This window comes from Allobosea sp. P2_B12 (assembly GCF_056404835.1).
Genome location: NZ_JBFUDG010000004.1, coordinates 57,672 through 274,333, shown reverse-complemented (window position 1 = coordinate 274,333; position 216,662 = coordinate 57,672). Strand labels below are relative to the sequence as shown.

The 216,662-nt window shown below is 66.8% G+C and carries 234 protein-coding genes and 2 tRNA genes (2 of these 236 cut by a window edge); 106 read left to right on the top strand and 130 right to left on the bottom strand.

Features of this window, described 5'->3' with window-relative positions; translation table 11 throughout:
* From AC1DYU_RS13010 to AC1DYU_RS12980, 7 genes are all read left to right on the top strand, one after another.
* Window positions 1-785, top strand: partial view of an ABC transporter ATP-binding protein gene (locus AC1DYU_RS13010; protein WP_476791985.1) — the 3' portion only. 31 nt of this gene lie to the left of the window's left edge; the window shows 785 of its 816 coding nt (coding positions 32-816); its start codon lies beyond the left edge, outside the window; the stop codon is at window positions 783-785.
* A gap of 337 nt (window positions 786-1,122) precedes the next feature.
* Window positions 1,123-2,037: a branched-chain amino acid ABC transporter permease gene (locus tag AC1DYU_RS13005; protein WP_476792104.1), complete on the top strand. Its 915-nt coding sequence runs from the start codon at window positions 1,123-1,125 to the stop codon at window positions 2,035-2,037.
* A 10-nt stretch (window positions 2,038-2,047) separates the two neighbouring features.
* Complete coding sequence (locus tag AC1DYU_RS13000; RefSeq protein WP_476791984.1) at window positions 2,048-3,127, top strand: branched-chain amino acid ABC transporter permease; 1,080 nt, start codon at window positions 2,048-2,050, stop codon at window positions 3,125-3,127.
* Between the two features lie 110 nt (window positions 3,128-3,237).
* Complete coding sequence (locus AC1DYU_RS12995) at window positions 3,238-4,569, top strand: ABC transporter substrate-binding protein (protein ID WP_476791983.1); 1,332 nt, start codon at window positions 3,238-3,240, stop codon at window positions 4,567-4,569.
* A 153-nt stretch (window positions 4,570-4,722) separates the two neighbouring features.
* Complete coding sequence (locus tag AC1DYU_RS12990) at window positions 4,723-5,571, top strand: ABC transporter ATP-binding protein (RefSeq protein WP_476791982.1); 849 nt, start codon at window positions 4,723-4,725, stop codon at window positions 5,569-5,571.
* A gap of 31 nt (window positions 5,572-5,602) precedes the next feature.
* Window positions 5,603-6,283, top strand: a complete 681-nt coding sequence (locus AC1DYU_RS12985; protein ID WP_476791981.1) for a zinc metallopeptidase — start codon at window positions 5,603-5,605, stop codon at window positions 6,281-6,283.
* A 15-nt stretch (window positions 6,284-6,298) separates the two neighbouring features.
* Window positions 6,299-7,531 carry a phenylacetate--CoA ligase family protein gene (locus tag AC1DYU_RS12980; RefSeq protein ID WP_476791980.1) on the top strand — a complete coding sequence of 411 codons (1,233 nt, stop codon included), beginning with the start codon at window positions 6,299-6,301 and terminating at the stop codon, window positions 7,529-7,531.
* Between the two features lie 110 nt (window positions 7,532-7,641).
* Here AC1DYU_RS12980 and ung read toward each other — a convergent pair whose 3' ends face one another.
* Together ung and AC1DYU_RS12970 are read right to left on the bottom strand one after the other, a co-directional pair.
* Window positions 7,642-8,340, bottom strand: a complete 699-nt coding sequence (gene ung / locus AC1DYU_RS12975; protein ID WP_476791979.1) for a uracil-DNA glycosylase — start codon at window positions 8,338-8,340, stop codon at window positions 7,642-7,644.
* On the bottom strand, window positions 8,337-9,857 hold the full coding sequence (locus tag AC1DYU_RS12970) for a bifunctional metallophosphatase/5'-nucleotidase (RefSeq protein WP_158482457.1): 1,521 nt from the start codon (window positions 9,855-9,857) through the stop codon (window positions 8,337-8,339). Before AC1DYU_RS12970 ends, ung begins: the two co-directional genes overlap by 4 nt.
* A gap of 195 nt (window positions 9,858-10,052) precedes the next feature.
* On the opposite strand from AC1DYU_RS12970, the gene hemH reads away from it, so the two are divergent.
* Entirely contained in the window at window positions 10,053-11,117 is a 1,065-nt protein-coding gene (hemH, locus tag AC1DYU_RS12965) for a ferrochelatase (RefSeq protein WP_476791978.1), read from the top strand.
* Here hemH and AC1DYU_RS12960 read toward each other — a convergent pair.
* Entirely contained in the window at window positions 11,033-12,025 is a 993-nt protein-coding gene (locus AC1DYU_RS12960) for an alpha/beta fold hydrolase (RefSeq protein WP_158482459.1), read from the bottom strand. The two genes, hemH and AC1DYU_RS12960, sit on opposite strands and share 85 nt — an antisense overlap.
* A 45-nt stretch (window positions 12,026-12,070) precedes the next feature.
* On the opposite strand from AC1DYU_RS12960, the gene AC1DYU_RS12955 reads away from it, so the two are divergent.
* Window positions 12,071-12,574, top strand: coding sequence for a MarR family winged helix-turn-helix transcriptional regulator (locus tag AC1DYU_RS12955; protein ID WP_158482460.1), 504 nt, complete (start codon window positions 12,071-12,073; stop codon window positions 12,572-12,574).
* 53 nt (window positions 12,575-12,627) lie between these two features.
* Here the strand turns inward: AC1DYU_RS12955 and AC1DYU_RS12950 are convergent, their stop codons facing one another.
* From AC1DYU_RS12950 to AC1DYU_RS12935, 4 genes are all read right to left on the bottom strand, one after another.
* The gene (locus AC1DYU_RS12950; protein WP_476791977.1) at window positions 12,628-13,554 is read right to left on the bottom strand and encodes a TorF family putative porin; all 927 of its coding nucleotides are present in this window, start codon (window positions 13,552-13,554) and stop codon (window positions 12,628-12,630) included.
* Between the two features lie 225 nt (window positions 13,555-13,779).
* Window positions 13,780-15,258 carry a L,D-transpeptidase family protein gene (locus AC1DYU_RS12945; RefSeq protein WP_476791976.1) on the bottom strand — a complete coding sequence of 493 codons (1,479 nt, stop codon included), beginning with the start codon at window positions 15,256-15,258 and terminating at the stop codon, window positions 13,780-13,782.
* 197 nt (window positions 15,259-15,455) lie between these two features.
* On the bottom strand, window positions 15,456-16,409 hold the full coding sequence (locus AC1DYU_RS12940) for an acetyl-CoA carboxylase carboxyltransferase subunit alpha (protein WP_476791975.1): 954 nt from the start codon (window positions 16,407-16,409) through the stop codon (window positions 15,456-15,458).
* A 109-nt stretch (window positions 16,410-16,518) separates the two neighbouring features.
* Entirely contained in the window at window positions 16,519-17,286 is a 768-nt protein-coding gene (locus tag AC1DYU_RS12935; protein ID WP_158482464.1) for a methyltransferase domain-containing protein, read from the bottom strand.
* A 150-nt stretch (window positions 17,287-17,436) separates the two neighbouring features.
* Here AC1DYU_RS12935 and gloB point away from each other — a divergent pair, with 150 nt between their 5' ends.
* Genes gloB through AC1DYU_RS12920 form a run of 3 tightly spaced genes read left to right on the top strand, consistent with a single transcriptional unit; the run spans window position 17,437 to window position 19,466 of the window.
* On the top strand, window positions 17,437-18,201 hold the full coding sequence (gene gloB, locus AC1DYU_RS12930) for a hydroxyacylglutathione hydrolase (protein WP_476791974.1): 765 nt from the start codon (window positions 17,437-17,439) through the stop codon (window positions 18,199-18,201).
* A gap of 12 nt (window positions 18,202-18,213) precedes the next feature.
* Window positions 18,214-18,669: a cupin domain-containing protein gene (locus AC1DYU_RS12925; protein ID WP_158482466.1), complete on the top strand. Its 456-nt coding sequence runs from the start codon at window positions 18,214-18,216 to the stop codon at window positions 18,667-18,669.
* Window positions 18,669-19,466 carry a GNAT family N-acetyltransferase gene (locus tag AC1DYU_RS12920; RefSeq protein ID WP_158482467.1) on the top strand — a complete coding sequence of 266 codons (798 nt, stop codon included), beginning with the start codon at window positions 18,669-18,671 and terminating at the stop codon, window positions 19,464-19,466. Before AC1DYU_RS12925 ends, AC1DYU_RS12920 begins: the two co-directional genes overlap by 1 nt.
* Before the next feature lie 108 nt (window positions 19,467-19,574).
* Here AC1DYU_RS12920 and AC1DYU_RS12915 read toward each other — a convergent pair whose 3' ends face one another.
* Together AC1DYU_RS12915 and AC1DYU_RS12910 are read right to left on the bottom strand one after the other, a co-directional pair.
* Complete coding sequence (locus AC1DYU_RS12915) at window positions 19,575-20,810, bottom strand: amidohydrolase family protein (protein ID WP_158482468.1); 1,236 nt, start codon at window positions 20,808-20,810, stop codon at window positions 19,575-19,577.
* Between the two features lie 34 nt (window positions 20,811-20,844).
* Window positions 20,845-21,324, bottom strand: a complete 480-nt coding sequence (locus AC1DYU_RS12910; protein WP_158482469.1) for a DUF2938 domain-containing protein — start codon at window positions 21,322-21,324, stop codon at window positions 20,845-20,847.
* 240 nt (window positions 21,325-21,564) lie between these two features.
* Here AC1DYU_RS12910 and AC1DYU_RS12905 point away from each other — a divergent pair, with 240 nt between their 5' ends.
* The 3 genes from AC1DYU_RS12905 (at window position 21,565) to AC1DYU_RS12895 (ending at window position 26,109) form a co-directional block, all read left to right on the top strand.
* The gene (locus AC1DYU_RS12905; protein WP_476791973.1) at window positions 21,565-22,701 is read left to right on the top strand and encodes an ROK family protein; all 1,137 of its coding nucleotides are present in this window, start codon (window positions 21,565-21,567) and stop codon (window positions 22,699-22,701) included.
* A gap of 329 nt (window positions 22,702-23,030) precedes the next feature.
* A complete protein-coding gene (locus AC1DYU_RS12900; protein ID WP_476791972.1) occupies window positions 23,031-25,580 on the top strand; it encodes a DUF3772 domain-containing protein in 2,550 nt (849 codons plus the stop codon).
* Window positions 25,581-25,623: 43 nt separating this feature from the next.
* On the top strand, window positions 25,624-26,109 hold the full coding sequence (locus AC1DYU_RS12895; RefSeq protein WP_476791971.1) for a CAP domain-containing protein: 486 nt from the start codon (window positions 25,624-25,626) through the stop codon (window positions 26,107-26,109).
* A gap of 66 nt (window positions 26,110-26,175) precedes the next feature.
* Here AC1DYU_RS12895 and AC1DYU_RS12890 read toward each other — a convergent pair whose 3' ends face one another.
* Together AC1DYU_RS12890 and AC1DYU_RS12885 are read right to left on the bottom strand one after the other, a co-directional pair.
* A complete protein-coding gene (locus AC1DYU_RS12890; RefSeq protein ID WP_158482472.1) occupies window positions 26,176-27,000 on the bottom strand; it encodes an OmpA/MotB family protein in 825 nt (274 codons plus the stop codon).
* Between the two features lie 50 nt (window positions 27,001-27,050).
* Window positions 27,051-27,821: a MotA/TolQ/ExbB proton channel family protein gene (locus AC1DYU_RS12885; protein WP_158482473.1), complete on the bottom strand. Its 771-nt coding sequence runs from the start codon at window positions 27,819-27,821 to the stop codon at window positions 27,051-27,053.
* Between the two features lie 144 nt (window positions 27,822-27,965).
* Here AC1DYU_RS12885 and AC1DYU_RS12880 point away from each other — a divergent pair, with 144 nt between their 5' ends.
* From AC1DYU_RS12880 to AC1DYU_RS12865, 4 genes are all read left to right on the top strand, one after another.
* Window positions 27,966-29,780, top strand: a complete 1,815-nt coding sequence (locus AC1DYU_RS12880; protein WP_476791970.1) for a glucan ABC transporter ATP-binding protein/ permease — start codon at window positions 27,966-27,968, stop codon at window positions 29,778-29,780.
* 81 nt (window positions 29,781-29,861) lie between these two features.
* Window positions 29,862-30,845 carry a TRAP transporter substrate-binding protein gene (locus tag AC1DYU_RS12875; RefSeq protein ID WP_476791969.1) on the top strand — a complete coding sequence of 328 codons (984 nt, stop codon included), beginning with the start codon at window positions 29,862-29,864 and terminating at the stop codon, window positions 30,843-30,845.
* A gap of 134 nt (window positions 30,846-30,979) precedes the next feature.
* The gene (locus tag AC1DYU_RS12870) at window positions 30,980-32,104 is read left to right on the top strand and encodes a calcium:cation antiporter (RefSeq protein WP_476792103.1); all 1,125 of its coding nucleotides are present in this window, start codon (window positions 30,980-30,982) and stop codon (window positions 32,102-32,104) included.
* Window positions 32,105-32,195: 91 nt separating this feature from the next.
* Window positions 32,196-32,531: a DUF1330 domain-containing protein gene (locus AC1DYU_RS12865; protein WP_476791968.1), complete on the top strand. Its 336-nt coding sequence runs from the start codon at window positions 32,196-32,198 to the stop codon at window positions 32,529-32,531.
* Window positions 32,532-32,534: 3 nt separating this feature from the next.
* Here the strand turns inward: AC1DYU_RS12865 and aroB are convergent, their stop codons facing one another.
* The gene (aroB, locus tag AC1DYU_RS12860; protein WP_476791967.1) at window positions 32,535-33,680 is read right to left on the bottom strand and encodes a 3-dehydroquinate synthase; all 1,146 of its coding nucleotides are present in this window, start codon (window positions 33,678-33,680) and stop codon (window positions 32,535-32,537) included.
* Window positions 33,677-34,300, bottom strand: coding sequence for a shikimate kinase (locus AC1DYU_RS12855; protein WP_476791966.1), 624 nt, complete (start codon window positions 34,298-34,300; stop codon window positions 33,677-33,679). The genes aroB and AC1DYU_RS12855 overlap by 4 nt, the downstream gene beginning before the upstream one ends.
* Before the next feature lie 172 nt (window positions 34,301-34,472).
* On the opposite strand from AC1DYU_RS12855, the gene AC1DYU_RS12850 reads away from it, so the two are divergent.
* The 3 genes from AC1DYU_RS12850 to AC1DYU_RS12840 are packed head-to-tail and all read left to right on the top strand — an operon-like array spanning window position 34,473 to window position 36,147.
* The gene (locus AC1DYU_RS12850) at window positions 34,473-34,619 is read left to right on the top strand and encodes a histidine kinase (protein WP_158482480.1); all 147 of its coding nucleotides are present in this window, start codon (window positions 34,473-34,475) and stop codon (window positions 34,617-34,619) included.
* A complete protein-coding gene (locus AC1DYU_RS12845; protein ID WP_476791965.1) occupies window positions 34,616-35,545 on the top strand; it encodes a site-specific tyrosine recombinase XerD in 930 nt (309 codons plus the stop codon). The genes AC1DYU_RS12850 and AC1DYU_RS12845 overlap by 4 nt, the downstream gene beginning before the upstream one ends.
* A gap of 14 nt (window positions 35,546-35,559) precedes the next feature.
* Window positions 35,560-36,147, top strand: a complete 588-nt coding sequence (locus tag AC1DYU_RS12840; RefSeq protein WP_476791964.1) for a HutD/Ves family protein — start codon at window positions 35,560-35,562, stop codon at window positions 36,145-36,147.
* Here AC1DYU_RS12840 and AC1DYU_RS12835 read toward each other — a convergent pair.
* The 3 genes from AC1DYU_RS12835 to AC1DYU_RS12825 form a co-directional block, all read right to left on the bottom strand.
* A complete protein-coding gene (locus tag AC1DYU_RS12835) occupies window positions 36,144-36,851 on the bottom strand; it encodes a carbonic anhydrase (protein ID WP_476791963.1) in 708 nt (235 codons plus the stop codon). The two genes, AC1DYU_RS12840 and AC1DYU_RS12835, sit on opposite strands and share 4 nt — an antisense overlap.
* Window positions 36,852-36,920: 69 nt before the next feature.
* Window positions 36,921-37,238 (bottom strand): DUF167 family protein, encoded by a 318-nt coding sequence (locus AC1DYU_RS12830; protein ID WP_476791962.1) that lies wholly within the window; start codon window positions 37,236-37,238, stop codon window positions 36,921-36,923.
* Window positions 37,239-37,258: 20 nt separating this feature from the next.
* A complete protein-coding gene (locus AC1DYU_RS12825) occupies window positions 37,259-37,549 on the bottom strand; it encodes a YggT family protein (protein ID WP_476791961.1) in 291 nt (96 codons plus the stop codon).
* Window positions 37,550-37,664: 115 nt separating this feature from the next.
* Here AC1DYU_RS12825 and AC1DYU_RS12820 point away from each other — a divergent pair.
* Window positions 37,665-37,740 (top strand) — tRNA-Ala (locus AC1DYU_RS12820).
* 114 nt (window positions 37,741-37,854) lie between these two features.
* On the opposite strand, the gene AC1DYU_RS12815 is transcribed toward AC1DYU_RS12820, so the two are convergent.
* The 4 genes from AC1DYU_RS12815 to AC1DYU_RS12800 form a co-directional block, all read right to left on the bottom strand.
* Window positions 37,855-38,064 carry a hypothetical protein gene (locus tag AC1DYU_RS12815; RefSeq protein WP_158482485.1) on the bottom strand — a complete coding sequence of 70 codons (210 nt, stop codon included), beginning with the start codon at window positions 38,062-38,064 and terminating at the stop codon, window positions 37,855-37,857.
* Between the two features lie 84 nt (window positions 38,065-38,148).
* On the bottom strand, window positions 38,149-39,891 hold the full coding sequence (locus AC1DYU_RS12810) for a peptidoglycan L,D-endopeptidase MepK (RefSeq protein ID WP_476791960.1): 1,743 nt from the start codon (window positions 39,889-39,891) through the stop codon (window positions 38,149-38,151).
* A gap of 243 nt (window positions 39,892-40,134) precedes the next feature.
* The gene (locus tag AC1DYU_RS12805; RefSeq protein ID WP_476791959.1) at window positions 40,135-42,084 is read right to left on the bottom strand and encodes a L,D-transpeptidase family protein; all 1,950 of its coding nucleotides are present in this window, start codon (window positions 42,082-42,084) and stop codon (window positions 40,135-40,137) included.
* Between the two features lie 105 nt (window positions 42,085-42,189).
* Window positions 42,190-43,683 (bottom strand): sigma-54-dependent transcriptional regulator, encoded by a 1,494-nt coding sequence (locus tag AC1DYU_RS12800; RefSeq protein ID WP_476791958.1) that lies wholly within the window; start codon window positions 43,681-43,683, stop codon window positions 42,190-42,192.
* 211 nt (window positions 43,684-43,894) lie between these two features.
* On the opposite strand from AC1DYU_RS12800, the gene AC1DYU_RS12795 reads away from it, so the two are divergent.
* Complete coding sequence (locus tag AC1DYU_RS12795; RefSeq protein ID WP_476791957.1) at window positions 43,895-45,739, top strand: M3 family oligoendopeptidase; 1,845 nt, start codon at window positions 43,895-43,897, stop codon at window positions 45,737-45,739.
* Between the two features lie 167 nt (window positions 45,740-45,906).
* On the opposite strand, the gene AC1DYU_RS12790 is transcribed toward AC1DYU_RS12795, so the two are convergent.
* A complete protein-coding gene (locus AC1DYU_RS12790; protein WP_158483548.1) occupies window positions 45,907-47,436 on the bottom strand; it encodes an outer membrane beta-barrel protein in 1,530 nt (509 codons plus the stop codon).
* 179 nt (window positions 47,437-47,615) lie between these two features.
* On the opposite strand from AC1DYU_RS12790, the gene AC1DYU_RS12785 reads away from it, so the two are divergent.
* Window positions 47,616-48,587, top strand: coding sequence for a KpsF/GutQ family sugar-phosphate isomerase (locus AC1DYU_RS12785; RefSeq protein WP_476791956.1), 972 nt, complete (start codon window positions 47,616-47,618; stop codon window positions 48,585-48,587).
* Window positions 48,588-48,721: 134 nt separating this feature from the next.
* A complete protein-coding gene (locus AC1DYU_RS12780; protein WP_476791955.1) occupies window positions 48,722-49,177 on the top strand; it encodes a hypothetical protein in 456 nt (151 codons plus the stop codon).
* A 26-nt stretch (window positions 49,178-49,203) separates the two neighbouring features.
* Here AC1DYU_RS12780 and AC1DYU_RS12775 read toward each other — a convergent pair whose 3' ends face one another.
* From AC1DYU_RS12775 to AC1DYU_RS12755, 5 genes are all read right to left on the bottom strand, one after another.
* Window positions 49,204-49,584, bottom strand: a complete 381-nt coding sequence (locus AC1DYU_RS12775) for a nitrile hydratase accessory protein (RefSeq protein ID WP_476791954.1) — start codon at window positions 49,582-49,584, stop codon at window positions 49,204-49,206.
* Window positions 49,571-50,230 carry a nitrile hydratase subunit beta gene (nthB, locus tag AC1DYU_RS12770; RefSeq protein WP_476791953.1) on the bottom strand — a complete coding sequence of 220 codons (660 nt, stop codon included), beginning with the start codon at window positions 50,228-50,230 and terminating at the stop codon, window positions 49,571-49,573. The genes AC1DYU_RS12775 and nthB overlap by 14 nt, the downstream gene beginning before the upstream one ends.
* Window positions 50,227-50,856, bottom strand: a complete 630-nt coding sequence (gene nthA / locus AC1DYU_RS12765) for a nitrile hydratase subunit alpha (protein WP_476791952.1) — start codon at window positions 50,854-50,856, stop codon at window positions 50,227-50,229. The genes nthB and nthA overlap by 4 nt, the downstream gene beginning before the upstream one ends.
* Before the next feature lie 166 nt (window positions 50,857-51,022).
* Window positions 51,023-52,219 carry an amidase gene (locus AC1DYU_RS12760; RefSeq protein WP_476791951.1) on the bottom strand — a complete coding sequence of 399 codons (1,197 nt, stop codon included), beginning with the start codon at window positions 52,217-52,219 and terminating at the stop codon, window positions 51,023-51,025.
* A gap of 22 nt (window positions 52,220-52,241) precedes the next feature.
* On the bottom strand, window positions 52,242-53,831 hold the full coding sequence (locus AC1DYU_RS12755; protein WP_476791950.1) for a gamma-glutamyltransferase family protein: 1,590 nt from the start codon (window positions 53,829-53,831) through the stop codon (window positions 52,242-52,244).
* A gap of 180 nt (window positions 53,832-54,011) precedes the next feature.
* Here AC1DYU_RS12755 and AC1DYU_RS12750 point away from each other — a divergent pair, with 180 nt between their 5' ends.
* Window positions 54,012-54,251 (top strand): hypothetical protein, encoded by a 240-nt coding sequence (locus AC1DYU_RS12750; RefSeq protein ID WP_158483540.1) that lies wholly within the window; start codon window positions 54,012-54,014, stop codon window positions 54,249-54,251.
* A gap of 3 nt (window positions 54,252-54,254) precedes the next feature.
* Here AC1DYU_RS12750 and AC1DYU_RS12745 read toward each other — a convergent pair whose 3' ends face one another.
* The 3 genes from AC1DYU_RS12745 to AC1DYU_RS12735 form a co-directional block, all read right to left on the bottom strand.
* The gene (locus tag AC1DYU_RS12745) at window positions 54,255-54,620 is read right to left on the bottom strand and encodes a DUF1850 domain-containing protein (RefSeq protein WP_476791949.1); all 366 of its coding nucleotides are present in this window, start codon (window positions 54,618-54,620) and stop codon (window positions 54,255-54,257) included.
* Window positions 54,617-56,932, bottom strand: coding sequence for a TRAP transporter permease (locus tag AC1DYU_RS12740; RefSeq protein ID WP_476791948.1), 2,316 nt, complete (start codon window positions 56,930-56,932; stop codon window positions 54,617-54,619). The genes AC1DYU_RS12745 and AC1DYU_RS12740 overlap by 4 nt, the downstream gene beginning before the upstream one ends.
* Window positions 56,933-57,033: 101 nt before the next feature.
* Complete coding sequence (locus AC1DYU_RS12735) at window positions 57,034-58,002, bottom strand: TAXI family TRAP transporter solute-binding subunit (protein WP_158483537.1); 969 nt, start codon at window positions 58,000-58,002, stop codon at window positions 57,034-57,036.
* A 259-nt stretch (window positions 58,003-58,261) separates the two neighbouring features.
* On the opposite strand from AC1DYU_RS12735, the gene AC1DYU_RS12730 reads away from it, so the two are divergent.
* From AC1DYU_RS12730 to AC1DYU_RS12695, 8 genes are all read left to right on the top strand, one after another.
* On the top strand, window positions 58,262-59,896 hold the full coding sequence (locus AC1DYU_RS12730) for an OpgD/OpgG family glucan biosynthesis protein (RefSeq protein WP_476791947.1): 1,635 nt from the start codon (window positions 58,262-58,264) through the stop codon (window positions 59,894-59,896).
* 180 nt (window positions 59,897-60,076) lie between these two features.
* The gene (locus AC1DYU_RS12725; protein WP_476791946.1) at window positions 60,077-60,226 is read left to right on the top strand and encodes a hypothetical protein; all 150 of its coding nucleotides are present in this window, start codon (window positions 60,077-60,079) and stop codon (window positions 60,224-60,226) included.
* Window positions 60,223-60,969, top strand: a complete 747-nt coding sequence (gene aztA / locus AC1DYU_RS12720) for a zinc ABC transporter ATP-binding protein AztA (RefSeq protein WP_476791945.1) — start codon at window positions 60,223-60,225, stop codon at window positions 60,967-60,969. The genes AC1DYU_RS12725 and aztA overlap by 4 nt, the downstream gene beginning before the upstream one ends.
* Window positions 60,970-61,148: 179 nt before the next feature.
* On the top strand, window positions 61,149-62,024 hold the full coding sequence (locus AC1DYU_RS12715; RefSeq protein ID WP_476792102.1) for a metal ABC transporter permease: 876 nt from the start codon (window positions 61,149-61,151) through the stop codon (window positions 62,022-62,024).
* A 37-nt stretch (window positions 62,025-62,061) separates the two neighbouring features.
* A complete protein-coding gene (locus AC1DYU_RS12710) occupies window positions 62,062-62,994 on the top strand; it encodes a metal ABC transporter substrate-binding protein (RefSeq protein WP_476791944.1) in 933 nt (310 codons plus the stop codon).
* A gap of 195 nt (window positions 62,995-63,189) precedes the next feature.
* Entirely contained in the window at window positions 63,190-64,152 is a 963-nt protein-coding gene (locus tag AC1DYU_RS12705) for a CobW family GTP-binding protein (RefSeq protein WP_158483531.1), read from the top strand.
* A 158-nt stretch (window positions 64,153-64,310) separates the two neighbouring features.
* Window positions 64,311-65,321, top strand: coding sequence for a WD40 repeat domain-containing protein (locus tag AC1DYU_RS12700; protein WP_476791943.1), 1,011 nt, complete (start codon window positions 64,311-64,313; stop codon window positions 65,319-65,321).
* 10 nt (window positions 65,322-65,331) lie between these two features.
* Window positions 65,332-65,613: a hypothetical protein gene (locus AC1DYU_RS12695; RefSeq protein ID WP_476791942.1), complete on the top strand. Its 282-nt coding sequence runs from the start codon at window positions 65,332-65,334 to the stop codon at window positions 65,611-65,613.
* A gap of 213 nt (window positions 65,614-65,826) precedes the next feature.
* On the opposite strand, the gene AC1DYU_RS12690 is transcribed toward AC1DYU_RS12695, so the two are convergent.
* Entirely contained in the window at window positions 65,827-66,051 is a 225-nt protein-coding gene (locus AC1DYU_RS12690; protein WP_476791941.1) for a hypothetical protein, read from the bottom strand.
* Between the two features lie 191 nt (window positions 66,052-66,242).
* Between AC1DYU_RS12690 and AC1DYU_RS12685 the strand changes: the two genes are divergently transcribed.
* Window positions 66,243-67,454, top strand: coding sequence for a winged helix-turn-helix domain-containing protein (locus AC1DYU_RS12685; protein ID WP_476791940.1), 1,212 nt, complete (start codon window positions 66,243-66,245; stop codon window positions 67,452-67,454).
* A gap of 183 nt (window positions 67,455-67,637) precedes the next feature.
* Complete coding sequence (locus AC1DYU_RS12680) at window positions 67,638-68,285, top strand: DUF930 domain-containing protein (RefSeq protein WP_476791939.1); 648 nt, start codon at window positions 67,638-67,640, stop codon at window positions 68,283-68,285.
* 18 nt (window positions 68,286-68,303) lie between these two features.
* On the opposite strand, the gene mutT is transcribed toward AC1DYU_RS12680, so the two are convergent.
* The 5 genes from mutT to AC1DYU_RS12655 form a co-directional block, all read right to left on the bottom strand.
* Window positions 68,304-68,708 (bottom strand): 8-oxo-dGTP diphosphatase MutT, encoded by a 405-nt coding sequence (gene mutT, locus AC1DYU_RS12675; protein WP_476791938.1) that lies wholly within the window; start codon window positions 68,706-68,708, stop codon window positions 68,304-68,306.
* 11 nt (window positions 68,709-68,719) lie between these two features.
* Window positions 68,720-69,244, bottom strand: coding sequence for a peptidase associated/transthyretin-like domain-containing protein (locus AC1DYU_RS12670; protein WP_476791937.1), 525 nt, complete (start codon window positions 69,242-69,244; stop codon window positions 68,720-68,722).
* Window positions 69,241-70,170 carry a DMT family transporter gene (locus AC1DYU_RS12665; RefSeq protein ID WP_476791936.1) on the bottom strand — a complete coding sequence of 310 codons (930 nt, stop codon included), beginning with the start codon at window positions 70,168-70,170 and terminating at the stop codon, window positions 69,241-69,243. Before AC1DYU_RS12665 ends, AC1DYU_RS12670 begins: the two co-directional genes overlap by 4 nt.
* Complete coding sequence (gene argJ, locus AC1DYU_RS12660; RefSeq protein ID WP_476791935.1) at window positions 70,151-71,401, bottom strand: bifunctional glutamate N-acetyltransferase/amino-acid acetyltransferase ArgJ; 1,251 nt, start codon at window positions 71,399-71,401, stop codon at window positions 70,151-70,153. The genes AC1DYU_RS12665 and argJ overlap by 20 nt, the downstream gene beginning before the upstream one ends.
* 114 nt (window positions 71,402-71,515) lie before the next feature.
* Window positions 71,516-72,364, bottom strand: coding sequence for a peptidylprolyl isomerase (locus tag AC1DYU_RS12655; RefSeq protein WP_476791934.1), 849 nt, complete (start codon window positions 72,362-72,364; stop codon window positions 71,516-71,518).
* A gap of 394 nt (window positions 72,365-72,758) precedes the next feature.
* Here AC1DYU_RS12655 and secA point away from each other — a divergent pair, with 394 nt between their 5' ends.
* The 8 genes from secA (at window position 72,759) to AC1DYU_RS12615 (ending at window position 82,049) form a co-directional block, all read left to right on the top strand.
* Window positions 72,759-75,530 (top strand): preprotein translocase subunit SecA, encoded by a 2,772-nt coding sequence (gene secA / locus AC1DYU_RS12650; protein ID WP_476791933.1) that lies wholly within the window; start codon window positions 72,759-72,761, stop codon window positions 75,528-75,530.
* Between the two features lie 152 nt (window positions 75,531-75,682).
* On the top strand, window positions 75,683-76,282 hold the full coding sequence (locus AC1DYU_RS12645; RefSeq protein ID WP_476791932.1) for a hypothetical protein: 600 nt from the start codon (window positions 75,683-75,685) through the stop codon (window positions 76,280-76,282).
* 106 nt (window positions 76,283-76,388) lie between these two features.
* A complete protein-coding gene (locus AC1DYU_RS12640) occupies window positions 76,389-77,462 on the top strand; it encodes a MaoC family dehydratase (RefSeq protein WP_476791931.1) in 1,074 nt (357 codons plus the stop codon).
* A gap of 219 nt (window positions 77,463-77,681) precedes the next feature.
* Window positions 77,682-78,077 (top strand): succinate dehydrogenase, cytochrome b556 subunit, encoded by a 396-nt coding sequence (sdhC, locus tag AC1DYU_RS12635; protein ID WP_476791930.1) that lies wholly within the window; start codon window positions 77,682-77,684, stop codon window positions 78,075-78,077.
* A gap of 11 nt (window positions 78,078-78,088) precedes the next feature.
* Window positions 78,089-78,478 (top strand): succinate dehydrogenase, hydrophobic membrane anchor protein, encoded by a 390-nt coding sequence (gene sdhD / locus AC1DYU_RS12630; protein ID WP_476791929.1) that lies wholly within the window; start codon window positions 78,089-78,091, stop codon window positions 78,476-78,478.
* A 4-nt stretch (window positions 78,479-78,482) separates the two neighbouring features.
* Entirely contained in the window at window positions 78,483-80,315 is a 1,833-nt protein-coding gene (sdhA, locus tag AC1DYU_RS12625; RefSeq protein ID WP_476791928.1) for a succinate dehydrogenase flavoprotein subunit, read from the top strand.
* Window positions 80,316-81,236, top strand: a complete 921-nt coding sequence (locus AC1DYU_RS12620) for a hypothetical protein (protein WP_476791927.1) — start codon at window positions 80,316-80,318, stop codon at window positions 81,234-81,236. It begins immediately after the preceding gene.
* Between the two features lie 24 nt (window positions 81,237-81,260).
* Complete coding sequence (locus AC1DYU_RS12615; RefSeq protein ID WP_476791926.1) at window positions 81,261-82,049, top strand: succinate dehydrogenase iron-sulfur subunit; 789 nt, start codon at window positions 81,261-81,263, stop codon at window positions 82,047-82,049.
* Between the two features lie 169 nt (window positions 82,050-82,218).
* Here the strand turns inward: AC1DYU_RS12615 and AC1DYU_RS12610 are convergent, their stop codons facing one another.
* Window positions 82,219-83,457, bottom strand: coding sequence for an NAD(P)/FAD-dependent oxidoreductase (locus AC1DYU_RS12610; RefSeq protein WP_476791925.1), 1,239 nt, complete (start codon window positions 83,455-83,457; stop codon window positions 82,219-82,221).
* Complete coding sequence (locus tag AC1DYU_RS12605) at window positions 83,454-84,260, bottom strand: glutamine amidotransferase (RefSeq protein ID WP_476791924.1); 807 nt, start codon at window positions 84,258-84,260, stop codon at window positions 83,454-83,456. Before AC1DYU_RS12605 ends, AC1DYU_RS12610 begins: the two co-directional genes overlap by 4 nt.
* Window positions 84,261-84,527: 267 nt before the next feature.
* Here AC1DYU_RS12605 and AC1DYU_RS12600 point away from each other — a divergent pair, with 267 nt between their 5' ends.
* Genes AC1DYU_RS12600 through AC1DYU_RS12590 form a run of 3 tightly spaced genes read left to right on the top strand, consistent with a single transcriptional unit; the run spans window position 84,528 to window position 89,691 of the window.
* Complete coding sequence (locus AC1DYU_RS12600) at window positions 84,528-85,196, top strand: TetR/AcrR family transcriptional regulator (RefSeq protein WP_476791923.1); 669 nt, start codon at window positions 84,528-84,530, stop codon at window positions 85,194-85,196.
* Window positions 85,197-85,255: 59 nt separating this feature from the next.
* Window positions 85,256-86,449: an efflux RND transporter periplasmic adaptor subunit gene (locus AC1DYU_RS12595; RefSeq protein WP_476791922.1), complete on the top strand. Its 1,194-nt coding sequence runs from the start codon at window positions 85,256-85,258 to the stop codon at window positions 86,447-86,449.
* Between the two features lie 11 nt (window positions 86,450-86,460).
* On the top strand, window positions 86,461-89,691 hold the full coding sequence (locus tag AC1DYU_RS12590) for an efflux RND transporter permease subunit (RefSeq protein ID WP_476791921.1): 3,231 nt from the start codon (window positions 86,461-86,463) through the stop codon (window positions 89,689-89,691).
* 33 nt (window positions 89,692-89,724) lie between these two features.
* Here the strand turns inward: AC1DYU_RS12590 and AC1DYU_RS12585 are convergent, their stop codons facing one another.
* The 6 genes from AC1DYU_RS12585 to AC1DYU_RS12560 all read right to left on the bottom strand — a co-directional run bounded on the left by AC1DYU_RS12585 (window position 89,725) and on the right by AC1DYU_RS12560 (window position 95,425).
* Window positions 89,725-90,066 carry a hypothetical protein gene (locus tag AC1DYU_RS12585; protein WP_476791920.1) on the bottom strand — a complete coding sequence of 114 codons (342 nt, stop codon included), beginning with the start codon at window positions 90,064-90,066 and terminating at the stop codon, window positions 89,725-89,727.
* Between the two features lie 248 nt (window positions 90,067-90,314).
* Window positions 90,315-91,106, bottom strand: a complete 792-nt coding sequence (locus AC1DYU_RS12580) for a phytanoyl-CoA dioxygenase family protein (protein WP_476791919.1) — start codon at window positions 91,104-91,106, stop codon at window positions 90,315-90,317.
* Between the two features lie 192 nt (window positions 91,107-91,298).
* Window positions 91,299-91,982 carry a hypothetical protein gene (locus tag AC1DYU_RS12575; RefSeq protein WP_476791918.1) on the bottom strand — a complete coding sequence of 228 codons (684 nt, stop codon included), beginning with the start codon at window positions 91,980-91,982 and terminating at the stop codon, window positions 91,299-91,301.
* The gene (locus tag AC1DYU_RS12570) at window positions 91,979-93,172 is read right to left on the bottom strand and encodes a hypothetical protein (protein WP_476791917.1); all 1,194 of its coding nucleotides are present in this window, start codon (window positions 93,170-93,172) and stop codon (window positions 91,979-91,981) included. Before AC1DYU_RS12570 ends, AC1DYU_RS12575 begins: the two co-directional genes overlap by 4 nt.
* A 209-nt stretch (window positions 93,173-93,381) precedes the next feature.
* The gene (locus AC1DYU_RS12565; protein WP_476791916.1) at window positions 93,382-94,302 is read right to left on the bottom strand and encodes a hypothetical protein; all 921 of its coding nucleotides are present in this window, start codon (window positions 94,300-94,302) and stop codon (window positions 93,382-93,384) included.
* A gap of 616 nt (window positions 94,303-94,918) precedes the next feature.
* Complete coding sequence (locus AC1DYU_RS12560; RefSeq protein ID WP_476791915.1) at window positions 94,919-95,425, bottom strand: winged helix-turn-helix transcriptional regulator; 507 nt, start codon at window positions 95,423-95,425, stop codon at window positions 94,919-94,921.
* A gap of 104 nt (window positions 95,426-95,529) precedes the next feature.
* On the opposite strand from AC1DYU_RS12560, the gene AC1DYU_RS12555 reads away from it, so the two are divergent.
* Window positions 95,530-96,084 carry a dihydrofolate reductase family protein gene (locus AC1DYU_RS12555; protein ID WP_476791914.1) on the top strand — a complete coding sequence of 185 codons (555 nt, stop codon included), beginning with the start codon at window positions 95,530-95,532 and terminating at the stop codon, window positions 96,082-96,084.
* A gap of 20 nt (window positions 96,085-96,104) precedes the next feature.
* Here the strand turns inward: AC1DYU_RS12555 and AC1DYU_RS12550 are convergent, their stop codons facing one another.
* Window positions 96,105-97,013 carry a DMT family transporter gene (locus tag AC1DYU_RS12550; RefSeq protein ID WP_476791913.1) on the bottom strand — a complete coding sequence of 303 codons (909 nt, stop codon included), beginning with the start codon at window positions 97,011-97,013 and terminating at the stop codon, window positions 96,105-96,107.
* Between the two features lie 119 nt (window positions 97,014-97,132).
* Between AC1DYU_RS12550 and AC1DYU_RS12545 the strand changes: the two genes are divergently transcribed.
* Window positions 97,133-97,999 (top strand): LysR family transcriptional regulator, encoded by an 867-nt coding sequence (locus tag AC1DYU_RS12545; protein ID WP_476791912.1) that lies wholly within the window; start codon window positions 97,133-97,135, stop codon window positions 97,997-97,999.
* Between the two features lie 43 nt (window positions 98,000-98,042).
* Entirely contained in the window at window positions 98,043-99,086 is a 1,044-nt protein-coding gene (gene obgE, locus AC1DYU_RS12540) for a GTPase ObgE (protein ID WP_158483501.1), read from the top strand.
* Window positions 99,087-99,105: 19 nt separating this feature from the next.
* Here the strand turns inward: obgE and AC1DYU_RS12535 are convergent, their stop codons facing one another.
* On the bottom strand, window positions 99,106-99,315 hold the full coding sequence (locus AC1DYU_RS12535; protein ID WP_476791911.1) for a hypothetical protein: 210 nt from the start codon (window positions 99,313-99,315) through the stop codon (window positions 99,106-99,108).
* A 301-nt stretch (window positions 99,316-99,616) separates the two neighbouring features.
* Between AC1DYU_RS12535 and ykgO the strand changes: the two genes are divergently transcribed.
* The 3 genes from ykgO (at window position 99,617) to AC1DYU_RS12520 (ending at window position 101,699) form a co-directional block, all read left to right on the top strand.
* Window positions 99,617-99,742 carry a type B 50S ribosomal protein L36 gene (gene ykgO, locus AC1DYU_RS12530; RefSeq protein ID WP_038363015.1) on the top strand — a complete coding sequence of 42 codons (126 nt, stop codon included), beginning with the start codon at window positions 99,617-99,619 and terminating at the stop codon, window positions 99,740-99,742.
* Window positions 99,743-99,881: 139 nt separating this feature from the next.
* Window positions 99,882-100,532, top strand: a complete 651-nt coding sequence (locus tag AC1DYU_RS12525; protein ID WP_476791910.1) for a tetratricopeptide repeat protein — start codon at window positions 99,882-99,884, stop codon at window positions 100,530-100,532.
* A gap of 201 nt (window positions 100,533-100,733) precedes the next feature.
* Entirely contained in the window at window positions 100,734-101,699 is a 966-nt protein-coding gene (locus AC1DYU_RS12520; RefSeq protein WP_476791909.1) for an alpha/beta fold hydrolase, read from the top strand.
* A 15-nt stretch (window positions 101,700-101,714) separates the two neighbouring features.
* Here AC1DYU_RS12520 and pyk read toward each other — a convergent pair whose 3' ends face one another.
* The 3 genes from pyk to AC1DYU_RS12505 are packed head-to-tail and all read right to left on the bottom strand — an operon-like array spanning window position 101,715 to window position 104,932.
* A complete protein-coding gene (gene pyk / locus AC1DYU_RS12515; RefSeq protein WP_476791908.1) occupies window positions 101,715-103,154 on the bottom strand; it encodes a pyruvate kinase in 1,440 nt (479 codons plus the stop codon).
* Between the two features lie 12 nt (window positions 103,155-103,166).
* Window positions 103,167-103,622 carry a DUF1036 domain-containing protein gene (locus AC1DYU_RS12510; protein ID WP_158483496.1) on the bottom strand — a complete coding sequence of 152 codons (456 nt, stop codon included), beginning with the start codon at window positions 103,620-103,622 and terminating at the stop codon, window positions 103,167-103,169.
* 29 nt (window positions 103,623-103,651) lie between these two features.
* A complete protein-coding gene (locus tag AC1DYU_RS12505; RefSeq protein ID WP_476792101.1) occupies window positions 103,652-104,932 on the bottom strand; it encodes a glycerate kinase type-2 family protein in 1,281 nt (426 codons plus the stop codon).
* A gap of 161 nt (window positions 104,933-105,093) precedes the next feature.
* Here AC1DYU_RS12505 and AC1DYU_RS12500 point away from each other — a divergent pair, with 161 nt between their 5' ends.
* Entirely contained in the window at window positions 105,094-105,879 is a 786-nt protein-coding gene (locus tag AC1DYU_RS12500) for an N-formylglutamate amidohydrolase (RefSeq protein WP_476791907.1), read from the top strand.
* A gap of 99 nt (window positions 105,880-105,978) precedes the next feature.
* Window positions 105,979-106,221, top strand: a complete 243-nt coding sequence (locus tag AC1DYU_RS12495; RefSeq protein WP_476791906.1) for a DUF2312 domain-containing protein — start codon at window positions 105,979-105,981, stop codon at window positions 106,219-106,221.
* 218 nt (window positions 106,222-106,439) lie between these two features.
* On the opposite strand, the gene AC1DYU_RS12490 is transcribed toward AC1DYU_RS12495, so the two are convergent.
* Entirely contained in the window at window positions 106,440-107,045 is a 606-nt protein-coding gene (locus AC1DYU_RS12490; protein WP_158483494.1) for an NAD(P)H-dependent oxidoreductase, read from the bottom strand.
* A 113-nt stretch (window positions 107,046-107,158) separates the two neighbouring features.
* On the opposite strand from AC1DYU_RS12490, the gene AC1DYU_RS12485 reads away from it, so the two are divergent.
* From AC1DYU_RS12485 to AC1DYU_RS12475, 3 genes are all read left to right on the top strand, one after another.
* Window positions 107,159-108,139: a LysR family transcriptional regulator gene (locus tag AC1DYU_RS12485; RefSeq protein WP_476791905.1), complete on the top strand. Its 981-nt coding sequence runs from the start codon at window positions 107,159-107,161 to the stop codon at window positions 108,137-108,139.
* 77 nt (window positions 108,140-108,216) lie between these two features.
* The gene (locus AC1DYU_RS12480) at window positions 108,217-108,825 is read left to right on the top strand and encodes a glutathione S-transferase (RefSeq protein ID WP_476791904.1); all 609 of its coding nucleotides are present in this window, start codon (window positions 108,217-108,219) and stop codon (window positions 108,823-108,825) included.
* 174 nt (window positions 108,826-108,999) lie between these two features.
* A complete protein-coding gene (locus AC1DYU_RS12475) occupies window positions 109,000-109,614 on the top strand; it encodes a GNAT family N-acetyltransferase (RefSeq protein WP_158483491.1) in 615 nt (204 codons plus the stop codon).
* A gap of 187 nt (window positions 109,615-109,801) precedes the next feature.
* On the opposite strand, the gene AC1DYU_RS12470 is transcribed toward AC1DYU_RS12475, so the two are convergent.
* Complete coding sequence (locus tag AC1DYU_RS12470) at window positions 109,802-110,536, bottom strand: AprI/Inh family metalloprotease inhibitor (protein WP_476791903.1); 735 nt, start codon at window positions 110,534-110,536, stop codon at window positions 109,802-109,804.
* Window positions 110,537-110,747: 211 nt separating this feature from the next.
* Between AC1DYU_RS12470 and AC1DYU_RS12465 the strand changes: the two genes are divergently transcribed.
* Window positions 110,748-111,137, top strand: coding sequence for a RidA family protein (locus tag AC1DYU_RS12465; RefSeq protein WP_158483490.1), 390 nt, complete (start codon window positions 110,748-110,750; stop codon window positions 111,135-111,137).
* 175 nt (window positions 111,138-111,312) lie between these two features.
* On the opposite strand, the gene acs is transcribed toward AC1DYU_RS12465, so the two are convergent.
* Window positions 111,313-113,265 (bottom strand): acetate--CoA ligase, encoded by a 1,953-nt coding sequence (gene acs, locus AC1DYU_RS12460; RefSeq protein ID WP_476791902.1) that lies wholly within the window; start codon window positions 113,263-113,265, stop codon window positions 111,313-111,315.
* A 252-nt stretch (window positions 113,266-113,517) separates the two neighbouring features.
* On the opposite strand from acs, the gene AC1DYU_RS12455 reads away from it, so the two are divergent.
* Window positions 113,518-114,648 carry a DUF2235 domain-containing protein gene (locus tag AC1DYU_RS12455; RefSeq protein ID WP_476791901.1) on the top strand — a complete coding sequence of 377 codons (1,131 nt, stop codon included), beginning with the start codon at window positions 113,518-113,520 and terminating at the stop codon, window positions 114,646-114,648.
* A gap of 19 nt (window positions 114,649-114,667) precedes the next feature.
* Here the strand turns inward: AC1DYU_RS12455 and AC1DYU_RS12450 are convergent, their stop codons facing one another.
* From AC1DYU_RS12450 to tsaD, 4 genes are all read right to left on the bottom strand, one after another.
* On the bottom strand, window positions 114,668-115,075 hold the full coding sequence (locus AC1DYU_RS12450; RefSeq protein WP_476791900.1) for an EVE domain-containing protein: 408 nt from the start codon (window positions 115,073-115,075) through the stop codon (window positions 114,668-114,670).
* A gap of 73 nt (window positions 115,076-115,148) precedes the next feature.
* On the bottom strand, window positions 115,149-115,487 hold the full coding sequence (locus tag AC1DYU_RS12445; RefSeq protein ID WP_476791899.1) for a hypothetical protein: 339 nt from the start codon (window positions 115,485-115,487) through the stop codon (window positions 115,149-115,151).
* 13 nt (window positions 115,488-115,500) lie between these two features.
* Window positions 115,501-116,499 carry an NAD(P)H-dependent glycerol-3-phosphate dehydrogenase gene (locus AC1DYU_RS12440; protein WP_476791898.1) on the bottom strand — a complete coding sequence of 333 codons (999 nt, stop codon included), beginning with the start codon at window positions 116,497-116,499 and terminating at the stop codon, window positions 115,501-115,503.
* Window positions 116,496-117,569 carry a tRNA (adenosine(37)-N6)-threonylcarbamoyltransferase complex transferase subunit TsaD gene (gene tsaD, locus AC1DYU_RS12435; protein WP_158483484.1) on the bottom strand — a complete coding sequence of 358 codons (1,074 nt, stop codon included), beginning with the start codon at window positions 117,567-117,569 and terminating at the stop codon, window positions 116,496-116,498. Before tsaD ends, AC1DYU_RS12440 begins: the two co-directional genes overlap by 4 nt.
* 316 nt (window positions 117,570-117,885) lie before the next feature.
* Between tsaD and AC1DYU_RS12430 the strand changes: the two genes are divergently transcribed.
* From AC1DYU_RS12430 to rpoH, 4 genes are all read left to right on the top strand, one after another.
* Window positions 117,886-119,919 carry a uroporphyrinogen-III synthase gene (locus AC1DYU_RS12430; RefSeq protein ID WP_476791897.1) on the top strand — a complete coding sequence of 678 codons (2,034 nt, stop codon included), beginning with the start codon at window positions 117,886-117,888 and terminating at the stop codon, window positions 119,917-119,919.
* 16 nt (window positions 119,920-119,935) lie between these two features.
* Window positions 119,936-121,627, top strand: coding sequence for a heme biosynthesis HemY N-terminal domain-containing protein (locus AC1DYU_RS12425; protein WP_476791896.1), 1,692 nt, complete (start codon window positions 119,936-119,938; stop codon window positions 121,625-121,627).
* A gap of 62 nt (window positions 121,628-121,689) precedes the next feature.
* Window positions 121,690-122,733, top strand: a complete 1,044-nt coding sequence (locus AC1DYU_RS12420) for an RluA family pseudouridine synthase (protein WP_476791895.1) — start codon at window positions 121,690-121,692, stop codon at window positions 122,731-122,733.
* Window positions 122,734-122,948: 215 nt separating this feature from the next.
* Window positions 122,949-123,845 (top strand): RNA polymerase sigma factor RpoH, encoded by an 897-nt coding sequence (gene rpoH / locus AC1DYU_RS12415; RefSeq protein ID WP_054142207.1) that lies wholly within the window; start codon window positions 122,949-122,951, stop codon window positions 123,843-123,845.
* Window positions 123,846-123,903: 58 nt separating this feature from the next.
* Here rpoH and AC1DYU_RS12410 read toward each other — a convergent pair whose 3' ends face one another.
* Window positions 123,904-124,956, bottom strand: a complete 1,053-nt coding sequence (locus tag AC1DYU_RS12410) for a DUF2125 domain-containing protein (RefSeq protein WP_476791894.1) — start codon at window positions 124,954-124,956, stop codon at window positions 123,904-123,906.
* A 130-nt stretch (window positions 124,957-125,086) separates the two neighbouring features.
* Between AC1DYU_RS12410 and AC1DYU_RS12405 the strand changes: the two genes are divergently transcribed.
* Complete coding sequence (locus AC1DYU_RS12405; protein ID WP_158483478.1) at window positions 125,087-125,659, top strand: gamma-glutamylcyclotransferase; 573 nt, start codon at window positions 125,087-125,089, stop codon at window positions 125,657-125,659.
* Between the two features lie 4 nt (window positions 125,660-125,663).
* Here the strand turns inward: AC1DYU_RS12405 and AC1DYU_RS12400 are convergent, their stop codons facing one another.
* The 5 genes from AC1DYU_RS12400 to ftsE form a co-directional block, all read right to left on the bottom strand.
* Window positions 125,664-126,131 (bottom strand): hypothetical protein, encoded by a 468-nt coding sequence (locus AC1DYU_RS12400; protein ID WP_158483477.1) that lies wholly within the window; start codon window positions 126,129-126,131, stop codon window positions 125,664-125,666.
* A gap of 73 nt (window positions 126,132-126,204) precedes the next feature.
* A complete protein-coding gene (locus AC1DYU_RS12395; RefSeq protein WP_158483476.1) occupies window positions 126,205-126,990 on the bottom strand; it encodes a lysophospholipid acyltransferase family protein in 786 nt (261 codons plus the stop codon).
* Window positions 126,991-127,040: 50 nt separating this feature from the next.
* Window positions 127,041-127,850, bottom strand: a complete 810-nt coding sequence (locus tag AC1DYU_RS12390; RefSeq protein ID WP_158483475.1) for a YdcF family protein — start codon at window positions 127,848-127,850, stop codon at window positions 127,041-127,043.
* Window positions 127,851-127,947: 97 nt separating this feature from the next.
* Window positions 127,948-128,922 carry a cell division protein FtsX gene (locus AC1DYU_RS12385; RefSeq protein ID WP_476791893.1) on the bottom strand — a complete coding sequence of 325 codons (975 nt, stop codon included), beginning with the start codon at window positions 128,920-128,922 and terminating at the stop codon, window positions 127,948-127,950.
* A 4-nt stretch (window positions 128,923-128,926) separates the two neighbouring features.
* Window positions 128,927-129,586, bottom strand: coding sequence for a cell division ATP-binding protein FtsE (gene ftsE / locus AC1DYU_RS12380; protein ID WP_158483473.1), 660 nt, complete (start codon window positions 129,584-129,586; stop codon window positions 128,927-128,929).
* 290 nt (window positions 129,587-129,876) lie between these two features.
* Between ftsE and AC1DYU_RS12375 the strand changes: the two genes are divergently transcribed.
* From AC1DYU_RS12375 to AC1DYU_RS12365, 3 genes are all read left to right on the top strand, one after another.
* Window positions 129,877-130,644, top strand: coding sequence for a DUF3426 domain-containing protein (locus AC1DYU_RS12375; protein WP_476791892.1), 768 nt, complete (start codon window positions 129,877-129,879; stop codon window positions 130,642-130,644).
* Between the two features lie 165 nt (window positions 130,645-130,809).
* Window positions 130,810-131,370, top strand: a complete 561-nt coding sequence (gene hpt, locus AC1DYU_RS12370) for a hypoxanthine phosphoribosyltransferase (RefSeq protein ID WP_158483573.1) — start codon at window positions 130,810-130,812, stop codon at window positions 131,368-131,370.
* 4 nt (window positions 131,371-131,374) lie between these two features.
* On the top strand, window positions 131,375-131,749 hold the full coding sequence (locus AC1DYU_RS12365; RefSeq protein WP_476791891.1) for a response regulator: 375 nt from the start codon (window positions 131,375-131,377) through the stop codon (window positions 131,747-131,749).
* A gap of 16 nt (window positions 131,750-131,765) precedes the next feature.
* On the opposite strand, the gene AC1DYU_RS12360 is transcribed toward AC1DYU_RS12365, so the two are convergent.
* Together AC1DYU_RS12360 and AC1DYU_RS12355 are read right to left on the bottom strand one after the other, a co-directional pair.
* On the bottom strand, window positions 131,766-132,266 hold the full coding sequence (locus tag AC1DYU_RS12360) for a TspO/MBR family protein (protein WP_476791890.1): 501 nt from the start codon (window positions 132,264-132,266) through the stop codon (window positions 131,766-131,768).
* 146 nt (window positions 132,267-132,412) lie between these two features.
* The gene (locus AC1DYU_RS12355; RefSeq protein ID WP_476791889.1) at window positions 132,413-132,919 is read right to left on the bottom strand and encodes an Lrp/AsnC family transcriptional regulator; all 507 of its coding nucleotides are present in this window, start codon (window positions 132,917-132,919) and stop codon (window positions 132,413-132,415) included.
* 136 nt (window positions 132,920-133,055) lie between these two features.
* Between AC1DYU_RS12355 and AC1DYU_RS12350 the strand changes: the two genes are divergently transcribed.
* Window positions 133,056-134,210 carry a trans-sulfuration enzyme family protein gene (locus AC1DYU_RS12350; RefSeq protein WP_476791888.1) on the top strand — a complete coding sequence of 385 codons (1,155 nt, stop codon included), beginning with the start codon at window positions 133,056-133,058 and terminating at the stop codon, window positions 134,208-134,210.
* A gap of 195 nt (window positions 134,211-134,405) precedes the next feature.
* On the opposite strand, the gene AC1DYU_RS12345 is transcribed toward AC1DYU_RS12350, so the two are convergent.
* Both AC1DYU_RS12345 and AC1DYU_RS12340 read right to left on the bottom strand, forming a co-directional pair.
* Complete coding sequence (locus tag AC1DYU_RS12345) at window positions 134,406-134,993, bottom strand: glycoside hydrolase family 19 protein (RefSeq protein WP_476791887.1); 588 nt, start codon at window positions 134,991-134,993, stop codon at window positions 134,406-134,408.
* A 90-nt stretch (window positions 134,994-135,083) separates the two neighbouring features.
* Entirely contained in the window at window positions 135,084-135,605 is a 522-nt protein-coding gene (locus tag AC1DYU_RS12340; protein ID WP_476791886.1) for a cysteine dioxygenase, read from the bottom strand.
* A gap of 184 nt (window positions 135,606-135,789) precedes the next feature.
* Between AC1DYU_RS12340 and AC1DYU_RS12335 the strand changes: the two genes are divergently transcribed.
* Window positions 135,790-136,269 carry an Lrp/AsnC family transcriptional regulator gene (locus AC1DYU_RS12335; RefSeq protein WP_476791885.1) on the top strand — a complete coding sequence of 160 codons (480 nt, stop codon included), beginning with the start codon at window positions 135,790-135,792 and terminating at the stop codon, window positions 136,267-136,269.
* 63 nt (window positions 136,270-136,332) lie between these two features.
* Here the strand turns inward: AC1DYU_RS12335 and AC1DYU_RS12330 are convergent, their stop codons facing one another.
* Window positions 136,333-137,019 (bottom strand): OmpW/AlkL family protein, encoded by a 687-nt coding sequence (locus AC1DYU_RS12330; RefSeq protein ID WP_476791884.1) that lies wholly within the window; start codon window positions 137,017-137,019, stop codon window positions 136,333-136,335.
* A 158-nt stretch (window positions 137,020-137,177) separates the two neighbouring features.
* Window positions 137,178-138,800, bottom strand: coding sequence for a peptide chain release factor 3 (locus AC1DYU_RS12325; RefSeq protein ID WP_476792100.1), 1,623 nt, complete (start codon window positions 138,798-138,800; stop codon window positions 137,178-137,180).
* Between the two features lie 166 nt (window positions 138,801-138,966).
* On the opposite strand from AC1DYU_RS12325, the gene AC1DYU_RS12320 reads away from it, so the two are divergent.
* A complete protein-coding gene (locus tag AC1DYU_RS12320; RefSeq protein ID WP_476791883.1) occupies window positions 138,967-140,649 on the top strand; it encodes a methyl-accepting chemotaxis protein in 1,683 nt (560 codons plus the stop codon).
* A gap of 4 nt (window positions 140,650-140,653) precedes the next feature.
* Here AC1DYU_RS12320 and AC1DYU_RS12315 read toward each other — a convergent pair whose 3' ends face one another.
* From AC1DYU_RS12315 to AC1DYU_RS12305, 3 genes are all read right to left on the bottom strand, one after another.
* The gene (locus AC1DYU_RS12315) at window positions 140,654-141,445 is read right to left on the bottom strand and encodes an ABC transporter permease (RefSeq protein WP_476791882.1); all 792 of its coding nucleotides are present in this window, start codon (window positions 141,443-141,445) and stop codon (window positions 140,654-140,656) included.
* Window positions 141,442-142,473, bottom strand: coding sequence for an ABC transporter ATP-binding protein (locus AC1DYU_RS12310; protein WP_476791881.1), 1,032 nt, complete (start codon window positions 142,471-142,473; stop codon window positions 141,442-141,444). Before AC1DYU_RS12310 ends, AC1DYU_RS12315 begins: the two co-directional genes overlap by 4 nt.
* Window positions 142,474-142,791: 318 nt before the next feature.
* Window positions 142,792-143,409 (bottom strand): hypothetical protein, encoded by a 618-nt coding sequence (locus AC1DYU_RS12305; protein WP_476791880.1) that lies wholly within the window; start codon window positions 143,407-143,409, stop codon window positions 142,792-142,794.
* Window positions 143,410-143,507: 98 nt separating this feature from the next.
* Between AC1DYU_RS12305 and AC1DYU_RS12300 the strand changes: the two genes are divergently transcribed.
* Window positions 143,508-144,116: a glutathione S-transferase family protein gene (locus AC1DYU_RS12300; protein WP_476791879.1), complete on the top strand. Its 609-nt coding sequence runs from the start codon at window positions 143,508-143,510 to the stop codon at window positions 144,114-144,116.
* Between the two features lie 9 nt (window positions 144,117-144,125).
* Here the strand turns inward: AC1DYU_RS12300 and cynS are convergent, their stop codons facing one another.
* Window positions 144,126-144,614 carry a cyanase gene (gene cynS / locus AC1DYU_RS12295; RefSeq protein WP_476791878.1) on the bottom strand — a complete coding sequence of 163 codons (489 nt, stop codon included), beginning with the start codon at window positions 144,612-144,614 and terminating at the stop codon, window positions 144,126-144,128.
* Window positions 144,615-144,873: 259 nt separating this feature from the next.
* Between cynS and AC1DYU_RS12290 the strand changes: the two genes are divergently transcribed.
* The 3 genes from AC1DYU_RS12290 to AC1DYU_RS12280 all read left to right on the top strand — a co-directional run bounded on the left by AC1DYU_RS12290 (window position 144,874) and on the right by AC1DYU_RS12280 (window position 147,849).
* Window positions 144,874-145,242 carry a DMT family transporter gene (locus AC1DYU_RS12290; protein ID WP_476791877.1) on the top strand — a complete coding sequence of 123 codons (369 nt, stop codon included), beginning with the start codon at window positions 144,874-144,876 and terminating at the stop codon, window positions 145,240-145,242.
* 154 nt (window positions 145,243-145,396) lie between these two features.
* Entirely contained in the window at window positions 145,397-146,401 is a 1,005-nt protein-coding gene (locus AC1DYU_RS12285) for an NAD-dependent epimerase/dehydratase family protein (RefSeq protein ID WP_476791876.1), read from the top strand.
* A complete protein-coding gene (locus AC1DYU_RS12280) occupies window positions 146,398-147,849 on the top strand; it encodes an aspartate aminotransferase family protein (protein ID WP_476791875.1) in 1,452 nt (483 codons plus the stop codon). The genes AC1DYU_RS12285 and AC1DYU_RS12280 overlap by 4 nt, the downstream gene beginning before the upstream one ends.
* Before the next feature lie 178 nt (window positions 147,850-148,027).
* Here the strand turns inward: AC1DYU_RS12280 and AC1DYU_RS12275 are convergent, their stop codons facing one another.
* The 7 genes from AC1DYU_RS12275 to AC1DYU_RS12245 form a co-directional block, all read right to left on the bottom strand.
* On the bottom strand, window positions 148,028-148,321 hold the full coding sequence (locus AC1DYU_RS12275) for a hypothetical protein (RefSeq protein WP_476791874.1): 294 nt from the start codon (window positions 148,319-148,321) through the stop codon (window positions 148,028-148,030).
* A gap of 262 nt (window positions 148,322-148,583) precedes the next feature.
* Complete coding sequence (locus tag AC1DYU_RS12270; protein ID WP_476791873.1) at window positions 148,584-149,897, bottom strand: FAD-binding oxidoreductase; 1,314 nt, start codon at window positions 149,895-149,897, stop codon at window positions 148,584-148,586.
* Window positions 149,894-150,784 carry a UbiA family prenyltransferase gene (locus AC1DYU_RS12265; protein WP_476791872.1) on the bottom strand — a complete coding sequence of 297 codons (891 nt, stop codon included), beginning with the start codon at window positions 150,782-150,784 and terminating at the stop codon, window positions 149,894-149,896. Before AC1DYU_RS12265 ends, AC1DYU_RS12270 begins: the two co-directional genes overlap by 4 nt.
* 311 nt (window positions 150,785-151,095) lie before the next feature.
* On the bottom strand, window positions 151,096-151,995 hold the full coding sequence (locus tag AC1DYU_RS12260) for a tellurite resistance TerB family protein (RefSeq protein WP_476791871.1): 900 nt from the start codon (window positions 151,993-151,995) through the stop codon (window positions 151,096-151,098).
* Between the two features lie 120 nt (window positions 151,996-152,115).
* Window positions 152,116-152,949: an AprI/Inh family metalloprotease inhibitor gene (locus AC1DYU_RS12255; RefSeq protein WP_476791870.1), complete on the bottom strand. Its 834-nt coding sequence runs from the start codon at window positions 152,947-152,949 to the stop codon at window positions 152,116-152,118.
* A complete protein-coding gene (locus AC1DYU_RS12250) occupies window positions 152,934-153,905 on the bottom strand; it encodes a 2-hydroxyacid dehydrogenase (protein ID WP_476791869.1) in 972 nt (323 codons plus the stop codon). The genes AC1DYU_RS12255 and AC1DYU_RS12250 overlap by 16 nt, the downstream gene beginning before the upstream one ends.
* A gap of 184 nt (window positions 153,906-154,089) precedes the next feature.
* Window positions 154,090-154,851, bottom strand: a complete 762-nt coding sequence (locus tag AC1DYU_RS12245; RefSeq protein WP_158483453.1) for a FadR/GntR family transcriptional regulator — start codon at window positions 154,849-154,851, stop codon at window positions 154,090-154,092.
* Between the two features lie 268 nt (window positions 154,852-155,119).
* Between AC1DYU_RS12245 and AC1DYU_RS12240 the strand changes: the two genes are divergently transcribed.
* The 5 genes from AC1DYU_RS12240 to AC1DYU_RS12220 all read left to right on the top strand — a co-directional run bounded on the left by AC1DYU_RS12240 (window position 155,120) and on the right by AC1DYU_RS12220 (window position 160,744).
* A complete protein-coding gene (locus AC1DYU_RS12240) occupies window positions 155,120-156,175 on the top strand; it encodes a sn-glycerol-3-phosphate ABC transporter ATP-binding protein UgpC (protein WP_158483452.1) in 1,056 nt (351 codons plus the stop codon).
* 193 nt (window positions 156,176-156,368) lie between these two features.
* Window positions 156,369-157,670, top strand: coding sequence for an ABC transporter substrate-binding protein (locus AC1DYU_RS12235; RefSeq protein WP_158483451.1), 1,302 nt, complete (start codon window positions 156,369-156,371; stop codon window positions 157,668-157,670).
* A 122-nt stretch (window positions 157,671-157,792) separates the two neighbouring features.
* Window positions 157,793-158,755: a carbohydrate ABC transporter permease gene (locus AC1DYU_RS12230; RefSeq protein ID WP_476791868.1), complete on the top strand. Its 963-nt coding sequence runs from the start codon at window positions 157,793-157,795 to the stop codon at window positions 158,753-158,755.
* A 76-nt stretch (window positions 158,756-158,831) separates the two neighbouring features.
* Complete coding sequence (locus tag AC1DYU_RS12225) at window positions 158,832-159,677, top strand: carbohydrate ABC transporter permease (RefSeq protein WP_476792099.1); 846 nt, start codon at window positions 158,832-158,834, stop codon at window positions 159,675-159,677.
* Window positions 159,678-159,841: 164 nt separating this feature from the next.
* A complete protein-coding gene (locus AC1DYU_RS12220; RefSeq protein ID WP_476791867.1) occupies window positions 159,842-160,744 on the top strand; it encodes an NAD(P)-dependent oxidoreductase in 903 nt (300 codons plus the stop codon).
* Between the two features lie 16 nt (window positions 160,745-160,760).
* Here AC1DYU_RS12220 and AC1DYU_RS12215 read toward each other — a convergent pair whose 3' ends face one another.
* Window positions 160,761-161,837 carry a LacI family DNA-binding transcriptional regulator gene (locus AC1DYU_RS12215; RefSeq protein WP_476791866.1) on the bottom strand — a complete coding sequence of 359 codons (1,077 nt, stop codon included), beginning with the start codon at window positions 161,835-161,837 and terminating at the stop codon, window positions 160,761-160,763.
* 97 nt (window positions 161,838-161,934) lie between these two features.
* On the opposite strand from AC1DYU_RS12215, the gene AC1DYU_RS12210 reads away from it, so the two are divergent.
* Window positions 161,935-162,852: an NAD(P)-dependent oxidoreductase gene (locus AC1DYU_RS12210; protein WP_476791865.1), complete on the top strand. Its 918-nt coding sequence runs from the start codon at window positions 161,935-161,937 to the stop codon at window positions 162,850-162,852.
* A gap of 11 nt (window positions 162,853-162,863) precedes the next feature.
* On the opposite strand, the gene AC1DYU_RS12205 is transcribed toward AC1DYU_RS12210, so the two are convergent.
* Window positions 162,864-163,607 (bottom strand): aspartate/glutamate racemase family protein, encoded by a 744-nt coding sequence (locus AC1DYU_RS12205; RefSeq protein WP_476792098.1) that lies wholly within the window; start codon window positions 163,605-163,607, stop codon window positions 162,864-162,866.
* 197 nt (window positions 163,608-163,804) lie between these two features.
* Here AC1DYU_RS12205 and AC1DYU_RS12200 point away from each other — a divergent pair, with 197 nt between their 5' ends.
* Both AC1DYU_RS12200 and AC1DYU_RS12195 read left to right on the top strand, forming a co-directional pair.
* Window positions 163,805-164,914, top strand: coding sequence for an extracellular catalytic domain type 1 short-chain-length polyhydroxyalkanoate depolymerase (locus AC1DYU_RS12200; RefSeq protein ID WP_476791864.1), 1,110 nt, complete (start codon window positions 163,805-163,807; stop codon window positions 164,912-164,914).
* A gap of 187 nt (window positions 164,915-165,101) precedes the next feature.
* Entirely contained in the window at window positions 165,102-165,236 is a 135-nt protein-coding gene (locus tag AC1DYU_RS12195) for a hypothetical protein (RefSeq protein ID WP_476791863.1), read from the top strand.
* Here the strand turns inward: AC1DYU_RS12195 and AC1DYU_RS12190 are convergent.
* Window positions 165,220-165,951 (bottom strand): SOS response-associated peptidase, encoded by a 732-nt coding sequence (locus tag AC1DYU_RS12190; RefSeq protein WP_476791862.1) that lies wholly within the window; start codon window positions 165,949-165,951, stop codon window positions 165,220-165,222. The two genes, AC1DYU_RS12195 and AC1DYU_RS12190, sit on opposite strands and share 17 nt — an antisense overlap.
* The gene (locus AC1DYU_RS12185) at window positions 165,944-166,339 is read right to left on the bottom strand and encodes a hypothetical protein (protein WP_476791861.1); all 396 of its coding nucleotides are present in this window, start codon (window positions 166,337-166,339) and stop codon (window positions 165,944-165,946) included. The genes AC1DYU_RS12190 and AC1DYU_RS12185 overlap by 8 nt, the downstream gene beginning before the upstream one ends.
* Before the next feature lie 58 nt (window positions 166,340-166,397).
* Between AC1DYU_RS12185 and AC1DYU_RS12180 the strand changes: the two genes are divergently transcribed.
* Genes AC1DYU_RS12180 through AC1DYU_RS12165 form a run of 4 tightly spaced genes read left to right on the top strand, consistent with a single transcriptional unit; the run spans window position 166,398 to window position 167,504 of the window.
* A complete protein-coding gene (locus tag AC1DYU_RS12180) occupies window positions 166,398-166,652 on the top strand; it encodes a hypothetical protein (RefSeq protein ID WP_066611607.1) in 255 nt (84 codons plus the stop codon).
* The gene (locus tag AC1DYU_RS12175) at window positions 166,649-167,023 is read left to right on the top strand and encodes a hypothetical protein (RefSeq protein WP_476791860.1); all 375 of its coding nucleotides are present in this window, start codon (window positions 166,649-166,651) and stop codon (window positions 167,021-167,023) included. The genes AC1DYU_RS12180 and AC1DYU_RS12175 overlap by 4 nt, the downstream gene beginning before the upstream one ends.
* Before the next feature lie 20 nt (window positions 167,024-167,043).
* Window positions 167,044-167,214 carry a hypothetical protein gene (locus tag AC1DYU_RS12170; protein ID WP_476791859.1) on the top strand — a complete coding sequence of 57 codons (171 nt, stop codon included), beginning with the start codon at window positions 167,044-167,046 and terminating at the stop codon, window positions 167,212-167,214.
* A 26-nt stretch (window positions 167,215-167,240) separates the two neighbouring features.
* Entirely contained in the window at window positions 167,241-167,504 is a 264-nt protein-coding gene (locus AC1DYU_RS12165) for a DUF7696 family protein (protein WP_476791858.1), read from the top strand.
* Between the two features lie 80 nt (window positions 167,505-167,584).
* Here the strand turns inward: AC1DYU_RS12165 and AC1DYU_RS12160 are convergent, their stop codons facing one another.
* The 7 genes from AC1DYU_RS12160 to AC1DYU_RS12130 form a co-directional block, all read right to left on the bottom strand.
* On the bottom strand, window positions 167,585-168,436 hold the full coding sequence (locus AC1DYU_RS12160) for a DNA adenine methylase (RefSeq protein ID WP_476791857.1): 852 nt from the start codon (window positions 168,434-168,436) through the stop codon (window positions 167,585-167,587).
* 171 nt (window positions 168,437-168,607) lie between these two features.
* Window positions 168,608-169,183, bottom strand: a complete 576-nt coding sequence (locus tag AC1DYU_RS12155) for a hypothetical protein (protein ID WP_476791856.1) — start codon at window positions 169,181-169,183, stop codon at window positions 168,608-168,610.
* A gap of 27 nt (window positions 169,184-169,210) precedes the next feature.
* Window positions 169,211-169,681 (bottom strand): hypothetical protein, encoded by a 471-nt coding sequence (locus AC1DYU_RS12150; protein ID WP_476791855.1) that lies wholly within the window; start codon window positions 169,679-169,681, stop codon window positions 169,211-169,213.
* 3 nt (window positions 169,682-169,684) lie between these two features.
* A complete protein-coding gene (locus tag AC1DYU_RS12145) occupies window positions 169,685-169,987 on the bottom strand; it encodes a hypothetical protein (RefSeq protein ID WP_476791854.1) in 303 nt (100 codons plus the stop codon).
* Between the two features lie 51 nt (window positions 169,988-170,038).
* The gene (locus AC1DYU_RS12140) at window positions 170,039-170,770 is read right to left on the bottom strand and encodes a peptidoglycan-binding protein (protein ID WP_476791853.1); all 732 of its coding nucleotides are present in this window, start codon (window positions 170,768-170,770) and stop codon (window positions 170,039-170,041) included.
* Window positions 170,771-170,868: 98 nt separating this feature from the next.
* Entirely contained in the window at window positions 170,869-171,801 is a 933-nt protein-coding gene (locus AC1DYU_RS12135; RefSeq protein WP_476791852.1) for an SGNH/GDSL hydrolase family protein, read from the bottom strand.
* 283 nt (window positions 171,802-172,084) lie between these two features.
* Entirely contained in the window at window positions 172,085-172,534 is a 450-nt protein-coding gene (locus AC1DYU_RS12130; protein ID WP_476791851.1) for a hypothetical protein, read from the bottom strand.
* Window positions 172,535-172,733: 199 nt separating this feature from the next.
* Between AC1DYU_RS12130 and AC1DYU_RS12125 the strand changes: the two genes are divergently transcribed.
* Window positions 172,734-173,459: a hypothetical protein gene (locus AC1DYU_RS12125; RefSeq protein WP_476791850.1), complete on the top strand. Its 726-nt coding sequence runs from the start codon at window positions 172,734-172,736 to the stop codon at window positions 173,457-173,459.
* A gap of 28 nt (window positions 173,460-173,487) precedes the next feature.
* Here the strand turns inward: AC1DYU_RS12125 and AC1DYU_RS12120 are convergent, their stop codons facing one another.
* From AC1DYU_RS12120 to AC1DYU_RS12085, 8 genes are read right to left on the bottom strand one after another with little or no spacing between them, the layout of a single operon-like run.
* Entirely contained in the window at window positions 173,488-173,763 is a 276-nt protein-coding gene (locus AC1DYU_RS12120) for a hypothetical protein (protein ID WP_476791849.1), read from the bottom strand.
* A 4-nt stretch (window positions 173,764-173,767) separates the two neighbouring features.
* Window positions 173,768-174,454, bottom strand: a complete 687-nt coding sequence (locus tag AC1DYU_RS12115; protein WP_476791848.1) for a hypothetical protein — start codon at window positions 174,452-174,454, stop codon at window positions 173,768-173,770.
* A gap of 9 nt (window positions 174,455-174,463) precedes the next feature.
* Window positions 174,464-175,132, bottom strand: coding sequence for an SGNH/GDSL hydrolase family protein (locus AC1DYU_RS12110; protein WP_476791847.1), 669 nt, complete (start codon window positions 175,130-175,132; stop codon window positions 174,464-174,466).
* A 10-nt stretch (window positions 175,133-175,142) separates the two neighbouring features.
* The gene (locus tag AC1DYU_RS12105) at window positions 175,143-175,859 is read right to left on the bottom strand and encodes a hypothetical protein (protein ID WP_476791846.1); all 717 of its coding nucleotides are present in this window, start codon (window positions 175,857-175,859) and stop codon (window positions 175,143-175,145) included.
* A 7-nt stretch (window positions 175,860-175,866) separates the two neighbouring features.
* Window positions 175,867-178,080 carry a phage head spike fiber domain-containing protein gene (locus tag AC1DYU_RS12100; protein ID WP_476791845.1) on the bottom strand — a complete coding sequence of 738 codons (2,214 nt, stop codon included), beginning with the start codon at window positions 178,078-178,080 and terminating at the stop codon, window positions 175,867-175,869.
* Window positions 178,080-178,463, bottom strand: a complete 384-nt coding sequence (locus AC1DYU_RS12095) for a DUF6950 family protein (RefSeq protein WP_476791844.1) — start codon at window positions 178,461-178,463, stop codon at window positions 178,080-178,082. Before AC1DYU_RS12095 ends, AC1DYU_RS12100 begins: the two co-directional genes overlap by 1 nt.
* Entirely contained in the window at window positions 178,463-179,032 is a 570-nt protein-coding gene (locus tag AC1DYU_RS12090) for a hypothetical protein (RefSeq protein WP_476791843.1), read from the bottom strand. Before AC1DYU_RS12090 ends, AC1DYU_RS12095 begins: the two co-directional genes overlap by 1 nt.
* Window positions 179,032-181,194, bottom strand: a complete 2,163-nt coding sequence (locus AC1DYU_RS12085) for a tape measure protein (RefSeq protein WP_476791842.1) — start codon at window positions 181,192-181,194, stop codon at window positions 179,032-179,034. The genes AC1DYU_RS12090 and AC1DYU_RS12085 overlap by 1 nt, the downstream gene beginning before the upstream one ends.
* 19 nt (window positions 181,195-181,213) lie before the next feature.
* Between AC1DYU_RS12085 and AC1DYU_RS12080 the strand changes: the two genes are divergently transcribed.
* Entirely contained in the window at window positions 181,214-181,522 is a 309-nt protein-coding gene (locus tag AC1DYU_RS12080) for an FxLYD domain-containing protein (RefSeq protein WP_476791841.1), read from the top strand.
* Window positions 181,523-181,648: 126 nt separating this feature from the next.
* On the opposite strand, the gene AC1DYU_RS12075 is transcribed toward AC1DYU_RS12080, so the two are convergent.
* The 17 genes from AC1DYU_RS12075 to AC1DYU_RS11995 form a co-directional block, all read right to left on the bottom strand.
* Complete coding sequence (locus AC1DYU_RS12075; RefSeq protein WP_476791840.1) at window positions 181,649-182,104, bottom strand: gene transfer agent family protein; 456 nt, start codon at window positions 182,102-182,104, stop codon at window positions 181,649-181,651.
* Entirely contained in the window at window positions 182,089-182,526 is a 438-nt protein-coding gene (locus tag AC1DYU_RS12070; protein ID WP_476791839.1) for a phage tail tube protein, read from the bottom strand. Before AC1DYU_RS12070 ends, AC1DYU_RS12075 begins: the two co-directional genes overlap by 16 nt.
* A 60-nt stretch (window positions 182,527-182,586) precedes the next feature.
* Window positions 182,587-182,991, bottom strand: coding sequence for a DUF3168 domain-containing protein (locus AC1DYU_RS12065; protein ID WP_476791838.1), 405 nt, complete (start codon window positions 182,989-182,991; stop codon window positions 182,587-182,589).
* A complete protein-coding gene (locus AC1DYU_RS12060; RefSeq protein ID WP_476791837.1) occupies window positions 182,988-183,449 on the bottom strand; it encodes an HK97-gp10 family putative phage morphogenesis protein in 462 nt (153 codons plus the stop codon). Before AC1DYU_RS12060 ends, AC1DYU_RS12065 begins: the two co-directional genes overlap by 4 nt.
* 165 nt (window positions 183,450-183,614) lie before the next feature.
* Window positions 183,615-184,025 (bottom strand): hypothetical protein, encoded by a 411-nt coding sequence (locus AC1DYU_RS12055; RefSeq protein ID WP_476791836.1) that lies wholly within the window; start codon window positions 184,023-184,025, stop codon window positions 183,615-183,617.
* Window positions 184,026-184,043: 18 nt separating this feature from the next.
* Window positions 184,044-184,394: a phage head completion protein gene (locus AC1DYU_RS12050; RefSeq protein ID WP_476791835.1), complete on the bottom strand. Its 351-nt coding sequence runs from the start codon at window positions 184,392-184,394 to the stop codon at window positions 184,044-184,046.
* A gap of 2 nt (window positions 184,395-184,396) precedes the next feature.
* Window positions 184,397-184,963 carry a head-tail connector protein gene (locus AC1DYU_RS12045; RefSeq protein WP_476791834.1) on the bottom strand — a complete coding sequence of 189 codons (567 nt, stop codon included), beginning with the start codon at window positions 184,961-184,963 and terminating at the stop codon, window positions 184,397-184,399.
* Window positions 184,964-184,966: 3 nt separating this feature from the next.
* Window positions 184,967-185,524 carry a hypothetical protein gene (locus AC1DYU_RS12040; protein ID WP_476791833.1) on the bottom strand — a complete coding sequence of 186 codons (558 nt, stop codon included), beginning with the start codon at window positions 185,522-185,524 and terminating at the stop codon, window positions 184,967-184,969.
* 63 nt (window positions 185,525-185,587) lie between these two features.
* Window positions 185,588-186,013: a hypothetical protein gene (locus tag AC1DYU_RS12035; protein WP_476791832.1), complete on the bottom strand. Its 426-nt coding sequence runs from the start codon at window positions 186,011-186,013 to the stop codon at window positions 185,588-185,590.
* Between the two features lie 120 nt (window positions 186,014-186,133).
* Complete coding sequence (locus tag AC1DYU_RS12030; protein WP_476791831.1) at window positions 186,134-187,432, bottom strand: phage major capsid protein; 1,299 nt, start codon at window positions 187,430-187,432, stop codon at window positions 186,134-186,136.
* Between the two features lie 88 nt (window positions 187,433-187,520).
* On the bottom strand, window positions 187,521-188,438 hold the full coding sequence (locus AC1DYU_RS12025; RefSeq protein ID WP_476791830.1) for a S49 family peptidase: 918 nt from the start codon (window positions 188,436-188,438) through the stop codon (window positions 187,521-187,523).
* A complete protein-coding gene (locus AC1DYU_RS12020) occupies window positions 188,435-189,811 on the bottom strand; it encodes a phage portal protein (protein WP_476791829.1) in 1,377 nt (458 codons plus the stop codon). Before AC1DYU_RS12020 ends, AC1DYU_RS12025 begins: the two co-directional genes overlap by 4 nt.
* On the bottom strand, window positions 189,808-191,613 hold the full coding sequence (locus AC1DYU_RS12015) for a terminase large subunit (protein WP_476791828.1): 1,806 nt from the start codon (window positions 191,611-191,613) through the stop codon (window positions 189,808-189,810). Before AC1DYU_RS12015 ends, AC1DYU_RS12020 begins: the two co-directional genes overlap by 4 nt.
* Before the next feature lie 6 nt (window positions 191,614-191,619).
* On the bottom strand, window positions 191,620-192,192 hold the full coding sequence (locus AC1DYU_RS12010; RefSeq protein WP_476791827.1) for a P27 family phage terminase small subunit: 573 nt from the start codon (window positions 192,190-192,192) through the stop codon (window positions 191,620-191,622).
* Between the two features lie 150 nt (window positions 192,193-192,342).
* Window positions 192,343-192,711, bottom strand: coding sequence for an HNH endonuclease (locus tag AC1DYU_RS12005; protein WP_476791826.1), 369 nt, complete (start codon window positions 192,709-192,711; stop codon window positions 192,343-192,345).
* 120 nt (window positions 192,712-192,831) lie between these two features.
* Window positions 192,832-193,605, bottom strand: a complete 774-nt coding sequence (locus AC1DYU_RS12000; protein ID WP_476791825.1) for a hypothetical protein — start codon at window positions 193,603-193,605, stop codon at window positions 192,832-192,834.
* Between the two features lie 308 nt (window positions 193,606-193,913).
* Window positions 193,914-195,647: a DNA primase family protein gene (locus tag AC1DYU_RS11995; protein ID WP_476791824.1), complete on the bottom strand. Its 1,734-nt coding sequence runs from the start codon at window positions 195,645-195,647 to the stop codon at window positions 193,914-193,916.
* A gap of 73 nt (window positions 195,648-195,720) precedes the next feature.
* Between AC1DYU_RS11995 and AC1DYU_RS11990 the strand changes: the two genes are divergently transcribed.
* The gene (locus tag AC1DYU_RS11990) at window positions 195,721-196,560 is read left to right on the top strand and encodes a hypothetical protein (RefSeq protein WP_476791823.1); all 840 of its coding nucleotides are present in this window, start codon (window positions 195,721-195,723) and stop codon (window positions 196,558-196,560) included.
* Window positions 196,561-196,577: 17 nt separating this feature from the next.
* Here AC1DYU_RS11990 and AC1DYU_RS11985 read toward each other — a convergent pair whose 3' ends face one another.
* From AC1DYU_RS11985 to AC1DYU_RS11965, 5 genes are read right to left on the bottom strand one after another with little or no spacing between them, the layout of a single operon-like run.
* On the bottom strand, window positions 196,578-197,912 hold the full coding sequence (locus tag AC1DYU_RS11985; RefSeq protein ID WP_476791822.1) for a DUF7146 domain-containing protein: 1,335 nt from the start codon (window positions 197,910-197,912) through the stop codon (window positions 196,578-196,580).
* The gene (locus AC1DYU_RS11980) at window positions 197,909-198,538 is read right to left on the bottom strand and encodes a hypothetical protein (protein ID WP_476791821.1); all 630 of its coding nucleotides are present in this window, start codon (window positions 198,536-198,538) and stop codon (window positions 197,909-197,911) included. Before AC1DYU_RS11980 ends, AC1DYU_RS11985 begins: the two co-directional genes overlap by 4 nt.
* Entirely contained in the window at window positions 198,535-198,792 is a 258-nt protein-coding gene (locus AC1DYU_RS11975) for a hypothetical protein (protein WP_476791820.1), read from the bottom strand. The genes AC1DYU_RS11980 and AC1DYU_RS11975 overlap by 4 nt, the downstream gene beginning before the upstream one ends.
* Window positions 198,789-199,349: a GcrA family cell cycle regulator gene (locus tag AC1DYU_RS11970; protein ID WP_476791819.1), complete on the bottom strand. Its 561-nt coding sequence runs from the start codon at window positions 199,347-199,349 to the stop codon at window positions 198,789-198,791. Before AC1DYU_RS11970 ends, AC1DYU_RS11975 begins: the two co-directional genes overlap by 4 nt.
* The gene (locus tag AC1DYU_RS11965) at window positions 199,342-199,821 is read right to left on the bottom strand and encodes a hypothetical protein (protein WP_476791818.1); all 480 of its coding nucleotides are present in this window, start codon (window positions 199,819-199,821) and stop codon (window positions 199,342-199,344) included. Before AC1DYU_RS11965 ends, AC1DYU_RS11970 begins: the two co-directional genes overlap by 8 nt.
* A 186-nt stretch (window positions 199,822-200,007) precedes the next feature.
* Here AC1DYU_RS11965 and AC1DYU_RS11960 point away from each other — a divergent pair, with 186 nt between their 5' ends.
* Window positions 200,008-200,256 (top strand): hypothetical protein, encoded by a 249-nt coding sequence (locus AC1DYU_RS11960; RefSeq protein ID WP_476791817.1) that lies wholly within the window; start codon window positions 200,008-200,010, stop codon window positions 200,254-200,256.
* A gap of 2 nt (window positions 200,257-200,258) precedes the next feature.
* Here AC1DYU_RS11960 and AC1DYU_RS11955 read toward each other — a convergent pair whose 3' ends face one another.
* Window positions 200,259-200,513 (bottom strand): YdaS family helix-turn-helix protein, encoded by a 255-nt coding sequence (locus AC1DYU_RS11955; RefSeq protein ID WP_476791816.1) that lies wholly within the window; start codon window positions 200,511-200,513, stop codon window positions 200,259-200,261.
* An 85-nt stretch (window positions 200,514-200,598) separates the two neighbouring features.
* On the opposite strand from AC1DYU_RS11955, the gene AC1DYU_RS11950 reads away from it, so the two are divergent.
* The 12 genes from AC1DYU_RS11950 to AC1DYU_RS11895 all read left to right on the top strand — a co-directional run bounded on the left by AC1DYU_RS11950 (window position 200,599) and on the right by AC1DYU_RS11895 (window position 208,878).
* Window positions 200,599-201,195, top strand: a complete 597-nt coding sequence (locus tag AC1DYU_RS11950; RefSeq protein ID WP_476791815.1) for an XRE family transcriptional regulator — start codon at window positions 200,599-200,601, stop codon at window positions 201,193-201,195.
* A gap of 105 nt (window positions 201,196-201,300) precedes the next feature.
* A complete protein-coding gene (locus AC1DYU_RS11945) occupies window positions 201,301-201,663 on the top strand; it encodes a hypothetical protein (RefSeq protein WP_476791814.1) in 363 nt (120 codons plus the stop codon).
* Window positions 201,664-202,032: a hypothetical protein gene (locus AC1DYU_RS11940; RefSeq protein WP_476791813.1), complete on the top strand. Its 369-nt coding sequence runs from the start codon at window positions 201,664-201,666 to the stop codon at window positions 202,030-202,032.
* A complete protein-coding gene (locus tag AC1DYU_RS11935) occupies window positions 202,029-202,352 on the top strand; it encodes a hypothetical protein (RefSeq protein ID WP_476791812.1) in 324 nt (107 codons plus the stop codon). Before AC1DYU_RS11940 ends, AC1DYU_RS11935 begins: the two co-directional genes overlap by 4 nt.
* Window positions 202,349-203,089, top strand: a complete 741-nt coding sequence (locus AC1DYU_RS11930; protein ID WP_476791811.1) for a hypothetical protein — start codon at window positions 202,349-202,351, stop codon at window positions 203,087-203,089. The genes AC1DYU_RS11935 and AC1DYU_RS11930 overlap by 4 nt, the downstream gene beginning before the upstream one ends.
* On the top strand, window positions 203,086-203,304 hold the full coding sequence (locus AC1DYU_RS11925) for a hypothetical protein (protein WP_476791810.1): 219 nt from the start codon (window positions 203,086-203,088) through the stop codon (window positions 203,302-203,304). Before AC1DYU_RS11930 ends, AC1DYU_RS11925 begins: the two co-directional genes overlap by 4 nt.
* Window positions 203,305-203,310: 6 nt before the next feature.
* Window positions 203,311-205,449 carry a ParB/RepB/Spo0J family partition protein gene (locus AC1DYU_RS11920; RefSeq protein WP_476791809.1) on the top strand — a complete coding sequence of 713 codons (2,139 nt, stop codon included), beginning with the start codon at window positions 203,311-203,313 and terminating at the stop codon, window positions 205,447-205,449.
* Window positions 205,449-206,285: a DUF6551 family protein gene (locus tag AC1DYU_RS11915; RefSeq protein ID WP_476791808.1), complete on the top strand. Its 837-nt coding sequence runs from the start codon at window positions 205,449-205,451 to the stop codon at window positions 206,283-206,285. Before AC1DYU_RS11920 ends, AC1DYU_RS11915 begins: the two co-directional genes overlap by 1 nt.
* Window positions 206,282-206,494 carry a hypothetical protein gene (locus AC1DYU_RS11910; protein ID WP_476791807.1) on the top strand — a complete coding sequence of 71 codons (213 nt, stop codon included), beginning with the start codon at window positions 206,282-206,284 and terminating at the stop codon, window positions 206,492-206,494. Before AC1DYU_RS11915 ends, AC1DYU_RS11910 begins: the two co-directional genes overlap by 4 nt.
* Window positions 206,494-207,441, top strand: coding sequence for a DUF5131 family protein (locus AC1DYU_RS11905; protein ID WP_476791806.1), 948 nt, complete (start codon window positions 206,494-206,496; stop codon window positions 207,439-207,441). The genes AC1DYU_RS11910 and AC1DYU_RS11905 overlap by 1 nt, the downstream gene beginning before the upstream one ends.
* The gene (locus AC1DYU_RS11900) at window positions 207,438-207,707 is read left to right on the top strand and encodes a hypothetical protein (protein ID WP_476791805.1); all 270 of its coding nucleotides are present in this window, start codon (window positions 207,438-207,440) and stop codon (window positions 207,705-207,707) included. The genes AC1DYU_RS11905 and AC1DYU_RS11900 overlap by 4 nt, the downstream gene beginning before the upstream one ends.
* A 10-nt stretch (window positions 207,708-207,717) precedes the next feature.
* Window positions 207,718-208,878 carry a tyrosine-type recombinase/integrase gene (locus AC1DYU_RS11895; protein ID WP_476791804.1) on the top strand — a complete coding sequence of 387 codons (1,161 nt, stop codon included), beginning with the start codon at window positions 207,718-207,720 and terminating at the stop codon, window positions 208,876-208,878.
* 90 nt (window positions 208,879-208,968) lie between these two features.
* Here the strand turns inward: AC1DYU_RS11895 and AC1DYU_RS11890 are convergent.
* Window positions 208,969-209,053: transfer RNA gene (locus AC1DYU_RS11890), tRNA-Leu, on the bottom strand.
* Window positions 209,054-209,168: 115 nt separating this feature from the next.
* Here AC1DYU_RS11890 and AC1DYU_RS11885 point away from each other — a divergent pair.
* Window positions 209,169-209,786 (top strand): YqaA family protein, encoded by a 618-nt coding sequence (locus AC1DYU_RS11885; protein ID WP_476791803.1) that lies wholly within the window; start codon window positions 209,169-209,171, stop codon window positions 209,784-209,786.
* Window positions 209,787-209,796: 10 nt separating this feature from the next.
* On the top strand, window positions 209,797-210,318 hold the full coding sequence (locus tag AC1DYU_RS11880; RefSeq protein WP_158483443.1) for a disulfide bond formation protein B: 522 nt from the start codon (window positions 209,797-209,799) through the stop codon (window positions 210,316-210,318).
* Between the two features lie 11 nt (window positions 210,319-210,329).
* On the opposite strand, the gene AC1DYU_RS11875 is transcribed toward AC1DYU_RS11880, so the two are convergent.
* The 9 genes from AC1DYU_RS11875 to AC1DYU_RS11835 form a co-directional block, all read right to left on the bottom strand.
* Window positions 210,330-210,887 carry an HNH endonuclease gene (locus tag AC1DYU_RS11875; protein ID WP_476791802.1) on the bottom strand — a complete coding sequence of 186 codons (558 nt, stop codon included), beginning with the start codon at window positions 210,885-210,887 and terminating at the stop codon, window positions 210,330-210,332.
* Window positions 210,888-211,092: 205 nt separating this feature from the next.
* Window positions 211,093-211,989: a 3-hydroxybutyryl-CoA dehydrogenase gene (locus AC1DYU_RS11870; RefSeq protein ID WP_158483441.1), complete on the bottom strand. Its 897-nt coding sequence runs from the start codon at window positions 211,987-211,989 to the stop codon at window positions 211,093-211,095.
* A 95-nt stretch (window positions 211,990-212,084) separates the two neighbouring features.
* On the bottom strand, window positions 212,085-213,032 hold the full coding sequence (locus AC1DYU_RS11865) for an electron transfer flavoprotein subunit alpha/FixB family protein (RefSeq protein ID WP_158483440.1): 948 nt from the start codon (window positions 213,030-213,032) through the stop codon (window positions 212,085-212,087).
* Between the two features lie 4 nt (window positions 213,033-213,036).
* Window positions 213,037-213,786 carry an electron transfer flavoprotein subunit beta/FixA family protein gene (locus AC1DYU_RS11860; protein ID WP_158483439.1) on the bottom strand — a complete coding sequence of 250 codons (750 nt, stop codon included), beginning with the start codon at window positions 213,784-213,786 and terminating at the stop codon, window positions 213,037-213,039.
* Window positions 213,787-213,975: 189 nt separating this feature from the next.
* Window positions 213,976-214,671, bottom strand: coding sequence for a rhomboid family intramembrane serine protease (locus AC1DYU_RS11855; RefSeq protein ID WP_476791801.1), 696 nt, complete (start codon window positions 214,669-214,671; stop codon window positions 213,976-213,978).
* 7 nt (window positions 214,672-214,678) lie between these two features.
* Complete coding sequence (locus AC1DYU_RS11850) at window positions 214,679-215,260, bottom strand: cob(I)yrinic acid a,c-diamide adenosyltransferase (protein WP_476791800.1); 582 nt, start codon at window positions 215,258-215,260, stop codon at window positions 214,679-214,681.
* Window positions 215,261-215,423: 163 nt separating this feature from the next.
* Window positions 215,424-216,017 (bottom strand): acyloxyacyl hydrolase, encoded by a 594-nt coding sequence (locus tag AC1DYU_RS11845; protein WP_476791799.1) that lies wholly within the window; start codon window positions 216,015-216,017, stop codon window positions 215,424-215,426.
* A 207-nt stretch (window positions 216,018-216,224) separates the two neighbouring features.
* The gene (locus tag AC1DYU_RS11840; protein WP_158483435.1) at window positions 216,225-216,413 is read right to left on the bottom strand and encodes a twin transmembrane helix small protein; all 189 of its coding nucleotides are present in this window, start codon (window positions 216,411-216,413) and stop codon (window positions 216,225-216,227) included.
* Between the two features lie 84 nt (window positions 216,414-216,497).
* Window positions 216,498-216,662, bottom strand: the end of a protein-coding gene (locus tag AC1DYU_RS11835; protein ID WP_476791798.1) for an ABC transporter permease. It continues 705 nt past the right edge of the window; 165 of the gene's 870 nt are visible here — the last part of the coding sequence; its start codon lies beyond the right edge, outside the window — the gene reads right to left on this strand; it ends in the stop codon at window positions 216,498-216,500.

Sequence of the window (216,662 nt, the reverse complement as noted above, 5' to 3'; positions counted from 1 at the left end):
AACCGATCCGCGAGACGAGCGAAGTGCTTCTTTCCGTCCAGAACGTCTCGCTGCGCTTTGGCGGTGTGAAGGCGATCTCGGATGTCTCCTTCGATATCCGCAAGGGCGAGGTGCGCGCGATCATCGGCCCCAACGGCGCCGGCAAGACCTCAATGCTGAACTGCATCAACGGCTTCTACCAGCCGCAGGAGGGCCAGATCACCTTCAAGGGCCAGCGCCGCGACAGGATGAAGCCGCATCGCGCGGCCGCCGCCGGCATCGCGCGGACCTTCCAGAACGTCGCGCTGTTCAAGGGCATGTCGACGCTCGACAACATCATGACCGGGCGCACGCTGAAGATGAAGCGCGGCTTCTTCTGGCAGGCGCTGCGCCACGGCCCGGCGATGACGGAGGAGATCGAGCACCGCCGCGTGGTCGAGGACATCATCGACTTCCTGCAGATCGAGCACATCCGCAAGCTGCCTGTCGGCAAGCTGCCCTACGGCCTGCAGAAGCGCGTCGAGCTCGGCCGGGCGCTGGCGATGGAGCCGGAGCTGCTCCTGCTCGACGAGCCGATGGCCGGCATGAACCTCGAGGAGAAGGAGGACATGTGCCGCTTCATCCTCGACGTGAACCAGCAATTCGGCACCACGATCGCGTTGATCGAGCACGATATGGGCGTGGTCATGGACCTCTCCGACCGCGTCGTCGTGCTCGAATATGGCCGCAAGATCGCCGACGGCACGCCCAGCGAGGTGAAGGCCGACCAGAAGGTGATCGATGCCTATTTGGGAGTGGCGCATTGATGGACCGCACCCGTCTCACCCTCAGCCCTCATCCTGAGGAGCGCTCCGCAGGAGCGCGTCTCGAAGGATGCTCCAGAGGGCTCTTTCGGCGCGAGCTGGAACATCCTTCGAGACGCCGCTTCGCGGCTCCTCAGGATGAGGGCTCGTTTCAATTGCCGATGATTTGGAAGGCGCAACCATGAGCGACGTTGCCGCACGGCCCGCGCCGAACCTTCTCGCCAACCCCTGGATCAAGGCCGGGTTGATCCTGGCCGCCATCGTCGCCGCCGCGATCCTCGGCGCGCGGCTCGACACCTCCGGCACGCTCTACAAGATCTTCATCGATCCGTTCGAGCAGATGGCCGCGGCGCCCGACCTGCTGGTCCAGGCCGTCTGGGAGGGGCTGGTCTCGGGCGTGCTTTACGCGCTGATCGCGCTCGGCTTCGTGCTGATCTTCAAGGCCTCTGGCGTGTTCAACTTCGCGCAGGGGATCATGGTCGTGTTCTCGGCGCTGACGCTGGTCGGGCTGCATGAGAAGGGCGTGCCGGCCTGGCTCGCGGTGATCCTGACGCTCGGCGTGATGTTCGTGCTGGCGGTGGCGATCGAGCGGGTGGTGCTGCGCCCGCTGGTCAACCAGCCCGACATCATCCTGTTCATGGCGACCTTCGGCATCACCTATTTCCTGATCGGGCTCGGCGAATCCGTCTTTGGCGGCAACCCCAAGCAGATGATCGCCGACCAGCTCTGGCTGCCCAAGGGCGCGGTCGATCTGAAGATACTCGGCGGGCTGGTCTCGCTGCAGAAGATCGACATTGCGGCTGCGATCATCGCTTCGGTGATGATCGCGGTGCTGGCGCTGTTCTTCCAGTACACCCGCATCGGGCGGGCGCTGCGCGCGGTCGCCGACAGCCACAAGGCGGCGCTCTCGGTTGGCATCTCCTTGAACCAGATCTGGGTCATCGTCTGGTTCACCGCCGGCATCGTCGCGCTGATCACCGGCATCATGTGGGGCGCGCGTTCGGACGTCTCCTTCGCGCTCGAGATCGTGGCGCTGAAGGCGCTTCCCGTGCTGATCCTTGGCGGTTTCACCTCGATCCCCGGCGCGATCATCGGCGGGCTGATCATCGGCATCGGCGAGAAGATCGGCGAGTTCTACTGGGGCCCGCTGATCGGCGGCGGCATCGAGAGCTGGCTGGCCTATTTCATCGCGCTGGGCTTCCTGCTGTTCAGGCCGCAGGGCCTGTTCGGCGACAAGATCATCGAGCGGATTTGAGGGCCAAGCCATGTTCTACCGCGAGGCCGGCCAGTTCAAATCCACCTACCAGGCCGACATGGCCGTGTTTCCGATCCGGCAGGACCGGATCGGGCTCGCCGTGATCCTGTTGATCGCCTTCATCGGCATACCCTTGATCGGCAACGACTTCTTCATCACCTCGGTGATGATCCCGTTCCTGGTGTTCTCGCTGGCAGCGATCGGGCTCAACATCCTGACCGGCTATACCGGACTGATCTCGCTTGGCACCGCGGCCTTCATGGGGGTCGGCGCTTATGCGGCCTACAAGATGACGACAGCTTTTCCCGGCGTGAACATCATCTTCCTGATCCTGGTGTCCGGCCTGTTCTCGGCGGCAATCGGCGTGCTGTTCGGCCTGCCTTCGCTGCGGATCAAGGGCTTCTACCTGGCGGTCGCGACGCTCGCCGCGCAGTTCTTCCTGCAATGGGCTTTCGTGCGCGTGCCCTGGCTGTTCAACTACAACGCCTCGGGCGCGATCGAGGTGCCGCAGCGTCTGTTGTTCGGCATTCCCATCACCGGCGCCTCGGCCGCGCCTGAGACGCGGTATTATGTCTGCCTCGTCCTCGTCGTCATGCTGACCTGGTTCGCCTCGAACCTCGTCCATGGCAAGATAGGGCGCTCCTGGATGGCGGTGCGCGACATGGACATTGCCGCCGAATTGATGGGCATCAAATTGCTCAACGCCAAGCTGCTCGCCTTCGCGGTCTCGTCCTTCTATGCCGGCGTCGCCGGCGCGATGATGATCTTCCTCTGGTACGGCGGCGGCGAAGCGGCCGACGTGTTCAACATCCGACTCTCCTTCAACATCCTGTTCATGGTCATCATCGGGGGCCTGGGCTCGCTGATCGGCTCCTTCCTCGGGGCGGCCTTCATCGCCAGCCTGCCGACGATCATGAAGTTCGGCCTGCCGGCACTCGGCGTGCCGCTGTCTGGCGCCACGGCCGAGCATGTCACCTTCATGCTGGTCGGCGCGCTGATCATCGTCTTCCTGATCGTCGAGCCGCATGGGCTGGCGCGGCTCTGGCAGATCGGGAAGCAGAAATTGCGGACATGGCCGTTCCCATACTGAGGCGGGGACGGCCCGAGAAACGATCCGCGTCGGCCTTCAAGGACGCGGGCGAAAGCAGACCGGCGGGGCCTCGATGCCACCGCCGGGGGAAACGAACGGAGGATGAAGCCATGAAGACATCTCATCTTATGAAGGGCGCAGCCTTGGGCGCATTGCTGGCGGCCGGTGCGTACGCTGCGCCCGCCGTCGCGCAGGACTCGGTCTATTTCGCCAACAACGCCTACCGCACGGGCCCCTTCGCCGGCTCTGGCATCCCGATCGGCGACGGCATGCGCGACTACATCACCATGATCAACGAGCGCGACGGCGGCGTCGGCGGCGTCAAGATCGTCTATGAGGAATGCGAGACCGGCTACGACACCAAGAAGTCGATCGAGTGCTACGAACAGGCCAAATCGAAGAACACGATCGTCTATTCGCCCTGGTCGACAGGCGCGACGCTGGCCGCGATCCCGCGTGCCCATATCGACAAGATTCCGATCCTGTCGATGGCCTATGGCCTCTCGGCCTCGGCCGACGGCACCGCCTTCCCCTGGGTCTTCATTCCGCCCTTCACCTATTGGGACGGTGCATCGCTGATGGTGAAGCACATGGCGGCCGAACTCGGCGGCATGGACAAGCTCAAGGGCAAGAAGCTCGGCCTGATCCATCTCGACGCGCCCTTCGGCAAGGAGCCGATCCCGGTGCTCGAGAACCTCGCCAAGAAATACGGCTTCGAACTCAAGATCTATCCCGTTGCCGCCGCCGACATGCAGAACCAGGGCTCGCTCTGGCTGTCGATCCGACGTGACCGGCCCGACTACCTCTACAACCAGGGTTGGGGCGCGATGAACCCGACCGCGGTCAAGGAGGCGATCAAGAACAACTTCCCGATCAACAAGCTCATCGGTGTCTGGTGGGCTGGCGGCGATGACGATGCGCGCGCCGGCGGGCCGGAGGCGAAGGGCTACAAGTCGCTCAACCTGAATGCGGCCGGCACCAACTTCCCGGCGATCCAGGACATCCAGAAATATGTCGTGGAGAAGGGCAAGAGCCTCGCGCCGAAGGAGAAGGTCGGCGAGAACCTCTACAACCGCGGCGTCTACAACTCGATGCTCGTGGTCGAGGCGATGCGCAATGCCCAGAAGCTGACCGGCAAGAAGGTCATCACCGCCGAGGACATGCGCCGCGGCCTGGAGAGCCTCAACATCACCGAGGCGCGGCTCAAGGAGATCGGCATGGAAGGCTTCGCCACGCCGACCACGATCTCCTGCACCGACCATTCCGGCCACAGCAAGGCCTATGTCGCCGAGTGGGACGGCACGAAATGGACCAAGAAGGGCGACTGGCTCGAGCCGCTCAAGGACGAGGTCCGGCCGCTGATCGAGGCCAACGCCAAGGACTACACCGACAAGGCCGGCAACTGGCCGAAGCGGACGGAAGCCTGCGAGAAGTCGTCCTGAGCTGACGAGCCTGGCCCTTCTCCCCTCGGGGGAGAAGGTGTCTGCAAAGCAGACGGATGAGGGAAGTCTTGCAGTGCCTCATCCGTCCGTCCCTCATCCGATCCGGCTATGCCGGGCCACCTTCTCCCCGAGGGGAGAAGGAAGGAGCGCGAGATGTCCACCGCCACACTCGACCAGCCGACTGCCACCGCCCCCACCAGCGACAACATCCTGTCGCTGAACAATATCGAGGTGATCTACGATCACGTCATCCTCGTGCTGAAGGGGGTGTCGCTGCATGTGCCGCGCAAGGGCATCGTCGCGATCCTCGGCGCCAACGGAGCCGGCAAGACGACGACGCTGAAGGCGATCTCGAACCTGCTCAAGGCCGAGCGCGGCGAGGTCACCAAGGGCTCGATCGTGTTCGAGGGCGAGCGCGTCGACAAGATGTCGCCCAACGAACTGGTCCGGCGCGGCTGCATCCAGGTGATGGAGGGCCGGCACTGCTTCGGCCATCTCTCGATCGAGGAGAACCTGCTGACCGGGGCCTTCACCCGCCGCGACGGCAATGCCGCGATCAAGCGCGACCTCGAGAAGATCTACGAGCTGTTCCCGCGGCTGAAGCAGCGCCGCAACTCGCAGGCCGGCTACACCTCGGGCGGCGAGCAGCAGATGTGCGCGGTCGGGCGCGCGATGATGTCGAAGCCCAAGATGATCCTGCTCGACGAGCCCTCGATGGGGCTGGCGCCGCAGATCGTCGAGGAAATATTCGAGATCGTGCGCCGGTTGAATGCCGAGGACGGGGTGTCCTTCCTCGTCGCCGAACAGAACACCAACATGGCGCTGCGCTACGCCACCTATGGCTACATCATGGAGACCGGCCGCGTCGTCATGGATGGCGAGGCCAGCATGCTGCGCGAGAACGAGGACGTGAAGGAATTCTACCTCGGCGTCTCCGAGGGCGACAAGAAGTCGTTCCGCGAGGTGAAGAGCTACAAGCGCCGCAAGCGGTGGCTGTCGTGACCGGCGGGGCGGCAGGCGGTATAGCGCTGCGATGCTCTACGCTCTCATCGCCATCGTCGTCATCCTCCTGATCTTCGGGCCACAGGCCTGGGTGCGAAACCAGATGAGCCGACACGCAACCCCACGCCCGGACCTGCCGGGAACCGGCGGCGAACTCGCCAGGCATCTGCTCGACCGGTTCCAGCTCGGCACGGTCGCGGTCGAAAGCACCTCGGCCGGCGATCATTACGATCCGATCGCCCAGGTCGTGCGGCTGTCGCCGGAGAATCATGACGGGCGCTCGATCACGGCCGTCGCCGTGGCCGCCCATGAGGTCGGGCACGCGATCCAGCACGCCCAGGGCAGCACACTTTTCGCGCTGCGGACCATGCTGGCGCGCTTTCTCGGCGTCTTCGACAAGATCGCGATGGCGGTGCTGCTGACGGCCCCTATCGTCATGGCGATCACGCATGTGCCCGCGATCGGGCTGATGCAGGTCGGGATCGCCATCGCCATGCTCGGCGTCGGCCTGGTCGTGCATCTGGTGACGCTGCCGCTGGAGTTCGATGCCAGCTTCGGCAAGGCGCTGCCGATCCTTTCGGCTGAAGGCTATCTCGATCCGCGGGATCTGCCGGCGGCGCGTGGCGTGCTGCGCGCGGCCGCCTTCACCTATGTCGCGGGCGCATTGATCGGCCTGCTCAATTTCCTGCGCTTCCTGCGCATCATCCGCTGAACCGGGACATGATCGATGAGCGCCCATCACGATGATCTGGAGACCCGCCCGCCGGACAGGCGCGAGGCGGATCTGTTCGCCCGCCTGCCGGCGGTACTGGCCGCCGCGATGACGGCGCCGGCCTATGCCGCGCATCTCGGAGGCGTCGATCCTGCCGCAATCACCGATCGCAACGCGCTCTCTGAGCTGCCGGTCCTGCGCAAGGCGGATATGCCAGCTCTGCAGAAGGCAGCGCTGCCCTTCGGCGGTTTCGTTCCCGGCCAGCCCGGCGCCTTCGGGCGACTTTTCACCTCACCCGGCCCGATCTTCGAGCCCGAGGGCACGGGGCGTGACCCATGGGGCACGGCGCGCGGGCTGTTCGCGGCAGGGTTCCGGGCCGGCGACATCGTGCTCAACACCTTCGGCTATCATCTGACGCCGGGCGGCTTCATCATGGATTCCGGCGCCCGTGCGCTCGGCTGCGCCGTGATCCCGGCCGGACCGGGCAATACCGAGCAGCAGATGGAGGTGATCTCGGCTTACAGGCCCACCGCTTATACCGGCACGCCTGATTTCCTGAAGATGCTGATCGAGGCCGCCGAAAGCCGCGGCGTCGACATCTCCTGCATCAAGCGCGCGGTGGTCTCGGGCGCCGCCTTCCCGCCCTCGCTGCAGGCCTGGGTCAAGGAGCGTGGCGTCGATGCCTATCAGCTCTACGCCACCGCCGATCTCGGCATCATCGCCTATGAGACATCCGCCCGCGAGGGCATGGTTCTGAACGAGAACCTGATCGTCGAGATCGTGCGGCCGGGCACCGGCGATCCGGTGGCGGAGGGTGAGGTCGGCGAGATCGTCGTCACCAATCTCGACCCGCATCATCCCCAGATCAGGCTCGCGGTCGGCGATCTCACCGCCGTGATGCCGGGCGTCAGCGCCTGCGGCCGGACGAACAGCCGCATCAGAGGCTGGATGGGCCGCGCCGACCAGACCGCCAAGATCAAGGGCATGTTCGTGCGGCCCGAGCAGGTCGCGGAGATCGCCAAGCGCCATAGCGAGATCGCCAAGCTGCGCCTCGTCGTCGGCCGCGCCGACGAGGTCGACACGATGACGCTGAAGGCGGAGATCTATGCCGAACCCGCCGGGCTGATCGACGCCGTCTCCTCGACGCTGCAGCAGGTGACGAAGCTGCGCGGCGCGGTCGAAATCCTGCCGCTGGGCGCGCTGCCGAACGATGGCAAGGTGATCGCCGATGAGCGGCCGGTTGGATAGCGCGTCATGCTCGGGCTTGACCCGAGCATCTCGTCACCAGAGGTCTCCGGCGCCTCATTCGGCCTAAGATTCTCGGGTCTGCGCTTCGCTTCGCCCGAGAATGACGATCCTCACCAGTTGACCGGCGCTTCTCCCTTCGACTCCAGCCACGCATTCGCCCGCGAGAACGGCTTCGAGCCGAAGAACCCCCGCCGTGCCGAAAGCGGCGAGGGGTGGGCGCTTGCCAGCACCAGATGACGGCTTTCGTCGATCAGAGGCCGCCGCATCTGCGCCGGATTGCCCCAGAGGATGAAGACCACATGCGGCCGTTCGCGCGAGACGGCTGTGATGATCGCATCGGTCACGGCGCCCCAGCCGAGCAGCAGGTGCGAGCCGGCCTTGGACGCGCCTTCGCGCACGGTTAGCGCGGTGTTCAGAAGCAGCACGCCCTGCTTTGCCCATGTCGTCAGATCGCCGTCAGCCGGTGCAACGAGGCCGAGATCGTCGCCGCGCTCGCGATAGATGTTGACCAGCGAGCGCGGCAGCGGCGGCGGGCCGACATAGGAGAAGGCGAGCCCGTTGGCGTGGCCCGGCGTCGGGTAGGGGTCCTGGCCGAGGATGACGACGCGAACGCTGTCGAGCGGCGTCAGCGCCAGCGCGGCGAAGACGCGTTCGGGGGCGGGGGCCACGACATGGCCGGCCTCCCGCTCGGCATCGACGGCGGCGCAGGCGCGCTGGGCCTGCGCGCCAGGCTGGAAAACCGGCAGCGCGCCCCAGTCCCTGGCCTCAGCGCTCGCGAGAAAGGCCGCGAGCGCGGTGCGGCAGCTCACTTCAGGACAGCCCGGCCCTCGACCTTGGCGTCGATCGTGCCCAGCCGGCGCAGATAGACCATCACCTCATTGGCCATCAGCTTGCCGTCGGTCAGGCCGATCAGCGTCTTGCCGCGTCCGAGTGCGGTATAGCCGTCGCCGCCTTCCAGCATGAAGTTGTTCGACGCAACCGTATATTTGCCGGCGGGGTCGATCGGCTTGCCGTCGACCGTCACAGTGGTCACGCGCGAGCCCTGGGGCTGCTTCAAATCGGCCTCGAAGGCCAGGCCGGAGACGACAGGGAAGCGGCCGGCACCCTGGGGTGCGTCGCGCAGCCCGTTCTCGATCGCGTCCTTGACGTCCTTGCCGGTGATCTCGACCATGACGGTGGCGTTGCCGAAGGGCAGTTCGCTCAGCACGTCACGGCGGGTCAGCTTGTGGCCGATCGGATACTGCTTGTTGGCGCGGATGCCGCCGGCATTGGTGATCGCCAGCTGAGCGCCGGTCGCGGTCTTGATCGCATCGGCGATCAGGTTGCCGATCGCGGTCTCCTGCGTGCGGATGACGCCGGTGCGCGAATCAAGCGGTGCGGCGAGCACGGCGACATCGATGTCGAGCTCCTTCGAGAGCTCGGATTCGTAGCCCTTCACCAGGGCCGCGACTTCGGGGTCGGGCGTCGCGCCGCGCGAGTCGTTGACGCGGAAGGTCGGCGTCCAGGAGACCTGGCGGGCGGCGCCCTCGCCGCGCACGCTGACGGCGATGTCGATGGCGGTGACGTAATTGCCCTCTTCGTTCGATTCGACCATCACGACCTTGCCGTCATAGGCGATGGCGAGGTCGTGGTCGTGGCCGGTGAGCAGGATGTCGACGACGCGCGAGCGCACGATGGCGTTGTCCATGGCGCGGTCGGCATGAACGACGGCGACGAGGATGTCGGCGCCCTGGCTCTTCAGCGCGCGCGCCTCGCGCCGCAGCGCCTCCATGGTCGAGGAGAATTTCAGGTCGCCGGGGTTGGAGATCTGCGGGGTCGGGTCATAGGCGGTGCCGATGACGCCGACCTTGAAGCCGCCGAGCTCGAAGATCTGGCTGTCCTTATGGCCGGGCAAAGGCTGGCCGGCGGCGTCGCGCAGGTTGGCGGCGAAGGTCGGATAGCTCTGGGCTGCCGTCAGCTTGAGGTAGTTCTCCTTGCCGAAATCGAATTCGTGGTTCCCTGGCACGAAGACGTCGAGCCCCATCTTGTTCTGCATCGCGACGATATGGGCGCCCTGGTCGAAGCCCGACATCAGCGAGGGCGAATAGCAATCGCCGGCATGGCAGAACAGCACGGGCACGCCCTTGGCGCGCTCGGCCCTGGCGATGCCGGCGGCGCGCGCGAAGCCGCCGCGGCCCTTGTCGTCGCTCATCTTGTAGATGTCGTTGATCAGCAGCAGCGTGAAGGCAGGCGCCGGCGTCTGGGCGATCGCGGCCGGCGCTGTGGCGGCGAGCGCGGCCGGGGCGGCGATGACGCCCAGGGCGTTGCGGCGGGTCAGCTTGGTCATGAGGTGGAGCCTCTGATTGAGAACACCTCCAGACTAGCAAGGCTTGCGCCGTTCTGGCCAGCGCAACCATCGCCTCGGCCGCGTCGCAGGTCCTGTTGAAGGTTCGGCAGTGTCGCACCCCCGATTTCCGGACGTTTCACGACTGGACGAAAACCGGAACTCGTCTAAATCACGGGTCAGATGAAAGAGCGTGCCATGACCTCCGAGACGCCGCCAGCCGCTGCCGGATATGCCGTTCCGCTGCCGAGAGATCATCCTCCGATCCGGAGCGGGCGGATCGGGGTCCTGATGATGAACCTCGGCACGCCGGAAGGCACCAGCTACTGGCCGATGCGGGCCTATCTGCGCGAGTTTCTGTCCGACCGTCGCGTGATCGAGACGTCGCGCTGGCTGTGGTGGCCGCTGCTCAATCTGGTCATTCTGACGACCCGACCGGGCCGCAAGGGCAAGGACTACGCCTCGATCTGGAACAATGAGCGCGATGAGGGGCCGCTCAAGACGATCACGCGCTCCCAGACCGAACAGCTCGCCGCGCGGCTTGCGCCGGAGACAGGCGATCGCGTCGTCTTCGACTGGGCGATGCGCTACGGCTTCCCGGATGTGAAGAGCCGGCTGAAGGCCCTACTCGACCAGGGCTGCGACCGCATCCTGCTGGTGCCGCTCTATCCGCAATATGCCGCGCCGACCTCGGCCACGGCCTGCGACCAGGCCTTCCGCGCGCTGATGACGATGCGCTGGCAGCCGGCGGTGCGCGTCGTGCCGCCCTATCACGACGATCCCGCCTATATCAAAGCGCTGGCGACCTCGATGCGCGCCTCGCTCGCGAAGCTCGATTTCGAGCCGGAGGTGATCCTGTGCTCCTTCCACGGCATGCCGAAGGAGTATCTGCTCAAGGGCGACCCCTATCACTGCCACTGCGCCAAGACCTGGCGGCTGCTACGCGAGGAGCTGGGCTTCAGCCGCGAGCGCTTCCGGCTGACCTTCCAGTCGCGCTTCGGGCCCGATGAGTGGCTGCAGCCCTATACCGACGAGACGGTGAAGGCGCTGGCGGCGTCGGGCACCAAGTCGATGGCGATCGTCGCGCCGGGCTTCTCGGCCGATTGCCTGGAGACGCTTGAGGAACTCGATGTCGAGAACCGCGAATTCTTCATGCATGGCGGCGGCGAAAAATTCGCCTATCTGCCCTGCCTGAACGCCTCGGCGGAAGGCGTGGACGCGATCGAGGCGGTGGTGCGCCGCGAGCTGATGGGCTGGGTCTGATCCGCCCGCTGCGCCGCGCGCCCCGCCACGAAATCCGCGACGATCGCCGCGACCTGGCGCGATTGCAGGATGCGGCGATGCCCGAGCCCCTGCACGGCATGAAGCCGCACGAAGGAACCGGCGCCGGCCAGCATCTCGGCATTGGCGAAGCCGACCTCCTTGTCGTCGCGGCAATGCAGCAGCAGCGTCGGCCCGCCGAAGCGCGCGAGCTGATCGGCGCCTTCGAAGGCTGAGATCGGCGTTCCGGCGACGCTGTGGATGCGCGCCTCCAGCGCCGCCTGACCGCGCTGGCTTAAGCCGATCGCCCTGCCGAACTGGCGTGTCACCTGCGCCAGCGACGAAGGCGGGCAGATCATGGCGAGGCGCTGTGCCATCACGCGCGGCTGCGCGGGAACAGTGCCTGCGAGCGCCGCGAGCGCGATCGACCCGCCGAAGGAGTGGCTCACGATCGCATGCACGGGCGCGAAGGCACGCGCGACGGCCTCGAGGCTCGCCACGCCGAGCGGCACGTTGAGTTCGGAGCCGGTCGACTGGCCGTGCGCCGGCAGATCATAGGCGACGACCCGGAAACCCGCATTCAGCAGGGGAGCGACGAAGGCGCCCATCGTGGCCGCCTCGCCAGTCCAGCCATGCAGCAGGATGACGGTTTGCGCCGGGCTCCTCGCGATCTCGGGTCGAGGCTCGCAGACATAGGCCGAGACCGAGCCGCAAGGGAAAGGGACCGAAACCCGAGCCGCCCTGCCCAGCCGCCCGCCCATGGACTTGACCGCAGGGCCGGAATTGATTCCCTGATGAGCTCGGGGTGGCGTGCAGAAGGCCTTGAAAGCGAGCCGGCCGGTCAGGCGCGGCGCGATCAGGCTTGAGGCGCGGATAACGGGCCGGAGCAGGCGGAGGAACGAGGCGGCCATGGCGCGAGTCCTGATTTGTTCAGCCTTGAACGAGTATGTTCAATCATGAACAAAAAGCAAGAGCCTTCACCCCAGCCGAACAAACCCCGTCTGCCCTGGGACCTGCCGCGCTTCCGCAACTGGATCGCGGTGGCGCGCGTCCATCAGCTCTGGAAGAGGGTGTTTGGCGAGGCGCTCTTGCCGCTGGGCATCCAGCTCGCGCATTACGACGTGCTCGCCAACATCGCCCATTATCCCGGGCTGACCCAGCAGGCGCTGGCCGAGAAGCTGCTGGTCGGGCGGAGCACCATGAGCATGCTCCTGCCGGAGCTGGAGCGCCGCGGCCTGATCGAGCGGCGCGGCGACGACGCCGACCGCCGCGTCCGTCGCTTGTGGCTGACGGACGAAGGCGCTGCCCTGACCGACAGGGCCATGGCGATCCATGTCGCCAGGCTGGAGGAGATGATGACGGTGCTGAGCGACGCCGAATGCGATTCGATCGGCGAGATGATGCGCCGGATCGCGACATCGCTCGAAGGCCGAGCCGAGCCCGCCGCCCCGCAGGAATAGCAAAAGGGCCGCTCTTGCGAGCGGCCCCCTGCTGATCTGCCGTGCGTCGAGGCTTACTTCGCCGGGGCGAAGATGCCGATGCTGCTGGCGGTGATGTCGAAGGAGAGCGAGCCGACCACGGTCGGGTTGCACCAGTTCGAGGTGTAGTTGCCGGTCGCGTTGCCGCGGTTGATGCCGCGCGGATCCGAGGTCAGCAGGAAGCATTCGTTCTTGGAGAGGTTGGTGTCGTGATAACGGATATCCGCCGTCAGGTTCTTGTAGGTGTAGGACAGGCCGACGTTCCAGTAGTTGTAGTCGGGCAGGCGGATTGCCACCGGGAAGGCGATATTGGTGTTGGTCGTGCCCAGCCAGTAGCGACCGAATTCGCCGGAGACCGAGAGGCCTTCGAGGAAGGGAAGGTTGTACTTGGCGGTGGCCGAGGCGTAGGTGCCCTCCGCGCCGGTTCCGAGCCAGTTCCAAGCATGGAAGACGTTGGCGCCGACGGTGACCTTGTCGTCCCAGTTGTAGGAGACCTTGCCGACGACTTCCATGAAATCGGTGTTGCGCGGCGTCCAGGTCGCGCCCAGCGAGTCGATGAAGCGCTTCTCGTTGGGGTAGTAGTACTGGATCACGCCGAGATCGAAGGTGACGGGGCCGAATTTCGGCCGGATACCGGCAGTGAAGTCGATTTCGGCGGGCGGGCTGGTGGCGAGATCGACGTTGGAACCCCAGACACCGACATAGAACAGGTTGTCGTAGATCTGCAGCTCGACGCCGCCCTGGATCGCGGGCTTGCGGTCGGTCTGCGAGATGCCGCGGAAGTTGTAGTCCGTGACGCCCTTGATGCTGATCGCGGCATCGATCCAGGTGATGCTCGGCGGGATCGGGGCGAGCGGCGCGCCCTTGCGGCTCGGGAGATCGGCGGCCTGCGCGGCGCCGGCGAAAGCCGCGAGAGACAGGGTCAGGCCAGCCACCGAAGAACGGACGAAATCGAAAGCCATTATCTGCTCCGTGCCAAAATCGAGCTCTGCGCCGCAGCGCGTTTCCGCCACAATGAAGGCGGCCGATCGCCATTTTCAGCAAGGCAAGGTTTTTGGCAGGATGCTCAGGGTTTAAGCAAAAGGCCCCGCTTGAGGGGCCTTTTGCGCCTGCGAAATAGTCCAGGCCGACAAAGCGGTGGGCTGTTGTATTTCGATCACGCCGTATTCAGCGCGTAATATTTGGTCTCAGCGGATTGCGGGCTGGCCGGTGAAAGCGGTTTCCGGCTTGTCCAGATAGGTGGTCCGCAGGGTGTCAGCGCGGCGCGGCGGCAGCGGCGCCCGCATATTGGTCGGCACTGAGGGCACGGTCGAGGCGACAGGTGCAGCAGTCTCGGCCGGCGGCTGCGATCCGCCGATCAGCGGCATGAAGCTGAGCGCGCGACGATAGAAGGGCTGGCTCTCGTCGGATGCGGTGCCGAAGGAACCGGTCTGGCTTTCAGCAGCGACGGGAGCGGGCGACGCGGCGCCCGGCTGGACCCTGGCGAGCTGCGTCGCGGCCTGAGCGGCGGCAGGCTTGGCCCCCTCAGACTTGGACGCCTCGGGCTTGATCGAGCCGGTCTTGTTGGCTTCGGGCTTGGTCGTATCGGGCTTGGCTGGCTCGACCTTGGCGACCTGCGGCTGGGCGGCGGCCGAGACGGCGGCGAGCACGGCTTCGTTATCGGCCGATTGCGCCCGGACGGTCGCCTTCGCCTTGCCCTTGTCGTCTAGCACGACGACCTGCGGGCCGATGGTCAGCGCGTCGGGACGGCTGACGCCGACATCGCGCGAGGCCCAGGAGACCGAGCGGTTGAGCGAATCGGAACCGCTGGCGACAAGCGCGGTCTTGAACGAGCTATGCTGGTCGCCGTCGTCATAGAGAAGCTTGATGGCGGGCGTGCCCCTGGCGACCAGGGCTGCGACCTGCATGTCGTCCTGCTGGCGCTTCTGCTGCACGGCCTGGGCGACCGAGGTGTCGCCATTGCCGTTGAAGACATAGCGCCCGCCGTTGACGCCAACCTGCGGCTCGTCGCCGGTGACGTCGAAATAGTCGGTGCCTTCCTTCAGGTTTTTCCAGAAGGCGATGTTGGAATCGAGCCGGTGCTTGGCGAGGTTCTCCGGCGTCATCCGGAATGGCAGCGCCTGCATCTGGACGGCCTTCTGGCCGGCATTCTGGGCCTCGCGGACGAGCGCATAGATCTCGCCGATCTGGTCGTCGGTCATCGAGTAGCAGCCGGCCGAGGAGCAGGCGCCGTGCACCATCAGATGCGCGCCGGTGCGGCCATGCGAACGGTCATAGGCGTTGGGATAGCCCATATTGAACGAGACGTAATAGGACGAGTTCGGGTTCATCTGCGCCGGGCTGATGGCGTAGAAGCCCTCGGGGGCCATGCGGTCGCCTTCGCGAATCTTCGGGCCGAGCTGGCCGGACCAGCGGCACATGGGATAAGTCTTGAGCAGGGCGTACTGGCCGTTGGGCTTGCGCTTCCAGACCTCGAGCTCCGACTCCTTCTTGTAGGAGCGGATCAGCACGGGCTGGTCCTTGCTCATGCCCTTCTCGGCCATGAGGGTGTAGGTCGCCGACGGAATCGGGATGTGGTGGCGGGCGGAGCCGCGATAGCGGTCCTCCTCGCAGGCGCCCAGGGACAATGCAACAAAAGCCACGAGCGCGAGTTGCTTGAATGCCACGTCGTCAATCCCATCGAACGGCCGGCCAGGAGCGCGACCTGTGACTTCGCAAGACGGCCAAATTGTGCCCGCCGTCCCGTTTTAGAAGCGTTAGCCTTGAAGGTTCCTTACCACAGGGTCCGTGGTCTAGGCCACATGGTCAAGGCGGGGTTAATCGGCCCCTGGTCACCACGCTGTCGTAAGGAACCGGGCAGCCCTCAGAGATTGCGTCCGATCGCGAGGAATTTCGCCGCACGCTGATCGGCGATCTCGTCTGGCGAGAGCCCCGCCAGATCCGACAACGCCGAGGCCAGCGCATCGCTGGCGCGGCCCATGACGGCCTGCCGGTCGCGATGGGCGCCACCCGTCGGCTCGCTCACGATCCTGTCGATGACCCCGAACCTCAGCAGATCCTGCGCGGTGATCTTCATGCCGGTCGCAGCGTCCTGGGCGCGGCCGGTGTCGCGCCAGAGGATGGAGGCCGCACCTTCAGGCGAGATCACCGAATAGATCGCGTGCTCGAGCATCATCACCCGGCTCGCGGCTGCGATCGCGATGGCGCCGCCCGAGCCGCCCTCGCCGATCACCAGGGCGACACTGGGCGTGCGCAGACCGAGAAAGGCCTCGGTCGAGCGCGCGATCGCCTCGGCCTGACCACGCTCCTCGGCCTCGATGCCGGGATAGGCGCCGGCGGTATCGATGAAGCTCAGCACCGGAAGCCCAAAGCGGTCGGCGAGTTCGATCAGCCGGACCGCCTTGCGATAGCCCTCGGGCTTGGCCATGCCGAAATTATGCCGGATGCGCGTCTCGGTCGAATCGCCCTTCTCCTGGCCGATGACGCAGACGGGCTCGCCGCGGAAGCGGCCGAAGCCGCCGACGATGGCCTCGTCCTCACCGAAGGCGCGGTCGCCGGCCAGCGGGGTGAACTCCTCGATCAGCGCGGCGCAGTAATCCTTGAAATGCGGCCGCTGCGGATGGCGCGCAACCAGCGTCTTCTGCCACGGCGTCAGCGCGGCATAGAGATCCTTGAGCGCCTGGCTCGCCTTGGCATCGAGCCGCTCGATCTCCTCGGACAGCGCATAGCCTTCGCCCTTGGCCTCGAGGCCACGCAGTTCGTCGGCCTTCGCCTCCAGTTCGGCGACCGGTTTCTCGAAATCCAGATAGCTTCGCATCGTGATCCAGTTTCAGGTTCCGCGCCGGGACGATTCCGGCGCGTCAAAGCGTCATGCGGAACCGGGCTCGCGAAAAGCGGCGGACCTTGGCCGCGCTCTCGCGGGCTTGTCAACCCGGCGGCGTGCCGTCGCGGGCATTGCCATTGCGCGGTGTCGGGGTCGGCTGGGGCAGCAGGATCGGCCGGAAGGCGAAGCTGCGGCGCGTCGCGCGCAGCGGAATGCGACGGTAGACCTGCTTGGTCGCGTCGATCACATGGACGCCGGCGAAGGGCAGGGAGAGGCCGGCCCCGACCCGCTCCCAGGCCGCGGCCGAGCGCATCAGCACACGCCGGCGCAGCGGCGGGACATAAAGCGCTTCGGCCCAGTTCTCGGGTGAGAATTCCGCGCTCCGCATCAGAGCTTCAAGCTGCGAGCGGCTGAAGGGACGGCCCTGGCCGAAGGGCGTGCCGTCCATGCGGGCCCAGAGGCCGCGCCGGTTGGGCACCACCAGAATCATCCGCCCGCCGGGCGACAGCACCCGCCCCGCCTCCTCGATCAGATCCTCGGGGCTTTCCGTTTCCTCCAGCGCGTGGACGAGCACGACCCGGTCGATCGAGGCCGTCGGCAGCGGCAGCAGGGTCGGCTCGACCAGCGCCGAGGCGGACAGGCCGTCGGAGGGCCAGTTCACCACGCCCTGCGCCGCCGGCATGAAGGCGATCACCCGCTCAGCATTGACGCCGAGCACCGAGAGATAGGGCGTCGAGAAGCCCAGTCCGAGCACGCGCTGCCTGGCGCAATCGGGCCAGAAGCGCAGCATCGCCGTGCCGATGAAGCGCCGCGCCACATGGCCGAGCGGGCTGGCATAGAAGGCGCGCAGGTCGACGACGTCGAGGGACATGAGCGTGAGATGGAACGGCGGGGCGGCCAAAGCAAGGGCGCTGCTGCCGAAGTCAGCGCTGCGGCCGAACGACCGTTGGCGGTCGAGACTGGCTTCCGGCCGCTCCATTCGCTATTCGCCAATGGGTCAGCCTGTTTTCCGGAGCCTCCCATGCCGCTCGATCTCCACGTCTTCCGCACGCTCAGCGACAATGCCGGCGCGCTGCTCCACGACCCCGCGACAGGGGCCTGCGCGGCCGTCGACGTTCCCGATGCCGGGCAGGTCATGGCGGCGGCGAAGGCCAAGGGCTGGACGATCAGCGAGATCTTCGTCACCCACGCCCATGCCGACCATACGCAAGGCGTGGTCGAGCTGAAGCAGGCGACCGGCGCCAAGGTCTGCGGGCCGGCGGATGCCGCTGACTCGGCGCCGCTCGACCGCATCATCGGCGAGGGCGATGTGGTGTTCCTGGGTAACGACGGCTTCGAGATCTGGCATACGCCGGGCCATTCCGCCGGGCATCTCAGCTTCGTCTCGCGCAGCGCCAAGCTGGCGCTGGTCGGCGACGTCGTCTTCGTGATGGGCTGCGGGCGGGTCCAGCCCGGCCAGATGGCGGCGATGTGGACCTCGCTGTCGCGACTGATCGCCCTGCCCGGCGACATCCGCCTGCTCGGCGGTCATGACTATACGCTTTCGAACGCCCGCTTCGCTGCCGCGATGGAGCCGGCCAATGCGGCGCTGACGGCAAGGCTGGCCGAGGCCGAGGCGGCCAAGGCGAGCGGGCGCTTCTGGGCGCTGACCACCGTGGCGGAGGAAGCCGCGACCAATCCGTTCTTCCGGGCGGGCGAGGGCGCGCTGGGCGCGGCGGTCGGTCTCGTCGGGGCGCCGGCCGGCGATGTGTTTGCCGCGCTGCGCGAAGCCAAGAACCGGTTCTGAGAGGGCGGCTCGATGAAGCTGGATGGCCTGACCGCTGCCGAGGTGATCCGCCTGCTCGATCTGAAGCCGCATCCCGAGGGCGGGCATTACCGCGAGACCTTTCGCGATCCGCGTGAAGCGGATGGGCGCAGCGTCTCGACGGCGATCTATTATCTCCTCGACACCGGCGAAACCTCCGAATGGCACCGCGTCGATGCCGCCGAGATCTGGCACCATTACGCCGGTGCGCCGCTTGTGATCAGCGTCTCGTCCAACGGGCATGACGCCTCGGCGCATCATCTTGGCACCGACCTTGCCGCAGGCCAGCGGCCGCAATTCGTCGTGCCGGCTGGCTGGTGGCAGAGCGCGACCTCGCTCGGAGCCTGGACGCTGGTCGGCTGCACGGTCGCGCCGGGCTTCGTCTTCGAGGCATTCGAGATGGCGCCGCCCGGCTGGCGGCCGACGCCGCGCAAGCCCGGAGGAGCGTGATGGCTGAGTTTCAGAAGGGGCTCAGTCAGGACGGCGTCGATCAAAGCGATCTCGGCCTCGTGCTCGACTGCGAGCGGCGCATCGTCAATGCCTGGCCGTCGCCGGCGACGCTTTTGATCGGCGACTGGGTGGTGCGCTTCGCCAGCGGCTATTCGGGCCGGGCCAACTCGGCCTCGCCGCTGAAACCAGGCGCTGAGCTCGACGAGGCGACGCTGGCGTTGATCGAGGAGCTCTACCGGGCCGATGGGCTGCCGCCCTGCATCCGCCTGACGCCGCTGGTCGGCGAGGCGACGCGGGCAGCGGTTTTGGCGCGCGGCTACCGGGTCAAGGATGCCTCCTTCGGCCTGATCCGAGCGCTCGCCGATCTCGTGCCCGAAGCCGAGCCCGAGCTTGAGATCGAGGCACGCCCGAGCCAGGAGTGGATCGCCGGCGTCGCGGCGCGACAGACCGGCATCAAGCAGGATGTCGACAAGCTTGCTGCGATCGTCGACGCAGTGCGTCTGCCGGCGGCCTTTGCGACCTGGATGGTCGCGGGCGAGTCGGTCGCCTTCGGGATGGCTGTGGCCGAGCGCGGCATGGCCGAGATCGGCAGCGTCGTGGTCGACCCCGCCCATCGCGGCCATGGCTTCGGCCGGCGTCTGGTCGGCGGACTGATGGGCTGGGCCCGCGCGATGGACTGCGAACAGGCCTATCTCCAGGTCGACCAGACCAACGCGGTCGCGCTTGGGCTCTATGGCAGCCTCGGCTTCCGCCAGCTCTACGCCTATGAGACGCGGGTGCTCGATCTGGGCGCGTGAGCACCCGTCACTCTCGGGCTTGACCCGAGAATCTCCGGCCGGATGAGGCGCCGGAGACCTCTGGTCACGAGATGCTCGGGTCGAGCCCGAGCATGACGCCGTTTTTGCTCAACCCAGGCTCGCCCGCTTCATGAAGGCGCCGCCCTTCATGATCAGCGGCATGTGCTTGCCCTGGCGGGTCAGCAGCGACAGGTCCTTGAGCGGATCGCCGTCGACGACGATCAGGTCGGCGTGGGCGCCGGCCGCGATCGTGCCGATCTTGCCTTCGAGCTTGAGCAGCTTGGCCGCGACATGGGTGGCCGAGCCGATGACCTCATGAGCCGGCAGCGCCCGGCCGCGAATGACGAACTCTTCCGACTGGTATTTGTGCATCTCGCCGAGCAGGTCGGAGCCATAGGCCATGGCGAGACCGGCCTTCTTCATGATCGCGAGCGAATTCATGCCGGCCGAGCGCACGACATCGACCTTCGCGACCGAATCCGGCGGGAAGCCGAGCTTGGGGCCGTCCGAGACCAGTTTGTCATAGGTGACGAGCGTCGGCACCGCGACCGCGCCCTTGGAGGCTGCGAGCTTCGCGGTCTCGGCCTCGATCAGGTTGCAGTGTTCGAGCGAATGCACGCCGGCCTCGACGCAGCGGCGGATCGCCTCGTCGGTGTAGACATGGGCGGAGACATAGGTGCCGGCCATGCGGGCTTCCTCGACGATCGCCTCCAGCTCGCTGACGGAGAAGCCGAGGAAATGGATCGGGTCCGTCGGCGAGGCGCAGCCGCCATTGGCCATGATCTTGATGAAGTCGGCGCCGCCCTTGATCTCCTCGCGCGCGCCACGGCGGACCTGGTCGAGCCCGTCGCAGATGCGCCCGAGCGCGCCGAGCCGGTGGCGCGTCAGCGGCGTGGTCGCATCGTCATAGCGGCCGCGGAAATCGGCATGGCCGCCGGTCTGGCTCAGCGCCTTGCCGGAGATGACGAGGCGCGGCGTCGGGAAATGGCCTTCCTCGGTCGCCTGCTTCAGGCCGAAATCGGCGCCGCCGACATCGCGCACCGTGGTGAAACCGCGCATCAGCATATCCCGCATGATCACGAAGGAGCGTGCTGTGACGAGCGAATCCGGCAGCATCGCATTCTTGCCGAGATCGGCAACGCCGGCCACGACATGGACATGCGCGTCGATCAGGCCGGGCATCAGGGTCTTGCCCTTGAGGTCGACGATTTTGGCCTTGGCCGAGGTCACCGACTTGCCGACCTCGCGGATCGTGCCGCCCTCGACGAGAACGCTGACGGGAGCGCCGGCTTCGGGCGCGGTGCCGTCGACGATGCGGGCATTGGTGAAGAGCGTGCTGGCCATGATCTTGGTCTCTGCAGGAGTTCCGAAAGGGGATTTAGCGGGTGAGCAGCGCCGTGCCGTAGAGGCCGATGGCGAAGACGATATGGCCGATGATGTTCATCAGCCGGATGCGGTTGGCGTTGGGCCGCTTCGAGGCCGCGATGCCGGCGCCCATGCCGGGCGCCAGGATGAACCAGCCACAGCCGACCGTGGCGAGTCCGACGATCAGCGCCGGCAGGAAGGTCGGGTTATAGGCCCAGGTGACGCCCCAGATCGCCAGGACGATGCCGGCGAAGAGGATGCCGACGGCGTAGTGGAAGGCCCAGCCGATGGCGAGCTCGTTTGCGACCGGCTCGGCCTTGGCAATGTCCTCATGGACCATCTGCCCGCGCAGGAGATGAACGAGCCAGCGCCCGGGCATCGCCCAGTTCGTCGGCGGCCAGCCGATGGTGCGCTTCAAGACCTGCCCCCAGAGATCGAGCAGCACGGTCGCGCCGACGCCAATCAGCACCGCACGAACGATCAAATCCACCATGTCATCCCCCCGGAGCGCGGAAGCCCGGCCCCCGTCCTTAGCGCCGGTTCACGGCGTCGTTTGCAGTGAGGCCCATGGAGCGGTGATCCGCCCGGCGGGTCAACCGGTGAGGCTTTCGAAAATGCCGCGACCGGCGCAGGCGCGCCATGCGCCAGGCGCTGCCGCCGGGCGACGCGCCGGGTTGGAACATCGCCAGCATCGAGGGGTTGCCCCAGTCGAAGCAGGCTTGGGGAGAACGACATGGGCGCCGCGACGGCCGGGACGACACGCAGCCGCGAGACACCTCCGCACGGACCGCATGGCGCAGCGGAACTGCCCTCGGTCAGCGTGACCAGCTATAATCTCGAAATCCGGGACCAGGACGGCTTCATCGGTGACAAGGCGAGCCGGAGCGCCTTCGTCGAACATCTCGACGCACTTCGCCTGCATCTGCGCGAGCAGGGCGGGGACCCGCTGAAGGGTGAGACCATCGATATCAGCAAAAAGGAACTGGATGCACTGCTGAAGGACGGCGACCCGCATGAAGCGGCGCTGATGCTCAGCGCGATCGAGCGCTTCGCCCAGTCGCTCGCCTTCGTCGTCCGCCGCTTCGTTCGGCTCAAGAGCTGGGCGCCCGTCGAGCGCATCGTTGTCGGCGGAGGGTTTAGCGACAGCCGTATCGGCCAGCTCGCCATCGGGCGCGCCGGCATCATCCTGAGCACCGACGGCCACAAGATCGATCTCGTGCCGATCAGCCATCACCCCGACGAGGCCGGACTGGTGGGCAGCGCGCATCTCGCGCCGAAATGGATCTTCGAGGCCTATGACAGCCTGGTAGCCGTCGATATCGGGGGCTCGAACATCCGGGCCGGCATCGTCGATCTGCGCCAGGACAAGTCGCCCGATCTCAGCAAGGCGCGGGTCTCCTCGTCCGAACTCTGGCGGCACGCGGACGACGAGCCGAGCCGCGACGAGGCGATCAAGCGGCTCGGCGAGATGCTGAAGGCCCAACTGAAGCAGGCGGAGAAAGACGGCCTGCGCGTTGCGCCCTTCATCGGTGTCGGTTGTCCCGGCCTGATCGAGCCGGACGGCGCGATCGACCGCGGCGCGCAGAACCTGCCCGGGAACTGGGAAAGCAGCCGCTTCAATCTCGTCGATAGCATTCGCGAACTGGTTCCCGAGATCGGCGACCACGAGACGCAGGTGGTGATGCACAACGACGCGGTGATCCAGGGCCTGAGCGAAATGCCGGCGATGCAGGATGTCGAGAACTGGGCCGTGCTCACCATCGGCACCGGGCTGGGCAATGCGAGCTATCGCAACCGGGCCAAGCCGAAGAGCAAAAATGCCGACAAGAGCAAGGATGCCGATAAGGGCAAGGCAAGGTCCAAAGACTGAGGACGCGGCTCCCCGGCGTCGCCTTATGTTCTGCGGCGCCATGATGATGTCCGGTTTGAGAGGGATGAGGAGCCCGGCCGCCGTGTCCGCTCCGGCGGAGCTGCCGCCATCCCGAACTGTTCAGACAGGTCCCGCCCTTGCTCCTCGTCCCGCATATCCGGTGCTGTGCTTGTCTTGGGCGGAGCTGCGCTTGCCTTGCGGCCGAAGCTGTGGCGAGGGTCGAACCAGCATCGAATCACCAGTCTGAGCGAGGCCTCATCGGCATGGCTGCGCGCATGGGGCAAGCGCCCACACCCAGGCCCAGCCTTGCGCATGGGTTCGTCGTCGCGATGGCGCTGCTTTTCGCGATCCTCGCTGGCTTGGGGCAGGCCTTTGCCCAACCGGTAGCCGTCGATGCAACGGCGGCCCGCGCCCGGCTCGATTCAATCCGCCTCGAGCTGACCCAGATCGAAACGACGCTGGCGGCACCGACCGCCACGGAAACGGAACTGCAGCGGCAGCGTGTCCGCCTGCAACCCTCGCTCGACCAGTTGCGCCAACTCATCGAGGAGCAGGCGCCGCGCGTCGAACAGGCCAAGCTCCGCCTCGACCAGCTTGGTGCGAAACCCGATGCCGCCGCCCCGCCCGAAAGTGCGGAGGTGGCGCGCGAGCGCGAGAGCCGTCTCAAGGCCTTCACCGAGGCGGATGAGACGATGAAGATCGCCCGCGCCGCCTTCCTGCAGGCAGAGCAGCTCCAGACGGCAATCGGCGATCGCCGTCGCGAACTCTTCGCCAAGGTTCTCTTTGCCGCCGGCCCGACGGTTTTCAACCCGGACATGTGGAGCAGCGCGATCTCGACCGTGCCTGAGGATCTGCGCGCCTCGGGCTATATCTTCGGCGGCTGGCTGTCGGGCGTGGCCGATGCGATGTCCGGCGTGCGGGGCGGGCTGGTCGCGCTCGCCTTCATCGGCGCCGCCCTGCTTTATCTGGCCCGCGGCCGCTACCTGCCGCGTTTCAAGGCGCGTTTCGGCAACACGCAGGACACCGGCAGCCTGCACTGCCTCTACGTCGCGCTCGCGCATGTCGTTGCCGGCGCCGCGCCGCCAGCGCTGGCAAGCTGGCTGATCTATGCCGCGCTGAACACGGCCGGGCTGCTGCCGCCACGGATACAGCCGGTGGTGGCGGCCGTGGTTGCGGGGCTTGCCGTCGTCGCCTTCGTCCAGTCCTTGCTCGACGCGCTGTTCGCCCCCAGCCAGCCACAGCGGCGGCTGGTCAGCGTGATGGATTCGACCGCGCGCATCGTGGTCTGGATGGGGACCTCGCTGGCGCTGGTGCTCTCGGTCGGCAAGGTGCTGGAAGCGTGGCTGACGGCGATTGCGGCGGGTCTGGCCGTCTCGATCATCCTGCGCAGCATCCTCATCATCATCTTCGCGCTGACGCTGGTGGCAGGGCTCTACCGCCTGCGCGACAATGAGGAGGTCGAGGAGGAGGCTTGTCTGGGGCCCTATGTCGCGGTCGATGGCGCGAGCCTGGGGCCGATCCGCATCTTCGGCTGGATCGTCGGGCTGGTCATTTCGCTGGCGGTCCTCAGCGGCTATGTCGTCTTCGCCTCCTTCCTGATCGAGCAGGTGGTCTGGATCGGCATCGTGGCCTGCATCTTCGTGCTGGCCTATCAGCTCGTGGATCTCGGCATCCCCCAGGCGCTGACCGGAAAGGGCCGGCTCGCGCTGACGCTGAAGGCGGGGCTGGGCATCCGAACCGGGACGCTGGACAAGATCGCCGTCATCGCGGCCGGCGTGCTCAAGCTTGTTCTGATCGTCGTCACCTTCCTGCTGGTGCTGGCGCCCTGGGGGCTGGAATCGGCCGATTTCCTGACCTCGCTGCGGGCAGCCTTCTTCGGCTTCCAGGTCGGCGGGGTGACGATCTCGCTGTCCTCGATCATTATCGCCGGCTTGCTGTTTGCGGCCGGCCTCACCGCGACCCGCTCGATGCAGGGCTGGCTCGAGGGCAAGTTCCTGCCGACGACGCAGCTCGACACCGGCCTGCGCAACTCGATCACCACGGCTGCGGGCTATGTCGGCTACATCGCCGCGGTCGCGCTCGGGGTCTCGGCGCTGGGCCTGAGCCTGGAGCGGCTGACGCTGGTGGCGAGCGCGCTCTCGGTCGGTATCGGCTTTGGCCTGCAATCGGTGGTGTCGAACTTCGTCTCGGGGCTGATCCTGCTCTGGGAGCGGCCGATCCGCGTCGGCGACCAGGTCGTGGTCGGAGACGCCGAAGGCATCGTCAAGAAGATCAATGTGCGCTCGACCGAGATCGCGACCTTCGACCGCTCATCGGTGATCGTGCCGAACTCGAATCTCGTTTCCGGCGTCGTCCGCAACCGGGTCCGCAACGACCGCACCGGGCGCATCCTGATCGCGCTCTCGGTGCCGCGCACCCTCGACGCAGGAGCCGTCCGAGCCATGCTGAGCGAGGTCGCGAGTGCGCATGGCGACGTGATGCAGAAGCCGCCGCCGTCGATCATGTTCAAGAAGATCGGCACGGCGACGATGGATTTCGAGCTGATCTGCGTCGTCGCCGATGTCGACATCGTCGGGCGCGTGACCAGCGACCTGAATTTCGCGATCCACAAGCGCTTGACCGAGATGGAGCCGGCCGCCGGCACGCCGGAGCTGCTGGTGAAGGGGCTCGAAGGCGTCGAGCAGTCGCTCGGCGACATCGCCGCCGCCGTGGTTCGCGAGAGCAAGGCGATCAGGACCGCAAAGCCCGCTGCGACCGCCCGCGCCGGGCGCAAGGCACCGGCTTCACTTTCCGCCGAGGACGACGAGACCGAGACCGGCCATGCGCCTGTGCCCGCTCCCGCACCGCCGGAACCGGCCAAGGACGACAGCAAGGAATGATGCGATGTTCAGCCTTCGACGCGGCGCGGCGAAAGCCCGGCCGATGACCTGTCCCGTCCTCGTCGCCGGAGCGCTCGCGCTGCTCGGCGTCGCCGGCTGCACCGAGCCAGCGCGTACGAGCCAGCCCGCGTTTTACCGCGATCTCGGCTCGGCTTCGGCCCGGGTCGACGAGAACGAGGCGCGCGCCATGATTTCGGCCTATCGGCTGAATGCCGGCCTGAACGCGCTGGCGCTCGATCCCGATCTGGTCGCGGCCGCGCAGCAGGAGGCGAGCGCGATGGCAGCCGTCGACAAGCCGGCGCAGGCCGAGGCCGTGAAGGCGCGGCTGGCGCGCGGCGGGCAGCCGGGTGCGGAGGCCAATCTCTCGGCGGGCTATCGGCGGCTGGCGGAGGCGTTTTCGGGCTGGCGCGATTCGCCGCAGCACGACCGCGTCATGAAGGTGGCGGGTGCCCGGCGCATGGGCATTGCCACGGCCTATGCGCCGGGCTCGAAATACCAGGTCTACTGGGCCCTGATCCTGGCGCCCTGAACCCGGGCCTCCTGAACCCTGGTCTCTTGAATCCTGGCCCCGCGAACTCCGGCGCCGTGACGCGCGTCAGGGTTTGATGTTGGCTGGCAGCGGCGGCGCGTCGGCCTTCAGCACGATGCCGACGCGGCGGTTATAGGGCAGATAGGGATTGTCCTTGACCAGCGGTTCGGTGTCGCCCTTGCCGGAGACGGAGGCGAAGCGGTCGCTCGGCACGCCCGCATTGGCCATGATCTCCCGCACCGCATTGGCACGGCCGACGGATAGCTCCCAGGGGTCGCCTTCCGGCGGTGCGCCCGGCCGCGGCGTGGCGGTGTGGCCGCTGATCGTGATCTTGTTGGGCATGCGCCTGAGCGTCGGGGCCAGTGCCGCCAGCACCTTGCGCATGCGCTCGTTGGGCTGGCTCTTGCCCTCCGCGAACATGGCGCGGCCTTCCTGGTCGACGAGCTGGATGTCGATGCCGGTCTCTGAGACCTCGACCAGGATGTTGCGCGAGACCTCGGCGATCTCGGGCATGTCGCGCAGCGCCTGCCGCAGCGAGGCTGCGGCCAGGGCGAAGCCGCGGTCCTGCGCGGGATCCTGAAGGCCGTCCTCATGCGGCTGGTTCTTGGCCGGGCCGGGAGTGTCCGTGGCGTCAGGGAGCGGCCTGATGCGCGCGTTCTTGACATAGGTTCCCGTCGGGATGCCGTCGGTCTCGACGATGCCGGCGAGCCTGATGTCCTTCTGGTTGCCGAAGGCCTCTCGCATCGACCCCGCGACGATTTGGAGCTTGGCCTTGTCCTGGCTCGAATAGGCCGCGAGCATCACGAAGAAGCTCATCAGCAGCGCCATCAGGTCGGCGAAGGTGACGAACCAGCCGTGGCCGCCATGGCCGCCGCGCTTTTTCCTAGCCATTGGTCAGTTCCCGGCCATCGGTCAGATCCCGGACATCGCTCAGGCCCCGGTCAGGTGGCTTCCGCCATCTCGCCCCGATGGTGATCGGGCAGATAGGCGAGGAGCATTTCGCGGACCAGCGTCGGGCTTTTAGCGTCGCGCATCTGGAGCACGCCGTCGATGATCAGCGTGCGCGAGATCTCCTCCTCCTCGAGCTTGATGTGCAGCTTGTCGGCGATCGGCATGGCGATCAGGTTGGCGACGACCGCCCCATAAAGGGTCGCCAGCAGCGCGGTCGCCATGGCGCCGCCGAGCTTGGAGGGGTCGGACATGTTGGCGAACATCGTCACCATGCCCAGAATCGTGCCGATCATGCCCCAGGCGGGGGCGCAGTCGCCGACCGCGCGATAGACCTTCGAGCCTTCGTCGAGCCGCTGCAGGAAATTGTCGCGGTCGCGCTCCATCGTGTCGCGGATGAACTCCTTGTCGTAGCCGTCGGCGATGTAGCGCAGGCCCTGGGCGAGGAAGGTGTCGGAGACCTCCGCGGTCTCGAGCGCGACCGGGCCGCTCTTGCGCGCGATATCAGCGACGCGGGTGATTTCGTCGATGAGTTCGCGCGGGTGGACCGAGCGCATGGTGAAGGCGAAGCGGATGCCCATCGGAATGCCGTGCAGGATCACCGAGAAGGGAAAGCGGATCATGGTCGCGGCGGTGGCGCCGCCAAAGATCACGACGACGGCATGGATGTCGTAATAGGCTTTGAAATTGCCGCCATCGAGCAGGATCAGGCCGACGAGCACGCCGACGCCGGACAGCAATCCTACGGCGGTCGCAATATCCATGATGACGATCCTGGCCACGCGCATGCGACGTCGATCCCGCAGCCTGCGCGGAATTCGTCCCTTGAGACGTTATCCGTCCCGCCTTGAAGGAAGCGTTAAGGTTCAGGGCTTGTTCACGGCCCTGACTGCGCTAAAGCTTCGGGCATGTCATTGTTTGCGATCTACACCCGTGTGCTCGGCGAACTCGGTCCCGAGAAGCGGCTCGGCCTGATCCTGGCGCTGGCCAATGTCCTGCTGGCGGCCGCCTCCTTCGCGGAGCCGATGCTGTTCGGCGCGCTGATCGACAAATTGTCGAGCGCGCAAGGCGCCGGGCAGCGCCTGACCTGGGGCGAGATCAACCCGCTGATCCTCGCCTGGGTCGGCTTCGGCCTGTTCACCATCGGCGCCTCGGTCTTCGTCTCGCTGCATTCCGACAGGCTGGCGCATCGGCGCCGGCTCGCCGTCATGGCGAATTATTTCGAGCACGCGCTGACGCTGCCGCTGGCCTATCACACGCAGACGCATTCTGGCCGCGTGCTCAAGGTGATGCTCGACGGCACCAGCGGCATGTGGGCGCTGTGGCTCTCCTTCTTCCGCGAGCATTGCGCCAGCCTCGTCGCGCTCTTCATCCTGCTGCCGTTCACGCTCTGGAAGAACTGGCAGCTTGGCCTGCTGCTGATCTCGCTCGTCTTCCTGTTCGGGCTGCTGACGGCCTATGTGCTGCGCAAGACCGATAAGCTGCAGAGCAATGTCGAGGCCTATCACTCGAACCTCGCCGAGCGGGCCTCGGATGCGCTCGGCAATGTCCCGGTGATCCAGAGCTTCACCCGCATCGAGGCCGAGGTTCGCGGCCTGCGCTCGACCATCGCCAGCCTGCTGGAGGCGCAGCTTCCGGTTTTGTCCTGGTGGGCAATCGCGACGGTCGCGACTCGCGCCTCGGCGACGCTGACGGTGCTGGCGATCTTCGTCGTCGGCGCCTGGCTCCTGATGCAGGGCCTGACGACGGTCGGTGAGATCGTCACCTTCATGGGCTTCGCCACCATGCTGGTCGGGCGGCTGGAGCAGATCGTCGCCTTCGTGAACTTCATCTTCATGCAGGCGCCGAAGATGCGCGAATTCTTCGAGGTGCTCGACACGCTGCCCGCCGTGCGCGATCTGCCCAGCGCGCGCGATGCCGGGCGGCTTTCGGGCGCGGTCGCCTTCGAGGACGTCTCCTTTTCCTATGACGGCAAGCGCGCTGCCGTGCAGGACGTCTCGTTTTCGGTGGCGCCGGGCGAGACCATCGCCATCGTCGGCTCGACCGGCTCGGGCAAATCGACGACGCTTGGCCTGCTGCATCGCGCCTTCGATCCGCAGTCGGGCCGCATCACGGTGGACGGGCAGGACATCCGCGAGATTTCGCTGCTCTCCTTGCGCCGGAACATCGGCGTCGTCTTCCAGGAGCCGATGCTGTTCGCGCGCTCGATCCGCGAGAACCTCACCGTCGGCAAGCCGGATGCGACCGACGAGGAGATGATGGAGGCGCTCGACCGGGCGCAGGCGACCGAGGTGATGGCCCGCCAGACCGACGGGCTCGACACGCTTGTCGGCGAGCGCGGCCGGACGCTTTCGGGCGGCGAGCGCCAGCGCCTGTCGATCGCGCGCGCGCTCCTGAAGAACCCGCCGATCCTGATCCTCGACGAGGCGACCTCGGCCCTCGACGCCGCGACCGAGGTCAAGCTGCAGAAGGCGCTGGAGGAGGTGATGAAGGGCCGCACCACCTTCGTCATCGCCCACCGCCTCGCCACGATCCGCAATGCCGACCGTATCCTGGTGTTCGAGCAGGGTCAGGTCATCGAGATGGGCTCCTTCGAGGAACTCGTCGCCAAGGGCGGCCGCTTCGCCGCGCTGGCGCGGGCACAGTATCTCGTTACCGACAAGCCGGCGGCGCTGGCGGAGGAGGTCGCGAGCCCGCTGGCGGCGAAGATCGCGCTCGACTAAGGCGCCTGGGTTCGCCCCGATCTTGCATGGCCAGGAGCTTTCGGCGCGGCTTCGCCTGCGCGGCTTACGAAGGATATGACCATGCGTTCGTTTATTACCGGTTTCCTGCTTTCGGCGGTCTCGCTAACCCTGACGACGGCTGCCGGCGCCCAGACCGTCTGGGAGATGCCGACCGAATATCCCTCAAGCGCGATTCCCGGCGAAGGCGTCGCGACCTTCGCCGCCATCGTGAACGACAAGGCCGGCGGGCGGTTGACGATCAAGCCGAGTTTTGACGCGGCGCGCGGCGTCAAATCCGCGGCGATGATCGGCGCGGTGCAAAAGGGCGAGGTCGCGGCCGGCGATGCCTTCGCGGGTGCGCTCGGCGCGGTCGATCCGCTGTTCGGGCTGTCCTCGCTGCCGTTCCTGGCGACCTCGATCGCCGATGCGCGCAAGCTCACCGATCTGGCCCGCCCGGCCTATGACAAGAAGCTCGCCTCCTTCGGCCAGAAGATCCTCTACACCACGCCCTGGCCGGCGTCGGGCATCTGGTCGAAGGCGCCGCTGAGTTCGGCGACGGCGCTCGATGGCCTGGCCATCCGCACCTATGATGCGACCTCGACGGCGGTGCTGAACGCGGCCGGCGCCAAGGCCAGCAACCTCTCTTTCGCCGACGCCATGCCCAAGGTGAAGGACGGCAGCGTCACGGCCGTGCTCTCCTCCGGCGATGGCGGTGCGGGCCGCAACCTCTGGGATTTCCTGCCGAACTTCGTCGAAGTGAATTACGCGCTGCCGATCTCGATCGCGACGGTCAATCTCGCGGCCTATGAGGCGCTCCCAGTCGATCTGCGCAAGATCGTGGACGATGCGGCGGCCGCCACCGAGCAGCGGCAATGGACCGCGATCGTCACCCGGCTCGACGAGAACTACGCTCGCATGCGTGCCAACAAGGTGACGATCCTCACCGATGTGCCACCCGCCGTCGCCAAGGCGCTGGCGGATGCCGGCAAGGGCGTGGTCGATGACTGGCGCCAGAAGGTGGGCGCCGAGGGCGCCGCCGTGCTCGACGCCTATCGCAAGCCCTGAGCAGAATGGCGTGACCGGGCCGTCCGGCAAACGAAATTCATATTCGTGTGTTTATTGCTGATAGGCTGCCGCGTCGGCCCGTTTCCGCGCGCCCTTTTCACACCACTCCATTTCAGGATGAACGATTGAGCGCCATGATCCTCCGCCTCGCCTGTGCCTGGGCGACCGTTGCCGCATTCCTGCTGTTCGGTAGCAGCCTGCTCGGCCAGCTCGGCGCGCCGCTGATCTCGGCTGTGATCTTCCTGTGGCTGCTGGGCATCATCATCTGGGCGGCCTTTGGCGTGGTGCATGAGGCGGAGATCCTGGCCGGGCGGCTCGGCGAGCCCTTCGGCACGCTGATCCTGACGCTGTCGATCGTGATCATCGAGGTGGCGCTGATCTCGGCCGTGATGCTCGGCGCCAAGGGTGCGCCAACGCTCGGGCGCGACACGATGTTCGCGGTGCTGATGATCGTGCTCAACGGCGTCGTCGGCATCGGGCTCCTGGTCGGCGGCCGGCGCCATTTCGCGCAGAGCTACAATCTGAAGGGCGCCTCCTCCTATCTGGCGGTGATCATTCCGCTGACGGTGATCCCGCTGGTGCTGCCGAACTTCACCACCTCGACCAGCAACGGCACGCTGACGACGCTGCAATCGGTCTCGTTCTCGCTGTTCACCATCGCGCTCTACGGCGCCTTCCTCGTGCTGCAGACCGGGCGGCACCGCTCCTTCTTCCAGGAGCCGACGCGCGAGCAGGCGCCGCTGCCGCGCACCGCCCTGCCTGACGACGACGCCGTGGAAGACGACCACGGCCATCCCGATCCCGGCGGCGCGACCACGACCCATGTGGTGCTGCTGCTCGCCAATATCCTGCCGATCGTGATCCTGGCGAAGAGCCTGGCGGCGGTACTGGATTTCGGCATCATCAAGCTCGGCGCTCCCGTTGCGCTCGGCGGCATCCTGATCGCGATGGTGGTGTTCACGCCGGAATGCATCGCTGCGCTGCGGGCGATCAGCGCCAACCAGCTCCAGCGCGCGATCAATCTCTGCCTCGGCGCCGCCGCCTCGACGCTCGGCCTGACGGTGCCGGCCGTGCTGGCGATCGGCCTCTATACCGGGCAGGAGGTCGTGCTCGGCCTGTCGGGCACCAACATGGTCATCCTGGCGATGACGCTTCTGCTCTCGACCCTGACCTTCACCGGCACGCGCACGACGATGCTGGAGGGCGCCGTGCATCTGGCGGTGTTCTTCGTGTTTCTGGTGCTGGTGTTCAGCCCGTAGATCACCTGCGAGGTAATCGACCCGCCGCCATGGCGAGATCATGGTCTCCCCGAACGCCGGCGCCCGCCGGCGACATCGAGGGAGACCCAGCATGACCGCCTATGCCATCGCCCATCTTCAGGACGTCGAGCTCGGTGCCGAGATCGTCGCTTATCTCCGCGAGATCGACGCGACGCTCGCGCCTTTCGGCGGCCGTTTCCTGATCCATGGGGCTGCGCCGGAGATCGTCGAAGGCCCGTGGCCGGGCGATCTGGTCGTCATCGCCTTCCCCGACATGGTGGCCGCACGCGGCTGGTACGCTTCGCCGGGCTACCAGGCGATCCTGCCGGCGCGGACGCGGCATTCACGCAGCGTCGCGATGCTGGTCGAGGGGGTGGCCGAGGGTTACAGGGCGACCGAAATCCTGGCCAAGCTGGGCGCCGCCTGATGCTCAGGCGGCGGAGGCGAGTTCACCCTCGATGAACGCCTTAACCTCTTCGGCCGCGACGCCAGGCGCGATGAAGGCCTTGCCGATGCCGCGCGCGAGGATGAAGGTCAGCACGCCGCGCCGAACCTTCTTGTCCTGGCCCATCGCCGTAACGATCTCCTCCGCCGTTCCAGCCCCGCCCGGCACCTGCTGGAGCGTGCTGGGAAGGCCGACCGCGTCGAGATGGCGCGAGACGCGGATGGCGTCCTGCCCCGAACACAGCCCCATGCGCTGCGAGAAGCGGAAGGCCAGCGCCAGCCCGATCGCGACCGCCTCGCCATGGACGAGCCGGGTCGAGTCGTATTTCGTCAGCCGTTCCAGCGCATGCGCGAAGGTGTGGCCGAGATTGAGCAGGGCGCGGTCGCCTTCCTCGCGCTCGTCGCGGGCGACGATCGCGGCCTTGGCCTTGCAGGCGACGGCAACGGCATGGTCGCGCTCCGGGCCACCTTCGATGATCCGGCTCCAGTTGACCTCGCACCAGTCGAAGAAGGCGGGGTCGTCGATCAGCCCGTATTTCACCACCTCCGCATAGCCCGCCTTGAACTCGCGCTCGCTCAGCGTGTCGAGCAGCGCGGTGTCGGCGATCACCAGCGCCGGCTGGTGGAAAGCGCCGATCAGGTTCTTGCCATGGCTGGAATTGATCCCGGTCTTGCCGCCGACGGAGGAATCGACCTGCGCCAGCAGCGTCGTCGGCATCTGCACGAAGCGCACGCCCCGGCGCAGCACAGCAGCCGCAAAGCCGGTGAGATCGCCGACCACGCCGCCACCGAGCGCGATGACGAGGTCGTCGCGCTCGATCTTCGCGGCGAGCAGCGCGTCGCAGAGCGCGATGAACTGAGCATAGGATTTGGTCGCCTCGCCCGGCGGTACGGTGATGCGCGTCGAGACGATGCCCTCCTGCTGCAGGCAGGCCTCGAAGGCCGGGGCGTGCAGGGCGGCGACGCTCTCGTCGGTCACCAGCGCGACCTTGGCGCCGGGCGCCATCCCTGCGATCAGGGCAGCGGCCTCGCAGAGCTGGTGGCGGCCGATATGGATGTCGTAGGCGCGACCCTCCAGCGCGACCGGAACGACGATCCGGGCGCCGGCGGTCTGATCAGCGGGAATGTTCATGGCATCGGCTTTCGGTCGGGATTGCCGCGCAGATGCCGGTCGAGCGCCGCGATCGCGGCGGTGACCACGACCTCATGCGGCTCGTCGCGCGAGACCAGCGTCAGGTCGGAGAGGGCATAGACCGGCTCGCGCTCGATCAGCATCCGGCGCAGCGTCTCCTCGGGATCGGCGGTCTGGAGCAGCGGCCGGTTCGAGCGCTTGCGGACGCGCCGCATCAGCACCTCGGGCTCGGCCTTGAGCCAGATGGATATGCCGAGATCGGCGATGCGCGCGCGGGTCTCGGCATTCATGAAAGCGCCGCCGCCGGTCGCCAGCACCAAAGGTGCGCGCGTGATCAGGATGCGGCTGATGACGCGGCGTTCGCCATTGCGGAACTCGGTTTCGCCCCGCTGGGCGAAGATCTCGGGGATGGTCATGCCGGCCGCCGTCTCGATCTCGGTGTCGGCATCGACGAAGGGCAGGCCGAGCCGTGTCGCCAGCCTCTTGCCGACCGAGCTCTTGCCGGAGCCCATCATGCCGACGAGCACGATCGCGCGGCTACCGATCGCGGCGCGCAATTCGTCGCGATCCACGCGGGATTCCTCACTATCGGGCTGGTCTAGTGTTTCGACGATCGTCATTGCGGCGTTGTCCTCGCGGCCGGTTTAGCATGAGCGATTATGCTGCGTCATGCCCGCGCAGCGTAGATTTTGGCTGGCTTGTGGTCTTGCCGCCCTTGCCCGCGCGGGCCATCTCCCAAAAGATGGACGCTCCGACACCGCGTCACGTATCTCCCGAAGGGCTAGCCTCACCGTGCCGACGTTGTTCAGATTCGTCGCGATCCTCGCTTTGCTGGGCGGGCTCGTCTTCGGCGGCATGATCGCGCTCGTCACCTTCGTCCAGCCAGTGCCGCGCGAGATGGTCGAGACGGTGCCGCCGTCCAGGCTGCAGCCGAAATGAGCCGGATGTCCCGGGCAAGGCTGAACGGCTTCCTCGACATGCTCGCGGCCGAGCGCGGCGCCGCCCGCAACACGCTCGACGCCTATCAGCGCGACATCGACGACTATCTGGAATTCCTCGGGGATCGCGCGCTCGATGCGGTCGCGGCCGACGATATCCGCGGCTGGCTCGCCGACATCTCTGCGCGCGGGCTGAAGGCCTCCTCGGCGGCGCGCCGGCTCTCGGCTGTGCGCCAGTTCCACCGTTTTCTTTACACCGAGGGGTTTTCCTCGGGCGATCCGTCGGCTGCGATCGAGGGGCCACGCCAAGGCCGGCCGCTGCCGAAGGTGATCTCGGTTGCCGATGTCGATCGGCTGATCGAGACGGCGCGGCAGGCCTGCGAGCGCGAGGGCATGACGCAAGCGGCGCGTCTGCGGGCGCTGCGGATGCGTGGCCTGATCGAGCTGCTCTATGCCACGGGCCTGCGCGTTTCGGAGCTGATCGCGCTGCCGCTATCGGCCGCGACGACGCGCGAGCGCTTCCTGGTGGTGCGCGGCAAGGGCGACAAGGACCGGCTGGTGCCGCTGAACGAGCCGTCGCGCGAGGCCGCCCGCGCCTGGCTCGCAGCACTGCGCGATAGCGGCTCGGCCGACAGCCGCTGGCTGTTTCCGGCCGAGGGCGAGAGCGGCCATCTCACCCGCCAGGCCTTCGGCCGCGATCTCAAGGTGCTGGCGGGCGCCGCCGGGCTGAAGGCTGCGGACTTAAGCCCGCATGTGCTGCGCCACGCCTTCGCCAGCCATCTGCTCCAGAACGGCGCCGATCTGCGCGTCGTGCAGGAGCTGCTGGGGCATGCCGACATCGCCACGACCCAGATCTACACCCACGTCCTCGACGACCGCCTCAAGAGCATGGTGCGCGACCTGCATCCGCTGGCGGACGAGTCCTGAAGCGAGTTGATACCATGCAGCCGACCCTGACCCCGCTTTCGCCCGAGAGCTTCCGCAGCAAGCCTTGGAAGAATGGCGGCGGCGTCACGCTCGACATCGCCGATGCCAGCCGTCCGGGCGCCGATCCCGCGGGCTGGGAGGGCATGATCTGGCGGCTCGGCCGCACCGCCATCGTCCAGCCCGGCCCGTTCTCCGACCTCACCGGCTATGAGCGCCTGCAGGCGGTGATCGTCGGCTCCGGCCTCGTGCTGGACGGCGAGGATGGCGAGATCGACCTGCGCCAGCCCTTCCGGCCGGTACGCTATGATGGCGGCATTCCCCTGGTCAGCCGGCTGGAGAACGGCCCGGTCGAGGTGGTGAACCTGATCGCCGACCGCTCGCTCTGCGCGATCGATCTGGTGGTTCCGGTGGTGGGGGAGGGCATCGCGCTGAGCGCCCCGACGCATATCCTCTACGCGCCATGTGAGGCCGTTCAGGGTCGCTGCGGTGAGATGGCGTTCACGGTCGAGGCGGGCCATGCCCTGCGGATCGATGCGCAGGCGGAGGCGGCGCTTACGGTCGAAGCGGGCCAGGCCCTGCTGGCGAGCATCCGGCCGCGCTAGTCGCAGCGGATCGGCTGGGCCTTGCGCGGCAATTCGCCGATCGCGGGGACGAACTGTCCGGTCTCGGGGTCGAGCAGCATCAGCACGCCGGTGGCGACGGCGAAATAGGCGCCGTGCAGATGCAGCCGGCCCTTGCCCTCAAGGATTTGAACACAGGGGAATGTGCGCAGATTGGCCAGCGACTGCTGGATCGAGGACAAGGCGAGGCGCTCGACATAGCCGTCCAGCGTCTCATGACGGCCGCGCCCGCCGGTGCGCTCGGCGGCAGGCCCGATCAGCGTGATCCATTTGCCGATGAAGTCGCCCGAGGAGAGCGGCCCCTGGGCGTCGTCGGCGAAGGCGCGGATGCCGCCGCAGCGGCCATGGCCGAGCACGACGATATGCTCGACGCGCAGCGCCTGCACGGCGTATTCGAGCGCGGCCGAGGTGCCGTGGAGCTGGTCGTCGGGCGAGAAGGGCGGCACCAGATTGGCGACGTTGCGGACGACGAACATCTCGCCTGGCCGCGCATCGAAGATCACCTCCGGCGAGACGCGCGAATCGCAGCAGCCGATCAGCATGATCTTCGGCGTCTGGCCGCTTTCGGCGAGCTGCTCGTAGCGGTCCTTCTCGCGGTCGAAGCGATCGTCGAGAAAGGCGCGGTAGCCTTCCGTCAGCCGGTCGGGAAAGGAGGCTGCTGGCGAGGGGGCTGCTGGCGTGTCCATGCTGTCTTCGAACAGGAGACGCACGGTTTCGTCAAGCGCGTGCTGCATTGCGGCAGGCCCGACGCCGGATCAACAGGCCGCGAGTCGCGTCCGCAGGCGTGCTGCGAGTTCCAGCGGCTCGCCCGCCAGCGCGACCGTCTTGAGGCGGGCGGTCGCGCCGGCCGCGAGCATCACGGTCGAGCGCGGCAGGTTCAGTTCACGCGCCAGAAGCGCGATCAGGGCGGCGTTGGCCTGCCCGTCGCTGGGCGCCACGCGGACCCTGAGCTTCAGCACGGTGCGGCCATCGGCCAGGGTCTCGATGCCGTCGATCGCGTCGCGGCCGCCGCGGGGGGTGAGCCGCACCGTTAGCCGCAGGCCATCGCCGGCGACGGTCCAGGGCTCGGCCATGTCGGATACGGCCGGCGCCTTCAGAAGACGGCGGGGTAGAGATAGAGCACGATCACGCGCTCGATGAAGAAGATGATCAGCAGCAGGATGATCGGTGAGATGTCGATCCCGCCCATATTGGGCAGCATGTTGCGGATCGGGCGCAGGACCGGTTCGGTGATCCGGTAGAGCATGTCCCAGACCGTCGAGACAAATTGGTTGCGGGTGTTGAGGACGTTGAAGGCGATCAGCCAGCTCAGGACGGCCGAGATGATCAGCAGCCATGTGTAGATCTGCAAGGCAAGCAGCACCACGTCGAGAACGGCACGCATCGGCATTCCTCTTGATCGTCGTTGAACAGCCGCGCCTTGTCCCCATGCACCTCATGAACCCATGGCGCAGGCGATTGACAGACACGCGACGCAAGGCCTAGAAGGCCAGCGCCTCGGGGCTGTAGCTCAGATGGGAGAGCGCTGCAATCGCACTGCAGAGGTCAGGGGTTCGATTCCCCTCAGCTCCACCAAGGCCCTTCGGAAGACGCTGAATTGGCGGATCTGCGGGCCTTGGTGGGAACGTCCCCCGACGCGTCGCCATTCTTGATCAGCATGCCGGTTTCCGGCCAAGCGTCTTCGGCCCTTCAGCCGAGTTCGCATTCCGCGAGATAGGCGGCTTCCAGCATCTGGCGGCAGGCGGCGGCCTGCTCGCGCACGGCTTCGAGCGTGATGTGGTTGCCGATGTCGGCCAGGTCGCGCAGCGCGAAGTCCACGGCCGACATGAGATCGAGCGCGGGGCCAGCCGGAGCCTCTGGCCGCATCTGCGGCAGCCGAAACTGAAGAACCTGTCCCATGTCACTCTCACTGTTGGCGAATCGCCGGGCAGTGTGACGCGAACGGGGTCAGCAATCCGTTAATGGTGCGATGGTTGGGGCGGGTCAGTTCTGGACGAAGTTCGTCGGCAGGGCCCTGACGGCCGGGCCGCTGAACGAGCCGGTTCTGGCGTCGCTCGGCTCGGCATGGCTGAAGCCGAGCGCTGCGGCCGGGCTTGGTCCTGCGATCGGCGTTGTGACTGGGGCGGTCGTCCTGGCGCGGGCGGTCGCGACCGTCACGGTCCGGCCGGCGGGCGGCAGGCTGCGCGAGACGGCGGCAAACAGGGAATCGAGGTTGGAGCGATCGGCGTCATATTGCTGCTCGATCGGCGTCGGAGCCGGGCGAGTGGGCGCCACCGAGGCGGCCACGGTCACGCCGCCGCTCAGGGGACGGCTCGGCGGCAGCGGATGGGTCACGGTGACAAGCTTGCCTTCGGGAACGGCGGTCGGCGCCGCGGTCGTGACAGCGTCCGAGCCGCGCAGGCCGGCCGATGATGCGGTGCTGAACTGGGGCAGCATCAGGCTGGCGAAGGCGGCGGGACGCGCCGGCGGCAACGGGGCATTGGTCGGCTTGCCGGCGATGACGGGCTCAGCGACCGCCGCAATCTCGCCCGGTCGGCGCGGCGGCAGCGCCGCCAGGATCAGCCTCTGATCGGCGAGGCCCGGCTGCGGCGCGAAAGCCAGCGCGCCGCCGCTGGCGGGAAGGGCCGCGACCTGGACGGCGCCGTCGGCCTCGCCCGGCTGCTGCGGCAGGGTCAGGCCGCGCGGGCGGGCCAGCGGAAGCGGGGCATCGACCAGCGCCGGCCGGTTGTCCTGAGGCGGGGGTGCGGCCGCGGCGTTGACCGGTGCGACGGCCTGAGTCTCGGGGGGCTCGGCTGCGCGCGGTGCGAGCCGCTCGGCGCGTTCGCGGCCCAGCGAGCGCGAGGCCGGCTCGGGCGCGACGGCGGCCAGAGCGAAGCGGCCGCCGTCGGAGGCATTGCTGTCCGAATAGCTGTTGTTGGCATAGGCCATGACGGTCGGCTGCGGCTTGGGCGCGGCGCGCCTGCCGCGCGTCGGGCGGGCATCGGCCTCCTCGTCGTCGCCGCCGAAGAGCGCGGACCACAGGCTCTTGCGGCCCGAGGCCATGATCGCGCCTTCGTCGTTTTCGGCCGAGGCATAGCCCATCACCGAACCGCCGCCCGCGACGATCTCTGCCATGGCGACATCGTAGCCGCCGAGCGGCTTGCCGTCGGCGGGGAGATGGACGGTCTTCTCGTCCGGGAAGAGCCGCACGAGCTGGTCGCGCGTCATGCGTGGCCAGGAGCGCACCGAGCCGGCGTCGAGATGGACGAAGGGGTTGTGCGCGCCCGGATAGAAGCCGACGCCGCCGCGCTGCAGCCGCATGCCGGCCTCGCGGATGCGGGCGGTCGGGGTGTCCGGGAGATAGAAGTCCATCGCCTTGCCGAGCATGTGCTGGCTGTGCTTGGCGACGGCGCGCGAGCGGCGGCGCAGCATAGAATTGGTGCCCGGCGAACGATAGGCCGAGACGACATGGAAGGGCTGCTCGGAGCCGACGGCGCGCTGGACCTCCCAGGCGACGTCGAACAGGCGCGGATCCATCCGGATCGGCTCGTCGGTGCGCCAGTCGCGCAGGGCCCAGTTCAGCTTCTCCAAGCCTTCGGAGACATAGCGGCCGTCACGCCTGAAGGTGACGGTCGTCTCCTCCTTGGTGTGCATGTGCCGGATCGTGATCGTCCGGGTGTCGCCATTGGCGACGGCATCCTGGGTGCCGCGCACGCCGAGCAGCAGCGCGCCGGCGCCGAGCCCCAAGGCCAATGCCCGACGAAGAAGCGGTTTCGAGCGCGACACAAGCCGTCCCGAAAGCGTGGCGTTTGACCTGCCCAATCTGCCTGACCCGTCTCGATGCCCCGGCTGAGCGGCGCGATGAACGTGAACGAACAGTTGCGGAGAAGCGTTAACGACTGGTTAGCAGGCCCGCAATCGGCGTGCCATCGGTTTCTGCGCCAGGGCTCGCTATCTGTGGATCGTGGCGGAATGGTGCCTTCGACACAATCAGCTGCGCTGTTCGAGCGCCTGACGCACCATGCGGTGGAAGCCGTAGAGGTCCTCGAAGGTGGTCAGCTTTCCGTCCGCATCGACGACATGGGTGTTGTAGACGAGGTGGATCGCCAGCGGCTGCGGCAGGTTGATGCGTCGTTCGCCGGAGCCGATCAGGCGCTTCAGCCGCTCCTGCGTCCATTCCGGGCCGAGCACCTGGTCGGCCAGCAGGAAGGGATTGTCGACACGGACGCAGCCATGGCTGAAGGCACGGCGCTCATTGGCGAAGAGCCGGCGGTTGGGCGTGTCGTGCAGATAGACCGAATGGTCGTTGGGGAACATGAACTTGATCCAGCCGAGCGCGTTGCGCTCACCCGGCGGCTGGCGCACCGAAATGCCACTGCGGGTGCGCGTCACGACATAGCCGCGCTTGGCCGCGTATTCGGGATCGGCAGCCAGCCCCGGCAGGAATTCCTTCTTCAGGATCGAGGGCGGCACGAACCAGGACGGGTTGACGATGACGTGGTCCATCTTGTGCGAGAAGATGGGCGTCGCGGATTCAGGCTTGCCGACGATCGCGCGCGTCTCGTGGACGACATGGCCGTCGCGGACGACGCGGACACGGAATTCCGGGACATTGACGGTGATGTGGCTTTCGCCGAGATCGGCCGGCAGCCAGCGCCAGCGTTCCATCTGCGCGATGACGTCCTGCTCGCCGCGTGCCGTCGCCGGCGTGCCGAGCGCGGCCAGCGTCTGGGGGCTGAGGATGCCGTTGGCGGGCAGGCCGGCCTGCTTCTGGAACGTCGCCAGCGCAAGCGAGGTCGAGCGGTCGAACACCGGCTCCTCGGTCGGGCCGAGGCCGAGACGCGCACGCACCAGCGGCACACGCTCGTCGCGCATGCCGAGCTTCAGCGCAGGGCCGGCGGGAATGCGCACCAGCGGCGTGTCGTCGAGATGCTCGCGCAGTTCGGCGAGCTTGGCCCTGAGGCGGCGATAGCCTTCATGGGGCGGGTTGTAGGCGGCCAGCACCGCGCCCGCGTCGGTCGCTGCCGTCAGTTCCGACAGGACCTCGGTGGCTGAGGGCAGGAAGAGCGTCGGCGTCAGCAGCTTCGACAGGCGACGCGGATCGACGCGCGCGCCGCGCGCATCGCGGGCATAGAGCACGGCAAGCGCCGACAACCGGACATCGGCCTCGGCGAGGCTGCCCCTGTCGCTCGCCTCAAAAGCCGGGAGGGGATAGTCGGTCGGCCGCAACCCGTCCTCGCCAGCGCGACCGAGCTGGGCGGTCAGGCGCAGACCGGCCTCGCTCCAGCCCTTGCCGTCGATCCAGAGGGGTCGGTTGTCATTGGCCTGATAGGCGGCGAGGATCTCGGCGCGCTCGCGTTCCGCCAGCCGCGGCAGCGCCAGCGCCTCGGTGGCGCGCGCGGCGATGTCGGCGGCGAATCCCGAACCCGGCGGCAGGTCGACCACGACCTTCGGCAGATCGGGCGGCGCGATCAGCGGCTCGGCCGAACGCAACGGCTCGGGCGCGGCCTGGGTTTTGAAGGTGGGCGTCAGGACCGGATCGGATGGCGGCAGCTCGATCTCGGGAATGTCGAGCGTCACCGGCTCGTCCGCGACGCCAGGCGTCGTGGCGGAAGGAGACGGCCGTTCGGGCGCAATCAGGGTGCCATGCGGCTGGGCGGCCGGAGTGACCGCGCCCGTGACCATGCCCGGCTCGGCGGCCGCGATACCGGCAGATCTGGATGTCGTGTCCGGCCCGGCTTCAGGGCTGGCGGCGGGCGTTGCCTGCGCCTGAGCTAACGGCTTCTCGTCGTCGAGGATGACGAGAGCGGGCTGTTCCGGCAGCGGAATGCCGAGTGTCGGGTCGATCGAGCTGGTGCCTTCTGCGAAGGCCGCTGCGGTTCCGAGAGCAAGGGCAAGAGCCGAGACGCAAGCCAGATTCGCCCATTGGCGACGACGCATGGTCGCTATCCCCAGATTCTGCCGAGAGCCGCATTCCTGCGTGACTCGGCCTGTTTCGGCAAGATGCGGCGGCGCAACAGACGCCTGCATTCGGTTGGTCGCAGCTCAGGCCGCGTCGGTTTCATCCGCGGCTGATTCGGCCTCGATCAGCCCGTAATCCTTGAGCTTGCGGTAAAGCGTCGAGCGGCCGATGCCGAGCTTGCGCGAGATCTCGGACATGTGCCCGCGGTAATGCGCCAGCGCGAATTTGATGATCTCGCGCTCGAGGTCGTCGAGCTTGCGCATGTCGGAACCTTCGACGAGGTCGAGTGCGTTAGGGTCGCGCACCGGCATCTGGATGATGCGCGGGGTCTCGTTGCGCGCCTCCGAATAGGGCAGGGAGGCAGGCGCCGGCGGGATGCGGACGTCGTAGCCTTCCATCTGGGCGGCGATCTGCGGGAATTCGGCAACGGTGAGCTCATCGCCATCGGCCAGCACGACGGCGCGGAACATCGCGTTCTCAAGCTGGCGGACATTGCCGGGCCAGTCGTAGCCCGAGATCAGCGAGAGCGCCTCGGCGGTGATTCCGCGCAGCTTCTTGCCCTCCTCGGCGGCGAACCGCGCCAGGAAGCCGCGGGCAAGATCGGGAATGTCCTCGCGGCGCTGGCGCAGGGGCGGCAGCGTGATCGGGAAGACGTTCAGGCGGTAGTAGAGATCCTCGCGGAATTCACCCGCCTTGACCTGGTCGAGCAGGCTCTTGTTCGTCGCCGAGATGATGCGGATGTCGACGCGCACCGACTTCTTGCCGCCGACCGGATCGACCTCGCCCTCCTGGATGGCGCGCAGCAGCTTGACCTGTGCGTCGAGGGGGAGTTCGCCGACCTCGTCGAGGAAGAGGGTGCCGCCGCTGGCCTCGACGAATTTGCCGACATGGCGTTCGGTTGCGCCGGTGAAGGCGCCCTTCTCATGGCCGAACAGGATGGATTCGACGAGGTTGTGCGGGATCGCGCCGCAGTTCACCGTGACGAAGGCCTTGCCCTTGCGGTCGCTGGAGCCCTGGATCGCACGTGCCAGGACCTCCTTGCCGACGCCGGATTCGCCCTCGACCAGGATCGGGATGTTCGACTTGGCGGCGCGCTCGGCGAGGCGCACGACGCGGGCCATGTCGGCGCTCTTGGTGGCGAGGTCGCGGAAGCTGAGCGTGCCGGAGTTGCGGCGCTTGATGTGGCGCAGCTCATGTTCCAGCGCGCCGAGCTTGAGCGCGTTCTTGAGCGAGATCTGCAGGCGCTCGGCGCCGACCGGCTTGACGACGAAATCGACTGCGCCGGCGCGCATCGCCTGGACCACGGTCTCGATCGAGCCATTGGCCGTCTGCACGATCACCGGCGTCTCGATGCTGCGCTCGCGCAGCGCGGCGAGAACGCCCATGCCGTCGAGCTCGGGCATGACGAGATCGAGCACGATGGCATCGAAACGTTCGCCGCCGGGGCCGCAGATTAGCGCGAGCGCGGCGTTGCCGGTCTCGGCGGTGACGACATCATAGCCGAAGCGCTTGAGCATGGCGTCGAGCAGGCGGCGCTGGACGGGATCGTCGTCGACGACGAGAACGGTGGCGGTCATGTCACCTCGGTAACGAGCAATGGCGTGCTGAAATCACTGGGAACGCGGAATCGCTGTTCCGTTCTGGTGCATCCTCGGCCAGAACGGTTAAGCGGTGCTTAAGCGGGTTCGCCGCTCTGCGACGACGTCAGTCTCACGCCAGCGTTGATCGCGCTCCCTGCCCCGCGCATATGAGTACCAAGGCCGACCGAGCTTGCGAGGTGATCCAGAGATGACGATTGCGTTTGACGAGGCGATGCGCGCCAGCGCCGGAGAGACGGCCGCCGGCACGGCCAAGGCGCTCGGCAAGCTGCCGGAATGGGACCTCAGCCATCTCTATCCGTCGATGGATTCACCCGCCCTGAAGGCCGATCTCGACCGCGCCATGACCGAATCGCAGAGCTTCGCCTCGCTCTATCGCGGCAGGCTCGTGGCGCTGGCCGAGCGTGAGGATGCCAGCACGGTGCTGGCGGAAGCGGTCGCTGCGTTCGAACGCCTGAGCGATCTGCTCGGCCGAATCGGTGCCTATGCAGGCCTCGTCTATGCCGGCGACACCACCGATCCGCAGCGCGCCAAGTTCTATGGCGACACGCAGGACAAGCTGAATGCGGCGGTGACGGAACTGCTGTTCTTCGAGCTCGAATTCAACCGGATCGAGCCGGTATTGCGGGCACGGCTGTCTGAGCAGGCGCCGCTGTCGCACTGGAAGCCCTGGCTCGACGATCTCGTCAAGGACAAGCCGCATCAGCTCGAGGATCGGGTCGAGGCACTGTTCCACGAGAAGTCGATGACCGGGCAGGCCGCCTGGAACCGGCTCTTCGACGAGACCATCGCCTCGCTGCGCTTCACATTCGGCGACGAGGAATTAACCCTCGAACTGACGCTGAACAAGCTTCAGGATGCCGATGGAGCGGTCCGCAAGGCGGCGGCCGAGGCGCTCAGCGAGGTCTTCCGCGCGCATCTGCGCACCTTCGCGCTGATCACCAACACGCTCGCCAAGGACAAGGAGATCTCGGACCGCTGGCGCCATTTCGAGGATGTCGCGGATTCGCGCCACCTCGCCAACCGGGTCGAGCGTGAGGTGGTGGATGCGCTCGTGTCTGCCGTGCGCGCCGCCTATCCGCGGCTGTCGCATCGCTACTACAAGCTCAAGGCCAAATGGTTCGGCCGCGAGCAGCTCGATTTCTGGGATCGCAACGCGCCGCTGCCGCAGGTCGAGCAGCGCACGATTCCGTGGTCCGAGGCGCGCGACACGGTGCTCGACGCTTATGGCGCCTTCTCGCCGGCGATGGCGGGCATTGCGCGCCGCTTCTTCGACGAGAAATGGATCGATGCGCCGGCTCGCCCGGGCAAGGCGCCCGGCGCCTTTGCGCATCCTACCGTGCCCTCGGCGCACCCCTATGTCCTGGTCAACTATCAGGGCAAGCCGCGCGACGTGATGACGCTCGCCCATGAGCTCGGCCATGGCGTGCATCAGGTGCTGGCGGCGCCCAATGGCGCGCTGATGGCGCCGACGCCGCTGACCCTGGCGGAAACCGCGAGCGTCTTCGGGGAGATGCTGACCTTCCGCCGCCTGCTCGACGGCACGACCGATCCCAAGCAGCGCAAGGCGATGCTGGCGGCCAAGGTCGAGGACATGATCAACACGGTGGTGCGCCAGATCGCCTTCTATTCCTTCGAGCGGAAGGTCCATGAGGCGCGAAAGTCCGGCGAACTGACGGCCGAGACCGTGTGCGAACTGTGGATGAGCGTGCAGGCCGAGAGCCTGGGACCGGCGATCCGGCTCGGCTCAGGCTATGAGCCGTTCTGGTGCTACATCCCGCACTTCATCCATTCGCCGTTCTACGTCTACGCCTATGCCTTCGGTGATTGCCTGGTGAACTCGCTCTACGGGGTCTACCAGAACGCCGCCGAGGGCTTCCAGGAGCGCTACTTCGCCCTGCTCTCGGCCGGCGGCACCAAGCACCATGCCGAGCTTCTGGCGCCCTTCGGGCTGGACGCGCGCGATCCGGCCTTCTGGCAGATCGGCCTGACGATGATCGAGGGCATGATCATCGAGCTCGAAGGGATGGAGTGAGGCGCGCGGAACCCTCTCCCGTAGGGAGAGGGTAGCGTGAGGGGTCGGCTGTTCGATCAGCCGGATGAAACCCAACCGCTCGCTGGTTCAAGCCAACGATATCTGGCCGACACCTCACCCCTGCCCCTCTCCTTACAGGAGAGGGGTTCTGCGTTGCGGTTCGCGCCTCAGAACTGCACCCGCAGTCCCACCTGCGCGATGTTGGCGGTGTAATCCGAGCCCTGCGCGGTCGAGTTCAGGCGCTCCTGGGTGAAGCTCGCACGGACCGAGAAGGTGCGGGTCAGCTTGTATTCGACGCGGGCGCCGTAGCTGGTGACGTCCTCGCGCAGGCTCTGACCGTCATATTCGGTGCGACCGAAGCTGGCGAGGCCGGTGACGACCAGGTTGCGGCGCAGGGCGTGGGCGACCTCCAGCGAGACGCGTCTTGCTGTCGTGCCCGACGAGCCTGCGATGGTGGTGTCGCCGAGCTCGGAGGTGCCGCGCAGCGTCACCGTGGTCAGCGGCGTCGGCGACCACAGGATCGCGGCGTCGCCGATGAAGCCCTTCAGGTTGCGCAGGCGGCCGTCATCGTATTTGCGGTTCTGGTAGCCACCCGAAATCTCGCCGGTGAGCTGGCGGCTGATCTCGAAGGTCGAGCCGACACGTCCGGTGACGCCGTCGGAGGAGCGCCGGTAACCGCTCGAATCGACCGCCTCGTCGAATTCGCGCGTGTCGACCTCGCCCTGGACGAAGGGCTTGAAGCCGGGCGTGACTTCGTAAGCCGCGCGCAGGCGCAGGCCGTATTGTGTCTGGTTGCGGTCGCGCTGGCTGACGATGCCGCCATTGCTCAGCTGGCCATCCTCGTAGTCGCTGCGGTCGACCGAGCCGCGCAGCGTCATCTGCAGACGGTTGATGTCATGGGTGACGCCGGCGGAGGCGCCATATTGATAGACCAGCGGACGGCCCGTGACGGCGGCGGTGAGGTCGGGCGAACCTGGCCGCTGCGTATCAAGCTTGGCGCGCGTTTCGAGCAGGATGCGGGTGTCGCGCGAGGCGTCGAGCCGCAGGTCGAGGCTGCCCTCGCCATCGGGGCGCGAGGCGTCGCGATTGCGGAAGAACTCGCTATAGCCGCCGCGCAGCTTGCCCTTGAGCTCATGCACGTTCCAGTCCGACTGGATCTCGACCTCGCCGTCAGTCCGGCTGAAAGGCGAGCCCTTGCGTGCGGAACTCGCGGCGCGTTCCGGATTGCTGTCGTAGCCGATGCCGCTGGTGAGCGAAGGTTTCAGCACGACGCTGCCGAGCCGCAGGCCGAGCGGCGCGTAGGGATCCAGGTCCGGAATAGGCCGGCGGCGTTGCGGCAGAGGTGGCGGCGGCGCCGGCGGCATAACGGTGACCGTCGCCTGCGGCGCGCGGACCTCGCGCTGGGTGACGCCGCGCACGGCTGTCGCACGCACCGGACGGCTGGCGTTCGAGGGAGCCCGGCGCGAGACCGTGGAGCGCTGGTTTTGAATCGGTGTCGCCGGATCGGGCACCGCCTCCGGGGCGGCCGGGAGCACGGAAGCGGGCGGTTGCTCCGACGGCGGCTGTTGGGCGACATAGGCTGGAACCGTCGGACGCAACGGCGATCGCCGCGCCTGCTGGGCCAGGACGGCGGTCGCAGCGAGCGCGAGGCTCGCCGCAGCGACACCGGTCAGGAGCAGGGTTGCGCGGCGGGACACGAGGCTTCGTCGCTCCAAAGCATGAGCTCTGGCGCACCCGGGATGGCGCGCATGGTTAACGGAGTTAGAACGAACTCGGTTAACGGCGCGTCAATGAAGCGAGGGTTGTGGGAGGCTCGATGCGCGTGCCGACCCGCGATGGTGGAAAGTCCGGCGGCGTCTGTGCTAGAGCGCCCGCCATGACAGCCGATATCCGCGCCTCGGCGCTCCGCACCATCGCGACCGAGCGCGCCGGCCTCGATACGCTCCATGCCGCGCTCGGCGACGGCCTGGGCGCGCCCTTCGCCGCCGCCGTGGCGATGATCCAGGCGGCCGGCGGGCGCGTCGTCGTCTCCGGCATGGGCAAGTCCGGCCATGTCGGGCGCAAGATCGCCGCCACGCTGGCCTCGACCGGCACGCCGGCGCATTTTGTCCACCCCGCCGAGGCTAGCCATGGCGATCTCGGCATGGTCCAGCCTGACGACGTGGTCATCGCCCTGTCCTGGTCGGGCGAGACGGCGGAGCTTGCCGCGATCGTCGCCCATACCAGGCGCTTCCGCGTCGGGCTGATCGCGATCACTGCCAATGCCGAGAGCGCGCTCGGGCGCGAGGCCGATGTGACGCTGCTTCTGCCCAAGGCCGAGGAGGCCTGCCCGAACGGGCTGGCGCCGACGACCTCGACGACGATGCAAATGGCGCTCGGCGATGCGCTGGCGGTGGCGCTGCTGGAGGCGCGCGGTTTCTCGCGCCAGGATTTCTTCGTCTACCACCCCGGCGGCAAGCTCGGTGCGCAGCTCAAGACCGTCGCCAGCATCATGCATCGCGATGCGGCGCTGCCATTGGTCGGGCTCGATGCGGCGGTGCCGGACGTGATCGCGATGATCTCGGCCAAGGGTTTCGGCTGCGCCATCGTGATCGATCCCGATGGTATGCTCGCTGGCGTGGTCACGGATGGCGACCTGCGTCGCAAGCTGATCGGCGGTGGCTCGGCCCAGCGGGCCCGCGACGTGATGAGCCCCAATCCGCGCCGGATCGCGCCCGACGCGCTGGCCGGCGAGGCGCTGGAGATGGTCAACCGGCTGCGCATCACCGCACTGATCGTGGCCGATTCGGACGCGCGCCCTGTCGGGCTCGTTCATGTGCACGACCTGCTCTCGCTCGGGGTGGCCTGAGCCCGCACGAGCCGGACGGCATCTCCCGCGCCATCCTTCATTTGCATCACGACGAGGCCGGGAGCGGGCGCTAACCTGCATGATCGTCTTTCGATCGGGAGGGGTATGCCGTGCGCCTATGGCTCGTTCCAGTGATGCTCGCGGCAGGGAGTTCCCTCTGCGCGGCGCAGGTTGCCGACAGCCCCGCCTGCAAGCTGTTCACGCAGAAGGAGGCCTCGGCTTATGTCGGAGCATCGGTTGGTGCTGGGGAGAGCAGCTTCATGCCGGGCGCCATCGGCTGTGCCTGGTCCGACGACGCCGCGGGCTCCAAGTTGGACATCAACGTGCTTCCGGCCGGCAATGCCCTCCAGCTCAAGAGGTGGGGATTTGAAAGCTTCGAGGGATTCCGGGCCGTCCCGGATATCGGCGCGAGAGCCTATGTCGCTCGCAGTCCGGTCATGGAGATCGCGGGACAGAAATACGGTGGCGGTTGGCAGGCCGGAGCCATCGTCGGCAGCGATTATGTCGCTGTCGGTCTCAAGGGTCCAAAGGCCAACGCCGAAACCGCAGTGGCCTTCCTCAAGGACGTGATCACGCGGCGTCAGCGGTAAGGCAGGACCAGCCGGAACCGGGCGGATCAGCTTTTCAGCGGGTCGTTCTCGATCAGGATCGGCTGGCCATGCGGCGTCGCCTCGGCTGCCCGCGCCCATGAGGCGGCGAGCGCATCGACACCGTCATGCGAGGCCAGCCCCTTGGCGATGAGCAGGTGCTCCAGCGCCTCGCACCAGCGCTCGTAATAATCCGAGCCATCTCGGCAGCCGCCATTGGCGACCGCCTCGCGGATTTCGGCGCCGAGCGCCTGGGCCCATTCATCCGCGGTGAACACGCCGCGGTCCTGAAGCTCGACCACCAGCGCGAAGACCATCGCCTGCCAGGGTTCGGCGAAGACCGGGCCGTCGGCGTCGCGCGGAATCGGCGTGTCGGCGGCAAGCGCGATGGCGACGTCAGGCCGGCTCAAGATAGCTCTCCCAGGCCTCGATCGAGACCGACGATGTCGGGTCGGCGTCGCGGCCCCAGAGTTCGGGGCCGGTGAAGACGACGGTGTAGAGCCATTGCGCCGTCTCCGGCAGCCCTTGCGAGCCGGTGTCTGGGAAGACATGGCAGCCGGTGACGCGCTCGATCACGCCGCTTTTGCCGCGGGCATAGCGTGGCAGCCGCGTATGGTGGGTCGGGTGCATCACGATGGTGCGGACCGCGTCGCCGACAGCAAACTTCGCCGGTGCGGGAGCCTCGCGCTCGAAAGGAAAGCCGCGCCGCAGCACGGCGGGAACATCGGCGCCTTTCAGCACGCGCTTGGGTGGGCGCGGCGCAGTGACGGGCTCGCCCAGCGCCAGTTCGTCCGGGGTGACGAAGCCATGGGTCACGAGCAGATTGCTCAGGCCGGCCAGCCAGATCTGGTAGTAGGAAAACGACAGGTAGTCGGCCGGCGGGATGCTTTCGCGGGCATGCCGGCTCTCGTCGATGGTCCATTGCCCCATCGCGCCGGCGGCTACGCTCAGCGCCAGCACGCGCTTTTCCCAGTCGCCATGGAAGATCGGCTCGTCGGGTTCAGGCCTGACCGGGCCGAAGCCCATCTGCCCGCCGAGATCCTGTCCGCCGTTCATGACGCGTCTTCCACACGCGGCAGGCCGGTGCCGATCATCGCGTCGCGGTTGACGATGGTGGCGAGCTTCTCCTCCGACCAGCCTTCCGTGTCCGCCGGACGCATCGGAATGACGATGAAGCGGGTCTCGGCGGTCGAATCCCAGACGCGGATGCGCTGGCTGTCCGGAAGCGTCACGCCGAAATCGGCGAGCGTGCCGCGCGGATCGATCACGGCCTTGGCGCGATAGGGCGGGGATTTGTACCAGACCGGCGGCAGGCCGAGCACCGGCCACGGATAGCAGGAGCACAGCGTGCAGACGATCAGGTTGTGTTCGTCGGGCGTATTGAAGCAGGCGACGATGTGTTCGCCGCCACGCCCGCCATAGCCGAGTTCGGCGACGGCGGCCGAGCCATCCGCCTTGAGCCGCTCAGCAAAGGCCGGGTCGGTCCAGGCCTTGGCAACGACGCGGGCGCCGTTGCGTGGGCCGACTTTGGTTTCATAGGTCTCGACGATAGCGTCGAGCGCTGCCGGATCGACATAGCCCTTTGCGACCATCAGCGATTCCAGCGCCTTCACCCGCGCCTCGATCGGGGTGAAGTGATTGTCGTGATGATGGTCGTGGTCGTGATGGTGGTGGCCGCTCATGATGGGCTCCCTGCGGACTTCTCTTGAAACTCAGCTCTTGAAACTCAGCCCTCATCCTGAGGAGCGGGCGCGAGCCCGCGTCTCGAAGGATGGTCCAGTGCGCTCTGGGGCATCCTTCGAGACGCCGCTTCGCGGCTCCTCAGGATGAGGGCTGAGGAGCTGTGGATCAAGCAATCCTGATCCGCGTAGCCCGCTCCAGCCTGACCGCGAGCGCGATCAACGAGGCATCCGAGCCCTTGGGGCCGATCAGCGAGAGGCCCAGCGGTGCGCCCTCGCGGCGTGTCACGGGGACCGAGACCTGGGGGAAGCCAGACAATCCGCCGAGGCAGAGCAGCCGCAGGGCGCGGTTGCGGAAATCGTCGAGTTCGCTTTCGTCGGCGCTGGCGAGCGGCGCGATGTCGGGCACGGTCGGCAGCAGCAGCACGCCGTCGCTGCCCAGCAGCTTGGCGAGCCTGGTGCGGAAGCGTTTGCGGACGCCCTCGCTCTTCGCAAAATCCGCGTCCGTGATCGCCTTGGCATAGGCGAAGCGGTCGCCGACGCCGGGGCCCAGCGGCGCGCCGAAGCGCTCGATCATCGGGCCGTCATTCAGCCAGGCTTCGCGGCCCTGGATGCGGCGCGAGGCCCAGTAGAGGGCATCGAGATCGCGCGCCACGGTCACCGGGAGCGGCTCGCCGAGCACCGGCACGATGCGCTGGACGACGTTGCGCAGCAGCGTCTCGGCCTCCGGCACGGCCTGGGCGAAGAGCTCGTCGGCCGTGAGCAGCCGCGGCATCTCGGGCAGGGCGACCTTGTCCCTGCCGAGCAGGACCTCGCCGACACGGGCGAAGACCTCGCCGTCCCTTGCGAACCAGCCGGGTGTGTCGAAGCTCTCGGCGAGCGGCCAGACCCGCTTGAGCGAGAGCCTGCCATGGCTCGGGCGGATGCCGAACAGCCCGCAATAGCTGGAAGGCGCGCGCACCGAGCCGCCGGTGTCGGAGCCGAGCGCAAAATCGGCCAGCCGCCCGGCCACGGCCGCGGCCGAGCCGGAGGACGAGCCGCCGGTGATGCGCTCGGGCGCGGCCGGATTGATCGGCGCGCCGAAATGCGCGTTCTTGCCGTTGAGCGAGAAGGCGAGCTCGTCGGTATGGGTCTTGCCGACGAAGCGCGCGCCGGCTTCGAGCAGCGTCTTCACGATGGGCGCGGTCTTGGTCTTGATGCCGGATTGCGCCAGCACGATCGGCGAGCCGGCGCCGGTCGGATAGCCCTTGACGTCGAACAGGTCCTTCACCGCGAGCGTCAGCCCGGCGAGCGGGCCGGTCGCGGCGCTCTTCACAGGCGCTTCCGGATAGGGGACGAAGCAGCGGAACGGGTCGTCGACGAGCATCGTGGTCAAATCCCTTTGGTCACTAGCAGCCTTGGGCGTCGCCGTCGGAGCGCGGATCATGCGTCGCTTCGACATGGCCCTTGGGATGCTTCACCAGCATGCCCGCATGGCCGAACTGGTCGGAATAGGCTTCCGAATACTCCTCGACCGGATGGCCCGAGCCGGTCAGCCGGGCGAGCAGCATCGGGTCGAAGCGGCTCTCCAGCTTAAGCGAGATCGAGCCCGCGCCCCAGGTCCGGCCGAAGAGCCAGCGCGGCGCGTCGACGGCGGTCGCCGGGTTCTGGCCGAAGCGGTAGCGCGACAGGATCTGCGCCTGGAACTGCGGCTGTCCGTCGCCGCCCATGGCGCCATAGGACATGATCCGCCCGTCATTGAAGCGGGCGAAGGCCGGGATCAGGGTGTGGAACGGCTTGCGGCCGGGCTGCAGCGGATTGACCGCCTTCCTGTCGAGCGAGAAGGAGACGCCGCGGTTCTGCCAGTTGATGCCGGTGCGCGGCAGGATGCAGCCGGAGCCGTATTCCCAGTAGATCGACTGGATATAGGAGACAGCGAGCCCCGAGCCGTCGATCGCGCCCATCCAGACGGTGTCGCCATCGCCGGTCTTGAAGGGCCAGGATGCGGCGCGCTTGCGGTCGATCGCGGTGGCCTCGCGGGCGAAGACGGCGTCGGTGAGCACGCTCGCGGGGTCGACCGTCGCGAAGGTGGGGTCGGTGACGATCTTGTCGCGGATCGCGAAGGCGCGCTTGGTTGCCTCGACCAGGCCGTGATGATGCTCGAAACCCTCGGCGCGGGAGACGCCGAGCTTCTCGAAGATGCCGAGGATCATCAGCGCGGCGACGCCTTGCGTCGGCGGCGCGAAATTATAGAGCGTCACATCGGGGAGCTTGACCGAGAGCGGCTGGACGAGCCGGGCGGCGAAGGCTTCCATGTCCGCGCGGGTCACGGGCGCTCCGATCCTGTCGAGATCGGTCGCAATCTCGCGGCCGATGTCGCCGCGATAGAAATCGGACAGGCCAGCCTCGGCCAACTGGCGGAAGGTGGCGCCCAGCGCCTCGGGCTTGCGGCGCGTGCCTGCCTTGGGCTGCTCGCCGCCGGGCCAGAAGAACTCGCTGAAGCCGATCGCTTCCTTGGTGGCCTCGATCTGCTGCGGCCAGGTCCGCAATTCCGAGGCCGAGATCTCGTAGCCCTCGTCGCAATGGCGAATGGCATCAGCCAGTAGATCCTTCAGCGGCATCCGGCCACCGAGCGATTGCGAGAGTGAAAGTGCCGCCTCCCAGCCGCCGATCGCGCCCGCGACCGTTAAGGCCGAGTCCGGGCCGCGCTCGGGAATCGTGTCGTAGCCCTTCTCGCGATAGCGCTCGATGGTGGCGAGCGAGCCTGCCGCTCCGCAGGCCTCGATGGCGTGGACCTTGCCGCCGGGCTGATGCACCAGCCAGAAGCCATCGCCGCCGATCGCGTTCATATGCGGGTAGACCACCGAGATGGTGGCGGCCATCGCGACCATGGCCTCGATGGCGTTGCCGCCTTCGGCGAGAACGGCGCGGCCGGCTTCTGAGGCGAGGTGGTGGGGCGCGGCGGCGGCTGCCGTACCGAAGACAGGCGTATCGATCATCAGGGTCTTTTCAAACGCGGCTGCAGTGCCAATTTAGCCGGAGGGCGCGATTTTGTTGCATGCCGAAGCCGGCTTCGCTAGAGCTTCCGCCCGAAAAGCGGCGCCGGATTTCGGCGAGGCTCACAGAATGGCAAGGGTCGAGGGCGCGTCGCCCTGCGCCCCGCCCAAGGGATCGAGAGCATGGCCGCAAGGCGCACCAACTGGCGGACCCTGATCATGGTGATTTCGCTCGGCATCCTGATCGCGGTGCAGCTCTTCGGCGTCGCGCTGGCCTCGGGCTGGGCGCTGGCCGGCCTGTTCGAGCTCGGCCCGATCGTCGGCTATGTGCTGATGGCGCTGTTTTCGGTGTTTGCCGCTTACGGCATGCTCAACCTGATGCGCCGCGTGCTCAAGGTCGAGCATATCACCGAGCGCGGCTGAGTTTCAGTCGCAGCGCTTCAGCGTCACCGGGTCGGCCTCGGCAGGCAGATCGTCGCTCATCGACCTGCATTGTCCCGCAACGCAGATCTGCCAGTCGGCCGTCGCGCCGGAGCGGCGCATGACGATCTCGCGCTGCGGCGGCAGCTTCGGCGTCCAGCGCCAGAAGCCGTTGCTGAGCCTGGCTCCCTCGGGTGGGTCCATGCCGGCGCCCGAGCCCTCGATGCGGGCCTCCGCCATGACGAGGCCGCCGGGCGTCTCGCGCCAGACCTCTTCCCACAGCGTCTTCTGCACCGAATGACGCCAGCGCAGCGTGACCTCGCCGCTGCCCAGCGCGACGACGACCGCGCCAGCGGCGAGGCACAGGCTCATGCGGGCTGGCTGCGGCGCTGCCGCGTCCGCCAGAGATGATGGGCGACGAAGAGGCCTCCGAGCACGAAGCCGGCTTCGTCGGTGATCGGCAGCGCCGCGACGAGAAGGGCTGCGGCCATGGCTGCCAGCACGCGCTCCCACAGCGCCAGCGGCGCACGCAGATAGCCTACGACCGCCATGCCCCAGAGCAGCATGGCGAAGCTCGCCTTCGCGACGATGTAGACGACCGAGAGCCAGTAGCCGGCGCCGGTCAGGCCCGCTACCGGCTGGAGCATCAGATTGGGGTCGTAGACCGCCATGAAGGGAATCACGAAGCCGGGCAGGGCGATCTTCACCGCCTGCACGCCGATCTTCATGCCGGAGACCTTGGCCATGGGTGCCGCGGCGAAGGCGGCTAGCGCCACCGGCGGGGTCAGGTCGGCCATGATGCCGAAATAGAACACGAACATGTGGCTGACGATCAGCGGCACATCGAGCTGCAGCAGGATCGGCGCGGCGAGCGACGAGGTGATGATGTAGTTCGGGATGGTCGGGATACCCATGCCGAGGATCAGGCTGAAGACCATGGTCAGGATGAGCGCGAGGAACATGCTCTCCTTGCCGATGCCGATCAGCCAGGAGCCGAAGATCGTGCCGATCCCGGTCAGGGTCATCGTGCCGATGACGATGCCGACCAGCGCGCAGGCGAGCCCGACAGGCAGCGCCTGGCGGGCGCCGTCGGCGAGAGATTCGATGCAGGCGGTCAGAACCTCGCGACCGGAGCGGCCGCGCAGCACGTTCCAGACCACCAGCAGCAGGACGACGCCGAGAACCGTGGCGACGCTGATCGCCATCGAGGCGGCGGAGACCAGGGCGAAGCCGATCCAGAATGCGACGCGGAGCGCCGTGGTGCCGAGCCCGGCCGAGATCGCCAGAGCGAGGATCAGAGCCACGGTCAGCGCAAGGCCGATCGCGCCGGCAAAAAGCGGCGTGAAGCCGGCGAAGAGCAGATAGACCAGCACCAGCAGCGGCGCGATCAGATACCAGTTCTTGCGCAGTTCAGCCCGGGCGCTGGGCAGCTCCGATTTCGCCAGCCCTGTGAGGCCGAGCTTGCCCGCCTCGAGATGCACCGCCCAGTAGCAGGCGGCGAAATAGAGAATCGCCGGGATGATCGCCGCCTCGACAATCTTGGAATAGGGCACGTCGATGGTCTCGGCCATGATGAAGGCGACGGCGCCCATGACCGGCGGCATGATCTGGCCGCCCATCGAGGACGTCGCCTCGACGCCGCCGGCGAAGGCGCCGGTGAACCCGGACCGCTTCATCAGCGGAATGGTGAACTGGCCGGAGGCCACGACATTGGCGACACCCGAGCCCGAAACCGTGCCCATCAGGGCCGATGACGCGACGCAGACCTTGCCCGGCCCGCCCTGCTTGCCGCCGAACAGCGCCATCGAGATGTCGTTGAAGAAGTCGATGACGCCAGCGCGCTCCATGAAGGCGCCAAACAGGATGAACAGAAAGATGAACGTCGCGGAGACGGCGGTCGGCGTCGCGTAGAGGCCCTCCGTGCCGAAGGCCATCTGCTCGATGACCTGCTCCAGGCTGTAGCCGCGATGGTCGAAGGGGGCCGGCAGATAGCGGCCGAACAGGCAATAGGCCAGGAAGGTGCCGGCGACCAACGGAAGCGCAATGCCCATGGCGCGCCAGACCAGCAGGAACAGCACCGCCAGCGCCGTGATACCGACGACCATGTCGGCATCGGTCAGTTCCCCGGCGCGGTTCACCAGCTCGATGTAGTTCCACCAGTGATACAGCCCTACGGCAAAGCCGACGACGCCGATCACCCACCAGACGGTGCGCGCCGGCAGCGAGGTTTCGTCGGCATTCGCCAGCAGGCCGCATGCAATCAGCGCCAGGAAGCCGACATGGACGGTGCGCAGAACCTGGTTGGGCAAAGTCCCGGTATAGAGCGAGACCAGCTCGAAGGCGCCGAGCATGGCGAGGAAGGCAATCGCCGGCTCGGCCACGGCCCTGCCGCGCACAGCAGCCAGAACGATCCAGGCGAACCAGAGTCCGAAGCCGAGCCGGATCACGGTGATTGGCGTCAGCCAGGACGCCGTGGCGATCAGCCTGAAGTCGAGCGGGATGCCGAAAGCGGTGACGATTTGGAAAGCGGAGAAGGCGACGGCCAGCCAGAACAGCAACCTGCCTTTCCAGCTCGTGCCGAAGGTGGCGGGCAGTCCGTGCTCGGGATCGTATGCCACGGGTGCCGAGGCCTGTGCTCCGGCGATGTCGGGCACTGCGAGCGGCCTGCTGTCGTCGCGGCTCATGGCGTGTCGTCCCCGGTCGTCATCATGCTGATGGCCGCATCATGGAAAAAGGCGGGGCCAACGTGGCTGGCCCCGCCCGTCTCACCTGGATGAAAGATGGCTCAGGAGCCGACCTTCAGGCCCTTTTCCTTGAAGTAGCGGGCGGCGCCGGGGTGCAGCGGCAAGGGCATGCCCTCCAGCGCGTTCTCGAGCTTGATCGAGCGGGCGGCGGCGTGGGCCGCCGCCAGGTCGGGCAGGCTGTCATAGATGGCCTTGGTCATCTGGTAGACGGTCTCTTCCTTCATGCCTTCATGGGTCACGAGGTAGTTGACCACGGCGGCGGCCGGCACGGCGGCGGTCTGGCCAGTATAGGTGTTGGCGGGTATCGAGACCTTGACGAAGGGTGGGCCAGCCTTGTCGACGACCGCGGCGGGGACCTCGACGACCACGATTTCGACCGCGGTGGCGAGATCGCGCAGCGAGGCGACGCCGAGACCGGCTGATTGCAGCGTCGCATCGAGCTGGCGATTCTTCATCAGCTCGACCGACTCGGCGAAGGGCAGATACTCGATCTTGCCGAGATCCTTGTAGGACAGGCCCGCGGCCGCCAGGATCGCGCGGGCGTTCAGCTCGGTGCCGGATTTCGGCGCGCCGACGGAGAGGCGCTTGCCCTTGAGATCGGCCAGCGTCTTGATGCCGCTGTCCTTGGAAGCGACGATCTGGACATAGTTCGGATAGATCGCGGTGATGCCGCGCAACTTCTTCAGCGGGCTCTTGAAGCCGGCATCCTCATCGCCCTTCCAGGCGGCGTCGAGCGAGTCGCCGAGCGTGAAGGCGATCTCCCCCTTGCCCTGCTGGAGCAGGACGAGGTTCTCGACCGAGGCCTTGGTGGCCTGGACGGTCGGCCGCGTGCCGGGGATCTTTTCGCCATAGATCTTGGAGAGGGCGACGCCCATCGGGTAATAGACGCCCGAGGTCCCGCCGGTCAGGACGTTGATGAAATCCTGGGCGCGAGCCGCGGCGGGCGCAAGCGCGATCAACGCGGCCGTGGCGATGCCGGCAAGACGCCGGCTGGATACGAGCTGTTTCATGTCACCTCCCAAGTGAAATTGCCGGCATTGCGGACCGGTCTTCCATTGTTTGTAGAACAGGCGTGCCTGCGATTGAAAGGCGTGGGCACCTCGGCCATTAGGCGAGCGCCCCGTCTGCGTGACGCTTTCGCCATGATTGGCGGCCATCCAATCGTGGTCGCCCCCTCTCCTGGCCCGGTTGCCCTTGCCGCTGGGACAGGCTAGCCCGATTTCAACCTTGACGGCGCCGCCGTCGCCAGCCGAACGAGCCCCACCCGCCATGAACCCCAGCGCCCGTGATCCCAGCGCCAGACCGCTCCGTCCCGACCGTCGCATGCTGCTGGCTGGCGCCAGCGCCACCGCGGCCCTGGCCGCGCTCGGGTTTTCGCCGGAAGCGCTGGCGCAGCAGGGTCTGCGGCTCGGCGAAGCCGAGGCTTTCGGCTTCGAGGCGCTGAAGATCAGGGCGCGCGATCTCGCAGCCCAGCCCTATCAGGTGCCGTCGAGTTCGCGCGCCGATGTGCTGGAGCGGATCGACTACGACGCCCATGGCAAGATCAGGTTCAAGCCGGAGATGGCGCTCTGGGCCGACGGGCCCTCGCCCTGGCCGGTGACCTTTTTCCATCTCGGGCGCTATTTCCAGAAGCCGGTCCGCATGCATGTGCTCGATGGCGGGCAGGCGCGCGAGATCGTCTATGACGAGAGCTATTTCGAGATGCCGGCGGATTCGCCGGCCCGCGAATTGCCACGCGGCGCGGGCTTCGCCGGCTTCCGCTTCCAGGAGAGCCGCACGGGGCATCCCGGCCGCAAGGGCGAAAAGCTCGACTGGAAGAAGAACGACTGGGTCGCGTTTCTCGGTGCCTCCTATTTCCGCGCCATCGGCGAGCTCTACCAGTACGGGCTCTCGGCGCGCGGGCTCGCCGTCGATCCGGCCGTCGGTGGCAAGGCCGAGGAGTTCCCCGACTTCACCCATGTCTGGTTGGAGACGCCGCAGCCCGGCGCCGAATATGTCGTGGTCTATGCGCTGCTCTCGGGGCCGAGCGTGGCGGGCGCCTATCGCTTCCGCATGCATCGCGCCAAGGGCGTGACGATGGAGATCGAGACGGCGCTCTACCTGCGCAAGGATGTCGAGCGGCTCGGCGTCGCGCCGCTGACCTCGATGTACTGGTATTCAGAGACCGCCAAGGCGACCGCCGTCGACTGGCGCCCCGAAGTGCATGATTCCGACGGGCTCGCGCTCTGGACCGGCTCGGGCGAGCGCGCATTCCGGCCGCTCAACAATCCCTCCCGCACCACCGCGTCGGCCTTCGTGGATTCAAGCCCGCGCGGTTTCGGCCTGATGCAGCGCGACCGCGAGGTCGGGCATTATCTCGACGGCGTGTTTTACGAGCGCCGGCCGAGCCTCTGGGTCGAGACGCAAGGCGATTGGGGCAAGGGCGCCGTCCAGCTCATCGAGATCCCGACCGATGACGAGATCCATGACAACATCGTCGCGATGTGGGTGCCGGAGGGCCAGGCCAAGGCCGGTGCCTCCTATGCCTTCCGCTACCGGCTGCATTGGCTCGCCGACGAGCCCTTCCCGACGCAGCTCGGCCGCGTTGTCGCGACGCGTCTCGGCAATGGCGGCCAGCCCGGCACGGTGCGGCCCAAGGGCGTGCGCAAGTTCATGATCGAGTTCAGGGGGCCGGCGCTGGAGTCGATTCCCTTCGGCGTGAAGCCCGAGGTCGTGCTCTCTGCCTCGCGCGGCGCGTTCTCCTACATCTTTGCGGAAGCGGTTCCCAACGACGTGCCCGGCCATTGGCGGGCGCAGTTCGACCTCACCGTCGACGGCAGCGACCCGGTCGAGATGCGCTGCTTCATGAAGGCTGGCGAGACGGTGCTAACCGAGACCTGGCTGTATCAGTACCTGCCGTTCTGAGCGGGCAACGCCTGGCCTCTCCGTCATGGTCGGGCTTGTCCCGACCATCCACGTCTTGCTCGTCGAGGACGGTGTTTAAGACGTGGATGCTCGGCACAAGGCCGAGCATGACGGTGGAGCTATCGAACCGTCCACAGACTCCGCTTGCTCGCCGCTCTTCGTAACATTATATCATCGCGTATGGCTCATGCGCATGCTCATCACGTTTCCCACGCCGTCTCGGAGAATCCGGGCTGGTCGCTGCTGCGCCTGTCGGCGCTGAGCCGGGTCGGGCTGGCCTGCGGGATCGCGGCGCTGCTCTGGGTTGCGACCCTCGTGGTGATCCTGTGAGCAAGACCGCCTCCGCCATTCGCCTCACCGACCTGACGCTCGGCTATGACCGCCATCCCGCGGTGCATCACCTGTCGGGCGAGATCGCCTCGGGCAGCCTGACCGCGATCGTCGGTCCCAACGGTGCCGGCAAGTCGACCCTGCTCAAGGGCATCGCCGGCGCGCTGTCGCCGCTCGATGGCAGCATTGCCCTGGCTGCGGGCCGGCGCCTGGCCTATCTGCCCCAGCAGGCCGAACTCGACCGATCCTTCCCGATCCATGTCTACGACCTTGTCGCCATGGGCCTGTGGAACAGCGCCGGCATCTTCGGCCGCATCGGGCGTGGCTCTGCCGCCAAGGTCGAGGCTGCGATCGCGGCTGTGGGCCTTGCCGGCTTCGAGCGCCGGCCGATCGGTGCGCTGTCAGGCGGGCAGATGCAGCGCGCGCTGTTCGCGCGTCTCCTGCTGCAGGACGCCGACATCATCCTGCTCGACGAGCCCTTCACCGCCATCGATGCGCGCACCACGGCCGATCTGCTGGCGCTCGTCCAGCGCTGGCATGGCGAGAGCCGCACCGTCGTCGCCGTCCTGCACGACATCGAGACGGTACGCCGCGCCTTCCCGCAGACGCTGCTGCTGGCCCGCGAGACGGTGGCCTGGGGCGAGACCGCCGACGTGCTGACGCCGGCCAATCTTTTGAAGGCGCGCCGCATGGTCGAGTCCTTCGACAGCCACGCCGTCCCCTGTGAGCGCGACGCGGCTTAGCTCTTTCTCTGACGTCCACCCTCCTTCAAAGACAAGGATGCCGTCATTCCGGGCGCAGCGCAGCGGAGACCCGGAATCCATTCTAGAGCACCGATGGCGCCTTATGATGGATTCCGGATCGGCGCCGCTCCGCGGCTTGTCCGGAATGACGGCGTCGGGAAACCACACCGTTGATCGCGATGCTCTACGACCTCTTCATTGGTCCTTTCGCCGAGTTCGACTTCATGCGCCGGGCGCTGGTCGGCATCGTCGCCCTGTCGGTATCGGGGGCGCCGATCGGCGTCTTCCTCATGCTGCGGCGGATGAGCCTGACCGGCGACGCGATGGCCCATGCCATCCTGCCCGGCGCCGCGATCGGCTATCTCGTCGCCGGCTTCTCGCTGCCGGCGATGACGCTGGGCGGGCTCGCCGCCGGTTTTGCGGTCGCGCTGGCGGCCGGCGCTGTGGCGCGGGTCACGGTGATCAAGGAGGATGCCTCGCTTGCCGCCTTCTACCTGATCTCGCTGGCGCTCGGCGTCACCATCGTCTCGCTGCGCGGCTCGGCGGTCGATCTTTTCCATGTGCTGTTCGGCAATGTGCTGGCGCTCGATGACGATGTGCTCGTGCTGCTCTCGGGCGTGGCGACCCTGTCGCTGCTGACGCTGGCGGCCCTCTATCGCCCGCTGGTGATGGAATGCGTCGATCCCGGCTTCCTGCGCTCGGTCAGCCGTTCGGGCGGGGTCGTGCACCTGACCTTTCTCGCGCTCGTCGTGCTCAATCTCGTCGCCGGCTTCCATGCGCTCGGCACCCTGCTCGCGGTCGGGCTGATGATGCTGCCGGCCGCCGCCGCGCGCTTCTGGACCGCTGACATCACCCGGCTGATCCTGCTCGCCAGCGGTTTCGGCATGGTCGCGGGCTATGCCGGGCTCGTGGTGTCCTATTCGGCCGGCGCCAACCTGCCGGCCGGGCCGGCGATCATCCTGGCCGCCGGCGCGCTCTATCTCGGCTCGCTCCTGATCGGCTCCCAAGGTGGATTGCTCAGACGCCTCTTGCCTCGCCCCCATCTCCAGCGGTAGTGATGTTATAGTGTTTCATTATTGAGCGGAGATTTCCATGCCGAACCGTCGCGCCCTCATCGGGGCTTTTGCCGCCGGGCTGCTCGTCACCGCCATGCCGATGGCGGCCCGCGCCCAGGAGAAGCTGCCGGTCGTCGCCAGTTTCTCGATCCTCGGCGATTTCGTGCGCGAGGTCGGCGGCGCGCGCGTCAGCGTCACGACGCTGGTCGGCGCCAATGGCGACGCGCATGTCTATTCGCCGACGCCGGCCGATGCGAAGGCGATGGCGGCGGCGAAGCTGATCGTCGTCAACGGCCTGAAGTTCGAGGGCTGGATGACCCGGCTGATCAAGTCGTCGGGCGCCAGGGCGACCGTTGCGACGGCGACGACCGGGATTTCGCCGCTGAAAGGCGATGACGATCACGACGCCAAGAAGGGCCATGGCCACGACCATGACGTCGATCCGCATGCCTGGCAGAGCGTCGACAACGCCAAGGTTTATGTCGTCAACATCCGCGACGCGCTGAGCGTGGCCGATCCGGCCGGAAAGGCGGTCTACGAGGCCAATGCTACGCAGTATCTGGCGCGGCTCGACGCAGTCGAGGGCGAGATCAAGGCTGCCATCGCGCGCATCCCGGCCGACCGGCGCAAGGCGATCACCTCGCACGATGCCTTCGGCTATTTCGTCAAGGCCTATGGCATCGCCTTCATCGCGCCGCAGGGCGTCTCGACCGAGGCCGAGGCCTCGGCGAAGGACGTGGCGCGCATCATCCGGCAGGTGAGGGCGGAAAAGGTGCCCGCCGTCTTCCTCGAAAACGTCACCAATCCGCGACTGGCCGAGCAGATCGCCCGCGAGAGCGGCGCGAAGATCGGCGGCCGGATCTATTCCGATGCGCTTTCCGACGCGGCCGGGCCGGCCGGGACTTACATCGCGATGATGAAACACAATATAAGCGAAATCGAAAAGGCGCTCGCCGCCGGCCCGGCCTGATCGCCGGCCCTCACACCCCAGCCCTCATCCTGAGGAGCCGAGAAGCGGCGTCTCGAAGGATGGTCCATTTGGGCGCTGGAGCATCCTTCGAGACGCGATCCTGACGGATCGCTCCTCAGGATGAGGGCTGGAGCTCTTGAATGCCGGGGCGCGACGATCGTCCCGGCTTCGCCTGTTGAACCAAGGTCATCGACCATGTCCGAGAAAATTCCCGTCACGGTGCTCACAGGCTATCTGGGCGCTGGCAAGACCACGCTGCTGAACCGCATCCTCACCGAGGATCACGGCAAGAAGTTCGCTGTGATCGTCAACGAGTTCGGTGAGGCCGGCATCGATGGCGACCTCGTCGTCGGCGCCGACGAAGAAATCTTCGAGATGAACAATGGCTGCATCTGCTGCACCGTGCGCGGCGACCTGATCCGCATCCTCGACGGTTTGATGAAGCGCAAGGGCAAGTTCGACGCGATCATCGTCGAGACGACGGGGCTGGCCGATCCCGCCCCCGTTGCCCAGACCTTCTTCGTCGACCAGGATGTCGGCGATGCGACCAAGCTCGATGCGGTCGTCACCGTGACCGACGCGAAGTGGCTGCTCGAGCGGCTCAAGGACGCGCCCGAGGCGAAGAACCAGATCGCCTTCGCCGATGTCATCGTGCTCAACAAGGTCGACCTCGTCAGCGCCGACGAATTGGCCGGGGTCGAGGCCGCGATCCGCGCCATCAACCCCTATGCCAAGCTGCACAAGACGACGCGCTGCGACGTGCCGATCGACCAGCTGCTCGATCGCAACGCCTTCGACCTCGACCGCATCCTCGACATCGAGCCGGACTTCCTCGAATCCGGGCATCACCACCATCATTCCGAGGAGGTGCGTTCGATGTCGTTCACGATCCCCGGCGATGTCGATCCCGAGAAGTTCATGCCCTGGATCAACGACATCAGCCAGGCGCAGGGCCCCAATATCCTGCGCTCCAAGGGCATCCTCGCCTTCAAGGACGAGCCGCGCCGCTTCGTCTTCCAGGGCGTGCACATGATCCTCGACGGCGATCTCCAGCGCGACTGGAAGACCGACGAGGCCCGCTCCTCGCGGCTGGTCTTCATCGGGCGCGACCTCAACGAGAACGAGCTGCGCAAGGGTTTCGAGGCCTGCGCGGCGTAGTTGCGTGTCATGCTCGAGCTTGACCCGAGCATCTCCGGAACCAGCTATCTGGTCCAAGAGATTCTTGCTGGTTTACGAGATTCTCGGGTCTACGCTTCGCTGCGCCCGAGAATGACGGGGTGGTTCCCTTGATAAACAGGCTGCGCTAGACCCCGTCCATGAACACCACCACCGCCCCCATCTCGCTGCGCGAGCATGTCGTTCCCGTCGAGGCCGGCGCCCATGTCGTCGGCGCCCATTGGCTCAAGGCCACGCTCGTGCTCGCGCTTGCCGATGGTCGGGTGCTGCGCTGGACTGATGGCGTGGCTGACAGCGTCGAAGCGCATGCTGGCGGCATCCTGTCGGCTTGCGGCGATGGCGAGCGGCTGGTCACCGGCGGCGATGACGGACGCGTGGTCGCGACCCCGGCTTCGGGCGAACCGACCGAGATCGCCCGCGATCCCAAGCGGCGCTGGATCGATGCGGTGACGCTGTCGACTGGCGGCAGCCTCGCTTGGAACACCGGCAAGACCGTCCATGCCCGCGACGACAAGGGCAAGATCAAGTCACATGATTTTGCCACCACGCCGCAGGGCCTGGTCTTCGCACCCAAGGGCTACCGGCTCGCGATCGGCCAGATGAACGGGGTATCGCTCTGGTATCCGAATACCGAGGCCAAGCCCGACTTCCTGGAATGGAAGGGCTCGCATATCGACGTGGCCTGGTCGCCCGATGGCCGCTTCGTCGTCTCCTCGATGCAGGAGAATGCGTTGCATGGCTGGAAGCTCGGCGATAAGCCGACGCATATGCGGATGACCGGCTATCCGGCCAAGCCGCGTTCGCTGTCCTGGTCGCATGACGGGCTCTGGCTGGCGTCGAGCGGCGCCGATGCGGCGATCGTCTGGCCCTTCCAGGGCGAGGGACCGCAGGGCAAGGCGCCGCGCGAATGCGGCGCGCGCCACGCCAAGGTCACGCGCGTCGCTTTCCATCCCAAGGCGCTGGTGCTGGCGGTTGGCTATGATGATGGCTGCATCCTGATGATCCGCCTGACCGACGCATCCGAGCTGCTGGTGCGCCCGGCGTTGCGCGACAGCGGCATCACCGCTTTCGCCTGGGACAAGGGCGGCAAGCGCCTCGCCTTCGGCACGGAAGACGGCGCGGCCGGTGTGCTCACGCTGCCGGCGGCCTAGAGCGACGCCGATGCGCTTCGGCCTGTTCGGCAAAGGCGGGTCCGACAAGGCGCAGGCGCTGGAACAGGCCGGGCGGATCAAGGCGCTGATGCGCGAGATGCTCGGTCTGCCCGAGGCGGCCGCGATCGCGGTCAACGAGATCATCTGCGCCGATCCGGCCTGTCCAGGCAGCGAGACGGTGATCCTGGTGATGAACCCCGGCGAGAAGACGAAGGCGTTCAAGCTGCAGATGGCGATGGCCGAGGCCACGCCGGAGGCGTTGCGGGACATGCTGGCGGTTGAGGGTCTTTGACGCTGGGCTCGATATGATCGAGCGGTGTCCAAGGCTTGTCGTCGACCTCACCGTCATTCCGGACAAGCCGCGTAGCGGCGCCGATCCGGAATCCATCGTAGAGCCAAGTTCCTTGATCGTTTTAGCCCTATGATGGATTCCGGGTCTCCGCTGCGCTGCGCCCGGAATGACGTCGCGGGTACGACGATGGTGGAGATGTTGACCTGCCTCCTCTCAGCCGATCCTCACGCGCCGGGTCCGCTCGATCTCGCTTTTCCGCAGATTGACCGGGCGGGTCGCCTTGAAGCGCAGCACGCGCTTGGGGGCGGTCTGTTCGCCGAGGACATGCAGCGCGCCAAGGGTGTCGCGCCGGCTTGGCGCATCCAGCGGGACCTTGGCCAGAACCGTGCCGGCCGACATCAGGACGATCAGCGCCGTGATGAGGGTCTTGCGGAACATGGCGGCATCCCCGGTGGAGCGGCGAAACCGTTCCGCCGATGGATGCAAGCTGTAGGGAGGTGGCCGGGCGCGCGCTGTTCCCGCTGGAACAAGCCGCTGGCAAAGACCCGGCGCGGCTGCTGACATATCCCTGGACGCCGCCCCTTAGTCTCCGGCAGCATCTTCCTCCGCTTCGCCCAGAACAGGTCGCTATGCCGCCCCGGACGCCCAGAACGCTTACGCTTGCGCCGCAAGAGGCCCGCCGCATCTGGCTGAATGCCCAGCGTCTTGACGTGGCGGAGCCGTTTGGTGCCGGGCCTGAAGCGACCAAAGCTGCGGTCGAGCATCTCGGCTATGTCCAGATCGACACGATCAACGTGATCGAGCGCTGCCATCATCACATCCTGCACAGCCGCATCCCCGCTTACGAGCGGGCGCATCTGGCGCAGGCGCAATCGGTCGACAGATGCGTCTTCGAATACTGGACCCATGCGCTGTCCTATGTGCCGACGCGCGACATCCGCCATTTCCTCGGTGCGATGAAGGCGCACCGCGAGGAGCCGAAGCGCTGGTCGGCCGTGGGCGGGCGCGAGGAAACCCGCAAGCTTTTACGCCGCATCCGGCGCGACGGGGCGCTGACCATCCGCGACATCGACACCGACGTGCTGGTCGAGAAGGCGCATCTCTGGGCCAGCAAGAAACCCTCGAAAGGCCTGCTGGAGCGCGCCTTCTACGATGGCGAGCTGGTGATCTCGGCGCGCTCGGGCATGCTCAAGACCTACGAGCTGTTCGATCGGCATTTCGGCTGGGAGAAGCGGCCGACACCGGCCTCCGAGCGGCAGGTCACGGCCTATCTGCTCGACCGCGCCTTGCGGTCGCAGGGCGTCGTCAGCCTGGATTCGATCTGCCATCTCGACGCACCCAGCAAGAAGGCTGTCGCGGAGCTGATCGCGGCGCGGGTCAAGCGGCGCGAATTGATGCCGGTCAAGGTCGCCGAGTCGACGGTGCCGCACTGGATGCCGCGCGACAGCGCCGTAGCCGTGGACGCGCCTGAGCCGGGCCTCGTCCATATCCTTTCGCCTTTCGATCCACTGATCATCCAGCGCAAGCGGCTGAAGCTGTTCTTCGGCTACGCCCACGCCTTCGAGGCCTATCTGCCGAAGGAGAAGCGCATCTTCGGCTATTTCGGCCTGCCGGTCCTGATCGACGACGCGGTCGTCGCGGTGCTCGACCTGAAGACCGATCGCCAGGCCGGCAAGCTCCTGATCCAGCAATGGACATGGCTCGAAGGGCAGGAGAGCGCGGAAAGGAAAGCCCGGATCGAGGCGGCGCTGGAGCGGTTCGAGCGGTTCCAGCTTGCCAGCGGCCCGGTCGATGCCGGGCTTGAGCCGATTGAGGCGGAACTTCTGGACGAGGAGCTGTGATCGCGCCGGCCTTCTGACGCGTTTCTCGCGCGCCGCCGCAAAATCGCCGATTTGCGAAGCGCCTTTGGCCGGGCCGAACGGCAAGCAGACGGGAGCCGTCCGGTGAAACCCAGCCCTTTTGCCATGATGTCCGCCATCGCGGTGGCGTCGCGCTGAATGCGGCGGGTCGTGGCGCCGAGCAGGATGTCGCGATCCGCCTTGCCCGGCGCGGCGCTGTTGCATCTCCTGCTTCTGGCGGCGCTCGGGCTGATCTCCATGCGGCCGCTGGTCGAGGTGCCGCCGCTTCCGGAGAGCCGCATCGATGTCGAGCTGCTGACGCCCGGCGCCTTCGATGCGATGACGCGGCCGAAGCCAGTCGAGGCGCCGCCGATCCCGCAGCCGGTCCAGCCGGCCCCTCCGTCCGTACAGCAGGCGCCGGCGGTCGTGCCGCCGTCAGAGCCGGACGGGATGATCCGGGCTAGCCGGATGATGGCAGCCGAGGCGCTCGCCAATCCGCTGAGCCGGCAGGCGCGCGAGATGCTGCCGCATCTGGCGGCAGATGAGCGCATCGAGCAGCTTTGCGGGATCGAGGCGATGAGTCAGATCCACGCCTGGAAGGGCGCGTTTGCGCCGGACAGGGTGACCGCCTACGCGCGGTCGGATGTCAGCCTGTCGGAACGGGCGCTTCGGGCCGAGGGCGCCGTGTTTCGCAGCGGGAAGCTTTGGTACGATTTGCGCTTCACCTGCGAGTTCAGCCGGGATCGAAGCCGCGTGGTCGCGTTCGAATTCCGGGTCGGCGAGCCTGTGCCGCGCTCGCTATGGCGGGAGCTCAACCTGCCGGAGATCCATTAAGGCCGGCAGGGGGTGGCCTTACGCTCCGAGCAGATCGACCAGATGCGGGATCAGCGGTTCGTCGGCGGGCGGCATGGCAAGCTCCCGAAGCTTGCCGGGGCGGACCCATTTCAGCGCCTGCCCTTCGCGCGAGGTGACCGTGCCCTCCCAGCGCCGGCAGATATAGAGCGGCATCAGCAGGTGGAACTCGGGATAGGCGAAGCTGGCGAAGGTCAGCGGCGCCAGGCAGTCTTCCTTGACCGTGATGCCGAGCTCTTCCGCCAGTTCGCGGATCAGCGCCGGCTCGGGCCGCTCGCCGGGTTCGAGCTTGCCGCCGGGGAACTCCCACAGTCCCGCCAGCGCCTTGCCTTCCGGGCGTTGCGCGACGAGGACGCGGTTGTCGGCATCGATCAGGGCGCAGGCGACGACGAGGAGCAGCTTCACGAGGGTCGGGCTCAGGATCCGGAGAGGATGACGTGGATGGCTTGCGTCTCCTTACCCGTCACGGTGACGCTGTCATAGACCAGACCACCCTCGCGGAAGAGGGCGTCCTCGTCGCCCCAGATGATCTGGGTCGTCAGGAAATACTCGCCCGGAGCTACGTTCTCGAAGCCGAAGCGGCCGTTGGATTCGGCCTTGGTGGTGCGGGTGTATTCGGCATAGGCGGAGTCTGGATTGTCGTCGCGCGGATACTCGCGATGGGGAATGTATTTTCGGGTGCCGAAGAGATTGCGGAAGCGCTCGCGGGCATAGGCGGTGGCCGGAATCAGGCGCACGACCTCGCCTGCCGCATTCACGACGACGGCGCTCGGCTTGGTGCGGAAGGCGTGGCCGCTGATCGTCGTCGTGCCGGTCTTCTTGATGAAGGCCGCCTCTGCGACGGAGAATGCGACGGTCGCCGGCTTGCGCTCGACGCAGCCTGCCGCAACGATTGCCATGCCGGCAGCCAGCAGCCCGGCCGCAACGAACGCGATCCTCATCCCAGCCGTGCCCCCCGTGGCGCTGTCGTCACCATGAAGACGCCGATCAGGATGATGCAACCTGCCGCGACCTGCCGCAACTCCAGCGTTTCCCCCAGCACAACGACGCCCATCACCGCTGCGACGGCCGGGACGAGGTAGCCCACCATCGCCGCGCGGGTCGGCCCGGCGGCCCGGATCAGGCGCATGAACACGGCCATCGGCACAGCCGTGCAGGCGACGCCGAGCATGAGCAGGGCGGCCCAATGATCAACGAGCTTGAGGAGCGTGGCCGGACCGACGAAGACTAGCGTCAGGAGCAGGCCGCCGGCACCCGAGAAGACCTGTTGGCCGAGGGCGAGCCGCATCGGATCGCCGGAGGCGGCAGGCACGGCCCGGACATAGATGTTGCCGGCGGCGTAGCTGATCATGGTTGCGACCATGGCGAGCACGCTCAGCGTCGTCGCGCCGCCCTCGAACAGGCGCGGGCCAATCAGCAGCGCGACGCCGGCCAGGCCGACGAGGATGCCGCAGAGGCGGCGCCGGTCGAGACGCTCCTCGGCGAAGATCAGATGCGCGGAGAGGGCGGTGATCAGCGGTCCGCCCGCCTGGATCATTGCGGCAGGGCCGCTCGCCAACTGGATCAGCGCATAGGCGACGAGGGTGTTGGGCAGCCAGCCATTGGTCACGCCGAGGATGAACCAGTGCATGATCTCGTCGCGCCGGGGCAGCGGGCTCTGGCCGTGCCAGCGCAGCCAGAGCGCAAGCGAGGCGGCGCCGAGCAGGCCTCGCCCCGCCGCGATGGCGAAGGGCGAGACCTGCCCGCTCATCAGCTTGATGAAGAGATAGCTCGAGCCCCAGAAGAACGAGCAGACTAGGAGATTGACGGCGATGAACCCGCGGCTGGGCTCGAGCGCCGGTAACCCGTCAGGAGCGATAGTCGCCATTGATCTCGACATAGGCCTTGGTCAGGTCGCAGGTCCAGACGACGGACTTGCCGCGGCCGATGCCGAGATCGGCGGTAATGACGATGTGCTCGCCCTTCATGTAGTCGGAGACGGCATTCTCGTCATAGGACGGCGCGCGGGCGCCCTGCTGCGCCACCATGATGTCGCCGAAGGAGATGTCGAGCGTGTCGCGATCGGCCGGTTCGCCAGCCTTGCCGACGGCCATGACGACGCGGCCCCAATTGGCGTCCTCGCCGGCGATGGCGGTCTTGACCAGCGGGGAATTGGCGATCGAAAGCGCGACGCGCTTGGCCGAGCGCGAGGAGGCGGCGCCGGCGACCCGGACCTCGACGAATTTGCGCGCGCCTTCGCCATCCTTGCAGACGAGATGGGCGAGTTCGAGCAGGAGGGAGTTGAGGGCGCGCTTGAAGCCGGACAGTCGGGCATCGCCGATCTCGGTGATCGCGGGCACGCCGCGCGCTGCAGCCTTGCCCGTGGCGAACAGCATCAGCGTGTCGGAGGTCGAGGTATCGCTGTCCACCGTCACGGCGTTGAACGAACCCTTCACGCCCTTCGACAGCAGCGCCTGCAGCGCCGGGGCGGCGATTGGGGCGTCGGTGAAGACGAAGGAGAGCATCGTCGCCATGTCGGGCGCGATCATGCCGGCGCCCTTGGCGATGCCGGCGAGCACGACCTCGTGGCCGTCGATCTTCGCCTTGCGCGTCAGGGCCTTGGGAAAGGTGTCGGTCGTCATGATCGCACGCGCCGCGTCGATCCAGGGGCCGTCGGCGACGCGGCTGGCGCAGTCCTGCAGCACGCCTTCGAACTTGCTCGCATCGAGCGGCTCGCCGATCACGCCGGTCGAGGCGATGAAGACCTCCTCAGGCTTGCAGCCTGCGGCCTTGGCGGCGATCTTGGCGGTGAGCGCGACTGAATCGCGGCCTTTCAGGCCGGTGAAGGCATTGGCGTTGCCGGAATTGACGACAACGGCCCTCGCCGAGCCCTGTTTGAGGTTCTCGCGGCACCAGTCGACAGGCGCGGACGGACATTTCGAGCGGGTGAAGACGCCGGCGACCTGCGTGCCCTCGTCGAGCACCGCCAGCCAGACATCGGTGCGGCCCTTGTACTTGATGCCGGCCTCGGCGGTGGCGAAGCGGACGCCCGGAACCGGCGGCACTTTGGGCTGGCGCTTGGGCGCGAGCGGGGAAACGGGGACATCCTTGCCGGCCATCGTGGCATCTCCTGTGCGGGAGGCCGGTGTGCCGCAGGCCGATGACGAAAACAAGAAGGGCGGCCGTGAGGCCGCCCTTCCAATCTTGACCGGATGGGCGCCGCGCCCTGCGGCTCAGGGCTTCTTGGGCTCGGTCGGCGCCGGCGTGGCGGGCGCTGCCGGCTGGTCGAGGCGCTCGACCTTGGCCTTCTCGCGCAGCGCGACGATCATGTCCTGCTGCGCCTTGCGCTCAAGATACTGGTCGATCTGCGGCTTCACGGCTGCGAATTCCGGCAGCGGCTTGTTGCGCTTGTCCTCGAGCTTGATGACGTGCCAGCCGAACTGGCTCTTCACGGGGTCGGAGACCTGGCCCTTGGTCAGCTTGAAGGCGACCTCGGCGAATTCCGGCACCATGCGGTCCTTGGTGAACCAGCCGAGCGAACCGCCCTCCTTGCCGGAGCCGGGATCCTTGGAGAGCTCGGCTGCGACCTTGGCGAAGTCCTCGCCCTTCTTCAGGCGCTCGGCGACGGCCTTGGCCTGGGCCTCGTCCTCGACGAGGATGTGTCGGGCATTGACCTCCTCCTCGGGCGCCATCGCCTTGGTGGTCTCGTCGTAGAGCTTCCTGGCGGCTTCCGGCGTCGCGGCCTTCTTGGCCTCGGACGTCAGGTACTGGTCGAGCAGCACTTTCTCGCGGAAATAGGCGAGGCGGGCGGCGAAATCCGGGCTATCGGCCGTCTTCGCGGCGATCGCTGCCTTGGCGCCGAGCTTGAGGTCGACGAGATAATTGACCACCTCGTCGCGCTTGCGCTCGTCGGGAAGCTGGGCCAGGCGCTCACCGAGATCTTCCGTCGCCAGCGCGATCTCGCGCTCCGTGATGTTCATGCCATCGACCCTGGCGATGACCTTGTCGGCCTGCGCAAAGACAGGCGAGGCGGCGACGAGCGCGAGCCCGAAGGACAGCGTGCCGAGACGAAACGACTTCATGGGGGATGCCCTTTACCTAAATAGAGCCGAAATCCTGTTCGCGGCTGCACTGCCAGTTGAACGCGGCAAAGGCAAGGCGCGCGAAGCGCCTGGCATGCAGGCATCACGAAGCTTTGCTGATCGGCCGGTGTCGGGCGCCGCTGCATTTTGCGTCTCCCGTCCAGCATGGTCTTGCAGGATGGTCTTGGAAGCGTCGCCGGGAAACCTTACATCCCGGCGAAATCCGGTTGTCTTGGGCGGCGCGCCCGGCGCGAGGCGCAAAACCGTCGCAAGGCAGCGCTGGACCCCGCACCCGCACGCGTCTAAACACGCGGTCGCATTGAGAATTCAGGTTTTCGGCTGCACGCGGGCAAGCGTCCGCGCGGCTCAAAGCCATACCACCGAAAGGCCCAACATGCTTGGCGCGCTCGCAAAGAAACTCTTCGGCTCGTCGAACGACCGGCGCGTCAAGGGCTATGGCCCCCGCGTTGCCGCGATCAACGCGCTGGAAAATGAGGTCTCAGGCCTCAGCGACGAGGCTTTGCAGGCGCGCACGGCCGCGTTTCGGCAGCAGATCGCCGATGGCGTCAAGCTCGACGACCTGCTGGTTCCGGCCTTCGCTACGGTTCGCGAAGCGGCCAAGCGCGTGCTCGGCCAGCGTCCCTACGACGTTCAGCTGATCGGCGGCATGGTGCTTCATGAGGGCGCCATCGCCGAAATGAAGACCGGCGAGGGCAAGACGCTGGTCGCGACCCTGCCGACCTATCTGAATGCGCTCGAAGGCAAGGGCGTCCATGTCGTCACGGTCAACGACTATCTCGCCCGCCGCGACGCCGAGTGGATGGCCAAGCTCTACAACTTCCTCGGACTGACCGTCGGCATCATCGTCCACGGCATCGACGACGAGGAGCGCCAGCGCGCCTATGCCTGCGACATCACCTACGGCACCAACAACGAATTCGGCTTCGACTATCTGCGCGACAACATGAAGTACGAGGTCGCGCAGATGAGCCAGCGCGGCCACCATTTCGCGATCGTCGACGAGGTCGATTCGATCCTGGTCGACGAGGCCCGCACGCCGCTGATCATCTCGGGCCCGCTCGACGACAAGTCCGACCTCTACGTCACGATCGACAAGATCCTGCCGGGCCTGGTGGCGGGTGACTTCGAGGTCGATGAGAAGCAGCGCACGGTCTCGCTGACCGAGGCCGGCAACGACCATATCGAAGAGCTGCTGCGGGAGGCTGGCCTGCTCAAGGAGGGCGACCTCTACGATGCCGCCAACGTCACGCTGGTCCACCACGTCAACCAGGCGCTGCGTGCGCATTCGCTGTTCACGCGCGACAAGGACTACATCGTCCGCGGCGATGAGGTCGTCATCATCGACGAGTTCACCGGCCGCATGATGCCGGGCCGGCGCTATTCGGAGGGCCTGCACCAGGCCCTGGAAGCCAAGGAACACGTCACCGTCCAGCCCGAGAACGCGACGCTGGCCTCGATCACCTTCCAGAATTATTTCCGGCTCTATTCCAAGCTCGCCGGCATGACCGGCACGGCCTCGACCGAGGCCGACGAATTCTTCGAGATCTACAAGCTCGAGGTCGTCGAGATCCCGACCAACCTGCCGGTCTCGCGCAAGGACGAGGATGACGAGGTCTACCGCACCTTCGAGGAGAAGGTCCGCGGCGTCATCCGCGAGATCAAGGAAGCTCAGAAGCTCGGCCAGCCGATGCTGGTCGGCACCACCTCGATCGAGCGCTCGGAACTCGTCGCCGAGATGCTGACAAAGGACGGCTTCCAGCAGATCGACTTCTCGGCGCCGAATGCGCTGGAGCCGATCTACGCCGCCGCCCGCCAGGGCAAGCCGTCGAATTATTTCGCCGTGCTGAATGCCCGCTTCCATGAGCAGGAGGCCTATATAGTGGCGCAGGCCGGGGCGCCCGGCGTCATCACCATCGCCACCAACATGGCCGGCCGCGGCACCGACATCCAGCTCGGCGGCAATGCGGACATGCGCATCAAGCACGATCTCGGCGACATGCCCGAGGGCGAGGAGCGCACGCGGCGCGAGGCGGAAATCCGCGCCGAAGTCGTCGATTTCAAGCAGCGCGTGATCAAGGCCGGCGGGCTCTACATCGTCGGCACCGAGCGCCATGAGAGCCGCCGCATCGACAACCAGCTGCGCGGCCGCGCCGGCCGCCAGGGCGATCCGGGCCGGTCCAAGTTCTTCCTGTCGCTGCAGGACGATCTGATGCGGATCTTCGGCTCCGATCGCATGGACGGGATGCTGACGAAGCTCGGCCTCAAGGAGGACGAGGCGATCGTCCATCCCTGGATCAACAAGGCGGTCGAGAAGGCGCAGGGCAAGGTCGAGGCGCGCAATTTCGACGTCCGCAAGAACATCCTGAAATACGACGACGTGATGAACTCCCAGCGCAAGGTCGTGTTCGAGCAGCGCCGCGACTTCATGCGCCAGGCCAGCGTGCGCGAGACGATCGACGACATGCGCCAGGGCGTCGCCGAGGACCTCGTCGCCCGCCATATCCCCGAGGAAGCCTATCCCGAGCAGTGGGACACCGCTGCCCTCAAGGAAGGCGTGATGCAGTTCCTCAATCTCGACCTGCCGATCGAGCAATGGGCGAAGGAAGAGGGCATCGCCGATGCCGAATTGCGCGAGCGCATCCGCAAGCTCGCCGACGAGGACTATGCCGCGCGCATCGCGCGCAACACCGAAGAGGTGATGGTCTATGTCGAGAAGCAGGTCCTGCTGCAGACGCTCGACACGCTCTGGCGCGAGCATCTCGTCACGCTGGACCATCTCCGTCAGGTCATTGGCTGGCGCGGCTATGCCCAGCGCGATCCGCTGCAGGAATACAAGCAGGAGGCCTTCGAGCTCTATGATTCCCTGACCGACCGCCTGCGCGAGCAGGTGACGGGCAATCTGATGCGCATCGAGGTCCGCTTCGAGCAGCCGGAGGAGGCTGGCCCGCCGCCGCAGGACACGCTGCCGTCGCCCTTCGGCGATTACGGCTCGGGCGACATGCAGTTCGCCGCGATCGAAGGCGATGTCGCTGTGCTCGACCGCAACCCCGACGATCCGTCGAGCTGGGGCAAGGTCGGCCGCAACGAGCCCTGCCCCTGCGGCTCCGGCAAGAAGTTCAAGCACTGCCACGGGCAGTACGTCTGACGCTGCCGCCTTTCGCCCGGGCACGGGCGCGGCGCGGGCGATGGCGTGATCGTCACGGAAAGCTGTGGAAGCGCAGCGCGGAGGGCGTCGCGGCACTGGCTAACGGAAGCGAGCGCGATCTATCCCTGCCCCTCACCCCTTGGGACATGGTCATGATCACCCGCCTCGTATCGCTCTGCTTCCTCGCTGCCGTCCTTGCCGGGTGCAACACCGTCCAGAATCCGCTTGCCCAGCAACAGGTCGAGTCTCTTCGCCTCGCCGCTGTGAATGTCGATATCGGCGACGCGACGACCTTGTGGTGGGGCGATGGCGACCGCGCTTTCGCTCGCAGCAAGGGTCTTTCGGAAAGCGACTCGGAGGAGCTCTCCAAAACACCCGAGGCGCGCGCCTTCGTCGCGAAGGCTGTCACGGCGAAGATCAACGCGGCACTTGAGCAGCAGCTCAAGCCGGTCCTGGCAGGACAACGCCCCGCAAGGGTCGTCGTCCATCTCCGCCGGCTCTATATGGCCTCGGTCATCCAGCGTCTTGTGGTCGGCGGTCACCATGAGTTGGTCGCGGATGTGACGCTGGTCGACGCCAAGACCGGCTCGACGATCCTGGCCTACCCGGAATTCCGGACGATCGCGCTGGCAGGCCAGGGCATCGGCGGCACCTTGGTCGATGCGGCCGTCATGGCGGATCCTATCGACCGGCTGACCCAGAATTTCGCGACCAGCTATCGCGATTGGTTGCTGCCGCAGCAGTCAAACTGATCCCGAGCCGGTCATACCCCCCCCGGTCCTTCGTCGTATCGCTGCGGGGCTGGACGCTGGCGGGCGGTGGAGGGCACACTCAGGCTTAGCCCATCGCGAGCGAGCCATGTCCGGATCAGCCAGCCATCCCGTCCCGAAGACCAGTGCTGGTCGCTTCTTCGAGGACTTCCATCTTGGCGATATGATCGTCCATGCGACGCCGCGCACGGTCACGTCGGGCGACGTTTCGCTCTACACCGCGCTCTATGGACCGCGTTTCGCAGTCCAGTCCTCGGATGCCTTCGCCAGGGCGATCGGCTATCCCGCCGCCCCGGTCGATGATCTGCTGGTCTTCCATATCGTCTTCGGCAAGACGGTGCCCGACGTCTCGATCAATGCCGTCGCCAATCTCGGCTATGCCGACGGGCGCTTCCTGAAGCCGGTCTTTCCGGGCGACACGCTCTCGACCATGTCGGAGGTGATCGGCCTGAAGCAGACCTCGGCCGGCGATGCGGGAATCGTCTATGTCCGCTCGGTCGGCCGCAACCAGCAGGGCGAGATCGTGCTGAGCTATGCGCGCTGGGTGCTGGTGCGCAAGCGCCAGCCGGGCACGCCGGCCCATGCCGAACAGGTGCCGGACCTGCCCAAGGCGGTGCTGCCGGAGGAACTCGGCCAGGGTTGCCCCGCGCTTGATCTCACCGCCTATGACGATGCATTGGCCGGCTCGGCCTTCCGCTGGGGCGATTATGCGGTGGGCGAGCGCATCGACCATGTCGACGGCATGACGGTGGAAGAGGCCGAGCACCAGATCGCGACACGGCTCTATCAGAACACCGCCAAGGTGCATTTCGATGCCCATGGCGCGCGTGAGACCCGCTTCGGCAAGCGGCTGATCTATGGCGGCCATGTCATCAGCCTGGCGCGGGCCTTGTCCTTCAACGGGCTGGGCAACGCCTTCCACATCGCCGCGATCAATGGCGGGCGCCATGTCGCGCCGCTGTTTGCCGGCGACACGGTCTTCGCCTGGAGCGAGGTGCTGGAGGTGGCGGAACTGCCCGATCGCACGGATGTCGGGGCGTTGCGGCTGCGGCTGGTGGCGACCAAGAACCGCGCTTGCGCCGACCACCCGCTGAAATCGGGCGATCAGTACGCCGCCGACGTCATCCTCGATCTCGACTACTGGGCGCTGGTTCCGCGATAAGCAGGAGTTGGAGCCGGATAAAAATACAAAAAAGCGGGTAGCCACTTTTCGCATCCGGTACCGGATTTCGCTAACGAATGACAGATTATGTTGTCTGTCACTTCACCGCGGCCATGTCGCATTGCAGCAGGGTTCCGGTTTCGTTACAGAGCCAGACACTCTAGAACGATCCCAAATGGATAAGGCCTGCTGCAGGGCCATCTGAGTCGGAGAACGATCTTGGCCGAGGTCAAACAGGCGGCGCGCCCGCTTTCGCCGCATCTGCAGATCTATCGCTGGTCCTGGACCATGGCGATGTCGATCGCGCATCGGGCCACCGGTTGCGCGCTCTATGGCGGCACTCTCCTGGTCGCGTTCTGGCTGGTTGCGGCCGCGTCGGGACCGGCGGCTTTCGAGACCGCACAGGCCATCGCCGGATCCTGGATCGGGCGGATCATCCTGTTCGGCTACTGCTTCGTCCTGCTGCACCACATGATGGGAGGCCTGCGCCACCTCGTCTGGGATACCGGCCGGGGCTACGACCCTGCCATGCGGATGAACCTGGCAAAGTACAGCGTCGCGGTCTCGGGAGGGCTGACCCTGCTCCTCTGGGCCATCGTGCTCGCCACGCGCTGAGGAGCCGCATCATGCTGTCCAAATCGAACCTGCGCACTCCGCTTGCCCGCGTCCGTGGCCTCGGCTCGGCCAAATCCGGCACCGGGCATTTCTGGGTGCAGCGCCTGACGGCGGTCTCGAACGCCGTTCTGACCGTGGTCTTCCTCGGCGTGGTGATCTCGCTGGTCGGCAAGCCCTACCCGGCGGCGGTCGCGACGCTGTCTTATCCGCCGGTCTCGATCCTGATGCTGCTCTTCATCCTCTCGGCCACCGTGCATATGCGCATCGGCATGCAGGTGATCATCGAGGACTACGTGCATGGCCTCCTCAAGGTCATTGCCGTGATGGCCAATACCTTCTTTGCGATCGCGGTCGGCGCAGCTTGCGTCTTCGCGGTGCTGAAGCTCTCGTTTGGAGGCTGATCCGATGGCGATCACCAAGTCCCGTCCGGTCCCGGCTTATGCCGGCCAGGCCTATGCGATCACCGACCACACCTTCGACGTCGTCGTCGTGGGCGCCGGTGGCGCCGGCCTTCGCGCTACCGTCGGCTGCTCGCAGGCTGGCTTGCGCACCGCCTGTATCTCAAAAGTGTTCCCGACGCGCTCGCACACCGTCGCGGCCCAGGGCGGCGTCGCCGCCTCGCTCGGCAATATGGGCAAGGACACCTGGCAGTGGCACATGTTCGACACCGTCAAGGGGTCGGACTGGCTCGGCGATCAGGATGCGATCGAGTACCTCGTTCGCAACGCGCCAGCCGCCGTCTATGAGCTGGAGCATTGGGGCGTGCCGTTCTCGCGTACCGAGGATGGCAAGATCTACCAGCGGCCTTTTGGGGGCATGACAACCGAATTCGGCGAGGGTCCGCCGGCCCAACGCACCTGCGCGGCGGCCGACCGCACCGGTCACGCCATGCTGCACACGCTCTATGGCCAGGCGCTGCGCTACAACACCGAGTTCTTCATCGAATACTTCGCCATCGACCTGATCATGGACGAGGACGGGCATTGCCGCGGCGTGATCGCGCTCAAGCTCGATGACGGCACGCTGCACCGCTTCCGCTCGCAGCAGACGATCCTGGCGACGGGCGGCTATGGCCGCTCCTATTTCTCGGCGACCTCGGCCCATACCTGCACCGGCGACGGCGGCGGCATGGTGCTGCGCGCCGGCCTGCCGCTGCAGGACATGGAGTTCGTGCAGTTCCACCCGACCGGCATCTACGGCTCCGGCTGCCTGATCACCGAGGGCGCGCGTGGCGAGGGCGGCTACCTGACCAATTCCGAGGGCGAGCGCTTCATGGAGCGCTATGCCCCGTCAGCCAAGGACCTCGCCTCGCGCGACGTCGTCTCGCGCTCGATGACCATGGAAATCCGGGGCGGGCGCGGCGTCGGCAAGAACAAGGACCACATCTACCTCCACCTCGACCATCTCGACCCGAAGATCCTGCATGAGCGCCTGCCGGGCATCTCCGAGAGCGCCAAGATATTCGCCGGCGTCGACGTGACCCGCGAGCCGATCCCGGTGCTGCCGACGGTGCATTACAACATGGGCGGCATCCCGACGAACTTCCACGGCGAGGTCCTGACCAAGGTCGACGGCAATCCCGACACCGTGGTTCCCGGCCTGATGGCGATCGGGGAGGCGGCCTGCGTCTCTGTGCATGGCGCCAACCGGCTGGGCTCGAACTCGCTGATCGACCTCGTGGTCTTCGGCCGTGCGGCCGGGCTGCGCTGCGCCGAGACGGTGACGGCGGGCGAAAAGCAGCCGGAGCTGCCGAAGAACTCGGCCGATCTTTCGCTGACCCGCCTCGACAAGTATCGCAACGCCTCTGGGGCCACGCCGACCGCCGAACTGCGCGGGCGCATGCAGCGCATCATGCAGGACAATTGCGCGGTCTACCGCACCGGCGAGACGCTGGAAGAGGGTCACAAGCTGATCCACGAGGTCTGGGACGGGTTGCCCGACATCGGCACGACCGACCGCTCGCTGATCTGGAATTCGGACCTGATCGAGACGCTGGAATTCGACAATCTGATCACCCAGGCGGTGGTGACGATGGACTCGGCCCTGCAGCGCCCGGAAAGCCGCGGCGCCCATGCCCGCGAGGACTATCCGAACCGCGACGACAAGGACTGGATGAAGCACACGCTCGCCTGGATCGACGACGAGCAGCGCACCGTCTCGCTCGACGATCGTCCGGTGCACACCTACACGCTCTCGAACGACATCGAGTACATCAAGCCCAAGGCGCGGGTGTATTGAATGGATACCCTAAGCCTTCTCTCGCGGGAGGAGCAGATTCCAGTGATTGCCTCTCTGAGGCAAAGGCTGGAAGCTGAATCTGATTCTGAGCCATTTCCTTGGATCAAGGGCCGCGTCGGTTATCGTTTCGGCCACTTCGTTATCGGGATATACTCTCAGGAAAAGGACCGACTCGGCCTCGGAAGTGAAAATCTTGAGGATTTAACTTCTAATCGGCTGCTGCAGTTCACTACATTCAGTCCTTTTTCAATCAAAGGTAGGGTTGCTGCCGGAATTGCAACGGATGGGAATGGAGTATTCCTTGTCCACAGCGGCAAAGTTTTCCCCCGAGATGGCCGAGGGCGCCCCTTTTCGCTTAAAGAATGGACTATCTCAGGAAAGCCTTATTTCGGAGTCTGCGATTTAAGCTCTTCTGATTGTATATCCAGAATCATCGATTTTCACGTCTCGCGGAGTCCAGTTAGTTTATCCTCTTTCATTGAAGCTGGAGTCGTACCTGTCAACAGTAAGGCAGGTATTGATCCGGGGGCGCAAAAAGGCGGATGGCGCTCGGGCGGACAGTTTGACGCTCGGCACGCGCCGATCGTGAATGCCTTGCGACAGCAGCTTGAAAATGCCGGCTTCAAAGTAATCCGGTCAAAAGTGGTCCGCCCTGACATTTTCGTTGAGAAAATGGGTAAGAAGGTAATATTCGAAATCAAGCCGGACGCGCTTGCGACATCAATCTTCCAAGCTATAGGGCAGGTTATTTGCTATTCTGCGGCCAATGCACCGTGTGAGCGATATGTTGTTTGCCCCAAAATCGATGCGTCCGTTCCAACGGGAAGTTTGATTTATGACGTTATGGGCGAAAACGGGATCAAGAAAATTGATTTTGATTTGACGGGTACATCGATCCTTTTTTCCGGGCTCCCCACATAGGTTTTCGACAGGACGATCTGACAGATGGCCGAATTCAATCTTCCGCAGAACTCCCGCCTCGTCGCGGGCAAGACCTGGCCGAAGCCGGCCGGGGCCGCCAAGCTGACCGAGTTCAAGGTCTATCGCTGGAGCCCAGACGACACCGAGAATCCGCGCACCGACACCTATTTCGTCGACCGCGAGGATTGCGGGCCGATGGTTCTCGACGCGCTGATCTGGATCAAGTCGAAGATCGACCCGACGCTGACCTTCCGCCGCTCCTGCCGCGAGGGCATCTGCGGCTCCTGCGCCATGAACATGGACGGCAAGAATGGTCTCGCCTGCACCACCGGCATCGACGAATGCGGGGGCAAGGCCAACAAGGTCGCGATCTATCCGCTGCCGCACATGCCCGTCATCAAGGACCTCGTCCCGGATCTGACGCGCTTCTACGCGCAGCACGCCTCGATCGAACCCTGGCTCAAGACCACGACGCCGGCGCCTGAAAAGGAATGGGCGCAGGGGAAAGAGGACCGCGAGAAGCTCGACGGGCTCTATGAGTGCATTCTCTGCGCCTGCTGCTCGACCTCCTGCCCGAGCTATTGGTGGAACGGCGACCGCTATCTCGGCCCCGCCGCGCTGCTGCAGGCCTATCGCTGGCTGATCGATTCCCGCGATGAAGCGACCGGCGAGCGGCTCGACGATCTCGAGGATCCGTTCCGGCTCTATCGCTGCCACACCATCATGAACTGCGCGAATGCCTGCCCGAAGGGTTTGAACCCGGCGAAGGCGATCGCGGAGGTGAAGAAGATGATGGTGACCCGCCAGCTCTGAGCCGGCCGGCATTCTCCCGTGCCAGTTTTGGTGCGGGTCATCCCGGGCGACCGCAGGGAGACCCGGGATCCATTCCGGAACCTCTCCAGCGAGCGCTCCGGAATGGATCCCGGATCGGCGCCGCTTTGCGGCTTGTCCGGGATGACGACGTGGTTCTACCGCGCGACGATCAGAGATACCGTCCCGGCGCGAAGGGCTTCGGGTCCGCTGGCGGCGTCTCGCCGCAGACCAGCGCCGCGATGATCTCGCCGGTGATCGGGCCGGTCGAGAAGCCGATATGCTGGTTGCCGAAGGCGAGCCAGAGGCCCGGATGGCGCGGGGCCTCGCCGATCATCGGCAGTGAGTCCGGCAGGGTCGGCCGCGCGCCGCGCCAAGTTTCGCCCTTGAATTCGGCCAGTGGGAAGGCCTCGCGCGCGCTCTTCGTGACCATGTCGATCTGGCGGTGGTTGTCGGGCGCGTCGCGGTCGCTGAGATCGACGCCGCTGGTGATGCGGTAGCCCTGCTCCATCGGCGCCATGAAATAGGCGGCGTCGACATCGTAGACCGGACGGGCGAGGCTCGCGCCTTTCTCGGCCTGGAGATGGCGGTGATAGCCGCGCTCGACATCGAGCTTGCTGTCGAGGCCGAGCGGCGCGAGCAGATCCATGCTCCAGGGGCCGAGCGCGACGACGGCGATCTCGGCCTCGAAGTTGCCGTCTGCCGTCTGCGCCTGCCAGCCGCTGGTGGTGCGGGTCAGCTTTTCGACCTGCGCCTGTTCGATCCTGCCGCCGGCTCGCGCGAAGAGTTCGGCATAGGCCTGCGTGACGGCGCCCGGCGAATCCACCGATGCGTTCTCGAGGCAGAGCAGGCCGGCGTGGAAGATCGGGTTGAGGGCGGGCTCGACGCCCGAGATGCCCTGCCGGTCGAGCACCTGCGAGGCGATGCCGTGTTGCTTCAGGAAATCATGCTCGGCCTTGGCGGCTTCATGGCCGGCCTCGGTGCGCCAGACCTTGAGCGTGCCGGTCTCGCGCAGGCGATGCGAGATTCCGGCCTGCGCCATCAAGGCGCGATGGCGCTCGACCGTGCTGGCGGTCAGCGAATCCAGCGCGGCGATCCGAGCGGCGGCCGGCGCGGGGCGCGCTTCCCAAAGGAAACGCAGCAGCCAGCCGGGTCGCGTCAGCGCCCGCTTCCAGTTCAGGTTCAGCGCCGGATGGCGATTGCCGAGATAGCTCGTGAGCTTGCCGAACAGGCCGGGATTGTTGAGGGGCGCGATCGAGGAGCGGGCCAGCACCCCGGCATTGCCATAGGAGGTCTCGCGGCCGGGCTCGCGCCGGTCGATCAGGGTGACGTTGAAGCCGCGCTTCTGGAGCGAAAGCGCACAGGAGACGCCGACCATGCCGGCGCCGAGGACAATGGCTGTACGGGTCACGCGCTTGCTGCCTCGACGGGTGCCTTGAGCCAATGGTCGAGGAAGCCGTCGAGCCAGAGCCGGATCGCCGGGTCGTATTGATACCAGCCATCGAGATGCAGATGCCGGAGCTGGGCTCCGGGCATCAGGGTGCGCTCATGGCCGCGGATCGACCAGCGGCACATCATCGCCGGTGTGACCTCCGGGTGGAACTGGATGCCATAGCAGCGCGACTCGGCCTTGATCGCCTGCACCGGAAAATCGCCGCCGGTGGCAAGGCACTCGGCGCCCGTCGGGCAATCGAAGCCGTCGCGATGCCACTGGTAGACCGTGCCGGGCCAGTCGAATCCGGCCTCGGCGGCATGGAGCCTGCCATGGTCGGTCTGGTCGAGCCTGTAGTAGCCGACCTCGGCGCGGCCCTCGCCATGGGTGTAGACGCGGGCGCCGAGATGCTTGGCCATCATCTGCGCGCCCAGGCAGATGCCGAGGAAGGGTGCGTCCTCCCTGAGGCAGGTGCCGATCCAGTCGATCTCGGTCTTGACGAAATCATCGGGGTCGTTGGCGCCCATCGGCCCGCCGAAGATCACGGCGCCGGCATGGTCCCGCATGGTTTGCGGCAGCGGGTCGCCATAGCGCGGCTTGCGGATGTCGAGCGTATGCCCGCGCGCCTGGAGCAGGCGGCCGACGCGTCCCGACGTCGAATGCTCCTGATGCAGCACGATCAGCACGGGCTTGAGCGGCGGCAGCTTGAGCGCAGGACCGCGCGGCCGGGACGTTGCGCGAAGCTTGCGGATGGGAGGGGTCAAAAGTGCGTGGTCGTTCATCGCGAGATCAGGGTCGCCGGGGAGCGGTCTTGAAGGGGACATACGCAGCACGCGATGGCATGGCCTGAGAATGCGGTCGCAATACGGGTGAGGCAAGCAATTTATGGGCCGCAGCCGCATGGCGAGACCGCCTGGAGCGCATGCCGGATTGAGGCGCCGATCTGGTCGGCAACAATCCGGAAACCATCTTTCGGCAAGCTCTGCTTGACTTGGCCCGGGACTGCCGTCATGAGAATGAACGTTCATTCTCATCGTTGAAGGTTCTGCGTGCAGTCGTTCATCGCCCTTGACGCGCCCGAGCGCGCACCGGCCACCCCCGCCCCCGAGCGCGGCCCATCGGAGCGCCAGATCCGCATTCTGGACGCGGCCGAGCGCGTCTTCGCGCGCGCCGGTTTCCATGCCGCGACGATGCAGGACGTGGCTGCCGAGGCGGGCATGAGCCCGGGCAATCTCTACCGCTACTTCGTCTCGAAGGACGCGATCATCGCAGGGATGGCCGAGCGCGACCGCACGCTGATCGCTGCGGATTTTGCCGATCTCGATCCAGGCAAGGGCAATGTGCTCGACCAGCTCGAGACGCTCGGGCGCAAGCATCTCATCGAGGAGCCGCGCGAGAAGGCCATCATCTGCATGCAGATCTGGGCCGAGGCCGCCCGCAATCCGCAAATGGCTGAGATGTGCGCCTCGATCGACAGCACGGTGATCGGTGGACTCGCCTTCGCCATCGCCGGTGCCAAGGCGAGCGGCGAGCTGCCGGCCAATCTCGACGACGCCCGTTTCCTCCAGGCGATCTTCATGATGGCGGATGGCTTCTTCTGTCGCCGCGCCACCGATCCCGGCTTCGACGCCGTCATGGCGGCGGACACTCTGTTCAAGGCCATGCGTGGCCTGGCGCAGGTGCTGCTGCTGCCCGAATCCGAGGGCCCCACGCTGTGATCACCGCATCCTCGCTCACCCGCTCTTTCACCCGCGCGCCCACCCGGAAAGCCCGTTCGATGTCGCCTGTTCTCACCGTTTCCCGCATCGTCGGCCTGTCGCTGCTGGCGCTCGCCGCCGGGCATGCCGGTGTGGTGCAGGCCCAGACCCCCGCCGCCGCCTCCGTGCAGGGCGGGCCGGCGGCCGGCCCCTCCGTGACCGTGACCAAGGCGAAGGTCTCGGAGATCGTCCAGAGCGTCGTGGTGTCCGGCTCGATGATCGCGCGCGACGAGGTCCAGGTGCAGCCCGAGGTCGATGGCCTGTCCATCGTCGCGATCCTGGCCGAGGAGGGCGATCGCGTGGCCGCCGGGCAGGTGCTGGCGCGGCTCTCGCGCACGACCCTGGAGGTCCAGAAGACCCAGAACGATGCGCAGATCGCGCGGGCCGATGCCGGCGTCGCCCAGGCCAATGCGCAAATCGCCGAGGCGCAGGCCAATCTTGTCGCCGCCAACAACAATTTCGACCGCACCAAGGCCCTGCGCAGCACCGGCAACGTCTCCAACGAGACCTATGACCAGCGCGACGCCGTCGCCCGGGCCGCCGAGGCCAAGCTCAACTCCTCGAAGCAGGCGCTGGCCATCGCGACCGCCGATCTCGCTTTGGCGAAGGCGCAGGGCCGCGATATCGAGGTCAGGCTCGCCCGCACCGAGATCAAGGCGCCGAAGGGCGGCATCGTCAGCCGCCGCACTGCCAGGCTCGGCGCGACCGCCGCCATGTCCGCGACCGAGCCGCTGTTCCGCATCATCGAGGATGGCGCAGTCGAGCTCGAGGCCGAGGTCGCCGAGGTCGAACTGCCGGGCATCAAGCTCGGGCAGCCGGTGGCGGTGATGTCGGCGGGCGCGACGCAGGCGCTGGCGGGCACGATCCGCCTGATCGCGCCCGAGGTCGACAAGGCCTCGCGGCTCGGTCGGGTACGGGTCGCTCTGATCGGCAACCCGCCGGTCGCGATCGGCTCGTTTGCGCGCGGCGTGATCGAGACCGGCCGTAAGACCAGCATCACCCTGCCGCTTTCGGCCATCACCTATGCCCGTTCGGGCGCGACCGTGCAGAGCGTCAGCGACGGCAAGGTGACGACCAAGACGGTCACGCTCGGGCTCACCGGGGCCGGCCGGGCCGAGATCGCCGCCGGGCTCACGGAAGGCGAAACGGTGGTGGCGCGCGCCGGCACCTTTGTCCGCGACGGCGACATCATCACGCCTGTCGCGACGAACTGACGGGGCACGACGTGGACATCAATTTCTCTGCCTGGTCGATCCGCAAGCCGGTTCCCGCGATCCTGCTCTTCGTGGTGCTCTGCGTGCTCGGGCTGCTCTCGTTCTCGAAGCTGCCGGTCACGCGCTTCCCCAATATCGACGTGCCGCTGGTCTCGGTCACCGTGACGCAGTCCGGTGCCGCGCCGGCCGAACTCGAAAGCCAGGTCTCAAAGCGCGTCGAGGATTCCGTCGCCAACATCACCGGCGTCAAGCATGTCGTCTCGACGCTGACCGACGGGTCCTCGGTGACGCTGATCGAGTTCCGGCTGGAGACCAACACCGACCGCGCCGTCAACGACGTCAAGGATGCCATCGCCAAGATCCGGGCCGACCTGCCGCGGACCATCGACGAGCCGATCATCCAGCGCATCGATGTCGAGGGCCAGTCGATCCTGACCTATGGCGCCTCCTCGACCGGCATGACGCTGGAGCAGCTCTCCTGGCATGTCGACGATGTCGTCGCGCGCGAATTGCAGGGGCTGAAGGGCGTCGGCCGGGTCGAGCGCTATGGCGGCGTCGATCGTGAAATCCGGATATCGCTCGATCCCGACCGGCTGCTGGCGCTCGGCACCACGGCGGGCGAGGTCAACCGCCAGATCCGCGCCACCAATGTCGATCTCGCCGGCGGGCGCGGCGAGGTCGGCGGGCAGGAGCAGGCGATCCGCACGCTTGCCGGCGCACGCACCGTCGCCGAACTCGCCGAGACCAAGATCACCCTGACCGGCGGCCGCGAGGTCCGCCTGAAGGAGCTCGGCCGCGTCGAGGACAGCAATTCGGAGCCGCGCGCCTTCGGCCGGCTGAATAAGCAGCCCGTCGTGACCTTCGCGGTCTTCCGCTCGAAGGGGTCGAGCGAGCTCTCGGTCAAGGATGTCGTCGCGGCGCGGCTCGACGAGCTCAACAAGCGCTTCCCCGACATCGCCCTGAAGCCGATCGACGACGCGGTCGCCTATACCTATGGCAACTACAAGGCCGCGATGGAGACGCTGCTGGAAGGGGCCGGCCTGGCCGTGCTCGTCGTCTTCCTGTTCCTGCGCAACTGGCGCGCGACGCTGATCACCGCGATTGCCCTGCCGCTCTCGGCCATCCCGACATTCTGGGCGATGGAGCTGATGGGCTTTTCGCTCAACCTCGTCAGCCTGCTCGGGATCACGCTGGTCACCGGCATCCTGGTCGACGACGCCATCGTCGAGATCGAGAACATCGTCCGGCACATGAAGATGGGCAAATCGCCCTATCGCGCTGCGATGGAAGCCGCCGACGAGATCGGGCTCGCCGTCATCGCGATCACGCTGACGATCGTCGCGATCTTCGCGCCGGTCTCCTTCATGAGCGGCGTCGCCGGCCAGTATTTCCGCCAGTTCGGCCTGACGGTTGCGGTCGCGGTGCTGTTCTCGCTGCTCGTCGCGCGGCTGATCACGCCGATGATGGCGGCCTATCTGATGAAGCCGGTGAAGCATGACGACGCCAAGGACGGGCTGGTCATGCGGGCTTATGTCGGCATGCTGCGCGGCACGCTGGCGCGGCGCGATATCCCGCTCGTGCCGCGCTTCGACGGCACCGGCCGCTGGCGCAAGCTGCCCTTCAACACGGCCTATCTGACGCTGGTCTTTGGCTTCGGCTTCCTCTTCGCCTCGATCCAGGCGACCTCGCTCCTGCCGACTGGCTTCATCCCCGACGAGGACACCTCGCGCGTGGTGGCCTCGGTCGAGCTGCCGCCGGGCTCGACGCTGGAGGACACCCGCGTCACCACCGACCAGATCGTCGACCGGCTGCGCGAGATGCCCGAGGTCACCAATGTCTTCGTGCTCGGCGGCGCCTCGCCGACCGGCCAGCGCGAGGTGCGCCGCGCCGCCGTCACCATCCTGCTCAAGCCCAAGGCCGAGCGCGAGGCGCGGCAGAAGGACCTCAAGGTCGTCATCGCCGAGAAGCTCGCCAGCGTGCCCGATGCCCGGGCCTGGTATGTCAACGAGCGCGGCGAGCGCGAGATGGCCTTCTCGATCATGTCCCGGGACGGAGAGGCGCTCGATGCCGCGGTGGCGAAGATCGAGGCGCGGATGCGCAAGGTCGACGGCTATCTCAACGTCGCGACCGCGGGCTCGCTCAGCCGGCCGGAACTGCGGGTGACGCCGAAGCTGGAGCAGGCCGCCAATCTCGGTGTCACCGCGGAGTCGATCTCGGAAGCCGTGCGCGTCGCCACCATCGGCGATGTCGGCGCCAATCTCGCCAAGTTCAACGCGGGCGACCGGCTGGTGCCGATCCGCGTCCAGCTCGACGAGGCGGCCCGCACCGACATCCGCAACATCGCGGCGCTGCGCGTCACTAACACGAACGGCGTCTCGATCCCGCTCACCGCCGTCGCCGATATCGGCTTCGGCGAGGGGCCGAGCTCGATCGACCGCTATGACCGCGTCCGCCGGGCGCAGATCGGTGCCGATCTGAAGCGCGGCTTCGAGCTCGGTACGGCGCAGGAGACCTTCCAGCAGATCGTCAAGGAGGTCGGCTTGCCGGAAGGCGTCTTCATCGCTGCGACCGGCGACGCCGAGATCCAGGGCGAGGTCGTGCAGGGCTTCATCACCGCGATGGCGACCGGGCTGATGCTGGTGCTGGCGGTGCTGATCCTGCTGTTCGGCTCGGTGTTCCAGCCGATCACGATCCTGCTCTCGCTGCCGCTCTCCTTCGGCGGCGTGGTCATCGCGCTGCTGGCGACCCACAACCCGGTCTCGATGCCGGTCTATATCGGCCTGCTCATGCTCATGGGCATCGTCACCAAGAACGCGATCATGCTGGTCGATTTCGCGGTCGAGGAGGAGGGCCGCGGCAAGGACCGCCGTACCGCCCTGCTCGAGGCCGGCCGCAAGCGCGCCCGCCCGATCGTGATGACGACGATCGCGATGGCGGCGGGCATGCTGCCCTCGGCCTATGGCGTCGGCGATGGCGGCGAGTTCCGCGCCCCGATGGCGGTCGCGGTGATCGGCGGTCTGATCGTCTCGACCGTGCTCTCGCTCGTCTTCGTGCCGTCCTTCTATGCGGTGATGGACGATCTCTCGAAGGGCACGGGCTGGCTCTTCGGCCGCTTCTTCAGCAAGCCGGAAGACGAGAGCCAGTGGGAGACGATCCACGAGCATGACGGGCAGCCGACGCCGAAGGATGGCGCAACGCAGATGAAGCTGCCGCTGCCGCCGCCGCGCCTGGCGGCAGAGTGAGAGACCAAGAACTCACAAGGCCGGCCGGTGGCGTCACGAGCCGCCGCCGGGTGAGAAGAAGCAGAGCATCTCGCCGGCATCGTTGATGCAGAGATGCCATTTCCCATCCGGCGAGAGCCGCGCTGTCGGATGGGGGATTTCGAGGATGAGAGGCTCGCGGCGTTCCGTCGACCAGATCGGATGCTGTCCTGGCGCGACCGTGACGACGAAGCCTGATGGGATCTCCCTGACGGCCCCCGCGTCGATCTGAGCGCAATCGGCACCGGAACAGCATTCGAACGGATAATCCCAGCCGCTGGCGGCCTGATGCGAGCGCGCATCCGTCGCTGCGGCCGTCAACACCAGCGCGACAGCGATCGAGGCAAGAGGGCGCATGAGCCTGTCCTCGCGTCAAAACGCCTGGCCGAAGGCCGCGGACGAAGCGTCCTCAGGGCGGCGAGGCTTCCTTGCGTGGGACACGATCCTACTCCCGATCTGCGCGGGGTGACAGGGAGGTCGGCGATCAGTCGGCCGGAGTGTGCCGCTGGCCCGAGGCTGCAGGCGAGCCAGCGTCGCCGCCGCGGGTGACGGCGGAACGAAAGGCAACATCCGGGACCGCCGAGCTGTCCCGGATGTTGCTCGGTTCAGAGTGTCAGTCCGCAAGCCTGACGGATGGCGATCTGAACGGGTGATGGCGGCAAGGCCGGATCGAACTCACCCGCCGGGAACAGCGGCGGTTGCGCCATGAAGCGCGGCTGCCTGCCTCGGTGAGGCTGTGCGGCATGGACCAGGAGCGGGTGGCACAGATAGACCGTGCCTGCCGCGCCCGTCGCCTGTTCAATCTCGCAGCCCGCCGTGGAGGCGTAGCCATCGGCGGAGAGCTGCCTGAGCGTCGCGCCCCCGTCGCCATAAGGCAGCAACTCGCGCGCGATGGTCAGATGCGAGCCCTTGCGGATCCGCGTGGGCGCATCGTCGGAGCCGACATCCGAGAGCAGGAAGAGCATCAGCAAGGCCCGCCCGCTGCTTTTCACATTGGCCCGCCACTCCATGAAATCGGGATTGTCGGTGCCAAAGCTCACATCGACATGCCAGCCATCGTCGCCGGGGGCTTCCGGCGAGGGAAAGCGGATCGGAAAGGTCCCCAATCCCCTAGGCGCGAGCCAGCGGCCTTCCCCGATAAGCTGGTCGAAGGCCTTGTGCAGGACCGGCGTATTGGCGGCCTGGATGAAGGGTGGCGAGGATTTCGAAGCAACCCGGATGACGGGTCTGGTCCAGCTTTCCTGGTGGCTCGGCGACAGGCCGATATCGGCCCACAACGCATCCCGGCATTCCCGTGCAAGCGCGGCGCTGAAGGCGTTTTCGATTTTGACGAAGCCGTCGTCGATGAAGCTTCGGACCTGACCGATGGTCAGGCCGACAGGATCGGCTTTGGGCATGACACATTCTCCATGCGGCTCTCGCATCGGCGGAGCCGTGTTGATCCAATCGGCGCGGGAGCGCCGGAACGACGTCGAGCCGTTCAGATCAGCGGGAAGAATGTGGACGTGAACATCATGGCTGAGATTCTAGAGCGACGGGCGGACGGAGGCAAGATTGTTCGGCCTCTGGCGGCGGAGTGATAAGTCAGCTCACTCCTTTTCAAACGAGAACGGCGTTTTCTCGTAGACGGCTCGAAGTCCGTGCGCTTCGACGAACTGGCGCTCCCAGTCGTGCAGGAGCGCGGCGACGCCTGTCCGATCGTTGGCCTCCGTCAGGGGCAAGAGCTGCTCCATCACCTCCAAATAGGTTTGCTCGCTCCAAAACGGTGTACTGCGGTAGCCTGCCGTGCTCAGCAGAAGGGCGGCCTCTGCGACCATGTCGAAACAGCCGAGTGCAGCATAAACGTGAACGCGCGTCATCGGATCGGTCAGGATGCCCGTCCACTTGGCCGACAGATTGGGTTCGAACAGGATGTAATTCTCAATCGTATTGATGCGCGTCAGCAACGGCAGCACGTCGTTCTCGACGATCTCGATAAAGGCATCCTGCCGTCGGGGGTGGGACCAGCGTGCTTCCTCGGGCCTTTCGGCCGTGAACCGACCGTCTCCCAAGGTGATCAGCGGAGCACGTGCCCGGCACGTATAGCCCAGAAACCATTTCTGTTGGGGGCTGTCGGCAAAGCCCGAACTCTGGATGCTGAAACCCCTGACGATATGACGGACCGGAGCAAGCACCACGTCCACGCCGTTGAATCTTGAATCGACCGCGATCAGTTCAGGATGACGAGCCAGCAACGGCTTGAGCAGCGTCCTGATCTGCCTTTTGGTTGTCATCGTCTGCCCGGCCTGACTTCGATCACGATGGCTCTCGACCGCGTTAGTGTACTGAAGTAACCGGCACGGGCTAGGACATAGGCCCGCGAAGGGCCTACGCCGGCCGATCCCGTCTTGAAGTCGTATATGCATACTGTGCCATCCGGACGATATTCAATGGCATCAATCCGGATCGAACGCGCTGCTCCGTATCGGACACGCTCTTGCTGAAGCTCATTGAGTTCCTTCAAAAAGGATCGCTCGGCATAAAGATCAGGATATCGCGCCTGATCGATCTGATCTTTCAGCTGCTTGTGCACATAGCTGCCATATGTGGCCGCTGATGGATAATCGCGCACCGCCCCCGCTCGGGCTACCACATCGTCCAGACGGACCTGCATCTCAGGCAGATACTTGCAGGCAGTGACGGCTTCCTCCTCAGCGACCCTGCCGCTGAAACCGAGATTCAGCGCGCCCGGCGCACTCGGCCGGAATTCCTGCGCGTTAAACCCCATCACGGCCTGCTGGCCATCACTGCCGTTGAAGGGCGATTGCCAGTTGAACAGGATCGCGCCGCCGACAATGAGCGCGGGAGCGACGGCTAACGGTGCAAATGCGGGCTGAATCGTCGGCTCAAACGTCGGCCCGTCCGCGCTCCACACCGACCGGCCGACGATTTCGCCATCGGGTCCCCCTTCCCGAACTGTCTGAGTCTTGTCCGTCGTCTCGAAAGTGATCTTCTCGCCCTCGGGCGTCGTGACGGTATGACGCTCGTCGAATCCTGGCTCGCGCGAGGCGGCGTATTCGGAATGGATCGTGCTGCCGTCGCGGTTGACGATGGCCCGCTCCAAGACCTCGCCGTCGCTATCCGTGCTTTCCTCAAAGAAGGCCCAAGCCTCGTCGCCGGTCTCGTCGATGACGAAGCCGTCTTCGGACGCGAAATCCGCAAGGCTACCGCCATCGCCGAAACCCGGCATGGCGCCGCCACTGCCACTGCCACTGCCACCACCGCCGCCCGCGCCGCTGGTCCATTGCCCACCACCGGCGCCGCCGGCCGGCACGCGGGGCTGCGAGGGGTTGTACTTGCGCCTCAAGATATCGCGGCGCAGCAATCGCGCTTCGTCCTGAAGGCGGATCAGGCTGCGGCGCAGGCGGATGATCTCGCCGTCTCCGGCGGCTTCGGAGAGATGACGATCGGATCTGGCGGACATGGAGCGCTCCCGGTTTGGAGCGTCCTATTCTCGGGTCTGTTCAGACGCGGGGGATAAGTCGGATCCGGGATCCATTCCGCAACTTCTCAGAACCAGCGTTCCGGCATGGATCCCGGATCGGCGCCGCGGAGCCTGTCCTTGGGCCGGCCAAAGGCCGGACCCGAGGGCGGCTTGTCCGGGATGACCGCGCGGTTCCTTGAAGGCCGACCTCAGAGCGACGGTGAGATCGTCGGGGTTCCGCCTGATGGCGTCGAGGGCTGCTGGTTGCGGCGGTTGAGCATTTCGCCGCGCGATTTGACGATCTGGGCGACGACGACGTCCTGGACGCTCTGGGTGGCGATGCGGCGCACGGCGTCGCGGTCGACGGGCCTCGTGCCGTCGAGTTCGTGGATCTCGATGATCGCCTGGGCGAGCGCATCGACATCGGCCTTGCAGAAGATCATCGCGGCCTTGGCCACGACCTCGGCCTTCTCGTCGGTCGCCAGCATCGGGCCGCCCTCGCGGCCGATGCAGGTCAGCATGCGCGTGCGGATCAGGTCGCGGGTCTTCTCCAGCACCGCCTTCTTCTCGGCCTTGGCCTGCGTGTCGGCCTCGGACGGCTGGGCGGCGTTCTGGCCCGCGGCCGGATTGACCGGCCCGCGGATGCTGGCACTCTGCTTCGCGCATGCGACGAGGGCGGGCAGCATCTCGCCGGTCGAGGTCAGGGCGAAGCTCAGGCGCTGATCGTTGGCGACCAGTTCGAGAAAGCGACCTTGGCGGAAGGCGTTGATCAGCTCCGAATCGCCCGGCATCGGAATCGCCAGGAGGGTCGGCGTCTTGACGTCCGCCGTGACGTCGATCCTCGCGCTGCGATCGAAGACGAGCTGTAGGTTCAGCTTGCTGCCCGGCTTGAGCTTCCAGTTGGGGTGGGCGAAGCCGACCAGCCATTTCAGATCGGCGGTGATCGAGGTGAACATGCGCGTGCCGTTGCGATAGCCGGCATTCACGGCGCAATGCGAGAAGGCGCCGGTCGCATCGTTGGTGAAGGCGCCGCCCTTCCAGTTGCCGACGACGATCTCGCCATAGGGGCCGGCGGCTTGCGCCACCGGCGCCACCAGCAGGATCGAAGCCAGAAGACATCCGCGCAGCATGCTCACCTCGGCCGGTTGAGGCGCCAAGGATGAAGTCTGGCGCCGCATATCGCAATCCCGCGAAGGCGAATGAGGTTCCCGCATCATCGCTGTGCCATGGCCGCACGCAAATCCCCGGCCGGCTCGCGCCGCGGGGTTTTGCATGGCCTGCAGCCCGAAAAGGGGTGCGCGGAGCCGGATGGCGGCGCGGGCCTGACCGCGTGCCGATGTCGAGTGTCGATGTCGAGGTGTCGATGCGGCGGCTTGACCACCGTCCGGCTCCGCGCGCGGTTCTCTTCCGGTTCCGCTCGTCGCCCATTAAGGTCGGTCATGACCGGGATTGCTGAAGGCCCCGGCGACGAGCGGCCCCTCCATGGTCGAGGCCCGCAACGGCCCTGCCCATGAACACCGCCATTCCGCCCGGCCGCACGATGCCTCGCGACAGCCCCCTTGGTCGGGTGGAACGTGGGGACAATAGGCATGGGTGGGCGGAGCGGGGATAAGTCGCGTCCGAGATGGGGTGCTGTTCGTCATGCTCGGGCTTGTCCCGAGCATCCACGTCTTGAGCACGACCCTCGACCAGCGAAGACGTGGATGGTCGCCACAAGGGCGACCATGACAGGGAGAGCCAACGCAGTTACGCGGCGGTGGCCGCCTCTCGCCGCGCCACGGCTTCGCGATAGGCCGCCGTCAGCCCGGCCAGCACGGACACCTCCGGCGCGGGCGCGCCGAGATGCAAGGCGCGCAACTCCTGCATGAAGCCCTCCCAAAGCGGCGGGCCACCCTGTTCCAGAAGCTCGGCGCGGATTTCCATTTCCTCGGTGACCGGGAGAAAGCGGCGGCCCCAACTGCCCATCGCCGCGAAGACCGGGACGAGCGCGATGCCCATCTCGGTCAGGCTGTAGATGCCCTTCTGCTTGTGGCTGGCGTCGTCGCTGCGGGTCAGCAGGCCTCTCTCGACGAGGCGCTTCAGCCGGTCGGCAAGGATGTTGCTGGCGATGCCCTCATCCGATTTCAGCAGCAATTCGCGGAAATGCCGCCTGTTGCCGAACATGATGTCGCGCAGCACGATCAGGCTCCAGCGATCGCCGAGGATTTCCAGCGTCAGATTGATCGGGCAGCCGGAACGGCGGGTCTCGCGCATGAGGCTCTCCAAAAACCGCTTGCAATATACAATCGGTTTGGCTAAGCAGCAACTGCTTGCAAATCGCAATCGGTTTTATGGTGGATGTCCCGAGGGAGGATAAGATGGCCAAGGTGATCGTCTGGAATCTCGTCACGCTGGACGGGCTGTTCGAAGGGCCGACGAAGTGGGATCTCGCCTTCCATGGCGATGCCTGGTGCGACGAGCTCTCCGAGCTCAGCAAGGCATTCGGGGAGAAGGCGGGGCTGCTCGTCTTCGGCCGCGTCACCTATGAGGGGATGAAGGCGTACTGGACGTCGGCGGAAGAGGAGGGCGAGACCAAGGTCTTCATGAACGCCCTGCCGAAGCTCGTCGCCTCGCGCAGCCTGACGGCATCGGACTGGAACAACACGCAGGTCACGGCCGACATCGCGGGCGAGATCGCGCGGCGCAAGACTGAGGCCGGCAAGGACATCTATGTCTTCGGCAGCGCCGAGTTGACCGATTCGCTGCTGCGCGACGGCCTGGTCGGCGAGATCATGCTCTGCGTCGCGCCGGTCCTGCTCGGGGCGGGTACGCCCCTGTTCAAGCCGGGTTCGCCTGCGCGCAAGCTCTCGCTGACGCAGTCACGCCCGCTGAGCAACGGCGCCGTGATCCTGAACTACGCCGTGGCCGCGTGAAGCTTCAGCGGCGTGAGGCGTCAGCCTTTGCGCACCATCAACACGGCGGCGAGGATCGCGATGCCGCCGAAGGCCTGGACGGGGGAGGGCTGCTCGCCAAAGAGCGCCCAGGCGGAGAGCACGGCGACCATTGCCGGCCAGACCATGACCAGCGACGCAGCGCTGGCGCCGTAATGGCCGAGCGCGAGCGTGATCAGGCCCTGCCCCATGGCATGCGAGACAAGGCCGAGCGCGATCACCGCGAGCCAGCCCTGCAGGCTGGCGGGGATGATCGTCTCGCCCAGCGCCAGTGCCGTGACGAGGCAGAAGACGGCGCAGATCGCGCTGGAGATCAGGCTGATGCGGCTAGCCTCGGCGCGGTCGCGGGCGCGGCGCACAGCCATGATGTAGGCGGCATAAGAGATGGCGGCGCCGATCGCGAGGCTGTCTCCGAACAGGCCGCCCGGGGCGGGAGCCGCCGTGCCGGCGAATTTCGGCAGTACCAGCATCATCGCGCCGCCCAGCGCCAGCGCCAGAGCGCCGAGGATGCGCCGGCTCGGCCGCTCGGCGAAGAGCAGCCAGCCGCCAAGCACGACCGCCACCGGCGAGAGATTGCCGAGCAGCGAGGCGTTGGCGATGGTCGTGAAGCCGAGCGAGGCGTTGTAGAGGACGACATCGACGCCGAAGGCGAGGCCGGCCAGCGCGATCGGCAACAGGGCGCCGGCGCTGGCGGCCGGGCGCCCCCGACGGCGCTGTTCCAGCCCCATCCAGAGGCCGAGCACCGGCAGCGCGAAGGCCATGCGCCAGAAGCCGGCCGCGGCCGGGCCGACATCGGCGAAGCGCACGAACACGCCGGAAAAGCCAATGCAGGTCGCGCCCGCGAGCAAAGCGAGGAACATCGCGAGCGCGGGGGCGGTCGGGGCTGGCATGACGGCGGCGGGGGCGGACATGGTGACGGCTTTCGAGAGATTCTGATTATTGTTGGCCCGGTTTACCCCACTTCCTTCCATCGGAAAAACGGATTATTCTGATTTAATCATTCTTAAAAACGATCGATGGAGGCTGTGCCATGTCCGGGCATTTCGATCTGGCGGCGCTCGACATGCTGGTGGCGGTGGTCGAGAGCGGCGGCTTCACGGCGGCGAGCGCACGGCTCGGGCGGACGCAATCGGCAATTTCGGTGCGGATCCAGGATCTCGAAAACCAGCTCGGCCACAGGCTGCTGGAGCGCTCGCGCCGGGGCGTGGTGCCGACCCATGCCGGCGAGCGGCTGATCGCGCATGCGCGGCGGCTGCTGGCGATCCAGCGCGAGGCGCTCGACGATCTCGGCGGCAGCAGCGCCTCGGGGCGCTTAAGGATCGGCATTCCCGACGATTATGTCGATGCCTTCCTGCGGCCGCTGATCGCGCGCTTCGCGGCCGAGCATCCCAGGGTCGAACTGGAACTGCATTGCGATTTGTCGAAGCGGATCGAGCCGGCCGTGGCGGCCGGCGAGTTCGATCTCGCCGTGGTGACGCAGGATCCCAGGCGCCCCGTCGGCGAGGTGATCCGGCGCGAGCCTGTGGTCTGGATCGCGGCGCGCGGACACCGGCCGGAACTGCAGGAGACGCTGCCGCTGGCGCTGTTCTCGGAAGGCTGCCGGGTGCGGCCGCGCCTGCTCGCCTGCCTCGCCGATGCGGAGAAGGATTATCGGCTGGTTTTTTCCTGCTCGCACACCTCCGGCATGCTCTCGGCGGTCGAGGCGGGGTTCTGCGTCACGGCGGTGACCGAGAGCGCGGTGCCGGCGACGGCGCGGCGGCTCGGCCTCGCGGAAGGCCTGCCGGCGCTGTTCGAGCTCTCCGTCGGGCTGATCATGGGGCCGCAGCCGGGTCTGGCGGCACGCCGCTTCGCCGATGCGCTGCGCGAGGAAATGGCAGCGCCGACGCTGGCGGCATGACGCGCTCATTGCCCTTTCGCCCCGCGATCACTACTGAGAGCTCATGAAATTCCTCGACCAGGCCAAGATCTATGTGAAGGCGGGCGATGGCGGCGCCGGCTGCGTCTCCTTCCGCCGTGAAAAGTTCATCGAGTTCGGCGGGCCCAATGGCGGCGACGGCGGACGCGGCGGCGATGTCATCATCGAATGCGTGCAGGGCCTCAACACGCTGATCGACTTCCGCTTCCAGCAGCATTTCAAGGCCAAGATCGGCGGGCACGGCATGGGTGCCGACCGGCACGGCGCCAATGGCGAGACCAAGGTTCTGAAGGTGCCGCCGGGCACGCAGATCTTCGACGAGGATGGCGAGACGCTGGTCGCCGACCTGACGCAGGCCGGCCAGCGCTTCGTTTTGTGCAAGGGCGGCAATGGCGGCTTCGGCAATGCCTATTTCAAGACGGCGACCAACCAGGCGCCGCGCCATGCCAATCCCGGACTGATCGGCGAGGAACGCTGGGTCTGGCTGCGGCTGAAGCTGATCGCCGATGCCGGGCTGATCGGTTTGCCCAATGCCGGCAAGTCGACCTTCCTGGCGACCGTCACGGCGGCCAAGCCAAAGATCGCCGATTATCCCTTCACGACCCTGCATCCGGGGCTCGGCGTCGTGCGCGTCGATGCGCGCGAGATGGTGCTGGCGGATATTCCCGGCCTGATCGAGGGCGCCCATGAGGGGCACGGCCTCGGCGACCGGTTCCTGGGGCATGTCGAGCGTTGCCGCGTGCTGCTGCACCTCGTCGAGGGCACCAGCGAGCATGCCGGCAAGGCCTACAAGACCGTGCGCAAGGAACTCAGCCTCTATGGCGAGGGCCTCGACGAGAAGCCCGAGATCGTGGCGCTATCGAAGGTCGACGCGCTGTCGCCGGAGCTGCTCAAGGAGCAGGTCGCGCGGCTGAAGCGGGCCTGCAAGCGCATGCCGATCGTGCTGTCATCGGCCTCCGGCGAGGGCGTGGAATCGGCGCTGCGGGCGCTGTTCACTTATGTCGAGGACGCCCGCAAGGACGAGGCGCGCCAGAACGCGCCCGCCGAGGAGACCGGCTGGCGGCCGTAACCGCCAACCGGAGCATTGGTCAGCGCGTCGCGCGTCGCGTCGAGCGGACGACGCTCGGCGCTGCGATCGCGCCGGCGGCACCGCCGACGACCGCGCCAACCGGGCCGGCCACGATAGCCCCGGTTCCGGCGCCGGCTGCGGCACCGCCGATGCGCTGTTCCGTGGTGTTGCCGCAGGCGCCGAGCGCGATCGTGCAGGCGGCCAGCAGGCCCAAGGTCGATATCTTCATGGTGTTGAAATCCCCAGCGTTCGTGAGACAGGGAAACGCGCGGCGGGGAGCTTAAGTTCCGGGGCCCGATCGGCCCGATGACCGCTGCTTTGGAGAGCAATCCCGCTTTTCCTCGGCCTTGAGCGTCTTGCGCTCTTGCGATCTCAGGAAAAATCCGTATACAGCCGGCATCGCATCAGCCGCATCATTCGCGTGGTCGATGAGGGCCGGTTTCCGGCTCGCGTCGCTGGCTTCGTGTTTGGCAGGGCTTTCGTTTTTTGACCGGTTCGCCCTCGTGGCGCGGGTCGGTGGAGTTGAGACCATGAAGATCCGCAATTCGCTGAAGTCGCTGCGCGCCCGTCACCGCGACAACCAGCTCGTGCGCCGCAAGGGCCGCGTCTACATCATCAACAAGGTCCAGAAGCGCTTCAAGGCGCGCCAGGGCTGAGGTTGCGGCGGCCTGCGGGCCGCCTTCCTCGCTGGGGACAAGGACAGAGCGGGGCCCCCTCGGGTGCGCCCGCTTTTTTGCGTTGGCGGTCGCTGCTCCGTGAATTGACCTGCCGCCAAGCGCGGCTAAACTCGTGGGCATGATGATCGCACGCACGCTCTCCGCCGCCCTCCTGCTGGCGCTGGCGGCTGTCACCCCCTTCGCTTCCGTGCAGGCACAGGATGCCGCGCCGCAGCGTCCCGGCGCGGTTGCGCCCACCGACAAGGACGACAATCCCACGGCGGCTCCCGCTGCCCCGGCACGCACGCCGGCCGCGACGCTGGAGAAGCTGTTCGAGCGGCTGGCCGCGGCCAAGACGCCCGAAGAGGCCAAGGGTATCGCCAATCTGATCCAGCGCCGCTGGTCGCGTTCCAATTCGCCCACCGCCGATCTGCTGATGACCCGCGCCCAGACGGCGATGAAGGCCAAGCAGTTCGAACTGGCGATCGAACTGCTCGACCGCGTCATCAGCCTGGAGCCAGACTGGGCCGAGGGCTGGAACCAGCGCGCCAACGCCCTCTTCATCGCCGGCGATCCGATCCGCTCGATGCTCGACATCGGCGAGGCGCTGAAGCGCGAGCCCAGGCATTACGGCGCGATGATGGGGCTCGGCACCATTCTGCGCCAGCAGGGCGACGACAAGCGCGCCATGGTCGCCTATCGCCGGGCGCTTGAGGTCTATCCGCAGCTCGAGGCGATCAAGAGCGCCGTCGAATCGCTGAAGATCGAAGTCGACGGCCGCGACGCCTGAGCGAATTGCCCCTCGCAGCCCTCATCCTGAGGAGCGAGTCCGCAGGGATCGCGTCTCGAAGGATGCTCGCCGAGGCTCCGGAGACATCTGGAGCATCCTTCGAGACGCTGCTGCGCAGCTCCTCAGGATGAGGGCTCAATGTCCAACACGGTCCCTGACATCTTCACAGATCCGAAACGGCGACGCCTGCGTATGCGGAGCATGCTGATCCGCTCCCTTGTCGTCATGTTCATCCTGGCCGTGGCCGGGATCATGTTCTGGTCCGAATGGCTCGGCACGCAGGCCGCGCGGGACTATCCGCCCAGGGGCAGCTTCGTCGCCGTCGCGGGCGGGCGGCTGCATTACCGCGAGAGCCTGCCGGCTCGCGAAGCGCGCGGCACCGTCGTGCTCATCCATGGCGCGTCCTCGGATCATGCCGACCTGCTGGCGACGCTGGGCCCTGATCTCGGCCACTACCGTGTCGTCGCAATCGACCGTCCGGGGCATGGCTGGAGCGACCGGATTGCAGGTGACGCCATGGCCGATCCGGTCCGGCAGGCCGCTGTCCTGATGGAGGGTCTCGACGCGATCGTGCCCGAGCGCTTCGTGCTGCTGGCGCATTCGCTGGCTGGGGCCGCCTCGACCCGGATCGCGCTCGACCGACCGGAGCGCCTGCGCGGGCTCGTTCTGCTCGGCGCCGTGACGCATCCCTGGCCCGGCGGCATCGCCTGGTATCACCACCTGACCGCCTGGCCGGTGATCGGGCCGGTCTTTGCCCGGCTGGTCGGCATTCCCGCCGCGCGCCTGTTGCTGGCAGCGGGGGCGGACAGCGTCTTCGCGCCGCGCCCGGTGACGCCGGGCTATCTGGAGACCGGCGAGATCGCGCTGCTGCTGCGGCCGGCGAGCTTCCGGGCCAATTCGCAGGACATCGCAGCGACCTTCGACTTCGTCAGCGCCCAGGTGCCGCGCTATCGCGATCTGAAGATGCCGGTGGTGGCGATCACGGGCGACAGCGACGCGATCGTTTCGCCCGTCATCCATTCGGCTACGATCGCAAGGCAGGCGCCGCAGGGCCGTTTCGTGCTGCTGCCGGGCGTCGGCCACATGCCGCACCATGCCGCGCCGGAGATCGTGGTCGAGGCGATCGACCAGATCGTCGGGCCGAGGTCGGGGCTGGCGCAGAATTGAGCGGCCGGCTGAACCTCACGCCTTCTCGACATGCTCCTTGGCGATGAAGGCGATGCGGACCATGTTGGTGGCGCCCGGCGTCCCGAAGGGCACGCCGGCGACCACGATGATGCGGTCGCCGAGCTTCGCGAAGTTCTCGCGCACGGCGAATTTGCAGGCGCGCGAAGCCATGTCGTCGATGTCGCTGGCGTCCTTCGTCACCACCGCATGCACGCCCCAGACGAGGGTGAGGCGGCGCGCCGTGGCGGCGTTGGGCGTGAGCGCGATGACGGTGGAGTTCGGCCGTTCGCGGGCGAGCCGGAAGGCCGTCGAGCCCGACGAGGTCCAGGCGGCGATGACCTTGAGGTTCAGCGCGTCGGCGACCTCGTGGGCGGCCTTGGCGATGGCATCGGCGCCCGTCGCCTCGGGCTCGGCGCGCTGCGCCTCCAGGATCGAGCGGTAGACCGACTCGCTTTCGACCTCCTCGGCGATGCGGTTCATCATCGCCACCGCCTCGATCGGGAATTGGCCGGCGGCGCTTTCGGCCGAGAGCATCACCGCGTCCGCCCCCTCGAAGACGGCGGTAGCGACGTCCGAGACCTCGGCCCGGGTCGGCACCGGGCTGGTGATCATGCTCTCCAGCATCTGCGTCGCGACGATGACCGGCTTGCCCTTGCGGCGGCACATCCGGGTGATGCGCTTCTGGGTGCCGGGCACCTTCTCCAGCGGCATCTCGACGCCGAGATCGCCCCGCGCCACCATGATCGAATCCGAGGCGTCGATGATCTCCTCCAGGCGCAGTAGCGCCTGCGGCTTCTCGATCTTGGCCATGGCCAGCGCCCGGCCCTGCACGATCTTGCGGAGATCGGCCATGTCCTCGGGGCGCTGCACGAAGGAGAGCGCGATCCAGTCGACACCGGCCTCGGCCGCGGCCTCGGCGTCTGAGCGGTCCTTCTCGGTCATCGCCGAGACGGCGATCGTGGTGTCGGGCAGGCTGACGCCCTTGCGCGAGGACAGCCGGCCGCCGACGACGATGCGCGTCACGGCCTGCGTCGGGCTCGCCTTCTCGACGACGAGCCTCAATTTGCCGTCGTCGAGGATGACGACATGGCCCGGTTCCAGCGCGGTCAGGATCTCGGGATGGGGCAGGTGGACGCGCTTCTGCGTGCCCGGCGCGGGATCGGAATCGAAGGTGAAACGGGCGCCGTTCTCCAGCGTCACCCCGCCATCGCCGCCAAAGGCGCCGACGCGCAGCTTCGGCCCCTGCAGATCGGCGAGGATGCCGACAGGGCGGCGGAACTGCGTCTCCAGCGCCCGCAGCATCGCGATCTTCTCGGGTAGCGTCTCGCGCTGGGTGTGGCTCATATTGATGCGGAAGACATCGACGCCGGCCGCAAACAGCTTCGCGCACATCTCGGGCGTGGCCGAGGCCGGCCCCAGCGTGGCGATGATCTTGATGCGGCGCTCACGCTTCATGTCGATGTCCCCTCAGGGCCGCGCCGGGGCGCTGCCGGTGGTGTCGGTGAGCTGGATCGTCCAGCTCTTCTGTTCGCCGGTATCGACCTCGAAGAAGCCGGCGCGGTCATAGCCGCGGGCCAGGCAGTCCTCGATCCCGCGAATCGTGAATTCCTTGTTCCGGGTACACATCACGGATTTGCCGGTCCACTCGCCGCCCCGGTCGTAATCGACGGCGTGGACATAGTAGAATCGCGCCGCCAGTGTGCCGCGGAGCAGCGTCTCGCAGGCGCGCGGGCCGATGTTCCACCAGCCCTCGGTGGTCCAGCCCTGGGCGTCGCGATAACCGATGGACACGCCGACGCGGCTGCCCGAGGTGTTGCACATGCGCAGATCGGCAAAGGCCGGGCTTGTGCCGAGCAGGCTTGCGCCGAGCAGGCCGGCCGCCAGCAGGGCCAGGCGAAGGATCGCGCTTCGGTTTCGGCTCATCTCTCGGATTCGATCAGAATTGGATTTGGTCAGGTTTGGGGCTCGATCAGAATGACGCGGCAGTCGTTGACGTTGGTCAGGGTTGGACCCGTCCGCAGCAGGTCGCCCAGCGGCTCGAAGAAGCCGGTCGAATCGTTGTCCGCGAGGGATCGGGCAGGATCAAGGCGTAGTTCGCCGGCGCGGGCCAGCGTCGTCTCGTCGATGATCGCGCCGGCGGGGTCGGTCGCCTCGCCGCCGCCGCCATCGGTGCCGTCGGTATCGCCCGAGAGCGCGACGATGCCGGGCTCGGCCGCGAGCGCGATGGCCAGCGCCAGCGCATATTCCTGGTTAGGCCCGCCACGGCCCTTGCCGCGCAATGTCACGGTGAATTCCCCGCCGGAGAGGATCGCGGCGCGCTTGCCCTGACGCTTCAGCGACAATGCGAGTTCGGCATGACGCGCGGCGACGTCGCGGGCCTCGCCCTCGAGATCGGGGCCGAGATCATAGACCTCGTAGCCGGCCTCTACGGCCGCGGCATGGGCGGCGGCGATGGCATCGGCGGGGCGGGCGATGATGCGGAAATCGGTCCGGGCGAAGGCGTCGTGGCCGGGCTTGGGCGTCTCGCTGGCGTCGTCGTCGAGCAGGGTCTTCGCGGCGGCAGGTAGATCGAGGCCGAAGCGTGCGACGATAGCGCGCGCCTGCTCCATGGTCGAGGGATCGGCGACGGTCGGGCCCGAGGCGATCGCGGTCGGCTCGTCATTGGGCACGTCGGAGATCGCCAGCGTCAGCAGCCGGGCGCGCGCGGCGGCGAGCGCAAGCCTGCCGCCCTTGATGCGCGACAGCCGCTTGCGGACGATGTTCATTTCGCCGATCGGCGCGCCCGAGCGCAGCAGCGCCTTGTTGACGGCCTGCTTCTCGGCGAGCGCGAGCGTGCCCGCCGGCGCCACCCAATTGGCCGAGCCGCCGCCCGACAGCAGCACCAGCACGAAATCCTCGGCGGTGGCGGAGGCTGCAAGCTCGAGCGCGCGGGTGGCGCTGTCGATGCTGCCCTGGTCGGGCACAGGATGGCCGGCCGCGACCATCGGGATATGGCGGGTCTTCGTCTCATAGCCGTGCCGCGCGACGGCGTGGCCGACGAGGCGCTCGGGCGGGAAACCTGCATCGAGGTAATGCGCCTCGGCCAGCGCGGTCATGCTGCCGGCGGCCTTGCCGGCGGCGAGCAGGATCAGGCGGCCGGTCGGCGGTGGTGGCGGCAAATGGGCGGGCAGGCAGCCGGCGGGGTGGGCGCGCGCCACAGCCGCGTCGAAGATCACGCGGGCCTGCGCACGCATCCGCTCGGTCAGATCGCTGGATCGCTGCAAGGCCGCCCCGTTCCGCCCGTCTGCTAGCTTTAAGTCGATCGGATCGACTTTCGTTGCCGATTCTTTTAGGTCGCGGTGCGGCGAACGTCATCAGGCTTTTGTCGATATCATCGTACTTCTAGAGGCGCTGCATGATGAGCGATACTGCGGTGCCCATGCCGGCCGCCGCGCTTGCACCCGGCGAGGTCGAGGTCGTCTCCGGCGATCCCGCGACCGGGATGCTGCTGCTCTGCGACCACGCCTCGAACGCGATCCCGCCCGAACTCGATTCGCTCGGCCTGCCGCCGGCTCAGCTCGAACGCCACATCGCCTATGACATCGGCGCCGCCGAGATGACGCGCGCCATGGCGCGGGCGCTGGGTGCACCGGCCGTGCTGTCGAATTTCTCGCGGCTGCTGATCGACCCCAATCGCGGGCTGGACGACCCGACCCTGGTGATGCGCCTGTCGGACGGGGCGATCGTGCCGGGCAACCGCCATATCGACGCCACGGGGATCGCCGAGCGCGTGGCGCGCTACTACAAGCCCTATGACGTCGCGATCGACCTCGCCATCGAGGCCGCGCTGGTGGCCGGTCATCCGCCGGCGATCATCGCGCTGCACTCGTTCACGCCGTTCTGGAAGGGCGTCGCCCGGCCTTGGCATGTCGGCGTGCTCTGGGACTATGAGGGCCGGCTGGCACGGCCTCTGATCGCCGCTCTGCAGCAGGAGGGCGACCTCGTCGTCGGCGACAACGAGCCCTATCATGGCGGCCTTCCGGGAGACACGATCGACCGGCATGCGACGCGGCGCGGGTTGCCCGATGCGCTGATCGAGGTGCGGCAGGATTTGATGGCCAGCGATGCGACCGCGCGCGACTGGGGCGTGCGGCTGGCGCGCATCGTTGCGCCTTGCGTATCGGTGCTGGGCGCGCCCTAGGCGACGCGGCTGTTGAGAGATCGCCGGTTGCGGCTTGACGGTGGGGGCCGCGCGGTGCGAACCCTCCCGGCCAAATCTCCCCATCGAGAAGGACATCAGATGGACGAACCGGTTCAGGGCGACCAGCTCAAGAGCATCGTGGAGCGCATCGAGCGTCTCGAGGAAGAGAAGAAGACCATCTCCGACGACATCAAGGAGGTCTATGCCGAGGCCAAGGGCAACGGCTACGACGTCAAGGTGCTGCGCAAGGTCATCGCCATCCGCAAGCGCGACGCCAATGAGCGCGCCGAGGAGGAGGCGATCCTGGACCTCTATCTGCAGGCCGTCGGCGAGAGCGCCTGAGGCCTTCTCTTCCGACCAACATTCCCCGCGCCGTCATTCCGGGCAAGCGAAGCGCAGACCCGGAATCCATCGAAGGGCGACGCGCTTTACGATGGATTCCGGATCGGCGCCGCTGCGCGGCTTGTCCGGAATGACGCGGAGGTTGTTGGTTTCGATATCAAAACGCCCGCTCCGGTTTTCCGGGCGGGCGTTTTTCGTTGGCCGTGAAGACTGGGATATCAGGCGACCTTGGCGAGCTCGGCCTGGGCGTCGTTGATCGCCTGCTGGCGCGCCTCCGGGCCGTAGCCGAGCTTTTCGGCGCGCACGAAGGTGACGTCGCTGATGCCGATGAAGCCGAGCAGGTTGCGCAGATGCGGCTCCTGCGAATCCAGCGGCTGGGCCGGGCCCGAGCTGTAAAGACCGCCGCGGCTTTCGACGACGATCGCGCGCTTGCCCTTGAGCAGGCCTTCCGGACCCGCTTCGCCGTATTTGAAGGTCACGCCGGCGCGCAGCACATGGTCGAACCAGGACTTCAGCGTCGAGGGGATGCCGAAATTGTACATCGGCGCGCCGATGACGAGGACGTCGGCCGCCTTGAGCTCCTCGACCAGCGCGTCCGAGAGCGCCTTCGCCTGCTTCTGGGCTTCGTTGGCGGGTTCGGCGCCGCGGATGGCGGCAGCGGAATCGACCGTCAGATGCGGAACCGGACTGGTGCCGAGATCGCGCTCGACGATCTTGAGCGCCGGGTTCTGGCCGCGCAGGCGGGTGACCGTCTCCTCGATGAGCTGCTTCGAGACGGAGGCCGCGCCCGAGGCGCTGCTGTTGAGGACGAGAAGGGTGGACATGTCTGGTTGATCCTGAAACCGGGGACGGGTTCGATGACCGGCAAGTTAAGGGTTCATGGATCGCAACGAAACGCCTATAAGGAGCACCAGACTGTTGCTTCAAGGGGAACGCGATGTCCGAGCTCGACGACATCCGCAGCTTCATCGCCGTGGCCGAAACCGGCGGTTTCGGGCGCGCGGCCCATCATCTCGGGCTGGCGAAATCCATCGTCAGCCGCCGGATCTCGCGGCTGGAAGCCGATCTCGGCACAAGGCTCCTGAGCCGGACCACGCGCGGGGTCGCTGCCACCGAAGCCGGCCTCGAATTCAAGGCGCGCGGCGAGCGCATCCTGGCCGATCTCGTCGCGGCTCGTGAATCGGTGGCGCAGGCCTCGGGTGTCTCGGGCCGCCTGCGTCTGTCGATGCCGCTGACCTTCGGCAACCGCCATGTCGCACCGATTCTGGGCGAGCTCGCCAGGCTTCATCCCCGGCTGGAGATCGATGTCGAGGCCAGCGACCGTTATGTCGACCTGATTGGCGAGCGTTTTGACGCGGCGATCCGGATCGGCACGCTGAAGGATTCAAGCCTTGTCGCGCGCCGGATCGCGCCGATCCATGGCGTCGTCCTGGCGAGTCCGGCCTATCTGGCGGAAAAGGGGCGGCCGGAGAGCCCGCCCGACCTCGCCGGGCATGAATGCCTGCTCTACACCGGCACCAATACGCCAGACTGGAACTTCAGGGTCGGCAAGCGCCGGGTGGCGGTCAGGCCGGCGGGGCGGCTGCGCTCCGACAGCGGCGACACGTTGCTGGCCTGGGCGAAGGCGGGGCTCGGCATCGTGCAACTGCCGACCTTCATCGCCAGCGATTCGATCCGGGACGGCTCGCTCGTGCCTGTTCTGTGGGAGTTCCCGATGCAGGAGCATGCGCTTTACGTGGTCAGGCCGCCGGGAGCCTATGTGCCGGGCAAGGTCAGGGTCCTGATCGACCTGCTGGTCGAGCGCTTCGGCGGCACGCCCTACTGGGATCCCTGCCAGATGGCGGCGCGCGAGCATGGCCTGGCGCTGGGCTTCGTGCCGGGATTCGAGACCGAAATCGAGGCCCATCAGCCGGCGTGATCCCTGGCATCACGCGATTTGGCGTGGCTTTGCGCGCGGTTGCCGGCACTGTCTTCCGATCGCAATGGAGGTGACCGATGCTGCTCGTGGGAATGCTGGATAGCCCTTATGTCCGCCGCGCCGCGGTGACGGGCACGCTGCTCGGGCTCGACTTCGAGCACCGCTCGGTCTCGGTCTTCCGCCACATGGACGAATTCCGCGCGATCAACCCGCTGATCAAGGCGCCGAGCCTGGTGGCGGACGACGGCACGGTGATCACCGAGTCCCTTCTGATCATCCAGCATTTCGAGGATGTCGCCGGGCGTTCGCTGCGTCCGGTCGAGGGCAGCGCCCGCACGCGCGACCTGGCGCTGACCGGCATCGGCATCGTCGCCGCCGACAAGGCGGTCTCGATCGAATACGAGCGCAAGCGACCGGAAGCCCAGCGCTATCAGCCCTGGCAGGAGCGCATTGTCAGCCAGCTCCATGTCGCGCTCGATTTGCTCGATGCGGCGGCTGCGCGCGGCGAGCTGACGGCGGGGCCGGAGCTTCTCCCCTGCGATATCGCGGCCGCCATCGCCTGGGGCTTCTGCCGCTTCGTCATTCCCGATTTCGTCCCGGAGGAGCGCTGGCCGGCGCTGGCGGCCCAGGCCAAGGCCTGCGAAGCGCTCGAGGTGTTCAAGGCCTGGCCGATCGACCGGGAATAGGTGGCCTAAACACACCCCAAAGCCGAGAGATTATTCGCGGCGCACAAAAATGCTGCACTTGCGAAGGCTGCGCATCTTGCAATCCAGCGCGGAGACGCCATTTTGCGGTCGAGTTAGGGAAGATTCGCCTCCTGGTCGGTAGCGCGCATTTGCGCGGTCAACAGGAGATGACAATTGGCTCGTTCAAAAAAGGCCGGCACAACGACCGGCCAAGGCGAAGTGCGCCGGCTCTGGCCTGCGGAGCGCGATCTTTTCAAGGCGCATCTGCTGAGACTCGACGCTGTCACCCGTCGCGAGCGCTTCGGTACGGCCGTCAATGACGATTTCCTCGAAAACTATGCCGTCACCACTTTCGGCGTCGGCGGGCTGGTCTATGCCTATATCGAGGACGGCGCGGTGCGCGGCGCCGCCGAACTGCGCGGGCTCGAGGACATCGTCGCGCAGACCGGCGAAGCGGCCTTCAGCGTCGAGCGGGACTGGCGTCGGCGCGGCATCGGCGGAACGCTGTTCGGCCGCCTGATCACAGCGGCGCGCAATCGCGGCATCCGCACGCTCTACATGACCTGCCTGCCCGAGAATGCCGCGATGCGGCGGCTGGCGCGCAAGTTCGAGGCCGATCTCGCCGGCGGCTATGCCGATGTCGAGGGCGTGATCGCGACCGGCGGCCCGACGCCCTTCACCGTCCTCGACGAGGCCTTCGACACGGCGAGGAGCTTCGCGTCGATGGCGCTTTCGCTGCAGCGCCGCTTCTGGCGGCCAGCGTTCTTCGGGCGGTCGCTGGGGGCGTGAGCGAGACCAGCGACCTTTGGAATACGCTGTTCCTGCCGAAAATGGCGCCGTCATCCTGGGCTTCGCGCAGCGAAGGCCGGGATCCATCATAGAGTGCAGTCGAGTCTTACGATGGATCCCGGAGCTGCGCCGCTTCGTGGCTTGTCCAGGATGACGCTGAGTTTCCGATCTAAAATGCGGAAACGCTCTACCGGTTGAGCGAGAGCGCGGCGCCGGATTTCGTCACGGCGCCGTCCATCGAACCGCCGCCGCTGGTGCGCAGCCGCGCCACCACGGTCCCACCCTGCTGGTAGAGATAGACTTCACCGTCGCGGTAATCCCAGGCGGTGACCTTCTGCAGGTCGCGATTGGCGCAGCCGGCGGCATTGGCGCGGTAGAGATCGAGCGCCGGCGCGCTCGACAGCTGGACGCGGCAGGAGCTGCCAGTCGCCTCCTTGGCGGTCCAGTTGCCGATGACACCGTCGCGGGAGGTGACGGCAGGACGTGCCGCATTGGATCCCGCGCCGAGCGTGGCAACGGGGCCGCCACCGCCGCGCAGTGTCGGGACGTCGGTGGCCTGTGGCGTTACGGGGGCGGGCGTCTGCTGCGGCATGCCCGGGGCGGCGGGGTTGTAATAGGGGTCTTGTGGCGGCGGCAGCCCGCCGGGCTGGGCCGAGGCGACCGGATAGCCGCCCTGTTGGGGATAGCCCCCCGACTGGGGATAGCCGCCCGGTGGCGGCAAGGGCTCGGAGGTCACCGGCGCGGAGCTGATCGGCGGCGCCGGTTGCAGTGTCGGCTGGCCATAGGCCTGCGTCGGTGCGGCCCCGCCGACGAAGCGCTGCGAGCCGGCGCAGGCCGTCAACGTCAGGAGCGAGAGCAGGCCGGCGGCCTTCAGGGTCATGGCCAGGGTCGCGGTGGTCGTGATCGCGGTCGTCTTGGTCATGTGGGGTCGGTTCCGATCGATCATGCGGTGCGGGCCGGAATCGGCCGAATGAGGGTTCAAGCCTAGACCAGCCCGGTGAACGTGACATGAGCATGATCCTGCTACGCGTCCATAGCGCAGCCGGTTTCGCTTGCGAACCCGGCGTGAACGATCTGGTTCCCGATGGGCCGGCGAGGCATAGTCCTGACGTTCTTCAGGAGATGCTCAGGACATGACGATGACGCCGCTCGCTCCGCCCTCGATCGCCAAGCCCTTCGCACGCTACAGCCACGGTATCGCGGTGCCGGCGGGATACCGGCTCGTGGCCTGCTCGGGGCAGCTCGGCGTCGCCGCCGACGGCACGATCCCCGAGGATGCGCGCGCCCAGGCCGATCTCTGCTTCGCCAATATCGCTGCGATCCTCGCCGAGGCAGGGATGACGCTGTCGGATATCATCAGGATCAACGCCTATGTCACCGACCGAGCCTATATGAAGGCCTATATGGAAGCGCGCGACGCCCATGTCGCGACACCGCCGCCGGCCTCGACGCTGGTCATCGTGTCCGGCTTCACGCTGCCGGCGTTCAAGGTCGAGATCGAGGTGCTCGCGGCGGCGTTGTGACGGCAAGCCGGTCAGTCAGACAGTGAACCACCGCCGTCATCCCGGACGCAGTGCAGCGGAGCTCCGGGATCCATCATAGGGTACCGTCGCGTCCTATGATGGATCCCGGGGGAGGCCCGGGATGACACGGTGTTTCCGAGGCAGGATCAGCCCGGTCATCAGAAACCGATATCTCTCACCCCGCCTTGCGCTTGTTCTGGCGGTTGGCGATCAGGTCGTCGACCACGGCGGGGTCGGCGAGCGTCGAGGTGTCGCCGAGCGCGGAAAATTCGTCCTCGGCGATCTTGCGCAGGATGCGGCGCATGATCTTGCCGGAGCGGGTCTTGGGCAGGCCCGGCGCGAACTGGATCAAATCGGGCGAGGCGATCGGGCCGATCTCCTTGCGGACATAGGCGACGAGGTCCTTGCGCAGCGCCTCGCTTGGCTCCTCGCCGGTCATCAGCGTGACATAGGCGTAGATGCCCTGGCCCTTGATGTCGTGCGGGTAGCCGACGACCGCAGCCTCCGAGACGGAAGGGTGCGCGACCAGGGCTGATTCGACCTCCGCCGTGCCCATGCGGTGCCCGGAAACGTTGATGACGTCGTCGACGCGGCCGGTGATCCAGTAATAGCCGTCGGCATCGCGCCGGCAGCCGTCGCCGGTGAAATACTTGTTCGGATAGGTCGCGAAATAGGTTTCCTCGAAGCGCTTGTGGTCGCCATAGACCGTGCGCATCTGGCCGGGCCAGCTCTCGGCGATGACGAGGTTACCCTCGCAGGCGCCCTCCAGCACCTTGCCCTCGGCATCGACGATCTCAGGCTTGACGCCGAAGAAGGGCCGCGTCGCCGAGCCGGGCTTGAGCCTTGTCGCGCCCGGCAGCGGTGTGATCAGGATGCCGCCGGTCTCGGTCTGCCACCAGGTGTCGACGATCGGCGCGCGGCGCTCGCCGACGACGCGGTGATACCACTCCCAGGCTTCCGGATTGATCGGCTCGCCGACCGAGCCGAGCAGGCGCAGCGATTTGCGCCTGGTCTTCTTGACCGGGTCCTCGCCGGCGCCCATCAGCGAGCGGATCGCGGTCGGGGCGGTGTAGAAGGTGTTGACCTTGTGCTTGTCGATGACCTCCCAGAACCGCGAGATCGTCGGATAGGTCGGGATGCCCTCGAACATCAGCGTGGTCGCGCCATTGGCGAGCGGGCCATAGAGGATGTAGCTGTGGCCGGTCACCCAGCCGACATCCGCCGTGCACCAGTAGACGTCGCCGTCATGGTAATCGAAGACATATTGGTGGGTCATCGCGGTGTAGATGAGATAGCCGGCGGTGGTGTGCAACACGCCCTTGGGCTTGCCTGTCGAACCCGAGGTGTAGAGCAGGAAGAGCGGCTCCTCCGCCTTGAGCTCGGCCGGGGGGCAATGGCCCGAGGCCTTGGCAGCCTCGTCGTGATACCAGACGTCGCGGCCCGCCTTCATGGTGACGTGGCCACCGGTGCGCCTGACCACGATGACCGTGCCGATGCCGCCCTTGACCTTGTCGTCGGCCGCATCGACGTTCTTCTTCAGCGGCACGGCGCGGCCGCCGCGGAGGCCCTCATCGGCAGTGATGACGATCTTCGAATCGGAATCCTCGATGCGGCTGGCGAGCGAATCCGGCGAGAAGCCGCCGAACACCACCGAATGGATCGCGCCGATGCGTGCGCAGGCCAGCATCGCGTAGGCGGCTTCCGGAATCATCGGCATGTAGATGGTGACGCGGTCGCCCTTCTTGACGCCGTGGGCCTTGAGCACGTTCGCGAACTTGCAGACCTCGGTATAGAGCTGGCCGTAGGAGATTTTTTTCGACTCGGAGGGGTCGTCGCCCTCCCAGATGATCGCGGTCTGCTTGGCGCGGGTGGCGAGATGCCGGTCGATGCAGTTATAGGCGACATTGGTGGTGCCGTCTTCGAACCACTTGATCGAGACCTTGCCCGGCTTGTAGCTGGCGTTGCGCACCTTGGTGTAGGGCTTGAACCAGTCGATCCGCTTGCCGTGCTCGCCCCAGAACTTATCCGGGTCCTTGATCGAGGCCGCATACATCTTCTTGTATTTGGCGTCGTTGGCCCAGGCCTTCTTGGCCCAGGCGGCGGGCACGTCATAGATCATCTCGGTCATGGCAGGCGTCTCCCCAGACTCGGGCCGTTCGCGTCGGTCCGTCAGCGTTGCGGTTCGGAGCCGGGTCGGTGCGATGGCACGCTCTTGTCCGCTTCCTTTGAATTGCGCGCATCATAGGGAGCAGGCGGGGCCGGGCCAAGCCGCGCGGCGTCGCACTTTCGTGGCAGAAACCCCTTGTTAGAGCGGGTTTGCGGGCAAACAATCCCCGGTGCGTCTTGTCCTATGGTAGCATGCGTCTGCTGGAGAGCGGCCATGCCGAAAAATATCTGCATCTTTTCGGACGGCACCGGCCAGGCCGGCGGCGCGAACCCGATCAACTGGACCAACATCTACCGCCTGTTCATGGCGACGCGCGAGGTCGATCCCGGGGCGCAGATCTGCTTCTATGATCCGGGACTCGGCGCCGATCCGGACAGCGGCGAACGGCGCAGCCTGTTCCGTCGCCTCAAGGATGCGCTCGCGCAGGCCACGGGCTACGGCATTACAGACAACATCATCGATTGCTATGCCGCGCTGCTCGTGAGCCATGAGCCGGGAGACCGCCTCTTCCTGTTCGGCTTCAGCCGAGGCGCCTACACCGTCCGCAGTCTTGGCGGCGTGCTCGGCCTTTGCGGCGTGCCGGCGGGCCTGCCGAAGGTCAGGCATTGGGACGATTTCGCCGCCGCACTCGTCGATCCCATCGTGCGCAAGCTCGCGGCACAGGCTGTCAGCGTCTACATGGTCAAGGATGCGGCCGAGCGGGCTCGCGCGGCTGAAGCCTTCCGTGGGGAGCACGGATCGAGCTCGAATCCGCCCTTCTTCGTCGGCGTCTGGGACACGGTCCGCGCGCTCGGCCTGCCGGCGATCGGCAGCCTGCCGGGGCGGCACAAATTCCATGATCCCGTCCTCAACCGCCAGGTCGCCCATGGCCGCCAGGCCCTGGCGATCGACGAGAATCGCGAGGTCTTCGCGCCCGAGCTCTGGGACGAGACGCAGGCACCGCCGGGCCAGATCAAGCAGCTCTGGTTCGCAGGCGTGCACACCGATATCGGCGGCGGATATGGCCTGCAGATGGGGTTGTCGGACCTGACCCTGTCGTGGATGATCGACGAGGCTCGCGCCACTGCGCATCCGCTGCTGGTCGAAACGGGCCTGCTCGCCGAATTGCGGCCGGATCCGCAGGGCCTGCAGCATGATGAGCGCGCGACCTCATGGCTGCCCTGGCGGGAGGGAACGCGCGAGCATTTCGTCGCGAACCGCTTCCAGCCGCTACCCGCGGCGATGGCGCCGGCCGTCGAGCCACGTCTCAAGGCAGCGGCGGTTCCGATCCTGACGGCGATGGCGCCGTATCGGCCGCGCGCACTGCGCCTGCACCCGCCCTTCGCGTCCTATTACCGGAATTGAAACCCGGCAACGGTTGCCCTCAAAGCCCGCCCATCTTGCAGACGAGGTCCCATTCGTCATCGGCGACGGGCTGGACTGAGAGCCGGAACGAGGTCACCAGCGACATCTTCGAAAGCCTTGGCTCGGCCTTGACCTGCGCCAGCGTCACCGGCTTCGGCAGCGGCTTCACCGCCTTGAAATCGACCAGCACCCAGGGCTCGCCGGGAATCCAGTTATAGGCTTCCCTGATGACTTCAACGATGCCGACGACTTCGAGGCCCTCATTGGAGTGGTAGAAGAAGACCTGTTCGCCGAGCTTCATCGCCATGAGCTGGAGCTTGGCGGTGTGGTTCTTGACGCCGTCCCAATGCGTGCCCTTGGCGCCGGCCGCGACCTGCTGGTCCCAGGACCATTTCGAGGGTTCGGATTTGATCAGCCAGTGGGCCATGGGGATCTCGGTCGGTGCAGGGGGCGAAAGGTCGGATTCGTCGATAGCGAATTCGTGGTGAGCTGCCTACCGGCTATTCCTCGCCGGCTTCACGATCCGCCAGCGGCACCGGCGGCTTCGAGGCCTCGGGACCCTGCTCGTTCCAGAAGCGCACCATCTCGCGCGTCAGCGAGGCGTAATCCTGCGGTTCGAGCTCGACTCGGACCTCGCCTTCGCCGAAGGGCAGGATCAGCACGAAGCGATGCGTGCCCTCCGCCCTGCGGCGGCGATGCTGGATGACCGGTCCTGCCGGCACGCGACCGGCGAGCGCCACCGGCATGCTCTCGGCGACGAGTTCCGAGCCCGTGGTCTTGCGCACCTCGGCGATGCCCTTCGCCACGCGCTTCGTCAAATCCGACCAGTCGTTAGCCATGCTCGATCTCCCTCTACAGTTCCGATCGGAGCGGGCGGGTAAGCAGGCCCGTGACCGCCTCGCGCACGCCGCTGGTGCCGGCGATGATGGCCGCGACGGCCTCGGCGATCGGCATCTCGATACCACGCAGTTGGGCCATCCGCGCCAGGATCGAGGCTGTGAAGGCGCCTTCGGCCAGCGCGCCGCCGGACGCCTCGGTGACGCTGTGCCCTTGGCCCAACGCCAGTCCGAAGGCGAAGTTGCGCGACTGGGCCGAGGCGCAGCTCAGCACGACGTCGCCTAGCCCTGACAGCCCCATCAGGGTCTCGCCCTGCGCGCCATGGGCCTCGCCGAAGCGGCGCAGCTCGGCGAAGCCGCGGGCTACGAGCGCGGCGCGGGCGCTTTCGCCATAGCCGAGGCCGATGGCGATGCCGGCTGCAATGGCGAGGACGTTCTTGGCCGCGCCGCCGATCTCGACGCCGCGCGGATCGGCGCTGTGATAGATGCGGAAGGCGGGCGAACTCAGAGCCTCGGCCAAAGCCTGCGCCAGATCGGGGACCTCGGCTGCGAGCGTCACGGCGGTCGGCAGGCCGCGCCCGATATCGGCGGCGAAGCTCGGGCCGGAGAGAATGGCAGGCACCGAACCCGGCCAGGCCTGCGCGACGATCTGGGTGGCGAACAGCCCGGTCGTCTGCTCGATGCCCTTGGCGGCCGAGATCACCGGGCGTCCGGCGGGCAAGACCTGCGCCAGCGCCTCACAGACCTGTCGCAGGCTCTGCGTCGGCACGGTCACGAGAATGGCGTCGGCTGTGGCGAGCGCGCCGAGTTCGGTGGTCGCCGACACGCTTTCCGGCAGGGCGACGCCGGGCAGCCGCGGGACCATCCGTGTCGTGTCGATGGCTGCGACCGTCGCCGCATCGCGCGCCCAGAGCAGCACCTGGCGCTCGGCCCGGGCGGCGGCGAGAGCCAAAGCTGCGCCATAGGCGCCGGCGCCGACGACGCCGATGGTGCGAAAATCGCCTGCGGTCGTCATTCCGCGACGCTGGTTGGGACGGGCTCCGCATCATGCGGCCGCAATTCGTCGAGCGGCCAGCGCGGGCGGGCGACCGCACTCATGTCGTCGATCATGCCGAGCCGCAGCCGCTCGATACCGGCCCAGGCTATCATGGCGCCGTTGTCGCCGCAGAGCGGCAGCGGCGGAGCCACCATCGGTAGGCCGGCCTCGGTCGCGAGGCGCGTCAACCCGCGCCGGATCGGCTGGTTGGCGGCGACGCCGCCGGCCACGACCAGCGTCGAGGGGCTGATGCCGGCGGCGGTGCAGGCGCGCAGGCCCGCCCGCGTACGGTCAACCAGCACATCGACGACGGCGGCCTGGAAGGAGGCGCAGAGATCGGCGACATCGCGATCCGACAGCGGCGCGATCCGCTCCGCCACCAGCCGCACTGCGGTCTTGAGGCCCGACAGCGAGAAATCGGGATTGGGCCTGCCCTGCATCGGGCGGGGGAAATCGAAGCGTTCGGGATCGCCCTTCAGCGCCTCGCGCTCGACCGAGGGGCCGCCAGGATAGGGCAGACCCAGCATCTTGGCGATCTTGTCGAAGGCCTCGCCGACGGCGTCATCGATGGTGCCGCCGAGCTTGAGATAATCGCCGACGCCGCGCACGGCGAGAAGCTGGGTGTGGCCGCCCGAGACCAGCAGCAGCAGATAGGGGAAGGCGAGGTCGTCGGTCAGCCGCGCCGTCAGGGCGTGGGCCTCGAGATGGTTGATCGCGATGAAGGGCCGGCCGGTGACCAGCGCGATCGCCTTGGCGGTGGTCAGGCCGACCATGACGCCGCCGACGAGGCCGGGGCCGGCTGCGGCCGCCACCGCGTCGATGTCGGCGGGCTTCATGCCGGCCGTCTCGAAGGCTCGCTCGACGATGCGGTCGATCGCCTCGACATGGGCGCGCGCGGCGATCTCAGGCACGACGCCGCCATAGGCCGCGTGCGCCGCGATCTGGCTCAGCACCTCGTTCGACAGGATCTTGACCTCACCAGAGCGCTCGACCGACACGATCGCAGCCGCGGTCTCGTCACAAGTCGTCTCTATCCCCAAAACACGCATGATCGGTCGACAAGGTCTCGGCTGCGGGTGAAAGGGGCCAATGGCCGGCGGGAGACGGTCCAGCGCTGTCGCGCCGGGAATTCTCTCGTATAGTGCGCCGGCGCGCAGAAGGCCAAGGGCCTGAGCGATCCGTCTGCGTCCCGGCGTGCAAGATCGGGAGGATGCCGGGAACCGGCGCCCTCATCGACGATTGGGACAGGGAGCGGCCTACGCGACCGGAGCCTTCGGCTGCGGCACCTCGGACGGCCCCCGGCTTGCGCGTTCCGGCAGCGCGCGGGATTGATGTGCATGCCCGGTTGAGACGAGAGGAGACCGCATGCGCATCTTCGTGTTCCGCCCTCCGGCCGAGGCGCAGCGCACTGCCGCCGCGATCCGCGCGCGTGGCCATGAGCCGATCGTGACACCGCTGTTTGCGGTGACGCGCCTGCCGGATCCGGCGCCTGAAGGGCCGTTCGCCGCGGTCGTGCTAACCAGCGGCAACGCCGTGGCCGCGCTCGCGGACCTTCCGCCGGCCTGGCGGGAGCTGCCGGTCTTCGCCGTCGGTGGGCGCACTGCCGCCAAGGTGCGCGAGGCCGGCTTCGAGGACGCACGCAGCGCCAACGGCAATCGCGACGATCTGATCGGCCTGATCCGCGACAATCTCGCGGCTCCGGCGCGGTTGCTGCTGATCGTCGCGCGCGATCGGCACGAGGATGTCGATGGCAGGCTGACGAAAGCCGGCTTCGAGGTCGCGATCTGGGAGGCCTACGCGGCGCAGGCCGTGTCGGTCTTCCCGGCGGAGGCGCGGGAGGCCTTGCGGCAGGGCAGCGTCGACGGCGCCCTGCATTACTCGGCGCGCGGGGTGCGGACCTGCCTGGCGCTGGCGCGCGATGCCGGGGTCTTCGAGGCCTTGCTGGACGTGACCCATGTCGCGCTCTCGGCGGACGTGGCGGGTCCGCTGATCTCGGCAGGCGCGAGCACCGTGCTGGTGGCGGAGTATCCGGAGGAGGCCGCGCTGCTGGCGGCGCTGGACCAAGTGTCCGCTCGCAATCGTCGCGATGGGGATGTTACAGAGGGCGCGGTTGCGCCCGATGGCGTCGAGACGGACAAGGACGCGATGAACGATCCCGAGACGCCTACCAGCGGTGCTGGCAGCCCATCCGGAACCCGAGCGCGCGGCAAGTCCGGCCGGACGGCGCCGACGATCGAACTGACCGCGCAGGACACAAGCGCGCCCGCAGTTCCCCACGAAAAGGCGGATACCGCTGCCCCGTCGACCGCGGCCGAGATGGCCCCGGAGGCGGTCCTGCCGACCGAGGCGCTGCCGCAGGAATTCTCAGCTGCGGCAAAAGTCGGCGCCGGATCCACCGCGTCTGGCGAAGAACCAGCGGGCGCTGTGCCGCCGCATCTCGCGTCGGCGTCCTCTGTTCCCCCCGCCCGATCGCGCCTGCCGCTGCCGGCGCTCGCCTTGGCCGGTCTCGTCGGCGGCGTGGTCGGCGCCGGCCTCGTCATGCTGGCAATGAGCCAGGCGACGCCCGCCGTCACACCCGAACAGATTGCCGCGCTTCAGCGCCGCCTCGACACGCTGCAGAGCGCTGCGACCGATCTCGACCGTAAGACGGCGGCTGCATCCGATGCCGCAGCGAAGGCGGGAGCGACGGCTCAGGCCGCTGCGACGCGCGCCAACGAGGTCGCCGGGACTCAGGCGCCCGAGGCCAGCGCCATCGCCGGGCTGAATGCCCAGGCGCAGCGGGCCGAGGCCGCCGCCAACGCCGTCGGGCAGCAGCTCGAACGGACCACCGCCCGCATCGGCACGGTCGAGACCCTGGCGAAGGCAGCTGCCGCGCCGAGCCCGCAGGCGCTGGCCGCCGCGCGCATCGTGCTGGCCGAGCGCGTCCAGTCCGCGCTCGCCTCGGGCGCGCCCTTCGCCAATGATGTCGCCGCGCTCGCCAAGGGTGGCGGTGCGCCCGAGCAACTCGCGGCGCTGAATGCTGTCGCCGCGTCGGGCGCGCCGACAAAGGACGCGCTGTTGTCGCAGCTGCGCACGCATCGGGCGATGTTTGCCCGCGAGCTCATGCCGGCTACAGCTGGTTGGCAGGATCGTCTGCTCGGGCTTGCCAGCCGCATCGTCAGCATCCGCCCGATCGGCGATACTGGCGCCAACGATCCCGCGACGCTGCCGATCCGGCTCGAAAACGCCATCGCCAAGGGTGACATCGTCGCGGCCGCCGGTTTATGGGCGCAACTGCCCGAGCCGGCGCGCCGCGCCAGCGCCGATTTCGGCGGCGCCCTGCAGAAGCGCGCGGCGGCGGATGCGGCGATCTCGAAAATCGCGCAGGATGCAGTGGCCGCGCTGGGCGTGGCCGGCTGACGGAGGATAGAGGTTCATGGTTCGCGTACTGCTCTATCTCGCCGTTTTCGCCGCGCTCGCCGTCGGTGCCGTCTGGCTCGCCGACCGGCCGGGTGAGGTCTCGGTGGTCTGGCAGGGCTGGCGGATCGACACGAGCGTCGCCATCGCCGCCATCGGCGTGGTCGTGCTCGCCATGCTGGCGATGCTCGCCTGGGGGCTGGTGCGTTTCGTCTTCGGCTTGCCGACCGCCTTCAGCTTCGCCTCGCGCGCCAGGCGCCGGGCGCGCGGTTTTGAGGCCGTCTCGCGCGGCATGGTCGCGATCGGCGCGGGCGATCCGATCGCCGCCGGGCGCCACGCCGTTGATGCGCGCCGCTTCGCCGGCGACGAGCCGCTGACGCTGCTGCTGGAGGCGCAGGCCGCCCAGCTCTCGGGCGACCGCGGGCGAGCGGAAGCCGCCTTCAAGACCATGCTCGACAAGCCGGAGACGCGCGTGCTCGGCCTGCGCGGGCTGTTCGTCGAAGCCAAGCGCCGCGGCGACATGGCGGCCGCGCGGGCTTTTGCCGACGACGCCGTGCGGCGCTCGCCCTCGCTCGCCTGGGCCAATGACGCGCTGCTCGATTTCCACACCAGCGCCGGGGACTGGCAGGCGGCCCGCACCGCCGTCGAGCGCCGCGCGGCGCTGCGCCTCGCCGACAAGGCCGATGCCAGGCGCCAGCGCGCGGTGCTGCTCGCCGCCGAGGCGCTGGAGGCGCGCGGCAGCGAGCCGGAGAAGGCGCTGGCTGCGGCGCTGGAGGCGACCAAGCTCGCGCCCGGCCTGACGCCGGCTGCTGCTCTTGCCGGCCGGATGCTGGCCGAGCGCGGTGATGTCCGCAAGGCGGTCAAGCTGCTGGAGGCTGCCTGGAAGGAGGTCTCGCATCCCGATATCGCCGCCGCCTATCTCGATGTCCGTCCTGGCGACAGTGCGCAGGACCGGCTGGCGCGGGCGACGACGCTGGCGAAGCTGCGACCCTCCGATCCCGAAGGCGTGCTCGCGCTGGCGGGCGCGGCGATCCATGCATGCGACTTCCAGAAGGCCCGCGAGGCGCTGAAGCCGCTGCTCGCAGGCGGCGCCTCGGTGCGCGTCTGCCTCTTGATGGCGGAGCTCGAGGAGGCCGAGTACGGAGCGGCGGGCCGCGTCCGCGAATGGCTCTCACGAGCGACGCGCGCACCGCGAGACGCAGCCTGGGTTGCCGATGGGCTGGTTTCCGACAGCTGGATGCCGGTCTCGCCGATTTCGGGCCGGCTCGACGCCTTCGTCTGGACAGTGCCGCCGGCGACGCTCGGCAGCCATGCGCCGGGGCTCGACGACGTGCTCGCCGATATCGACGATTCGACGCCGCTGATCGAGGCAAGAGCCGAGCCGGTCGAGCCCGAGCCCATCGTCACGGTCGCGCCGCCGCCACCGCCGCCTTCTCCGCCTGCACCCGCCACGGTGGTGGAACAGCCGAAGCAAGAGGTACAGGCTCCCGCGCCGCCGGCGGAGCCAGCGCCGGTCGCCCCGCCCGTGCCTGCGCCAGCCGCCGAGGCAAAGCCGGAGCCGAAGAAGGCTGCGGAACCCGTCGCGGCGGCTGCGCTCGACGGGCGCCTCAAGCCGGTGATCTTCCCGGTCGCACATGCACCCGATGATCCGGGTCCCGACGAGGCGCCCCCAGCCGACGACAAGAAGGGCAAGTTCCGGTTGTTCGGCTGAAGGGCTCTGCTCTGACGCGAAAAGGCGTGCGGCTTGAGGCTGCCCGGCCTATAGCGTGCGTCATGACATCCGAAACGAACCTCGAAGCGGTGCCGACGGGCTCCGGCGCCACCCTGCATGTCGCAGCCGAACAGGCCGGCGAACGCCTCGACAAGGCGCTCGCCATGCTGGCGAGCGAGATTTCGCGGGCGCGGCTGCAGCAGGTCATCAAGGATGGCGGCGTGCGCCTCAACGGCGTCGTCGCGACCGATGGCAAGCGCAAGGTGGTCGAGGGCGACGAGATCGCGCTGGTCATTCCCGCTGCCCGCCCGCCCGATCCGGTGGGGCAGGATATCCCGCTCGATGTCGTCTATGAGGATGATTATCTCATCGTCATCGACAAGCCGGCCGGGCTCGTGGTCCATCCCGCCGGCGGGCATGAGGACGGCACGCTGGTCAATGCGCTGATCGCCCATTGCGGCGAGAGCCTGTCGGGCATCGGCGGGGTCCGCCGGCCCGGCATCGTGCACCGGCTCGACAAGGATACCAGCGGGCTGCTCGTCGTCGCCAAGACCGACAAGGCGCATCAGGGCCTGGCCAAGCAGTTCGCCGACCATGGCCGGACCGGGCCGCTGCAGCGGGCCTATCTCGCCATCGTCTGGGGCTTTCCGCGCCGCCCGCATGGCACGATCACGACCCAGATCGAGCGCTCGAACAAGAACCGCGAGAAGATGATGGTCGTCGGCGAGGATCGCGGGCGCGAGGCGATCACGCATTTCACCGTGGTCGAGCGCTACCCGCCATTGCTGAAGGGCAATGAGGAGACCGAGCCGCTGGCGAGCCTGGTCGAATGCCGGCTGGAGACCGGGCGCACCCACCAGATCCGCGTGCATATGAGCCATCTCGGCCACCCGCTGCTGGGCGACGCGCTCTACGGCTCTGGCTTCGCCACCAAGGCGAGCCGCCTGCCCGGGGCGGCGCAGGACGCCTTGACCGGCCTCGGACGCCAGGCACTGCATGCCGCCGTGCTCGGCTTCGAGCATCCGGTCACCGGCGAGGAATTGCTGTTTGAATCGCAGCCGCCGGCCGAGTTTGCAAATCTGCAAGCTGCGCTCGCGAGGCTGTGAGCCGATCTGGCCTGCCTGCCCACTTTCCGCCAATCTGTCTTGGGATATAATGCGTGTCGGATGCGGATGGCCAAGGGGGCGCCGCAAATGACCGGCCCGCCCCGAACCCGCGAAGGGTTCCCGCGTTGGGTTACGATCATGACATCCGAACCTGCGCGAAGGTTGATCGCGCGGTGGGTTTGCCGCGAAGCGGGGGCCCGACAAGGAGAACCAGCATGGCGAGTGCCTCGCTGCCCGTCCTGTCCGCAGAGGGCGGACTTTCACGTTATCTCGACGAGATTCGCAAGTTCCCGATGCTGGAACCGAATCAGGAATTCATGCTGGCCAAACGCTGGCGCGAGCATGGCGACCGCGACGCGGCGCATAAGCTCGTCACGTCGCATCTGCGGCTGGTCGCCAAGATCGCCATGGGCTATCGCGGCTACGGCCTGCCGATCGGCGAGGTCGTCTCGGAAGGCAATGTCGGCCTGATGCAGGCGGTCAAGCGCTTCGAGCCCGACAAGGGCTTCCGGCTCGCGACCTATGCGATGTGGTGGATCAAGGCCTCGATCCAGGAATACATCCTACGCTCCTGGTCGCTTGTGAAGATGGGCACCACCGCCAATCAGAAGAAGCTGTTCTTCAACCTGCGCAAGGCCAAGAGCAAGATTTCGGCGCTGGGCGAGGGCGATCTGCGCCCCGAGCAGGTCAAGACCATCGCCACCAAGCTCGGCGTCAACGAGCAGGACGTGATCGACATGAACCGCCGCCTCGGCGGCGACGCATCGCTCAACACGCCGCTACGCGAGGATGGCGAGGGCGAATGGCAGGACTGGCTCGTCGACGATAGCGAGAGCCAGGAGCGCCGCCTCGCCGATTCCGAAGAGGCCGACAACCGCCATTCGGCGCTGCGGGAGGCGCTGGACGTGCTGAACCCGCGCGAGCGGCGGATCTTCGAGGCGCGCCGCCTGGCCGACGACCCGATCACGCTGGAGCAGCTCTCCGAGGAGTTCGGGGTGTCGCGCGAACGCGTTCGCCAGATCGAGGTGCGTGCCTTCGAGAAGGTGCAGGACGCTGTCAAGAAGGCGCTGACGCGGATCGAATCGCCGCGGGCGGCTTTGCCTGCGGCCTGACACGTTCGGCTCTGCAATCGAGATTCAGGGGCGCGGTTTCCGCGCCCCTTTTCGTTGGTCAGTACAGCGCCGGCAGCGGCTGGAGTGGCAGGCGGATCGGGCCGAGATAGACGCGGCCCTCGCGCAGCACCACGGGCGGCAGCGCGGTGAGGCCGGGTGCCGCGCCGGGCAATTGCGCGCTCAAGCGCCCACCGAGCAGGCCGCCGAGGCCGGCCGCGATGCCGCCGATGGGCACGCCGGCGATCTGGCGGATGCCTGCCAGCGAAGCCTGGATCTGGCCGGCCGGACGGTGGGTCTGGTCGATCAGGAACTGGCCGGTCGCCTCGATGCGGGCCGGGCCCTTGATCGAGACCAGCCTGATGAGCTCGATCTGGCCGGCCGCATTGCGCCAGGCTTCGAGCGCATCCGGGTTGAGGCCGATTTTAAAGGCCTCGGCCTGTGTCAGCGTCGCCTGGATGTCGACGTCGCCGGGTTCGGCTGTGCCCATCAGCGCGTCGAGCGCGGGCAGGACCGAGCCCTTGGCGGCGATGGCGAGATCGACAGCCTGATCGGTCGCCGGGCGGGTCGGGTTGCGGCGCAGATGCGCCTCCAGGGAGGTCGCCCGCCAGCTTTCGGGGCTGAGGCCCGGTGCGGTCAGACTGGCGCTGGGGCCGGCAACCACCAGAGAAAGCCGTTCGGGGTCGCCGGCATTATGGGTCAGGCTGGCCTCGAGCCGCGTCCAGGCGAGGTCGAGCTTGCGGCCCTCGGGCAGCGTCGCCTGCAATGGGCCGGTGATCTGGGCGATGACAAGGTTGGGCGTGTAGATCTGCCCGACGGCCAGCGCCGGGCCGGTCTGGACGCGCACCGTCTCGCCCCAGCGAGCCGATGACAGCGCCAGCGTGCCGCAGCGCAATTCGACGCGGAAGGGGAAGCCGCTGACACTGCGGTCGGTACAGTCCCAACTGCGGCCGAGCCCGGCTTCCTTGGCCAGCGCCGTATCGACGGCGTCGATGACGCGGCCGCGCACGACAAACCAGAAACCAGTCCAGGCGGCGGCTGCCAGAGCGAGCGCGATGAAGGGGGAATAGAGCCAGGCGCGGCTGCTGCGGCGACTGGGAGCGGTATCGGTCATGCGGTGGCGGTCCATTGCGCTGATGCAGGGAGATTGTTAGCTCCCGCTTGGGACGGACGCCAGCCGACCGTCGCGGGCAGCACCTGATATCAAGCAGGCCGGCAGGGCCAAATTATGGGACGCGCCAGGGATGAAGCAGGCAACGACATCCGATTTCGGCGCATCGGAGATCTGGGTCTTCGGCTATGGCTCGCTGATCTGGCGGCCCGGCTTTGCCTTTGAGGAGAGCGTGCCGGCGCGGCTGCACGGTTATCACCGCTCGCTGTGCATCTTCTCGCATGTCCATCGCGGCACGCCGGAGCGGCCCGGCCTGGTGCTCGGCCTCGATCGCGGCGGCGTCTGCCGGGGGCTCGCCTTTCGCGTCGCGGCGGAGCGAGCGCAGGAGACGGTGGATTATCTACGCGCCCGCGAGCAGGCGACGGCAGTCTATCTCGAACGCCACATGTCGGTGCGTCTGGAGGATGGTCGCAACGTCAAGGCGCTGGTCTATGTCGCCGACCGCCGGCACCTGCAATATGCCGGGCGTCTGCCGCGCGAGCAGCAGCTCGAACTGGTGCGCCATGGCCGGGGCAGTTCAGGCGAGAATCCCGACTATGTCCTGCTGACCGACGAGTCTCTGCGCAAGATGGGCATCTTCGACCCGGTTCTGGCCGGGCTCGCCCATGCGCTGGCGCCGGGCGCCGCTCCTCGCCCGAAGCTTTAAGGGCTCAAACCTCGGGCATCAGGTCGAGCAGCGCGGCGCGGCGGCTGATGCCGTCCTCGGCCAGGAGATGGACGTGGATCTCGCTGGCGCCGGCCAGCGCGACCGCCTGCTGCCAGCGGGTCAGCGCCGCCTCGATGCCGAAGGGGCCGCTGTCGCGGGCCGCCAGGATGCGCCGGTCGGCGGAGACCGCCAACAGGACCGCATCGGTGAAGCCGAGGGCGTGCCCGTCGCCGATCGCGAAGATTGAGGCGACATAGCGCTGGCCGGAGCGGCCGCGCCAGGCGGTGAAGCGGCGCTCGCCGAGGCCGGCCGTGCTGCGCATCGGCATCTCGCGGGCCGTCGGCGCTTCATCATGCTCGGCAAAAAGGTCCTCCGCGAAACGGCCCTGGGAGATCGGCGCCTGGGCGAAGAGATCGTTCTGGCGCCCGTCGGTGCGGCGCAGGTCGTGGTGGCGATAAGCGAGGGCAGCCATATCGTTCCTCCTTTGTTCTGAAAACAAAATGAGAACGAACGCGCTTCAAGTCAAGGTCTGTGAGCGACGGGGATCAGGCCTGCTGCCGTGGCGTGTCAGCAGTGTCGGCCAGCGGGTCCAGCCCGAGCCGGGCCAGTTCGGCGCGGCCCTGCATCAGCAGCCGCTCGCTGGTGGTCTCGATACGCTCCTGCAGCAGGGTCTGGAATACGGCCTTGCTCAGTCCGGGCGCGATTGGCGGCAGGATCTCGAGCCGGATCGTGCCGGGCCGGCGCAGGAATTTGCGGCGCGGCCAATAGAGGCCGGAATTCAGCGCGATCGGCACACAGGGCAGGTTCAGCTCGGCATAGAGATGGGCGACGCCGAACTTGTAGGCGGGCTCCGCGCCGGCCGGCCGGCGCGTGCCCTCCGGAAAGATCAGGAGCTGGCGGTGGTTGTCGCGAAGCTCGATCTTGGCGCGGCGCGTGACCTGGGCGAGCGCGCGCGCCTTGCCGCCGCGATCGACAGGGATCATCCTGAACTTGTAGAGGCACCAGCCGAAGAACGGGATCCAGGTCAGTTCGCGCTTCAGGATGAAGATCGGGTCCTTGAAGAGCATCATCAGCACGAAGGTTTCCCAGAAGGACTGGTGCTTCGCAGCGACGATGATGCCGCCCTGGGGAATGTTCTCGCGCCCGTTGATTTCGTATTTCGTCCCGGCGACGATCCGCATCAGCCAGAGCGCGGTCGTGGCCCAGCCGAACGTGACCGCGAGCAAAGCGCGGCGCGGCAGCAGCAGCGCGGGAAACGCCGCAAACACCAGCCAGAGGGCCAGGTTCACATAGAACAGGACGTTGAAGACGAGCGAGCGCAGGATCAGCATGGCGCGCAAAGACCTTGCCGCCCCGCTGCCGTCAAGCGCCGAGCGTGATGTCAGCCGTCCTGGCGGCCGTTTTTCAACTGGCTGCGTCTTTCCTGCTCGGGTCCCATGAGCTCGGCGGGCTTCTGCGAGATCGGCTTGCGGCCGCCGATGATGATCGAAAGCCGCGAGGTTTCGGGGTCGCTCTCGACCATGCCGCGCAGGCGGGCGGCGAGATATTTGCCGTATTCAGGCACCAGCACCTTGATGGTGCTCCAGCGGCTCCACCAGCCGCCGGTGTCGATCTGGTCGGTCACCACCGGATGCGGCACGAGGCGAATGCCGGGCATGGCGTGGGCGAACTCGGCGATGGTACGTGGCATGTGGTAGTTCGAGGTCACCACCAGCAGCGAGCGGAAGCCATGCCGGCGCAGCCAGCGACGCGCCTCGATGGCGTTGCCGATGGTGTTGCGGGCGCGATAGTCGAGATCGACGCAGCAGGCGAGGAGCTCGCGTGCCGAGGGGTTGAGCTTGGCCAGCTCCTCGCGGCCGGTCTTCTCGTTGACGCCCGATATCAGCAGGCGCGAACCCCGATCGGCGCCGAGCAGGCCGATGGCGTCGCCGACGCGTTGCGAGCCGCCGGTGACCACGACGATGGCATCGGTGCGGGGTACCGCGACCGGTTCGCGGCCGACGATGCCGGACCCGAAGCGGATATATCCGAGGCCGAGCACGACGATGATCGCGCAGCACAGGACCAGTGCGGTCCAGAGCAGGACGCGCCAGACGCGCGGGCGTATGGCCGGCGCCGAGGTGGCGGGCGCCGACGTCTTGCCGCGCGCGGCATAGGCCAGTGGCTCCTGCCTCGTTCCGATCATCGCCATGACATCCGCAACCTAGAGCGGCAATCTGGCATAAGGACGGCAGGGCGCGGAGCTGCCCTGCCACAAAGGTTAAGCCGCTGCGGACCGTGCCGAGGCATCATGCCGCCCCCCAGGCCAGCACCCGCAGATGGTGCCGGACGGTGAAGCGCGAGACGAGCCCCGAGATCGCCGCCACCACCATCGCCACCAGAACGACCGCGACATAGCCGGACCAGCCGATCTCGAAAGCCCCGAACATCGCCTGGAGCTGCTCGCCCTCCGGAGCCGCGCTCCAGCGCGAGGAGAGAAAGCCCAGCGCGGCGATGACGACGATCGCGGCAAGCCCGCCGATGGCCCCGCCCCTGAGGCCGAGCCTGACGAAGCGGCTCTGGAATTCGCGCGCGATGAAGGCATCGTCCGCGCCGACGAGATGTAGGACCTCAACGCTGTCGCGGCTGCCGGCCATGGCGCCGCGCGTGGCGAAGGCGACTGCCAGCGCCGCCGCTGCCAGCACCAGCAGCACGATGGCCGTGCCGGAGAGAATGATGGTGCTCGCCATGGTCGAGAGCCTGCGGACCCAGAGGCGGTGATCGTCGAGGATGGCGGTTGGAACCTCGCGCCGCAACGCCGCTCCCAAAGCAGCAAGATCTGGGCCGGAACCGGATCTGAGCCTGAGCACGATCAGCCGGGGCACCGGCAGCTCGATCAGATCGAGCCCGGTGCCGAGCCAGGGTTCGAGGAGCTTGTCCGATTCAGCCCTCGGCACGGCGCGCACGGATTCAATCCCTTGCGTGGCCTGGGCCATCGCCACGGCGCGGCCGATGTCGGCCTCGATATCGCGGCGCGAATCGGGCCGGATCTGGATCGTCATTTCGTTGGCGACCGCGCCGCGCCACTGCTCGGAGGCGCGGGCGGCGAGCACGGCGGCGCCGGCGCTGAGCGCGGCGAGAAAGGTCAGGATCGCGATCACCGCCATCAGCGCGCGGCCGGCGACCGAATCGACCGGGACCAGCGGCTGCTCGCGCCGCAGATTGCTCGGCAGCGCCCGCTCCTGCGGCTCGTACTCGCGGCTGCCTGATTCTGACGTCGACATGGAATCAGGAATCGACATGGAGATGGCCGTCGGCAAGGACGAGGCGCGGCGCGTCGTAGAGCTCCATCAGGCCGAGATCATGGGTCGCGATGATGACGGCGGTGCCGAGCGACTGCAGCTCCATGAACAGGCGCAGCAGGCGTCTGCCGAGGCCTGGATCGACATTGCCGGTCGGCTCGTCGGCGAGCAGCAGTTCGGGCCGGCCGATCAGGGCACGCGCGATCGCGGCGCGCTGCTTCTCGCCGCCCGACAGCACGGGCGGTACGGCATGCATGCGCTCGCCCAGGCCGACCCAGCGCAGGAGCTCGACGACCTCAGCGCGGTAGCTCGTCTCCTCCTTGCCGAGCACGCGCAGCGGCAGCGAGACGTTCTCGTAGACGGTCAGGTGATCGAGCAGGCGGAAATCCTGGAAGACCACGCCCATGCGGCGGCGAAAGGCCGTCAGCGTCGCGGCATCGAGCCGCGAGACGTCCTGCCCGAACAGGTTGACGAGGCCGCGCGTCGGCTTCAGCGCCATCAGGATCAGGCGCATCAGGGTCGTCTTGCCGGCGCCGGACGGCCCGGTGAGATACTGGAACGAGCGCGGCGCGATGCTGAAGTTGATGTCCTTCAGCACCTCGGGGCCCATGCCATATCGCAGGCCGACATTTTCGAACCGAACCAATCCCGATGTCCCTGCACGCGCCTCGCGAATCCGATCATCCGCGAATCTCAGTTACCGATCCTACACCGCTTGCGCGGCCGATCGGAAAGCCGCCGCGAAGCGGAGCATGGCGCAGAGTTCTTCACGCGGCGTTAACCATAAACCCCGCCAATGAAGCAGGTGTCCGCGGCAGTGGGCGCCGGGGCTTGAACCGGCTGCCAGCTCGGTGGAAGGCTCAAGCCAAGACGCCCGCCAAGACGCCCGCTCCCGCGGGTCCCGATTCGCCAGCCAAGGAGCCTCCGGCGACTGCCATGCTCATCGTCTGCCCATCCTGTGCCAGCCGATATGAACTCGATGTGGCCAAGCTCGGTCCCGACGGCCGCAAGGTGCGTTGCGCGAGCTGCCAGACCCTGTGGCATGTCATGCCCGAGGAATTTCCGGACGCTCCGACCGCCGAAGAGACGCAGGCGCTGCTGAACGAGGAGCTGGCGCAGGCCGCGGCGATCGAGGCGCAGGTCTCGGCCCTTGCGGCCGAGCAGGGCGACGACACCGAGATCAATCAGGCGCCACCGCCGCGCAAGCGCCGGACCAGCCGCCAAGCCTTTTCGAAGGGCGGCAAGGCCTTGCTCGGCAGCGCTACCGTTCCCGCCATGCTGGCGCTCGCCGGGTTCGCCCTGCTCGGACTTCTGGTCTGGCAGCGCGACCGCGCCGTGCGCAGCGCGCCGCAACTCGCCGCTGTCTTCGAGACGCTGGGGTTGCCGGTCAATGTCCGCGGCCTGAAGTTGAGCTCGATCGAGAGCGGCCTGATCGAGGACGGTGCCGGCCGCTTTCTCGTGGTCGAGGGCGACGTGACCAACATCGCCCGGGGCAATACGACGGTGCCGCCGATCGAGGTCGCAGTGAAGGATGCTGCGGGACAAACGCTCTACACCTGGAAGACCGATCCACCGCGCGCCGAACTGGAGCCATCCGAGCTGATGCGCTTCCGCGCGAGGCTCGCAGCGCCGCCCGCGACCGGCCAGACTGTGCTGGTGCGTTTTGCCGCCTCAGTGCCGGTCAGCGCCGCCAGCACGCATTGACGCATTGCGCCTGACGTCGCAGAAGCCGCTTTCCGTATGCGGGCCTATCCAGTTCCCGTCAGGCGCTCTAAATCTGCTGACAGGGCGAACCCGCCGATGAACCGCGCCATGCCCGCTGGCTCTCGCAAGCCGGGCGGCGGCGTGCCGCGAAAGGACGACGAGACCATGCCGGAGCCACGGCGCATCAGGGTGCTTTACGACGAGGACGCGATCGCGCGCCGCAACGCCGAGATGGCGCAGGCCATCGCGGAGACCGCGCCTGCCGACCTGCTCGTGGTCGCCGTGCTCAAGGGCAGCTTCATGTTCGTCGCCGATTTGATCCGCGCCATGCACCGGGTCGGCATGACGCCGCAGGTCGAATTCGTGCATCTGTCGAGCTATCGCGCCGCGACCGTGTCGTCCGGCCAGGTCGAAATCCTCAGAGACGTGCAGAGCGATGTGCGCGGACGCGAGGTCCTGCTCGTCGACGACATCCTTGAATCGGGCCGCACCCTGACCTTCGCCAAGGATCTGCTGGCGGCGCGCGGAGCCTCCAAGGTCTCCACGGTCGTGCTGCTCGAGAAGCCGGGCAAGCGGGCGGTGAACCTGACGCCGGACTATGTCGGCTTCGAATGCCCGGATTATTTCGTTGTCGGCTACGGCATGGACGTCGCGCATGCCTACCGGCAATTGCCCTTCGTCGGCGTTATCGAGACGGCCGACCAGGCCGGCCTGCCCGGGATCTGAGCCGATGTCGCGCATTCTGGTCGTCGATGACGAAGAACCCTTGCGAACGCTGGTGGCGCGTGGGCTGGCGCTGGACGGGCATAGCTGCCTGACGGCCGCCGATGGGGCCGAGGCGCTCGACATGCTGATCGCCGAGGGCGGCCGCTTCGACCTGCTGCTGACCGATATTCGCATGCCGCTGATGGACGGGATCGCGCTGGCGCTGGCCGCCAAGCAGGCCTTTCCGGACCTGACGATCATGCTGATGACGGGTTATGCCGAGCAGCGCGAACGCGCCCGCAGCCTCGAAGCGATCGTCTCCGAGGTGATGACCAAGCCCTTCACCATCGCCGATCTCAGGGAAACGGTGATGAAGGTGATTGAGCGCTCGATCGGCTGAGCCCAGGTGGCCGGCGTCAGCGGTTCAGCCACCAGATCGAGGCGTTGAGCAGGGTCGCGAACGAGACCCAGGCGAGATACGGCCAGAGTAGCCAGGCTGAAATTCGATCGATCCGGCCGAAGGCCGCGATCGTGGCGAGAATCATCGCCAGCAGCGGCAGGATGACGAGGATGCCGCCGAGCGGGTTGTTCAGCCCGAAGAAGACGCAGGACCAGAGCAGGTTGAGCGCGAGCTGGATGTGATAGGCGGCAAGGGTCCAGCGCTTGTCGAGCGGCTGCCTGAGGATGCGAAAGACGGCATAGGCCATCATTGCGAAAAGCGTCGTCCAGACCGGCGCGAAAATCCAGTTCGGCGGATTGAAGGGCGGTTTGGCGAGGCTCGCATACCAGCCGGGGATCTGCGGGACCGTGGCCGCGCTGCCCAGTAGCGATGCCGCGACGACGGGTAGAATTGCAATTGTCAGCGCCACCCAGAGCGAAGAGCGGCGTTCGGACGGCTGTTTCGGGAGTGTGTTCATGTTCTGAAGATGATGCCGGTGCGATTGGCCGGCAAGACTGGCAGGTGGTGCCTGCGTTGCGGGGCTCCGGACGAGAGGCCTTTCGGACATAGAACTTTTCCCGAGATCGGGGGACGACTTGAGTGCGCCGGCCTTGGGCAAACGGCTTAGTTGCGCCGTCCAGGGCGGACCACCGCGGTGGCGCGCACCCGGCCATTCTGCCCCGGCCCGACCACTTCGCGCATTGCGACATAGGTGTAGAAGGACGAAACGTTCGGGTCGTCGTGAAAGATCTCGCGGGCGAAGGCCGCATAGGCCTCCATGCTCTCGACCTGAAGTTGGAGGACGAAATCGGCGCCTCCGGTGACATAGGAGGCCTGCCGGATCTCGGGCCGCCCTCCGAGCTTGCGCGCGAATTCGTCGGCGAGCTGCGATCCCCGCACGAGCGAAACAAGCACATGGATCGTGACGGGTACGCCGAGCACCGCCGGGTTCACGATCGAGACATCGGCGGTGATGATCTTCTCCGCCCGCAACCGGCGCAGGCGTCGCAGCACCGCGCTCTGCGACAGTCCGACACGCTCCGCCAGGATGCGCGCGGGCGTCTGGTTGTCGCGCTGCATTTCCTCCAGCAGCGCATGATCGAAACGGTCGAGGATGGCGATTTTCGTCACGTTGATTTTCTCCGTGACGAAAATAGTCGTCTTCCGGTGAAAAACGCCAATTAAAACCGCTGCCTTTCGCTAGAGTGCTCGGGGCCGCTCGTGCAGGCGGGATGGCCGCATCCGGCGAGGACGATTTGGAGAGATCATGAGCAGCAAGAATTGGAGCCCGCGGAGCCTCGCCGCGCAGGCGATGGGCAAGATCGATCCGACGACCAAGGGCGTGGTGCCCCCGATCCATGTCTCGACGACCTATATCCGCGACGAGGACAACGGCTATTCCGGCGGCTTCATCTATGGCCGGCCCGACAACGAGACGACGCGCGAGGCCGAGAGCGTTCTCGCCATGCTGGAACAGGCGAAGGCCGGTGCGCTCCTGTTCGGCTCGGGGATGGCTGCGGCCACCGCCGTCTTCCAGGCGCTGTCGCCGGGCGACCATGTCGTTGCCTCCAAGGTGATGTACTGGGCGCTGCGTTCCTGGCTCCTGACGGAGGCGACGCGCTGGGGGCTGGTGATCGATTTCGTCGAGACCGACGATCTCGCAGCGCTTGCGGCTGCGATGAAGCCCGGCAAGACCAAGCTGGTCTGGGCCGAGACGCCGTCGAACCCGCTCTGGACGATCACCGATATCGCCGGCGCCGCCGAGATCGCCCACAAGGCCGGCGCGAAGCTCGCGGTCGATTCGACCTGCGCCTCGCCGGTGCATACGCGCCCGCTGCTGCTCGGCGCCGACATCGTCATGCATGCCGCGACCAAGGTGCTGAACGGCCATTCCGACGTGGTCGCCGGCGCGCTCTGCGCCCGCGAGGACGACGAGTTCTGGAACCGCATCAAGACCGTGCGCAAGGGGCAGGGCGGCATTCTCGGGCCGTTCGAGGCCTATCTGCTGATGCGCGGCATGCGCACGCTCCATGTCCGGCAGGAGCGCCAGAGCGCCTCGGCGATGACGCTGGCCGTGAGGCTCTCGGCCCATCCGCTGGTGGCCCGCGTGCTCTATCCCGGCCTGCCGCAGCATCCCGGCCACGACATTGCGGCGCGCCAGATGGAAGGCGGTTTCGGCTTCATGCTGTCGGTGCAGGTCGTCGGCGGCGAGGCGGCGGCGGTGAAGGCTGCGGCGCATGTCGAACTGTATAAGAGGGCGACCTCGCTGGGCGGCGTCGAAAGCCTGATCGAGCATCGGGCCTCGATCGAGGGCGCCGGCTCGCCCTGCCCGCCGGATTTGCTGCGGCTCTCGACCGGCATCGAGGATGTCGGGGATCTCTATGCCGATCTCGATCAGGCGCTGAAGGCGGGACACGCGTAACGAATCGAGGGAAGGCGCAGGGAACCCTCTCCCGTAGGGGGAGGGTAGGGGGCGAGGGGTAGGCCCCTAGCCGTCCAAGCGCCGAGGAAACTGCTGTCTTTCGGCGCGGCGAGGTCGCCGCGCTAGCTGCCAAGGGCCGACACCTCACCCCTACCCCTCTCCTTACAGGAAGGGGTTCCCGCGCCCACGGCAGACTCACATCCAGATCGTCTTCGCCACAGCCAGCAGCCGCGTGCGGTCCGCCAGCCCGGTGCGGCCGCCATTGATCAGCTTCGTCACCCGCGCGACGTCGTCGGCATCGGTGGCTGCGTTGATCTCGCGCTCGCGCCAATAGGCGAAGGCGATCGCCAGCGAGATCGCCGGTTCCATCGCGCGATCGGGGTCGGCTTCGAGATCGACGCCGATCAGCGCGCCGAAGCGACGGTAGTTGAAGCGGCCCGTCAGCTGGAAGATGCCGCGGCCATGATAGCGGGCGCCATCGCCCGGTGTGGTATTGCCGAGATCGCGGCGGCTGTCATAGCGCTTGAAATAGGTCGGGCCGCCATATTCTGTGAGCGTGCGGAAGCCGTCGCTCTCATGCGCCGCCTGGGCGAGGAAATGGCAGAGGCGCAGGCGCGTGGTGATGTCGTAGCGCGGAGCAAGCCGATCGAAGCTCTCCGCGATCGGCGCCATGATCGCGGGCTTGCCGGACGGCACCAGTCGCTTGAGGCGCGCTTCGGTTACGGCGAGCGGGCTTGGTGACGTGACGGGCGCTGCCGGCGCCCCGGTTCCGCGCATCGACATGGATGGCTCCTCCTGAAAAGGAGGCCATCATCGCGGCGGGCGGAGATGCGGGGATAAGCGCTGACGCCTGTCCCCGGTCTTTGGGCCGTTTCAGCCGCCGACGGCGGTGTATTGCGTCTCGATCGAGGAGGCGTGGGCCTCATGGTCGAAGCCGTAGATGTGGATCGAGATGGCGTCGCCGGTGCCGAGATTGCACATGCGGTGGATGTTGGGGCCCGAGGGCAGCATGCAGGCGACGTAGCCGGCCTGGCGCTCCTGCTCCTCGGTCGGAACGGCGCGGGTCGCGTCGATGGCGCGATACCAGGTCTCGGTGATCGCGCCGGTGACCATGCCGAAACAGCAGGAGCAGTGATGGTCGTGGATGCAGGTGGTCGCGCCTTCCGCCCAGACGATCGCCCAGACGCTCACGGCGTCGTTGCCGGCGAGAAGGTTGCGGGTGTAGGCGCCGGGCTTGCGCTTCAGCGGCAGGCGCTGGACGAGATCGGGCATCGCGACGAGTTCGCGCAGGACGCTGCGGGCGGCGGCGAGATAATCGCGCGAGAGCGTGCCCTCATGCGTCCGCAGGCTGCGCAGGACGGCGCCGCGCCGCTCCTCGTTCAAATAGCCCTGCATGCCATTCCCCGTCCCGATCATTCGACAGAACCAATGGTACAGGATGACGGCGAAAGCGGTTTGCGATCTCGCGGCGGAACCGGCGTGACGCGAAATCTGTTGCCAAGTTCGTCGAGAAAGTTAGAAAATTATCGCGCGCTTGCGTTGCCGTGCGCGTGATTGTTTTCGAATCGTGGGAGGCGTCATGGCCAAGCTCGACGCCTTCGATCTGCGTATCCTCGCCCGGCTGCAGGAGGATGCGAGCCTGCCGCTGGCGGAGCTGGCAGAGACGGTCGGGCTGTCGGCGACGCCGTGCTGGCGGCGGGTGCAGAAGCTCGAAGCGGCGGGTTATATCCGCAAGCGCGTCGCCCTGCTCGACCGGGCCAAGCTCCAGGCCGGCGTCACCGTGTTCATCGCGGTCAAGACGGCGCGCCACTCGATGGAGTGGCTCGAGCGCTTCCACGCCGCCGTGCATGATTTGCCGGAGATCGTCGATTTCTACCGGATGAGCGGCGAGATCGACTATCTGCTCAAGGCCTGCGTGTCGGACATCGCGGCCTATGACGCGCTCTACAAGAAGCTGATCTCGCGGATCGACCTCAACGACGTGACCTCGATGTTCGCGATGGAGGAGCTGAAGTCCACCACGGAAATCCCTCTGGGATTCGCGAGCGGGCAGGGCTGAGGGCAGACACGAAAAAGGGAGCGGCGAACCGCTCCCTTCCTCCCCCAGCCGGATACCGTCAGTTCAGAAGCGATAGGTGATGCCGGTGCCGATCAGCCAGGGGTCGATCTTGACCTTGCCGGAGATGAGGCCGTTGTTCACCTTCACCTTGGGCTCCAGGAAGATCTTCTTCACATCGAAGTTGATGCCCCAGTGTTCGTTGAGCATGTAGTCGAAGCCGACCTGCAGGGCGAGGCCGAAGGTGTTCTTCAGGTCGAAGCTGGTGAAGCCGCCCTTGGCCTTCTCGTTGAAGAAGACGGTGTAGTTCACGCCGGCGCCGACATAAGGCTTGAAGGCGCCGAGACCGGTGAAGTGGTACTGCAGCATCAGGGTCGGCGGCAGCAGCCAGGCAGAACCGATGCGGGCGCCTGCGAGCGTGCCGGCGCCCTTCACATTATGCGGGGTCACGCCGAGGACGAGCTCGACGGCAATGTTCTGGGTGAAGAAGTAGCTGATGTCGAGTTCGGGGACGACGGAGTTCGAAATGTTCACGTCGCCGCCGACGATCGGCGCGCCGCCGAGCTTGAGCTTGGCGCTCTCCTGCGGGATGACGAAGAGGGCGCGGCCGCGGATCATCCACGGGCTCCACTGGGTCATGATCGGCGCAAGCGGCGCCGTCTTGGCAGACGGCAGGTCGGCGGCCTGTGCTGGCGTCAGGGCCGTGCCGGCAAGCAGCGCGGCGCAGACGGAAAGACGGATGGTGCGTGACATGGCGGAGCCCCCAAGGATCGAGAGCGCGATGCGCGAGGGCGCGCCCGCAGCTCATGTCCTCAACAGCCGCAATCGCGTCCGCACTGATTTGATCGAGATCAAACGTGACGGAGCCGGGGCCGACCTGTGCCATTCACGTCACAGTCGAATCGCCCCGCTCAGGCCTTGGCGACCTTCTGGTAGTCCTTGATGTCGGAGAAGGTGACCTCCGGTGCGCGCTCGGCGTCGTATTTTAGCGTAAACTGGCTGGAGGCCATGAAGACCGGGTCGCCGTCGAGGTCGTCGGCCATCGATGAGGGTTTGAGCCCGACGAATTTCTGCAAGGCGAGCTTGTCGTCGCTCGAGACCCAGCGCGCGATCGAGAACTGGCAGGGCTCGAAATCGACGGGGAGCGAATATTCGACGTCCATGCGCTCCTTGAGCACGTCGAGCTGCAGTGCGCCGACGACGCCGACGATGGCGGGCGCGCCGTCATGGGGCAGGAAGATCTGGACGACGCCTTCCTCGGCCATCTGCTGCAGCGCCTCGCGCAGTTTCTTGGCCTTCATCGCGTCCTTCAATTTGACGCGGCGCAGGATTTCCGGCGCGAAGCTCGGCACGCCCTTGAAGACGACGTCCTCGCCCTCTGTCAGCGTATCGCCGATGCGAAGCGTGCCGTGGTTGGGCAGGCCGACGATGTCGCCGGCAAAGGCTTCCTCGGCGATCGAGCGGTCGCGGGCGAAGAAGAACTGCGGCGCGTTCAGCGGCATCGGCTTGCCGGTGCGCACCAGCTTGGCCTTCATGCCGCGCGAAAGCTTGCCCGAGCAGACGCGCATGAAGGCGATGCGGTCGCGGTGGTTGGGGTCCATGTTCGCCTGGATCTTGAAGACGAAGCCGGTCATCTTCGGCTCGCCGGCCTCGATCGTGCGCTTGTCGGCGGTCTGGGCGCGCGGACTGGGCGCGAGGGCGCCCAGCGCATCGATCAGGTCGCGCACGCCGTAGTCGCGCAAGGCCGCGCCGAAATAGAGCGGCGTCAGATGACCCTCGCGGAAGGATTGCAGGTCGAAGGGCTTCAGCCCCTCGGCGGCGAGGAAGACCTCCTCGCGCCAGGTCTCGGCCGCGCCATGGGGGAGAAGTTCGTCGAAGAGCTTGTCATCGGGGCCGGAGACGGCGAGATCCTGCGCGCTCTCGTCGCCCTTCTGGTTGCGGCGGAAGGTATTGGCGCGGAGATCATAGGTGCCGACGAATTCGCGCCCGCGCCCGACCGGCCAGGTCATCGGCGCGACGTCGAGCGCCAGCGTCGTTTCGATCTCGTTGATCAGGTCGAACAGGTCGCGGGTCTCGCGGTCGACCTTGTTGATGAAGGTGACGATGGGGATGTCTCTGAGCCGGCAGACCTCGAAGAGCTTCTTGGTGCGCGCCTCGATGCCTTTGGCCGCGTCGATCACCATCACGGCCGAATCGACCGCCGTCAGGGTGCGGTAGGTGTCCTCGGAGAAGTCCTCGTGGCCCGGCGTGTCCAACAGGTTGAAGACGTGGCCGCCATATTCGAAGGTCATCACGGAGGTGACGACCGAGATGCCGCGCTGGCGCTCGATCTTCATCCAGTCGGACGAGGTCTGGCGGCGGCCGGCCTTGGCGCGCACTTCGCCGGCGAGCTGAATCGCGCCGCCGAAATAGAGCAGCTTCTCGGTCAGCGTGGTCTTGCCGGCGTCGGGATGCGAGATGATCGCGAAGGTGCGGCGGCGCGCATGCGGGGCGGCGGTCGCCGCGGACGCGTCGAGGGTCTGGCTGTCGGTCATGTCGGTGTGGGAGGTCATGGCGGTTGTGAGAACAGGATGAGGCCGGCGAAGTCAATCAGCCTGCCGGAATGCCCGGCAATTACGGCGGATTAATCATTCTCGTTCATCTTGCCGCTTGCAGGTTGCCTTGCGCGCCGGCCTTACGAGCGAAAGACAGCTTCCAGCGATGGCCGCCCTGCGCAGGATTTCCAGCCAGATCTTTGCCAGCGTGGCGTTCCTGGCGCTCGCTGCGGTCTTCACGATTCTCATCGGCGTCGAAACGCTCGGCCGCTACGCGGCGATGACCGACGAGATGCAGTCGGCCTCACGGCGCGTCCTGATGGCGGAGCGGCTGAATGGCACCGTCAACGCGGTGGTGATGGAGGCGCGCGGCATCTATATGAGCCGCGACCCCGCCGAGACGGAGGGGTTCGCCAGGAGACTGATGGACGACCTGGCGGATGTGCGCGAAATCCTCGAAATCTGGCGGCCGCTGGTCCCTGCCGATGAGACTGCGGCCTTCACGGCGATGGCGGAACAGGTCGAGGACTTCATTCGCTTCCGCCGGGAAACCGTGCGCCTGGCGCGCGAAGTCGGGCCGCAAGCCGCTGCCGAGCAGGGCAACAACGAGACGAATCGCAACAACCGCCGGGCTCTCGGTGAATCGCTGAAACAGATCGCCGCGAGCAACGACGTGGGCAGTCATGTCATCGACGGTCGCCTGGACAAGCTCCAGCAGGCCAGCGCTCGCCAGCAGCTCGTCGGCGGCCTCGCCACGATGACCATCGGCCTCGCGATCACGCTCCTGATCGTGCATCGACGCGTGCTGAAGCCGCTGCGCCAGCTCTCGAACACCATGCGCCGCCTTGCGCAGGGCGAAGCCGTGGACATGATCGCCGCTGCTACGCGTTCCGACGAAATCGGCGACATGGCGCGGTCGGTGGAGGTCTTCCGGGACAATGCGCGGGCGCGCGAGGCGCTCGAAGCCGACAAAGGCGCAGCCGAGTCGGCCCGGGCGCAACGCCAGGCCAGGCGAGAGCGGTTGATCGCCGATTTCAACGACAGGATCGATTCCGTCCTCCAAACGGTTCGCGCCAGCGCAAGCGAGATGGAGCAGACGGCGCGCAGCCTGAGCGGGGTCGCGACGACCGCGACGTCCCAGGCGAGCGAGGCGCGCGGAGCGGCTCTCGACGCCTCCGACAATGTCCGCGCCATTGCCGCCGCCTCGGAGGAGCTGTCTGAATCGATCGCTGACATCGCGGAACGAATCGGGGAGACCGACAGCGTCGTCAGGACCGCTGCAAGCGATGCGATTCGAGCCAGCGGCAACGTCGCCAATCTCTCGGAAGCAGCGAGCCGAATTGCCAAGGTCGTCGGCCTCATCCGCGACATCGCGGCGCAGACCAACCTGCTCGCGCTCAATGCGACGATCGAGGCCGCGCGTGCGGGCGAGGCCGGGCGCGGCTTCGCCGTGGTCGCTAGCGAGGTCAAGCTGCTGGCGAGCCGGACAGCCCAGGCGACCGACGAGATCGCGGACCGGATCGCCGCCTTCGAGAGCGAGACGCAAGCGGCCGTGGTGGCGATCGAGACGATCGCCAGCGTCATGGGCAACGTCGCCCAGCACACGGTCGCCATCGCAGGCGCGACCGCCCAGCAGATGGTGGCGACCTCCGAGATCGCCAGCGGCGCCCAGTCGACCGCCTTCGGCACAGCCAGCGTCGCGCAGCAGATGGAGGATGTGACCTCGACATCGCGGGCGGCGATGCAGTCGGCGAACCAGGCCCTGTCGACCGCCGAGAACCTGGCGCGCGAGGCTCAGGTGCTGCGCGCCGCAGTGGGGACCTTTTTCGCCGATATGAAGGCGGCCTAGAGCCTCAGTTCTTGAGTCTGTAGCCGGTCCGGAAGATCCAGGCGACGGCGGCGATGCAGCCGGCGAGGAAGACCAGCGTCATGCCGAGGCTGACGGCGACGCCGACATCGGCCTTGCCGAAGAAGCTCCAGCGGAAGCCGCTGATCAGGTAGACGACCGGGTTGAACAGCGCGACCGTGCGCCATAGCGGCGGCAACATCTCGATCGAGTAGAACGAGCCGCCGAGGAAGGCGAGCGGCGTCACCACCAGCAGCGGGATGACCTGCAGCTTCTCGAAGCCGTCGGCCCAGATGCCGATGATGAAGCCGAACAGGCTGAATGTGATGGCCGTCAGCACCAGGAACATCAGCATGAAGCCGGGATGCTCGATCCGCAGCGGCACGAAGAAGGTCGCCGTCAGCAGGATGATCAGGCCGAGCACGATCGATTTGGTCGCGGCCGCGCCGACATAGCCGATCACCACCTCCCACCAGGCGACGGGCGCGGAGAGCAATTCGTAGATCGTGCCGGTGAATTTCGGGAAATAGATCGCGAAGGAGGCATTGGCGATGCTCTGGGTCAGCAGCGTCAGCATGATCAGGCCCGGCACGATGAAGGCGCCGTACTGAACATCGTCGATCGCCTGCATGCGCGAGCCGATGGCCGCGCCGAAGACGACGAAGTAGAGCGAGGTCGAGAGTACCGGCGAGACCACGCTCTGCAACGGCGTGCGCAGTGTGCGGGCCATCTCGAAGCGGTAGATCGCCGCGATCGCCGGCCAGTTGATGCCGGGCGGGCTCGTATCGAGCGTTTTCATGAGCGATCCCTCACCAGGCTGACGAAGATGTCCTCAAGCGAACTCTGGCTCGTGCGCAGGTCGCTGAAGCGGATGCCGGCCTCGCTAAGGGCCTGAAGCAAGGTGGTGATGCCGGTGCGCTCAGCCTTGGTGTCGTAGGTGTAGACGAGTTCCTCGCCACCGGTTGCCAGTGCCAGATCGAAGGTCGAGAGGGCGGGAGGAAGCTCTGCCAGGGGCGCCTGCAGGCTCAGCGTGAGCTGCTTGCGGCCGAGCTTGCGCATCAGCTCGACCTTGTCCTCGACCAGGATGATCTCGCCCTTGCTGATCACGCCGACCCGGTCGGCCATCTCCTCGGCCTCCTCGATGTAATGCGTGGTCAGGATGATGGTGACGCCGTTGTCGCGCAGGCGGCGCACCATCTGCCACATGTCCTGCCGCAGCTCGACATCGACGCCGGCGGTCGGCTCGTCCAAGAAGAGGATGCGCGGCTCATGCGCCAGCGCCTTGGCGATCATGACGCGGCGTTTCATGCCGCCCGAGAGCGTGCGGATCTGGCTGTCGCGCTTGTCCCAGAGCGAGAGGTCCTTGAGCACCTGCTCGACCAGTGCTGGGTCCTTGCGCTTGCCGAAGAGGCCGCGGCTGAAGCCGACGGTGGCCCGCACCGTCTCGAAGGCGTCGGTGGTGAGTTCCTGCGGCACCAGCCCGATCGCGGCGCGGGCGGCGCGGTAATCGGTGACGATGTCGTGGCCGTCGGCCCGCACCGTGCCGGTCGTCGGATTGACCAGCCCGCAGATGATGCTGATCAGCGTGGTCTTGCCGGCGCCGTTTGGGCCGAGCAGCGCGAAGATCTCCCCCTTGCGGATGTCGAGATCGACCGACTTCAGTGCCTGGAAGCCCGAGGCATAGGTCTTGGTGAGGCCGGACACCGAAATGATCGGCGAGGTCGTGCCTTGAGAGGTCGTGCCTTGAGAGGTCGTGATCTGAGGGGGCGTGGTCTGAGACATGGGCGGCATATAGGGCAGTTCCCGCGACGTTGCGATGGCAGACACGCGCAATCCTGCGATGCGCTGTCGTGCGATGGCAGGTTCTTGACCGCCTTTGCTGTCAGCCCGTGTCGGCAGCGCAGTGCGCCAAAACGAACATGGCCGGGACAAGCCCGGCCATGTCGACGATGCTGAGAAAGGGAAGGCTCAGCGCATGAAGAACCAAAGCAGAATGATGATCGGGATCGGAACGCCCAGAAGCCAGAGAGCAATCGAACGCATTGGTGCACCCCATTTTTCGGCATGTGACAAAGAGTGCCGTGGCAACGCGGCGCCGGCCGAAAAGGTTCCTGACGGGACCAGCGCGAGATGCGTCCGTGCTTGTCAGGCGCTGGGATGCCAGAGCGGGCGGTAGCCGCAGGCGAGAGCCGCCAGCGTCGAGGGCGGCGTCAGCACCCTTGTCATGCCGAGGGGACGCTCCGCGCGCGCGACATAACCTGCCGGCGACCAGAGCAGCGCCTGTCCGCCCCTGAGCGCGATGAAGCCCGGACCATCCTCGCGCAGGATCATGCTGCCATCGGGAAGATCCGTCACGGGCAGGAGGTGGACCCGCGCATGGCGTCCGTCGCGCCGCTCGGCATCGAGGCGGCGGTCGATTTCCGGGAAGGAGGGCGTGGCGGCCAATCCGACCCCGCGCATCATCGCGGCGCGATAGGCCAGCGCGTCGCTGCGCCGGCATTCCATGCAGGGGCGGTGGCCGGCGGCCAGCGCCGTGACCTCGTCGCAGAAGAACAACTCGGTGTAGCCATGACCCCAGACTTGCCGGCGGCGGCCTTTGAAGGCGAGCACGCAGCAGATCCATTGCCGGCTTACATATGTTCGGCGCGGCAGGTTCTGCGTCTCGGGATCATGGAAGCGGCCGCCGCGATTGCCGAAGAGCAGGCCGCGCGCCGGGTCGGCGAAGAGGCTGCCGTCAGGGGCGACGCGGTTGGGCAATGGCATGGCGGAAACCTTGCGACAGCTGACACGTTTGGACGGGCAGAGCGGTTCAGATTGCGCTTACCGCCCGATGCACCGCCGGTTCTGCGATGGAGACACCCATGCTGACCTTCTACCATGCTCCGCAGTCACGGTCCTTCAGCATGCTGTGGCTGCTCGAGGAACTCGGCGAACCCTATGACATGCAGCTGGTCGATATCCGTCAGGAGGATGGGGCGCCCGAATCCTATCGCGCGATCCAGCCGCACAAGAAGGTGCCGGCCATCGTCCATGACGGCGTCATCGTCACGGAGCGGGCCGCGATCTCGCTTTATCTCGGCGACGCCTTCCCGCGTGCCGGGCTGGCGCCGGCCATCGGTTCGCCGGACCGGGCGGCCTATCTGACCGCGCTGGTCTATGCCGACGCCGTACTCGATCCCGTCATCGCGACCAGGGCGCTCGGTCTGTCCTACAAGCCGAGCAGTGTCTCCTTCGGCTCGCTCGACGATGCGGTCGCGCATCTGGAGAAGCGGCTGGCGCGCGGCCATGCCGCCGGCGAGCGCTTCACGGCGGCCGACACGCAGATCGGCACCGCCATCCACTACGGCATGAACCTGATCAAGGTGCTGCCGCGCCGACCGGTGTTCGAGGCCTATATGGAGCGCATGCTGACGCGCCCCGCCTTGCAGAGGACGCTGGCGAAGGAGGAGGAGCTGGCGAAGGGGGCCTGAGGGTGCGCCTCAGACCTCCTTGAAGCCGTAATCGGGAATGCCCTGCTCGTTGCCATAGTATTTGTAGGGCAGGAACTTGCCGGACATGCCGATCTTGACGCGATCGCCCTTCGGGTTCGGCTCGCGCTCGAACTCGATGTTGAAGTCGATCGCCGACATGATGCCGTCGCCGAACTCCTCCTCGATCAGCGCCTTCCAGGCGGGTCCGTTGACCATCACCATCTCGTAGAAGCGGTAGATCAGCGGGTCGGTCGGCGGCATCGGCGTGCCGGTGCCGCGATAGGGCACCTCGTTGAGCATGCGCCTCTCGTTCTCGGTCAGCCCGAACAGCGCCTGTGCCTTTTCTGCCAGTGGCTTGACCAGCTTCATCTGGCCGAGCAGGGCGCCGACGATCAGCACCTCGGACATGCCACCGATCTCGTCGGTGATGTGCTTCCAGCTCCAGCCCTTCTCGCGCTTGATGTCGAGGATCTTCTCGGTGAGCTCTTCGCGCTTCATGATGTGGTCTCCTCGCTGGGCGTCGATCCGCTCAGCAAGCCCCGTGCAAAGGGCGGACCAAGTCGCCAGGTCAGGACCGGGCTCACGCAGCGGGTTTCACAGATCTTCCGATTGCCCTGCGGTTTCTGCGATCCCGTCAGGATCGTCTTAACGTTACGCCGAGGTAAGACCCACGGCGCAACGCATTTGAAGTATTTTCGGTGTCATCCAAAGGCCTACGACACGTCTGTCGAAGATTTGCGGAAAAGCTCAAGCGCCGATGAATGCCTATCTTCCCCTGATCCTGTTCACGGTGCTGACCAATGCCGCGGCGCAGCTGATGCTGAAGCGCGGTATGACCGGCGTGGGTGCGCTCGACGTCGCCGGTGACGGGCTGGTCTGGACCGTGTTCCGCGTCGTCTTCAACCCGTTCGTCTTCGCGGGCCTGTGCACCTTCGTGATCAGCATGGCCTCGCATCTGATCGTGCTCTCGAAGGTTCAGATCTCCTACGCCTACCCCTTCCTGAGCCTCGCCTATGTCGTGGTCGCGGCCTACGCCTATTTCGTCTTCAACGAGGACATGAGTACGGCCCGGATCGCGGGCATCGGCTTCATCGTGCTCGGCACCATCTTCATCGCACAAAGCTGAGGGACATCATGGATCTGCTCGTTCGTTTGTTCCTGCGTCTCGGCGCCCTGCTCGAGCCCAGGCCCGCACTCGTTCCCATTCCCGTGCCGGCGCGCGACCAGCGGCCGCGTTTGCCCCATTAAGTCCCTGCCCCGCTGAGCCGGAGAGACCGCTCGTGAAACACATCATCATCGGCGGTGACGGCTTCGTCGGCTCGCATCTGGCGGCCGACCTTCTCGCCATGGGCGAGGAAGTACTGGTCGCCGACATCGTCAAGAGCGGCCACGCCCATTATGCCAAGGTGCCGTTCCACACCATCGACGTGACCGATGCGGCCAGCGTTGTCGGCATCCCGCTCGACAAGGACGACCTCGTCTACAACCTCTCGGCCAAGATGCTGTCGCCGATCGTAACACGTGCGGAGCGGCACGATTTCTTCTGGCCGGTCAACTATCACGGCACGCAGAACATCCTGAGCTGGATGGAGAAGGCGGGCGCCAACAAGCTCGTGCACTTCACCACCGACATGATCTACGGCCATTCGGTCACCGTGCCGCAGGATGAGGATCATCCGGCCCGGCCGCTCGGCGAATATGGCGAGAGCAAGCTCGCGACGGAGACGCTCGCACAGACCTATCGCGACAAAGGCTTCCAGATCCCGATCTTCCGGCCGCGCCTGATCATCGGGCCGGGGCGGCTGGGCATCCTGGTGAAGCTGTTCAAGCTGATCGACATGAACCTGCCGGTGCCGATGATCGGTTCGGGCAAGAACCCCTACCAGTTCATCTCGGTGTTCGACTGCGCCAGCGCCTGCATCGCTGCCTGGAAAGCGGGTTTCCCGAATTCGGCCTACAACCTCGGCTCCGACGATCCGCCACCGGTCAGGAAGCTGCTGGGCGATCTGATCAGGCATGCCGGCTCGAAGTCGATCCTGCTGCCGACGCCCGCGTCGCTGGTCAAGCTGACGCTGAACGCGCTCGACGCCATCAACATGCCGATCATGGACCCCGAGCAGTACATGATCGCCGACGAGATCTGCATTCTCGACACCAGCAAGGCCAAGCGCGAACTCGGCTGGACGCCGAAGCATCGCGACGAGGACATGCTGCTCGCCGCCTATACCGAATATCGCCGGGCCAAAGCGCCCTCCCAGCAAGCGCCCCGGAGTGTCGCCGCATGAGCATGCCCGCTTTCAAGACCGAGGATGCCGCGATGACCGCACCGGCCCGTCCGAAGCTCTATAGCGTCGAGGACGCCAAGAATCTCGACGTGCAGACGGTGAAGGAGCTCTTCACCAGCCATATCAATCCGGGCCAGGTGCATTTCCTCAAGCTGCTCGGCTTCGACAAGATCCTCGTCGATCGGGCGCAGGGCATGCACTACATCACCAAGGACGGCCGCAAGATCCTCGACTTCTTCGGCGGGTTCTGCTCGGTCGCCTTCGGCCACAACCATCCGCGCATCGTCGCGGCACGCCAGAAATTCCAGGACGAGAACCGCCATGAGATCTGCATGGCGTTCATGTCGCAATACGCCTCGGCGCTGGCGGCCAACCTGGCAGCGATCTCGCCCGGCGATCTCGACATGGTCTTCCTCGGCTCGACCGGGTCGGAGGCGATGGAAGCGGCGCTGAAGGTCGCCGAGCAGGCGCAGGGTCCCGGCAAGTCGAAGATTCTGCATGCCGCGAACTCGTTCCACGGCAAGACCAAGGGCGTGCTCTCGGTCACGGATTCGACGCTCTATCAGTCGCAGTTCAAGCTGGTCGAGAACCGGGTCAAGGTGCCGTTCGGCGACATCGAGGCGGTGCGGCAGGCGTTGGAAAGCGATCCGGCGATCGGCATCGTCGTGATGGAGACGATCCAGGGCGGCGGCGGCATCGTCGAGGCGCCCATGGGATTCTGGCGTGAATTGCGGGCGCTTTGCGACAAGCATGGCGTGCTCTGGGTCGCCGACGAAGTGCAGTGCGGGCTCGGGCGCACCGGCCAGTTCTTCGCCTTCGAGCGTGACGGCGTGGTGCCGGACGTGACGGCTCTGGCCAAGGCGCTCGGCGGCTCCAAGGCTGCCGTGGGCGCGATGATCGCGCGGCGCGAGATCTACATGAAGGCCTATGGCAAGCCGAAGGCCGCGCTGATCCATGCCCAGGCGACCTTTGGTGGCATGGGTGAGGCCTGCATCTCGGCGATCGAGGGGCTGAACGTGCTCTATGAGGAAGACCTCATGGGCAACGCCCAGCGCCAGGGCGACTACCTGATCGCGCGGCTGAACGAACTGCGCCTCAAGCATCCGAGCCTGCTCAAGGAAATCCGCGGTCGCGGGCTGATGATCGGCGTCGAGTTCAACGACATCAGCGAAACGATGCCGTTCGGCCTGAAGCACATGGTCGCGCTGCTCGACGACAAGCTCAAGGGCTCGCTCTGCGGCTTCGTCGGGGCGCTGCTGCTGAAGGAATACGACGTGCTCGTTGCCTTCACGGAATACAACCGCAACGTCATCCGGCTGGAGCCGCCGCTGATCGCGACCCGCGAGGATTGCGACACCTTCATCAATGCCTTCGACGATCTGCTCTCGCGCGGCATCACCCGCATCGTGACGGATTACCTGCGCAAGGTCGCGGTCGCGAAGGGCTGAGGCAGCTGCAAGACGTTCTGGAAAGGGCCGGTTCGCCGGCCCTTTTTCTTTGGAGGGTTGTGGAATGAGAAGCGGCTCCCCGGATGACCGGAGAGCCGTTCTGTGATCGATGGGTCTGCAAGCTCTTCCGGGGCGTGCGGCCCTGCGGGGTTCCTGGCCCCCCAGAGACGCGGGCCGCTCAGTAGTAGCCGCAGACGCGGCGGTAGCCGACGACCTCGCCGTAGCGATTGATGCGCTCGACCATCTCGCAGCTGCGGCCGCCATAATAGTAGCCGCCATAGGCCGGGCGGGAGGCGGAGGCAGCGATCAGACCGCCGACCGCGAGAGCCCCGACGATGCCGGCGCCGGCGCCATAGCCGTAACCGCGATGGCCCCAGTAGCGCGGACGCGCTTCGACGGAGGTGGCAGCCAGCGTGGTGGCGAGCGTGAGAGCGGCAAGGGTGGCGGTCGCGATTGTCTTGAAGCGGGTCATCGTCTTGATCTCCCAGAATGTCTTTGGAGCGAACCATTCGCCCTGCATGACCGTTGGTCGCAGCGGGCGGCGGAAAGGTTCAAGGCGATGCGAAGATTTTTTGTGGACCCCTCACAGCCCTCATCCTGAGGAGGCCGCGTCAGCGGCCGTCTCGAAGGATGCTCCAGCAGGCTCCGAGACCACTGAAGCATCCTTCGAGACGCACTCCTACGGAGCGCTCCTCAGGATGAGGGCTCGGGGGAAGGATGGCTTCGGAACGACGTCAGCCGGCGGTGACGCGACGCCAGAAGCTCGACGAAAATCCCGGATCGATATGCGCCGCGAAATCGCGCCAGTGCGGGAACGAAGCCTCGAAGGTTGCCGGCGACATGCGGGCGTCCTTGTAGGGGTTTACGCGGCCGCCGGCGGCGATCGTGATGGCATCGAGTTCGGCGAGCAGCGTGTCGGTGCGCGCGCCGCGATAGGGAAAGTCGAGGGTCAAGGTCGCGCCCGCCAGCGGAAAGGACATCATCCCGGGCGAGGGGACGTCGCCAAACAGCTTGAGCACGGTCAGGAAGGAGGCCTCGCCGGAGGCCAGCGTCCGCCGCAGCATCGCCTCCACGGCATCGCGCGCGTGGGCCATCGGAATTGCGCATTGGAACTGGCGCAGGCCGTTTGGCCCATAGGCGCGGTTCCAGTTGCGGAGCCGGTCGAGCGGATAGAAGAACGGGCGATAGGCGATGCGCCGCGGCTCGGGCGAGCGCGGCTGCATCGCGCGGTAGAGCAGGTTGAAGGCGCGCAGCGTCAGGCCGTTGATCAGCGGGACGGGCGGCGTCAACGGAAAGGACAGGCTGCGGCGCGGGCGGCTCGGCGGCCGATGCGAGGCCGGCGCATGGTTGGCGCGGAAGAACACGCCGCGTCCGAAATTCGCGCCCGACGCGAGCGCGTCGATCCAGGCGACGGTGTAGTCATGGGTCGCGTCGGATTTGGAGGCGATGGCGAAGAAGCGGTCGAGGCCGTCGAAATGGATGGTTTCCTGCAGCATCTGCGCCGAGGCCACCGGCATCAGCTGGAGCGTCACCTGCGTGACCAGGCCGGTCAGGCCCATGCCGCCGATGGTGGCGGCGAAAAGCGCGCCGTTCATGTCGGGGGCGCAGGTCAGAACCTGGCCGTCCGAACGGGCGAGTTCGAAGGCGCGGACATGGCGGCCGAAGGTGCCGGCACGATGATGGTTCTTGCCGTGGACGTCGTTGGCGAGCGCGCCGCCGATCGTGACGAAGCAGGTTCCCGGCGTCGCCGGCGGAAACCAGCCGGCGGGCACGACCAGCTTGAGCAGATCGTCGAGCAGGACGCCCGCCTCGCAGGTGACAAGCCCGCTCTCCCGGTCGAAAGCGAGGATGCGATCGAGGTGGCGTCCCAGGATCAGACGGCCGCCATCGTTCAGGCAGGAATCGCCATAGGAGCGGCCATTGCCATAGGCGAGGACGGGCCCCCGTTGCGGCGCCGGCTCCGCCAGCCAGGCCTGCGGCGCGACGCTTTCGCTGCCGCGCGCGGTCAGGCCGCCCCAGGAGCGTATGTCAAGCTCGAGGGAACTCACGGCAGCAATGTCGCCGCGATCATGATCAGGACGACGCTTGCTCCGGTGACCTGGCTGCGCCAGTCGCGGATCATGAAAATCAGGGGGTCGTCGGGCATCTGGCCACGCCGCGCCAGGAACCAGATCCGGGCCATCTGGTAGAGGATGATCGGGCAGACCAGCCAGATCAGCTCGGGATGACGGTAGAGTTCCTTGACCGCGGCGCTGTCGACATAGAGCGCCATGATCAGCGCGCAGGTGCAGCCCGAGGCCATGCCGAGCTGGGACAAGGCCTCGATGTCCTCGGCGTGGTAGCCGCGCCCCGCCTTCTTCAGGCCGGACTGGTCCTGGGTGAGGCGAAGCTCGGCATAGCGCTTCACCAGCGCCAGGCTCAGGAACAGGAACATCGAGAAGGCGAGCAGCCAGGACGAGATCGGGATCGCGGCGGCGGCATTGCCGGCAAGGATGCGCAGCGTATGCAGGGCGGCCAGCCCGAGCACATCGACCAGCAGCTTGCGCTTCAGCACGAACAGATAGGCCAGCGCCAGGACGAGATAGGCGCCGAGTGCCAGCACGAAGAGACGCGGCTGGGGCAGCAGCCAGGACAATGTGAAGGCGGCCGCCAGCAGCAGCGGCACGGCGGTATAGGCCTGTCGCTCCGTGATCTCGCCCGCTGCCAGCGGACGTTTGCACTTGGTCGGGTGGCGCCGGTCGGCCTCGACATCGACGATGTCGTTGAGGAGATAGATCGACGACGCCATCAGGCTGAAGGCGACGAAGGCAACGATGCCATGATGGATGGCGGAGATGTCGAAGACGTCATGGTTGAGCAGGATCGGAATGAAAACCAGCCCGTTCTTGAGCCAGTGATGCGGCCGCATCGCCCTGATCATCGCGAATAAAGGCATGTCCCTGTCTCTTCTTCCCTTGCGCCGTTATTGCGTCCGGCCGGTCGATGACAAGGTCCCGACGAGCGCTTCAAGACAGCAAGCCGTTGTGGCTCCTGTCTTCCTCGCCGATAAATCCTAAACCCGGGTGGATATCGGGCGCATGGCGCGCTCATTCCGCAGCCATGATTAACAGCCGGCTGAAACCTCCTCTCTATTGCCAATCTGCAAACCGCGCCTGCGACGGCGCGCTTACAAGAACGCCCCGCCGCTGGGAGCGGCAGGGCGTCGATGTCGACAGGGGTGGGTAGTGGCTCAGGGAAGCCGGCGCGTCAGACCTTCGCCGAACTCGCGGCGGCGTCGATATTGGCGACCAGTTCGGCATCGAGGCCGAGCGAGCCTGCGAGGCCGGCAAGGAAATCCCGCTCCTTGGCGGTATCGGGATTGATGGCGATCCGCGCTGCCGTGTAGATTTGCGCCGCGAGTTCGGGGCTTTCGGCCCCCTCCACCAGGGTCTCGACCGAAGCCGGGTTGGCCATCTCCCTGGCGAGCCATTCATTCGCCTCCGGGTCGAAGCCGGCCTCGCGCAGGCCACCCAGAATGGCGGTGCGCTCGTCCGCGTCGATTGCGCCGTCCGCGGCGGCGGCGGCGATCATGGCGCGGATGAAGATGAGCGCCGTCGCCTCGCTGGCGGCTTCCGGCTCGAAGCCGGTGCCGGCGGGTGCGGGGAGGATCTCGGGGCTGTCGACATCGAGCATCGGCTTGCCGAACTGATAGTTCTGATAGGCTTTGTAGGCGAGGCCGCCGATCAGGGCCATGCCGCCAAGCCGGGCGGCGGAGCCGACGACGGCGCGGCCGGTGGACGAGCCGAAGACGAGCGCGCCGAGACCGCCCAGCACAGCCGTCGCCATGGCCGGGTTCTTGTCGAACATCGCCTTGGCCTGGGCCAGCACGTCCTGCGCCGAGCGCCCACCGGTGACCTGGGTCAACGCATCGCCGGCCTTCTGCTGGACGCCGGTCTGGCGCGCGGCGTCGCCGACCCCTTGCGTCGCCTGCGTCAGGATCTGGCCCGCCATGCCCGCAAGCCCGCCAATGCCGCCGCCGCGCTGCACCTGTTCGGCCAGGCCGCCCAGAAGCGAGCCGAGCCCACCGGTCTGGCCCTGGCCGCCGGGCTTGCCAGCCTGTGTGCCGGCGCTGACGAGGGCATCGAGAAGGGATTTGGCGTTGAACATCAGGCAATCCTCTTTGAACGCTGCCCCAGGGGGCTTATCGCATCTAGGAACGACCGCGCGAAATCGCCAGACAGAAAGCGCAGCGGTGGGCCCGACCATGGCGGATGCAAGGCGTCGGCCTTAGGGTTGGAGCTTGCGCAGCAGCAGCGGCGCGCCGACCGCGGGGTCCTTGCGCCACTGGCCGCTCTCGAAGACGAGTTCGACGCTGTGGCCTTTGCGCGCGAGGAGGGCGAGCCGGCCCGCCTCATAGCGCCAGCCGACGGGGTCGAAGATTGTCAGCCCCGTATCCTGGCAATGGCCCTCGAAGGCAGCAGGGGCGCGGGCTTGCACGCCGGCAGGAGCCGGCCCCAGGACGACGCGGCAGGTCTCGCGATTGGGCTGACGCATCACGGCGTAGCGGCCGGGCAGGCTTGCAGGCGAGGGTGCGCTGGCCTGGTCGACGACAGTCGGGCGCTGGGCAGCCGTGGCTGCGGCTTCCGCCCGACTGACGGCCGGGCGGCGGGCGGCACGTGGATGGGCCTTCGGATCGAGCCCGTAGTCCTTGCCGTCGGGTCCCTTGCCCTGAAGGCCGGCATCGCCGTTCTCGCGGAAGGCGATGACCGCCTTGCCGAGTGCGTCGTTGAGGCGCGGCGCTCCATCTGGTCCGACATTCCAGGAGGCGATGCCGTCGAGCACCGGCAAGGCGCGGCGGCAGGTCGCGGGGAAGCGCAACTGGCGGCCATGCGCCGCGTCCTCCGCTCCCAGCGTGATCGTGCATTTGCGCGAGGCGCCGATCTGCTCGAGATCCCAGGCGCCGAGCAGCGGGGCAATCGCCGGCGGCGCCTTGTCGGCGCCGCGCGGGATGGGCGCGGTCTGCGCCGATGCTGCCGCGTGAGCGACGAGCACGATGCTCCCCGCAAGCAGCAGGGACCGGTGCAGCGTCGCGCCGCGCAAGGCGCTCAGGCTTTCTTCCACGGCGTCTCGGCCACCGGCGTCAGCGGGCCCTTGCCGTCGAACCAGGACAAAAGGTTGTCGACGACGAGCTGGCCCATCTGCTCGCGGGTGTGGACCGAGGCCGAGCCGACATGGGGCAGCAGCACGGCATGCTCGATCGCGATGAGTTCTGCCGGCACGCGCGGCTCGTCCTCGAAGACGTCGAGGCCGGCCGAGAGGATGGTCTTGTTCTGCAGCGCCTCGACCAGCGCCTTCTCGTCGATCACCGTGCCGCGGCCGACGTTGATCACCACGCCGTTGGGGCCGAGCGCCTTCAGAACCTCGGCATTGATGATGTGATGGGTCGAGGCGCCGCCCGGCGCGACCGAGATCAGCGTGTCGACATCCTGGGCCATCTCGACCAGCGAGGGATAGTAGCGATAGGGCACGTCGGCCTGGCGCGAGCGCCCATGATAGGAAATCGGCAGGCCGAAGGCCTCGACCCGGTGCGCCACGGCCTTGCCGATGCGGCCGAGGCCGACGATGCCGACCGTGCGCTTGCGCAGCGAGGTGGTCAGCGGATAGGGCGCCTTCAGCCACTTGCCCTCGCGCAGATAGCGATCGACCTGCGGCAGCTGCCGGACCGTGGCGATCAGCAGGCCGATGGCGAGGTCCGCGACCTCGTCGGTGAGCACGTCGGGCGTGTTGGAGACGACGAGGCCGCGACGGCCGGCCTCCGCCGCATCGACATTGTCGTAGCCGACGCCGAAATTCGCGATCATCTCGAGCTTCGGCAGCGCATCGAACAGCGCGCCGTCGATACGGATATGGCCGCCGCCAGCGATGCCGCGCACGCGTCCGGAGACCTCGCGAAGGAGGGCTGCCTTGTCCTCGGCCTTCCAGAGTTCGTGGACGGTGAAGTTGGCCTTCAGCTGGTCGGCCGCATAGGCGATCAGAGGGCCGGTCATCAGGATTTCAGTGGCGTTGGGCCGGGTCATGGCGAGCGTTTCCATAGGCTTCGGGTGATGGTCTGACGGCTTGATTCGACGAATATGAATCGATTAGATGTCGGATATGGCGGCTCGACGAAAGCCGCCGGCCCGCCGCGATCGATCGCCAGGCATCCCACCACGCCACGCGCCGCCGGAAAAGCGCTGATGGCGCATATATAGTATGACTTAATCACGCGGTTTTGTGGATCGTTGCCGAGGCGCCGGGCGTCAGGAAGGCAAGCGTGGTGTTCAGGCTGTCGATTACCAAAGCCGTCATCCGGGTCGATGCGAGGTCACCGTCGCGCTGGATGATCGCGTCCAGCACGCGTTCGTGATCGACCAGCGAGGCGATGAAGACGTCGCGGCCGTCGACCGATTTGAGCAGCAGGGACCATTGCACGGTGGCGGCGACTGCGCTCGCCAGGCATTGCAGGGCGGCATTGTGGGAGGCGGTGAAGACCGCCTCGTGGAAGGCGAGATCGGCGCGGATCGTCGTGTCGGCATAGGGCGCGTTGTCGGACATCCCGCGATAGGCCGCTTCGATCCGGGCGATGTCGGCCGGCGTGCGGCGCTGCGCTGCGAGCCTGGCCGCCGCGGGCTCGGCGAAACGGCGCAACTCGAAGAGATCGCGGATGAATTTCTCATTCGGGTCGGCCTCGAAGTGCCATGACAGGACATCGGGATCGAGCAGATTCCAGCTGTCGCGAGGGGCTGCCCGCGTGCCGCTCTTGGGCCTGGCTTCGACCAACCCCTTGGCGGTCAGAACCTTGACGGCCTCGCGATAGGCGGTGCGCGAGACCGAGATGTCGGAGCGCAGGTCGTCCTCGTTGGGGAGCAGCTCGCCGGCCTTGACCGCGCCTGTGATGATGGCGACCGCGAGCTTCTGGGCGACCTGGCCGAAGAGACGGTCGGGATTGAGGGTCGTCGGTCGCGAATAGTCGCGCACCCGCATCGTCTGGCGCCTCTCCCTTTGCGGCAGGTGCCGGTGAAGCCGGCGTTCCGCTGTGTCTCCGGCGCTTGACACGCCTGTCTATATCGTATGACTTTATCGCAGATGAAATCCGACGCAAGGCGCGGCGCTCTCCACTGAGGCGCGGTGCTTGTTGTCGGCAAAGCTTCATCGATCGGTCGCAACAGACCAATACACGATGCGATCCGGACTCTGCCTGAAGCGGCGGACCACCGGGTCCATGGGAAACGAAGATTAGGAGAGGGCCCACATGGCCTCAGTCCAGATTGCCGACGTGCGCAAGGCCTATGGCGCGACGCAGGTCATTCACGGTGTCGACATCGACATCGACGACGGCGAGTTCGTCATCCTGGTCGGGCCGTCGGGCTGCGGGAAATCGACGCTGCTGCGCATGATTGCCGGCCTCGAGAACATCTCCGGCGGCGAGATCCGGATCGGCCCGCGCGTCGTCAACGACGTGCCACCGAAGGAACGCGACATCGCGATGGTGTTCCAGAACTATGCGCTCTATCCGCATATGACGGTCGCCGACAACATGGCCTTCTCGATGAAGCTGCGGAAGGCGCCCAAGGCCGAGATCGACGAGCGCGTCGGCAAGGCCGCCGGCATCCTCGGCCTCGACAAGCTGCTCGACCGCTATCCGCGCCAGCTCTCCGGCGGCCAGCGCCAGCGCGTCGCCATGGGCCGTGCGATCGTGCGCGATCCGCAGGTCTTCCTGTTCGACGAGCCGCTCTCGAACCTCGACGCCAAGCTGCGCGTGCAGATGCGCACCGAGATCAAGGAGCTGCACCAGCGCCTCAAGACCACGACGGTCTATGTCACCCACGACCAGATCGAGGCCATGACCATGGCCGACAAGATCGTCGTGATGCATGACGGTATCGTCGAGCAGATGGGCGCGCCGCTCGAACTCTACGACCGGCCGGCCAATCTGTTCGTGGCGGCCTTCATCGGCTCGCCCTCGATGAATCTGCTGAAGGGTACGATCACCGCGGCCGGCTTCGAGACCGAAGGCGGCGTCGTCTGGCCGATCGGCGCGCACCCGGCCGATTCCAACGGCAGGGCCGCCGTGTTCGGCATCCGGCCGGAGCATATCCAGCTCGATGCGAACGGGCTCAAGGCCGAGGTCGTCGTCGTCGAGCCGATGGGCTCAGAGACGCAGGTCGTGGCCCGCTGCGGCGGTCAGACGCTGACCTGCGTGTTCCGCGAGCGCATCACCGCCAAGCCGGGCGAAACGATCACGATCACGCCCGATACCAATGTGACGCATCTGTTCGACGCGGCCACCGGCAAGCGGATCGATTGAGGCGAAGCGTCCCTGAACGCCGATGCCGCGCTTTTGCCGCGGGGGATCGGATCGCCGGGGAGACGAGAGCGACAGATGACGAGGCCCGCGCCATCCCCCGGACGGGATGGGCCTCGAAACCGAAAACCGGACAGTCCGGTTCAAGACGGCCGTGCAAGAGCCGACGAAACCAGAATCCCCAGGGAGGATTAAGATGGACCTGAATCGCAGATCACTGATCAAGGGCGGTGCCGCTCTCGGGCTAGGCGGCAGCACGAACCTGCTCGCCTATGCCAAGGCCTGGGCCCAGGCCTCGCCCTTCAAGGTCGAGCCCAACGCCAAGATCAACCTGATGCGCTGGAAGCGCTTCGTCGAAGCCGAAGACGTCGCGTTCATGCAACTCGTCGCCGCCTTCGAGGCCGCGACCGGCGCCAAGGTCAACGTCACCAACGAATCCTATGATGACCTGCAGCCGAAGGCATCGGTCGTGGCCAACACCGGCCAGGGTCTCGATCTGGTCTGGGGCCTGTATTCGCTGCCGCATCTGTTCCCGCAGAAGTGCATGGATCTCTCCGATGTCTCGAAATATCTCGGCGAGAAGCATGGCGGCTGGGCTCCGTCGGCGGAGCTCTACGGCAAGCTTGGCGGCAAGTGGATCGGCATTCCGATCGCCGCCAGCGGCGCGCTGATGAACTATCGTATCTCCTCGATGAACAAGGCCGGATTCAAGGAGTTCCCCAAGGACACCGCCGGCTTCCTCGAGCTGTGCAAGGCGCTGAAGGCCAACAACACGCCGGCCGGCATGGCCTTCGGCCACGCCTCGGGCGACGCCAATACCTGGATCCACTGGATGCTCTGGAGCCATGGCGGCAACCTCGTCGACAAGAACAACAAGGTCATCATCAACTCGCCGGAAACGGCGAAGGCGCTGGAATACAGCAAGGCGCTCTACGACACCTTCATCCCCGGCACGGCCTCGTGGAATGATTCCTCGAACAACAAGGCCTTCCTGGCCGGCGAACTGCACGCCACCGTCAACGGCATCTCGGTCTATGTCGCGGCCAAGAAAGAAAAGCCCGAGATGGCGGCCGACATGAACCATGCCTATATGCCGATCGGCCCCGTCGGCAAGCCGACTGAACTGCACCTGCCCTTCACGATGCTGGCTTTCCAGTTCACGAAGGTTCCCAATGCCTGCAAGGCGTTCATCGCCTTCATGCTGGACGCGCCGCAATACAATCCGTGGATCGGCGCGGCGCAGGGCTATCTGTCGCATTTCCTCGGCGAATACGACAAGAACCCGGTCTGGACCGCCGATCCGAAGACGACCCCGTTCGGCGACATTGCCAAGCGCACGCTGACCCCGGCGGGTCTGGGCACGCTGGGCGAGAACGCGGCGGCGGCCATCGCCGACTTCGTGGTTGTCGACATGTTCGCGAACTACGTCACGGGTCGCGAGGACATCAAGGGCGCCATGGCCGGCGCCGAGCGGCAGGCGAAGCGCATCTATCGCTGAGCCGCGACTTAAATGACGGGCGGTCCGCCTTGGCGGGCCGCCATTCGCATCTTTCTGGCGACACGACATCACCCGTCCGGCCCTGCGGCCGGAGCGTTCTCACGCATGACACCGGACCCGCGATGGCCAATTCCGCAGTCGAGATGCCGGCCCGCCTGACACAAGCCAGAAGCGAGCGCACGGCCTGGCAGAAACTGAAGGTGAGCCCTAACTGGCTCGGCTTCTGGTACATGGTGCCCGCCATGGGCATCCTGATCCTGTTCCTGGCCTACCCGCTGGGGCTGGGCGTCTGGCTGTCCTTCACTGACACCAAGATCGGGCGGGACGGCGTCTTCGTCGGGCTCGAGAACTATGAGTGGTTGGCCGAGGACAGCGTGTTCTGGACCTCGGTGTTCAACACGCTACTCTACACGACCGTCGCCAGCGCCGCGAAGTTCGTGATCGGACTCTATCTGGCGCTGCTGCTCAACAAGCACCTGCCGTTCAAGGCGATGATCCGCGCCCTCGTGCTGATCCCGTTCATCGTGCCGACCGTGCTGTCTGCGATCGCCTTCTGGTGGATCTACGACGCGCAGTTCTCGATCATCTCCTGGTCGCTGCGCCAGCTCGGCTGGATCGACCACAACATCAACTTCCTCGGCGACGTCTGGAACGCTCGCTGGTCGACGATCTTCGCCAATGTCTGGCGCGGCGTGCCGTTCATCGCGATCACGCTTCTGGCCGGGCTGCAGACGGTTTCGCCCTCGCTCTACGAGGCGGCGACGCTCGACGGCGCGACGCCCTGGCAGCGCTTCCGGCACATCACCTATCCGCTGCTGACGCCTATCATCGCGGTGGTGATGACCTTCTCGGTGCTGTTCACCTTCACCGACTTCCAGCTGATCTGGGCGCTGACGCGCGGCGGCCCGGTCAATGCGACCCATCTGATGGCGACGCTGTCCTATCAGCGCGCCATCATTGCCGGGCAGCTCGGCGAGGGCGCGGCGATCTCGACGGCGATGATCCCCTTCCTGCTCGCGGCGATCGGTATCGCCTGGTACGGGCTCCAGACACGCAAATGGCAGCAGGGCGGCAGCAATGAGTAACGTTGGTGCAATCCAGGACAGCGCCGGCCGTCAGGCCACTATCGGCAGCAATGCGGCGCCCGACCATAGCGAGGGCATGGGCTACCTGGAGACGCTGCCCCGGCGCGTCGTCACGACCTATATTCCGCTGATCCTGATCCTGATCGTCCTGCTGTTTCCGTTCTACTGGATGGCACTGACGGCGGTGAAACCCGACCATCAGCTCATCGAGATGGACAAGGTCAGTCCGTTCTGGACCTGGGAACCGACTTTCAAGCACATCCACAAATTGCTGTTCGAGAGCGACTATCCGCGCTGGCTCTGGAACACGATGTTCATCGCGACCTGCGCCACCTTCATCTCGCTGGTCGCCAGCGTGCTCGCCGCCTATGCGATCGTGCGCCTGCGCTTCAAGGGCGCGGTCACGGTCGGTGCGCTGATCTTCCTGGCTTATCTGGTGCCGCCTTCGATCCTGTTCATCCCGCTGGCGACGGTGATCTACAAGGTCGGCCTTTTCGACACGCCGCTGGCGCTGATCCTGGTCTATCCGACCATCCTGATCCCGTTCTCGACCTGGCTGTTGATGGGGTATTTCAAGACGATTCCCTATGAACTCGAGGAATGCGCGCTGATCGACGGCGCGACGCGGGCGCAGATCCTGATCAAGATCATCCTGCCGTTGGCGGTGCCGGGCCTGATCTCGGCCTTCATCTTCTCCTTCACCCTCTGCTGGAACGAGTTCATCTACGCGCTGACCTTCCTGTCCTCGACGCAAAACAAGACGGTGCCGGTGGCGATCGTGAACGAGTTCGTCGATGGCGACATCTATCGCTGGGGTTCGCTGATGGCGGGTGCGCTCGCGGGTTCGCTGCCGCTGGTCATCCTCTACGCCTTCTTCGTCGAGCATTATGTGTCGGCAATGACGGGGGCGGTGAAGGAGTAAGGTCTGCCAGATCTGCGCCAACCGTTTCGATACATGCGCCGTCATCCCGGACCAGCGGCGTAGCCGCGCCGATCCGGGATCTATTCCTGATCCGTTCCGGAATGGATCCCGGCTCTCCACTGCGCTTCGGCCGGGATGACGGCGGAGCTTGGAAAGCCAGCGAGATGCCGACCCAACCCACGTCCATCGCCTTCGTCGGCCTCGGCGCCATGGGCGCGCCGATGGCCGAGAACCTGGTCAAGCAGCAGTTCCGCGTCACCGGCTTCGACATGCGCGCGAGCGCGCGCGAGGCGCTGATTGCGGCCGGCGGACATGGCGCCGACAGTGCGAAGGCTGCGGCCGAGGGCGCCGAGGTTCTGGTGCTGATGGTGGTCAATGCGGCGCAGGCCCGCTCGGTGCTGTTCGAAGCGAAGGCGCTCGACGCCCTGGCGCCCGGCGCGCTGGTGATCCTGATGGCGACCTGCCCGCCGGGCGAGGTCGAGGCCATCGCCGCCGAGGTGGCGAAGAGCGGGCGCCATCTCGTCGACGCGCCGGTCTCCGGCGGGGTCGTGGGCGCGCGGGGCGCGACCCTGACGATCATGGTCGGCGCGCCCCAACTAAGCTTCGACCGGGCGCGACCGGTGCTGGAGGCGCTCGGCGACAAGGTCTTCCATGTCGGCCAGACCCCCGGCCAGGGGGCGACCGTGAAGACGGTCAACCAGTTGCTCTGCGGCGTTCACATCGCGGTCGCGGCCGAGGCCTTGTCGCTGGCCGAGAAGGCCGGCATCGACGGCAAGCTTCTGTTCGAGATCATGGGCGGTTCGGCCGCCTCGTCCTGGATGCTCAGGGATCGCGGCCCGCGCATGCATGAGCCGGACCCGGCGGTGGCGAGCGCGGTCGACATCTTCGTCAAGGATCTCGGCATCGTCCTGGATGCCGGGCGGGCCGCCAAGACCGCGCTGCCGCTGGCGGCTGCCGCTCACCAGATGTTCCTGGCGTCGTCCGGGCTCGGCCATGGCGGCCGTGACGATTCGCAGGTGGTGCGTGCCTATCGCGCCCTCAACGCCAAGCCCGCGAACGATGCCTGAAACGCGGTCTTACGCCTCAGCTCCGCAGCGGCGTAGTCGTGCCCCGGACGACAAGCTCCGGCTTGAGCAGCAGGCGGCGGGGCGGGGCGTCCGGCTCGGCAATGCGGCTGATCAGGAACTCGGCCGATGTGCGCCCCATTTCGTCCTGGAAATTGCGGATCGTCGTCAGGGCCGGATACCACTGCGCTGCTTCCTGGACATCGTCGCAGCCGACGATCGAGAAATCGATGCCGGCCTCGCGCCCGCGATGGCGCAAACCCAGCATCGCCCCAAAAGCCGAGAGATCGTTCATGCAGACAGCCGCGGTGGGCGGATCGGATGCATCGAGCACGGCCTGGATACCCTTCGAGCCGTTCTCGCGCGTGCCGTGACCGGGATAGACGAGGCTCGGATCGACCGCGATCCCGTAGCGGGTCAGGACTTCGCAATAGCCGCGATAACGGTTCGCGCCGGTCGAGATGCGCTGGTTCTGGCAGATGAAGGCGATGCGGCGGTGGCCGAGCCCGATCAGATGCTCCATCGCCAGGATGGTGCCGTGGCGGTCGTCGGAGCCGACGAAATCGAGGGTGTCCGTGACCTCGCGGGAGAGCTGGACGATCGGAACGCCGGCCGCGATCAGATGCGCAAAGGTTTCCTGCGTGCTGCCGCCCGCGGCGCACAGGATCATGCCGTCGGGCCGGTATTCCTTGAGCGTGCCCAGCACCCGGTCTTGCCGGGCGAGGTCCTCGCCATAGGTGCCGAGCAGGATCGAGCGGCCATTGGCCGTCGTGGTCTCCTCGATCGCGGCGAGGAGTTCGGCGAAATACGGGTTGGTGATGTCGTGGAAGCCAACGCCGAGGATGTTGGTGCGGTCGGTGCGGAGCGAGGCGGCGCTGCGATTGTAGCTGTAGCCCATCTCGCGGGCCATCTGCTGGACGCGGGCTCGCGTCGCCTCCGCCACCAGCGGGGAGCCCCGCAACGCCAGCGAGACGGTCGCGGTCGAGACGGTGAGTCGGTCGGCGATGATCTGCAGCGTCACGCGCGCCCGGCCGCCCGGGGCGGCTTTCGGTGGCTTGACGGGAGAGCCGGCACCGAGGGGGCCGCTGCTGGTCATGACGCTCTTCTCCGGAGGCGGACACATGATCTGGCGACCAGCTCCCGGTCGGGCGTTCCGTCACATCGACACGTCATTCTCATATAAACAGGAGAAATTGAACATGACCGCAACCAAAGAATCCGTTGGCTTCATCGGCGTCGGCCTGATGGGCCAGGGCATGGCGCAGAGCCTGCTCAACAAGGGCTTCTCGCTGACGGTGATGGGCCACCGCAACCGCAAGCCGGTCGAGGAGCTGGTTGCGGCCGGCGCGAAGGAGGCCAAGACGCCAAAGGAACTGGCGCAGAACGCGACGGTCATCTTCCTCTGCGTGACCGGCTCGGCCCAGGTCGAGGCGGTGGTCAACGGTCCCGACGGCATTATCGCCGGCGCCAAGCCCGGCACGGTCGTGGTCGACTGCTCGACCTCCGACCCCACGGTCACGGTCCGGATCGCGGGGGAGCTGGAGGCCAAGGGGCTGCATCTGGCCGACGCTCCGCTCGGCGGCACGCCGGCGCAGGCCGCGCTCGGGCAGTTGTCCGCCATGGTCGGCACGACGCCTGAGGTCTTCGCCCGGATCAAGCCGGCGATCGAGGCCTGGGCCCAGAAGGTCGTGCATCTCGGCCCGGTCGGCGACGGCCACAAGATGAAGCTGCTCAACAACTTCCTCTCGATGGGCTATGCGGCGATCTATTCCGAGGCGCTGGCGCTGGCCTCGAAGATCGGCATCACGCCTGAGACCTTCGACAGCGTGCTGCGCGGCAGCCGGATGGATTGCGGCTTCTACCAGACCTTCATGCAGTATGTGTTGGAGCGTGACCGCGACGCCCACAAGTTCACACTGGTCAACGGGCTGAAGGATGTGCGCTATCTCGAAAGCGTCGCCAATGCGGCTGGTGTCCCCAACCCGATCGGCAATGCGGTGAAGAACAGCTTCGCGACGGCCGTGGCCGCCGGCAAGGGCGATGATTACGTGCCGATGCTGTCGGACTGGGTGGCGTCGCAGAACGGCATATCGCTCGCGAAGAAGGGCTGAACGCCGCCCGCTCAGGGGCGGGCGAGCCGTTCGGCGAGGCTGTCGGAAAGGCCGGTGCTGGCGATCGGGGCCGGCAAGGCGAGATCGCCGGTCGCTGGCTTCACAGGCCGGTGGTGCAGTGCGGCCAGCACCGCCTGCATCCCTGCCTCGACCGAGCAGATCACGGGCACGTCGAGATGCGGCTGGATGCGGCCTGCAAGCCCCGCAAGGCCGGCCCCGCCGAGGATGACGGCGCCAGCGCCGTCACGCTCCATCGTCATCCGGCAGGCCTGCGCCAGCAGCGCGATGGCATTGTCGGGATCGCGCGCGATGTCGGCGCCGGTGGGCGTCACGGTCTCGATCGCCGCGAGCCGGTCGCCCAGCCCCAGCATGGTGACGAATTCGCGCAGCATCGGCGCCCAGCGCTCGCCGCCGGTGACGATCGCGAAGCGCTCCGTCAGCACTGAGGCCGCAAGGCAACTGGCCTCGGCCATGCCGATGACCGGCACATCCGCGAGTTCCTTCAGCGCCAACAGGCCGGGATCGCCGAAGCAGGCGAGATAGACCGCGTCGCAATCTCCGCCATGCTCGGCATAGGCTTCGAGCGCGGCGTGGCCGGCGATCGCCGCAGCGCTGCGACTGGCGATATAGCGCGCCCCGAAACGGCCGGTGACCGGTACGAGGCTCACGCCCGCAGGCAGATGCGGCGCCAACACCCGCTCCATCAGGGCGGTCACCTCCGCCGTCGTGTTGGGATTGATCAGCAGGATGCGCAAGGTGGCCTCGAGGATGGCAATATCGGGCGGCCCGAAGACCAAGGCCTACTGTCGATCATGGAGGCGCGGCAAGGCAATGCTGGCGAAACACTCGTCACCCGATTTGATGACCATGTTGCATTGCAACAAAAGCCGCTATGGCTGCGTTCCTGAAGCGTGCTGGCGCCATTCCGGGCCGGCCGGCGCAGGAGTGCATCATGCCCAGCCTCTCCGAGACGATCGCCCGCCTGAGTGCTGCCAGGGGCATGGGCCGGCCCGCCGCCCGGCCATCCCGCCTGCGCGAACTGGCCGGGTTCGGATCCAATCCGGGAGCGCTCAAGGCCTATTATCATCTGCCCGATGGTCTGGCGCCGGGCGCTCCGCTGGTGGTGGTACTGCATGGCTGCACCCAGAATGCGGCCGATTACGACCATGGCTCGGGCTGGTCGCAGCTCGCCGACCGCCATGGCTTTGCGCTGCTGTATCCGGAGCAGCAGCGGGCGAATAATCCCAATCTCTGCTTCAACTGGTTCGCGCCGGGCGATATCCGCCGCGAGGCCGGCGAGGCGATGTCGATCGCGCAGATGGTCGGCCGCATGATCGAGACCCACGCGCTCGATCGCCGCCGGGTCTTCATCACCGGCCTGTCGGCCGGCGGCGCGATGGCGGCGGCGATGCTTGCGACCTATCCCGAGATATTCGCCGGCGGCGCGATCATCGCGGGACTGCCCTTCGGCTGCGCATCGACGGTCCCGGAGGCGCTCGAACGCATGCGCGGCCAGAGCCTGCCGCGAGAGGCGGCCTTGCAGAGCGCCGTTCGCGACGCGTCCGGTCATGCGGGGCCCTGGCCGACGCTCTCGGTCTGGCATGGCACGCAGGATCACACTGTCGTGCCCGCGAATAGCGAGGCGATCCTGTCGCAATGGCGCGGCGTCCACGGGCTTGCGCCGGCACCGAGCGAAACGGCCACTGTCGCCGGTCACACGAAGCGCATCTGGCGCGACGCGGCGGGCGTGGCCAGGATCGAGACCTTCGCGATCGCCGGCATGGGTCATGGCACGCCGCTCGACACCGGAGACGGCATCGGCATGCCCGGCGCCTTCATGCTGAACGCAGGCATCTCATCGACCCGCCATATCGCGGCGTTCTGGCAGCTTGCCGAGCCAGTCGCGGCTGCCGCGCAGGACAATCTCACGACCGAAGCGGCGACGGCTGCCGCGATGCGGCATCAGAACAGTGGCCTACGACCGGACGGCACGAAACCGGCGAAGTCGGGTCCGGCCAAAATCATCGAGGATGCGTTGAGAGCGGCGGGCCTGATGCGCTAGCGAATACGCTCGCAGTCGAACCGAATGGTGCCCCTGGCCGGGGAACATCAACTGGCGGACATCAATGACATAGCTGTCGGTGGGAAATCGAACCGCTATGTCGTTTCATGAGGCTTGCGGAGGGTGACTTTCCCACTTTCCGGTGGACCAATGGGATTCCGAAACCCGGCATCGAATTGCGGCGTGGATGCGCATCAACCCTCACCTGCCCGACCCGGAGCTGTACGGGCAACGCCGCCGGCGCCGGTGGTTCCTGCTGAAGCCGATCCTGCTGATCGCCGCGGTCGTCCTGATCGTGGTGGTGATCAAGCTGGCGCGCTGATTTCGCCGTCCTTCTTCACACCGCGGGCCACCTCGACCAGCGCCCCATCCGGCAAGGGCCGCTGCAGCGCCTTCGCCTGCTCCCAAGGCGCCGTCAGCCAGGTCTCGATCTCTTCCGGCTCCGTCAGGATCACCGGCATCGCCTTGGGATGGATCGCACCGACTTCCCGATTAGGCTCGGTCGTCAGGAAGGCGAACAGGTCCGTCGTCTCCATGCCGGTCTTGATCTTGCGCACGCCGGTCCATTGCGGCGTCCAGATGCCGGCGAAGAAGGTCAGCGGCCGATCCGGCGAGAGCGCGAACCAGACGTCCTGCTTTGACCCATGGTCGAACTCGCTGAAGCTGGTCAGCGGCACGACGCAGCGACTCTCGACGCCGAGCCAGCGCTTCCAATGCGCGCTGGCGGTGTTGCGGACATTTGTCGTCCCGCCGTCCGGCTCCATCCGCAGCAGCTCGTCGAATTCCACTGGCTTGTTCTTCGCCCGCAGCTTGTCGGCCCGCTTCGTCGCCGCCTGGAAGATCGCCTGTTTCGACGACGGCATGCCCCAGCGCACCATGGCTAGCTCGCGGCCGCCGGGTGTGTTGCGGACGATCGGAGCCCGATAGTCCGGGAAGATACCGGGCATGGGCGGCAGGTTGCCGGCGGTGTCGCGCATGGCCCGCGCCATCGCCACGATCGCGGCCTGGCCCTTGGTCAGGCTGTAGAGGTTACACATCGGCTTCGCCCACCCTGCGCCGGCGCTCGATCGGCGCCGGCTCGGCCGGGAGCATGTCCGGCTTGCCGCCCTCGATCAAGGTCAGGCCAGTCATGGAGGGCGGCAGGTCGGGCGGGCGGCCCGAGCGTAGGTCCGGCATATAGCCGCCGCAACGCATGCCGTATTTCTGCGGCTTGCGGGCGGGATTGTGCGGGTCCCAAGGGCAGCGGGCGACGAAGAGCTGCAGCAGATAGCCGATCAGCGCCTGCGAGCCGTACTTCGCCGAGAGCGTCGCCAGCCGCGCATCGCCGCCGCGCTCGCAGACATGGCAGCGGAAGCGGATCACGACATAGGGATAGTCGCGCAGCGACGTGTTTTCGTTCGGCCGAGGCGGCCCGGCTGGTGACATGATTTCGGTCCTCGGCTATGAGAACGAAATCAGAACAAACAGGTTCGGGAGTCAAGCCATGGCCAGCGTCGAGACGTTCTTCCTCCAGCCGTTCAAGACGCATCGCAAGCGCCTGGTTCCGGGGCAGCGCGTGCTGGCCAAGACCAAGCATCACGCCCTTCGCGACGGCGAGCGCCTCGGCCGCACTGCGGAGGGGCTGGCCGTCATCCACGTCACCGCCGATGACGAGACCGGCGAGGTCAGCGCGCTCGCCGTGCTGGCGCGGCATGGCGAGATCCCGGAAGCCTTCGAGGAGGAGATCCGGGCGCTGTGAGCCTGAGCCTGCGACGACAGGCCCTCAACTTTCCGCACGACGACCCGGACCTGCGCTGGTCGGTCTATTGCGACGATGTGGGGATCGGGGTCATCGTCCAGCACCGGGGCCGTTCCGACGAGCCGGTCTCATGGCATTGGGTCATGCACCTGCATGCCGGCCGCTTCCAGAACGGCGTCAGACCGACCGATGGCGCGGCGGCCACGCGTGAAGAGGCGATGATCGCCTTCCGCGCGGCCTGGGAGATCGTCCGCCCGGCGATCGGCGATGAAGGCTGGCGGCTGCACCTCGAGCATTGCGCCTGGTCTCGCGCGCAGGAGGAACGCTGGGCGCGGCAGCGCGCCGGAACCGAACGCGGCGGCTACGGTTGAACGGCGCGGAGGACGCCACAATGACGAACATCACGATCAAATCCGCCGACGAGCGCGAGATAGCCATGAACCTCATCGAGAAGCTCAGCGGCGCGCCCGAGGACACCCCGGAGGAAACCCGGCTGCAGATGCTGATCGAAGCCGTCGAGCGCTGGGACGCAAAGCAGGACCCGGCGGCCGCCACAGGCTAATCTCCGACCGATTCGGAGACCGCCCCATGCCTGCCCGCCGCGACACGCGCATGACCTATTCCTATCTCGCTGGCCGGGATGTCGGCCTCTCCTCGGGGGAATGGCAGCACGAGTGCGAGATCGCCTATCTGGCCGCGATGCCCCTCGCCAAGCGCAACGACTTCCTCGATGGCGTGCCCGGCACGACCGATCGCGACGGGCGTGGCATCAAGGGCCATCGCGGCGAGGCCGCGGTGGCTCGTCTCCGCGAGGAGATCGATCGATACGGGCGCCTCGTGAAGCCCAACTGAAACGGAAAAGAGCCGCGACCTCTCCTCCTGACCCGAAACGCAAAAAGAGCCCGGCCCCGCCGAAGCGGGGCCGGGCTCTTTCACTGCCGGTCGAATAGCCCCGGCGCCGTCGGCGGGCGGATCACCAGCGATCGCGGTGTGATGATCAGTTCGCGCGCCTCGGTCGCCGCTCCGCTCGCAATCGTATAGGACAGCGTCACCGGCTCGATATCGAAGGCGCCGAAGATCCGGCGAATCGCCGGCGTGTCGTTGATCGACAGGATGAACCCTGCCTTGATGCCGGCAAGCTGCTCGGCCAGGCGCGCGAAGCTGGCCCGGTCGAACACGGCCGGCCCGTAGTCTTCCTCGCCGCCGGCATAGGGCGGGTCCAGGTAGAACAGCACGCCCGCGCCGTCGTAGCGCCCGATGAACTCGCCGAACGGCAAGTTCTCGATGATGACGCCCGCAAGACGCTCGTTCAGATCGGCGAGCATCGAGGCCAGTTTCGTGACGTCGAATCGCCCGGGCAGCCCCGGCGAAACGCCGAAGCTCCGGCCGGTCACCTTGCCACCGAAAGCGACGCGCTGCAGATACAAGAAGCGCGCAGCGCGCTCGAGATCGGTGAGCGTCGCCGGATCCGTCGCCAGCAGCCGCTCGAACTCCCGCCGGCTGGTGAACTGGAAGCGCAACAGATCCATGAGCGGCACGTAGTGGCGCTGCAGGACGCGAAAGAGCGTCGCGACGTCGGCCGAGATGTCGTTGATGACCTCGACCTTCGGCGCTGACCGGCGTCGCAGGAAGACGCCGCCCATGCCAATGAAGGGCTCGGCATAGGTATGATGCTCGACGCCCGCGATCATCGCGACCAGGCGGGCGGCGAGTTGCTTCTTGCCGCCGATATAGGCGGCGGGCGGACGCACCGGATGAACGGTGCGCATGTCAGGTTCAGGCATTGAGAACGATCCGGGTACATGCAACGTTTCGAGCGCGCACCGGTGCGCTCGGCGGGTTGCCTTCACGGACGTGGTCAGGCTTCGCGGGACCTTCTGCCAAGGCGGCCCCGCGGCGATACGGCGTGTCAGCGCCGGGTCGCCCCGCCGATCAGCGGGGCTGAATATTGGGGATCACGAACCCGGTCGGCGGGCCGCCTGGTCGCGAAGGAACTGCTCCATCGCTCTCAGCTTTTCGTCCTGACGGGCCATCATCGCATCGTAGCCCTGGGCCTGATCGATGAATCGGCTGTTCAGGGCCGCCGCCTGCTCGACCAGGCCCAGCTTGACGCGATCGAGCGCCTGCTCCCGCTGCAGCTGCTGCAGGGCCGTGTTGAGCGCCGTGACGCTGTCGCCCTGCCCACGCACGGTCAGGCCGACCTGGGCGAGCTGGCCAGAAGCGCCCTGATTGGCCGAGTCGATCCGGGCGGCGAGATCGGCCCGGGTCGTGCCGACCTGCGCATTGATCAGATACATCAGGCCGCCGAGCAGGATCGCCGTCATCGTCACCAGCGCGGCCCCCATGCCGACGAGCTGGGCCGGGCCAAGTCGGGCCGATCGATGCGCCGCACGGTCTTCCTCGGCTTTCTCCGCCCAGTCTTTTCGGAAGCTCCTGAGATCGCCGCTCAGGTTTTCCATGCTCGCACTGAGCAGCAGAATATCAGACTCGACCTTGCCGAGGCGGCGGTCATAGTTCGGGGCTTCCGTCATAGGCGCAGGCTCCGGCCAGAGTTTCGCTTACGCCTGCGCCGCGGCGCCGGTCGACACCATCACGCCGATCTTCGCCTCGAGCTTTTCAGCCAGGACGGCACTGGTTGCCTCGGGCGTGATGCCGAAATGCTTGAGCGCGTCCGGAACGCTCTTCACGACATAGTCGACGCCCTCGATGATCATCGGGTTGCGGCTCGGCAGCGCCAGGGCCCCGGCCATGCCGCCCGCTCGGTTGATCACGAGACCCGCCGCATTGGTGAGAGCCGCCTGCAGCGCGTCGCGGTGCCGGGCGTCGATCTCGATGTTGAACTTCGCCTTCACCGTACCGACGAGCCAGAGCACGGCACCGGAGACGATCACGCTGGCGATCTCGACGAGGAAGGGCCTGACGATCTCGAACAGGGCCGAGCCGGTGGACGGCGTCTGCGCCGAGGCGACGGCCGCGATGGACAGGAGGGCGAGGCAAGCGGCGACAAAAACCGTGCAAAGGCGAACCATGGTTCAGGCTCCCTTCTTGGCGGCGTCGATCGTTTGCTTCGCCTGCAGGATCTCGCCGATGGCCATGGCGAGCTCGGCGGCTGTGCGGGGCGGCTTGGCGCAGAAGCGATCGAAGACGATGCGGCCCTGGCCAACCGCCGACCTGACATTCTCGGGAGCGACCAGGTCGACCACCGCGACGGCGGACTGGAGTTCGACGCATCGCGCGGCGAGCCGGTCGCTGATCTCGGCGATGCGGGCGTCGATGGTCTGGCAGGCGGCGAGCAGGCCAGCGAAAGCGATCGCCACGAGGACGGTTTTCTTCATGATGGATCTCCGGAGGGTTGAGCGGCGAGCCCGGCCGCTGCGGGTGAGAAGTCAGCCGAGGCGGCCAAGCGCGTCCTTGCGGACATCGAAGCTCGGGCAGGCCTTGGCGGCGTACTGGTTGTGTCCGGTGACGCGCCTGATGCCGGGATGCTTCGCGGCGAGCTGCTGCGTCAGCCAGAGCATCGAGGCGCGCTGCGCCGGCGTGCGGGTGTCCTTCGGCGTCTTGCCGTCGGCCGCGACGCCGCCGACATAGCTGCAGCCGATCGTGCCCTTGTTCTTGCCGTGATCGGCGCAATGGGCGCCCTGCTGGCCGACAGGCCGGCCGAGCATGATCCGACCGTCGCGGTAGACGACATAGTGGTAACCGATGTCGCTGAAGCCGCGCGCCTTGTGCCAGGCGCGGATGTCCGCGACCGTATAATCCTTGCCCTCGACCGTGGCGGTGCAGTGCCAGATGATCTCGTCGATCGCGCGCGCCGTCGCCAGCAGCTGCAGGCTGGCGACGTTCTGCGGCGGCGCGGCGCCAACCTGGCCGTCCATTGTCGCCGGCACCGCCGCCGCCATGGCGGACTTGTCCGGCTCGGCTCGTCCGGGCTTGGCCGCAGCGATGGCGCGGGCCAGCGCGATCTTCGTCTGCGGTCCGGCGATGCCGTCCGCGACCAGGCCATAGGCAAGCTGGAAGGCCTTGACGGCCGCCGTCGTCTTCGTCCCGGGCTTGCCGTCGACGCGACCCGGATTGATGTCGAGCGAAAGCAGCGCCGCTTGCACGTCGCGAATATTCATCGTGATGCTCCGGGGTCAGTCGATCGACGGCGCGCGCTCGGCCAGCGCGAGGAACGCGGCGAGGCAGGCCAGGAAGATGATGCCGGCCTCGACCAACGTCACAGGCCGAGTGCGGTCAGCTTCGCTGCGACAGTGTCCTTGACGATGCCGTATCCGGTGTCGTTGAGGTGGATGCTATCGAAGCGGTTCGCAGCGGCGACCGTCCCATCCGGCTCGGTCGCGAGGGCGGCAAAGAGGTCGATCGCATTGGGATAGGCAGCCTTGATGGCGGCATTGGCCGCCAGGATCGCGTTGTGGTTTCCGGAGCCTGTCGTCTCAGTCGAGGCCGGTATGATCGTCGCAGGCAAGTAGACCGCGCCGGGCGCCAGATTGGCCACGGCCCTGGCATGCTGCGCGAGGCAAGTCGTCGTCAGGTTTGCAGCGACGCCGACGTCGTTTCGGCAGAGCCATGCCACGATGATCGGGCCGCGCCCGGCAACCTTGTCCGCGACCATCCTGTCGACGATCTGCTGCGACGTCTGCCCACCGATGCCGTAATTGGTGACCGGGCGGCCGGGCTGGGCCACGCGCAGCTGAGTCGGCCAGCCGCCGGCTGTGGCGATCGCGGCCGTCGCGCCGGTGCCCGCGGTCAGGCTGTCGCCCCATGCCTGGATGGCGTTGTTCGGGACCAGCGCGGCGGGGCCAGCAAGAGTACGACTCTGCGTCAGGCTAATGCCAGCGATCCGCACCTGATCGTTGTTGACCGGCTTCGCCTGCACCCGGATCGTGACCGTTCCCGATACGTCGACAGCGACGAGCGTCCCGACAGAGGCCCGCGTGCCGAAGGGCGATGCAGAGACCACGGCAGGCGACAAGGCGTCGTTGAGGTTCTGCGAATAGACGATCAGGCCGGAGAGGTCGTTTGCCGGCCAAAACTGCAGCCTGGAATTCAGACTGAACACCGCCGCTGTCGGGTAGGACTGCCCAACGAGAACGTTGTTCAGCGTGACCTGGACAGAGCGACCGGCGTTCGACGAGATGAAGTCGAACAAGATCGCCAAGTCGAGCATGGCGCCCGGCCTCAAAGTGCCGGGCGGGAGCACGATCGGCTTGATCAGGTCGTAAAAGGTCGCATTGCCGGAACCGGCTGAGATGACCGGGCCGCGCCCGCCCGCCAAAAGGACCGCGGTAAGGCTGCCGGGAGAAGCGCTCGGCGTGGCGGTCGGCGGCACCGCATGCACGGTGCCGCCGAGTTGGGCAACCAGGAAGAGGGCGCAGCAAAGCGCCCGAAGAAAGCGGGTCATGATCGGTCTCGCGATTCAGGGATCGGCGGGCTCAGTTTCCGGCGAAGGAGACGCCGTCGCCGGCGGCACCGTTGATGCAGGCGAGGTTGGCATTGGGGATCGCGAAGCTCATCGCCTCGCCCGGCGCCAGCACGTAGCCGTTGCCGGTTCCGTCCGCGGTCGCATTCACGCCTGAACCGCCGATCGTGATGGCGCCGGCATTGGCTGCAAGCGCCTTGACGACGATGCCGTTGACCAGGGCGGCCGAGGCGAGGCAGACGGCGGTTGCCGTGACCGCGATGCGGGCCTGCCCGGCCGCGATCGTCGCCGGAAGCGGGCCGGCCACTGCGCCGCCACCGATATAGAGCTGCTCGGCATAGGTGCCGTCGCCCATATCCTTCCATTTGAACGCTGTGCCGGCCCTGTCCTGGATCTTGTCGGCGGCCAGAACTGGCAGCGCGGCGCAGGTGAGCGCCGCCAGCGCAAATGCGAGGCGTTTCATCTTCGGATCCTTCCGGTCATGAAAAAGCCGCCCGAAGGCGGCTGGGCTAATCGCTTCCATCGGCGACGGACGGAGCAAGTGTGAAAACGCCGGCAAAAAAGCGGGACTATTTGCGGCCTAACATTAGGGCAGCTAAGATAGTTCTTTAAATATTGGCGCTGAAATCTGGAAACGCCGCAACTACGGAACCCTTCAGGTCATGGCTAATATTCCGGCTCACTGCCCTCACTGCGGCTTAATGTTCAGCTCTCCCCTTAGCGTAGTAGGAGGCTCTTCAATCGAGGCGCTGGGGCCGAGCCTGATATCCTGCCCAAGTTGCAAAAAGCCCGCGACCATCGGCGTCGGGAAATATTCCAACAGACCTGACGATGACAGATTGCTTAGGGTCGAAAGAGCCGCGCCTCAAACTAAACAGCTGATCAATATCTACAATAATATCGTCAGTCGCGACCTCGAAATTCTGCGCGCGACGAACCCTGGAGCTTATTCCAAGGTCGAGGAATTAGCGCAAAAGGTCCAAGCCGACGCCATTTCAGAAACTGAGGCAGCGTCTGAGATCGCCGCTCACCTGCCGAAGGAGTCCGCTGATGCCATCAAACGCATTGGCGCTTCGCACGGACTGAAACAGTTTCTTCGAGGGGCCATCGTTGCGGGTAAGATTGCAAAGGAAGTCGTCGCTTTCGGAGGAGGGGCGGCCGGAATATATACTTTGTTTAATCCGCCGCCGCCTGCGCAAGTCATCGTCAATGTGCCTCCTGCGCCGCCGATTTCGATTCACAATCACATTGCGACGCCACCGAATGATCAGGCCGATCAGGCTACCGGGCCGTCCTTGTCTAGGGAACAGTCTCGGCGGGCCAACCAGATGGCCAAGCGCAAAGCCAAACTGACGCCGTTACCGCCGCCCCGACCTAGGGATCTGTGACCCAAGGGAGGTCACGGTGCGTGGGGCCTCAGCCGCCAGCCTCGAGGCCGAGCGCGGCGCGGCCCTCGACGAAGCTCCCGGCCGGGAACCAGAAGCCCGGCCCGTCGACCGATTCCGTCACGCGCCCGGCGAGCACCGCCGGCGGTGCGGCCGGGTCGAGCGCGCCGAAGCCCTCGTAATGAACCCGGTATGACCAGATCCCGTCGCCGTCCTTGCGCGCCTGCAGCAGCTGGGCGACGCGGCCCGTGCCGATGAAGCGCAACGTCTCTGACGCCAACAGCGGCGCCTCCTGATCGTCGGTCATGATCTCAGGCATCCGGTTTCTGGTTGAACAGGGTGATGATGGCGCCGGCGCAGGCCGAGGCGACGAGCTGGCGGCCGCGCCGGCTGAGATTGAAGCCGTCGATCGTCACGCCGTCCTGCGCCACCGTGGTTCCGGGCTGCAGCAGCGAGGCCCAGAGATCGACCAGCAGGATGCCCTTGGCGGTGCATTTGGTCCGGATCAGGTCGTTGACCCCGGTGGTGCCGTTGTTGAGGATGACGCCCGAGGCCGCCGCATTGGTCACCGCCGGCGTCGTGGTGAAGCCGGCCCCAAAAGGCGGGATCGTGCAGAAGGCCAGGCGGGGCGTTCGGGCCTTGCAGTAGTCCATCAACCCGTCGAGATCGGTAGAGCGATCGGTCCATTCCGCGTCGGTGTTGTTGGCGAGATAGACGTCGATCAGCCGGTGGCCGACCAGCACGACCATCGCGTCCGGCCGGAAGCGCTGCGCGTTCAGCACCTCGCCGGAATAGACGGTGAGCCAGTAGGGCGTCACCGCGAGATAGGCGCAGTTCTGCACCGGGCGCCCGGCAAGGAACTCGTTGTCCAGCGCCATGAGATGGTCGTCGCCGAGCAGCATGACGTTGTTGCGGCCGGCGCTCGATCGCGCCAGCACGATATCGGCATTGCGCACCGAGAGATACTGGTCGAGCGGATGCGGGATCGTTTTCGGCATGATGCGTCCTCAGAGCGGATCGGCGGCAAAAAGCGTCGCGGCGAGCGCCTCGTAGTCCGACCGCAGCAGCGTCTTCAGGGTCTCGGCGTAGTGGATGCCGTCGAGCAGCAGCCCGGGCTTAGTCACCCCGGTCGCCAGATCGGTGTAGAGCGGCGCGATGTCCTGGCAGGGCACGCCCTGGGCCGTGCAGGCCAGCCGGATCGAGGCGTTGATCTGGTTGATCTGCGGCGCGGCGGCGAGGCCGTCGCCGCCCGGCACCTGCGTGAACTGCGCCGCGAAGGGGACGATCGTCATGGCGCCGACACGGCGGATTCGCGTCTTGAGATAGGCCAGCATGTCCTCGAAATGCTGCTGCCGATCGACCCATTCGTCGTCGAGCGGATCGGCGAGATAAAGCGGCCAGAGATTGATGCCGCAGTTCACGATGATCGCCTCGGGCCGGAAGGTGTAGCTGTCGAGCAGGATCTCGAGGTGCTCGCGCAGCCAATAGGGCGTCGAGCCGCCGACGCCCCAGTTGATCACCGGACGGCCCTGCAGCACCGGCCAGTGCAGCGCGTCGGTGCGGCTATCGCCGGTGATGGCGACGCCGCTGGCGAAGTCGGCACCGCGCTTCACATAGATCTCGTTGAGGCGCAGGCCGTTATACTGCGCCAGCGGGTTCGGCGGTGTCGTGCTCATGATGTCCTCTTCATGGATCCAGCGCCTCCACGAGGTCGAGGGTCAGCGTGCCGAAGCGGGCCAGGTCGAGCGTCAGATCGCCGGTGTCGTCGGACGCCAGGCGCATCGGCACGCGGGCCGCCGCGGTGACGACGGCCCGGTCGATCGGCAGCCCGAGCCGCAGGCGCGGACGGATCTGGTAGATCGCCTCGTCATCGTCGAGCGCGGCGCCGCCGGTCACCATGTAGAGCCGGCCGAAGATGCCGAGATAATGCCCGGCGAGCGGGAACGGCATCCGGAAGCGGACGCCGCGGTTGTCGAAGATGTCGAAGCGGCGGATCCTGATCGAGGTGGCGCCCGCGATCGGCGCCCCGACGATCCGTGCCGCGATCATGCTGCCGAGCCCGGCGCCGAAGACATCGGCCGTGAAGCGGCTGTCCACGACGACGCGGGCCGGATCGATCTTGACGCCGTCATCGTCGACCGGCCATGGCATCTGCCTGACGTCGCAGGGGCCGATATGGACCGCGTTGGCCCGGCCATCGAGCGCCGTGATCAGCCAGCGCGCGTCGCGGATCTGCTCCGGACGGCGGATCGGTATCGTGAGCTGCGCGCGCCAGCGCCCAGCCGGCGTCGCCACGATCTGCTCGAGGCCCGACAGCGAGACACCGCCCGAGCGGCTCATCGCGTCGAGCTTCCAGAGTTCGGAGCGCCGCTTCAGCGAGGCCGGCCAGTTGTAGAGGGTCATGCGGTCCTCATGGCAGCGGCGCCTCGGCCGACATCAGATGGCGCTGCTCGGGCTGGCCGTAAGCCAGCCAGACTTCGCCCGCCGATGAATCCATGCCCGGGAACAGGCTGGCGCGATTGTCGATGCCGACCCAGAGTTCCGAGGTCGAAACCGTGACGGGGATCTTGACCGAGAGCCGCTGCCACTGGGCGGTCAGCGCCACCGTGTTGCCGACGATCTCGATCGCCGAGGTGCCGTTGAAGGTGAAGCCGCAAAGCGTGATCTGGGCCTTCGCCGAAGGCGCCTTGACCCAGCAGGAGAAGACATAGGTTTGGCCGGCCGTAACGCCACCTGCCACCGCCTTGCCGAACCAGAAGCCCGTGCCGGCGCCGAAGACGAAGCCGCGCGCCACTGTCCCGCCATAGGGATCGGCATGCGGCCCGGTCGTCGATCCCGCGCCGGTGGGCGTCGGCCAGTTGAACGGGTCGCGCGAATTCGGGAACAGGTTGGCCGGCGCAGCCGCCGTGATGACGAAGGACTGCGTCGCCGACCACGGCCCGATATTGCCGGAGTTGACGCCGGCATAGCCGGCATGGGCCGCCTCGAACTCGTAAGCCGAGCCGGCGGTCAGCGCCGGCGACATGCAGGCATAGGCCGCCTCGCCGCCATAGGGCTCGCAATCGAGCCAGGCCGTGTCGCCGACCTTGCGGATGCGGGCGATCAGGACGAAGCCGGCGAGATCACCGGTCAGCGGCAAGGAGGTGATCAGCGCGGTCAGCACGCCGCCATTGACCTGTTGCGCCATGACGTTGACGGGCAGCGGCGGAACCGAGGCCGTGGTCATGTCCTGCGGCAGCGGCGGCGGGTCACCCTCCTCGATCGCGGCGTTCCAGGCATAGGCCGCGGCCGAAAACGAGGCGAGCTCGAGCGTGCAGGCGGTCAGGTCGCCGGCGATCTCGAAGCGCGTCACGATGCAGCTCTCGGCGACGATGCCCATCTCCGCCACGGTCAGGCTGATGACGCGCTCGCCCAGCGCCCGGATGCCGGTCAGCGGCGTGGTGATCGTGCCGACCCAGCGCGGATTGGCCTTGGCGATGGCGATCTTGGAGAGACGCCGCGCCTGGCTGTGACTCTGCACCCAGCCGAGCGACAGCTCGGTATCGACGATGCCGATCTCGGCCTGCAGGGCGGCATCCTCCCAGGCCTCGCCGGCGATCTGCTGATAGTCGTGATCGGGCGAGACATAGGTGAACTTGACCCGGCTATAGGCCGCGAGCTTGCCGTTGCCGCCGCGCAGATCGTAATCGCGGATATCGCCGTCGAGATCCGACAGCGTCACCGTCGGCGCCGTCCAGACCCCGCCCCGGATCGCGATCGTGCCGGCAGCCGTCAGGAAGATCTCGCCATCGCAGGCCGTGAGCATCTCGCGCAGCACGGCCCGGCGCTCCTGATCGAGACTGTAGAGCCCGCCGAGCCGATAGCGCGCCTCGCTGCCGCCGGCCTTGAGCGCGACAGCCTGGTTGCACATCGAGGCGAAGGCACCGAAGCTCGGCTCGTCGATGCGGCTCGCATCCAGGCCATAGCCGCGCGGATGCGTCAGGAAATCGCGGATGCACAGGCCGGGGTTGTCCGACCAGGCCGTCGTCAGCGTCGCGGCATTGTAGACCAGCGACGCCCTTATCACCGCGCGCAAGGCCGGCGGGCCGTTGGGATAAACCTTCGGATAGTTCTTCTCATTGGCACCGGCGAAGCGGATCACGCAATAGGCCAGGCCCTTGCCCTGATGCGCCGAACTCCATTTGCCGGGAAAGGCCGAGATCAACAGCGACGAGGCCGCCTGTGCGGTGCCGCCGAGATGCGGCTCGACATGCACCGCCGGACCCCAGGGGGCGGTGCCGTTGTCGCCGCCGGCCCCGGTCAGGGTCGAGAGCTTGTCGGCGAGCCAGAACTGCTCATAGGCGTCGATCGGCCCCTCGCAATGCACCAGCGCGATATAGAGCGCCGTGCCGGATGTCTCGTAGAGCGCCATGGCGCCGGCGACCTTGACGCGGCCATAGGCGCGGCTCCGCACCGGATTGGACTGCTTCACCGTCTGCTGCTGCTGTTCGCTCTTCGGCTTCTTCTGCAGCAGCAGCGAGACGCCGACGACCAGCGCCGTGACGAAGACATAGGCGACGATGTCGGCAATAATCACGTTGAAGGCGAGTTCGGCGACGAGGAATGCGGCGATGGTGGGCGGCATCAGACGCTCCACGCCATCAGCATCATGTGCGGCCGGGTCCGAACGCCGACCGGCGCCTTGCAGGCCCAACCGAGGCCGGTGCGGATCGCCATCGTCGGAATCACTCCAAGCTGGACCACGAGACCGACATCGCCCGATCGGGGGTCGGACGTTCTGACGAGCCCGGACGCCGCCAGCGCGCACTCGACCAGGGCGGTGAAGCCGGCATCGCCATAGAAAGCCGCGGCGCCGGCCTCGTCGCGATAGCGTCCGCGCCAGGGCGCCGCGGGATCGACCCCGCGCACCTGCGCGATCCAGTCGCAGACCCAGCAGAAGCAGTCGCTCTCGCCCCAGACAAAGGCGCGATCGAGCGAGGCGCGCAGGAATTGAGAGGGATCAGACATCAAAACACCGGCCAGTCGACGGTCTTCGAGGTCATTCCCGAGATCTGCTCGAGGAAGCGGTCGCCGGAATACAGCGCGTTCTGGTCGGTGTCGGAGAGGAAGCCGAAGGCGGGGCGCGCCCGGTTCACCAGCACCGTCTCGGCGGTCAGCGTCACCGTGCGCTGGGCCGGGCCCGAGGTGGCGGCGCGCATCGTGTCCATGATGCCGAGCCAGAGCGCATAGGGCGGATCGAGCGGCTGCCACTGCTCGTCGAAATACTGCATATAGACGGCCGCATCCCGGTCCTTCACCTCGCTCGAGGCCGAGAACGTCGCCGCGACCACGGCCGGACTGACGCCGGAGAGGGACAGGCTCGCCATCGGCGCCTGGCCGCCGATCGCACTGTCGATGCCCGAAATCGAGATGAACTCACCCAGCCCCGACCAGCTGCGGCCGTCGAGCGTGATCAGCGGCCCGACGCCCTCCCAGATGAAGGCCGGCGTGGTCAGGAAATCGAGATGGAGCAGGCGCGCGGCGCGCACCACCTCCTTGCGCAACAGCGCCTCGATCGTCGCGGGGAAATACGACATCAGCCGAAGCGCGCATCGGCCACGGCGAGCTTGCCGGGCAGGCTGCGATCGAGTTGCCGGTCATAGGCCTGAATGCCGGCCGCGATGCCCTGGCGCACCATGGTCTGGATCTCCTGGTTGCCCGTGGCGCCACGCACGTCGACCGTCATGGCCAGCCGCTGGTTGCCGTTGCCGCGCTGGCCGCCGCCGAAGCTGGGGATCGTCGGCGGGCGCAAGCCCGCCATCGAGGGCGCGCCTCCGACCATGCCGCCGCCGGCGAATTTCGGCGTCTTGCCGCTGTTGATTGCGTCCAGAAGCGGGCCGTATTGCCTGGCGGATCTGGCGTTCACGACGAATTCGCCGTTGGACAGCCGGGCGAGGATGGAATCGGACTTGCCGGAGCCAGGCCCGGCGACGCGGCCACCATCGGCAAAGCCGAAGATCTTGCCGAGCAGGCCGCTGCCGCCGCCGGTGCCCGCCTTGAACAGGCTGTCGAAGAGCCCGTCGATCGCCTTGTCGGCGAGCTTCGAGGCCATCTTCTGCAGCGCATTGGCCAAGGCATCGGCCGCGGACTTGCCGGCCATCAGATCCGAGACAAGGCCCTTGAAGGCGTCCTTGGCGAGATCGGAGGTGAAGTCCATCGCATCCTTGACGCGCTTCGCCTCTTCCTTCCATTGCGCCGTCGCGGCGGCGAGCGCCAGGATCCGGTCCTTTTCCGCCGTGGTCAGCTCGGCCGTCTCGCGCAGCCCGGCCGCGAAATCCTTTTGCGCCGCGGCGGTGGCCTCGACGAGGGCGCGCGCCTTCTCCCGCTCGACATTCGACAGCCCGGCCGTGGCAAGGTCGGCCTTGGCCAGCTCGCCAGCCTTCTGCAGATTGATGACGTAGCGCTCGAGCGAAGTGGCCTTGTCCTTGTCGGAGCCGCCGCCCCCGCCACCGCCGCCGCTTCCCTTCTCCTCGCCGGGAACTTTGAAGTCGTCCAAGGACACGGGCTTGATGCCACGCCCGAGACCGGCGGGCCTATTGGGCGGAAGAGCTGTTGTCTTGAGCGCGTTGGCAAACTCAACTTCCGTCGCGCGAAAGTCTGCTAGTGCTCTGCGATTCTGCTCGGTCGCCTTCGCATTGGCTTCCGCTCTATCCTGCGCCAGGGCGTCGCGCCCGCCCGCATTGGCGAGCCCCATTTCGCGACCCTGAGACACGCGGGCTGATCGCTCTTCTTGATAGGCCAACGCCTGTTGACGCTGCACTCCCGCGCTTGCTTTGGCCAGCTCGCCAACCTTTGCGATCAGCGCTTGGACACCGTTCACGGCCGCCGCGGCAGACTGGCCAATGCCACCGATCGAACCAGCAAGTGTATTGATCGCGGCTGCGAGGGTCTGGCTGGCCCCGGTCGCCCTATCGAACTCACCAACGGCTCTGATAAATTCGTTGTTTAGGCGGGTTAGCGCCTGCTCGGTAGTTAGCGCTGCACCAGCGAGTTTCTCCTCGAGGAGGGGGGCGCCTGCTTGGATCGCCCTGAAAAAGGCTTCAGATGAGACCTTGCCGTCCTTTACCAGGCCAGTCAGCTTAGCGACGTCCCCACCCGCCTCCTTCAGTCCGGCCGCTGCTGCTTGCAAGAGCGGATACATGCCATCGAGCAGAGAGTTATATTCTTCTGCCTGGACCTTTCCTCCCGAAAGAGCTTGAGCTAGCTGCAGTAGCGATCCGCTCGCCTCAGTCGCAGAGGTGCCTGACACTCGCAGAGATTGGGCGACTACCTCCGTCAGGCCGAGCAGCTCGGTCGACGATGCTTTAAGCGTAGTTTGTGCTTGGGACACACGGCCATAGAGCGAGGCTAGCGCATCGAGCGGCACCGCGTTGCGCTGCGCCGTTGCGTAAAGCTGATCGAAGGTTGAGGATAGCTGACTTCCGCTTATCCCCGCCGTCTTCAGCGTATTCATGATTTTGATGTAGTCGTCGGCCGCCTTTCGTATTTCGTTCAACGAAAATCCGGCGGCAAGAGCGGCGACTGCCTTCTTCGCGATACCGCCAAACGCGTTGGCGATTGCTTTCTCTCGCGTTTCGACTTCGCGCTCGACGTCGCCGAGCGCCTTGGTTGCAACCCCACGAGCGCGGGCCAACTCACGCTCGAACTTCTTGACATTTGCTTCGAGCGATACGGTCAATCTCTCAATTTCGCTCGCCATGACACCTCCGGAGAACTTGATGCTCGAAATCTTTCTCGCCGCGACGATCGCAAAGGGCGATTTCATCGTGGATGTTCAGAACACCAGGCTGGAACGCTCGCGCGCCGAAGCGGTGTTCAAGGTCAGCAACACCACGACGACGAGCTATCAGCGTGTCTTCGTGAAGTGCGTTTTCTTTGATGCTGCGGGCGTCGCGCTCCAAGTCGCTCCGGCAATCGTCAGCAACCTAAGGGCGGGCGAAACCGGCTATGGCAGCGCGGCTGTCATCATTTCAGCCGGCGAGCGACCCAAGACGGTATCTTGTGACGTCGATCAGGTTACGCCGTAGCAAGCTGCGTCAGCGCCCAAAGGTCATCCGCCTCTTGGTCGCTCAATCCTTCTTTCGCGCCATGAGCGAGGGCGTAACCATCAAAGACTTCCTGCGCTTGCCAAAGCGTCAGGGCTCTGAGGTCGTTTAGAGCGAGTCCGATGGCTCCTGCGGCTCCGTACCAGGCGCCGAAGGCGAGGCGGCCGTCGGGGAGATCGACGCCTCTGTCGTGGCCTCCTGCGCGCTTTCTTTTCCCGGCAGCTCCTCCGGCGCGCCGACGAGAGCAGCCCACACGGTCCTCCTGGCGCGCACAGCGTTATCGATCCAGTCCGAACGCTCGTCGACGTAGCGACGGACAAGTGCCAAGGCTGCCAGTGGCTCCATACCAGCGCCGATTAGGCCGACCCGCAGCGTTTCACGCACGTCGCCGACGCGCCACTCGCCGTTGATCAATCTCTGCAGCAGGACAAAGGGGCCGACGCCGGTTTTTTCCTGCAGCTCCTCCAACTCGCCGAACGCGAGCCGAAAGTGATGCTCGCCGTCACCAAATTCGAAGGAGACGACGCCGTTGCGATTCTCGCCCGCCATCACGCGGCGGTCCATGCGACGGCGCCGTCCGACTGCAGCGAGACGCTCACAGTGGCGCGCTCGCCCTTGGTCGCGCCGGCCTCGAAGCTTTCCATATGGAATTTGCCCTGCCAGTGACCAACCTTGGTGCCGCGCCAGATCTCGACGCGCACCGATTTCGAGGTGTCGGTGTCGAAGAAGGCCTGCCAGGTCGCGAGGGCGACGATGTCGATCACGCCCTCGCCGGCGATCTCCGCCGATTTCGAGGTGATGTCGCGCTCGATCCAGGACGCAGCATCCTCGTCGGTGCAATCGGGCACGTTCGTCTCGCCCATCTCCTTCGAGAGGGAGAGCGAGCGCTCGGTGAGGCCGCAGGGAGCGGCGAAATCCTCAGGATCAAGCCCGTTTCCGAGCAGGACGCGAAGTCCCGAGAACCTGACAGTCTGGGCCTGGGCCATGATGATGCCTCATGAAAAAGCCGCCCGAAGGCGGCGGCTGCGAACAGGATGGAACCGGGCTCACGCCTCGTCGGCGAGGGCCTCGAAGCGACAGACGGCGCGACGGGACTGGCCGTCCTCATCGTCGAAATAGATCGTATCGCGATGGCTGATCTCGACTTCGGCGAAACCCTCGACTGCCGGCGCGGCGCGGTGCAACAGGCGTTTCACCATCCCGGCGAGGGTCGCCAGATCGTCCCGTGCCGGCGGCGGCGCATAGCACTGGATCTCGAAGGAGATGCGCACGGCGTCGCCGCAATCGTCGCCGTCCTCCAACTCCTGCCATCCCGTCGGCCGCAGATAGAGCTTTTCAAAGCCCTGAGGAATCGGATCGAGGATGCCGAACGGGACCATCGCGCGCAGCGCGGCGTCACCATCGATGATGGCCACAATCGCCTTCTGCAGCGGCAGCGTCGCGTCGCTCATGACGCGGCAAAGGCCTTCACGGCCTTGGTCGTGGCCCGGCTGATCCGCGCCTTCACGCGGCGCCTGTTGGCCCGATAGGCCGGGAAAAAGAACGGCGTCGGCGAACTACCAGGATGCTGCGTCCCGGCGAACAGGCCGCCATTGATATGCGGCGCTGTGCCGAACTCGACCATGGCGGCATAAAACGCCTTGGCGTCGCCGGCATGAATCGTCACTGTCAGATCTGGATCGGAACCCTTCGTGCCGGCCGTGACGCCGCGAACATTGGCGTTCTCGGTTTGATACGTGCCGAAGGTCGAGCCGATCGAACGCTCCAGGGCGCCGCTTTTCTTCGGAACCAGGCGCTTCTGCGCAGCCACGATCTCATCGGCGCTTTCGGCGAGCGCCTGGCGGATGGCCGAGCGCACCGCGGCCGGCATCGCCGCCATCTTGTCCAGCAGCCGCTGCCGGTTTGCCATTCGCGCCATCGGACTCGACCTTGTAGGCCCGGCCGGCCGCGATCGCGGCATCGGCACAGGGCGTGGTGACCAGGAGTTCATGGCCGGCCTTGTAAGCCCGGCACCAGCGGCCGTTACGCTCCGGCGGATACCAGTCGAAATCCGCCGTGAACGCGACGCGAGGCATCAGGTCGCGACGTTGGGGAACGAAATACCGAGCGTCAGGACCGAGGCGCTCTTGGCCAGCCCGACCAGGCAGATGTAATCGCCGCCTGTGACGTCGGCGAGCGGGCAGATCATGCCGGCGTCGTCACTGAGGTAATAGGCCTGCCCGGCGATGAGCACCGCGCCGAGCGCGACGTCGCCGCCGCGGAGCACGGCGAGCGGCTGATTGAGCGCGGCGGTGTTGAGCGCCATCGCGGTCGCCTTGCGCGCCTCGGCCGTCGCCGAATCCGCATCGGCCAGCATCCATTTGCGCGAGGTGCTGGAGAGATAGACCATCTGGCCGGCCGCGATCGCCTCGCCTGCGGAACCGCGCTCGACGGTGGCATTGCTGTCGGCCACCACATTGGCCGCCGTGATCGTGATGTTCGCCATGATGGGCTCCTCGCCGGTTCAGTTTTCGGTTGAAGTCTCGATCGTCATCTCGATCTCGGACGCATCCGGCGTCGGCAGGATCGAGCGAATGATGCAGATGGTCTCGCGATAGGGGCCGGCGAGAAAAACGACGCGGTCGGCAGCGGTGAGGCCGCGCGTGTCCGGGCAGGCCAACACCGTCAGCGTGCCGCGCATCGTGCTGTCCATCCGGCCCTGCTCGAGGCGCTCTCCGCCGAATTGCGGCCGGAAGCCGGCCCAGCGCGGAAACAGTGCCGCCCACGCCTGCAGGAGATTGCCGCTGGCGGACTTCTGACCGAGAGCCCGCCGCTCGAAGCGGACCCGATGACTGCGCTGCCCGGCTCCCAGCATGATCAGCGCCAGACCCGAAGCGGCGCCAGCAGCGCCTCGACCGTCGTCGACATCGGCACCGGCGCCACGGCGATCGGTGCCGTCGTGTCACGCCAGCGGTAGAGGTCGCCGATCATCAGCTTGAGCGCGGCCAGGACTGGCTTGGGCACGTCGTTCGTGCCGGCATCGTACTGGATCCGCACGCTGTCGGGCCGGTTGGCGGTCGAGGGCCAGGAGAAACCCGAGCGGGCATAGACGCTCGCGCCATGCAACTTGCAGTCGGAGGGGTCCACGACCTGGGCGGAGCCCGCCACATCGTCATAGGAAACGCTGACGAGGACGCTCGGCTGAAGCGGCAGCTGGATCGAGCCGTCGCAACTGACAGGAAAGCCGTTGCCGCGCAGCTCGAGGCGTTGCTCGCCCAGTGCGCGGCCGAGCCAGCCATCGGGCCCGTCGAGCGTCGCCACGGCCGCCTGGATCAAGCCTCCGATCAGATCATCCTCGAAAGCATGATCGACGCGAAGATGCAGCTTCACGTCCTCGAGCGGCAGGATCTCGCCAGGCGGCGTGACGACGACGACATAGGGCATCGATCAGGACTTCTTCTTGCGGGCGGCGACGGCCGCTTCCTCTGTCGCCTCGGCCAGTTTGGCCTCGAGCGCCTGCAACTCGGCCTCGACCTCGCCCCTGCGGGTCGTGGCCGCGGCGATCGCCGCGTCGGCCTCGTCCTGCCGCCTCGCCAATTCGGCGATCGCCGTCTCGATTTCCGAAACACGCGTGGCGGAGGCGGTCGCGGCCTCCTCGGCCCGGCGCCGGCGCTCCTCGGCTTCGGTCGCTGCGGTCTCGGCCTCGGTGCGGCGCAGCTCGAGCGCGGCGATCGCCTCATTAAGCTTGCTGCTCTCGGCAGCAGTGGCCTCGGCCGCAGCCAGGCGCTGGCGCTCGGCCGTGCGGTTCGCCCGGCTGGCCAGTTCCTCGGCGGCCTCGCGCTCGGCGAGGGCGGCCTTGGCCTGGGCCGTGCTCGACGGCGCCAGGCAGCCGGCCTTGGTGAGGCGTTCGATCTGCAGCGCGTCGTCCGAGGGGAACACCTCGCCGCGGTGGTGGCGCTTGCCGGTGCGCAGATCGACGCATTCCGAAATCACGATGTCTTTCATGGGTCAGTCCTCGACGGGACGGCGCCGCGCGCCGTCCATTTCAGGAAGGGGCGGGAGCGACGATCAGACCGGCGGATTGGGCGTCGGCGCGTAGCGCGAGCCGGAGAGGATGGCCATCGCCGAGACGTTGGCGGCGCCGGTGTTGTTGGCCGGCGTGATCGTCATGCGCACATAGCGCTTGGGGCCGACATAGCCGATCTTGCGGCAACTATCATCGGCCGCGAAGGTGAATCCTGCGAGCGCCTCGGTGCCGGTCAACTGCGAGTCCGGCACAGCAGCCGCGTCGGACAGGTTCGAAACATCGCCATGCTCGACCAGCACGGCGAAGGTCGCGTCCGCATCGGCGAGCGCGCCGATCAGGATGCCGAACATCAGGCTCTCATAGCCGAGCCGGTCGATGATCTGCGAGACGAACGGCGTGTTGTCGGTGACGGCGGCGGCCGGGCTGATCGCCCGCTTCACATGCAGGGAATTGGCGAGGTCGCGCATGGCGATCTCCTTTCAGGACGGGGAGGGCGGGACGGGCGAAGGCGGCGCCGGACTGGCCGGCGCCGAGGCGCATGACGCGCTGGTCGGGCGCGATCGCGCCGGCGGCTCAGGCGGGCAAGATCACGCCGGAACGTCGAGGCCGACGAAGGGCGAGACCTCGTAGCCGTTCTCTTCCTTGATCGGCGCCTTCATCCAGGGCGCGCCGTCGACGTTCCAGAAGATCTTGATGACCGTCTTGTTCGAGGTGAACTTGACGTGCTCGGAGGCCGCGATGAAGGGGCCCGAGCCATCCTTGATCAGGTAGTAATTCCAGTCGGCCAGCAGGACGTCGCCCTTGGAGCCGAGCGCCGGCGCGCGGTTGTTCCAGCGCAGCGGATAGCCGAGCAGCGTACCGGCAAAACCGTCGACCGCGCCGGGCTTCCAGATGTAGTGGCCTTCCGGATCCGTCATCGTCGCGATCTTGGTCAGGGCCGACTGCGGCATCGACCAGACCGGCGAGCCGCCGCGCATCAGCAGCACCGCCACCATGCCGAGCAGGTCGACATAGGTAATGGTGTTTACCGTCGCCCGGTTGATGAACTTGGTCGCGCCGGCGTTGAGCGCGCCGAGCGGCTGGTTGATGCCGGAGCCGCGCAGGAAGGCGTAATCCTCGGCCGCATCGACCGCACCCGAGAGCAGGTTGCGGATGAAGCTGTCGGAGGCTGCCCAGTTGCGCAGCAGCTTGTCGGTGACGGTGACGAAGCCCGCGACCTCATGCGGGGTCAGCGTGATCTCGCTGAGCTTGGCATCGGTCTCGAACTTTTCCTCGCCCTCGCCGATCCACCGCACCTCGACACCGCCGAACATGTTGGCGGGGTTGGTGCCGGACTGGTCGAGCGCCGGCATGGTGATCGAGGCGTCGGGCGGGTTGCCGGCCGGGATGATCTGGGCGCGCGGGCGGACCAGGGCGGCCTGCGGATCGACGCGCATGATCTGGTTGCGCATCTGGGTCGGCACCATGAAGCCGCCCTGCGTGTCGTTGTCCATCCGCATCTCGGCCTGCAGGCCGTTCTCGTCGGTCTGGGCGCCGACGCCCTCGACGAAATTCAGGCGCTGGTCGTTGCGGTTGAAGCGCACCGCATGCATGAACTCGCCGAAGCTCTCGAACTCCTTGCTCGCCTCGTTCGGGCGGCGCGGGATCGGCTGGACGCCGTTGCCGCGGGCGGCGGCGGGGACCGTCGCACCAAGAGCCGTTTCGGTCGCATCCTGCGCGGTGAGGCGTGCGATCCGGTTATCGAGGCTGATATTCTCGGCCATCAGCGCGTCGAACTGCGTCTGCTCCTCGGCCGTCAGGTCACGATCCTCCTTTTCGGCGAGATCGATGATGCCGCGCATATCCGCGACCAGCTTGGTGCGCTTCTCGCGCAGTGCCTTCAGCATGGGTGTCTCCTGGTGCTGAATGCCGGGTACAAAAAGGCCCCGCCCGCGCCGGCACGCGAACGAGGCCGTGACCGCCGGTCGGCGGGTGTTACGAAAGGGCGAGAGCCCGCTTGTCGCGCTGCAGGGCCGCGCGGCGTCCCGCCGGCGGCTGGGCGATCGCCTCGCCATAGAGCGAGGCACCGAAGCGCTGCAGGGTTTCCTCGAGCGTGCCGACCCGGTCGGCCATGCCCTCGGCCACGGCCTGGGCGGCATCGACCATCTCGCCCTGGCCGAAGCCGTCGCGGACGCGGGCCAGCGCCACGCCGCGGTTGCGGGCGACGTCGGCGACGAAGTTCCCGTAGGCCGCATCGACGCGGGCCTGCATGCGGGCCCGGGTCTCGTCGTCGAGTGGCGTGAACGGGTTCACCGCCGCCTTGAACTTGCCGGCCTTGACGATCGTCTTCTTGACGCCGGCCTTTTCGAGCGCGCCGCTGACATCGTCATGCATGCCGAGAACGCCGATATCGCCGACGCCACCGGAGGGCGTCACGACCATCTCGGTCGCGGCCGAGGCGATCCAGTAAGCGGCGCTGGCGGCGGTCGCGTTGACATGGGCGACGATCGGCTTCACGCCGCGCGCCGCATGGATCATCTGCGACAACTCGGCCGTACCGCTCACCATGCCGCCGGGCGAGTCGACGTCGATGACGATCGCCTTGATGTCATCGGCACGCAGCGCCGCCTGGAAGGCCATACCGAAGCCTTCCGACGAGGTACCGCCGGAGATCTCGGTCATCATGTTCATGCGGTTCGCGATGACGCCGCGCAACGGCAACAGGGCGACACGCCCGACCTGCCGGGCGGCCTCGCGCTCGACCTTCGCCGGGATCCGCGCCGCGACCTCCTCGGCCGAGAGCTTCTGGCCAGCGCTTTGCGCCGCGAGAAAGTCGATGATGGCCTGCAGCTTCGATTCCTGCAGAGCCCAGCGCTCTTCGGTGACCGCCATCAGGATATGGGCGTATTTCATGCGCCGGTTTCCTCTTCCTCGGTCTCGTCGGGGTCAGCGTCGTCGTCGGTGGCCGGCGCCGCGCCAAACGCAGCAGGCGGGGGCGGATCGGGAGGGTTGATCGCCCGCTCGATCGACTGGACGTTGTTCGAGATGAAATGGACGTCGCCGTCAGGCCCGAAACCGTCCTGCTCCTCGAGCGCGGCAATCTGGTTCGGCGTCAGCACGCCGAGCTCGAACAGCGCCTTGTAGAAAGCCGCGCGACCCTTCATGTCGCCGCGCAGCAGGGCGTTGAGGTTGAACTTGACGTAGTAGCCCTGCTCGAGTTCCTCGTCGGTGAAGAGCTTCCAGTTCAGCTCCTGTTCCCAAGCGCCGACCCATGGCTCGATCGTCTGCCGGACGAAGCCGATCATCAGCTGCTCGATGCCCGAGCCCCAGCTCGTCGACTTCTCATGGCTCTGCAGCAGGACGAGCGGCACGTCATAGATCCGCGCGATCTCTGCGATCTGGAACTCGCGCGAGCCGAGGAACTGCGCATCCTCGGGCGGGATCGTGGTCGAGACGTACTTCACGCCCTCCTCGAGCACCTTGACCCGGTGCGCATTCTCCAGCCCGCCCTGCCTTTCGAGCTGGGCGCCGGCGTCACTGCGCTGGTCCGAGCCGCCGGCGCGCGGCTTTCCGGCGAGGTTGCCCTGGGCATTGCTGGAGAGCCGGCCCGGATGCATCAGGAAGCCGCCGGACTTGGCGTCGTTGGCGAAGAACTTGGCGCCGAACTCCTCCATGGCGAGGCCCATGCCGACCGCCTGGCGCGCCATCGCGATCTGCGACAGTCCGCGATAGCCGTCATGAGACAGATCCATGATGTGCATCACGTCTCGCTGCTGCAGCTGATGGCGCTGGCCCTGGATCGTCGTCTCGTAGAGCAGCTCGTCGCGGATCCGCCGCGGCTCGGTCGAGTCCGGCAGAAGCGGCCAGATGCCGACGGCTTGGCCGCGGCCATTGCGCTCGATCTCGCCGTAACCGTTGCCCCAGAGCAGCGCGTGCCCCTGCAGCGTTTTGCGCAGGGTGCGCGACGACATCAGATCGTTCGGCCGCAGCCTGATCTTCTGGGCAAAAGGATGATCGGTGACCGCGATCGCGTCGCCTTTCGGGCCCTTCTTGAAGATGCCGACCGGCACGCCGGCGACGGGGTTGCTGATCCGGTTGACGCAGGCATAGACGACCGGCAGGTGCAGCGCGCCGAGTTCCGATACGCTGATCCCGGCCTTGGTCTTTCCGCCGAACATGCGAACGAACCAGCCGTTGGCGTCCGAGACGCCGTGCGACGGGCCGTAGCGCTCGGCCGCCAGCTCCGGCCCGAGCAGCGCGTGAGCGAGCCAGCCACGAAGATTCATGGTGCCCACTCCTCGACCTCGATTTCCAGAATGCCGCGATCCTCGTAGACCGAGGGGCCAGCGGCGGCCGGGCCCATCGTCAGCGCCACCGCCATGACCGAGGCCATGATGCCGTCGATCTTGTCCTTCGACCCGGCCTTGTCCGGGACGTAGTTCAGGTTGGCGTCGAAGCGGACACCGCAATGCTGCGCCATCCAGGCCAGCACCGGGTGGCCGCCGTGATCGAGCTTGCGCTGGAACACCAGCCGCTCGAATTCCTTGGTCGGCTCGGCCAGGGTGCGATGGCCCTGGCGCAGATTGACCATGAACGGGTCGTCGCCGATCGTCGCCGTGACGCCCTCGTCCTGCAGCATGATCTGCAGCTGCGAAACGCCCCAGCTGTCGAAGCCGAGCATCTGGACTTCGAAGGCCGCCATGCCTTCCAGGATGGCGTCGGCGACGATCTTCAGGTCGACGACCTCGCCCGGCATGGTTCGCAGCGCGCCCTGGTCGACCCAGGACTGCCAGTTGACCCGGCGGTCCTGTTCCTGCCGCTGCGCCAGCGTACCCTCCGGCACCCAGAAGATCGGCAGCAGGTCCCAGGCGCCGTCCTGCTCCTCCGGCTCGAACAGCCAGACGAGCGCAGTTAGGTCACGCACCGCCGAGACGTCTGTGGCGCCGAAGCAGCGGCGGCCCTTGAAGCGGACGAACTGCGTCTTCCAGCTCTCGCTTTCGGCGGTGGCCGCCTTCCAGACCGAGACCGGGATCCAGCCGGAGACGTGATCCACCCATTGGTTGAGGTGGTAGCACTTGAACGCGGCTTCAGCCGCGGGCTTGCCCTTGGCCTTGCGCGCCTCGATGCGCATGTAATCCCAGGTCGGCGTCATGCCGATCGAGGGATTGGCCTTGCGCCAGACCGCCTCGTCGGTCCAGTCGTCCTCGGCCGCGGCACCGAAGAACACGACCAGCGTGGTCGGGTCGTCCTTCGTGCCCTCGAGGATCTCCATGCTCTCCTCGAACCACTCGTAGCCGATGCGCGCCGTCTTGACGCCGGCGGTCGAGGCGTAGAGCTCGATCGGCTGCAGGCGAGTCGCCGTGCCCTGCCGCAAGGTGTCGGCGAGCACGCGCGTCAGCCATTCGTGGATCTCGTCGCCGATGATCACTGTCGGCGCGCGGCCGTGCTTGCCGTCGGGCTTGCCCGAGAGCAGCTCGCACAACCCGCTGGTCTCCGGCACGAAGATGCTCTTCGCCTGGTTGACGACGCGGCGGGTGCCGTCGCGGCCGACCATCAGGCCGATCGACTTCTCGATCATGCCCTTCATCTTGCGGAAGGGCACCATGCCCTGCTTCTCGTCGCGACCGAAGACGAAGCCCTGCGCGCCCGAGACCTTTTCGAGCAAGAAGAACAGGATGCCGAGGCCCGCGAGGAACTCCGACTTGCCGTTCTTGCGCGCGATCCAGAGATCGAGCCGCCGGAACACCCGCACCCAGGCGATCCGCGGCTTGCCCGTCGTCTCGTCCAGGATCTCGACCGGCTTCTTCCAGCCGACCAGCAGGCGCACCGTGATCGCCTGCCATTTCAGCAGCCAGAACGGCTTGCCGTCGAAACGGTCCTCGGTCAGCCGCAGGATCTTAGGCCACGCCTCGACGACCTTCTGGGCCTTGGCCTCGTCGAACCAGGCGCCCGGAAGCGACGCAGCGCGGCGCCAGCCCGACAGCGCCCAGGCATAGGCCGGATCGGCCGCCACCTCGGCAAGCCAGGGCGGCAGCGGATGCGGATCGGCGGTCGTGTCGGGCGACGGGCCCGAACGGTCCTCCTCCATGGTGGTCTAGTTGAGCCGGTCCGGCGGAGGCGAATCCGCCCGGTTCATCAAGTCGAGCGGGTCCTCGCCAGGCTGGCGCGCAGGCGCATCCCCCGCCGCCCCCACCTCGTCGGGCTCCTCGAGCGGCAACTCGCCCTGGCCCTTGCCCTGCGAGCGGTTGAAGGTCTGCACCTTCAGCAGGTCCTGATCGAACAGCGGCGACAGGCCGAATTCCTTGGCTTTGTCGCGGATCGTGCTTTCAGCCGCGGCGCGAACGTCAAGCATCGGATTGGGCCGGAACCACTTGTCCCCGGTGGTGCGGATCACCTTCTGGACGAAGCCGTTCTTGCGGACATGCGCGCAGGCCACTTCCCACTCCTGGACCGCGACGCAGTAGATCGCGATCGACGGGGCGTAGCGCGAATCGAGCCGGCCCATGGCGCGCAGACCCCGGATGGTATCCGACCACACGGCGAGCGCCCGGGCGTAATAGACTGGCGCCGAGCGGAACAGGCTCGGCGCAGTGAAAGGATCGCTCGCCGCAGCGACCTGGTCGGCTGCCGGCTGCGCACGCGCGGCCAGTTCGATCGCCGCCTTCATCTCGCGCGCCTTGCGCCGGCCGGGAAATCCCTTCGCCGCCTGAGTGGCGGGCGCATCTTTCCTGCGTCCCACCCAACAGCCTCCTCAAAAAAATAATCCAGCCAGAATACCGCGCCAAAATCTTAGCTCTTAGGACGCCGGTGCAGGGTTTCAGGGGCCTGGACTTTTGACCCGCCCCCCTCCGGCCCGCATCTCGGCCGCCTCGCGCGCCTGGATGACGCCGTCGTGGCACGCCTTGCATGCCGATTCGAATGGCCCCGCCCAGAAGCGTGCGACGTTCCCGCGATGGGCGATCTTGTGGTTGCACACCGTCGCCGGCGTCACCCGACCATCGCGTTCGCATTCCTCGCAGAGCGGAACGAGGGCGAGCTGATGCTTAGCGATGGCACGCCAGCGTGCCGTCCAGTAGAGCCGGCGTGTCTCGATCTCGGCGGTACGGCGCTGCTCATAGTCGCGCTTGGCCTGGTCGCTGGCACGCTGCTGCTCGGCAGTGCGGAAGAAGCCGATGCGAACAGGCACGGACCCCTCCCAACGACAACGCCGCCTCGGTGTGAACCGGGCGGCGTCTCGATACCTGATGAACCATGGCCACCCTATGTCAAGCGACTGCCGCAAAACAAGGGGGGTCGAGGGGTGCGCCTACACCCTATTTTGCCATGGCCGCGCAGGCCGAGGGCAGGGCAGCAGGCGATGGTCATGCAGGCTTTCGCCGAGCAGCTCGACCAGCAGGGCGAGCGAATCATGCCAGACCTCGTACTCAGCCCGGTCTATCACCGCGAGCGCAGGGTCGGGATCCAGCACCGTCTTGCGATAGGCGGTGGGGAAGGGCCGCTTGGCCCGCTCGTTATAGCCGTCGGCCTCCTGCTCATAGACCAGCCCGCGGATCTCGACCGGCACCTTGCGGAACCAGAGCGGCCGGCCATGCGCCGAGACATAGCGGGCCTTCGGCGTGGCGAACTCCCAGGACGGAGCCGAGCGCAGGATGGCGTAGCGGCGCACCAGCTCGGCCGGCTTGAAGCGCAGGCGCGTGCGCTCGCCCTCGATCGAGGCGATGCGCGGCATGGCCCGGCCGATCGCATCGGCCTGCTCATCAGGCGACAGGCCGAGGCCTTCGAGCGGCGACCAGTCGTCGGGCACGTCGAGATCCATGCCGGCCAGTTGCGCCACCGCCTCATGCAGCGTCAGCGCATCGGGATGCGGCGGGCCGCAATCGATCGGCAGCGGCATGACGCCATAGCGGTTGAGCCGGCCGTCCGAGACCATCTCCGCCATCAGCTCGCCCTGCCGCGAGATCGCGTCCCAGCCGCCCGAACTGGCGCCGAGCCCTGCAACGACGGCGCCCCGCGTCTCCGCCTTCGGCAGTTCGTCGCGATAGGCCCAGGTCAGGAAGGCCTCGATATCGATCGTTTTCATCCGAGCCTCTTTGGACCGCGAGGGTTGCGAGGGTTGAGCGACGGTTCGCGAAAACCATCGCGCGCTGATTTTGGATTGTATTTGAGTAGCTTAGCTACTTCTCTGCGAGAGTTGCGATAGTTTATCTATAGATATGAATAGAGAGTGCCGTTTTGATCTTCCCCCCGGAACCCCTGACAGAATACAGCCCCGCGAGGCAAACCCTCGCAACCCTCGCAAATCTTGATTAAGTCTTTGTATTCGTTCGATGATTACTCGCGCGATAGTTCGCTCAAACCATCGCGCAACCCTCGCAACGCTCGCGAGGGTTAGTCGTCTGCCACCCGCGCGTCCTTCACGGGGCTGCGGGGCGCGCGCTCGGGGACGTCGTGCAGGACGACGTCGAGCCATTCCCGGATGCGCTTGTCCTCCCGCTTCAGCCCCTTGCGCTTCAGCGCCCGGCCGAACATCGTTTCCTTCCAGGGCCGGATGGCGTTGGCCTCGCAGAAGGCGACGAAGGCCTCGTACATCGAGCGCGCCTGGACGCGGCCGCCGGCAGAGGTCGACACGCAAGCCGCCAGGAAGGCGCCGACAGGGTCGAGGTCCTCGCGATGCGACTGCGTCAGGGCCGTAACGCCGGCGGGGTCGACCAGGCCGTCGCGCAGGAAGCGCAGCGCGCCCTCGACGAGCCAGCGCAGGATCCCGGGCCCTTCCTCCATGAACTCGGCCACGACCTCCTTGAGCGGCCGCTGCTCGGCCGCGGCGATCGTCGCGGCGAAGCGCAGGAACTTCATGCGCCGCCAGATGCCGGCATCGAGGCCGCCGATCTCGGGCATGTCGTTGCCGGTCATGATCGGGATGAATTCGGGGTTGAGGTCGAACAGGCCCTTGTTGAGGTGGCGCACCGGCATCGGCGTGCCGCCGGTCATCGTCTTGACCAGCGATTCCCGCAAAGGCGCGTTGCGCGGCAGCTCCTCGATCACAACCAGGCGCTTGCCGGCGAGGCGCGCCATGTCGGGATTGGCCTTGTCGCTGGCCTGTTCGTGCTGGCCCGAGATCGCCTCGGGCTTGAGCCGGCCGGCATAACCGCCGAGCAGCTCGGCGAAGGTCTCGATCACCACCGATTTGCCGTTGGCGCCATCGCCATAGAGGAAGATCAGCGCCTGCGTCTGGGCGCCGCCGAGCAGGCCGCGGCCGATCGCCGTCTGCAGGAAGCGCCGGTTGGCCTTCTCCGGCTGGGCCCAGACGATGAATTTCAGGAAACGCGGGCAGCGCGCCCGCGGCTCGTAGGACACCGGCGCCAGCTTGGCGATCCGATCGGCGCGATCATGCGCCTTGAGCCGCACCGCGACGCGGACCTCGCGCCGGTACCGCGTGATGTCGGGATCGGGGCAATCGAGGTCCTCGACCTGCACATGCCATTTCCGGAACTCGAGCGTGCCGTTGCGGACATTGAACAGCATCGGGTCGGAATCGAGATCGGCCGGCGCCACCGTGATGTGCGGCAGCGCCTGGGCGATCATCGCCACGGTGCGGTTGCGGTTGCCCGACGAGACCGCGAATTTGTAGCGGCCGCCTCGCCTTGCCGCGAGCGCGGCCTTGGCGGCGGCGCCGGCGGCCATGATCTCCTTCGAAGGAGCGTCGAGCTGGTCCGGCGGAATCTCCTCCAGCGCCTCGGCCGCCTTGATCGCCGCAGACTCGCCTTCCTTCGGCGCGATATGGGGCACCTCGAGCTTGATCCGCTTCGCCGTGACCTGGGCGCAACGCTCGAGCGCCTGCGCACCGCCCTCCGGATCCCAATGCGTACCGATCCAGCCATGCACGCCGACCTCTCGCACATTCATCGCGTCGCGGCCGAAATGCAGGATCAGCCGGCGGGCATTGTCGGTGTCGTTCTGGTCGAGCTCGGCGCACTCCGCCAGAATCTCTTGCCCGTCGCGCTCCGGTTCCCGTGATTCCTCGGGCGGGGCTGCGGGGTCAGGCTCTCGCGCGGGGAGGGCTGAAACCGTCCGCGCATTGTGGACGGCACCGAGGATCGGGTCGCTTGAAGGCTGATCAACCATGGGCAGGGCCGACGCCAATTGCCAGACAGCGAAAGTCCAGCCGATAATCAGATGACAATAGGCGGGGAGCGCTATGCCCAATAAAATTCGAGTAATTCGCCAGTTTTTTCTCAGGGTTTTGGCTAGTAGTTCTTTGTTGATTGTCCTCCTGGGCTTTTGTGCCACAGTACTTTGGGCAATCATTTACGTTTTCGTCGAGGATGCGTGTAATCCGTTTTTGCTTCTGCAAGCGTCTGAGCCGATGAGAAACGTCGTGTTTTCTTGCGGAGAATTTTGGATCAACCGCTATCAGGGTCTTCTGGGCAATGTATTGACCGCTACAGTGGCTTTCATCACTCTCGGCTGGTTGACCCAGCAACTGACCGCGGCCAATCGGCAAGCAGCTGTGGCTGCTGCACAAGGTCTGCGGCAGCGTTCCCCCGAATTGCGAGATGAGAGAAACAAATACCTTGCGATCGAAAATGAGATAAACTCTCTGATCGGTGCGGATAACCTGCTTAGTGAAAGACCTAGAAATCCACCAGAAATTGTTAGTGCGCATTTCGTCCACGCGCTTCTCAGTGCGCGCTCTACGGCGCGCATGATTGTCACCACATCGGATGAAATATTGGGCCAGAATCCAGAGGGTCGAAGAGCTGGGGACGCAACAAAGATGGTTGCCTATGCGATTATGCTTCAGAATCAACTTGCTGGCTGGGTAGCCGATTCCCCACAGGAGGCTCGCAATCTTCGAGATCGGCGACTGCTCGCTGGTGAGATTGATCAGGCGGCCGCCGACGCATTGGTCATCGGAATTAGGCAGCTGTTTGCGAATATCCTGGCGATCGCCAATCAACTCGTTCGAGACGCCAGGGCCGAGGAGATTGCCAACATGATTCAAATCCGCCGATTCGAAGCTGCTGCGATCAGCTGAAAGATTTAGGTCGGGCATCAAGACGACACTCTGTCCCTGATCCGCTTCATCCGCATATCGTTGAAATCCCCGCCCTCGTCGGGCCAGGCGACGCGCACGGTCCGCCCCGGCAGGGCCCAGCGCGCCGCGGCCCGGGTCATCGTGGTCTCGACGGTGAAGCGGTCGGAGTCGCCATCGGCCAGGATCAGCACGTGGACGACACTGTCGGGCAGGGCGATCGAGCGGTGCGGCTCGGTCAGGTCCGGGACCGGGCCGGCAACGCGCGGCCGGCGCATCCGGCCGGCGCTGTCGCGCGGCCGGCGCATCCGGCCGGCGCTGTCGGGCTGCTGGCGCGTCGGGTGCGGCACCGTGCCGGTATGGCGGCCGCCGAGATTGCCGAGGTCGATCGCCGACCAGAACTCGGTGGTCGAGAGACCCTCGCCCGCCTCGAGCATGGCCGCCCAGACCGACAGCACGGTCTCGATGCCCTCGCCGATGACGATGCGCGTGACGACGCCGGTCGGCGACGGCACCAGCACCAGATGCCCGCCCATCTTCGAGCCGCGCGAGCGCTTCACGTCGATCTGCTCGCCCTCGACCACGAAGACGAGCTTGCCCTTCTCGCCCTCGGCCAGCGCGCCCTTGCCCGCCTGCGGATCAAGCCGCGGGTCGAGCCAGGTCATGTGCAGCCCGATGAAGCGGCCGTCATTGCCGGCGATCGGCGCCAGCATCGCCGGCCCGGTCCAGACGATCTTGCCGTCCTTGCCCGCAGGGTGGCGCAGATGGATCTCGCGATGCAGCCGCAGCTTCGCCCGGTCGGGCACACCAGGGATGCAGCGCCAGCGCAGATAGGCCTCGACCAGCGAGCCCGGCGCCGGCTCGCCGGCTGTCCACAATTGATGGCAGCGCCGGCGCTCGTCTTCGCGGAACTGGTTGTTCGAGCGCTCGGCCTTGGCCCGGTTGGCCTCGTCATCGGCGCGGCGTTGCGCCGCGGCGGCCTCGCGCGCGGCAATTTCCTCGGGCGTCGGCGGGACGGCCTGACGGCCCGGCTTCGGCTCGCCGGTCAGCTGCTCGACCGCCTCGAGGAAGCCGGCATCGATCATCAGATAGCGCGCCAGGCTGATCGCATCGGCCCCGCCCTTGCCGGCGCCGCGACAGTTCCACAGGCCCGTGGTGGCATTGACCGAGAAGCGATCGACGCCGCCGCAGCGCGGGCAGGGCCCGACGATCTCGCCGCTCGCGCGACTGGTCCGCGCCGTCGCGCCCTTTGGCACGAAGCCGAACTTGAATGCGGCGTTCAGCGTCGAGACCGCCTTGGCGCGGTCGACCCAGGCGTCGAAAGCCGGATCCGGTTTGTGGGGCAGGGCGTTCAATCGCAGAACCCCGCTTCCGATAGGGCGCCGCCATAGCCGCGGATCGAACCGCCCTTGCCGCGCGTCTCCGGCGCGCTGAGCAGATCGCCCAGCACCAGGAAGTTGGTCGCCACCGCCGGCGGGCTGCGCTCGGCCGCCCGATTGAGCAGCGAGACCGCGCCCTCGCGATCGCCCATAGCGACGCAGGCGAAGGCCCGGCGCCGGATGGCCGCATGCAGCACCCGGGCCCGCTCCGGCGACGGGAGCAAGGGGACGGGTGCCGGGCGCGGATCGTCGTTGATCACGCGATCGAGCAGCGTCACCAGCGTGTCCTGGACATGGATCGCGCCGATCCCGGTCAGCTTGTCCAGCGCGCGCAGCAGCGCCGCCTGGCCGCAGCCGAGGCAGCGCCGGATCGCGAGCATCGACAGCGGATTCGGCTGCTGGTCGTCGAGCAGCTGCAGCACCTGACCGGAGAGGGAATTCGGATTGGCCGCCGGCGGCGGCGGCAGGTCGCGCCGCATCCGCAGCCGCGCGATCAGCGTGCGCACCTGGTTGGCGTCCGCGCCGAGCGCCAGCGCGATCGGCGTCGGCTGGCTGCCCTCGAGCGTCATCCGCCGCACGGCCTGGGTCAGGGTCTCCGTCATGACAGGCCTTCGATGTCGGCGCCGGTAAGCAGCAGACCGATCGCCAGGTCAGGCCGCTTCGCCAGCGCCAGCGCGATGCGATGAGCGGCGCCCAGCGCTTCGGCCTGGCGGCGGATCTCGACCACGGTCAAGGTTCGCAGGTCGGCGCTGGTCCGGGCCGCAAACATTTCGATCTGGTTGATCCCGGCAAGCTCGTTCTGCGCGGCCGTCTTCAGCCGCGCCGCAATCTCATCGAAGGACAGGGCGCCGCTCATGATGCGAAGGCCCCGTCGCTGCTGAGCTGCCGCGCCCACCGGGCCCGTGCGGCATTGATCTCCTCCTGCGCCCGGATCGGTCGGGGCTCATAGACCAGCTTGGCGCAAGCCGCGCACCAGCTCTCGCCCGCCGCCCGCACCGGCTTGCCGCAATACAGCCCGCCCCTGGCGAGGATGTCCCACAGCGGCATCCGGCAATGCCGGGCCCGCAGCTCGTCGAGCGCAACCGCCTCCGCGCCGGCCGGCTTCGGCCAGAGCTTCGGCGTCGGATCGATCTCGGGCTCGGGCGGCGCCATCACGACCGGCGCCGGTCGCGGCGCTGGCTTGCGGGGAATCGAAGGCTTCGCCACGCGCGCTGTCTTGGGCGCCGGGGCCTTCGGCCAAACCGTGCCGGCCCGGGCGAAGTTCAACCCGAGCCGGTGCACCTTGCCGATCACGCCGTTGCGGCTGACGCCACCGAGCTCGGCGGCGATCTGCTCGGCGGTCAGGCCGCTGGCCACCATCCGGTGCAACGCGCTGACACGCTCTTCCGTCCAGGACAGCACGACCTCACTCACGGTTGAGCCCTCCTGCCAGAGCGAGCAGGGCGGCGCCGGACAGCCGCGCATCCTCGACCACCCGGGCCAGTGCCGAGAGTTCGGCCTGGATCAGCTGGACCTCGGCCGGCGAGAGGCGGCCATCCTTCATGCCCTGCGCATAGGCTCCCATCACGTCCGAGGCCTCGGCGACGACGCGCGCGGTCGCGACATGCAGCTCGGGCCGCGGCTCGTCACGCGGCGTCTCGACCGCAACCACCCAGCCCAGCGCCTCGACCTCGACACGGCTGACGATCGGCTCGCCGGCGTGATGCTCGAGCCGGCCCTTGACCCGCGCGCTCATCAGATCGTCGGCGCCGACATTGTTGAGCCGACCCATCTGCGGCACCGAGACCTTGCCGATCCGCGCCGCCGGCTCGATGCCGCCGCAGCGCGCGATCAGATCGCGCTGGGCCGCCTTCATCCTGTAGAACCAGGCATCCTGCTCGCTCATGTCTCAGCCCTCGTCTCGGGAGAATGGCGCCGCGCCTTTATCGGCCGCGCGGCCGGCCGGAACGCGCTAGGTCGAGCTATCGAGATTGCTGGCGACGCCGTAGGGCCCCATGATCAGCGCCGTCCAATGGAGAACCGAAGGATGCAACTGCCCAAGACGCCCGCCGATCTGACGGGGATGCTGCTGATGACGCTGCTGATCCGCGCCTATGGCGACATCACCACCGCCGCCCGGCGCGGCCGCTTGACCGAGCACGACATCGACAGGATCGAGCGAAACACCTTGGCGATCCTCACCGAGGCCGAGGATTTCTCGCATGAGATCAAGGGATATGAAGCCGAACCCGCCCGAGCGGAGGCGATCGCACAGGTCAAAACCCTGTTCGCCAACGTAAGGGCCGGCCGCGTGAAGCAGATAAGCGGGCAAGGCGGGTGAGTTCATGCCGCGGCCTCATTCGCCGGCGCGACATTGGGTTCAGCTGCGGCCGGCTCGTAGAGGTCCGGACGAAGATACTCGCGCCGAACGCCGCTGACGCCTTCCACTGAGACGACCCGCTCGGCAGGCACCACCTGCCATTGCCTGACAGCAGGACCGGATATGCCCAGTAGCCTACCGAGTTCAGCTCGCGACCCCACGGCTTGCGCCGCAGCGTCGAGGGCCTTCGCGGCCCGGTCCTTTTGTGAAGCATCCATGGCGGCGGAAGGTAAGTACTGCTTACCTCATCTGTCAAGCGATACTGTCTCCGCTCCGCAAGCCAAACTTACGATAATGCGCACCATGACACTCGGTGCTCGCATTCGATCGGCAAGGCAGAAGGCAGGCTTGAGCCAGCAAGCGCTCGCCGGCCGTATAGGGTCGCTTTCGCGCAATGCCATCAGCCTTTGGGAATCCAACGACACCAAGCCGTCACAGGCGCACTTGCTGAAGCTCCCCCAGATCCTGGGTGTTAGCCTATCGTGGCTCACCGGCAGCGACGACGATCAGTCGATCACGATGGTGCCGATGTTGACATGGGTGTCGGCCGGTGACGTCGCCGCTGACTTGCAGATCAGCAACTTCGACGAGGTCGGCCGCGTAGCGGTCACCGATTTGCCGGACGGGGATTGGATTGCCCTCACGGTAGAGGGCGATTCGATGAATCGGATATCCCCTCCGGGTTCAATCATCGTCGCGAACCGCAAGCAGCGTCAGCTGGTCCCAAACGCTTGCTACGTCGTCGCCAATGAGCAGGGCGAAGCGACATATAAGCGCTATCGACCCAACCCTGATCGCTTCGAGCCTGTCTCGACGAACCCAGACCATGAGGCACATTTTTTCGATGATCATGCGGTCCGAATCATCGGAAGAGTTCGCCGAAGCTGGATCGATATGTAGGTAAGCGGCTGCCACGCTCCAGTTTCTGGAGGGGTAAGCAGAACTTGACAAGCCCGTAAGTGACACTTACGCATAGCCCCATCGCAACCCGATGGAGGCGCCGCCATGCGTCACGAACGCCCGCTGCCCGGCCGTCCGACCCCGGTCGAGACCGTCAACGCAACCCTGATCAAGCGCCGCCTCGTCGGCGCCTATGCCCGCGAAACCAGGGTCGAGCTGGGGCCGAACCAGCCGACCGAGGAGGGGGTCCGCGACGTCGTCGTCGCCGACATGGTCGAGCTGCTCGACGAGGGCCGCATCAGTCGCGGCTATGCCGACATCTACGACCTCGCCCGCGCCGGCTATCATGTCGAACTCGCCGCGGCACTGGGCCCGCACGCCGCCAAGCTGCTGGGCAAGCGCATCGCCGAGCGCGGCGAGCATGCCCAGGGCGCCGACGATGCCGCCTCCAACATGGAGGCGGCGTAGATGGACGCGCTGTCCCTCTCCGGCGCTGAAGCTTCTGCGCGCAGCATCGCCGTTACCCGTCTGCAGGCCGTGGCCAACGACATGACCTGGCTTGCCCAGCGTCTGCGCAGCCAGCGCGACCCGAGCATCGCCCGGGGACCGCTTGCCCTGTCCGCCCGGGCCGGCTGGGGTCTCGCCCAGGCCGCATTGATCCAGGCCGATGCCGGCATCGTCTCGCGGCGCATGATCGACGGCATCCAGAGCGATCGCGGCGTCGATGCGCCGGGCCTGCGCCGGCTGGCCCTCTCGACGCTGGAAGCGACCGAGCGTCGGCTGCAGCGCCTGCGGCCGCATCCCTGCGAACCGGTGCAGCGGGAGGCGAGCCGATGATCAAGACGCAACCCACCGGCGGCATCGTGCCGCGCGAGCAGCCCGACAACCGCGGCCTCGGCGACGCAATGGCACGCGTCGACGCTGCCGAGGCGGAAGCGGCAAGCCAAGGCGACGTCGTCGCGGCCGAGCGCGCGGCCGAGGACGAGCGTATCGATCGCGCTACGCGCACGCTTTTCATCGACGCGCTCTATCGCGCCAAGGCCCTGAACGGCGACGCTGCCTTCGATATCGTCGATCTCGACGACCTCGATACTGCCGAGGGCATGGCGCTGCGGATCGGCCGCCGGCGCCGGGTGCGCTGGGGCGCGCCGTCATGAAACCGGCCGACACCGTGCCGGCGGCAGCCGCGCCCTGGATGTTCCTCGCCTCCGGCCGGGCGCTGACGCTCGGCCGGACGATCGAGCCCGGCACCATCGACATTCGCCGTGACATCGCCATCCCGCTCGGCGCCACCGGCCGCTTCGCCAACCAGCTGCCGAGCGGGCTGGTCTATTCGGTCGCACAGCATTGCTGCATCGGCGCCGATTTCCTCTGGGGCCAGACCCAGGACGATGCGCTCGCCATGGCCTTCCTGCTGCATGACGGCTATGAAGGCCCGCTCGGCGAGCAGACCTCGCCCTTCCTCGCCGCCCTGCAGCTCGCGCTCGACGAGATGCGCCTCGAGCTTGGCGATACCACCGGCCCACGCCTCTCGATCCAGCGGCTCCGGCGCAAACTTGCCGAGCCGATCGATCGCTATCTGCATGCCGAGGCCGGCCTGCCCTGGCCGCTGCCGGCGGTGATCCGCGACCGCGTCCACCATGTCGATCTGCAGCTGCTGCTGGCCGAGCGCGACCATCTGCTCGGGCCGCAACCGCGCCCCTGGGACGAGAAGCTCCGGCCGATCAGGCCGCTCAACCTGAAGCAGCGCATCAAGGTGATGTCGCCGGCCAAGGCGGCGGAGGCCTGGGTCACCCGCTTCGAGACGTGGTCGTCGCGGCTGCACGGCGCCCGCGCCCGGGCCAAGAGCAGCCCCGACACGCTCGCCGAATTGACGCGCGAGGCCGCACGATGAAGCCGCGCACCGTCATCGTCGCGATCGACGTGCCCGAGATCGTCACCGACATCGACCTCGCCCGCCGCATCCAGAGCGTGCTGCGCCAGGCCTGCGTCGCCTCCGGCCGCCAGCCGGGCGGCGAGAACCTGCACTGGCCCGATCCGAAATCGATCGAGGTCACGGTCGTGCCCCACGCCCGCGACGAACTCTTCCCCCTCCCGCAGAAGGACTGATGGCCGATGAGCCAGCATGCGAATGAATATTGGCCTGCCGATCTTGTCGCCGGCGTCGCGGTCAACTGCCGCCCCGGCGACGAGGACGTCTCCGACCTGGTCGCCTCGATCGCCGCACACGGCCTGCTGCAGCCGCTGGTCGGCCGCCTCGTCGCCAACGGGCGCGTCGAGATCATCGACGGCAACCGCCGCCTCAAGGCAATCAAACATCTCTGGATTGAGCGGCGCTGGACCGAGGCCGTTCCGGTCATGCTGCGCGACCACGAGCCCGACGCCGACGCCTTCGAGATCTCGGTTGCCGCCAATGTGCTGCGCAAGCCGCTGCACCCCGTCGCAGAATACGAGGCCTTCGCCCAGCTCGCCGAGCGCGGCAAGACCAACGACGACATCGCCGCTCACTTCGGCATCACGCTGCGCCAGGTCGAGCAGCGCCAGGCCCTCGGCCGGCTCCATCCCGACGTCCGCAAGGCGTGGCTCGAGGGTGTCATCAACGGCGAGTCCGCGCGCGCCTTCACTCTCGTACCCGCAGACGAACAGGCGCTCTACCTGCAGAAAGCGATGGAATCGCAGGAAGGCTGGCGGCTGCGCGCCGACAGCGTGCGTCGCAGCTTCACCACCGGCACCGTTCCCGCCGACCACTTAGCGGCCCGCTTCATCGGCGCCGAAGCCTATCGCGTCGCCGGCGGTCGCTTCGTCGCCGATCTCTTCGTGGAGCAGCCCGACTTCGCCGACGGCGACCTGCTGCAGCGTCTGGTCGACGACAAGCTGGCGGCAGAAGCCGCGCGGATTCAACAGGAAGAGGGGTGGGGCGAGGTTCTCTTCGGCTCGCCAGCGCAGCAGAGCTACATGTGGGGCCGGCTGACCAAGCCAGCTTTGCCGGAGGCCGAGAAGCCTGCCCGTGCCGTCGAGATCGAGCAGCGCCTCGCCGCGATCGCCGAGCGCCGGCAGGAGATCGAGGACGCGCTCGACAGGCTCGAATGGGATGAAGACGACGAGCCGGCCGAGGTCGCCACCCAGCTGCGCGAGGATGATGATCTGGCCAGCGAGCAGACGCTGCTAGATCGCGAGAAGAGCCTGCTGACTGAACAGTCGTCCTGGCTGCGCCTCCCCGAAGCACAGCGCGCCAAGGCAATTGCGACCATCGGCATCGAGCGTGACGGCTCGCTGACGATCGCGCGCGGTTTCACGAAAACGAAACCGAAGGCCGAGCCCAAGCCCAGCGGCATGGTGGCACCGAAGCCCAAGCCTGCCGCCGATGGCGAGGAAGCACCAGAGCCAGCGCGGCTGTCGGCCGCGCTCATGGACGATCTTGCGCTGACGGCGACGCGCGCCGCGGCACACGTCCTGGCCGGCGAACCGCGTATCGCGCTCGCTGCCTTCGTGGCGACCGCTGTCTGTTATGGCACGCCGCTACGCATCGACCTCAAAGGACGCGGCGAGGGGCCAGACCTGCCTTGGCCGGCCCGCAGCTATGAGCATCGCAACCTGTCGTTCGGCGATGTTTTCCGCTCCGCCATCGCATGGGACCAGGAGGCGCTGCAGAAGCAGGTCGCCCGCGCGATCGCGCACGCGCTCGATTTCACCAGCACGGCCAACAATGCCAACTCCTATGATTCGCTTCAGGCCGCCGCCGTTACGGACCTGCGCTGCGCTTTGCCGGTCGAAGCGCATCGTGCCGCGCTCGTCCAGGCCTTCGACCCGGCCGCCTATTTCACCGCGGCTCCGAAGGCTGAGGCGATCGCGGCGATCGCCGAGTGCGGGGACGAGCCGTCCAAACACACCAAACTCAAGAAGGGCGATCTGATTGCCGTCACCGCCCGGCTTGCCACCGCTCACAGATGGCTGCCGCCGCTGCTGCGCGGCGAAGTCTTCACGGCGATCGACACCCCGCCAGAGCCGGAGGATACGCCCGAGCCCGAGACGCCGGCGGAAGCGCTGCCGCTGGTCGAGCAGCACCAGAGCGCGGCCGAGGCGGCGCAGGGCATCTGGCAGGACCAGGAGCGCAAGCGCCTCGAGGAGCTGAAGACGGCCGATCTCCGCAAGGAGCTGAAGGCCCGCGGCGTCACCGCACCCTTCGGCTCCACCCACGCCGCCATGGTCCTGCTGGCGCTGGCGCCGCGGGCCGACGAAGCGGAGGCCGCGTGATGGACGCGCTCCGCCCGATCGAGATCGACGGCTTCGCCGGCGTCGTCTTCACCACCCAGCCCGGCCCGCCGCCGCAGACGCAATGGCTGGAGCTCTCCGTCCTGCGTATGGACGATCGCTACCAGCGGCCCCTCTCGCAGCGCGGCCGCCAGCAGATCCGCCGCATCGCCGAGCGCTTCCGCTGGTCCCGCTTCGCCCCCGTCATCGTCGCGCCGGTCGAGGGCGGCCTCTATGCGATCATCGATGGCCAGCATCGCTGCCATGCCGCCAAGCTGCGCAACATCAAATCGGTGCCCTGCATGGTCGTGCTGGTCGACGAGGCCGAGCAGGCCGAGGCCTTCACCGAGATCAACACGCGTCAGCTCGCCGTGCGGCCGGCCGTGCTGCACAAGGCCCGGGTCACCGCCGGCGACAAAGCGGCGCTGCGCATCCAGAAGATCTGCGTCCAGGCCGGCGTCTCGATCGCCGACATGAAGCCGGCCTCCGAGATGGGCCGCGGCGAGACCCTGGCCGTCAACACGATCTACAAGCTCGCCGATCTCTACGGCGACGAGACGCTGACGGCCGCGCTCGAGGCGATCGTCAAGGCCGGTGACGGCAATATCGGCATGGTCCGCGCCGGCATCATCACCGCCTATTGCGCGGTGTTCGAAGCCACGCCGGCGCTGCGCGATCATCCCGACCAGCTCGACGTCCTGGACGAGTTCGACCTGCCGGCCGCCTTCGCCCGTATGCAGGCCGCTCCGGTCCAGAAGGGCGCCCTGCGCTGGCGCGTGCTGGCCACCGAGATCGAAGCCTTCCTGCGCCGCCATCTCAACCTTCCGGTGGCGGCATGAACCGCAGCGACTGGCCCGGATCGAGCGAATACCGGCGCGAGCTTCGCCGCGCTTGCATGCTGCAGTTCGCGCTGGCGATCGGCGGCATGATCGCCGCAACCGGCATCATCCTGCTCGTCCTGGTCTCGACCCTGGACGACTGCCCGCGCGAACCGGGCCGGGCCAACCGCCCGACCGTCGCCTGCATCCTCCGACCCGTGGTGCCGTGATGGGCGACAAGACTGGCATCGAATGGACCGACGCCACGGTCAATTTCTGGTGGGGCTGCACGAAGGTCGGTCCAGGATGCGACCGCTGCTATGCGGAGACATGGTCCGGCCGGTTCGGCGAAAGCCTCTGGGGCGTCGGAGCGCCTCGCCGGAAGATCAAGAGCGCGGCCGCGGCGCTCAACCGGCTCGACAACGACTATGCTTGGTGGGCGGCGGACGCCGTCATCGGCAAGTATCACCCCAACTCGACGCGCCGCGTCTTCATCCAATCGATGTCCGATCTCTTCGACACCGAGGTTCCGCTCGAATGGTTCGCGGAGGCTTGGGGCAAGATTGTCCAGTGCGATCGCATCGAGATCCAGATCGTTACCAAACGCATCAGCGTCGTCGAGAAGCGCCTTGCCGCGATCGGCGTCACTAGCTGGCCGAAGCACGTCGGCCTGCTGGTGACGGTCTGCAATCAGGATGAAGCCGACCGCGACATCCCGCGTCTGCTCGCGCTGAAGGCCAAGCTCGGAGTCCCGTGGGTTGGCGTCTCGGCTGAACCGCTGCTGAGCGCGATCGATTTTGAACCCTGGCTCGACTGGGGCGACTTGGATACCGAAATCGACGGCAAGACTTGGGGCTGCCCGGGCTGCGATGACGGATGCGGCAACTGCCCCGAAGGCAGGGCGCACTACCACGTGACCGAAGGCCCGAAAGACGCCGATGGCTGTCCGGAGTGGGTGAGGGCCGAGCGCGTCACTCTCGACTGGATCATCGTCGGCGGCGAGAGCGGGGCCGGTGCACGTCACATGGAGGATGCCTGGGCCGAGGGTATCGTCCAGCAGTGCGCAGCAGCTGGCACAGCCGTCTTCGTCAAGCAGATGGGTGGCGCAGTGAAGGCGAGGATGCGCCCGATCCCGGCGCATTTGCTGGTGCGGCAGTTCCCGAAGGCAGCCGCATGATGCCTCGCGAGCGCGCCGAGATCCTGCCGCTCTCGCTGCCGCCGCGCGGTCTCAACCGATGCCAGGCGGCAGCCTATGTCGGCGTCTCGCCCTCGCTGTTCGACGTCATGGTCGACGACGGCCGCATGCCCCGCCCGAAGCAGGTCAACGCCCGCACCGTCTGGGACCTGCGAAAGCTCGATCTTGCCTTCGACGCGTTGCCCGAACAGGATGGCGGAGAGACCGCCGACAGCGCCGATGCCGGCCGCTGGAAGGCCGCGGTCTGAGCGGTGCCGCATGCTGATCGAATTCCGCCACGTCCATGAGGACCTCGATCGGCATGGCAATGTGCGGATCTACTTCTGGCGGGGCAAGGGGCATCGCAAGATCCGCATCCGTGAGACGCCCGGTTCCGATGCGTTCCGCCAGGCCTATGACGCAGCGACTGTTCAGGACACGCTGATCCGGCCATCGACTCCCGAGCAGCTCGCCGGCATGGCCCATTGGTCGACGGTGAAGCTGCCCAGGCCGGGGACCTATCGCTGGCTCTGCGCGCGCTACATGGCCGAATGCGCCGAGTTCCTGCAGAACGGCAATCGCACCCGCCACGTTCGCCGGCTGGTGCTCGAGAGCACCTTCGACGAGCCGATAGCGCCCGGATCCCAGGACCACTTCGCCGACTTCCCGCTCGAGCATCTCGACGTGTCCGCGCTCTACGTCCTGCGTGATCGCAAGCTGGCGACGCCGGAGGCGGCCAACAGCCGGGTCAAGGCGCTGCGCCAGGTCTTCAAATGGGCGGTGCAACCGAATGTGAAGCTGGTCAGGACCAACATCGCCCGCGACGTGCCGCTCTTCCCGATGAAGGGCGAGGGCTTCCACGCCTGGACGATCGACGAGGTCCGCACCTTCGCCAGGCGCCATCCGATCGGCACCAAGGCCCATCTCGCGCTCGGCCTGCTGCTCTTCACCGGCGTGCGCCGCTCCGATGCGGTCAGGCTCGGCCGGCAGATGATCCGCAGCGGCTGGCTGCACTTCACCGAGGTCAAGAACGGTGCCGCGAAGCCGAAGCCGCGGCAGCTGCCCGTGCTGCCGATCCTGACGCGGATCATCGATGGATCGCCCCTGGGCAACATGACCTTCCTGGTGACGGAGTTCGATCGACCCTTCACCGGCAACGGATTCGGCAACTGGTTCCGCAAGCGCTGCGACGAGGCCGGCCTGCCGCAATGTTCAGCCCATGGCCTGCGCAAGGCCGGCGCGACGATCGCCGCCGACAACGGCGCGACCGAGCATCAGCTGATGGCGATCTTCGGATGGGAAACGCCGGCCCAGGCTGCGCATTACACCAAGCGGGCGAACCGCCGCAGGCTCGCCGGCGCTGGCATGCACTTCATCGACCTGGGCGATCTCGACGGCATCGAGGACGCGCCGGAGGTGGTCGAAGAGGAAGAAAGCTAGAACAGATCTTTCCCACTTTTGCGGGTGGTTGTACCCGGTGAGAAAAATCAGGCCAAAAAGATCAATGAAATCAACGGTCTCTTGGACCGGTGGTGCCCCTGGCCGGAATCGAACCAGCACTCCTTGCGGAACTCGATTTTGAGTCGAGCGCGTCTACCAATTCCGCCACAGGGGCCCCTTGCGGGCGGCCGGACTATAGCGATCGGCTGTGTTCGGTCAATCTGTCGCGGCGCAGCAAAAAGCACTGATGGCGGATAGACGGGTCCCGTCGCTGACGCTAGAGCAGCGGCATGATCAAGCGCCTCTACGAATGGACCATGTCGCTGGCCGCGCGGCCGAGGGCGGAGCTCTGGCTCGCTATCGTCGCCTTCGTCGAGAGCTCGTTCTTCCTGATCCCGGCCGATGTGCTGTTCGTGCCGATGGCGCTGGCGCGTCCCGTGCGGGCCTACCGCTTCGCACTGATCGCGACGGTGTTCTCGACGCTGGGCGGCATCGCCGGTTACGCGCTCGGCTATTACGCTTTCGATATCCTGGCGAAGCCGGTGCTGGCCTTTTACGGCAAGCTCGGCGCCTTCGAGGCGCTGCAGGCCTGCGTCCATGGCGACCAGCAATTGCTGCTGATGCTGCTGACCACCTCGGGGCTGGCGCATCTGCCGCCGATCAAGGTCGTCACCATCCTGGCCGGTGCCGTCCATATCGGGCTCGTCTTCTTCGTTCTGTCCTGCATCCTCGCGCGCGGTGCCCGTTTCTTCGCTCTGGCCTTCCTGCTGCGCCGCTATGGCGAGACGATCCGGCATTTCATCGAGCGTCGCCTGAAAGTGATCGCGGTGGTGGCTGCGGCCGCGCTGATCCTGCTGTATTTCGGCCTCAAGCTGGCCGCAGGATCGGGCCAGCTTCTCTCCTGCTGAGCCGACGCCCATGACCAGTTCCACTTTTGACGCCGCGACCGATGGCGGCCGGACCCTGACGCGCCTTCGCCTCATCGGCGCGATCGGGCTTGGCAGCGCGGCGCTCATCGCCGGGGCCTGGTATTTCCAGATCGTGGTCGGGCTGGTGCCGTGCAAGCTCTGCCTGGAGCAGCGCCTGCCGCATTATGCCGCGATCGGATTGTCGCTGGCGGCGCTCGCCCTGGCCCGTTCAAGCCGGCTGCAGTGGCTGGTGCTGCTGGGGCTTGCTGCACTCATGGCCTGGAGCGCTTGGCTTGGTGCCTACCACGCGGGCGTCGAATGGGGCTGGTTCCTCGGCCCGAGCGATTGCGGCGGCGGCGTCGCCTCGGCGCCCGGCGTGCAGGATTTCATGAAGCAGCTCCAGACCACGCGCGTCGTCGCCTGCTCGGAGGCCGCCTGGCGCTTGCTGGGGCTGTCGCTGGCGGGCTGGAACGCGCTTGCCTCGCTTGGGCTGCTGGCCTTGTCCCTGCTCGGCCTGAGCCGCCGCGCATAACGCGGCGGGGCTCACGGCTCCAGTTCGGAATCCCAGTAGAGATAATCGAGCCAGCTCTCGTGCAGGTAGTTCGGCGGGAACAGCTTGCCGTTGCGGTGCAGGTCGTTGACCGTCGGGGCGTAGGCCTTCTGCATCGGGAACATGTCGACGCTCGCCGGCATCTTGTCGCCCTTGCGCAGATTGCAGGGCGAGCAGGCCGCGACGACGTTCTCCCAGGTCGTCATGCCGCCCTTGGAGCGCGGGATGACGTGGTCGAAGGTCAGTTCGTCGCGCGCGCTGCAATACTGGCAGGAGAAGCGGTCGCGCAGGAAGACATTGAAGCGGGTGAAGGCCGGCGTCCGGGAGGGCTTGATATAGGTCTTCAGCGAGACGACCGAGGGCAGCCGCATGTCGAAGCTGGGGCTGCGGACGACCGTGTCGTATTCGGACACGATGTTCACGCGGTCCATGAAGACCGCCTTGATCGCATCCTGCCAGCTCCAGAGGGAGAGGGGATAGTAGCTCAAAGGCCGAAAATCGGCATTGAGGACCAGCGCCGGACAACCGTCCGGTGAGGCCATCGGATGCATCACATGCGCCGTCAAACCCGCCGCACCTCCGCTTCGTCGCCGGGACGAATCCCGCACGGAGATCAATGTAAGCGCGAGACGACAGGAATGTGAAGGGGATGCGGCGTTTGGGCTGCCAAGGCGTCATGGTCGGGCTCGACCCGACCATCTCCAGCGGACGCAATTTGGAGAGATGCTCGGGTCAAGCCCGAGCATGACGCAGGCCTCAGCGCGTCGGAACCGGCTTCTCGCCGCGATAGTCGTAGAAGCCGCGCTTGGTCTTGCGGCCGAGCCAGCCGGCTTCGACGTACTTCACCAGCAGCGGGCAGGGGCGGTATTTCGAGTCCGCCAGCCCGTCATGCAGCACCTGCATCACGGAGAGGCAGGTGTCGAGGCCGATGAAGTCGGCCAGCTGGAGCGGGCCCATCGGATGGTTGGCGCCGAGCTTCATCGCGGTGTCGATCGCCTCGACCGAGCCGACGCCCTCATAGAGCGTATAGACCGCTTCGTTGATCATCGGCAGCAGGATGCGGTTGACGATGAAGGCCGGGAAATCCTCGGAGACCGAGACGGTCTTGTGCAGCTTGCCGACGAACTCCCGGGCGAGCTCGAAGGTCTGGTCGTCGGTGGCGATGCCGCGGATCAGCTCGACGAGCTGCATCAGCGGGACGGGGTTCATGAAATGGATGCCGATGAAGCGCTCGGGCCGGTCGGTCGCGGCGGCGAGCCGCGTGATCGAGATCGAGGAGGTGTTCGAGGCCAGGATCGCGTCGGGCTTGATGTGCTGGCAGGCGGCGGTGAAGATCTTGCGCTTGGTCTCCTCGCTCTCGGTCGCGGCCTCGATGACGAGGTCGCAATCGGCGAGGCCTTCCAGCCCCGGAGCCGCGATGATCTTCGCCATGGCGTCGCGGCGGATCTCGTCGCCGATGGCACCCTTGGCGACCTGGCGAGCCATGTTGCCGTCGATCGTCGCCAGCGCCGCCTTGATGCGATCCTCGGCGAGGTCATGCAGCCTGACCTCGAAGCCGGCGACCGCCGCCACATGGGCGATGCCGTTGCCCATCTGGCCCGCGCCGATGATGCCGATCGTCCTGATCGCCTGAGCCGACATGGTCTGTTCCATCTCCGGTGTCATCGTTCCTTTGTCGGAAGCGATGTGGGCCGCCGCGAACGGCAGCCCCTTTATATATCAATCAAAGGCGCGCAGTGCACCCAAGCCTACTTGCCGATTTTGGCGAGTTCGGCGTCGAGCTCGGGCAGGATGGTGAAGAGATCGCCGACGAGGCCGTAATCGGCGACCTGGAAGATCGGCGCCTCCTCGTCCTTGTTGATCGCGACGATGACCTTCGAGTCCTTCATGCCGGCGAGATGCTGGATCGCGCCGGAGATGCCGACCGCGATGTAGAGATCCGGCGCCACGACCTTGCCGGTCTGGCCGACCTGCCAGTCATTGGGAGCATAGCCGGCATCGACCGCTGCGCGCGAGGCGCCCATGGCTGCGCCCAGCCGGTCGGCGACGGGCTCGATCACCTTGGTGAAGTTCTCCGACGAAGCCAGGGCACGGCCGCCCGAGATGATGATCTTGGCCGAGGCCAGTTCCGGACGGTCGGACTTGGCGACCTCTTCGCCCTTGAAGCTCGAGGTGCCGTCACTGCCGGCGGCTGCAGCCGTCTCGATCGGGGCGCTGGCGCTTCCGTCGCCGGTCGCGGCGAAGGAGGCGCCACGGACGGTGATGACCTTCTTGGCGTCGCTGGCCTGCACGGTCTGGATGGCGTTGCCGGCATATATCGGCCGCTCGAAGGTGTCGGGCGAGACGATCTTGGTGACCTCCGAGACCTGCATCACGTCGAGCAGGGCGGCGACGCGCGGCATGACGTTCTTGCCGGTGGTGGTGCCCGGCGCGACGATCGCGTCATAGGAGCCGGCGAGCGAGACGATCAGCGCGGCCAGCGGCTCGGCCAGGCGATGCTCGTAAGCCGCATCGTCGACCAGCAGCACCTTCTCGATGCCGTCGAGTTTGGCTGCAGCCTCGGCCACGGCCTTGGCGTTGTGGCCGGCGACGAGGACATGGACCGACGCGCCGAGTTCCTTGGCGGCGGTCAGGGCCTTGCGGGTCGCCTCGTTGAGGCTCTTGTTGTCGTGCTTGGCGAGAAGAAGCGTCGTCATGGTCTCACAGAACTCCCGCTTCGTTCTTCAGCTTGGAAACCAGCTCGGCGACGGAGCCGACTTTGACGCCGGCGGAGCGGCCGGCGGGCTCGACGGTCTTGAGCACCTTCAGGCGCGGCGTGACGTCGACGCCGAGAGCCTCGGCCGAGGTCTCATCGAGCGGCTTCTTCTTGGCCTTCATGATATTGGGCAGCGAGGCGTAGCGCGGCTCGTTCAGGCGCAGATCGGTGGTGACGATCGCGGGCAGCTTGAGCTGAACCGTCTGGAGGCCGCCATCGACCTCGCGGATGACATCGACCGAGCCGTCACCGACCGTGACCTTCGAGGCGAAGGTGCCCTGCGGCCAGCCGAGCAGGGCCGCCAGCATCTGGCCGGTCTGGTTGCAGTCGTCGTCGATCGCCTGCTTGCCGAGGATGACGAGCTCGGGGCTTTCCTGCTCGACCACCTTCTTGAGGAGCTTGGCGACGGCGAGCGGTTCGACCGTGCCATCGACCTTGACCAGGATGCCGCGGTCGGCGCCCATGGCGAGACCGGTGCGGATCGTCTCGGCGGCCTGGGCCGGGCCGATCGAGACCACGACCACCTCGGTCGCCTTGCCGGCTTCCCGAAGGCGGAGCGCCTCCTCGACGGCGATCTCGTCAAAGGGATTCATCGACATCTTGACGTTGGCGAGCTCGACCCCGGAGCCGTCCGCCTTGACGCGAATCTTCACGTTGTAGTCGACAACCCGCTTCACGGGCACAAGGATCTTCATCGTCATCATCACCGTTCAGAGAAGAGGCTGTCTTTGCCGCAACCTTGGCCACAGGCTGGGCCGCGCCGCGACCGGCGGCAGGATGGCGGCATCGCGGCTCTCGGCTGGAATGCGGAGGGACCGTAACGACGGCCGTTTGCGCTTGTCAACGCTGCGAACGGCCCATTGGCGATGTGAAAACCGCACCCCTCACCCCCGCGCGACGCGCCCGAACAGCGTGACGCCGCGATGGATGAAGAGCGGCGTCAGCGCCGCGCCAGTGCCGAGCCCGCCGAGATGCGCCCACCAGCCGACATGGCCCTGCGGATCGATCAGCGCCTGGACGAGCTGGAACAGGATCCAGAAGCCGATCGCATAGAGTGCGGTGATATGCAGCGGGATCCAATTGAAGGCGAGGCCCCAGATGCGGACGCGCGGATAGAGCATCAGATAAGACGCGATGACGCCCGAGATCGCGCCCGAGGCGCCGATCAGCGGCTGGTCGGAGGCCGGGTTCATCAGCGCATGCGCCAGCGAGCCGCCGAGACCGCACAGGAAGAAGAACAGCAGGAAGCGCCCATGGCCCATGGCATCCTCGACATTGTCGCCGAAGACCCAGAGGAACAGCATGTTGCCGAAGAGATGCGCCAGGCTGACATGCAACAGGACATTGCTGAACAGCGTCAGCCAGGGCGGGGCCTGCAGCAATTCGGCGGGCAACTGCGCCGCGCCGAAGAACACCGAGGGGATCAGCCCGAAGCCGGCTGCGACCGCGATCTGGCCTTCGGCATTCTGGCGCAGCGTCACCAGAAGGTAGGCGCAGATGCACAGGCAGACCAGTGCGTAGGTGACATAGGGCGCGCGCATGAAGCGCAGCGGCACACCGTCATGCAGGGGGATGAACATCGCGCGCCTAGCGATTCTGGCCGGGCACCCAGAGCACGTCGCCCCCGGCCCTGGCATTGAGGAAGCGGGAGGCGACGAAGAGGAAGTCCGAGAGGCGGTTGATGTAGTGCAGCGCCGGCTCGCCGACGATCTCACCTTCGGTCTGCGCCAGTTCCGTCATCAGCCGCTCGGCGCGGCGGCTCACCGTGCGGGCGAGATGCAGATGCGTGGCGGCCGGCGTGCCGCCTGGCAGCACGAACGAGCGCAGCGGCGCCAGATCGGCGTTGAGCGCGTCGATATCGGCCTCGATCCGCGCGACCTGGGCGGCGACGATGCGCAGCGGCTCATAGGCCGGCGGCGTGCCGGTATCAGGGGTCGATAGGTCGGCGCCGAGATCGAACAAATCGTTGCTGATGCGGCCGAGCATCGCATCGACCCCGGCATCCTCGATAGCGGCATGAAGCCGGGCGATGCCGATGCAGGAATTGGTCTCGTCGATGGTGCCATAGGCGGCGACGCGCAGGTCGAACTTGGCACGGCGCGGCCCGGTCGCGAGCCCGGTGGTGCCGTCGTCGCCGGTGCGGGTGTAGATCTTGTTGAGCTTGACCATGACCGCGTTATAGCGCGGCGCGTGCCGGACGGAAGCTCCCGCAGCCCTCATCCTGAGGAGCCGCGCAGCGGCGTCTCGAAGGATGGTTCAGAGCGCGCTGGAACATCCTTCGAGACGCAGCCTGACGGCTGCTCCTCAGGATGAGGGCTGAACTTGCTCGTCTCTAGAAAGTATAGCCGAGCTTTGCGCCGACATTGGCCGGACCGCGCGGGTTGCCGCGATCGGCGCAGCCGGCGGTGCTGAAATGCTCCAGCGTGGCGACCAGGCTCCAGCGGTCGCTGAGGCGCACGCCGAGCGCGGCGGCCTCGCGCGTGCCGCTGTTGCAGCCAAGATTGAGACGGTTTTCGGGGATGATCGCGCCGGTCTTGCCGTCGTTGAGGGCGGCGCCGAGGCTCGCCTCGACGAAGACGGCCTTGGTCAGATCGACCGTCCAGGTCGCGCCGGCATAGGCATAACGCGTGCCGTTGAAGTTCGCGCTCGAGCCGATATGGAAGCGCGGGACGAAGGCGTTGGCGAAGCGGTCGGTCAGGGTGAGTGGGCGCGGCGTCACGATCTCGCCGCTGAAGTTGAGGAGCCCGCTTTCGCGCCCGCCGGGATTGGCGACGGCGGCGCCGATGCGCGCTTCCCAGGACAGTGCAGGGGAGGGTTCGGGCGCGGGAGCGTAGCTCGAGACTCCGGCCGGGAGGGTCTGTGCCTGCGCCGCCAGAGGCGAGGCCGTCAGAAATCCGGCGAGGAGGAGCAACGCGACGCGAACCATGGGCAGAGTGTTCTTCTTGTCGGCAAGGCGGAGATTAAGGAAGCACAGAGACTCGTGTCGGGAATATGGCGGGATTGCGGCGACGGGTCCTTGGTTGCGGTGGCAAGCAAAAATAAGTTGATTTGAATCAATATGTTGAACGATTCATGGGGATGAATGGCATGTTCGCGGATGGCCGCATGCCCTGTTGATGAAGCCTAAAGCGGCTCAGCCGCTGCGCCACCACATCACGCCGAGAATAAGCAGGATCGCGACGAATTGCAGGATCACCCGCAGGCGCATCAGCCTCTGCGAGGTGTTGGCGCTGCCGCCGCGCAACATGTTCGCCAGCCCGAGCAGGAGAACCACAGCAACGGCGCCGAGCGCGAGTGGGACGATTGAACCGGAGAGTGTCATCCGACTGCACATAAGCCGCAGCCGGCGGCTTGACCAGCCAGCCGCCGCACCAGTGACGCTCGGCCGCAGCCGCGCCCATGAGCCTCAGCGGTAGCGTCGCTGCACGATCAGATGCGCCGCGACGGTCAGGACAATGGTCGCCGTCATCAGGATGAAGGAGATCGCGCCGCCGAAGGGCCAGTTGTTCTGCTGGGCGAACTGACCATAGACCAGCGGCCCCATCATCTGGAATTTCGGGCCGCCGAGCAG

Excerpts from the sequence above, each read along its gene's own strand:
- AC1DYU_RS11920 (WP_476791809.1), top strand. The coding sequence starts at position 203,311 with ATGAGCCAGCATGCGAATGAATATTGGCCTGCCGATCTTGTCGCCGGC.
- AC1DYU_RS12825 (WP_476791961.1), bottom strand. The coding sequence starts at position 37,549 with ATGCGTGCCGTTCTCGACGTGGTGCTGCTTGCCTTGCAGATCTACACA.
- AC1DYU_RS12685 (WP_476791940.1), top strand. The coding sequence starts at position 66,243 with ATGCCGCCCCGGACGCCCAGAACGCTTACGCTTGCGCCGCAAGAGGCC.
- AC1DYU_RS12245 (WP_158483453.1), bottom strand. The coding sequence starts at position 154,851 with ATGCGGGTGCGCGACTATTCGCGACCGACGACCCTCAATCCCGACCGT.
- AC1DYU_RS12465 (WP_158483490.1), top strand. The coding sequence starts at position 110,748 with ATGACGATGACGCCGCTCGCTCCGCCCTCGATCGCCAAGCCCTTCGCA.
- AC1DYU_RS12405 (WP_158483478.1), top strand. The coding sequence starts at position 125,087 with ATGAAGCAGGCAACGACATCCGATTTCGGCGCATCGGAGATCTGGGTC.
- argJ (WP_476791935.1), bottom strand. The coding sequence starts at position 71,401 with ATGGCCGGCAAGGATGTCCCCGTTTCCCCGCTCGCGCCCAAGCGCCAG.
- AC1DYU_RS12340 (WP_476791886.1), bottom strand. The coding sequence starts at position 135,605 with ATGCAGGGCTATTTGAACGAGGAGCGGCGCGGCGCCGTCCTGCGCAGC.
- rpoH (WP_054142207.1), top strand. The coding sequence starts at position 122,949 with ATGGCGAGTGCCTCGCTGCCCGTCCTGTCCGCAGAGGGCGGACTTTCA.
- AC1DYU_RS12100 (WP_476791845.1), bottom strand. The coding sequence starts at position 178,080 with ATGCCGCCCACCATCGCCGCATTCCTCGTCGCCGAACTCGCCTTCAAC.
- AC1DYU_RS12070 (WP_476791839.1), bottom strand. The coding sequence starts at position 182,526 with ATGGCCCAGGCCCAGACTGTCAGGTTCTCGGGACTTCGCGTCCTGCTC.
- AC1DYU_RS12240 (WP_158483452.1), top strand. The coding sequence starts at position 155,120 with ATGGCCTCAGTCCAGATTGCCGACGTGCGCAAGGCCTATGGCGCGACG.
- AC1DYU_RS12045 (WP_476791834.1), bottom strand. The coding sequence starts at position 184,963 with ATGCCCTATGTCGTCGTCGTCACGCCGCCTGGCGAGATCCTGCCGCTC.
- AC1DYU_RS12090 (WP_476791843.1), bottom strand. The coding sequence starts at position 179,032 with ATGTCGTATTTCCCCGCGACGATCGAGGCGCTGTTGCGCAAGGAGGTG.
- AC1DYU_RS12525 (WP_476791910.1), top strand. The coding sequence starts at position 99,882 with ATGATGATCGCACGCACGCTCTCCGCCGCCCTCCTGCTGGCGCTGGCG.
- AC1DYU_RS12885 (WP_158482473.1), bottom strand. The coding sequence starts at position 27,821 with ATGGATATTGCGACCGCCGTAGGATTGCTGTCCGGCGTCGGCGTGCTC.
- AC1DYU_RS12520 (WP_476791909.1), top strand. The coding sequence starts at position 100,734 with ATGCTGATCCGCTCCCTTGTCGTCATGTTCATCCTGGCCGTGGCCGGG.
- pyk (WP_476791908.1), bottom strand. The coding sequence starts at position 103,154 with ATGAAGCGTGAGCGCCGCATCAAGATCATCGCCACGCTGGGGCCGGCC.
- AC1DYU_RS12505 (WP_476792101.1), bottom strand. The coding sequence starts at position 104,932 with ATGCGTGCGCAGGCCCGCGTGATCTTCGACGCGGCTGTGGCGCGCGCC.
- AC1DYU_RS12280 (WP_476791875.1), top strand. The coding sequence starts at position 146,398 with ATGAGCATGCCCGCTTTCAAGACCGAGGATGCCGCGATGACCGCACCG.
- AC1DYU_RS12220 (WP_476791867.1), top strand. The coding sequence starts at position 159,842 with ATGCCGACCCAACCCACGTCCATCGCCTTCGTCGGCCTCGGCGCCATG.
- AC1DYU_RS12080 (WP_476791841.1), top strand. The coding sequence starts at position 181,214 with ATGCTCGAAATCTTTCTCGCCGCGACGATCGCAAAGGGCGATTTCATC.
- AC1DYU_RS12180 (WP_066611607.1), top strand. The coding sequence starts at position 166,398 with ATGGCCAGCGTCGAGACGTTCTTCCTCCAGCCGTTCAAGACGCATCGC.
- AC1DYU_RS12815 (WP_158482485.1), bottom strand. The coding sequence starts at position 38,064 with ATGGGACAGGTTCTTCAGTTTCGGCTGCCGCAGATGCGGCCAGAGGCT.
- AC1DYU_RS12470 (WP_476791903.1), bottom strand. The coding sequence starts at position 110,536 with ATGACCAAGACGACCGCGATCACGACCACCGCGACCCTGGCCATGACC.
- AC1DYU_RS12950 (WP_476791977.1), bottom strand. The coding sequence starts at position 13,554 with ATGGCTTTCGATTTCGTCCGTTCTTCGGTGGCTGGCCTGACCCTGTCT.
- AC1DYU_RS12745 (WP_476791949.1), bottom strand. The coding sequence starts at position 54,620 with ATGAGCCTGTGCCTCGCCGCTGGCGCGGTCGTCGTCGCGCTGGGCAGC.
- AC1DYU_RS12060 (WP_476791837.1), bottom strand. The coding sequence starts at position 183,449 with ATGGCAAACCGGCAGCGGCTGCTGGACAAGATGGCGGCGATGCCGGCC.
- AC1DYU_RS12195 (WP_476791863.1), top strand. The coding sequence starts at position 165,102 with ATGCGCATCAACCCTCACCTGCCCGACCCGGAGCTGTACGGGCAACGC.
- AC1DYU_RS11885 (WP_476791803.1), top strand. The coding sequence starts at position 209,169 with ATGATCAAGCGCCTCTACGAATGGACCATGTCGCTGGCCGCGCGGCCG.
- AC1DYU_RS12865 (WP_476791968.1), top strand. The coding sequence starts at position 32,196 with ATGACCGCCTATGCCATCGCCCATCTTCAGGACGTCGAGCTCGGTGCC.
- AC1DYU_RS12025 (WP_476791830.1), bottom strand. The coding sequence starts at position 188,438 with ATGAAATACGCCCATATCCTGATGGCGGTCACCGAAGAGCGCTGGGCT.
- AC1DYU_RS12155 (WP_476791856.1), bottom strand. The coding sequence starts at position 169,183 with ATGACGGAAGCCCCGAACTATGACCGCCGCCTCGGCAAGGTCGAGTCT.
- AC1DYU_RS12065 (WP_476791838.1), bottom strand. The coding sequence starts at position 182,991 with ATGAGCGACGCGACGCTGCCGCTGCAGAAGGCGATTGTGGCCATCATC.
- AC1DYU_RS12550 (WP_476791913.1), bottom strand. The coding sequence starts at position 97,013 with ATGTCCGCCCCCGCCGCCGTCATGCCAGCCCCGACCGCCCCCGCGCTC.
- AC1DYU_RS12680 (WP_476791939.1), top strand. The coding sequence starts at position 67,638 with ATGTCGCGATCCGCCTTGCCCGGCGCGGCGCTGTTGCATCTCCTGCTT.
- AC1DYU_RS11925 (WP_476791810.1), top strand. The coding sequence starts at position 203,086 with ATGAAGCCGCGCACCGTCATCGTCGCGATCGACGTGCCCGAGATCGTC.
- AC1DYU_RS12710 (WP_476791944.1), top strand. The coding sequence starts at position 62,062 with ATGCCGAACCGTCGCGCCCTCATCGGGGCTTTTGCCGCCGGGCTGCTC.
- AC1DYU_RS12725 (WP_476791946.1), top strand. The coding sequence starts at position 60,077 with ATGGCTCATGCGCATGCTCATCACGTTTCCCACGCCGTCTCGGAGAAT.
- AC1DYU_RS12430 (WP_476791897.1), top strand. The coding sequence starts at position 117,886 with ATGCGCATCTTCGTGTTCCGCCCTCCGGCCGAGGCGCAGCGCACTGCC.
- AC1DYU_RS12390 (WP_158483475.1), bottom strand. The coding sequence starts at position 127,850 with ATGGCGATGATCGGAACGAGGCAGGAGCCACTGGCCTATGCCGCGCGC.
- AC1DYU_RS12985 (WP_476791981.1), top strand. The coding sequence starts at position 5,603 with ATGCTCTACGCTCTCATCGCCATCGTCGTCATCCTCCTGATCTTCGGG.
- AC1DYU_RS12830 (WP_476791962.1), bottom strand. The coding sequence starts at position 37,238 with ATGGCCGAGCCCTGGACCGTCGCCGGCGATGGCCTGCGGCTAACGGTG.
- AC1DYU_RS12120 (WP_476791849.1), bottom strand. The coding sequence starts at position 173,763 with ATGACCGACGATCAGGAGGCGCCGCTGTTGGCGTCAGAGACGTTGCGC.
- AC1DYU_RS12320 (WP_476791883.1), top strand. The coding sequence starts at position 138,967 with ATGGCCGCCCTGCGCAGGATTTCCAGCCAGATCTTTGCCAGCGTGGCG.
- AC1DYU_RS12305 (WP_476791880.1), bottom strand. The coding sequence starts at position 143,409 with ATGCCATTGCCCAACCGCGTCGCCCCTGACGGCAGCCTCTTCGCCGAC.
- AC1DYU_RS12605 (WP_476791924.1), bottom strand. The coding sequence starts at position 84,260 with ATGAACGACCACGCACTTTTGACCCCTCCCATCCGCAAGCTTCGCGCA.
- AC1DYU_RS11935 (WP_476791812.1), top strand. The coding sequence starts at position 202,029 with ATGATCAAGACGCAACCCACCGGCGGCATCGTGCCGCGCGAGCAGCCC.
- AC1DYU_RS11895 (WP_476791804.1), top strand. The coding sequence starts at position 207,718 with ATGCTGATCGAATTCCGCCACGTCCATGAGGACCTCGATCGGCATGGC.
- AC1DYU_RS12800 (WP_476791958.1), bottom strand. The coding sequence starts at position 43,683 with ATGACCGCCACCGTTCTCGTCGTCGACGACGATCCCGTCCAGCGCCGC.
- AC1DYU_RS12750 (WP_158483540.1), top strand. The coding sequence starts at position 54,012 with ATGGCCGCAAGGCGCACCAACTGGCGGACCCTGATCATGGTGATTTCG.
- AC1DYU_RS12560 (WP_476791915.1), bottom strand. The coding sequence starts at position 95,425 with ATGCGCGAGACCCGCCGTTCCGGCTGCCCGATCAATCTGACGCTGGAA.
- AC1DYU_RS12420 (WP_476791895.1), top strand. The coding sequence starts at position 121,690 with ATGACATCCGAAACGAACCTCGAAGCGGTGCCGACGGGCTCCGGCGCC.
- AC1DYU_RS12410 (WP_476791894.1), bottom strand. The coding sequence starts at position 124,956 with ATGACCGATACCGCTCCCAGTCGCCGCAGCAGCCGCGCCTGGCTCTAT.
- AC1DYU_RS12585 (WP_476791920.1), bottom strand. The coding sequence starts at position 90,066 with ATGCGCCCTCTTGCCTCGATCGCTGTCGCGCTGGTGTTGACGGCCGCA.
- AC1DYU_RS12500 (WP_476791907.1), top strand. The coding sequence starts at position 105,094 with ATGATGAGCGATACTGCGGTGCCCATGCCGGCCGCCGCGCTTGCACCC.
- AC1DYU_RS12785 (WP_476791956.1), top strand. The coding sequence starts at position 47,616 with ATGACAGCCGATATCCGCGCCTCGGCGCTCCGCACCATCGCGACCGAG.
- AC1DYU_RS12400 (WP_158483477.1), bottom strand. The coding sequence starts at position 126,131 with ATGGCTGCCCTCGCTTATCGCCACCACGACCTGCGCCGCACCGACGGG.
- AC1DYU_RS12075 (WP_476791840.1), bottom strand. The coding sequence starts at position 182,104 with ATGGACCGCCGCGTGATGGCGGGCGAGAATCGCAACGGCGTCGTCTCC.
- AC1DYU_RS12085 (WP_476791842.1), bottom strand. The coding sequence starts at position 181,194 with ATGGCGAGCGAAATTGAGAGATTGACCGTATCGCTCGAAGCAAATGTC.
- AC1DYU_RS12875 (WP_476791969.1), top strand. The coding sequence starts at position 29,862 with ATGCGTTCGTTTATTACCGGTTTCCTGCTTTCGGCGGTCTCGCTAACC.
- AC1DYU_RS12315 (WP_476791882.1), bottom strand. The coding sequence starts at position 141,445 with ATGAAAACGCTCGATACGAGCCCGCCCGGCATCAACTGGCCGGCGATC.
- AC1DYU_RS12740 (WP_476791948.1), bottom strand. The coding sequence starts at position 56,932 with ATGAGCCGCGACGACAGCAGGCCGCTCGCAGTGCCCGACATCGCCGGA.
- AC1DYU_RS12055 (WP_476791836.1), bottom strand. The coding sequence starts at position 184,025 with ATGGCGAACATCACGATCACGGCGGCCAATGTGGTGGCCGACAGCAAT.
- AC1DYU_RS12695 (WP_476791942.1), top strand. The coding sequence starts at position 65,332 with ATGCGCTTCGGCCTGTTCGGCAAAGGCGGGTCCGACAAGGCGCAGGCG.
- AC1DYU_RS12920 (WP_158482467.1), top strand. The coding sequence starts at position 18,669 with ATGGCTGAGTTTCAGAAGGGGCTCAGTCAGGACGGCGTCGATCAAAGC.
- AC1DYU_RS12735 (WP_158483537.1), bottom strand. The coding sequence starts at position 58,002 with ATGAAACAGCTCGTATCCAGCCGGCGTCTTGCCGGCATCGCCACGGCC.
- AC1DYU_RS12140 (WP_476791853.1), bottom strand. The coding sequence starts at position 170,770 with ATGAATATTCGCGACGTGCAAGCGGCGCTGCTTTCGCTCGACATCAAT.
- AC1DYU_RS12955 (WP_158482460.1), top strand. The coding sequence starts at position 12,071 with ATGAACAAAAAGCAAGAGCCTTCACCCCAGCCGAACAAACCCCGTCTG.
- AC1DYU_RS12670 (WP_476791937.1), bottom strand. The coding sequence starts at position 69,244 with ATGAGGATCGCGTTCGTTGCGGCCGGGCTGCTGGCTGCCGGCATGGCA.
- AC1DYU_RS12840 (WP_476791964.1), top strand. The coding sequence starts at position 35,560 with ATGCAGCCGACCCTGACCCCGCTTTCGCCCGAGAGCTTCCGCAGCAAG.
- AC1DYU_RS11995 (WP_476791824.1), bottom strand. The coding sequence starts at position 195,647 with ATGGTTGATCAGCCTTCAAGCGACCCGATCCTCGGTGCCGTCCACAAT.
- AC1DYU_RS12895 (WP_476791971.1), top strand. The coding sequence starts at position 25,624 with ATGACCTGTCCCGTCCTCGTCGCCGGAGCGCTCGCGCTGCTCGGCGTC.
- AC1DYU_RS12970 (WP_158482457.1), bottom strand. The coding sequence starts at position 9,857 with ATGACCAAGCTGACCCGCCGCAACGCCCTGGGCGTCATCGCCGCCCCG.
- AC1DYU_RS12495 (WP_476791906.1), top strand. The coding sequence starts at position 105,979 with ATGGACGAACCGGTTCAGGGCGACCAGCTCAAGAGCATCGTGGAGCGC.
- AC1DYU_RS12455 (WP_476791901.1), top strand. The coding sequence starts at position 113,518 with ATGCCGAAAAATATCTGCATCTTTTCGGACGGCACCGGCCAGGCCGGC.
- AC1DYU_RS12445 (WP_476791899.1), bottom strand. The coding sequence starts at position 115,487 with ATGGCTAACGACTGGTCGGATTTGACGAAGCGCGTGGCGAAGGGCATC.
- AC1DYU_RS12535 (WP_476791911.1), bottom strand. The coding sequence starts at position 99,315 with ATGAAGATATCGACCTTGGGCCTGCTGGCCGCCTGCACGATCGCGCTC.
- AC1DYU_RS12200 (WP_476791864.1), top strand. The coding sequence starts at position 163,805 with ATGCCCAGCCTCTCCGAGACGATCGCCCGCCTGAGTGCTGCCAGGGGC.
- AC1DYU_RS12345 (WP_476791887.1), bottom strand. The coding sequence starts at position 134,993 with ATGTCGATGCGCGGAACCGGGGCGCCGGCAGCGCCCGTCACGTCACCA.
- AC1DYU_RS12385 (WP_476791893.1), bottom strand. The coding sequence starts at position 128,922 with ATGTCGACGTCAGAATCAGGCAGCCGCGAGTACGAGCCGCAGGAGCGG.
- AC1DYU_RS12335 (WP_476791885.1), top strand. The coding sequence starts at position 135,790 with ATGGCCAAGCTCGACGCCTTCGATCTGCGTATCCTCGCCCGGCTGCAG.
- tsaD (WP_158483484.1), bottom strand. The coding sequence starts at position 117,569 with ATGCGTGTTTTGGGGATAGAGACGACTTGTGACGAGACCGCGGCTGCG.
- AC1DYU_RS12170 (WP_476791859.1), top strand. The coding sequence starts at position 167,044 with ATGACGAACATCACGATCAAATCCGCCGACGAGCGCGAGATAGCCATG.
- AC1DYU_RS11905 (WP_476791806.1), top strand. The coding sequence starts at position 206,494 with ATGGGCGACAAGACTGGCATCGAATGGACCGACGCCACGGTCAATTTC.
- AC1DYU_RS12375 (WP_476791892.1), top strand. The coding sequence starts at position 129,877 with ATGCTCATCGTCTGCCCATCCTGTGCCAGCCGATATGAACTCGATGTG.
- AC1DYU_RS12020 (WP_476791829.1), bottom strand. The coding sequence starts at position 189,811 with ATGAATCTTCGTGGCTGGCTCGCTCACGCGCTGCTCGGGCCGGAGCTG.
- AC1DYU_RS11865 (WP_158483440.1), bottom strand. The coding sequence starts at position 213,032 with ATGACGACGCTTCTTCTCGCCAAGCACGACAACAAGAGCCTCAACGAG.
- AC1DYU_RS12150 (WP_476791855.1), bottom strand. The coding sequence starts at position 169,681 with ATGGTTCGCCTTTGCACGGTTTTTGTCGCCGCTTGCCTCGCCCTCCTG.
- AC1DYU_RS12645 (WP_476791932.1), top strand. The coding sequence starts at position 75,683 with ATGATCACCCGCCTCGTATCGCTCTGCTTCCTCGCTGCCGTCCTTGCC.
- AC1DYU_RS12260 (WP_476791871.1), bottom strand. The coding sequence starts at position 151,995 with ATGTTCAACGCCAAATCCCTTCTCGATGCCCTCGTCAGCGCCGGCACA.
- AC1DYU_RS12805 (WP_476791959.1), bottom strand. The coding sequence starts at position 42,084 with ATGCGTCGTCGCCAATGGGCGAATCTGGCTTGCGTCTCGGCTCTTGCC.
- AC1DYU_RS11950 (WP_476791815.1), top strand. The coding sequence starts at position 200,599 with ATGACACTCGGTGCTCGCATTCGATCGGCAAGGCAGAAGGCAGGCTTG.
- AC1DYU_RS12275 (WP_476791874.1), bottom strand. The coding sequence starts at position 148,321 with ATGACCCGCTTCAAGACAATCGCGACCGCCACCCTTGCCGCTCTCACG.
- AC1DYU_RS12925 (WP_158482466.1), top strand. The coding sequence starts at position 18,214 with ATGAAGCTGGATGGCCTGACCGCTGCCGAGGTGATCCGCCTGCTCGAT.
- AC1DYU_RS12690 (WP_476791941.1), bottom strand. The coding sequence starts at position 66,051 with ATGTTCCGCAAGACCCTCATCACGGCGCTGATCGTCCTGATGTCGGCC.
- secA (WP_476791933.1), top strand. The coding sequence starts at position 72,759 with ATGCTTGGCGCGCTCGCAAAGAAACTCTTCGGCTCGTCGAACGACCGG.
- AC1DYU_RS12595 (WP_476791922.1), top strand. The coding sequence starts at position 85,256 with ATGTCGCCTGTTCTCACCGTTTCCCGCATCGTCGGCCTGTCGCTGCTG.
- acs (WP_476791902.1), bottom strand. The coding sequence starts at position 113,265 with ATGACCGAGATGATCTATGACGTGCCCGCCGCCTGGGCCAAGAAGGCC.
- AC1DYU_RS12620 (WP_476791927.1), top strand. The coding sequence starts at position 80,316 with ATGGATACCCTAAGCCTTCTCTCGCGGGAGGAGCAGATTCCAGTGATT.
- AC1DYU_RS12490 (WP_158483494.1), bottom strand. The coding sequence starts at position 107,045 with ATGTCCACCCTTCTCGTCCTCAACAGCAGCGCCTCGGGCGCGGCCTCC.
- AC1DYU_RS12235 (WP_158483451.1), top strand. The coding sequence starts at position 156,369 with ATGGACCTGAATCGCAGATCACTGATCAAGGGCGGTGCCGCTCTCGGG.
- AC1DYU_RS12095 (WP_476791844.1), bottom strand. The coding sequence starts at position 178,463 with ATGTCTGATCCCTCTCAATTCCTGCGCGCCTCGCTCGATCGCGCCTTT.
- nthB (WP_476791953.1), bottom strand. The coding sequence starts at position 50,230 with ATGAACGGCGGACAGGATCTCGGCGGGCAGATGGGCTTCGGCCCGGTC.
- AC1DYU_RS12940 (WP_476791975.1), bottom strand. The coding sequence starts at position 16,409 with ATGCGAAGCTATCTGGATTTCGAGAAACCGGTCGCCGAACTGGAGGCG.
- AC1DYU_RS12580 (WP_476791919.1), bottom strand. The coding sequence starts at position 91,106 with ATGCCCAAAGCCGATCCTGTCGGCCTGACCATCGGTCAGGTCCGAAGC.
- AC1DYU_RS12480 (WP_476791904.1), top strand. The coding sequence starts at position 108,217 with ATGCTGCTCGTGGGAATGCTGGATAGCCCTTATGTCCGCCGCGCCGCG.
- AC1DYU_RS12190 (WP_476791862.1), bottom strand. The coding sequence starts at position 165,951 with ATGTGTAACCTCTACAGCCTGACCAAGGGCCAGGCCGCGATCGTGGCG.
- AC1DYU_RS12870 (WP_476792103.1), top strand. The coding sequence starts at position 30,980 with ATGATCCTCCGCCTCGCCTGTGCCTGGGCGACCGTTGCCGCATTCCTG.
- AC1DYU_RS12125 (WP_476791850.1), top strand. The coding sequence starts at position 172,734 with ATGGCTAATATTCCGGCTCACTGCCCTCACTGCGGCTTAATGTTCAGC.
- hpt (WP_158483573.1), top strand. The coding sequence starts at position 130,810 with ATGCCGGAGCCACGGCGCATCAGGGTGCTTTACGACGAGGACGCGATC.
- AC1DYU_RS12265 (WP_476791872.1), bottom strand. The coding sequence starts at position 150,784 with ATGCCTTTATTCGCGATGATCAGGGCGATGCGGCCGCATCACTGGCTC.
- AC1DYU_RS12555 (WP_476791914.1), top strand. The coding sequence starts at position 95,530 with ATGGCCAAGGTGATCGTCTGGAATCTCGTCACGCTGGACGGGCTGTTC.
- sdhD (WP_476791929.1), top strand. The coding sequence starts at position 78,089 with ATGCTGTCCAAATCGAACCTGCGCACTCCGCTTGCCCGCGTCCGTGGC.
- AC1DYU_RS12035 (WP_476791832.1), bottom strand. The coding sequence starts at position 186,013 with ATGCGCGACCTCGCCAATTCCCTGCATGTGAAGCGGGCGATCAGCCCG.
- aroB (WP_476791967.1), bottom strand. The coding sequence starts at position 33,680 with ATGAACATTCCCGCTGATCAGACCGCCGGCGCCCGGATCGTCGTTCCG.
- AC1DYU_RS11980 (WP_476791821.1), bottom strand. The coding sequence starts at position 198,538 with ATGACGGAGACCCTGACCCAGGCCGTGCGGCGGATGACGCTCGAGGGC.
- AC1DYU_RS12700 (WP_476791943.1), top strand. The coding sequence starts at position 64,311 with ATGAACACCACCACCGCCCCCATCTCGCTGCGCGAGCATGTCGTTCCC.
- AC1DYU_RS12010 (WP_476791827.1), bottom strand. The coding sequence starts at position 192,192 with ATGAAGGCGGCGATCGAACTGGCCGCGCGTGCGCAGCCGGCAGCCGAC.
- AC1DYU_RS12575 (WP_476791918.1), bottom strand. The coding sequence starts at position 91,982 with ATGACAACCAAAAGGCAGATCAGGACGCTGCTCAAGCCGTTGCTGGCT.
- AC1DYU_RS12880 (WP_476791970.1), top strand. The coding sequence starts at position 27,966 with ATGTCATTGTTTGCGATCTACACCCGTGTGCTCGGCGAACTCGGTCCC.
- obgE (WP_158483501.1), top strand. The coding sequence starts at position 98,043 with ATGAAATTCCTCGACCAGGCCAAGATCTATGTGAAGGCGGGCGATGGC.
- AC1DYU_RS12050 (WP_476791835.1), bottom strand. The coding sequence starts at position 184,394 with ATGCTGGGAGCCGGGCAGCGCAGTCATCGGGTCCGCTTCGAGCGGCGG.
- AC1DYU_RS12365 (WP_476791891.1), top strand. The coding sequence starts at position 131,375 with ATGTCGCGCATTCTGGTCGTCGATGACGAAGAACCCTTGCGAACGCTG.
- AC1DYU_RS12915 (WP_158482468.1), bottom strand. The coding sequence starts at position 20,810 with ATGGCCAGCACGCTCTTCACCAATGCCCGCATCGTCGACGGCACCGCG.
- AC1DYU_RS12160 (WP_476791857.1), bottom strand. The coding sequence starts at position 168,436 with ATGCCTGAACCTGACATGCGCACCGTTCATCCGGTGCGTCCGCCCGCC.
- AC1DYU_RS12325 (WP_476792100.1), bottom strand. The coding sequence starts at position 138,800 with ATGACCGACAGCCAGACCCTCGACGCGTCCGCGGCGACCGCCGCCCCG.
- AC1DYU_RS12640 (WP_476791931.1), top strand. The coding sequence starts at position 76,389 with ATGTCCGGATCAGCCAGCCATCCCGTCCCGAAGACCAGTGCTGGTCGC.
- AC1DYU_RS12990 (WP_476791982.1), top strand. The coding sequence starts at position 4,723 with ATGTCCACCGCCACACTCGACCAGCCGACTGCCACCGCCCCCACCAGC.
- AC1DYU_RS12845 (WP_476791965.1), top strand. The coding sequence starts at position 34,616 with ATGAGCCGGATGTCCCGGGCAAGGCTGAACGGCTTCCTCGACATGCTC.
- AC1DYU_RS11960 (WP_476791817.1), top strand. The coding sequence starts at position 200,008 with ATGACGCTGCTGATCCGCGCCTATGGCGACATCACCACCGCCGCCCGG.
- AC1DYU_RS11860 (WP_158483439.1), bottom strand. The coding sequence starts at position 213,786 with ATGAAGATCCTTGTGCCCGTGAAGCGGGTTGTCGACTACAACGTGAAG.
- AC1DYU_RS11910 (WP_476791807.1), top strand. The coding sequence starts at position 206,282 with ATGAACCGCAGCGACTGGCCCGGATCGAGCGAATACCGGCGCGAGCTT.
- AC1DYU_RS13005 (WP_476792104.1), top strand. The coding sequence starts at position 1,123 with ATGGCCGCGGCGCCCGACCTGCTGGTCCAGGCCGTCTGGGAGGGGCTG.
- AC1DYU_RS12570 (WP_476791917.1), bottom strand. The coding sequence starts at position 93,172 with ATGTCCGCCAGATCCGATCGTCATCTCTCCGAAGCCGCCGGAGACGGC.
- AC1DYU_RS11965 (WP_476791818.1), bottom strand. The coding sequence starts at position 199,821 with ATGAGCGAGCAGGATGCCTGGTTCTACAGGATGAAGGCGGCCCAGCGC.
- AC1DYU_RS12760 (WP_476791951.1), bottom strand. The coding sequence starts at position 52,219 with ATGCTCGTCGACGACCCGTTCCGCTGCTTCGTCCCCTATCCGGAAGCG.
- AC1DYU_RS12350 (WP_476791888.1), top strand. The coding sequence starts at position 133,056 with ATGAGCAGCAAGAATTGGAGCCCGCGGAGCCTCGCCGCGCAGGCGATG.
- AC1DYU_RS12995 (WP_476791983.1), top strand. The coding sequence starts at position 3,238 with ATGAAGACATCTCATCTTATGAAGGGCGCAGCCTTGGGCGCATTGCTG.
- AC1DYU_RS11990 (WP_476791823.1), top strand. The coding sequence starts at position 195,721 with ATGCCCAATAAAATTCGAGTAATTCGCCAGTTTTTTCTCAGGGTTTTG.
- AC1DYU_RS11955 (WP_476791816.1), bottom strand. The coding sequence starts at position 200,513 with ATGGATGCTTCACAAAAGGACCGGGCCGCGAAGGCCCTCGACGCTGCG.
- AC1DYU_RS11900 (WP_476791805.1), top strand. The coding sequence starts at position 207,438 with ATGATGCCTCGCGAGCGCGCCGAGATCCTGCCGCTCTCGCTGCCGCCG.
- AC1DYU_RS12780 (WP_476791955.1), top strand. The coding sequence starts at position 48,722 with ATGCTCGCGGCAGGGAGTTCCCTCTGCGCGGCGCAGGTTGCCGACAGC.
- nthA (WP_476791952.1), bottom strand. The coding sequence starts at position 50,856 with ATGAGCGGCCACCACCATCACGACCACGACCATCATCACGACAATCAC.
- AC1DYU_RS12225 (WP_476792099.1), top strand. The coding sequence starts at position 158,832 with ATGGGCTACCTGGAGACGCTGCCCCGGCGCGTCGTCACGACCTATATT.
- AC1DYU_RS12900 (WP_476791972.1), top strand. The coding sequence starts at position 23,031 with ATGGCGCTGCTTTTCGCGATCCTCGCTGGCTTGGGGCAGGCCTTTGCC.
- AC1DYU_RS12935 (WP_158482464.1), bottom strand. The coding sequence starts at position 17,286 with ATGTCCCTCGACGTCGTCGACCTGCGCGCCTTCTATGCCAGCCCGCTC.
- AC1DYU_RS12030 (WP_476791831.1), bottom strand. The coding sequence starts at position 187,432 with ATGCTGAAGGCACTGCGCGAGAAGCGCACCAAGCTGGTCGCGGATATG.
- AC1DYU_RS12715 (WP_476792102.1), top strand. The coding sequence starts at position 61,149 with ATGCTCTACGACCTCTTCATTGGTCCTTTCGCCGAGTTCGACTTCATG.
- AC1DYU_RS11930 (WP_476791811.1), top strand. The coding sequence starts at position 202,349 with ATGAAACCGGCCGACACCGTGCCGGCGGCAGCCGCGCCCTGGATGTTC.
- AC1DYU_RS12440 (WP_476791898.1), bottom strand. The coding sequence starts at position 116,499 with ATGACGACCGCAGGCGATTTTCGCACCATCGGCGTCGTCGGCGCCGGC.
- AC1DYU_RS11975 (WP_476791820.1), bottom strand. The coding sequence starts at position 198,792 with ATGAGCGGCGCCCTGTCCTTCGATGAGATTGCGGCGCGGCTGAAGACG.
- AC1DYU_RS12565 (WP_476791916.1), bottom strand. The coding sequence starts at position 94,302 with ATGCTGCGCGGATGTCTTCTGGCTTCGATCCTGCTGGTGGCGCCGGTG.
- AC1DYU_RS12290 (WP_476791877.1), top strand. The coding sequence starts at position 144,874 with ATGAATGCCTATCTTCCCCTGATCCTGTTCACGGTGCTGACCAATGCC.
- AC1DYU_RS12665 (WP_476791936.1), bottom strand. The coding sequence starts at position 70,170 with ATGGCGACTATCGCTCCTGACGGGTTACCGGCGCTCGAGCCCAGCCGC.
- AC1DYU_RS12980 (WP_476791980.1), top strand. The coding sequence starts at position 6,299 with ATGAGCGCCCATCACGATGATCTGGAGACCCGCCCGCCGGACAGGCGC.
- AC1DYU_RS12395 (WP_158483476.1), bottom strand. The coding sequence starts at position 126,990 with ATGCTGATCCTGCGCTCGCTCGTCTTCAACGTCCTGTTCTATGTGAAC.
- hemH (WP_476791978.1), top strand. The coding sequence starts at position 10,053 with ATGACCTCCGAGACGCCGCCAGCCGCTGCCGGATATGCCGTTCCGCTG.
- AC1DYU_RS12795 (WP_476791957.1), top strand. The coding sequence starts at position 43,895 with ATGACGATTGCGTTTGACGAGGCGATGCGCGCCAGCGCCGGAGAGACG.
- AC1DYU_RS12910 (WP_158482469.1), bottom strand. The coding sequence starts at position 21,324 with ATGGTGGATTTGATCGTTCGTGCGGTGCTGATTGGCGTCGGCGCGACC.
- AC1DYU_RS12215 (WP_476791866.1), bottom strand. The coding sequence starts at position 161,837 with ATGACCAGCAGCGGCCCCCTCGGTGCCGGCTCTCCCGTCAAGCCACCG.
- AC1DYU_RS12000 (WP_476791825.1), bottom strand. The coding sequence starts at position 193,605 with ATGAAAACGATCGATATCGAGGCCTTCCTGACCTGGGCCTATCGCGAC.
- AC1DYU_RS12115 (WP_476791848.1), bottom strand. The coding sequence starts at position 174,454 with ATGCCGAAAACGATCCCGCATCCGCTCGACCAGTATCTCTCGGTGCGC.
- AC1DYU_RS11915 (WP_476791808.1), top strand. The coding sequence starts at position 205,449 with ATGGACGCGCTCCGCCCGATCGAGATCGACGGCTTCGCCGGCGTCGTC.
- AC1DYU_RS12960 (WP_158482459.1), bottom strand. The coding sequence starts at position 12,025 with ATGGCCGCCTCGTTCCTCCGCCTGCTCCGGCCCGTTATCCGCGCCTCA.
- AC1DYU_RS12890 (WP_158482472.1), bottom strand. The coding sequence starts at position 27,000 with ATGGCTAGGAAAAAGCGCGGCGGCCATGGCGGCCACGGCTGGTTCGTC.
- AC1DYU_RS12755 (WP_476791950.1), bottom strand. The coding sequence starts at position 53,831 with ATGATCGATACGCCTGTCTTCGGTACGGCAGCCGCCGCCGCGCCCCAC.
- AC1DYU_RS12615 (WP_476791926.1), top strand. The coding sequence starts at position 81,261 with ATGGCCGAATTCAATCTTCCGCAGAACTCCCGCCTCGTCGCGGGCAAG.
- AC1DYU_RS12545 (WP_476791912.1), top strand. The coding sequence starts at position 97,133 with ATGTCCGGGCATTTCGATCTGGCGGCGCTCGACATGCTGGTGGCGGTG.
- AC1DYU_RS12130 (WP_476791851.1), bottom strand. The coding sequence starts at position 172,534 with ATGAAACGCCTCGCATTTGCGCTGGCGGCGCTCACCTGCGCCGCGCTG.
- AC1DYU_RS12110 (WP_476791847.1), bottom strand. The coding sequence starts at position 175,132 with ATGAGCACGACACCGCCGAACCCGCTGGCGCAGTATAACGGCCTGCGC.
- AC1DYU_RS12450 (WP_476791900.1), bottom strand. The coding sequence starts at position 115,075 with ATGGCCCACTGGCTGATCAAATCCGAACCCTCGAAATGGTCCTGGGAC.
- AC1DYU_RS12145 (WP_476791854.1), bottom strand. The coding sequence starts at position 169,987 with ATGAAGAAAACCGTCCTCGTGGCGATCGCTTTCGCTGGCCTGCTCGCC.
- gloB (WP_476791974.1), top strand. The coding sequence starts at position 17,437 with ATGCCGCTCGATCTCCACGTCTTCCGCACGCTCAGCGACAATGCCGGC.
- AC1DYU_RS12040 (WP_476791833.1), bottom strand. The coding sequence starts at position 185,524 with ATGAAAGACATCGTGATTTCGGAATGCGTCGATCTGCGCACCGGCAAG.
- AC1DYU_RS11850 (WP_476791800.1), bottom strand. The coding sequence starts at position 215,260 with ATGGTCAAGCTCAACAAGATCTACACCCGCACCGGCGACGACGGCACC.
- AC1DYU_RS12510 (WP_158483496.1), bottom strand. The coding sequence starts at position 103,622 with ATGAGCCGAAACCGAAGCGCGATCCTTCGCCTGGCCCTGCTGGCGGCC.
- AC1DYU_RS12330 (WP_476791884.1), bottom strand. The coding sequence starts at position 137,019 with ATGTCACGCACCATCCGTCTTTCCGTCTGCGCCGCGCTGCTTGCCGGC.
- AC1DYU_RS12730 (WP_476791947.1), top strand. The coding sequence starts at position 58,262 with ATGAACCCCAGCGCCCGTGATCCCAGCGCCAGACCGCTCCGTCCCGAC.
- AC1DYU_RS11945 (WP_476791814.1), top strand. The coding sequence starts at position 201,301 with ATGCGTCACGAACGCCCGCTGCCCGGCCGTCCGACCCCGGTCGAGACC.
- AC1DYU_RS12105 (WP_476791846.1), bottom strand. The coding sequence starts at position 175,859 with ATGACCCTCTACAACTGGCCGGCCTCGCTGAAGCGGCGCTCCGAACTC.
- AC1DYU_RS12250 (WP_476791869.1), bottom strand. The coding sequence starts at position 153,905 with ATGACCCGGCCCAACGCCACTGAAATCCTGATGACCGGCCCTCTGATC.
- AC1DYU_RS12655 (WP_476791934.1), bottom strand. The coding sequence starts at position 72,364 with ATGAAGTCGTTTCGTCTCGGCACGCTGTCCTTCGGGCTCGCGCTCGTC.
- sdhA (WP_476791928.1), top strand. The coding sequence starts at position 78,483 with ATGGCGATCACCAAGTCCCGTCCGGTCCCGGCTTATGCCGGCCAGGCC.
- AC1DYU_RS12230 (WP_476791868.1), top strand. The coding sequence starts at position 157,793 with ATGGCCAATTCCGCAGTCGAGATGCCGGCCCGCCTGACACAAGCCAGA.
- AC1DYU_RS11875 (WP_476791802.1), bottom strand. The coding sequence starts at position 210,887 with ATGCATCCGATGGCCTCACCGGACGGTTGTCCGGCGCTGGTCCTCAAT.
- AC1DYU_RS12835 (WP_476791963.1), bottom strand. The coding sequence starts at position 36,851 with ATGGACACGCCAGCAGCCCCCTCGCCAGCAGCCTCCTTTCCCGACCGG.
- AC1DYU_RS12425 (WP_476791896.1), top strand. The coding sequence starts at position 119,936 with ATGGTTCGCGTACTGCTCTATCTCGCCGTTTTCGCCGCGCTCGCCGTC.
- AC1DYU_RS12300 (WP_476791879.1), top strand. The coding sequence starts at position 143,508 with ATGCTGACCTTCTACCATGCTCCGCAGTCACGGTCCTTCAGCATGCTG.
- AC1DYU_RS11840 (WP_158483435.1), bottom strand. The coding sequence starts at position 216,413 with ATGACACTCTCCGGTTCAATCGTCCCACTCGCGCTCGGCGCCGTTGCT.
- AC1DYU_RS11880 (WP_158483443.1), top strand. The coding sequence starts at position 209,797 with ATGACCAGTTCCACTTTTGACGCCGCGACCGATGGCGGCCGGACCCTG.
- AC1DYU_RS11870 (WP_158483441.1), bottom strand. The coding sequence starts at position 211,989 with ATGGAACAGACCATGTCGGCTCAGGCGATCAGGACGATCGGCATCATC.
- AC1DYU_RS12360 (WP_476791890.1), bottom strand. The coding sequence starts at position 132,266 with ATGAACACACTCCCGAAACAGCCGTCCGAACGCCGCTCTTCGCTCTGG.
- AC1DYU_RS11845 (WP_476791799.1), bottom strand. The coding sequence starts at position 216,017 with ATGGTTCGCGTCGCGTTGCTCCTCCTCGCCGGATTTCTGACGGCCTCG.
- AC1DYU_RS12905 (WP_476791973.1), top strand. The coding sequence starts at position 21,565 with ATGGGCGCCGCGACGGCCGGGACGACACGCAGCCGCGAGACACCTCCG.
- AC1DYU_RS12015 (WP_476791828.1), bottom strand. The coding sequence starts at position 191,613 with ATGGAGGAGGACCGTTCGGGCCCGTCGCCCGACACGACCGCCGATCCG.
- AC1DYU_RS11855 (WP_476791801.1), bottom strand. The coding sequence starts at position 214,671 with ATGTTCATCCCCCTGCATGACGGTGTGCCGCTGCGCTTCATGCGCGCG.
- AC1DYU_RS11940 (WP_476791813.1), top strand. The coding sequence starts at position 201,664 with ATGGACGCGCTGTCCCTCTCCGGCGCTGAAGCTTCTGCGCGCAGCATC.
- AC1DYU_RS12485 (WP_476791905.1), top strand. The coding sequence starts at position 107,159 with ATGTCCGAGCTCGACGACATCCGCAGCTTCATCGCCGTGGCCGAAACC.
- AC1DYU_RS13000 (WP_476791984.1), top strand. The coding sequence starts at position 2,048 with ATGTTCTACCGCGAGGCCGGCCAGTTCAAATCCACCTACCAGGCCGAC.
- AC1DYU_RS12165 (WP_476791858.1), top strand. The coding sequence starts at position 167,241 with ATGCCTGCCCGCCGCGACACGCGCATGACCTATTCCTATCTCGCTGGC.
- ykgO (WP_038363015.1), top strand. The coding sequence starts at position 99,617 with ATGAAGATCCGCAATTCGCTGAAGTCGCTGCGCGCCCGTCACCGCGAC.
- AC1DYU_RS12705 (WP_158483531.1), top strand. The coding sequence starts at position 63,190 with ATGTCCGAGAAAATTCCCGTCACGGTGCTCACAGGCTATCTGGGCGCT.
- cynS (WP_476791878.1), bottom strand. The coding sequence starts at position 144,614 with ATGAAGCGCGAAGAGCTCACCGAGAAGATCCTCGACATCAAGCGCGAG.
- AC1DYU_RS12855 (WP_476791966.1), bottom strand. The coding sequence starts at position 34,300 with ATGACGATCGTCGAAACACTAGACCAGCCCGATAGTGAGGAATCCCGC.
- AC1DYU_RS12185 (WP_476791861.1), bottom strand. The coding sequence starts at position 166,339 with ATGTCACCAGCCGGGCCGCCTCGGCCGAACGAAAACACGTCGCTGCGC.